The sequence below is a fragment of the Duganella sp. 1411 genome (genome assembly GCF_017833525.1).
Classification (GTDB): Bacteria; Pseudomonadota; Gammaproteobacteria; order Burkholderiales; family Burkholderiaceae_D; genus Rugamonas.
Genome location: NZ_JAFICD010000004.1, coordinates 57,672 through 288,357, shown reverse-complemented (window position 1 = coordinate 288,357; position 230,686 = coordinate 57,672). Strand labels below are relative to the sequence as shown.

Sequence of the window (230,686 nt, the reverse complement as noted above, 5' to 3'; positions counted from 1 at the left end):
CAAGGATGGCGTGGTGCGCATCTTCGAAGGCGCCGTGCGCGCCGACCGGTATCTGCTGACGTACCAGGGCGGGCGCCACAACTCGGCGCCGAATCCGCCGTCACCGGCGATGCTGGCCAACTTCGACGATTTCATGTCCTATTCCGAGCCGGTGTGGGACAGCCGCCGCATCAACAACATCAACCAGCATTTTGTGACGGCGTTCCTCGGCATCCAGCTCAAGGCGCAGCCGCTGCAGGCCTACCTGGAGCTGCCGCCGCTGACGGCCGACGGCACCATCGCGCCCGATCCGGGCCTGTGGAAGGGCTTCCGCAAGCGCACCGCGCTCGGGCTGGCATGGCGCCACCTGCCGGCGCGGTAGCGCCAGGCGAATTAGTCCTTCAGCTTGCTGTTCTGGCAGCCGGAGCTGGCGCACTCGCGCACCCGGTCCTGCAGGAACTGCGAACGCTTGATCGTGGTATTGGTCGCGCAATCGAGATTGACGTAGAAGCCGGTCGACTCGCGCTTGGAGCAGCTGTTGTTGCGGCTTTGAATCCAGGCCAGTTGGCCGGCTTTCAAGGCCTTCTTGCCGTCGGCGTCCAGTTTGCCGTTCAGGGCCTGGTAATTGGTGTTGAGCTCCTTGTCCGCCTCCTGATAGACCTTGTTGAGGCAGTACAGGCCGTCGAAATCGTTCTTCGGCACGTCGCAGGCCGAATTGGCAAAGGCGGCGCCGGACGCGCAAAACAGCAATGTTGCGATGATTTTGTTCATTTTTGAATATCTCGGTTAAAAGGGTTGCCGATTCTGACATGGTTCCGCGGCGCCCTCAATACGGGCAGCTTGTATAATGCAGCCAAACTAACAGGCCCGCTACCATGACAAATACCACCCATTTCGGCTATAAAACCGTCGCGGAAGACGACAAAGTCCGCGAAGTCGCCAAGGTTTTCCATTCCGTCGCCGCCAAGTACGACATCATGAACGACGTCATGTCGGGTGGCCTGCACCGTCTGTGGAAGACCTTCACCATCGCCAACGCGGCCGTGCGCCCCGGTTTCAAGTGCCTCGACATCGCCGGCGGCACCGGCGACCTGGCCAAGGTGTTCGCCAAGCAGGCCGGCCCCACCGGCGAGGTCTGGCTGACCGACATCAACGAGTCGATGTTGCGCGTGGGGCGGGACCGCCTCTTGAATCGCGGCCTGTTGACCCCCACCTTGTTGTGTGACGCGGAAAAACTGCCGTTCCCGGACAACTATTTCGACCGCGTCAGCGTCGCTTTCGGCCTGCGCAACATGACGCACAAGGACCAGGCGCTGGCGGAAATGCGCCGCGTGCTCAAGCCGGGCGGCAAGTTGCTGGTGCTGGAGTTCTCGAAGGTGGCGGCGCCGCTGCAGAAGCCCTACGATATTTATTCGTTCAAGGTGCTGCCTTGGATGGGCCAGAAAATCGCCGGCGACGCCGAAAGCTACCGCTATCTGGCCGAGTCGATCCGCATGCATCCGGACCAGGACACGCTCAAGACCATGATGGAGGAGGCGGGGCTGGAACGGGTAACGTATTACAACTTGACGGCAGGTGTGGCCGCTTTACACACCGGTATCAAACTGTAATTACCGTAGGAAATGACCATGAATTTCAAAAAACTGATGATCGGCGCTGTTGTCGCCGTGTCGGCCTTGACGATGCTGGCCGAGGCGACCGCGCGTCCCGCCGGCGGCAACCGTTCGATCGGCCGCCAGTCGCAAAACGTCAGCCGCATGCCGCCGGCTCCCGCGCCAGCGCCTGCGCCGCGCCAGGCCGCCCCCGCACCGGCCCCGGCCGCGCCAAACGCCATGCCGGCCAAACGCCCCAGCATGTGGAAAGGTATCCTGGGTGGCGCGCTGCTGGGCCTCGGCCTGGGCGCGCTGTTCTCGCACCTGGGCATCGGCGGCGCGATGGCCGGCATCCTCAGCACGATGTTGATGCTGGCGCTGCTGGCCGGCGCCGCGTACTTCATCTTCCGCATGTTCCGCCGCAAGTCGCAGCCGGCGGTGGCGCCATCGGCCTTCGGCGGCGGCTTCAACGGTAATAACAACGCGTCCGCCTACGCCCCGCCGGCTGGCGGTGGCACGCCGGAAATCGGCTCGCGCCTGCAGCCCGAGCAGCCGTATCAGCCGGTGCCAGCGGCGCCTGCGCCGCACACCCCTTGGGGCGTGCCGGGCGATTTCGACGCGGTGTCGTTCCTGCGCGTTGCCAAGAGCAATTTCATCCGCCTGCAAGCGGCCTGGGACAAGGGCGATACGGCCGACATCCGCGAGTTCACCACGCCCGAGGTGTTCGCCGAAATGAAAATGCAGATCAACGAACGCGGCGCGCAGAAGGATTACACCGACGTCGTCAGCATCGAGGCCGAGCTGCTGGGCATCGAGACCAGCGAGACCGAGTACCTGGCCAGCGTCAAGTTCACCGGCATGATCAAGCCCGCGCCGGACGCGCTGGCCGAGCCGTTCAACGAGGTCTGGAACTTGGCCAAGCCGGTGTCCGGCGCGTCGGGCTGGTTGCTTGCTGGTATTCAACAGTTGGCTTGAACCCCGCAGGGCCGGGTAGGGGTCGTACCCCGTGCGGGGTACGACCCCGGCGTCGGCGCTGCGGTTAAGGGGTAAAGCCCGATATGTTGTAAGATCAAAACCGCCCGTATTCCCGGGCGGTTTTGTTTTAACGGCGAGAACATGATTTTCTTAAACCCCAGTAACTTCTCCGCGACGCCGGCCAGCGCCGCCATCAACCATCTGCTGGCGCAGGAGCCTTGGGCCCGCGAGCAGTTGCGACGCCATGCCGGCAAGGTCGCTTGCATCGACACCGGCGCCGTCGCGCTGCGCCTGCGCGTGACCGCCGACGGCATGCTGGAGCCGGCGCCGGCCGACGAGCCGGCCCGCGTCACGATCCGCGTCAAACTGTCGGACCTGCCGCTGATCGCGCAAAACCGCGAGCGCGCGTTTTCCTACGTGCAAATCGAGGGCGACGCCGATTTCGCCAACGCCATCTCGAGCCTGAGCACGTCGCTGCGCTGGGAGGCGGAAGCGGACCTGGAAAAAGTGGTCGGCCCGGTGGCGGCGGTGCGCATGGTGTCCGGCGCGAAGGCGGCGTTCGAGGCGGCCAGGACCGGCCACCAGAAGCTGGCCGAAAACGTCGCCGAATTCCTGCTGGAGGAAAAGCAGGTGCTGGTGAGGCCGCAAGCGGTGGCGGAATTCTCGGCCGACGTGGTGCGCCTGCGCGATGACGTGGAACGGGCCGCCAAGCGTTTGGCCAAACTGGAACAGAAACTGGGAATCCAATGATTTTGAAATTTTTACGCCTGCTGAAAATCCTGCGGGTTGCGATTCGTTACGGCCTCGACGAAATCGCCATTTCCGGCCTCAAAGTGCCGCGCACCGCCAAACTCATCGACACCATCATTTTCTGGCGCGACATCTCGGCTCCGCGCGGCGTGCGCCTGCGCATGGCGCTGGAGGACCTGGGGCCGATCTTCGTCAAGTTCGGCCAGGTGTTGTCGACCCGCAGCGACCTGATTCCGGCCGACCTGGTGATCGAGCTGTCGCGCCTGCAGGACCGGGTGCCGCCGTTCGACTCCGACCTGGCCATCGCGCAGATCCGCAAATCGCTGGGCGCGCACCCGGACCAGCTGTTCGCCTCGTTCGAGCGCACGCCGGTGGCGTCGGCGTCGATCGCGCAGGTGCACTTCGCCACCTTGAAGGACGGCAAGCAGGTCGCGGTCAAGGTGCTGCGTCCGGGCATGAAGAAATCGATCGACGAGGACGTGGCGCTGATGCACATCGCCGCCGAGTGGATCGGCCGCGTCTGGGCCGATAGCAAGCGCCTGAAGCCGAAGGAGGTCGTCGCCGAGTTCGACAAATACCTGCACGACGAGCTCGACCTGATGCGCGAGGCGGCCAACGCCAGCCAGCTGCGCCGCAACTTCGCCGACTCCAAGCTGCTGATGGTGCCGGAAATGTATTGGGACTATTGCTCCAGCAGCGTCATCGTCATGGAGCGCATGCACGGCATTCCGGTGTCGCAGATCGACAAGCTGGAGGCGGCCGGCGTCGACCTGAAAAAACTGTCGAGCGACGGCGTCGAAATTTTCTTCACGCAGGTGTTCCGCGACGGCTTCTTCCACGCGGACATGCACCCGGGGAACATCCTGGTGTCGATCGAGCCGGAAACCTTCGGCCGCTACATCGCGCTCGACTTCGGCATCGTCGGCACCCTCAACGATTACGACAAGGATTACCTGTCGCAAAATTTCCTGGCCTTCTTCCGCCGCGACTACAAGCGCGTGGCCGAGGCCCACATCGAATCGGGCTGGGCGCCGAAGGAAACCCGCGTCGACGAGCTCGAGTCGGCCGTGCGCGCCTGCTGCGAGCCGATCTTCGACCGGCCGCTGAAGGACATCTCCTTCGGCCAGATCCTGCTGCGGCTGTTCCAGACCTCGCGCCGCTTCAACGTCGAAGTGCAGCCGCAACTGGTGCTGCTGCAAAAGACGCTGCTCAATATCGAAGGCCTGGGCCGCCAGCTCGACCCCGACCTCGACCTGTGGAAGACGGCCAAGCCATATCTGGAAAACTGGATGGGCGAGCAGGTCGGCTGGCAGGGCCTGTTGCAGCGGCTCAAGGCCGAAGCGCCGCGCTACACGCAAATCCTGCCGCAGCTGCCGCGCCTGGTGTACAGGGCGCTGGAGCAGCAGGGCGAGAAGCCGGCCGACAATGGCGAGTTGATCAAGGTGCTGATCCACGAACAGCAGCGCACCAATCGCTTGCTGAGTTTTGTGATTTATTTCGCCGGCGCCTTCGGGCTGGGCGTGGCCGGATTCCAGCTGTATCTGCGCTGGCACCACCTGCTCTGATCATGGCGGACTTCCAGCAACGCGATCCGATGTCGCCGGCGTTCTGGGACGAGCGCTTCGGGCGCGGCTTCACGCCCTGGGACCGGGGCGGCGTGCCGCAGGCGCTGCGCGAGTTTGCCGCCGCCAACGGGCCGCTGGTCACCTTGATACCCGGTTGCGGCTCGGCGTACGAGCTGGCGTTCCTGGCCGGGGCGGGGTGGGACGCGACCGCCATCGATTTTTCGCCGCAGGCGGTGCAGGCCGGCAAGCGCGCCGTCGGCGAGCATGCGGAGCGGGTGGTGGAGGCGGATTTCTTCGCCTGGCAGCCGGCGCGGCCGCTGCAGCTGATTTACGAGCGCGCCTTCCTGTGCGCGATGCCGCGGGCGATGTGGCCGAGGGTGGCGGCGCGCTGGGCCGAGTTGCTGCCCGCCGGCGCGCTGCTGGCGGGATACTTCTTTTTTGATGACGCGGCCAAGGGCCCGCCGTTCGGCATAGTCCGCGAGCAACTGGATGCGTTGCTGTGCGACGACTTCGAATGCATCGCCGACGAAGCCGTTGCGGATTCGATACCGGTGTTCGAAGGCAAGGAGCGCTGGATGATCTGGCGCCGGTGGACTGGTGACAAAATACACCGGGGAATCACGTAGGGCGGATTAGGCGGAACGCCGTAATCCGCCATCTTTGAGCCGCCGGCGGCGCATGCATGGCGGATTACGCTGCGCTAATCCGCCCTACGTGTTACGTGTTACGTGTTTTAGATGGACGCATCAACCGTGGCTTGGCCAAGCCGAGCACCACCAGTAGTGCCATACTGGCGACCACGGTGCGGCGAGGAAGCGGTTGTTCCGGCGATTCCCGGATAAATTTACTTTGCGCGAAGGCGGGGGCGGACAGCGTGGCGGCCAGCAGGCCCGCAAACAGATATTTCTTCATCATATATCCCAATCAGTGGTGAATCCGGTGCGTCGAGAGTCTGGACAACATCGTGGCGGCGATTCGGGGATTGGGAAATCAACGCTAGAGCTCGCCATTTAAGCATGCGTGCAAATAATTTACGAGTGAATTTTTTTAATGGAATCGTTAGCTTGGGCACCACCATTCGGACCTTGGCGACAGGAAACAGGCTAGCGCCGAGTAAAAAGCTTTATAATTCAGGGTTTTGATGATTTTTGCGGAGTAATAGATGCCGATCTACGCTTACCGCTGCGAGGCATGTGGTTTTGCCAAGGATGTCTTGCAGAAGATTTCCGACCCGCAGCTGACTGTTTGCCTGTCGTGCGGCAAGGAGTCGTTTAAGAAACAACTGACCGCCGCTGGCTTCCAGCTCAAGGGTACCGGCTGGTACGCGACCGATTTCCGTGGCGGCACGCCGCCGGCGACGGGCGTGTCGACCGGTCCGGTGGAGGGCGCGGCCAAGGCCGACGCCCCCAAGACCGACGGCGCGGCGTCCACTGCGCCGGCGGCCAAGCCGGCGGGCGGCACGGGGTCGGCCTGAACGATGGCGGCGGCCGTGCCGCCGCCATCCGTCATTCCACCCACATGAGCACCCATATAAGAGTCTTCGATGCGTAAATATTTTATTACCGGCCTGCTGATCCTGGTGCCGCTGGCCATCACCGCCTGGGTGCTGAACCTGGTCATCAGCACGATGGACCAGTCGCTGCTGTTCGTGCCGGAGCGCTGGCAGCCGCGCACGATGTTCGGCTTCGACATCCCCGGCCTGGGCACCCTGCTGACGGTGGTGATCGTCTTCCTGACCGGCCTGCTGACCAACAACCTGGTCGGCAACTACGTGGTGCGCATGTGGGAAAAGCTGCTCAAGCGCATCCCGCTGGTGAACTCGCTCTATTCGAGCGTCAAGCAAGTGTCGGACACCTTGTTCTCGTCGTCCGGCAACGCCTTCCGCAAGGCGGTCTTGATCCCGTATCCGCACCAGAACTCGTACACCATCGCCTTCCTGACCGGCACGCCCGGCGGCGACGTCAAGAACCATCTGGTGGGCGACTATGTCAGCGTCTACGTGCCGACCACGCCGAATCCGACGTCGGGCTTTTTCCTGATGCTGGCGCGCAAGGATGTGGTCGAACTCGACATGTCGGTCGACGCGGCCCTGAAGTACATCGTCTCGATGGGCGTGGTGGCGCCGGAAACCGTGCCCCAGGCCATCGAAGTCGTCAGCAAGTAAAGTAGTACACCCCGAATTCACGAGCAATCTAACCTGAACCGAGAAATAAACATGTCCTCAATGCGTACTCACTACTGCGGCCTCACCACTGAAGCGCTGCTTGGCCAAACCGTCAGCCTGTGCGGCTGGGTACATCGTCGCCGCGACCACGGCGGTGTGATCTTCATCGACCTGCGCGACCGCGAAGGCCTGGTGCAGATCGTTTGCAATCCGGAACAGGCCGAAGTCTTCAAGGCCGCCGAGCACGTGCGCAACGAGTTCTGCCTGCGCGTCACCGGCGTGGTCAAGGACCGCCTGGCCGGCACCGTCAATGCCAACCTGAAATCGGGCAAGATCGAAGTCGTGTGCACGCAGCTGGAAGTGCTGAACCCATCCGTGGCCGTGCCGTTCCAGCTGGACGACGACAACCTGTCCGAAACCACCCGCCTGACCCACCGCGTGCTGGACCTGCGCCGTCCGCAGATGCAGAACAACCTGCGCCTGCGCTACAAGGTGACGATGGAAGTGCGCAAGTACCTCGACAACCTGGGCTTCATCGATATCGAAACGCCGATGCTGACCAAGTCGACCCCGGAAGGCGCGCGCGACTACCTGGTGCCGTCGCGCGTGAACGCCGGCAGCTTCTTCGCGCTGCCGCAGTCGCCGCAGCTGTTCAAGCAACTGCTGATGGTGGCCAACTTCGACCGTTACTACCAGATCACCAAGTGCTTCCGCGACGAGGACCTGCGCGCCGACCGCCAGCCGGAATTCACCCAGATCGACTGCGAAACCTCGTTCCTGACCGAGCAGGAGATCCGCGACCTGTTCGAGGACATGATCCGCATCGTCTTCAAGAACACCATGGACGTCGACCTGCCGAACCCGTTCCCGGTGATGGACTTCGCCGAGGCCATGGGCAAATACGGTTCGGACAAGCCGGACATGCGCGTCAAGCTGTCGTTCACCGACCTGACCGAAGTGATGAAGGACGTCGACTTCAAGGTCTTCTCGGGCGCGGCCAACATGCCTAACGGCCGCGTGGTCGGCCTGCGCGTGCCGAAGGGCGGCGAGATGCCCCGTTCGGAAATCGACGCCTACACCCAGTTCGTCGCCATCTACGGCGCGCGCGGCCTGGCCTACATCAAGGTCAACGAGAAGGCCAAGGGCCGCGACGGCTTGCAATCGCCGATCGTCAAGAACCTGCACGACGCCGCGCTGGCCAAGGTGATCGAGATGACCGGCGCCGAGGACGGCGACCTGATCTTCTTCGGCGCCGACAAGGCCAAGGTCGTCAACGACGCCATCGGCGCGCTGCGCGTGAAGATCGGCCACAGCGAGTTCGGCAAGAACGCCGGCCTGTTCGACGACGTCTGGTCGCCGCTGTGGGTGGTGGACTTCCCGATGTTCGAGCACGACGAGGAAAACGACCGCTGGACCGCGACCCACCATCCGTTCACGGCGCCGAAGGACGGCCACGAGGACATGCTGGAAACCAATCCGGGCGCCTGCATCGCCAAGGCTTACGACATGGTCTTGAACGGCTGGGAACTGGGCGGCGGCTCGATCCGTATCCACCGCGAGGAAGTGCAGTCGAAGGTGTTCCGCGCGTTGAAGATCGACGCCGACGAGGCGCGCCTGAAGTTCGGCTTCCTGCTCGACGCGCTGCAATACGGCGCGCCGCCGCACGGTGGCCTGGCGTTCGGCCTGGACCGCATCGTCACCTTGATGACCAAGTCCGATTCGATCCGCGACGTGATCGCCTTCCCGAAAACCCAGCGCGCGCAGGATCTGCTGACCCAGGCGCCGTCGGAAGTGGACGAGAAGCAGTTGAAGGAACTGCACATCCGCCTGCGCGCCGTCGAGCCGAAGGTGGCCAGCTAAGTAGGGCGGATTAGCGCAGCGTAATCGGCCATGCATGCGTCGCGACGGCGCACGCAAGGCCGATTACGGCGTGCCGCCTAATCCGTCCCGGGTTTACATTTTGTTTGATTGTATGCCATACAAGATACCTGAATCCGTGCTGGTGGTGATCCACACCGCCGACCTGCAAGTGCTGCTGATCGAACGCGCCGACAAGCCCGGCTACTGGCAATCGGTGACCGGCTCGCTCGACGCCGTCGACGAGCCGCTGCTGGAGACGGCCGCGCGCGAGCTGTTCGAGGAAACCGGCATCGTCGCCGACGGCGAGCGCATCGTGCTGCGCGACTGGCACCTGTCCAACATCTACACGATCTACCCGGTGTGGCGCCACCGCTACGCGCCGGGCGTGACGGAAAACACCGAGCATGTCTTCAGCGTCGAGGTGCCGCGCGACATCGCGATCACGCTCAGCCCGCGTGAGCACCTGAACTACGCGTGGATGCCGCATCTGGAGGCGGCCGATAAATGTTTTTCTTTCTCCAACGCCGAGGCGATTTTGCAACTTCCACAACAAATCATAGCGAAATGAATTAATTTGCGTGCCTGATCATTGCTTTTTGGCAAGACACTGATTACACTCCTTCGACAGGGCCGCGGCCCGTCAACGGAGTCATTCATGAGCACGCCCAGCACGTCCAGTCCCGTCTCTCACGTCCCCGCCTGGGACTTCAATTTCGTCGATTCCCTGTTGTCCGGCTTGAAGTGGGGCGGCGCGGTCGGCACCGGCGCCACCGTCACCTACAGCTTCCCATGGACCACCGCCACCAACGCCACCTACAGCGGCATCGACGGCGGCGTCTACTCCAAGCTCAATGAGCCGGCAGGCACCCAGCATTACGGCTTGAACGCGGTTCAGCAAGCGGCCGCCATCGCGGCCCTGGGGGCCTGGTCCAGCGTGGCCAACATCACCACCGCCAGGATCCAGGAAAGCAGCACCGCCGTCGGCGACATCCGGGTGGCCTGGACCTCGGCGACCGAAACGGTCAGCGACGGCTCGGAGGCCTGGGGCTGGGCGTACTGGCCGAATTCGACGTACCCGAGCGGCGGCGATATCTGGCTCAGCACCAAGGAGTCGGGCGCGACCGACAGCAACTGGTCGGTGGGCAGCTATAACTACATGTCCCTGATCCACGAGATGGGCCACGCGCTGGGCCTCAAGCATCCATTCGAGAACGGCACGGTGGTCGACCCCGAGTTTGCCAACCGTCTGTACTCGGTCATGGACTACGATAGCGCCATCTTCAGCCAGTTCGTCGACGTCACGGCCACCCCGACCGGGCATGCGTACTCGGTCCACGAAGTCGTGCCCGAGACCCCCATGTTGTTTGACATCGCCGCGATGCAGTATATGTACGGCGCCAACATGACCTACCACACCGGCGACGACGTCTACACTTTCGATCCGTCGACGCCGTTTCTGCGCACGATCTGGGACGCCGGCGGCAACGACACCATCTCCATCGCCAATTTCAGCGCGGGCAGCAAGATCGACTTGCAGGATGGGCATTTTTCGTCGATCCATATCCCCTCGGACAATACCGACGGCTACAACTGGACCAAACCGCCGCCGGCGGTCGTCTACGACGGCACGGCCAACCTGACCATCGCCTGGGACGTGGTGATCGAGAACGCCGTCGGCGGCAGCGGCGACGATACGCTGATCGGCAACAGCGCCGCCAACCGGCTGCAGGGCAATGGCGGCAGCAACAGCCTCGACGGCGGCGACGGCATCGACACGGCCGTCTTCACCGGCAACCTGAGCGCCTACAACATCACCGCCAACGCCGGCGGCGGCTACACCGTGACCACGCGCGCTAACGTTTTCCAGAGCGACACGCTGACCAACATCGAGCGCCTGGCGCTGGCCGACGGCACCATCTCGCTGGGCATCAACAGCCTGGCCGACGATCCGCTGCAGGCGAAATATGTGGCCCTGGCGCAAAAATTCTATGTGGGCTATTTCGGACGTCCGGCCGACGCCGGCGGCCTGGCGGCCATGGTGGCGCAGTTCGCCGCCGCCAAGGTGCCCACCACGACCGCCGAGTTCGTCGACGCCTACCGGACCAACGCCACCGTCAAGGCGCTGATCGACAGCTTCGGCAACAGCGACGAGTCGGTCGCGCTGTACCACGGCGGCTCCGCCGACTTCGTCACGGCGATCTACTCGCATCTGTTCGGCCGCGCGCCGGACGCCGGCGGCCTGGCCTTCTGGACCGCCGCGCTGGACGCGCCCAACGGCGTGGCGCGCGGCGTGGCCGCGCTCAACATCATGGCCGGCGCCGAGGCCAACACCAGCGTCCAGGGGCAGATCGATGCCGGGCTGGTGGCCAACCGCATCACCATCGCCGCCAACTTCACCGCCAGCCTCGACCAGCCGCGCGAGGTGGCCGGCTATGCGGGCGCCGCCGCCGCCGCCACCGCGCGCGCGATGCTCGACGCGGTCGACCAGAACACCAGCGTGATCGCCTACCAAAGCACGGTGCTGAGCACCACCAGCAAGCTGGCCGCCGGCGTGGCCGAAGGCGCGCCGGAGGTGGTGCTGGTCGGCGTGGCCGACGTCGGGCACGGGTTCGCCTTCGCCTGAGATCGGCGCGGCCGGCGCCAAGCCGGCCGCCCGGCCCGAATCCGGATCGCTAAGTGCGGCGCCGAACGCACGCGAAGGCGTACTCGGGGTTAGAATGGTCTCCATGAAAATCCGAGTTGCCACCTACAATATCCACAAGGGAGTGTCCTCCATCCGCGCCGAGCCGCGGGTGCTGGCGCTCAAACAGGCGATCGGCCTGTTCAATGCCGATGTGGTTTTTTTGCAAGAGGTGCAGGGCAAGCACGACCTCAAGGCCGCCAAATACGGCGCCGAACAGCTGGGTCAGAAGCATTGGCCCGCTGCGGCGCAGCATGAGTATTTCGCCGGCGAGTCGCGCCACCTGCACGCCGCCTACGGCATGAACGCGGTCTACGACCACGGCCACCATGGCAACGCGCTGCTGAGCGCTTTCCCGATCGCCAACACGGCCAATCACGACGTCTCCGACCACGCCTACGAGCAGCGCGGCATCCTGCACTGCGTGCTCAACACCGAGCACGGGCCGGTGCATTGCTACGTGGTGCACCTGGGCCTGTTCGAGGCGGGCCGCCGGCGGCAGACGCAGGCGCTGATCTCGGCCGTGCGCGAATCGGCGCCGGACGGCGAGCCGGTCATCATCGCCGGCGACTTCAACGACTGGCGCAACACCCTCAGCGGCGAGCTGCGCAACGCGCTGGGCGTGGTCGAGGCGTTCGACGAGCTGGGCACGAACGCCTCGCTGGACGGCATCATGCGCACCTTGCGCCGCAAGGCCAGCCTGAAGACCACCATCAGCCCGGCGCGCACCTTCCCGTCGGCGCTGCCGTTCTTCCGGCTCGACCGCATCTATGTGCGCGGCTTCAAGGTCGAGTCGGCGGAGGTGATGCACGGCAGCCTGTGGGCCAAGCTGTCCGACCACGCGCCGATCGTGGCGTCGCTGTCGCTGGGGTAGGTGAGGCCATGGGCTCCGTCAAACTGCTGGCCGATAACGAAGTCAAACTGCTGCACACCGGCACCGAGTTTTTTCCGGCGCTGATCGGCGCCATCGACGCCGCCCGGTACGAAGTCTATTTCGAGACCTACATCTTCGCCGACGACGACACCGGCCAGGCGGTGCTGGCCGCGCTGACGAACGCCGCCCGGCGCGGCGTGGAGGTGCGCATGATCACCGACTGGTGGGGCACCGGCCGCCGCCAGGTCAACTGCATGCACGAGAAGCTGGTGGCCGCCGGCGTCGAACACCGCATCTTCAATCCCTGGTTCAAGCGCGGCATCACGCGCACGCACCGCAAGATCTGCGTGGTCGACCGCGAGATCGCGCTGGTGGGCGGCATCAACATCAACGATGACATGTTTTGCGATTACAACCACGCCATCAGCCTGTCGGCGCCGCGCTGGGACTTCGCGGTGCAGGTGCGCGGGCCGCTGGTGGCGTCCATCCACCTGGAGGCGCAGACGCAGTGGCAGCGGCTGGGCAAGATGGGCCTGATGAAGCGCATCAGCCTGTATCGCGACGCGCGCAAGGTCAACAAGATCGCCACCGCCAACATGGTGCACGCCGGCTTCGTGGTGCGCGACAACCTGCGCAACCGGCGCACCATCCAGCGCGCCTACCTGCAGGCGCTGGGGCGCGCGCGCAAGAGCGTGTTGCTGGCCAACCCGTATTTCGCGCCGGGACGCAAATTCCGCCATGCGCTGGCCGCCGCCGCCGAGCGCGGGGTCGAGGTGGTGTTGCTGATCGGCGTGGGCGAGATCTGGCTGCAGGACGCGGTGGCGCACTCGTTCTATCCCAAGCTGCTTGCGGCCGGCGTCAAAGTGGTGGAATATCACAAGACCCAGTTGCACGCCAAGGTGGCCGTCATCGACGACGACTGGGCGACGGTGGGCTCGAGCAATGTCGACGGCTTGAGCCTGTTTTTGAATCAGGAAGCGAACGTGATCATCAAGGATGCGGCCTTCGCGCAAAACCTGCGCAGTCACATCGAGGCCGCCATCGCCGACGGCGTGGTCATCAGTTATGACGACTTCGAGCACGTCGGGCGCTTCCGCCGCATCGGTTACGAGATCGCGTTTGTGTTTTATCGGACCGTGATGCGGCTGTTCTCCGTGGGGAAATACGCTTGAGCGATACTGTCAGACTGGATAAATGGTTGTGGGCGGCGCGCTTTTTCAAGACGCGCTCGCTGGCAACGGACGCCGTGGACGCCGGCAAGGTCAAGGTCAACGGCGACAAGGTCAAGCCGGCGCGCACCGTGCGCATCGGCGACAAGCTCGACATCGATAACGGCTCGGACCGTTGGGAGATCGATGTGATGAATTTGTCGGACGTGCGGCAGGCGGCGCCGATCGCGCGCAACCTGTATGAAGAGACCGACGAAAGCGTCGAGCGGCGCGCCAACGTGGCCGAGAACCGCAGGATGTTCCGCGAGCCGACCGCCGATTTCAAGGGCCGACCGACCAAGCGCGACCGTCGGCAGATGGGCAAGTTGTCGTAACGCCGCCGCGTTGTACGTCGAAAATCACGGAAACACGTAGGGCGGATTAGGCGGAACGCCGTAATCCGCCACGAGCCGCCCGTGGCCACATCGCCAGCCGATGGCGGCTCGTGGCGGATTACGCTCCGCTAATCCGCCCTACGTGCCTCCGCCACGACTCCAAGCATTGCTGCGCCGCAGCAATAGACCCCCACCTCTAAATGTACTGTTTGACTTTTATCCCCCAGTGGATAATAGTACGAGCGTTCGCAATTTTTTCACACGGAGTAAACGAAGTGGAGCAAAATGTTCTTTTCTCCATGTAACTACACCTTGGGATGCCAGTTATTAATACCTCAACTAAATTTATGCGCAAGGGCGAGCTGACTCGCGCGGCGATCCTGGATGTGGCGCTGGACCTGGCCAGCCGGGACGGCCTCGAAGGCCTGACCATTGGATTGCTCGCGGATAAGATGAACATGAGCAAATCCGGTGTGTTCGCGCACTTCGGATCGCGTGAAGATTTGCAGTTGGAAGTGCTGAAGCTGTATCACCATCGTTTTGAGCAGGAAGTGTTTTTCCCCAGCGTCAAAGAACCGCGCGGCTTGCCGCGGCTGCGCTCGATGTTCGCGCGCTGGGTCAAGCGTGTCAGCGTGGAAGTGGCCTCGGGTTGCATCTACATCAGCGGCGCGGTCGAGTACGACGACCGTCCGGGTCCGATCCGCGAGGAATTGATGGCGATGGTCGGTGCCTGGCAGGGCGCTTTGCTGCGTTGCGTGAAGCAAGCCATCGAGTGCGGCGACCTGCAGGCGGATACCGATCCGCAGCAGCTGGTCTACGAGATGTACGGCCTGATCCTGGCCCTGCACCACGATGCGCGCTTCCTGCGCATCCCGGGCAGCCTGGAGCGCGCCGGCGTCGGCTTCGAACGCTTGATCGTATCCTACCGTAATGAAGCAGTGCCTCATTAAAACAACGCATTCAATCAAATCAATTAAGTAGTCATCAGGAGAAAAAACATGGGTCAATACGTCGCGCCAATCCGGGATATGCAATTCGTGCTGCACGAGCTGCTCAATGTGCAAGAGGAATTGAAGGCACTGCCGGACTACGCCGAAATCGATGCCGACATCATCAACCAGGTGCTGGAAGAAGGTGGCAAGTTCACGTCGGAAGTGCTGTTCCCGCTGAACCATTCGGGCGACCGCGAAGGCTGCAAGCTGGACGTGGCGACCAACTCCGTGACGACGCCGAAAGGTTTCAAGGAAGCGTACAAGCAATACGTCGAAGGCGGCTGGGCCGCGCTGGCGTGCGATCCGGAATACGGCGGCCAGGGCCTGCCGGTGCTGCTGAACAATTCGTTCTACGAAATGCTGAACTCGGCCAACCAGGCCTGGACCATGTACCCGGGCCTGTCGCACGGCGCCTACGAGTGCCTGAAGGAACACGGCACCGACGAACAAAAGAAAACCTACCTGCCGAAGCTGGTCTCGGGCGAATGGACCGGCACCATGTGCCTGACCGAGCCGCACTGCGGCACCGACCTCGGCATGCTGCGCTCGAAGGCGCTGCCGCAGGCCGACGGCTCGTGGACCATCACCGGCAACAAGATCTTCATCTCGGCCGGCGAGCACGACATGGCTGAAAACATCCTGCACCTGGTGCTGGCCCGCGTGCCGGACGCGCCGGAAGGCTCGAAAGGCATCTCGCTGTTCCTGGTGCCGAAGTTCCTGCCGAAGGAAGACGGCTCGATCGGCGAACGCAATCCGATCACCTGCGGCGCCATCGAGGAAAAAATGGGCATCCACGGCAACTCGACCTGCCAGATGAACCTGGACGGCGCCAAGGGCTGGATCATCGGCCAGCCGAACAAGGGCTTGAACGCCATGTTCGTATTCATGAACGCGGCCCGCCTGGGCGTGGGCATGCAGTCGCTGGGCCTGACCGAAGTGGCCTACCAGAACGCGCTGATCTACGCCAAGGACCGCATCCAGATGCGCTCGCTGTCGGGCGTGAAGGCGCCGGACAAGCCAGCCGATCCGATCATCGTGCACCCGGACGTGCGCCGCATGCTGCTGACCGCCAAGGCCTACGCCGAGGGCGCGCGCGCCTTCACCTCGTACGTGGCGCTGCAGATCGACCGCGAACTGCACCACCCGGACGAGGATGTGCGCAAGGAGGCGGCCGACGAGGTCGCGCTGCTGACCCCGATCGTCAAGGCCTTCATCACCGACAACGGCTGGATCGCCACCTCGGAAGCGATGCAAGTGTTCGGCGGCCACGGCTACATCTCGGAATGGGGCATGGAGCAGTACGTGCGCGACGCCCGCATCAACCTGATCTACGAAGGCACCAACACCATCCAGTCGCTCGACCTGCTGGGTCGTAAGATTCTGGGCGACAACGGCGCCAAGCTGCGCAAGTTCGGCGAGAAGATCAAGGCCTTCGTGGAAGACAACGGCACCGACGAGGCGATGAGCGAATTCATCACCCCGCTGGGCGACTTGGGCGACAAGGTCACCAAGCTGACCATGGAAATCGGCATGAAAGCCTTCCAGAACCCGGACGAAGTGGGCGCCGCCTGCGTACCGTACCTGCGTGTTGTCGGCCATATGGTATACAGCTATTTCTTCGCGCAGATGGCGAAGATCGCGCTGGCCAAGGAAGACAGCGGCGACAATTTCTACAAGGCCAAGCTGGCGACCGCGCGCTTCTACTTCGCCCGCCTGCAGCCGGAAACCGCAACCCTGATCCGCCAGGCACGTTCGGGCTCCGCCAACCTGATGGCACTCGACGCCGACCTGTTCTAAGAGACTAGAGGAAACGACATGACCAATTTCATCGTTAAAAAAGTAGCCGTGCTGGGCGCCGGCGTGATGGGCGCGCAAATCGCCGCCCACTGCGTCAACGCCAAAGTGCCCGTCGTGCTGTTCGACCTGCCGGCCAAGGAAGGTCCGAAGAACGGTATCGTTCTGAAAGCCATCGAGAACCTGAAGAAACTGTCGCCTGCGCCGCTGGGCAACAAGGACCACGCCGCGCTGATCGAAGTGGCCAACTACGAGGACGACCTGGCCAAGCTGGCCGAGTGCGACCTGATCATCGAAGCGATCGCCGAGCGCATGGACTGGAAGCACGACCTGTACAAGAAGGTCGCGCCGCACATCGGCGCCAACGCCATCTTCGCCTCGAACACCTCGGGCCTGTCGATCACCAAGCTGTCCGAAGGCTTCGATGCCGACCTGAAATCGCGCTACTGCGGCGTGCACTTCTTCAACCCGCCGCGCTACATGCACCTGGTCGAGATCATCCCGACCGAGTTCACCAAGCCGGAAATCGCCGACCAGCTGGAAGGCTTCCTGACCACGACCCTCGGCAAGGGCGTGGTTCGTGCAAAAGATACGCCTAACTTCATCGCCAACCGCGTCGGCGTGTTCGGCATCCTGGCGATCGTGCACGAAGCCGAGAAGTTCGGCCTGAGCGTGGACGTGGTCGACGACCTGACCGGCGCCAAGCTGGGCCGCGCCAAGTCGGGCACCTTCCGCACCGCCGACGTGGTCGGCCTGGACACGATGGGCCATGTGATCAAAACGATGCAGGACAACCTGCCGAACGACCCCTTCGCCGCCGTCTACAAGACGCCGGAAGTACTGGCGAAACTGGTTGAAAAAGGCGCCCTGGGCCAAAAGTCCGGCGCCGGTTTCTATAAAAAGGTCGGCAAGGACATCCAACGGCTGGACTTCGCCACCGGTGAATACGTCGCCGGCGGCGGCAAGGCCGCCGACATCATCGCCCGCATCCTGAAGGAAAAAGATCCGGTCAAGAAAATGAAAGCGCTGCGCGAATCGACCAATCCACAGGGCCAGTTCCTGTGGGCGATCTTCCGCGACGCCTTCCACTACATCGCCGTGCACCTCGACACCGTCGCCGACAACGCGCGCGACATCGACTTCGCCATGCGCTGGGGCTTCGGCTGGACCGCCGGCCCGTTCGAGACGTGGCAGGCGGCCGGCTGGACGCAAGTCGCCCAGTGGGTCAAGGAAGACATCGACGCCGGCCATGCGCTGTGCTCCGCGCCGCTGCCGGCCTGGGTGTTCGAAGGCCCGGTCGCTGAAAAAGGCGGCGTGCACACGCCGGAAGGTTCGTACTCGGCCGTGTCGAAATCGTTCGTGCCGCGCTCGACCTTGTCGGTCTACGACCGCCAGGTGTTCCGCGCGCCGGTGTTCGGCAGCGGCGAAGTCGACGGCAAGAAAGCCGGCACCACCGTGCACGAGGACGACGACGTGCGCCTGTGGCACACCGGCGACGACGTGCTGATCATCTCGCTCAAGACCAAGATGCACGTCATCAGCCCGGGCGTCATCGCCGGCTACCGCAAGGCCTTGGCCGAAGCCGAGAAGAACTTCAAGGGCTTGGTCATCTGGAACAGCGACGCGGCCGAGGGCGGCGCGTTCTCGGCCGGCGCCGACCTGCAATCAGCGTTGCCTGCGTTCATGCAGGGTGGCGCCAAAGCGGTCGACCCGATCGTCAAGGAACTGCAAGACACCTTCATGGCGATGAAATACTCGAACGTGCCGGTGGTCGCTGCGGTGGCCGGGCTGGCGCTGGGCGGCGGTTGCGAAATGGCGCTGCACGCGTCCAAGCGCGTGGCCTCGATCGAGTCGTACATCGGCCTGGTCGAAGTGGGCGTCGGCCTGATCCCGGCCGGCGGCGGCCTGAAGGAAGCGGCATCGCGCGCCTTCAAGGAAGCCAAGGGCAACGACATCCTGCAATTCCTGAAGACGGGCTTCACCAACGCGGCCACCGCCAACGTGTCGAAGTCGGCGCTGGAAGCGCAGGCCATGGGCTACCTGAAGGAAGACGACGTCATCGTCTTCAACCCGTACGAGCTGCTGCACGTCGCCAAAGTCGAAGCGCGCGCCATGTTCGACAAGGGCTACCGTCCGCCGCTGCGCACGCCGATCCAGGTCACCGGCCGCTACGGCTGGGGCACCATCAAGGCGCAACTGGTCAACATGCGCGACGGCGGCTTCATCTCCGCGCACGACTTCAAGCTGGGCGACATGATCGCCGAGATCGTCTCGGGCGGCGACATCGACCAAGGTTCGTTCGTCAGCGAGCAGTGGATCCTCGACATGGAGCGTAAAGCCTTCCTGGAACTGCTGAACCATCCGAAGACGCAAGAGCGGATCATGGGCATGATGCAAACCGGTAAGCCGGTCCGCAACTAACCGCCGACCGACACTGAACAGGAAGAACATAATGAGCAAACAAATTCAAGACGCATACATCGTCTCCGCCACCCGCACCCCGATCGGCAAGGCGCCGCGCGGCATGTTCAACAAGACCCGCCCGGACGACCTGCTGGTGCGCGTGCTGCAATCGGCGCTGGCGCAGGCCCCCGGCCTGGACCCGGCCTTGATCACCGACGCCATCATCGGCTGCTCGTTCCCGGAAGCGGAGCAGGGCTTCAACATCGCCCGTCAATCGGTGCTGCTGGCCGGCCTGCCGAAGACCGTCGGCGGCGTCACCATCAACCGTTACTGCGCTTCGGGCATCACGGCGCTGGCCATGGCCGCCGACCGCATCCGCGTCGGTGAGGCCGACGCCATGATCGCCGGCGGCGTCGAATCGATGTCGATGGTGCCGATGATGGGCCACCACCCATCGATGAACCTGAACATGTTCACCGACGACAACGTCGGCATGGCCTACGGCATGGGTTTGACCGCCGAAAAAGTGGCGACGCAATGGAAAGTGTCGCGCGAGGCGCAGGACGCGTTCGCCGTCGAATCGCACCGCCGCGCCATCGCCGCGCAGCAGGCCGGTTTCTTCAAGGACGAGACCACGCCGGTCGAGATCATCACCCGCACGCCGGACCTGGCCAGCGGCGAGATCAAGGTCAAGACCCGCACCGTCGACACCGACGAAGGCGCGCGCGCCGACTCGACAATGGAATCGCTGGCCAAGCTGAAGCCGGTGTTCGCGGCCAAGGGTTCGGTCACCGCCGCCAACAGCTCGCAGATGTCCGACGGCGCCGGCGCGCTGCTGGTCGTGTCGGAGAAGTTCCTGCGCGAGCACAACCTGACGCCGCTGGCCAAGTTCTCGTCGTTCGCCGTCAAGGGCGTGCCGCCGGAAATCATGGGCATCGGACCGAAGTTCGCCATTCCCGACGCCTGCAAGGCCGCCGGCATCACCCAGGACCAGCTCGACTGGATCGAGCTGAACGAAGCGTTCGCCGCGCAAGCGCTGGCCGTCATCGGCGACCTGGGCCTCGACCCGGCGAAAGTAAACCCGATGGGCGGCGCGATCGCCCTGGGCCACCCGCTGGGCGCGACCGGCGCCATCCGCGCCGCCACCGTCGTGCACGCGCTGCGCCGTAACAACCTCAAGTACGGCATGGTGACGATGTGCGTCGGCGCCGGCATGGGCGCGGCCGGCATCATCGAGCGCGTGTAACCCGCATCCCTTTAGCGATACGCACGCGTAACCACTTAGGGGTCGTACCCCGGCACGGGGTACGACCCCGCATGGGGTCGCGGGTTAAAAAGGGCGCCAAGGCGCCCTAAATTATTTGGAGATCAAATGGATATCCTCAGCAGCAAGGAAAACGGCGTACTGACGCTGGAATTCAACCGTCCGGAACGCAAGAACGCGATCACCGCCGCGATGTACCAGTCCATGGCCGACGCCATCAACGAAGCGGAGCAGGACGCCGCCGTGCGCGCCATCCTGATCGTCGGCAAGCCGGAGATCTTCACCGCCGGCAACGACCTGGAAGATTTCATGAAAACCGCGCCATCGACCGGCGCCGTCGAAGACCGTTCGGTGTACAAGTTCATGCTGGCCTTGAGCGGCGCCAGCAAGCCGGTGGTGGCCGCCGTGGCCGGCGCGGCCGTGGGCATCGGCACCACCTTGCTGATGCACTGCGACCTGGTCTACGCCGCCGATACCGCGAAATTCTCGATGCCGTTCTCGCAGCTGGGCCTGTGCCCGGAATTCGCGTCGAGCGTGTTGCTGACGCAAATCGCCGGCTACCCGCGCGCGGCCGAAAAGCTGATGCTGGGCGAAGCCTTCCTGGCGCAGGAAGCGCTGGAGATGGGGCTGGTGTCGCGCGTGCTGCCGGCCGCCGAGTTGCTGGCGTTCGCGCAAGGCCAGGCGGCCAAGCTGGTGGCCTTGCCGGCCAGCTCGATCCGCGCCACCAAGCAGCTGATGAAGGCCAGCCGCAAGGGCCTGATCAGCGAGACCATCGCCGCCGAGAACAAGCTGTTCAGCGCAATGCTGACGGCGCCGGAAGCGAAGGAAGCGTTCACGGCGTTCTTCCAGAAGCGCAAGCCGGATTTTAGCCAGTTCGCTTAGTCGGCTGGCATTAGTCGAAGGGGATGACCAGCCGTTTTGGGCGGGTCATCCAGCGACGAGACGGTGTGTGTACAGGTTGCCACGCCAGCTGGAACTTTGCTCGGCTGAACACCCGCCATTCGCTGTCCATGTCCAGCGTGCCCGGCTGACTTACCAATTGATCGCGCAGATATGCCATCGCCTTCTCCATATCCTCCAGCGGCACGCGCTCTTTATAGGTGACGGTCCGTCGGACGTTTTCTTCGCGGTACGTCTGACCTATCTGCCGCCGCAATAAATTTCGTAGCGTATTCCACTCGTAGAACTGGATGCCATCGTAGCGGCTAAAATCGAAAGCGTTGAGGTTGTGCACAAACAGCAGCGATGTGCGACGGCGCAGGTAGTCGGCGGTGATGTCGCGGCGACCCGTACGGGTCTTAACGAGGTCAATGACCTTGTCGTCGCCGAACCGCGCTTCGAATCCCTTCAGTTGCGCGATTCCTTTGCTGAAGATATTCCCAAAAAAGAATTCATCCCACTCGCTGCGGAAGAATGGCAGATTCGCGCGATGACGATATTTCACTTGGCAAAAGAATAGCCGGTCCGCTTCGACATCTTCGATGATCAAATCGACGTCAAATTTTTCCTGGGAACTTCCCTTAGCCTTGCCGCCCTCGAAAACGCGGTAACGCGACGTCGGGATCTCGTCGTTGATGAGGGTGTAAAGATATTCTTCTTCAAACCATTTCCCATAGTGACTGTGTACTGTTTGCAGCGCAGTGCTGCAATATTGCAGCATGACTTGCTCCAGGGACAGGTCTCCCAGCCGGTACATGTCACTGCCCAAGGGGTCAAATAATTTGTCATGTTGTGGTTTGTATGCGCTGAGCTCAGTCATTTCTTTCCACACGAAATACGGAATCCGTAGCTGGACCAGCAACGCCGGTGATAAATTGGCGACCGGCCGCGGCAGTTGGCGCGCATGCGGATGTCGCTGTTGGGATTCCACCCAAAGCAACTGCAATATCGTGGCGACCCGCGCCCGTTCATAGACGATCTCGAAGGCTTGCTGGGCAACAGGTTCGAGCCGATGCACAAAGCGCACGTTCAGGGATAGGGCCTTGTCGAGCTGCGAATCGGTCAAGCGATCGATTAGCTCAGGCCGCTGTCCGCAAAACGCTAGAACAGGCAGGCCACGATTGCCAGCTTCCTGCACCACTTTGAGATTCTCAAGCAGGTCGGCCCGCTTGCTCATCTGGTTCATCATGCCGCAGAACCAGCCTGCGTAAAGTGCGCGCTCGTAGGCGGCGGATTTGTTTAGGGTGATCGTATTAATGGTCTTACTCACCGAATACGCCCCGCACTCGACCAGCACCAGTGCTTCCGTCGTCAGGTAGAACGCAACCAGCAAATCCAGGTGGCTCTCGCCAATGCGCTCCATGGGGATTTTTTGATGGTGCAGGTCTTCGTAGATCATTTCAATAAAACCCTGTCGCTTGAGCAGTGCGCTGGTGTCGAGCTTCAAAGGTCGGACTAAGGGAAAATTGCTAATCCGCGACTCTGCCCGTAAGCCAAGGATACGGATCTCTTGATCCGGGCGGTCCAATTCCAAACCTATGCTTCCACGGCATTGTTTTTGTAGATTCTTCGCGAAGGTAATCAGTTCGGCATCAACATTTTTCATCAAGTTGAAATCGGCCTTGAGCGGATGTTTGAGCGTGTAACGTATCTGCGCGGTTTTTTCAGCCGACAGCTGATTCGTCATTTTCAAGCATTCGAAGCGCATACGTTTCCTCTTTTTATCTCTGTATTCGACAGCGTTTCGGTGCGCCCATCGCCTACACCGTCGACCGACCCGATGTAGACGGCGGCGATATTGTTGTGTGGCCAACGGCCCAGGCCTAAGCCGCACCTGACTCCGGTGACTGTGGCGGCCAAATGCCTTCGTCGCTGCGGTTTTTGAACCATTTTTTCATTCCCGCATCATCCAACGCGTATTCGCCTTTCGCGGATTTCCAGATGAGGGAAGGGGTCTGCATGCGCAACGCCTCAATGGCATTTTGGGCTTTCTGCGCGCTGATCTTCTCCCCGGTTTTTTCCCGATAAAAGGTAAGCGCGTCAGCATCGTAGGGACGGAATCGGTCGCCCTGCTCAAGCATGCGCCAGATCACGGCCTGCTCTATCGGACGTAACGCGAGGTACGCGGATTCCATTGCCCGCTCCTCGTCCGCTCTTTGCAGATCCGCCATGTCGAGGACGTGCCGCTCGAAGCCCCGCTCCGGCGGATGGATGGGATTGAGGATCTGTCCCAGCGCGCGCACAAATGGTTGTGGCCTGTGCGCGAACCTTTGAAACGCCTCCCACAACTGCGCGACGTCAACCGGCGCCAACTGAGGATAGGTACGGCTGATCATCTCCGCGATATGGTGAATGAAGTCCTCACCCAACGGCGGCATCATCGAGATCGCCGAGCCGAAAAAAGGCGCGGCATTGGTGTTTAACAGCCGTAGAAGCTTGTCCCGGTCTGAGCCGGACATGATGAGCAGCAGGTTCGCCACATCGGGCGTGTTGAGCTGATCGCGTGCCGATTTCAGCGCGGTCATGGCGCTCTCGCCTTGGGAACTGGTGAGCGCGTGTTGCGCTTCATCGATAATCAGCGCGACCGCTTTGCCCGATGTCTCGCGCAGCGCGCGCACCGCCTCGGCCAAGGTCAAGCCATCGGTCTTGCCAATTTTCGCCGGGTCCACCTTGAGCCAGGTGCCCAAGCCCACATGTTCGACGCCAGCCGCCTTGGCCGTCTTCGCGACAATCCCCAAGTGCTTGCCAAGCTCTTTGCCGATGGCCTCGGCGATGAGCGCGCCGGGGTCGCGATTCCTGTCGCTCCACAGGTCGACATACACCACGACGCGGCCGGTGTGTGCCAGCGCAGGTTCCAGCTCGTTGCGAAGAAACGTGGATTTGCCGGTCCGCCGCGGCGCGGCGAGGAAGAGGCCGTTGGCCGCGTCGCTGAACAAGTTCCCACCCGTCAAGTCACGCACGAGTGCTTCGGTCAGTCCAGGTCTCGCATAGTAGAACGGATTCATGTTTATCCCGCTTTATCCCGGCCCGGATAAATTTATCACAAACGCGATAAAGGTCAATAACGCGTTCGAAGCCCGAGATCCTGAGCGCCTCGCGCCTCGCGTCTTTCGGCGCATCCGGACGGAGTCTTTTTCTATTGCGAAAGAATTTCGTCGCCGGACTAGAATCCCGTACTATCGATGCCGAGGCTGGCGGGACAACCCCGCCGGCCCGCGCCGAACGACTTTTCAGGATGCCATCCATGCCAAGCACCCCGTCGCAATCGCTGTCCGCGGACAACGCGCCCACGCCCGTTCACGACGCCGGCACCATCGCCGCGCGGCTCGACCGCCTGCCCGCCACCCGCAGCGTGTGGCAACTGGTCGCGCTGCTGGCGCTCGGCTATTTCTTCGAGCTGTACGATCTGCTCTACACGGGCTACGTGGCGCCCGGCCTGGTCAAAAGCGGCATCCTCACGCCGACCACCGTCGGGCTGTTCGGCATGACCGGCGTCGCCAGCTTCATCGCCGCGCTGTTCGGCGGCCTGTTCATCGGCACCATGTGCTGCGGCTTTCTGGCCGATCGCTACGGCCGGCGCGCGGTCTTCACGTGGTCGCTGATCTGGTACGCGGCCGCCAACCTGATCATGGCGACCCAGACCACGGCCTTCGGGCTGAACTTTTGGCGCTTCGTCGTCGGCGTCGGCCTGGGCGTCGAGATGGTGACGATGGCCACCTACCTGTCCGAGATCGTGCCCAAGCACATACGCGGGCGCGCGTTCGCGCTGGCCCAGATGGTCGGCTTCTGCGCCGTGCCGACCGTCGCCTTCCTCTCCTATCAACTGGTGCCGCGCACCGTGTTCGGCGTCGACGGCTGGCGTATCGTCGTCGTGATCGGATGCCATGGCGCGCTGCTGGTCTGGTGGATCCGCCGCCGCTTGCCCGAAAGCCCGCGCTGGCTGGCCATGAAAGGCCGCCACGCGGAGGCGGACCGCGTGATGTGCGCGCTGGAGGCCGCCGTGCGCAAGGAATATGGCCGCGACTTGCCGCCGCCCGCCGCGCCCGAGCCGGTCATCGCCCGTGGCCGCTTCCGCGATCTGTGGGCGCGCCCTTACGGCAAGCGGATCGCGATGATGGCCGTGTTCAATATCTGCCAGACCGTCGGCTTTTATGGCTTTGCCAACTGGGTGCCGTCGCTGCTGATCAAGCAAGGCATCACCGTGACGTCCAGCCTGCTGTATTCGAGCTTGATCGCGCTCGCCGCGCCGCTCGGCCCGCTGATCGGCTTGGTCATCGCCGACCGCTTCGAACGCAAGCATGTGATCGTCTGCATGGCCGCCGTCAACATCGTTTGCGGGCTGATCTTCAGCCAGGCCGCCGGCACCGTGCTGCTGATCGGCATGGGCATCTGCCTGACCTTGGCCGGCAATATTATTTCCTACAGCTACCACGCCTACCAAAGCGAGCTGTTTCCGACCGGCATACGCGCGCGCGCCGTCGGCTTCGTCTATTCGTGGAGCCGCTTCTCGGCCATCTTCACCGCCTTCATCATGGCCGGCGTGCTGGAGCATTTCGGCGTCCAGGCCGCGTTCCTGCTGATCAGCGGCGCGATGGGGATGGTGATGCTGTCGATCGGCATATTCGGCCCGCGCACCCGTAACGTCGCGCTGGAATCGATTTCGCACTGACACGCCGGGGGCGGCGGCGGGTTCGCCGCATCGGGACTGGCGTCGGGAGCCGGGATTTAATGCGGTTTCAGCTACTATGACCAAGCTCACGCAAGTTGACGTCTAATCAACGCGTTCCGCCGGCCCCGAGGGCTGCGGGTACGGATCCTGCTTTATCATCGAGACAATAGATCATCTCCGGCGCCTCGGCAGTGTTGCTGCCTTCGTCCCGTGCAATACTTACCGAAAGGCACTACCGAATGGCCATCCGCGTCGCCCTGCACCACAAGACCAGCTACAAATTCGACCGCCTGGTCACCCTGTCGCCGCACGAGGTGCGCCTGCGCCCGGCGCCGCACGCGCGCACGCCCATCCTGTCGTATTCGCTGAGCATCACGCCGGCGCAGCATTTCCTCAACTGGCAGCAAGATCCGTACGGCAACTATATCGGCCGCGCGGTGTTCCCGGAGGCCACCAGGGAACTCGACTTCACGGTCGATCTGGTCGCCGACATGACGGTCATCAACCCGTTCGACTTCTTCCTCGAGGACTACGCCCAGCACTTCCCGTTCGCCTATCCGGACGCCCTCAAGCTCGAACTGGGCAGCTATCTGCACTTCGAGGAAGATCCCGAGGTCGTCGAGTGGATCGCCATGGCGCGCCGCGACATCCTCAAGAAAGACCTGATGACCAATGACTTCCTGGTCGCGGTCAACCAGCGCCTGCAGGGCGACATCGGCTATCTGGTGCGCATGGAGCCGGGCGTGCAAACCCCCGCCGAGACCTTGGAAAAGCGCTCCGGCTCGTGCCGCGACAGCGGTTGGCTGCTGGTGCAGATCCTGCGCGGAATGGGGCTGGCGGCGCGTTTCGTGTCCGGCTACCTGATTCAATTGAAGGCCGACCAGCAGGCGCTCGACGGCCCCAGCGGCACCGAGGTCGACTTCACCGACCTGCACGCGTGGGCCGAGGTCTACATCCCCGGCGCTGGCTGGATCGGGCTCGATCCGACCTCCGGCATGCTGGCCGGCGAGGGCCACATTCCGTTGGCCTGCACGGCGATCCCGTCGTCGGCGGCGCCGGTCAGCGGCTTCACCGACGTCGCCGAGGTCGAATTCCACCACGTGATGACGGTCACCCGCATCCACGAAGACCCGCGCGTGACCAAACCCTACGCCGACGCCGACTGGCACCGCATCGACGCCCTCGGCCAGCAGGTCGACGCCGACCTGCAAGCGATGGACGTGCGCCTGACCCAGGGCGGCGAGCCGACCTTCGTTTCGATCGACGACATGGACGGCGCCGAGTGGAACACCCTGGCGCACGGCGACAAGAAGCGCGAACTGGCCGGGGAGCTGATGCTGCGCCTGAAGGGCCACTTCGCGCCGGGCGGCATGCTGCACTACGGCCAGGGCAAGTGGTATCCGGGCGAGCCGATGCCGCGCTGGGCGCTCAACATCTTCTGGCGCACCGACGGCCAGCCGATCTGGCGCAATCCGGCGCTGTTCTCGGACGAGAAGAAGGCCGACGGCTACGGCGCCGACCACGCCAAACGCTTCACGGCGGCGTTGGTCAGCACGCTGGGCCTGCCGGCCGACAGCCCGATCCCGGCTTACGAGGACGTCCACGCGCAGGCCCGCGTCGAGCAGGGCCTGCCGGTCAACCTCGATCCGCTCAAGGCCGACCTGAAGGCGCCGGAGGAACGCCGCCGGCTGGCGCGCCTGCTGGAAAATGGCCTCGGCGCGGTGGCCGGCTACGTGCTGCCGCTCAAACCGGAGGAGCTGCCCGAGGACGCCAGGGCGCGCCTGTCGATCGCCGTGCCGACCACCTGGAAGACATCGGCCTGGCCGCTCAAGCGCGAGCACCTGTATCTGATCGAGGGCGAATCGCCGCTCGGCTTGCGGCTGCCATTGAACGCGCTGCCGTGGGTCCATCCGGACGAGGAGGAACCGGAATTCGACCGCGATCCGTTCGAACCGCGCGGACCGCTGGCGCCCGCGGCGAAAGGCGATGGCGTGCCTTCGCACGCCGAGATCGACCTGGCCGCCCGCAAATCGGCCGCCAAGAAAGTCGATCCGGCCCCGGCGCCGCGCGAAGTGATCCACACCGCGCTGTGCGTCGAGGTGCGGAGCGGCCGCCTGCATGTGTTCCTGCCGCCGCTCAAGCGCATCGAGGACTACCTGGCGCTGGTGACGGCGGTCGAAACCACGGCCGCCCACCTGAACATGAAGCTGTGGCTCGAGGGCTACGCGCCGCCGCGCGACCCGCGCGTCAAGCTGCTCAGCGTGACCCCGGACCCGGGCGTCATCGAAGTCAACGTGCAGCCGGCGGCCAGCTGGAAAGAGCTGGTGCACAACATGACCACCTTGTACGAGGAGGCCCGCAAGACCCGCCTGGGCACAGAAAAATTCATGAACGACGGCCGCCACACCGGCACCGGCGGCGGCAACCACGCCACCCTGGGCGGGGCGACGGTCGCCGACAGCCCGATGCTGCGCCGTCCGGACCTGCTCAAAAGCCTGATCACCTACTGGCAAAACCACCCGGCGCTGTCGTACTTGTTCTCCGGCACCTTCATCGGCCCGACCAGCCAGGCGCCGCGCGTGGACGAGGCGCGCGACGACAACCTGTACGAGCTGGCGATCGCCTTCCAGCAGATGGACAAGGTGCTGCCGACGCTGCACGAGGGCGACAAGCCGTGGATGGTCGACCGCCTGCTGCGCAACCTGCTGGTCGATTTGACCGGCAACACGCACCGCTCCGAGTTCTCGATCGATAAGCTGTATTCCCCCGACGGGCCGACCGGCCGTCTCGGTCTGGTAGAATTCCGTGCCTTCGAGATGCCGCCGCACGAGCGTATGAGCCTTCTGCAGATGCTGTTGCTGCGGGCGTTGGTGGCGCGTTTCTGGCGCCAGCCCTACCAGGCCAAGCTGGTCCACTGGGGCACGGCGCTGCACGACCGCTGGATGCTGCCGCACTTCGTGGCGCAGGATATCCGCGACGTCGCGCGCGATCTGCGCGCGGCCGGCTACCAGTTCGAGGAGCATTGGTTCGATCCGTTCATCGAATTCCGCTTCCCGCGCTTCGGCACCGTGGTGTACGAGGGCGTGGAGATGGAGCTGCGCCAGGCGATCGAGCCGTGGAACGTCTTGGGCGAGGAAATGACCGGCGGCGGCACCGCGCGCTACGTCGATTCGTCGGTCGAGCGCATGCAACTGCTGGTGCGCGGCCTGACCGACGGCCGCCACGTGGTCGCCTGCAACGGCCGCATGCTGCCGCTGCACCCGACCGGCGTGCCGGGCGAATACGTGGCCGGGGTGCGCTTCCGCGCGTGGAGCCCGTGGTCCGCGCTGCACCCGAGTATCAAGGTGCAGGCGCCGCTGGTGTTCGACCTGGTCGACACCTGGAGCGGGCGCGCCATCGGCGGCTGCACCTACCACGTGGTGCACCCGGGCGGGCGCAGCGAGGACAGTTCGCCGGTCAACGCCAACGCCGCCGAGGCGCGCCGCTTCGCCCGGTTCTGGGCGCACGGGCACACGCCGGGGCAGATGTACGTTTACAAGGAAGCCCTCAATCCGAGCCTGCCGATGACGCTCGATTTGCGCTGGCAGCCCGATTGAGCGCACTATAGAAGAAGAATTAAAACCGATCGACCGCGATGCCTAAGCAACTGCTATCCAAATATCTGGCCGCACCGGATAGTTTCGACGAAATGCTGGACGCCTCGAAAGAGCCGCGTCCGCATTGGCGCGCCATGTTGGACGGCCTGCGCGCCGAAGCGCCCGATTTGATGCGTCAACGCCTCGAAACGGTGCAGCGCGAGGTGCGCCAGAACGGCGTCACCTACACCGTCTACGGCGACACCAAGGGCACGCACCGGCCGTGGGACCTCAATTTGCTGCCGCTGATCCTGCCGCGCCAGGAATGGGAGGGCATCGAGGCGGCCGTGATCCAGCGCGCCACCTTGCTCAATCGCGTGCTGGGCGACGTCTACGGTCCGCAAACCATGCTCAAGGAAGGTTTGCTGCCGCCGGCGCTGATCCACGGCCACGCCGGCTTCCTGCGCGCTGCCCACGGCATGCGCCATCCGGACGACATCGCGCTGCATTTCTACGCGGTCGACCTGGCGCGCGCGCCCAACGGCCGCTGGTGGGCCACCGCCGACCGCACGCAGTCGCCGTCCGGCGCCGGCTACGCGCTGGAGAACCGCTCCATCATCGGGCGCGGCTTCCCGGCGCTGCTGCGCGACATGAAGGTGCGTCCGCTCGAGGGCTTCTTCGGCACCATGCGCGACAGCCTGGCGCACTGGGGCCGGCGCTGCGCGGCCAACGGCGACGCCCATCCGCTGCGCGCCGGCGAGGCGCCGCTGATCGTGCTGCTCACGCCCGGTCCCTACAACGAAACCTATTATGAACAAGCCTACCTGGCGCGCCACCTCGGCCTGCCGCTGGTGGAGGCGGGCGACCTGACGGTGCGCGCCGGCATCGTGTTCATGAAAACCCTGTCCGGGCTGCGGCGGGTGCACGTCATCATGCGCCGCGTCGACGACGACTTCTGCGACCCGCTGGAGCTGCGTTCCGATTCGGCGCTGGGCGTGGCCGGCCTGACCGAGGCCGCGCGCCGCGGCAACGTGCTGGTGGCCAACAGCCTGGGTTCGAACCTGCTCGAATCGGGCGCCTTGCTCGGCTTCCTGCCGGCGCTCAGCGAACGCCTGCTGGGCCAGCCGCTGCGGATGCCGTCTGTGGCCACCTGGTGGTGCGGCGAGCCGGCCGCGCTGGAGGAGGCGATCGAAAAGCTCGACCAGCTGGTGATCATGCCGGCCTTCCCGCAGCTGCGCCAGGCGCCGGTGTTCGGGCGCGACCTCAAGGACGGCGCGCGCGCCGCGCTGATCGCGCAGATGCGCGCCAATCCGAACAACTACGTCGCGCACGAGCTGGTGCGGCTGTCGCAGGGACCGGTGTACCAGCCGGCCACCGGGCGCCTGAGCGCGCACTCGATCGGCCTGCGCGTGTTCGCCTGCGCCACGCCGGGCGGCTACGTCGTCATGCCGGGCGGGCTGACGCGCGTGGCAACGGGGCCGGACGCGCGCGTCATCACGATGCAGCACGGCGGCGCCAGCAAGGACACCTGGGTGCAGGCCAGCTCGCAGGCGCGCCACCACCAGCCGGTCCCGCGCAGCATGACGGCGCAGGACCTGGTGCGCGACGACACCCACCTGTCGAGCCGCATGGCCGAGAACCTGTTCTGGCTGGGCCGCCACACCGAGCGCTGCGACGACATCGCGCGCCTGCTGCGGGTGGCGCTCAACATCCTGTTCAACGTGCGCGCCGGTTATCCGGGCGCCGAATGGCCGACCGTCGAATCGCTGTGCGCGTGGTTCCAGCTGACCACCGTGCCGGAACCTGAGCCGCCGCGCAACCCCGGCCAGCAAAGCCAGAGCCAGGACCAGCAAAGCCAAAGCCAGGACCAGCAAACCCAGACCCAAAGCCAGAGCCAGGGGCAAGGTCAGAGCCAGGACCAGGGCGCGTCGCCCGAGACGGCGCCGGAACCTGCGCCGGTGGCGCACGACGCGCTGATCGAGGCGGCCTTGCTGCTGGCGGTGGTGTCGCCGGACGTGCCGGGGCTGGCGCGCCAGCAGCAGCAGCTCTACAACACGGCCAGCCAGCTGCGCGAGCGGCTGTCGGTCGACAACTGGCGCGCGCTGAACCGGCTGGTCGAACGCGCCGGCTGCGGCGCGCCGCCGTCGCAATCGGAGGCGATGACCATCCTCGACGACGCCGCCGCCTCGCTGATGACGTTGACCGGTTTCGGCCTCGATGGCATGACGCGCGACATGGGCTGGCGCTTCCTGTCGCTGGGACGGCGCCTGGAGCGGCTGCAATTCCAGAGCATGGTGCTGCGGGCGGCGCTGGGCATGGACCCGGAGGGCAACCTGGACTGGGTGCTGGAGCTGTCCGACAGCATCGTCACCTACCGCGCGCGCTACCGCGCCCAGCCCGAGTGGCTGCCGGTGCTCGACCTGCTGATCCTCGACGACAGCAATCCGCGCTCGATCAGCCACCAGCTGCACGGCGTGCTCGAAGGGCTGAGGAAGATCGCCAAGGTGTACGGCCCGTGCGGCGAACATGACCTGGCGCCCTTGCACGCCGAGTTGCTGGCGCTGTCGCCGGAGGCCGACCTGTATGGCGCCAATCCGCGCCTGATCGACTTGCTGACGCGCGTGCAGCGCGCCAGCGAGGTGATGGCCGAGCAGATCGGACTGCAGTTTTTCAGCTACACGGGCAGCCTGCAAAACAAGTTCGAAACGCCGCGCGCCCCGGGATACCCGCGATGACACAAACCCAAACCCAGCAAACCGCCAGCCCGCTGCCCAACACCGCCAGCGACGCGCCGCCGCCGCCGCCGGCCGCGTGCGCGCGCTACCTGGTGGTGCACCAGACCCGCTACGGTTATCAGAGCGCGGTGTCGCTGTCGCAGCAGTACCTGCACATGACGCCACGCTCGTTCGACTACCAGCGCACCGAATCGCACCGCATCGTCACCGAGCCGCCGGCCGAGGACATCACCGACGGCGCCGATTACTTCGGCAACCTGACGCGCCACTTCAGCATCACGGCGCCGCACGGCCACCTGCTGGTGCACGTCGAATCGACGCTGGCGCTGTATCCGCGTCCGACGGTGGAGCGGATCGCCGGCGGCGCGCCGTGGGAGCGGGTGCGCGACCGCATGCTCACCGACCGCGGCGACGCCACGCTGGAGGCGTGCCGCTACCTGTACGCGTCGCCGCACGTGAGTCTGAGTCCGGAGCTGGCCGACTACGCGCGCGCCAGCTTCGGCGCCGGCCGGCCGCTGCTCGACGCCGCGCTCGACCTGACGCGGCGCATCTTCGACGACTTCGAATTCGACAGCAGCGCCACCGACATCTCGACGCCGCTCGAACAGGTGCTGCGCGGACGGCGTGGCGTGTGCCAAGACTTCGCGCAGCTGATGATCGGCGGCCTGCGCAGCCTGGGTCTGCCGGCGCGCTACATGAGCGGCTATCTGCTGACGCACCCGCCGGAAGGGCAGCCGCGCATGATCGGCGCCGACGCCTCGCACGCCTGGGTGTCGGTGTACGAGCCGGCGCTGGGCTGGATCGATTTCGACCCGACCAACCGCTGCCTGGTGCAGCACGAGCACATCGTCACCGGCTGGGGGCGCGACTTCAGCGACGTCACGCCGATGCGCGGCATCGTGCTCGGCGGCGGCGAGCAGGCGTTGCAGGTCAATGTCACGGTCACGCCGCTGGAGCTGACTTGAACTGGCAACCGCAGGGGCGATAGCGCAACAAAAAACCACTCGGAGACAAGGATAGGACGTATGAAGTACTGGCATATTGTTCTGTCCACCGTGGTTTGGACCTTGTCGCCGCTCGCGAGCGGACAGGGAGTTGACGTCCATCTGCGCTTACTGAAGCCGGACGCGATTGAAGTCGGCTACACCTTGCCACCGCAATGCGCCGCTGTGCCCTTTATCAAAAACGGGCCGGATGGCGGGCAAACACGCGCCAATTGGCAAGCGCTGGACGACTGCGGCGCCGCCGGCGCCGACCAACTGACCCGCGGCAAGGGCGTTTGTCCCGTACTGCGCTTCCGCGTGCCGACGGCGACCAATCTGCCGGGGTATCCGGCGGCGTTCCCGTTGGGGCAGGGCGCGTATGTCCACCTGTCCAATTACGCCCTGGCCGATAGCTGCGGCAAGGTCGCTTACCATTTTTCCGCGCCCGGCATCTTGATGGACGGCCGATCCCACCGGGACCAAGCGGTGGCCAACGCCGGCGAAGACACGGCGGCACTGTTGTTGCAGACACCGCAGGCACAACATGACGGCGGGGCGGTGGCGTGGTTCGATCCCCGCCTGTCCGCGGCGACGGTGGCACAGATCAATCTTGTGGCGAACGGCACGGTAAATTACTTGCGCGGCGCGCTGCCGGACGCCAAGTACAAGTCGCCGATCATGGCGGCGGTGTACGCCACCCGGCCGGGCGGCCCGAGCATCGGCGGCGACGCCAGCGACGTGCTGCGTTTGTCGTTGTTCAACTGGCCGGCCGATCCGGGTCCGGCCGAACGGGCCAGCTTGAGAGTGCTTGTGGCGCATGAGTTCAGCCACCGCTTCCAGCTGCGCGACGCGGTCGACGAGTATGCCGACGCACGCCTGATCCACGAAGGCGGCGGCGAATTTTTGCGCTGGATGACCTCTGTGCGGCAAGGCTGGATCACGCCTGCGGAGGCGGCCGCCGATCTCGATCAGGCGTGGAGCAACTGTGGCCTGTATGTCGAGCGGCAAAGCTGGCGTGGCATGTCGCCGCGTTTCATCCTTGGCAACCGGCTGGAGTACAGCTGTGGCCTGGCGGTGTACACATATGTGCTGGCGGCGCGCCAGGGCGCGGGCACGGCGATGTCGCGCATCAACGGTTTCTATAAAACGCTGGGCGACGGCGGTAAACCTGATTTCGGCCGATCGCTCGAGTGCGGCGACACCTCGCCTTGCGAACCACGCTGGCTGCGCGCGTTGCTGGGCGCGGACGGCGCCATGGCGCAACATTGGATCGAACTGTTCGACGCGACCGGACTGGCCACGCCGCAACCGCCCACGCAGGCGCAGCGTGACGCGATGGTGTTGCGTGCGATGGTCAAGTTAATGATGGACAATTGCGGCGGCAGCAGCGGAACGACCGAAACGCCGGAGGGGATCATCCTGGACGGCATCGAAGGCTGCCAAACATTCGCCAAAGACGCCTACGTGACGCGCATCGAGGGCTTGCCGGTGTTTGGCGACGCCGCCACCGGCGACGCTATCGCGGCGGCCTGTACGCAACGCCAGCGGATCGAACTGGGTTTGCGGGATGGCGGAAAACTCGACGCGCCATGCCAGCAGCCTTACCAGCGGCAAACGCGGTTCTACCATGCCGACATCGACAAGGTACTTGCCTCGCTGACGGCGGCAGGTGGCGCGGACTAGTATCGGTCGGCCTGTTTCACCCCGGCACGCTCCCGCCGAATCTGCCGGTCGGTTACCGCTCGTCGATCGCGGCGTGGGCGCGACAAGGCGCCCCTATGCGCGCTGGCTAACTGAACTACACGCGCCGGATGGTTATCATGTCTGCCAGCGTGCCCTCCGGCGATCGCACCAACCCTCTTCCAGGCAAAATGAAAACCTTCCACTGCGACAAGTGTTCGCAACAAGTCTTCTTCGAAAACACGCTGTGCTTCAATTGCGACAGCATGCTCGGCTACCAGCCCGACCAGCGCGTCGTCAGCAGCTTCGAGGCGGCCGGGGAGGGCACATGGCGCAGCCTGAACAAGAATGACGCGGGCCGCCTCTACAAGCAATGCAGCAACTACGCCACCCAGCACGTGTGCAACTGGATGCTCGACGCCGACGATCCCAACGAGTTGTGCGCCTCGTGCCAGTTGACGGTGGTCATCCCCACCCTGAGCAGCGAAAAGAACCACCTGTTCTGGCAGCGGCTGGAATCGGCCAAGCGCCGCCTGCTGTATTCGCTGTATTCGCTGCACCTGACGCCCGTGTCCAAGGAGGTGGACGAGGAAACCGGCCTGGCCTTCCAGTTCCTCGAGGACGGCCCGGGCGACGACGAGCGGGTGATGACCGGCCACGACAACGGCCTGATCACGCTCAACATCGCCGAGGCCGACCCGGCCCAGCGCGAGCGCACGCGCGAGCAGATGCACGAGCACTACCGCACCCTGCTCGGTCATTTTCGCCACGAAAGCGGGCACTATTATTTCGACCGCCTGATCGCCGACAGCGCATGGCTCGACGGCTACCGCGACCTGTTCGGCGACGAGCGCCAGGACTACGGCGAGAGCCTGAAAAAGCACTACGACAACGGCGCGCCGGCCGACTGGGAACAGCACTACATCAGCACCTACGCCAGCTCGCACCCGTGGGAGGACTGGGCCGAGACTTGGGCGCACTACCTGCACATGATCGATACGCTGGAGACGGCGCACGCCTGCGGCCTGTCGCTCAAGCCGCGCAAAAAGGAGGAGCCGGCAATGGTGATCACCGCGCCGCCGCTGAAAATCGATTCCTTCGACGAAATCATCGCCGACTGGTTCGCGCTGACCTATGTGCTCAACAGCTTGAACCGCAGCGTCGGCACGCCGGACTCGTATCCGTTCAAGCTGCCCACGCCGGTGCAGGAGAAGCTGCACTTCATCCACAAGGTGGTGCTGGCGCACGTCGACCAGAACAAGAGCCGGGCCAAACCCCAGGCCAAGGCGGCCCCGCCCGTGGCGGTGGCCGGGGCGAAAGCCACATCGCCGGCGCCGGCGGTGTGACGCGCCGGCCCATCCACCGCCGGCCGCCTCACGGCCTGGCCGGCGGCGGATGGGCCTCCTGCATGTCGCGCCAGTAGTCGCGCTCCAACCCGGCCAGGTCGACCGTGCGCGCGGCTTGGTCGAACGCCCGCTGTTGTTTCAGCCCTTGCGCCGTGTGCTGGAAGCAGACGTGCACCTGGCGCGCGGCGAACAGGTTGTCGGCGATGCCGACCAGTTCGCGCTCGGCCGGCGTGTAGCGGCCCGCCGCCAGCAGGTAGCGCAGGCTGCGTTTTTCGATGACGATGGCGCCGAAGCGGCGCGCCAGCAGCTTGCGCAGATTGAGCTCGTCGCTGGTGGCTTCCTCGACCGCGAGCGCGCCCGAGCGCGCCAGGCCGTCGAACTGCTCGCCGTTGGAGTAGCCGGCCACGGTGCCGATGCGCAGCCCGCGCAGATCGGTCAGCGCGGCGGCGGCCACCGGTTTGTCCTTCAGATAGGCCAGCACCGTTTGCCGGCTGCCGACGGCGCTGGAGAAATAACACAGTTTTTCGCGCTCCGGCGTGCGCGACATCGCCACCGCGCCGGCGTAGCGGCGGTCGTGCAGGCCCAGTTCCAGCGCGCGCTTCCACGGATAGTAGTCGATCCGCACGGCGTAGCCCATGCGCGTGACCACCGCGCCGAGCAGCGCGCCGGTGACGCCGTCGCCGGGCAGCGAACGGCTGAAATACGGCGGCCATTCCTCGGCGGCGAAACGCAACACCGGCGCCTCGGTGGCGAGCGCCGGCGCGGTCAGCAGCAAACCTGTGCAAAATTTCAACAGCCGTAACAGCTTCAAGCGGCCCCCAATCCCTCCGCGGCGCGGGTAATAGCGGAAGACTATGCTCCCACAAATCGCCGGGCTCGGCAAAGATTTGTTGCCGGCGGGAGAAGCGGGCCGTTTAGTGCTCCAGGTCGAGCACGATGCGCCCCTCGATATTGCCCTTGCGCATGCGGGACAACACGTCGTTGATGTTCTCCAGCTTGTCCGTGCTGACGGTCGCGCGCACCTTGCCGAGGGCGGCGAAGTCGAGTGCTTCTTGCAAGTCGAGCCGGGTGCCGACGATCGAGCCGCGCACGGTGATGCCGTTGAGCACCGTGTCAAAGATCGACAGCGGGAAGTCGCCCGGCGGCAGGCCGTTGAGCGAGACCGTGCCGCCGCGCCGCACCATGCCCAGCGCCTGCTGGAACGCCTTGGCCGAGACGGCCGTCACCAGCACGCCGTGGGTGCCGCCGAGCTCCTTCTGGATGAAGGCGGCCGGATCGGTGGTGAGGGCGTTGACCGTCACCGCCGCGCCCAGCCGCCTGGCCAGCGCCAGCTTGGTGTCGTCGATGTCGACCGCCACCACGTTCAAGCCCATGGCCGTGGCGTACTGCACCGCCATGTGGCCCAGTCCGCCGATGCCGGAGATCGTGACCCAATCGCCGGGCTTGGTGTCGGTGACCTTCAAGCCCTTGTAGACGGTGACGCCGGCGCACAGCACCGGGGCGATGTCGACGAAGCCGACGCTGGCGGGCAGGTGGCCGACGAAGTTGGGGTCGGCCAGCACGTATTCGGCGAAGCTGCCGTTGACCGAGTAGCCAGTGTTTTGCTGTTCGTGGCACAAGGTTTCCCAGCCGCCCAGGCAGTGCGCGCAGTGGCCGCAGGCCGTGTACAGCCATGGCACGCCGACGCGGTCGCCCTCCTTGACGTGGCGCACGCCGGCGCCGACGGCGGCCACGTAACCGACGCCCTCGTGGCCGGGGATGAACGGCGGCTTCGGCTTGACCGGCCAGTCGCCCTCGGCGGCGTGCAGGTCGGTGTGGCAGACGCCGGCGGCGGCGACCTTGACCAGGATCTGGCCGGGGCCGACCTGCGGCACGGGCGCCTCCTCGATCACCAGCGGCTGGCCGAATTCGCGGACGACCGCCGCCTTCATGGTTTTTTGCATGATGTGACTCCTTGATAGTGGGGGAATTAGAACGGCGCGTCGATGTCGACCACGTCGATCAGCTTGTGGTTGACGAATTCCTTGATGCCCAGTCCGATCAGTTCGCGGCCGTAGCCGGAGCGGCCGATGCCGCCGAACGGCAGGTCGGCCTTGACCATCGTCGGATGGTTGATGAACACCATGCCGGTGGCGATTTGTTTGGCCACCTCGACGCCGCGCGCGGTGTCGGCGGTGAACACCGAGCCGCCCAGGCCGAACGGCGTGTCGTTGGCGATGCGCACTGCGTCGGCCTCGTCGGCGGCGCGGAACAGCATCGAGACGGGGCCGAAGAATTCCCAATGGCGGGCCGGGTTGTCCGCGCCCAGGTTCGACAGGATGGTCGGCTGCACGAACGCGCCGCCGGCCGGCACCGGCGGCCCGACCTCGGTCGCGGTGGCGCCGAACACGACGGCTTGGCGGATCTTGTCGCGGATCTCGTCGGCGGCGGCGCGCGACGACAACGGCGCCAGGGTGGTGGCGGCGTCGAACGGGTCGCCGGCGCGCAACGCCGCCACGCCGCTGGCGTAGCGCTCGGCGAAGGCGTCGTAGACGGCGTCGACGATGATCATGCGCTTGGACGACACGCACACCTGGCCGCCGTTCCAGTGGCGGCCGAACACGGCCCACTTGACCGTCTTGTCGAGGTCGGCGTCGGCCAGCACCACGAAGGCGTCGGCGCCGCCCAGCTCCATGGTCGACTTCTTGAGCGCCTTGCCGGCCTGCGCGGCGACGACCGCGCCGGCCGCCTCCGACCCGGTCAGCGCCACGCCGTGCACGCGCGGGTCGTTGAGGATGGCCTCGATCTGCGCGCGCGTGGCGTACAGGTTCTGGAAGGCGCCGGCGGGCAGGCCGGCGTCGCGCATCAGGCGCTCGAAGGCGGCCGCGCTCTGCGGCACGTTGGACGCGTGCTTGAGCAGCATCGTGTTGCCGGCCGACAGTTGCGGCGCGATGATGCGGGCGATCTGATAGTAGGGGAAGTTCCACGGCTCGATCGCCAGCAGCACGCCGAGCGGCTCGTGCACCAGCATGGCCTGGCCCTCGTCGGCGCTGGCCACCGGCAGCGGCTGCGGCGCCAGCAAGGCCTCGGCGTGCTGCGCGTAATAGTCGAAGATGTCGGCCGCCAGCGCCACCTCGGCGCGGGCCTCGGCCAGCAGCTTGCCCATTTCCAGGGTCAGCAGGCGGGCGTAGTCGTCGCACTGGCTGCGCAGCAGCCCGGCGGCGGCGCGCATCACCGTGGCGCGCACGGCAAAGCTGGTGTGCTTCCACGTCTGGAACGCCGCGTGGGCCTGGTCGATGGCGATGGCCACCTCGGCGTCGGTGGCGTCGGCAAAGGATCTCACCAGCTCGCTGGTGTATGGGTTGATGCTGGCGTACGGCATTGGGACTCCCTCATGTGTGATAGCGCATGGGGACCAGTCTCCGCCTTACTACCCGCAAAAACTATGATCTAGATCAAGATATGCCGACACCACTGATGTTCCGCGGTTGTCCGTCAAAGCGACTTCAACACCGCCTCGACCAGTTCGCCGCTGTCGTACGGACTGTCCGGCAACAGCAGGTCCGGCCGCACCAGCGCCGGGGTGGCGGCGCCGGAGGGACGCTGGAAAATCAGGCGCGGCACGCCCAGCGTCAGCCCGCTGCCGGGGAGCACGAAGTTCTGCGTGCCGCCGCTTTGCCGCGCGCGCGCCGTGCCCGCCGCGCCGGCCACTTTGGCGAAACCGAAGTCTTGCACCACATTGCTGAACAATATGGCCGAGGAATACGTGTTGCGCCCGACCAACACGTACGTGGCGCCGCCAAAATGCAAGGGATCGTCCGGTTGCGGCGGCACCCACCGGTCGATCGTGCCGTCGATCACGTCGCCAAGCGCTTCGGTGGCGCTCTCACGCCCCTTGACGACCTTTTTCTTGTAGGTCGACGCCCAGCGGTACGGCTTGTCGGCGATGTAGCGCAGAATGCCGTCCATCCACATGTCGTCGTTGCCGCCGCCGTTGGCGCGCACGTCGATCAGCAGCGTCTTGACCTTGGCCTCGCGCAGCCGGGCGAAGGCGCGTTCGGTGAAATCGGTGAATTGCTTTTTGTCGGGCCAATAAAACGTGTTGACCGTCAGCAGCGCGGCGCCGCCCGGCAGCAGCTCGAAACGGAACTGCCGGGCGAACTGCGATGATCCAGCCAGGTAGGCTGGCATGGCGCCGCCCGCCGCCGCGCGCAGCTGGCGTCCATCGGCCGTCAGCAGGTCGAACGCGGGCACGTCGCCGTACATCTTCCAGTAGAGGAAAGGCCAGCGCGTCGACAGCAGGTCGGCGCGGAACGCCGCCGTGTCGCCATGGCAGCGCTCAAGCAACTCGGCGACGATGCGGCGCGCCGGCACGCCGTTGATCCGCTCGATGCGCACGCCGCCGAGTGCCGAGGCGGCGCCGCCCAGCTCGGCGCGGATGGTCAAGCCGCCTTGCGCGTCCGCCACCACCTCATAAGGGAAAAAACCGCCGCCGCCGGCGAGGAACGCCGCGCTCTGGCCGGCGGCGTCGGGTTGCGTCAAGGCCATGTGGGCGTCGGCGTACACCGGGTTGAGCGTCGCCATCAGCCGCCAGGCCTCGTCGCGCGTCATCGGTTTGTTCAGCTGGGCGTCGATGCGCTGGTAGGTTTGCCGCAATTGTTCGGTGTCGGCTGAAAATCCGGGATCGGGATGGGTGCTGGCGACGGCGTCCTGCACGAAGCGCAGGTCCGCGCGCAACTGTTCTGGTGTGAAAACGGGTGCGGCCTGCGGCTGTGCGCGGGCGCCGCCGCACAGCGCGATGGCGATCAGCGCCAGCAGGGCCGGGCGGGAGAAGGGAAGTGTGCGTGTCATTGGTATCCGTGGGTAAAAACCATGGCGGAAATGTAACACTCGTGCGCGGCCCTGGCCAACGGCGGGCGACGAACGGCGGTTTTGACGGCGTGAAACGCGTTATTGCCGCCTTGGCACAGTTGTTCGGTGTGCCACGCAACAGACGCCTGGGGTCGATGCCGGCATCATCGGCAGGTCAGCCAACCAGCCCGCAGGATATTAAAATGGATTTCCCCACCCGCCATCCGAATCAACCGTTGCCCTACGATCCCTCCTACGAGATCGAGGAGGAGGACGAGGCGAAGACCATCGCCGAATTGCAGGAGACGATGCGCGGGATCGCCGAGACCGTCCACAAGGACAGCGGCCACGCGCCGCGCGGCGTGCACGCCAAGAGCCACGGCCTGCTGCGCGGCCAGCTGCGGGTGCTGGACCGCATTCCGCCCGACTACGCGCAGGGCTTGTTCGCGACCGCCGGCGAGTATCCGGTGGTGATGCGGCTGTCGACCACGCCGGGCGACCGGCTCGACGACAAGGTGTCGACGCCGCGCGGCATGGCGCTCAAGATCATCGGCGTGCCCGGCGAGCGCCTGCCTGACGGCGTCGGCGACAGCACGCAGGATATTGTCATGGTCAACGGGCCGGTATTCCTGGCGCCGACCGCCAAGCAGTTCCTCGGCAGCGCCAAGCTGCTGGCCGCCACCACCGACAAGGTGCCGGCGCTGAAGAAGGCGTTCTCGGCGGCCTTGCAGGGCGCGGAGAAGGCGATCGAGGCGGTCGGCGGCGAGAGCGCCACGCTCAAGAGCCTGGGCGGCCATCCGGAAACCCACATCCTCGGCGAGACCTTTTTCACCCAGGTGCCGGTGTTGTTCGGCCGTTACATGGCCAAGCTGTCGCTGGTGCCGGTGTCGCCCGAGCTGGTGGCGCTGAAGGACAAGCCGGTCGATCTGGAGCACAAGCCGAACGGCCTGCGCGGCGCTGTGGTCGACTTCATGAGCGAACACGGCGCCGAGTGGGAGTTGCGCGCGCAGCTGTGCACCGACCTGGCGACGATGCCGATCGAGGACCCGACGGTTGAATGGACCAGCCCGTGGGTGGCTGTGGCGCGCATCAGCGCCGCGCCGCAGGCCGGCTGGACGCACGGTCTGTCGCAACTGGTGGACGAGGGCATGAGTTTCAGCCCGTGGCATTGTGTCGCCGCGCACCGGCCGCTGGGGTCGATCATGCGGGTGCGGCGCGCGGTGTACGCGGCGTCGGCACGTTTCCGCGCCGAGCGCAACGGCATGGCGATCGCCGAGCCGGTCAACCTCGACCATTGGCGCGAGCATTGAGCGGTTGGGACCTCCGGCGGAGCATAGATGGCGGATTACGCTACGCTAATCCGCCCTACGTGTCTCCAACGCGAACCGTAGGTTGAATGACCTCGGAAACACGTAGGGCGGATTAGGCGATAGCCGTAATCCGCCATGCAAAATCCGTCGGCGGCGCCCGCGATCAATACTTGTAATTCAACCCCACCACGAACGTCCGCCCGGAATGCACATACAACAGCGTGTCGTTGCGCTGGCTATCACGGCCATAACGCAGCGGCGTGTCGTTCAGGTTCTGCCCCTCCAGACTGACGCGCAACTGCGGCGTGATGTTATACGACATGCTGAAATCGACATTGGTCGAGCCGTCGACAATGGTGAAGTCATGCCCCTGCACATCACCCAGCACGTTGAGCAGATACGACGAGCGGTGCGCCGCCGACACCCGCGCGCTGAACTTCTTATCCTCATAGAACAAGGTCAGGTTGTGCGCCTTGGGCGACAAGCCGGTGAAGTTGGCGCGCCGCGTCAGTTGCTCGTTGGCGGCCGTGTTCGGATTGTCGACCCGCGTGATGTAGGTGATCTTCGAATCGACGTGCGTGTAATTGGCCAGCAAACCGAAATTGGCCCAGATGCCCGGCAGGAAGCTGAACGGCGCCTGCAGGTTGAACTCGTACCCGGTCAGCGGCCCGCCCGGCGTGTTGACCTGGCGGTTGACCACCACCGTGGTGCCGGGCAGGGTGGCGCAGGCCGGCGTGCCGCCGGTGATGCTGCAGCCGCCGCCGAGCAATATCGATTCCGGCAGCCCCAGTGACGAGAACACGGCGCGCTCCGACACGCCCTGGATGAAGGTGCCGATGTCCTTGTGGAAGGCGCCCACCGACACCATCGCGTTCTTGGCGTAGTACCACTCGGCCTGCACGTCGTAGGTCTTGGCGCGGATCGGCGCCAGGTTCGGATTGCCGATCGTCACCGTCTGCACCTGCGTGCTGAGGGTGGTTGACGGCGCCAGGTCGGTGTACTCCGGCCGCGCCAGGGTCTTGCCGGCCGAGAAGCGCAGCATGACGTCGTGCGGCAGCGTGGCCGAGACGTTGAGCGCCGGCAGGTTGTCGCGGTAGCTGTTCTTGAAGCGCGCCGGCTCCAGCACGCCGTTGGCGTTGAGCATGGCGAAGGTGTCGACGTCGGTGCGGGCGTGGCGCACGCCGACGTTGCCGCGCAGCGGAATCGAGAACACGTCGTACTTGAAGTCGGCCGCCAGGAACAGCGCCTTGATCGATTCGTCGACGCCGCGGTTGGCCTGGTTCAGATAGTTGTAGCTGGAACCGGGCACCTCGGTGCAATGGCATTCGATGTTGTAGACCTTGAGGAACTTGTCGAGGTCGACCGCCGCCCACGAGCCGGGCACGCCGCTGCCGCCCAAGCCCTTGCCGAAGCCGCTGATCTGGCGCGTGATGTCGCCCATGCCGACGCCGGCCGGCAAGGTCAGGCCGTTGCCGCCGGAGCCGATCTCGACGTTGGACCAGGTGTTGTCGCGCTTGGACAAGCCGGTGCGCAAGGTCAGGTTGTCGTTGAGCTCGTAGCTGGCGTTGACCTGGTTGGTCTTCAGCGTGTTGCGCGTGTGCAGATAGCGGCCGACGAACTGGCCGTGGAAGGTGCCGTCGGCCTCCTGCGGCGCGAAGCTGAAGCTGTTCGGATTGGCGACGTCGACGCCGAAGTTCATCGACGGCACGTTGCGGTTGTTGCGGAAGTCGTAAGAGAAGCCGTTGGCGTTGGGCGAATCGAATTGCACGGTGGTGCGCTGCGGCTCGTCCAGGTCCGAGCGCGACTGGCCGCTCAGGAAGTCGATCTTCAGGCGGTCGGTGACGTCGTGGCGGCCCGACACCACGTACTGGCGGAACAAGGTCGAGTAGACGTCGAGCAAGCCCTCGCTGCGGATGTCGACCGCGTTGAACTTGCCGTAGTCCCAGCTGCCGGCGTCGTTGAAGTGGCTCTCCAGGATCGACGTTTGCGGCTTGCCGTTTGATTGCCCCAGGCTGCGGCCGAACGAGATGGCCGAGATGTAGTTGTCGTAGCGCTTGTTGTTGAACTTGCCGCCGAGCAGGTCGAGGTTGAGTTCGGTGGCGCTGTTGGGCCGCCATTGCAGCGAGCCGGTCAGGCCGGAGCGCTCGTACTGCGTCATCGAGCGGCGGTAGCGCGGAATGCGCGGCGCGAACGCGCCCGAGCCGGGCAGCGGGTTGGCCACGGTGCCGCCGTAGTTGTCGGTGCGCGACATGACGTCGTTGTAGGCGGCCGGGTTGGAGGTGCGCGGCACGCCGAAGCCGCAGTTGGCCGCGGTGATGCCCTTGACGGCGTTGTTGGCCGGGTTCTGCGGCGCGTAGCCGGCCGGCGAGCAAAAGCCGCCGTCGTTGCTGGCGCTGAGCAGCTCGACCGCCTCGTAGCCTTCCTCCTGCACCGTGCGCTTGGAGTAGGCGGCCGAGACCAGCGCGCCGAACTGGCCGTACGGCGTCTTCCAGCGGTCCGACAGCAGCGCCGTCACGCGCGGGCTGTATTTTTCCGACAGCGAATTGTGCATCTCCTGCGCGCCCAGGCTGAAGGTGCGGCCCTTGAAGTCGAACGGGCGCGCCGTGCGCAGGTCGACGGTGGCGCCGAGCGAGCCTTCCTCGACGCTGGCCTCGGAGGTCTTGCGCACCTCGAGGCTATTGAATAGTTCGGAGGCGAACACGGAAAAGTCGAAGCCGCGGCCGCGGTTGGTGCTGCCGTTGATGTCGGAGGCGCCGGTGGCCGTCACGCCCTCGATGCCGTTGATGCGCACGCGCGTGAAACCGGCGTTGAGGCCGCGCACGGTGATCTGCTTGCCCTCGCCGCCGTCGCCGCGCGTGAGCGACACGCCCGGCACCCGCTGCAAGGATTCGGCCAGGTTGGCGTCGGGGAACTTGGCGATGTCCTCGGCCTTGATGACGTCGATGATGCCGTCGCTCGAGCGCTTGGTGTTGAGCGCGCTGTTGAGGCTGGCGCGGAAGCCGGTCACGACCACCACGGAATCAGCCGGTGCGGCCGGCGCGGCCGCCGCTTCGGTCGGTTGGGAGGTTTGTGCCCGCGCGGGGGCCATGGCGGCCAGCGCGGCCAGCGCGCCGACGACGGCGAGGACGGACGGTTTGAGCGGACTGCGGGCGTTCCGGTTCTTCATGCGTATCCTTTTGTATTTTTTGTTGCTGTGTGGATGTCTCTCCCTGTGTGGGAAAACCGATCATATGCGAGTTCAACGCGCGAAAAATCGGCGCCGGGGAAACGATCAGGTAGTTGATTTATTAAGCGATGTGGCGGGCCGTGGCGTTGCTTGCTAACTACAATGCGCGTCCGCCGGCCTATTGTGCGCCGCCGAACAATACACTTGTTACACTTTGGCTTTCTGCAAACAAAGTCATCATGGCGGCCCACTCCGTTACCACTCTGTCCTTCCCCGCCGCCGACGCGCACGCGTACCGCTTCATCGGCCAGGGCACGCCCATGCGCGACATGGTGCGCGATTTTCCGTGGCACACCACGGCGCTGGGCGCGATCGACGACTGGCCGGCGGCGCTGCGCACGGCGGTCGGCATCGTCATGCATTCGGTGCATCCGATGTTCCTGTGGTGGGGCGAACAACTGACCCAGGTCTACAACGACGCCTACGTGCCGTGCTTCGGCGAGGGCAAGCATCCGGCCGCGCTGGGGCACCGGGGACGCGAATGCTGGGCCGAGATCTGGCCCATCATCGGCCCGCAGATCGAGGAGGTGCGCAACGGCGGCGAGCCGCGCTGGTACGCCGACAACCTGGTGCCGATCTGGCGCAACGGCCGCATCGAGGACGTCTACTGGAGCTACACCTACACGCCGGTGTTCGGCGCCGACGACCGCGTCGCCGGCGTGCTGGTGGTGTGCACCGAGACCACCGCCCAGGTGCTGGCCGAGCGCCGCCGCCACGCGCTCGACCTGCTGGCGCGCCGGTTGCTGGCCTGCCGCAGCGAGGCCGACGTGCGCGCCGGCATCGCCGCCAGCGCCGCCGACGATCCGGGCGACCTGCTGTCGGTGGTGTTGCTACGCGGTCCGGGCGCGGCGGCCGCCGACGGCGCCGCGATCGGCCATTGCGCCGCCGGCGACCCGTCCGTGGTGGTCGTCAGCGGCGCCGAACTGCAGCTGTGCGACGAGCTGGCGCTGGCGTTCCGCGTCTCGCCGCGGCTGCCGCTCGACGCCGCCTTCCGCCGCTTCCTGGAACAGTACACGGCCACCGTGTGCGCCACCCTGAGCCGGCTCGACAGCGACCGCGCGCTGGCCGAGGCGATGGCCGAGAGCGAGCGCCTCAACGCCGACCTCAACGCGTCCTCGCGCATCAAGGATGAATTCCTGGCCATGCTCGGCCACGAGCTGCGCAATCCGCTGGCGCCTATCGTCACCGCGCTCAAGCTGATGAAGCTGCGCGGCGGCGAACACAGCGAGACGGTCCACGAGCAGGAGGTGATCCAGCGCCAGGTCGACCACCTGGTGCGGCTGGTCGACGACCTGCTCGACGTCTCGCGCATCGCCAGCGGCAAGGTCGAGCTGCGCAAGGAGACGGTGGCGCTGGCGGACGTGCTCAACAAGGCGATCGAGATGGCCAGCCCGCTGCTCGAGCAAAAACAGCACCGGCTGCTGGTCGACGTCGCGCCGGTGCGCTGGCACGGCGATCCGGCGCGGCTGGCGCAGGTGGTGTCCAACCTGTTGAGCAACGCGGCGCGCTACACCCCGGCCGGCGGCCACGTGACCTTGGCCACGCGCGTCAAGGACCGTTCGCTGCAAATCCAGGTCACCGACGACGGCTCGGGCATCTCGGCCGCGCTGCTGCCGCACGTGTTTGATTTGTTCGTGCAGGGCAACCGCCTGGTCGACCGCGCCAAGGGCGGGCTGGGCATCGGCCTGGCGCTGGTGCGCAACCTGGTGCAGATGCACGGCGGCGAGGTGGCCGCCTACAGCGCCGGCGAGGGGCGCGGCAGCACCTTCACGCTGACCCTGCCCGATTCGGTGGTGGAGCAGGCGGCCGCGCCGGACGCCCTCGGCGAGCCGGTGGCGGCGGCCGGCGGCGGCACGCGGGTGCTGGTGGTCGACGACAACCAGGACGCCGCCGATTCGCTGGCCGACCTGCTCGGCGCGCTCGGCTACAGCGCCAGCGTGGCCTACGATCCGGCCCAGGCCCTGGCCGAGGCGGCCAGGGCGATGCCGCAGGTGGCCATCCTCGACATCGGCCTGCCCGGCATGGACGGCTTCGAACTGGCGGCCCATTTGCGCCGGCTGCCGCGCGGCGACGGCGTCAAGCTGATCGCGCTGTCGGGCTACGGCCAGGAGAACGACAAGCACCGCAGCCGCGAGGCCGGCTTCGCCGCCCACCTCGTCAAACCGATCAATATCGCCGAGTTGCAGGCAACGTTATCATAAAGAGTTGTATTTTTCGTAAATAAACCGCTAGAATAGCTCCCGGGAAACTTTTGCCGGCCGGGAGCGATATGGAATTGGTGTACAAGAACGAAAAGGCGTTGTTCGGCCTGATGCTGGCGGTGTCGCTGCTGGTCTGGGCCGCGCTGCTGGCGGCCACCATGGGCATGGCGCTGCTGTACGTGCTGCTGTTCTTCGTCACCTACTGTTTCGCCCAGTCGGCGCTGGTGTCCTGGCTCAAGGGCACGGGGGTGCGCATCACGGCGCAGCAGTTCCCCGACCTGCGCGAGCGCATCGACGCCTGCTGCCGCCGGCTGGGCCTGGAGCGGGCGCCGGAGGCGTATCTGCTGCAGATGGGCGGCACGCTCAACGCCTTCGCCACGCGCTTTCTCGGCAATAACTTCATCGTGCTGTATTCGGACGTCGTCGACGCCCTCGAGGACCATCCGGACGCGATCAATTTCTACATCGGCCACGAGATCGGCCACCTCAAACGCCAGCACCTGCGCTGGTCGGCGCTGCTGGCGCCGGCGTCGTGGCTGCCGCTGCTGGGCGCGGCGTACGCCCGCGCCCGCGAGTACACGTGCGACCGCCACGGCTTCCACGCCTGCGACGACCTCAAAAGCGCGCAGGTGGGGCTGGCGGCGCTGGCGGCCGGCGGCAAGCGCTGGCGCCAGCTGAGCGCGTCCGGCTACGCGGCCCAGGCGCAGCAGTCGTCCGGCTTCTGGATGTCGTTCCACGAACTGGTGGGCGACCAGCCGTGGCTGGTCAAGCGCATGGCGGCGATGCGCGCGCTGGCGCGCGGCGGCGAGGTCGAGCAGCCCGGCCGCCACGGCCTGGCCTATGCGCTGGCGCTGTGCGTGCCGCGGCTGGGCGTGGGCGGCGCCGGCTCGCTGCTGGCGGTGCTGGCGCTGGCCGGCGCGCTGGCGGCGGTGGCCGTGCCGGCCTACCAGGATTACGCCACGCGCGCGCGCATGGCGCAGGTGGTCGGCGTCGGCCAGGAGGCGACGGCGGCGGTGGAACGCTATTTCTACGCCCACGGCAGCGCCCCGGCGACGCTCGAGCAGGCCGGCTACGCGATGGACGATCCGAACCACGTGGTGCAGAACATCACCGTCGACGCCGCCAACGGCATGGTGCACGTGTTCCCGGCCGACCTGAACTATCGCGGCAAGGCTATTGCGTTCACGCCTAGCCTGGACGAGAATAAGCGCGTGGCCTGGCGCTGCGGCAGCGAGGCCATCCCGGCCAAGCTGCTGCCGGCCGCTTGCCACCCGTAGCGGGGGCCCCCGCGCCACCGCCTCGAAGGACGCCTTTTGACCACACCGCTGGAACTCGCCGCCAATGCCGTCATGACGCTGTCCATCGTGCTCGCCGGACGCAACAACGTGCATTCGTGGTGGCTGGGCGTGATCGGCTGCGCCATGTTCGCGGCGCTGTTCTACGGTTCCCGGCTGTACGCCGACGTCGCGCTGCAGCTGTTCTTCATCGTCACCTGCCTGGTCGGCTGGCGCCGCTGGGCCGCCGGCGGCGGCCGGGCGCTGCCCATTTCGCTGGCGCGGCCGGTACTGCTGGGCTCGATGAGCGCGGCCGGACTGGCGGCCACCGCCGCCTACGGCCTGATGCTGCAAGCGTGGACCGACGCCTACGCGCCGTTCATCGATTCGGCGGTGCTGATGTTCAGCATCATCGCGCAACTGCTGCTGATGGGGCGGCGGCTGCAGACCTGGCCGTTCTGGCTGCTGGTCAACACCGTCTCGATCCCGCTGTACGCCAGCCGCGGCCTGTACCTGACGGCCGCGCTGTACGGGGCCTACTGGGTCAACGCGCTGGCCTCGTGGTTCTTCTGGCGCCGCCAGATGGTGGCGGGCGCGACGGCGGGCGGCCGCTAGGCTATCCCGCCAGGACACAATTCGGCCACACATCGGCCACAATTTGACCCCCGATTGTCCCGAAATCATCGACATTGTCCTGGGCAAGCTCTATCATTGATTTCCTTGCGGAAAAAATATGGAGTGAATAATGCAATGGTTCTATGACCTCAAGATAGGTAAAAAGCTCATTCTGGCGTTCGCGGTGGTGATCGCGCTGACCTGCGTGCTGGGCTTGTTCTCGATCAACCAGCTGGTCAAGGTCAACCAGGCCTCGACCGACATCGCCACCAACTGGATGCCGGCGGTGCGTTACCTGGGGCAGATGCAGACGTCGATGTCGCGCTACCGGATCTCGGAATCGACCCACATCCTGGTGACCGAGGAGGCCGATATGGCGGCCACCGAGAAATCGATGGCGAGCCGGCTCGAGACGCTGGCCAAGCAGCAGGCGTCGTACGCGGCGCTGGTGTCCGAGGCCGAGGAAAAACGCATCTACGCCGAGCTGCAGCAAACCATGCAGGCCTACCAGGTCGAGAGCAAGAAGCTGGTGGCGCTGTCGCGCGCCGGGCAGAAGGAGGAGGCGCGCGTGCTGTTCCGCGGCGCCTCCAACAAGGTGTTCCGCCAGGTCAACGAGCAGCTCGACGCGCTGGTCAAGATCAACGACGACGGCAGCATGGCGTCGGACACGTCGGCCGCGCAGACCTTCGTGCTGGCGCGCAGGCTCATCCTCGGCACACTGGCGGCGCTGATCGTCATCAGCCTGGTGCTGGCGACGACCGTCTCGCGCGCGGTCGCCCGGCCGCTGGAGGAGGCGGTGGTGATCGCCCGCCGCGTGGCCGAGGGCGACCTCACCGGCCACATCGTCAGCCACGGCAAGGACGAGACGGGACAATTGATGTTGTCGCTCAAGGCGATGAACGACAGCCTGCTGCGGGTGGTGGGCGAGGTGCGCGGCGGCACCGACACGATCGCCACCGCGTCGGCCGAGATCGCCAGCGGCAACCTCGACCTGTCGAGCCGTACCGAGGAGCAGGCCAGCTCGCTCGAGGAGACCGCCTCGGCGATGGAGGAGTTGACCTCGACCGTCAAGCAGAACGCCGACAACGCGCGCCAGGCCAACCAGCTGGCGCTGTCCGCGTCGGGCACGGCCACCGACGGCGGCCAGGTGGTGGGCGAGGTGATCGCGACGATGGAGGCCATCAGCGCCGCCTCGCGCAAGATCGTCGACATCATCAGCGTGATCGACGGCATCGCCTTCCAGACCAACATCCTGGCGCTCAACGCCGCCGTGGAGGCGGCCCGCGCCGGCGAGCAGGGGCGCGGCTTCGCGGTGGTGGCGTCCGAGGTGCGCAACCTGGCCCAGCGCAGCGCGGCGGCGGCCAAGGAGATCAAGCAACTGATCGACGATTCGGTCACCCAGGTCGACAACGGCACGGCGCTGGTGCAGCGCGCCGGCACCACGATGACCGAGGTGGTGGCCAGCGTGCGCCGCGTCAGCGACGTGGTGGCCGAGATCTCCGCCGCCAGCCACGAGCAGAGCACCGGCATCGAGGAGGTCAACCGCGCCATCACGCAGATGGACGAGGTGACGCAGCAAAACGCGGCACTGGTGGAGGAGGCGGCGGCCGCGGCCGGCTCGCTGCAGGAGCAGGCTGCCAACCTGGCCGCCGTGGTCAGCGTGTTCCGGCTGCGCTAGCGCCGCCGTCTTCACCCCGCACGGCATGGGGACTCGGCGTCCCCGTCGTACCCCGTACGGGGTACGACCCCTATGCGAGGGGGCTCGCCGGGTGGCGGGTTTGGCCAATTAGCAAATAAAAACGCCGCACGCCGTCTGAACTGACCCCAAATAGTTGGACGGTTTAGTTTGCTAGGTAGCCAAGAGCTGAGTTCTGTATTGCACAGGACTCAGCCCTTTTAACTTGAGCTTGATACGGTCGTGATTATAGTAGTGGATGTACTTTTTGATGCCTGTTTGTAATTCGTCGACGCTGCTAAATTTGTTCAGGTAGAAGAACTCGGTCTTGAGCACGGCAAAGAAGCTTTCCATCGCCGCGTTGTCGAGACAGTTTCCCTTACGAGACATGCTTTGTTCCATGCCTTTCTGACGCAGGATGCGTTGGTAGGCAGGCATTCGATACTGCCAGCCCTGGTCGGAGTGCAGCATGGGTTTGTCGTCAGTTCTTAGCTTGGACAAGGCCTTCTGGAGCATGGAACTCACCAGTTTAAACACTGGGCGCTTGGCTGTTTCAAAGGCGACGATTTCACCGTTGTAGAGGTCCATCACCGGCGACAGATAAAGTTTTTCCCCTGCGACGTTAAACTCCGTCACGTCTGTCACCCATTTCTGATTGGCAGCCTTGGCCTCAAATTGGCGTTGTAGTACATTGGCTGCCGCTTGGCCAACCTCTCCCTTGTAGGATCGATATTTCTTGGGGCGCACCAGCGACTTCAGGCCCAGTTTGGCCATTTGCCGTTGCACGGTTTTATGGTTCACCTGCTGGCCTAGATTGCGGAGAGCGAGCGTCACGCGTCGATACCCATAACGTCCTTTGTTGAGGGCGAAAATAGATTGGATTTGCAGCTTCAGCGACTGATGCTTATCGGCGGCCTGTGCGACCTTCTGCTGATAGTAAAAAGTACTGCGCGCCAAGCCGGCCAACTTCAGCAGGTCGGCCAGAGGAAATTGTTGCCTTAGCTCGCTAACTACTTGCGCTTTTTGCGCGCTGTCGTCTGCTGCTCTCGCTGCTGTTGAACTAAGGCTTTCAACTTTTTTAGGTACGCATTCTCCATCCGCAAAAAATTCACCTCGGCGAGCAGTTCTTCGCGGGTACGGGTTTCATCATCCACATGGGGCTGAGGTAGGGGCGGCTGGGGATCTGGCATCTTCTTAGGTTTGCCGCGCTGTCGCGGCTTTAGAGCGTCTACACCACCGCTATGATAACAGCGCTCCCATGCCGGGACGCACGTGGGACTGCGAATGTTGAAGACCGCTGCAGTTTGACGATATGAAAGCTCGTTTGCCCACATGTACTCCAAAATCTGCAGCCTTCGCTCCGAAGGATAGTGGGTGAACTTCTTCACTAAACCAGCTTGCCCGTGGGATGCATATAAACCAGACCACCGCCTAACCGTTGAATGGTCCAGTGCGTGCTTTTGGGCGATCGATCTGACTCCCGCCTCGCCAAGTAGACATTCTTGGACCACTGCAAGTTTGAACTGCATGCTGTACTTCGCCATAAAAAAACCCCGAAAGTTGGTGTCCAACTTTCGGGGTTCAGTTCACGTCAGGCCTGCGGCGTTTTTCTTTGCTGGATCGAGGCGCGGAACGCGCTGGGCGTGATGCCGGTGCGCTCGCGGAAGGCGGTGGCGAAATTGCCGGCGTTGTTAAACCCGATCAGCAGCGCGATGTCCTGCACGTCCATGTCTGTGTCGCGCAGCAAGTCCTCGCCGCGGCGCAGGCGCGCCTCGCGGATGAAGGCGAACACCGTCATGCCGGTTTGCTCGCGGAAGATCTGCGACAGTTTTTCGCGGTAGGTGCCGACGCTGCGGGCGATTTCGGCCAGCCCCGGCAAGGTGGCCAGGTTGTCGGCGATCAGGCGCTTGACGGCGGCCACGATGACCGCGTCCGGATCGCTGTCGCCGGTCTTGGCGCCGGCCGCGCCGGCCTCGGCGTCGTTGGAGGCCTGGCGGCCGCGGTCGCTGACCCGGCGCGCCAGGTCCAGGTGCACCTGGATGCGCGCGGCCAGCTCGCCCGGCGAAAACGGCTTGGACACGTAATCGACGCCGCCGATCGACAGGCCCATGATGCGCTCCTCGTCGGCGTCGGCGCCGCTGAGGAAGATCACCGGGATGTCCTGCGTCACAGGGTTGGCTTTGAGCAACCTACACGCCGTGTAGCCGTCCATGCTCGGCATGCGCACGTCGAGCAGGATCAGGTCCGGGTGGTTGGCCAGGGCCAATTGATAGCCCTGCAGCCCGTTGAACGCCACCGACACCTTGTACGGCAGCTCGCTGAGCAGATCGACCAGCACACGCTGCTCGAACGCGGAGTCGTCCACGATGAGGATTTTGCGTTGGGTGCTGTCGCTGGCCGTCGGCATGGGTCACCTTGGATGGTTGATAAATTCGTCACGCCCTGTTGCGTATTATGCCTATCTTTTAAAAATTTTTAATAGTTTTCTCCGCCTACAGAACCTTGGTCACTTGCAGCAAAAGCAGGCTTTTTTTAGATCATCAATAATGGTTTCGGTGTTGGACGAAGGCAATTGTGAAATTGTTGCCACTGTGCACCTAGCCAGCCAGCACCCGGGTGCGCGCCAGCGAATGCGCGCTTGCGGCCCCACGACGGCCCTATTTCACGAAGAAATTTACTGTCGAACATGGTGAATTTTGGAGAGTTTTCAATGCCACTTTATGGTCTATGTTGAAGGATGAAACGGCCGGAGAGTGTTGTTTTTATAGAGGAAATATCTCAATCGCAAGGCCAAAAAGGAGACAAAAATTGACACCGAAAAAAAATATTCATGTCACAGGGGCTTTCCCGAGTACAAGTCGCACGTTGCCGCCGCACACCCGCCGGCCGGTCTGATCGCGCGCTGCCTTTATTACCGAGTTTTCCAGTTCAACCTGAACTAAGGAGTTACAAATGAAACATACCGATTTCGGCCGCATGCCATGCCCCATCGCCCGCAGCCTCGGCAAAGTTGGCGAATGGTGGAGCATCCTGATCCTGCGCGACGCCTTCTACGGCCTGTCGCGCTTCGACGAGTTCGAGAAGAGCCTGAAGATCGCCCCGAACATGCTGACGCGCCGCCTGGCGGGCCTGGTCGAGGGCGGCCTGATGGAGCGCCGCCAGTACAGCGCCCGGCCGCCGCGTTATGAATACGTGCTGACCAAGGCCGGCCGCGACTTCAAACCGGTGCTGCTGGCCTTCATCGCCTGGGGCAACGACCACCTGGCCCCCGAGGGCGCCAGCCTGCTGGTGGTCAGCCGCGAAACCGGCAAGCCGGCCGACCAGGTGCTGGTCGACGCCAACAGCGGCCTGGCCATCAACGACGAGGACTATATGTTCGCGCCGGGACCGGCCGCCAGCGACACCATGCGCACCCGCCTGATCGAGATCAGCAAGCACGCGTCGTAGGCCTCGCCGCTGTCCGATAAAAAACGCCGGCTTGCCGGCGTTTTGCCGTTGTGGGCGCCGGCTTTCCGTTTAATCCTTGCCTAAACGTAAGGTGCGTCCGCCATTATCCGGGCTTTGTAGAATTGATTCCTCTTCATTTCATTGGGAGGTATCCATCATGAACAACAAGATCAGGATAGCCGTCGCCGCCTGTGCGGCCGTGTTGGCCGCGGGCGCGGCCACTGCGCAAAATTTGAGCAAGGGCGACCAGCGCATCCTCACCAGCCTGGCCCAGGCCAATGTCAACGAGGTCGCCGCCGGCAACATCGCGGTGCAAAAAGCCAGCGCGCCGGAAGTGAAGGCCTTCGCCCAGAAAATGGTGGACGACCACACCAAGGGCTTGCAGGAGGTGCAGCAGGTGGCGCAGGCCAAGAACGTGACCCTGCCCACCGAGCCCGACGCCAAGCACAAGAAGATGGCCGACCGCCTCAACGCGCTCAGCGGGGCCGAGTTCGACAAGAACTATGTCGCCAACGCCGGCGTCAACGACCACAAGGCCGCGCACAAGCTGGTCGCCGACGCCCAGCAAAAGGCCAAGGACCCGGACGTCAAGGCGCTGGCGGCCAAGCTGCAGCCCACCATCGACGAGCACATGAAGTCCGTGCCGCAGATGGCGGCCGGCAAGACGGACGCGCCCCGGACGCAGCAGTAAAGCGGCGCGCCAACGGGCGAACGGTCGGTGGCGGCGTGGCCGCCAGCGCCGACCCAGGTAGCTTCCCCGGCCGGAAAACGCGCTGCGGCCGGGCGGCCTGAAAACTGTGGAATAATGCTGGAAGCGTGTTTAAATGCGCTCCGGCAACTAGCCGGCGGGCGACACACAGTCAAAGGATGTTACTTGGTGGACATGTTTGCTCTCGATGAAGAGCTGGCGCGGTGGGAGGCGGCGTTGCCGGAGACATCCGGCGCGCGGCGCCTGCCGCTGCTGGTGGCGCTCGCCTGGCATCTGCGCCAGCGCGCGCCGGCGCGCGCCCGCGCCTTGTCCGCCGACATCGTCCCGCTGCTGGCGACGCTGCCGCCGTCGGCGGCGCTGCTGGCGCGCGGCCGCCTGCTGCTTATCGCCGCCGAGGCCGACTGGCTCAACGGCCAGCTCGACACCGCCCAATATCAGGCCGAACAGGCACTATTGCTGTTTGAGCAAGCCTCCGGCGCGCCTGTTTCCATCCATTCCACCGATCCCGGCGACGTCGAACCGTGCCGCGCCGCCGCGGCCGGGCCGTCGGCGGCCGCCTGCGCCAGCGCCGACGCCTGCTGGGTGCTGGCCTGGGTGGCCAACGACCGCGGCGACAGCGCGGCCGGCGACGCCTGGCTGGCGCGCGCCGGCGCGGCCGCGCGCGACGGCGGCGACCCGGTGCGGCAGGACGTGATCGACGCCGCCGCAGGCATCTGCGCCGCGTTCGGCGACCTGCGGGCCGCGCAGCTGCGCTGGAGCGCGCGCTTCGGCGCCGACCCCGGCGACGCCGCGCCGGTCGCCGCCGGCTGGATCAGCGACTATTTCGGCACCTGCGCCTTCCAGCGCTGCGAGTACGGCCGCGCCATCGGCCACCTGATGCGCAGTTTCGAGACGGCGCTGGTGAGTGGCCAGATCCGCCGCGCCATCATCATCGCCACCAACATCGGCAACGGCTTCACCAGCCTCAACGCGCACGAGGCGGCGCTGGAATGGATGCAGCGCGGGCTCGACCTGGCGCGCCCGGCCGGCTGGCCGCTGAGCATCGGCATGTGCCTGATGCAGACCGCCGAGACCTTGCGCCAGCTGGGCCAGCGCGAGGCCGCGCAAACCCTGCTGCGCGAGGCGCTGCACGTGCTGACGCCGCTGTCGGGCTCGCGCGCCTACGCGGTGGCGCTGGAATACCAGGGCGACCTGGCGCTCGACCTGGGCAACCACGCGGCCGCGCTCGACAGCTTCACGCGGCTGGCCGCGCGCGGCGACGCGCTGGCGCAGACCGATTTCCAAAGCAGCGCGCGGCGCGGCCAGGCGCACGCGCTGTCGCACCTGGGCCGTCCGGCCGAGGCGCTGGCCGCAGTCAGCGGCGCGCTGGCGCTGGCGCGCGAGCATGACGACGCCTCCGGCCAGATCGCCGCGCTCAACGTGCTGGCCGACATCCACGCGCGCCACCCGCTGCCGGCGCCGCAACCGATGACGGCGCCCAACGCGGTGCTGCATTACCTGCTGCTGGCGCTGGAGATCGCCGCCACCATCGACGGCTACACGGTGCCCGGCGCGCTGCTCGACGCCGCCGCGCGCGAGTACGCGGCCATCGGCGACCACGCGCGTGCCTACGCGATGGCGCTGCGGGCCGGCGCGGCGCGCGACCAGACCCACAGCCAGCAGGCCACCAACCGCGCCGTCGCCATGCAGGTGCAGTACCAGACCGAGCGCGCGCACACCGAGGCCGAGCACCACCGCCAGCTGGCGGCGGCCGAGGCGCAGCGCGCCGAGGTGCTGCAGCAGACCAGCGCCACCCTGGCGCACCTGAGCGCGATCGGCCAGGAGATCACCGCCCACCTGGACGCGGCGGCGGTGTTCCGCGCGCTCGACCGCCACGTGCACGGGCTGCTCGACGCCACCCATTTTTCGATCTTCCTGCTCGAGTCGAACGGCGTGTGGCTGTCCTGCGCGTTCGGCGTCGAGGCCGGCCATCCGCTGCCGGCGGTGCGTTACGCGCTGTCGGACCCGCACGCCAATTCGGCGCGCTGCGTGCGCGAGCGGCGCGAGATCCTGATCGAACTGGGCGGGCAGGAGCCGACCCCCAACCTGATCCCCGGCACCTTGCCGACGTCGACCCTGCTGTTCGCGCCGCTGCGCGTGGGCGAGCGCGTGCTCGGCGCGATGACGGTGCAGTCGCCGCACGCCAACGCTTACGGCGAGCGCGAACGGCTGATCTTCCGCAGCCTGTGCGCGTTCGGCGCCATCGCGCTCGACAACGCCAGCGCCTACCGCCAGGTGGCGGCCACGCTCAAGACGCTGAGCGCGACCCAGGAGCAGCTGCTGGAGAAGAACCTGGAGCTCGAGCGCGCCTACCGGGCGCTCGAGGAGGTCAGCCTGACCGACCAGCTGACCGGCCTGCGCAACCGCCGCTTTTTCCTGCGCCATGTCGACGCCGACGTGGCGATGAGTTTGCGCGGCCACGACGACGGCCTGCAGCGCGGCCACCCGCCCGGCGGCGCCGAGCCGCAGGCGGCCAGCGACCTGGTGTTCTTCATGGTCGACATCGACCACTTCAAGGAGGTCAACGACCGCTACGGCCACGCCGCCGGCGACGCCATCCTGGTGCAGATGAAGGAGCGCCTGCTGCTGGTGTTCCGCGAATCGGACTACGTGATCCGCTGGGGCGGCGAGGAGTTCCTGGTGCTGGCGCGCGCCACCGACCGCGACGAGGCGCGCGCGCTGGCCGAGCGCATGCGGCGCGTGGTGGCCGAGCGCGATTTCACGCTGCCGGACGGCGTGCGGCTGTCGAAGACCTGCTCGATCGGGTTCGCCTGCTTCCCCTTCCTGCCGGCGCAACCGCGCCTGCTGTCGTGGTCGCAGGTGGTGGAGCTGGCCGACCAGGGCCTGTACATCGCCAAGCGCTCCGGCCGCGACGCCTGGGCGGCGCTGTACGGCACCGAGCGGGCGCGCGCCGACGGCCTGTTTCCGCGCCTGATGCACAACCTCGACGAGGCGGTCGCCGGCGGCGAGGTGCGCCTGGTCAGCAACCTGGCCGGGCCGCTGCTGCTGGGCGGCGAGCGGCGCCGGGTGGGCTTGTCGAGCGACCTGGAAACCTGAGCCGGCTACGGCGCCGGCGCCTCCACCACCACCTCGCAATTGAGCGTGTTGGCGATGTAGCAGTGCTCGTGCGCCTGGTGGTGGATCGCCTGCAGCTCCTCCTCGGCCGGCGGCGCGGTGCCGGCGAAGACGATGGCGGGGCGCAGCGCGATGCGGGTCATCGCCATCCGGCCCTGGGCGTTCTTGCCGAGGGTGCCGACGGCGCGGTCGCTGTAGCTGTCGACAGTGTGGCCGCGTTTGGCGGCGATCGACAGGAAGAACAGCATGTGGCAGCTCGACGCGGCGGCCACCAGCGCCTCCTCCGGATCGACGGCGGCGGCGTCCGACATCGGCAGCGGCACCGACAGCGGCGACGACGACGCCGGCACCACGGCGCCGCCGTCGAAGCGCCAGGTGTGGGCGCGGCTATAGCGCTGCCCGAGGAAATCCTGGCCGTCGCGCTTCCATTCCAGTGTCGCTTCGAATTGCATCATCGGCTCCTGTCGGTGGGGGATTCCATTCTAACCCGTTCCCGATGGCGCCCCGCGGTTGCTATACTCACCCTCCCGACAACCTTGTTCTCGACGCGATGACCAAAATCCGCTGCGGCTGGGCCAATCCGGCCAACCCCCTGTACCTGCACTACCACGACACCGAATGGGGCGTGCCTTGCCACGACGAGACGCGCCTGTTCGAGATGCTCAACCTGGAGGGCGCGCAGGCGGGGCTGAGCTGGGAGACCATCCTCAACAAGCGCGAGAACTACCGCGCCGCCTTCGACCAGTGGGACGCGGACAAGATCGCCGCCTACGACGCCGACAAGGTGGCCGCCTTGCTGGCCGATCCCGGCATCGTGCGCAACCGCCTGAAGGTGGCGGCGGCGGTCACCAACGCGCAGGCCTACCTGCGCCTGCGCGCCGGCGGCGGCAGCCTCGATAGCCTGCTGTGGGACTATGTCGGCGGCAAGCCGATCGTCCGTGACGGCGACCAGCGCGCGAGCAAGACGGCGCTGTCGGACCGGATCTCGAAGGACCTGGCCAAGCTGGGGTTCAAGTTCGTCGGCTCGACCATCGTGTACGCCTACATGCAGGGCATCGGCATGGTCGACGACCACGATCCGGCGTGCTTTTGCAGCAAGCGGCGCAAGCGATGACGGCATCCGCGCGGCGACGCGTCGTTCTCGATACGCACTTCGGCGACGGCGCGCGTTTTCTGGCGGCGTGGGCGTCGGCGCGGGCCGGCGCGCCGTTGCACTATCTGGCCGTGGCGCCGGCGCTGCCGGCGGCAGCGGACCTCGCCGACGCCCGGCTGCGCGCCCTGTGGCCGCTCGACGTGCCGGGCTTCCACCGGATCGTGCTCGATGACGGCCGGGTGACGCTCGATCTGCTGGTCGGCGCGCTCGACGCGGTGCTGCCGCAGGTCGAGGCGCGGGTCGACGAGTTTTTGGTTGCCGCCTGTCCGCCGGGCCTGGCGCGCGCGCTGGCGAAGCTGGCGGCGCAAGGCGCGACGCTGCACGCGCGGGCGCCGGACGAGGCGCTGGTGTGGGCGCTGACGGCGGCCGGTTTCGCCTGCCAGGCGATCGCCGCTTCGCCCGATGTCAATGCGGTCTACCGAAGCCGCCAGCCGCCGCCGGCCGCGCCGCCGCCACCGCAGCGGCGCGCGATCGTCGTCGGCGCCGGCCTGGCCGGTTCCGCCGCCTGCCAGCGCCTGTGCGCCAACGGCTGGCAGGTGACGCTGATCGAACGCCACGCCGGGCCGGCGCGCGAGGCCTCGGGCAACCTGGCCGGCATCTTCATGCCGCTGCTGTCGAAGGACGACAACATCCCGACCCGCCTGAGCCGCGCCGCCTATCTGTTCGCGCTGCGCGAGTGGCGGCGGCTGGGCGGCGTCGGCCAAGCCTTCGACGGCGCCGACTGCGGCGTGCTGCAGCTGGCGCGCGACGCCGCCCACGCGAAGGTGCAGCGCGAGGTGCTGGCGGCGTGGGACTATCCGCCGGAATACGCGCGCTGGCTGGCGGCCGACGCCGCCGGCGCGCTGCTGGGCGGCGCGACGCCGCACGGCGGCTGGCTGTTCGAACGTGGCGGCTGGGCGCGGCCGGCGTCGCTGTGCGAGGCCATGCTGGCCGCGTGCGGCGAGCGCCTGCGCCGCGTGTTCGGCGCAAGGGCGCCGGAGCTGCGGCGAGCCGGGGACGAGTGGCAGGTGCTTGGCGCCGACGGCGTGGTGATCGCCCAGGCGCCGACGGTGATCCTGGCCAACGGCACCGGCGCCGTCGACATCGCGCAGGCGGCGCGCTTGCCGCTGTCGGCGTTGCGCGGCCAGGTCACGCACCTGGCGCAGGACCAGGCGGGCGTGCCGCGCCTGCCGCTGGTGGTGTGCCGCGAGGCCTACGTGACGCCGCCCGCCAACGGCATCGTCTGCGCCGGCGCGACCTACGACAACGACGACGATCCGGCGCTGCGCGCCAGCAGCCAGCTGGAAAACCTCACGCGGCTGGCGGAGATCGTCCCCGGCGATGCGGTGGCCGCGCTGGCGGCCGGCGCGCCGCTGGCGGGGCGGGTCGGCTTTCGCTGCGCGGCGCCGGACCGCCTGCCGCTGTGCGGCGCCTTGCCCGATTACGCCGCCGCCGGGCGTCTGGAGCGCCTGCGCGACGTGCCGCGCCATCCCGGCCTGTACGGCCTGCTGGGCTACGCGTCGCGCGGCTTGATCTGGGCGCCGCTGATGGCCGAACTGCTGGTCAGCCAGCTGGAACATGCGCCGCCGCCGCTGGAGTCGGCGCTGGTGGCCGCGCTCGATCCGGGCCGCTTCCTGCTCAAGGAGCGCCGCCGCGCCCAGTGATCCCGCCGCGCAGTGATCCCGCCACAGGGCGTTGCGTTGCGGCGTTGCGTTGGCGCAAATTTGGTGCGCACAGCAGCGCCGCCGGCGTTGGCGCGGCTATATCCCACGGGATATAATCAGCGTTTGAACCGGGCGCGAGCACCGAACAATGGATGAAGACCAAGCGCGGCACTACGATGGATCGCCGGAGCTGTTGATGTTCCTGGCCTCGACGGTGCACGACATGAAGAACTCGATCGGCGTCCTCAGCGGCACGCTGGAGCACCTGATCGCCGGCGCGCCGCCGCCGTCGTCCGAACCGGCCCAGCCCCAATACGAGCAACTGGGGCAGATGCTGTACCAGACCCGCCGCCTGAACGACAACCTGATCCAGTTGCTTGCGTTGTACAAGGAGGTCGGCAAGCCCGGTTATCCGTTCGACCCCGCCGTCCACCGCGTCATCGAGTTGATCGACCAGGTCAAGGGCCAGGCGCGCATGCTGCTGCAATCGCGCGGCATCGCGCTCGACGTCGACTTCCCGGCCGACGCCATCTGGACTTTCGACGAGGACCTGATCATCGGTGTGCTGGTCCACGCCATCAACAACGCCATCCGCTACACGCGCGACCGCATCCGGCTGACCGCCAGCATCGACGGCGACTATCTGGAGCTGCGCGTGGAGGACAACGGCGACGGCTTCCCGCCGGCGATGCTGCAGACCGGCGCCGCCCTGCAAGCCGGCGGCGGCAAGGTCGATTTCATCAGCAACAGCAGCGGCCTCGGACTGTACTTTTCCAGCGAAGTGGCGCGGATGCACCGGCACCGCCTGCGCCACGGCGGCATCGCGCTGGAAAATGGCGGCGCGCTGGGCGGCGGCTGTTTCATCCTGCGGCTGCCATGAGCGCCGAAACCCAGGCCAGCGGCGATATCGACTGGGCGGAGAAGCGCTATCTGCTGGTCGACGATTTCGTCGGCATCCGCCAGCTGCTGCGCGAATCGCTGCGCAACCTCGGCGCCAAGCACATCGACCAGGCGGCCAGCGGCGGCGAGGCGATCGTGCTGCTGTCGAAGACGCGCTACGACGTCGTCATGTGCGACTACAACCTCGGCGACGGCAAGAACGGCCAGCAGGTGCTGGAGGAGGCGCGGATGCGCAACCTGATGCTGCCCAGCAGCGTGTGGCTGATGGTCTCGGCCGAGAAGAGCGTGGAGTCGGTGATGGGCGCGGCCGAGCACCAGCCGGACGCCTACATCATCAAGCCGATCACCGAGGGCGTGCTGTTGACGCGCCTGAACCGCGTGTGGAACAAGAAGCAGATCTTCCGCGAGATCGACCAGGCCTTCGCCGACAAGGACTACCTGCGCGCGGCGCGCCTGTGCGAAGAGCAGATCGCCGTCAATCCGCTGCACGAGATCGACCTGCAGCGGATGAAGGCCACCTTGCTGCTTAAAAGCGGCGTGCCCGAACAGGCGCGCGCCGTCTACGAGAAGGTGCTCGAGGAGCGCGACTACAACTGGGCGCGCTGCGGCCTCGGTAAAATCCGCATGAGCGCCGGCGACCTGGAGGCGGCGCAGCAGATGTTCCAGGCGGTGATCGCCGACAACCGCTTTTACATCGACGCCTTCGACCAGCTGGCGCTGTCGTACCAGCAGCAGGGCAAGTACGAGGAAGCCTTCGGCGTGCTGGAAAAAGCCGCCAAGCTGTCGCCCAACTCGGTGCCGCGCCAGCGCGCGTTCGGCCAGACGGCGCTCAAGCTGGGCAACATCCCGGTGGCGGAAAAAGCCTTCCGCAAATGCATAGAGATGGGCGAGTACTCGGTGGCCAAGACGGTCGACGCCTATTTCGGCCTGGCGCGCGTGTGCGGCCAGAAGAACGATACCAAGGAGGCGATCCGGCTGCTGAACGCGGCGGTCCATCAATTCGGCGGCGACCAGGTGACCTTGCGCGCCAAGATCACCGAGGGCCTGGTCTACCACGAGAGCGGCGACTACCGGCGCGCGCGCAAGTCCGGCGACGAGCTGGAGGCGATGCTGGCCGACGAGACCAAACAGCGCCCGGACAGCACCACCTGCCTCGACATGGCGACGTTGCTGTTCGCGGTGGGCGTCAAGGACGCGCCGGTCACGCTGTTGTGCTATGTCGCGCGCAACAACCATGACAACGCGCCGCTGCTGGAGGACGTGCAAAAGATCTTCGACAAGGCGCGCATGGGCGACGAGGGCATCGAGTTGATCAAGGCCTCGCGCCAGGAGGCGACCGACATGATGAACAAGGGCGTGCTGCTGTGGAAGACCGGCAAGTTGATCGAGGCGGTCGAGTGGATGCGGGTGGCGCGCAAGGCCTTGCCGCACAATATGCGCATCCTGTTTAATTCGGCGCAGATCCTGATCTCGCAGTTGCATCAGACTGGCTATGTGCGCGAGCTGGCGGAGGAGGCGATCGGCGTGTTGATGCATGTCGACGCGATCGCGCCGGGGCAGCTGCGGTTCGCGCAGCTGATGGAGCAGTTGGCGATGCTGGCGCCGGTGTCCGGCGTGGCGGCGGCGGCCGCCGCGAGCGAATACGAGGCGGCCAACGGCGCGGTTCCCGGCTGATTGCGGGGGCGGCACAACAGCCGGCTTGTTTCCGGTTCACCAAATGATTACACTGAATCGCGGCACGGCCCCGTCCGCGCCCGATTCGCTGTCACCACAAGAGCAAATAAAGGGCAAAACAATATGCGCGATATCGCAAAAGAAGTGTACGTGAAGATGAAGGTGGGCAGCGTGGCCTGGATCCGGCCGGTCGCCGCCAAGGGCGATACCCTCGACAGTTTCCAGTCGGCCCACGACGGCGCCAAGCTGCTCGAACAGGAGGGGTTGATCGATATCGAAAAAGTGCAGCGCCAGGCGGACGGCTTGATCGACGCCATCCGCATCCAGCGCCTGGCTTAGGGCCGGCGCCGGGCGGCGGCTCGGACTAGGGTTTTTCTTTGCCGGGTTTGTCGGCTTTCGCGGGCGCCGTCTTGGCCGGGGCTTTTTTCGGCGCCGGCTTGGCCGCCGGATTGCCGCTGGCCGCCGCCGCGCCTTGCGCGCCCTCGGCGCCGGCGTTCGCCGCGGCGGGCTTGGCGCCGGCGGCGGCCGCGAACTTGACCGCCGTGTCGGTGGCGCGCGCGGCGGCATCGGCCATCATCGACTCGGACGCCAACGCCGTCGATACCGCCTGCTTGAACTGATCCTGCAGCAGATTCCACCACACGGCCGGATTGGGCATTTGCGCGGCGGCGTCCGGGACGGGTTTCGCGGCCGGCGCTTCTTCCGCCTTGGGCGCGGCTTGCTGTGAAGGGGCAGGCGGCGCAGGCGGTGCGGAATGCGCCGGCGGCCAGGATGGCGTGCTGGCCGGGCCCTTGTCGGCCTCGCGCGCGTGGTGGAAGAAGGCCGACGCGTACGGGTTGGCGTCGAAGATCGACTTGTCGTTGGCGCCCGTGTTGACGGCCGCCGCCAGGCTGGCGCCGACCGATTTGAGCGTGGCGATGGTGCCGCGCTGCACTTCGAGCGCCTGGATGCTGCCGCGCAGCATGCTCATATTGAGGTTGAGCCAACTCTCGACGGCCTTCAGGTCGTTGATTTTCTTATCCAGCTCGTCCACCGACAGGGTCGGCGCGGTCAGCCCGGGAACGCTCATGCTGCCCCACAGGTTTTTGACAAAATCTAAAGTATCCGTCATCACTCCGGCGCCTGGAATGTTCGGCATCTGCGTATTGGCCATATATATGTCTCCTGTGGGATCAGGTTTCAGCGTAGCAGATATCCGGGCCGCATTCAAAAAGATTTTGACAACATTTCCATCGCCGCGCGGGGGCGGGCCGATGGCAAGCCGCGAACACGTTAAACTAGCGGCATGACGATTGTTTCCTACCTCTTTCAGCGACGCCGCCTGCTTGCCGTGTGCGCGGCCACGCTGGCCCTGCACTTCGCGGCGATCGACTGGGCGGGCAATCACCTCGGGTCCGCCGCCTCGCGCACGACGCCCCATCCGCCGTCGGTGATGACGGCGCAGCTGCGCCTGACCTTGCCCAAGCGCGTCGAGAGCGCGCCGCTGGTGGACGTCAAGCCGTTGGCGCCGCGCGAGGCGCCGCCGCCGCGCCCCCGCCGCGCGCCGCCGCCCGAGCCGCTGCCACCGCCGCCGGAATCGGCGCCGCCCGGCGACGTGCTGGTCGCCGTCAACGCCACGCCGGTACCGGTGGGCGACGCGGCCGCGGACGGGGACGGGACCGCGACGGGCGGCAAGGCTGCCGACCAGGCGCAGGCCGGCGCCGGGCGGGCGCAGACGGGCGCGCCGCCGGTCGCGGCCGAGGCGCCGGCGGCCGCGCCGGCCGATCCGGCGCCGTCGCCGGCGCCGGCGCAGGCCATGCGGCGCTACAAGGTCCATCTGCCGCCGTCGGCCAGGTTCGACATGGCGGTGGCGCGGGTCGACGCCGACGGCACCAAATGGACGGGCTCCGCGTCGATGACGTGGCATACTGACGGCAGCCGTTACGACGCCTCGGTCGAAGCCGGGATCAGCCTGCTGGTGACGCGCATCAACCTGCTGGTGCTGCGCAGCGAGGGCGTCATCGACGACTTCGGCATCGCGCCGCTCAAGGTCACCGAAAAGCGCACGCGCCGGGCCGAGACCGCGACCCACTTCAACCGCGACCGGAACACGATCACGTTCTCGGCGTCCGAGCGCAGCTACCCGTTGCTGACGGGCGCGCAGGACAAGGCGACTGTGCCGTTCCAGCTGGGGGGCATCGGCCGCGCCGACGTCAACCAGTTCGGCGGCGATATCGACCTGCAGGTCGGCGACGAGAAGGAAGCGACGATCTTCCGCTTCCAGCTGGTCGGCGAGGAAGAATTGGACACGAAGATGGGCAAGGTGGTCACCTGGCACCTGACGCGGCCGCCCAAGCCGGGCTCGTACTCGTCGCGGCTGGACATATGGCTGGCGCCGGGGATGAACTGGTACCCGGTGCAGATGCGCAACACCGAAGCGAGCGGCGCGCTGACCACGCAAACCGTCTCCAACATTACGATGACAGAATCCGGAAAATAACATGCAAAAAACTCGAACCGTCCGTCCGCCGCGCGCCGCCGTGCTACTGGCGTTAATCCTCGGCGCCGGCGCCATGGCGGGCGCGCACGCGGCCTCCGACGCCGCCGCCGGCCCCCATCCCAGCGTCAAGCGGGCGCACAGCGAACCGCCGTCGGCGGACCTGAGCTACAACATCGCGGCCCGGCAGCACGGGCTGACCATCAACGGCACGGCCGCCGTGCAATGGCGCGCCGGCGACGGCAAATACTCGCTGGCGGTGGAAAGCCGGGCCGCCATCTTCGGCAAGATCCTCGAAACGCGCAGCGAAGGGCTGATCGACGACTACGGTCTGGCGCCGGTGGCGTTTTACGAAAAGCGCTTCCGCAAGGAGGCCAACACCACCAGCTTCAAGCGCGACGCCAAGACCATCAGCTTCAGCGTCGGCGACGAGACCTACCCGATCAAGGGTGGCGAGCAGGACCGGGCCAGCATCCAGTGGCAGATCGCCGCGCAGGCGCGGGCCACGCCGGACAAGTTCAAGCCGGGCAGCGAATGGTCGTACTTTGTGGCCGGCCGGCGCGACGCCGAGCAATGGAGCTTCAAGGTGGCCAACGTCGAACCGGTGCAGACCGGCGGCGGCGAGGTCAGCGCCGTGCACCTGGTGCGCGGGCCGCTGGCCGACGACAAGGGCTCGCAGGTGGACCTGTGGCTGGCGCCGTCGATGGACTGGTACCCGGTACGGGTGGTGTTCAAGGACGCCGACGGCGACTTCGTCGACCAGACCCTGGACAAGGTTGTCAAAAAATAAACTCCGGGGTCAGGTCCACCATTTCTACACGGCCTGGGCCGTATCGGCGCGGCCGGGCGCCGGAACGTTGAGGCCGTGTAGAAATGGCGGACCTGACCCCGCCCGCCGAAATGGCGGACCTGCCCGCGCCCGCCTGCTATACTGACGCCCCCGCGATGATGATGCTTTGTTGCACGATTTGCAATCGCGTTGCGACCAGAATGGCAGAGAATGATTGAACCTATAACAAGTGAGTCCGCGTCCGAGCAGGCGCTGGACCAGCAAGATACGCAAAACAGCCTCCAGGCCCACTTCAAGCCGAACATTTCGGCCGACGAAATCGAGCAGGTCTACCACCTGAAACGCGCGCAGCCGCTGCTGCAGGTGTTCACGGCGCTGTTCCACGGCGGTTTCGACGGCGTGCTGGTGCGCCTGCTGGTGCTGCGCGAGCTGGCCGCCGACACCGCCTCGGCCAGCTTCACGCGCGCCGACATCAACACCCGCCTGGCCTATCTGCTGCCCGAGAGCCTGGAGACGGTCCTGATGCGCCTGCGCACCAACCAGCTGCTCGCCTGGGACGCGCAGCACGCCGTCTACCGCGTCACGCCGATGGCGCGCAACGTGCTGTCGGCGATCGACGCGCTGCTGGCCATGGGTAAAGAGGAAGATCCGGCCGACATGGGCTATCTGCTGTCGCAGGTGGCCGGCGCCCAGGTGATGGGCGGCGTTACCGTCGACCAGCTGCAGCACTTGCTGGGCCGCCTGGTGGAGCTGACCGAGGAATTCTCCGACGCCATCGCCTCCGGCTCCGAGTTCCGCCTGCGCGCCTCGCAGGCCAAGTGGCACATGGCCTGCGACTGGGTCGAGAAGGGCTCCGAGATCCTGCGCGCCATCCTGTCCGACGAAAACGCCGACAGCGCCACGCACCGCGCGGCGCAGGCGATCGGCCGCGCGCAATCGGCGCTGCTCAACATGCAGGGCATGTTCTCGCGCGCCCTGAACCAGATCGAGCGCCAGCGCGTGCACCTGGGCCAGTCCGGCCTGTCGACCACCGACATCAAGCGCTGGCTGCTGCTGCACGAGGACCTGGCCTCGCTGGCCGAAGGCGCCATCGACCAGCCGGTGGTGCCGCTGTTTATCACCCCGGCCGAGATGATCGACGTCGCCGAGACCGAGCTGCTGGCCGACCGCGCCGTCAGCGCCGTCGCCGGCGGCCTGCCGTCCGGCGAGGACGCGCCGACCACCATCAGCGACGGCCCGGCGATGCAGCAGGAGCTCGACGAGTGGCTCTCGCGCCTGGCCGATTTCGCCACGCTGGCCAACCTGCCGGCCCCCAAGGCCGGGGAGGCGCCGCCGTCGATCCCGGTGCAGGATACGCTGCTGCCGGCGACGTTCGCCGTGGCCTCGTACCGCGCCTCGCTGCTGCCGCTGCTGGGCGACGCCGACGAGGCGCGCCTGCAGGGCGCCACCGGCGACCTGGCGCGCCTGCCGGTCACCTTCAACCCCTGCGACGAAATGGTACAGCTGCCTGATTTGCACGTGGCGGCGATGTCCCTGGCCTCCCTCTCACTTTCTTTGAAACCGGAAGGCGACAAGTCCGATGAATGACGATTCCCAAATCCTGATCGCGCGCCTGCTGACGCATCAACACCTGCGCCGCGACGACAAACTGGTCAAGCGCGTGCTGTCGGACGAATTGTTCCGCGCCGAAGTCGACGCGCGCCTGCTGGCCACCGGCCTCAAACTGCTCGACAACGTCTACGCCGACCACGTGACCCTGGCGCTGCACCGCGCCATCGAGCCGAAGATCTTCGGCGCGCGCGACGTCTGGCAAAACAATAACTTCGGCCTGTCGCGCGACGGCGTGGCCCTGCTGGTGGTGCTGTGGGCGCAGATCATCCTGCCCAAGCGCGAACGCCAGGAGACCCACCAGCACGCGGACGACGAGCAAAACGACATGTTCGGCATCGAAAAGCCGCTGCCGCGCGCCGAGGACACCTCGATCGGCATCGCCTACAAGGCGCTGCTGGCCGACTTCGGCGACAAGTTGGGCAAGAAGACGCGCCTCGACATGAACCTCGGTATCCTGGCCAAGCTGGGCTTCATCGAGCGGCGCGGCGACGTCATCGTCGAAGGCCCGTTGCTGGACCTGATGATGGACACCGACCAGCTCAAGGAGCGCATCATCAACGGCGCGCTGGCCGACGTCTTCAAACGCTCGCCGGCGCAGATCATTCCGGTGCCGCGCCGCACGCCGCCGATCGCCGCCAACGACGACGAACCGGCGGCGGAGCAGGGCGCCGACGAGGCCCAGGACGATGCGCAAGACGGCGCCATGCCGGCGTTCGACATCCCGCCCGACGACACCGACCTGCCCACCAAGGACTAAACCATGTTTCATATCAAATCGTTAGAACTGGTCCACTGGGATTACTGGCAGCGCATCAAGAACATCCCGCTGGACGCCAAGATCATCACCATCGCCGGCCAGAACGGCTCCGGCAAGACCACCTTGCTCGACGCGCTGCGCACCTTGTTCGGCCTCGATTGCTCGATGGGCCGCACCTACAAGCACTACGCGCGCCACAGCGGCCAGCAGACCGCCTGGCTGCGCGCCGTGGTCGACAACAAGAACGTCGGCAAGCAGCTGTCGAACCGTCCGTTCCGCAGCTCCGGCTTCTTCAGCGACGACGAGGTCACGCTGTTCTGCCAGATCCAGAAGAACGGCGGCGACTGGAAGCGCCAGTACCTTATGCGGCCCGGTAACGTGCAGATCGAGGACATCGGCGAAGTTGGCAATGACTGGCTCGGCGTCGAGAACTACCGCAAGCGCCTGGCCAACGCCGGCCTGTCGCCGGCGATGGCCAAAGTGCTGGCGCTCGAGCAGGGCGAGACCGACAAGCTGTGCGAATACGCGCCGCGCCAGTTGCTCGACCTGGTGTTCCAGGTCTTCGGCGACAAGGAGGTGCTGGACGCGTACGACGAGGCCAAGCGCCACCAGCGCGACACCGAAGTCGAACTGAAACGCTTCGAAACCGAACTGGAAGCTTCCAAGACCAACCTGGAAGGCCTGCGCCTGCGCGTGGCCAACTACCACCAGTGGGAAGACCTGAACAAGGAACGCCGCAACTTACAAGAAGAGGTTCTTCCTACGCTGGAGTACCACGAGGCGCGCGAGAAGCACGGCAACGTCAGCCGCCAGTTGCGCGAGGCGCGCAAGCCGCTGATGCAGGCCGACCAGCAGATCACCGACAAGCGCAACCAGCTGGCCGCTCAGGCCAAGGCACTGAGCGACGCGCAGCAGCACGAGACGGTGCTGGAGCAGGAATCGACGTCGCTGCAAACGCGCCTGACGCACATCAACGGCAAACTCAAGCCGCTCGACAGCCTGCTGGAACAGAAGGTGCGCCTGCAAAAGCTGGCCGCCGATTCCGGCGCCGACCTGGCCGAAGTGGCGCAGACGCTGCAGGAAAAGGAAATCGAGCTGGCGCGCCAGCGCAACGCGCGCGACGCCATCGCCGCCAAGATCGCCGGCGAGCTGGCGACCATCTCGGCGCTGCAGGGCAAGACCGCGATGCCGGAACCGGAAGCCCAGCGCACCATGCGCCGCGCGCTGAACGACGCCGGCATCGGCCACGCCATGTTGTCCGACATCGTCGAGGTGACGGACGCGCGCTGGCAGGGCGCCATCGAGGGTGTGCTCGGCGGCTATGCGTCGGTGGTGCTGCTGGATAAATCGAGCGACGCCTCGGCGGCCTACCGCCTGGCGGAGAAGGAGCGCTATCGCCACTTCATCGTGCCGGACCTGGTGCACGCGCCGACCGTCAAGGACGACAGCCTGATGTCGGTGGTGAAGTTCTCGGCCAAGGTTCCGGCCTGGCTGGTGGAACAGCTGTCGCGCATCACGCGCGTGGACACCGTCGACGCCGGCGCCAAGCTTGGCAACCACGAAGAGTGGATCACGCCGGACGCCTACCACCGCGAACGCCGCGGCGGACGCTCGCTGTTCGTCGAGGCGTCGCGCTACCGCTTCGGTTCCGCCGGCCGCACGCAGCGGATGGAAGCGATCCAGAAGTCCCTGCCGGCGCTGGAGGCGCAGGAGGACGCGTTGACGCTGATCGTCTCGAAGCTGGCGTCGGAAATCAGCGCGCTGAAAACCCGCCTGGCCGGCGTCGACGCCGCCAAGGAACTGGCCGCGCGCCAGGAGGAGTTCGACGAGGCGGCGCGCAACGCCGTGCCGCTGAAGGAAGAGCGCACCGAAGTCGGCACCCGCCTGGGCGAGCTGCAAAACCTGATCAAGAACGCCGTGGTGACCCGCACGCGCGCCGACACGACGTGGCAGAACGCGCGCTTCGCCTTGTCGGAAGCGGAAGCGGGCATGCGCCTGAATAACAAGCGCCAGATCGAGCAGCGCGCCGACCACGCGCGCGCCTTGCTGGCGTTGCGCAAGGCGTGGCGCCATCTGCCGAAAAGCTGGCGCCGGCCGGAGCGCCGCCTGCGCCTGGTCAGCGACCATCAGAACGCGCACCAGGTCAACCTGCGCATCCACAGCCTGGAGGCGAGCCTGTCGCGCAGCGACTGGGAACTGGATGCGACGGTCATCGACCAGTATCAGCGCCTGAACGAGCAGCTCAGCGGCCGCCAGTCCGAGACCGAGGAGCGCCGCTACCAGAACAACCGCGCCATCGAGGCCACCGGCAACGCGCGCGGCGCCTACATGGAGCGGCTGCGCTACACCATCAAGACCTACTCCAAGAACATCAAGGAGCTGGGCGAGCTGGCGGGCATCGAGGTGCACTCCGACCCGGTGCGGCTGGAGAACGACGACACGCAGCTGGCGCAGGCCGGCCTGCACGTGCGCTTCAAGTTCGACGGCAAGGGCATCATCGGCATGAACGACGGCGAGGCGTCGGGCGGCCAGCAGGTGATGAAATCGCTGGTGCTGCTGATTGGTTTGCTGAAGTCGGAAGACGGCTCCGGCGGCTTCGTGTTCATCGACGAACCGTTCGCCCACCTGGACATCCGCAACATCCAGCTGGTCGGCGAGTTCCTGAAGAACACCGACGCCCAGTACCTGATGACGACCCCGCTGACGCACAACACGGACGTCTACGATCCTTCCGAACTGACGCTCATCACGAGTAAAAAGAAGAAGGATACCGAGTGGGCGCAGCCGATCTTCGTGCTGCAGCGCCGCACCGACGGCGCCAAGGCGGCCAAGGCGGCCTAGTCGGCCTGATCGGCGGAGGTGGCGCCCAACAGCTGATCGAGCTGGCGGGCGAGGGCGGCGGCGGTTTCGCCGCCGCGCGCCTTTTGCACCGCCTCGACGTAGGGCTGGCGCAGCTCGCGCAGGTCGGCCACGCTGCTGGCCTTCTCCACCTTCAGCTGCAGGGTGAAGCCGCGCAGGCCGATGGTGTTCTTGATGGTCTTGTTGTAGAAATCATAAATCGATTGGAACTGGGCGATCTGCGCCGGTTCCGGCAACGGTGGCTGCGCCGGCGCGGGTTCGGCCGGCGCGGGCTCGGCCAGGGATGCATAGCTGGTCGCCAGCACGATATAGCCATGCTCCACCAACTCCGCCAGCGCGCTCGCGCCCAGGCCCAATCCCGCCACGTTGCGCAACAGTTCCTCCTCGGTGCGGCGGCCGTCGATCTGGACCAGCAGGGTGCGCAGACGCGTCGCAAGCTGGTACTTGCGTGTCGCGATCTCCTCCTTGCCCTTGGCGGTCTTGTCGTAGATGGAAGTGTTCATTTGCCATGTAAATTATTGCTGTGCGGATACATCAGCATATCACCGATTGCTCCCCGCTCCGCAGCATAACGATAGCACTGTCGTTTAAAAGGCGTGGCTTTTTTATATGGTTTTTATCGGCGTTGCTGTTGCTGCGGCGCGGTGGGGCAGGTGGCCGTTTCGTAAGTTCCCGGCGGCGCATGCATGGCGGATTACGCTGCGCTAATCCGCCCTACGTGTTTCAGGGGGGCTGCGCCCGCCCAGGCCGAACACGGTTCCGCGCATGGCGACACGCGGCGCGGCCGAATCACGATTCCACGCATGGCGGCATGCGGCGCGGCCGAACCACGGTTCCACGTAGGGCGGATTAGGCGGAACGCCGTAATCCGCCATCGGCGAGCCGCCGCCAGCGCATGACTTATTTGATATCGAAGATGTCGATCGGGCGTGGCAGCGGCTTTTGGCTTTTGTGCCAGCGCACCAGCAGCAGGCTGTAGGTGGCGTAATACCCGGCCAGCAGCCCGACCAGCACCGCCGTGACGGGATTGCCGAGGAAGTCCGGATCCAGCGCCAGGCCGTCGTGCATGTGCAGATAGGCCTCGAACAAGCGGTAGATCAGCCGGCTAATGAACAGCATCGTCACCAGCAGCGGGATACGGCGGTCGGGCGTGTAGAAAAAGCCATCGGGTTTGTTCTCGAGCCGCGTCAGGCGCAGGTTGCGCTGGCCCAGCGCGGCGCCGGCGGCGGCGCCGGCGAGCAGCGCGCCGAGCGCGATCCATTTGCCGATGAGCAGGCCCAACATTACCAGCAGCACAACGGACATCACGCTCGCCATCGCGTAATGGCGCCACAGTTCGGACTTGGTGCGCACGATCAGCCGTTTGAGCCGCGAGTAAATACGCCACACCGCCAGTGGTACCAGCAGTAACAGCGTAAGCGTTGTCATTTCCATAGTCTATCCAACCGCGTCATTCGAAGAACTGCGATTGTACAGCGCGGCCGCCCGTCGCGCGGTGTTGCGGCGCGGGGTTACAGATTGTCACGACAATTCCTGCATTCATTGACATTCGCGTATAGCATAAGCACACTGAACCGCAGCAGTACCGAGCAGCCTCGCGCTTCTGGACCGAAAGGACATCCATGAACAAACAGATCCCCATGCTGCCTCTGAATTTAGGTTTGATGGCCGCCTCGCCGCAGGCCGGCGCGCAGGAAGGCGGCTACCGCTTGCCGCCGGCCGCGCTGCAGTCCATCGTCGACGCCCCGCGCGCGCCGGCGCTCAGTCTCAGTCCCCAACGCGACCTGGCCGCCGTGGTCCAAACCCCGCCCTTGCCCGGCATCGCCGAAGTGGCGCAGCCCGAGCTCAAACTGGCCGGCCTGCGCATCAACCCGCGCACCTGTTCCTCGTCGCGCTTCTCGTTCGGCACCGACCTGGCGCTGCTCGACATCGCCACGCAAAAGGAGAGCCGCATCCGCGGCCTGCCGCGCGGCCTGCGCCTGTCCGACCTGGCCTGGTCGCCGGACCAGCGCTACCTCGCCTTCACGCACATGGCGTTCAAGGGCGAGCGTGGCGCGGTCGAATTGTGGCTGGTCGATATCGCCGCGCGCAAGGCGAGCCGCTTGTCGGCCCAGCCGCTGTCGGCGGTGCTCACGCGCGGCTTCAACTGGCTGCCCGACAGCGCCGGGCTGCTGGTGCACTGGCGTCCGACCGGCATGGCCAAGGCGCCGCAGCCGACCGGCATTCCGTCCGGCCCGATCCAGCAGGACAGCGAGGCCGATGGCGCCGTGCGCCAGCTGCGCACCTATCAGGATTTGCTCAAGAACGAGGACGACGCCCGCCTGTTCGAGCACTACGTCACGGTGCAAATGGTGCTGCTCGACCTGCACGGCAAGGCGCGCATGATCGGCGCGCCCGGCCAGTATTCGCGCACCTCGATCGCGCCCGGCGGCGAGTATCTGCTCACGCAAAGCATCACGCGGCCGTATTCGTACGTCGTGCCGGCGTCCAGTTTCGGCGAGCGGGTCGACGTGCGCGACCTCGATGGCGAATTGCTGCACACGGTGGCCATCCTGCCGCTGGAGGAGGGGCTGCCGCCGGGGAACGACGCCGTGTCGGTCGGCGTGCGCCATGTGTCGTGGCGCGCCGACGCCCCGGCCTCGCTGGTGTGGGCCGAGGCGCAGGATGGCGGGGACCCGGCCCGTCCGGTGGCCGACGGCATCCGCGACCTGGTGTATCTGCAGGCGGCGCCGTTCTCCGAGCCGCCCAAGGTGCTGGCGCGCTTGACGATGCGCTACGCCGGCATCGCCTGGGGCAGGGACGATGTCGCGCTGATCAACGAGCGCTGGCACAAGACGCGTCACTACAAGCAGTGGATGATCGCCCCCGGCCACCTGTCAACGCCGCCGGAGCTGATCTACGCCGGATCGTACGAGGACCGCTACAGCAACCCCGGCTCGCCGGTGATGCGCGCCGACGTCTCCGGCTTCCCGCGGCTGCTGATCGGGCCGGGCACCACCATCCTGCTCGATGGCGCCGGCGCGACGCCGGAAGGCGACCGTCCGTTCATCGACCGCCTGAGCCTGACAACCAAACAGAAAACGCGGCTGTTCCAGAGCGAGGCGCCGTATTTCGAGAACGTGGCGGCGGTGCTCAACGACGACGGCACCTTGCTGCTGACGACACGCGAGTCGCCCACCGAGCGGCCCAATTACTACCTGCGCGACCTGACCAAGCCGGCCGGCGAGCAGTTGCGGGCGCTGACCGATTATCCCCATCCGACGCCGCAGTTGAAGGAGGTGCACAAGGAGCAGATCCGCTATCCGCGCAACGACGGCGTCGAGTTGACGGCCACGTTGATGCTGCCGCCCGGTTACGAGAAGACGCGCGACGGCCCGTTGCCGCTGCTGATGTGGGCTTATCCGCAGGAGTTCAAATCGGCCGGCGCGGCCAGCCAGACCACCGGTTCGCCTTACCGTTTCAACTCGGTCAGCTACTGGGGGCCGGCGGCCTTCCTGGCGATGGGCTACGCGGTGCTGGATAATCCGTCGTTCCCCATCATCGGCAGCGGCGAGCAGGAACCCAACGACACCTATCTGCCGCAGCTGGTGGCGGACGCGCAGGCGGCGGTGGACGAAGTGGTGCGGCGTGGCGTGGCCGAGCGCCACCGCATCGCCATCGGCGGCCACTCGTACGGCGCCTTCATGACCGGCAATCTGCTGGCGCACACGCGCCTGTTCCGCGCCGGGATCGCGCGCAGCGGCGCCTACAACCGCACGTTGACGCCGTTCGGCTTCCAGTCGGAGGAGCGGCCGTTCTGGCAGGCGCAGGACGTGTACCAGGCGATGTCGCCGTTTAATAACGCCGACAAGATCAAGGACGCGATGCTGCTGATCCACGGCGAGGAGGACAGCAATTCGGGCACGTTCCCGCTGCAGAGCGAGCGCATGTTCCAGGCCATCAAGGGGCTGGGCGGGACGGCGCGGCTGGTGATGCTGCCCAAGGAATCGCACGCCTACCGCGCGCGCGAATCGATCCTGCATATGCTGTATGAGACCAACGCCTGGCTGGATAAATACGTGCGTCAGGCGAAACCGGTGTAATCGGCGGGCGTCGTAGAATGGACGCCCGTCCTTTATCTGGAGTGAAGATCATGGAATTTGTCACCTCGCACCGCGCGCCCGATCCGCAGCCGGATGACGATACGGCGCCACCGTCGCCGCCGCACGTGCCGCATCCGGTGCCGCAGGACGATCCCGTCCCCGACCACAATCCCAGCTGACGCGATGTGATATCGGGGATCACGTAGGGCGGATTAGCGCAGCGTAATCCGCCAATGCGTGCGTGACCGGCGGCTCATCGATGGCGGATTACGGCGTTCCGCCTAATCCGCCCTACGTGGATCCACTCAATCGAACGCCCAGGTGTACAGTACGTCCAGCGCGTTGTTGGTCCCCGTCTGGAACTGCAAGGTGATGCGCGGATTGAGCTTGTAGCGCAGCTTGACCAAACTTGTGGCCGTCCCCGCGCCCTGCTCGAAACTGAGGTAGGCGCGCGACGAGATGCGCTTGCCGATCGTGACCACGGTGTTCTGCAACCCGGTCGCCGCGCCCGCCGTCGACGTGCCCGACGCCTGCCCCACGCCCAGTTCGTCCAATCCCAGCTTGCCGGCCAGCTTGCCCGTGCCGCCACCGCCGCTGCCGCCGAACAGCGCGCCGGCGGCGGTGCTGAGCAGCGCCATGTCGTTGCCGGCCGTGTTCTCGATGCCGTGGCCCAGCACCAGCCATGACAGCTTGTCGCTGTCGGGCACCGTCGGCGTCGACACCAGCTTGGCCGCCGGCGCCAGCGCCGTGCCGCGCACCTCCACGCCCGCTTCGACGTTGGTCTCGCTCAGCGGCTCGCCCTCCGGACGGCGCCGCACAGCCAGGATGTTCAGGCCTGGATTGTCGTAGGCGCCGGTGAAGTTGATCACGCCGCGCTCGATCGCCAGCTTCTGGCCATACGCCGCATACGTGCCGTCGACCACGCGGATGCTGCCGTTGATCCGGGGCGGACGGCGGTCGGCGATGCGGATGCGCACCGCGCCCGCCAGCCGCGCGTCGAGCCCTTTGCCTTGCAACTTGAACGCGTCGCCAAGATCGGCTTCGACATCGACGTTGAGCGGCATGCCCTGCGCGGACTTGGCCGGCGGCGCGCCCTTGCCGACGATGACCACGTCGTTGCTGATGGTCGGCCCGCCTTCGCCGGCCAGCTCGATGTTGGCGCGGTCGGCGCGGAATTTGCCGTCGAGCTGGAAGCGTTTGGCGTCGCGCGTCAGGGAACTTTGTCCGCTGACGACCAGGATGCGGTCGGGGCGCGACAGCAGTTCGAGTTTGTCGGCGGTGAGCTTGAGCGCCATCGTCGCCTCGTTGCCGGCGTAGCGTATCCAGCCATCGGCCAGCGCGCGGCCCTCGGCGCCGTCGAAGCCCAGTTTTTGCAGTTGCAGCTGGTCGCCGGCCAGATGCGCCCGCAGCACGCCGTTGCGCAGCCTGATGCCCTCGTCGGGCAGGTTGACCGTCAGCTTGTCGCCGTTGATGTCGCCGTTCAGTTGCGGCGCGCCCAGCGTGCCCGCGCCGGAAATGGCCAGCTTCAACGTGCCGTCGATTTCCAGCCCCGGTTGTCCCGCCAGCGGCGCCAGCCAGGCCAGCGAGCCCATATTGGCGTTGCCTTCCAGCGTGAACGGGCTGGCGTCGGCCAGCCTGCCGTCGCGCAGCTGGGCGCTGCCATCGATGCGGGCCTGGCCCACGCGGGTGCCGTCGACGTCGAGGCGCGTGCGCAGCGTGCCGTCGTTGACGTCGACGCGCGCATCGAGCTTGGTCAGCCCGAGCGCCTGCGACAGGTCGGCGCCGATGATGGTCAGGTCGCCCTGTTCGCGGAACACGTGCAGCGAGCCGCCCAGCACCGGGGCGGCGGCCTTGGTGCCCGCCTGCAGGTTGAGGCCCCAGTCGGCGCCGATGGTCAGGTTGCCGCGCACGTTCTCGCGCCAGGCGTCGGACAGCTGGCCCAGATAGTTGACCGGCACGCCGGTGGCCTGGCCCTTGCTGCGCCACGCGCCGCCGTTTTTTTCGACGTTGTCGATGCGGATGCTGCCGTCGCGGATCTTGATGGTGGCGTTGGTCAGCGCGATCTTCTCGGGACGGGCCAGGCCGGCGACGCCGCTGCCGTCCGGCGCCACCAGGCGCAGTTGCGCCGGCGCGACGAGGTTGAGGGCGAAGCGGCCCTTGTTTTGCAGCGAGTCGATGGTGCCGGTCCAGGCGTCGTCGGCCCAGCTGCCCTTGACCCGCAGCGAGGCGTCGAAGCGCGGATTGCTGGCGCTGACGTCGATCGTGTGGCCGCTGCGGCTGCCGCTGGTTTGCAGGCGCGCCTTGTCGATCTTGATCGATGGCGATTCGTACAGCGTGATCTGGATGTCGCTCACCAGCGGAACGTCGGCGGTGGCGGCGCGGCGCGCGGCGGCCGACGCGCCATTGACGACGGCGCCCGGCGCGGCGGCCATGGCCACCGTGTTGCCCAAGGTGGCGCTGCCGCGGATGGCGCCGATTTGCTGCTGGCCCGGCAGGCGCAGGGCGCTGCCGTCGAGCGTGAGCGCGATCGCCGGCCGCGCGGTGGTGCCGGACAAGGTGCCGCTGGCGCGCAGCGCGCCGCCGAACGGCGGTCCCAGCGCGGCCAGTTGCGGCGCCTCGAGCTTCCACTCCAGTTTATCGAGCGCGCTGCCGAAGCTGCCCTTGGCCAGCAGCCGGTTGGTGGCCAGGCGCAGATCGATATCGGCGTCGCGGATGACGTCCTTGCCGGCGGTCAGTTTGGCGTAGCCGGACAATGGCGCGCTGGCCAGCGTGGACGGCTGCAAGGTCAGGTTCAGACCCGCGCGCCAATCGTCCGTCAGCTGCGCGTCCGCGGTGAAGGTGGCGTTGATGGCGCCCGATTGCGCGGCGCCGAATGCGGCCGGATTGAGGCGCTGGACGGTGCCGGTCATTTTGACCTCGGGGATTTTCTTGGCGCCGGCCAGCGCCACGTTGCCGCTGGCGTGGATCAGGCTATCGGGCGCCGGACGCTTGGCCGAGGCCAGCGCCAGGCCCTTGGCGTCGGCCTCGAAGCTGCTGCGCGGCGCCTGCACGGTGCCGGTGACGACGCCGCTGGCGCTGATGGCGCCCAGCAGATCGCTGCTGACGGCCGACAGCTGGCGCGCGTCGACCTTCCAGCGCAGCTGCTCGCCCGGCGCGCCGAAGCCGCCGGTGATCTCGGCGTTGTTTTGCGCCATCGTCACCTTGGCGTTGACGCCGCTGATGCGCTTGGCGTCGGCGTTCAGTTTGCCGTTGCCGGTCAGCGGCTGGCCGAACAGCTTGCTCGGCTTGATCTGGAAGTCGGCCGCCACCTGCCACGCCGGCGCGATGGCGCCGCTGGCGTTGACGTCGGCGTTCAGATCGGCGACCGGGTAGCCGGCGCCCAGCGCGGAAGGGTCGAAGTGCTCGGCGCGCAGCTTGGCGCTGAAGGCCTGCTTGTCCTTCAGGCTAAGCTGGCCGGTGGCGCTGATCGTGCCTTTCTTCGCCAGCAGGCGCGCCTGGTGCAGCTGCAGCAGCGCGTCGGCCAGCGTGGCCTGCACGTCCAGCCGCAGGCCGGCCTGCGACAGGTTGGCGTTCAGGCTTTGCTTGGTCGGGGTGCTGGCGAGCGCGATGTCGCCGGCCACGGTCGTCTTGTTGGCGCTGGTGTGCAGGTGGCTCAGGTCCAGACGGTCGGTGTGCAGTTTGAAGTTCGCGGCGTCGATGCCGGCGTCCGGCCCTTTGCGCTGGACGTCGCCGCCGCCGGTGAAGTGGCCCGCCGGGCCCAGGTCGAGCAGCACGTTTTCCAGCAGCGACGCGGTCAGGGTGCCGCCCAGGCGGCCGCTGAAGATTTGCAGCGGCAGCGCCTCGCGGTCGATCGGGCCGGCCTTGTCCTGGTTCACCAGCGCGAACTGGCCGGACAGCTTCTGCTCTGGCGTGATCGCCGCCGTCACCTTGAGGCTGAACTTGGCCGCCGGCAGCCCGGCCTCGAAGCCGGCCGGATTGAGGTCGCGCGCGGTCAGGTCGATCGCGCGCAGGATGATGGGATCGAACGGCGCCAGCGCCACGGTGGCGTTGCCGCTGGCCGGTCCGGCTTCGCCCTGCGCCTTGAGCTCCAGCAGCGCCAGATTGCCGCCGGCGGTCAGGTTCAATTGCGCCGGGATGGCGGCGCTGGCCGCGCCCTCGGCGGGCGGTTTGTCCTTGGCGCCGGCGGCAGGGATGGCGGCCTGCGTCAGCGAGGCCTTGCCCTGCAACGCGAACGGCTTGTTGGCCGCGATGGTCAGGTCGGCCTTGGCCAGGCCGAACGGCGTGCCGGCCGACGCTTCCTTCAGATGCCAGCTGCTCTTGTCGCCAACCAGCTCGAAGCGCAGGTTGGCGATGACGGTGGTGCCGCTTTCGCTGACGAGGGTCAGTTTATCGAGGCGGGCGTCGGACAGGCTAAGGCGGAACGGCGCCGCCAGCGACTCCGGCATCTTGGCCGGCTCGGACGGCCCCAGGCTTTGCACCGTCAGCGCGGCGACATGCAGTTCGCTGATGGCCAGGCCTTCGGAAAAATACTGCAGCGGCGACCAGTTGATGTCGATGTCGCGCGCCGTGACGACGCTGTCCTTGCTTCGATAGACCAGCTGGCCGATATGCATGCGGTGGTACAGCGAGCCGCTGACGCCGGTGACGGCGATCTGGCCGCCGCTGGCCTTGGAGACGCGCGCGACCAGCTGCTGCAAGGTCGATTCGCGGCCCAGCAGCCAGAAGGCGCCGGCCAGCAGCGCGACCAGCACCAGCAGCGAGATGAGCACGCGGCGCGGCCAGCGGCGCGGAGGAGGGCTGGCAGGGGCCACGGCGGTGTCGGGGCCGCCCGGCTGTTCGGTGTTGTTATGGTCGGCCATCAGAAGGTGAATCCCAGCGAGAAGTGCAAACGATATTTTTGAACCGCGTGTCCGTACGCGACATCGACGTTGATCGGACCGACCGGGCTTTTCCAGCGCGCGCCGACGCCGTAGCCGGACTTCGGATGCAGCGCGCTGAAGCTGTCGCCGGCGTTACCGGCGTCGTAGAACACCGCCGCGCCATACTGCGGTTTGAACCAGTACTGGTACTCGGCGCTGGCGGTGGCCAGATAGCGCCCGCCGACGGTGGCCTCGCCCTGTTTGACGCCCAGCTCCTGGTAGGCGTAGCCGCGCACCGACTGGTCGCCGCCGGCGCGGAACAGGTACACGGCCGGCACGCCGACCTTGTCGCGCGACCCCAGCCCGCCGACTTCACCGCGCAGGATGATGTTGGAGGTGGTGTTCAACGGCAGATAGAAGATGCCGCGCGTGTAGGCGCGCACGAAGGCCTCGTCGGTCAGGATCGGCAGCAGCGCGCCGCCCACCTGGGCGTTGAGCGCGTAGCCCTTGGTCGGCATTAGCAGGTTGTCGACCTTGCGCCAGGTGACGGCGTACGTCAGCGGCAAACTCTTGCTGGTGACCGAGGGCTGGCCCTGCACGGTCTTGGTCTCGCTCAGCAGCTCGAGCGACAGGCTGCGTTCGAGCAGCGGCGTGCCCCACGCGCGCTTGGCCGCGATGCTGCTGACGGCGGTGGTCTCGCCCTCGATGTCGCTGCGTTCGTACGAGGCGCCGATGCTGTGGTTATAGCCGTCCGACGTGACGGGGAAGTAGAAGTCGCCGCGCGCCGTCTGGCGCTTGGTCTCGAGCGTCAGCGCGCTTTTCAGGCGCAGGCCGAAGATCGCCAGGTCGTCATAAGTCAGCGAGGCGCGGTTGCCGGTGTTGGTGCTGTAACCGAGACCGGCGCTGACGTTCTTGCGCTTGTTCTCGGTCACGCGCACCAGCAGCGGCAGCGGCGCCATCGTCGCCGCGTTGTCCGAGCGCGGCAGCGGCACCGCCGGCGTTCCGGGCTCCGCGCCCGGCGCCGGGGTGGCGGCGGCCTCCAGCTGCTCGTTGAGGATGGCGCTCATGTCGGCGCTCACCTCGACGCTGCTGAAGTAGCCGGTGTCCTGCAGGCGCGATTGGTACGATTGCAGCGCCGCCTCGCTGTAGTAGTCGCCCGGCTCGATCTGGTTCAGATTGGCGATCACGGATGCCGGGTAGCGCTTCAAGCCCTCGATGCGCAGCTCGCCGAAGCGCAGCTCCGGGCCGCTGTCGAGCACCACGCGCAGATTGGCCTGGCGCGCCTCCGGATCGACCGTGGCCTGGCTCTCGAGCAGCTGGGCGCGCGGATAGCGGGTTTGCACCACCTGGCGCAGGATGGCGCGCTTGGACGCCTCCCAGTCGTCCTGGCGGAACACGGCGCCGCGTTTGAGCGGCCAGCTGGCCTTGAGGGCGTCGGCGTTGAACTGGTTGCTGGCGCGCTGGTCCGGGTTGGGCGAGAAGCCCTGCAGCACGATTTCGACCTCTCCCACGCGCACCGGCTCGCCCGGGACGACCTTGACTTGCACCACCAGCGGCGTCACGTTACGGTCGAGCTTGACGCTGACCTCGGGCGCGTAATAGCCGGCGGTGGCGACCAAGGTGCGGATCTGCTCCGGGCTCGTGCGCACCAGCCGGAACAGCTGGTCGCGGTCCATGCGGATGTTGCCGCGAAAGCGCATCAGGTCGAGGTTTTTCTCCAGCAGCTCTTCCAATTCCTTGGGCGCGTCGATGTTGACCTCGTATTTGATCCCGGTCGAGACCACCGGCGCCGGGGTTTCGGCCTGGGTCTCCGCCTGCATCTCGGCCGGGGCCGGCGTCGGGGCGGACTCCTGAGTCTGGCCGTAGGCCGGGCCGGCGATGGCCACGGCGCCCGCCGCGACGGTCAACAACAAGGTGAATGCTGCACGGCAGCAAGATACTTTTGGCGTGACTTGTGCCAAAATTCGTGATCTTGCCAATTTTTTTGCTGGCGATGCCGGTAACATGAGACTCCATCAGGGTGTGCGCTAGGCGCCATGTTACCGGATCGCCCTTAAAGATGGCGTACATATAACATCGTGTCACCCCTGAAAGAAAATGTCATGCTGCCTACCGATTCCGCCCTGGTGCTCTTTAGCGGTGGACAAGATTCCACCACCTGCCTGGCCTGGGCGTTGAAACATTACGCCCGCGTCGAAACGATCGGTTTCGACTACGGCCAGCGGCACGCCGTGGAACTGACCGTCCGCCCCGACGTCATCGCGCGCCTGCGCGCCCAACACCCCGAGTGGGACGCCAAGCTGGGCGAGGACCACATGATCGACCTGTCGCTGATCTCGGAGATCTCGCAGACGGCGATGACGCACGATATCGCCATCGAAACCCAGGCCAACGGCCTGCCGAACACCTTCGTTCCGGGCCGCAACCTGCTGTTCATGACGGTGGCCGCCACGGTGGCCTACCGGCGCGGCCTGACGGTGCTGGTCGGCGGCATGTGCGAGACGGATTTCTCCGGCTATCCGGACTGCCGCGACGACACCATGAAGGCGCTGCAGGTGGCGCTGAACCTGGGCATGGACACCCGCATCAAGCTGGAGACGCCGCTGATGTGGCGCGACAAGCGCCAGACTTGGGAACTGGCGCAGGAGCTGGGCGGCCAGCCGCTGGTCGACCTGATCCGCGAGGGCACCCACACCTGCTACCTCGGCGAGCGCGGCGCGCTGCACGATTGGGGTTACGGCTGCGGCACCTGCCCGGCGTGCGAGTTGCGCGCGCGCGGGTATCGGCAGTTTGTCGGCGGCGCCGTGTAATTCTGAGGTAGGTAGCCTCCGCAACGGGCAGCGTAGCGCTTTTACAACCCGTTCAGCGGCGCCAGGTCCAAATCGGCGCCGCCGCCGCGCGGTTTTCCCAGGGGCGCTTGCAAGTACTCCTATTCCTATGGACGACAAACCCGCGCCGACCCTATTGTCGTCGCGCTTGTCGCGCACCCATTATTGAGTGAAAACCATGGTTGCATAAATGATTTCGTGGTTATTTGTCCGCCAACCGAGTGTTTCGAATCGGCACAGCGCTTTGGTTGTCAATATGGGCTGGAGCCTGTTAGGATAAGGACCAGTTCGTTAGCGGATGCAACTTAGCCAGGGACAAATCTTTGATTTCGTACTTCCACCAGTTGCAGGTCACGGGTTAATCGGACATGACCGACATTCAGGCTCATTTGCGCCGGCTGGTGCAGAACTTGCTGTCGCCGCGCGTGCTGCCGGCGCTGGTGCTGACCGGCGGCCTGGGACTGACCGCCGTGTTGTGGTGCGGCGCCAGCGCCGACGCCGAGCAGGAGGCGCAGACCGACTTCGACGCCAGCGTGCGCGAGCTGGTCAACCAGCTCGACCAGCGCATGCAAAACTACGTGCGGGTGCTGTACGGCGTGCAGGGCCTGTTTTACAGCTCGCTCGACGTCGACCGCGACGAATTCCATACCTATCTGGCCGGCCAAGACCTGGGCCGCCAGGTCCCCGGCGTGCAGGCGATCGGCTACATCCGCCTGGTCGACGCCGGCCAGCGCGACGCCCACGAGGCGCTGGTGCGGCGCACCGACTATCCGCATTACCACATCGTGCCGCCCGGCCAGCGCGCGTGGTACGCGCCGACCGTGTACATGGAGCCGCTCAACGACAGCAACCGGCGCGCGATCGGCTTCGACTCGGCCGCCGATCCGGTGCGCCGCGCCGCGCTCGAGCTGGCGCGCGATTCCGGCCTGCCGGCCATGAGCGGCAGCGTGGGCCTGATCCAGGACCTGGACCAGCCGCCGCAGCCCGGCTTTCTGATGCTGCTGCCCCTGTACGCCACCGGCAAGCCGGTCGGCAGCTGGAGCGAGCGGCGCGCCGCCATCACCGGCTGGGTGTTCGCGCCGATCCGGGTCGGCGATCTGATGGCGGGCGTGGGCAACGCCCGCACCGCCGCGCTGGACGTGGAAATCTACGACGGCGACCGGGTGGCGCCGGAGGCGCGCATGTACGACAGCGCGCCGGCCGCCGGCGCCGGCGCCGCGCGCGCGCGCGTGCAGCAGCTCGCCATCGGCGGCCGCCGCTGGACGCTGCGCATCGCGGCGCTGCCGGCCGCGCAGCCGGCGCGCGCCGACCGCGCGCTGGCCATCGCCGGCGTCGGCGTGCCGCTCAGCGCGCTGGGCGCGTGGCTGGCCTGGGTGCTGACGCGCGCCCGGCTGCGCGCGCACCGGGCGCTGGCGCGCAGCCGCATCCTGGCCGGGGAGCTCAAGGACGGCCAGGCGGCGCTGATGGTGCTGGCCGACAGCGCCCAGCGCAGCCAGGCGATGTTGCGCAGCATTCTAGATTCGACCATCGACGGCATCCTGGTCGACAACCTGAAAGGCGCGGTGCTCAACTCCAACCGCCGCTTCCGCGAGCTGTGGAACGTGCCCGAGTGCCTCGACTGGCAAAGCGACGGGGCCGTGCTGATGCGGCACATGCGCGGGCAGCTGCACCATCCGGACGGCGGCCCGCGGCTCGACGATTTGCAGCAGATGATGCTGCCCGGCGTCGAGCGCGGTGTGCCGGTCGAGGCGCAGCACGAGGTGCTGCGCCTGCGCGACGGCCGGGTCATCGAGCAGCACACGCGCGGCCTGCAACTGGGCAGCGAGCCGGCGCGCATCTGGTCGTTCCGCGACATCACCGAGCGCACCCACATCGAGCGCAGCGAGCAGACCCGGCGCCACGTGCTCGAGCTGCTGGCCACCGGCGCGCCGCTGCGGACGATCCTCGAGAGCGTGGTGCGCGGCGTCGAGGCCGACAACGAGGACCTGATGTGCTGCGTGTTGCTGCTCGACGAGACGGGCGGGCGCCTGCTGGTGGCCGCCGCGCCCAGCCTGCCGGCCTTCTTCAGCGCCGCCGTGCACGGCACCTCGGTGCACAGCCGCCACGGCGCCTGCGCCGAGGCGGTGCGCACCGCCAGCCGCGTGGTCATCGAGGATCTGCGCGACGCGCCGTCGTGGGCCGAGCACCGCGACCTGGCGTTGCAGGCGGGGCTGGGCTCGTGCTGGTCCGATCCGATCTTCGGCGCCGGCGGCAACGTGCTGGGCACCTTCGCCGTGTTCCACCGCGAGGCGCGCCTGCCCAGCATCGCCAACATCGCGCTGATCGAACAGGCCGCGCGGCTGGCCGGCATCGCCGTCGAGCAGGCGCAGGCGGCCGAGGCGGTGCGCGCCGGCGAGGCGCGCTTTCGCAGCCTGTACGACCACGCGCCGGTGGCGCTGTGGGAGCAGGACTGGTCGGCGCTGCGCGCCGCGCTGGCCGAGCTGGCGCAGTCCGGCGTCGACGACATGGAGCGCTACCTGAGCGCCAACCCCAGCCAGGTGCGGCGCCTGGCCTCGCTGGTGCGCATCCTCGACGTCAACGCCGCCGCGCTGCGCCAGATCGGCGCCGAGCCGGGCCACAAGGACCTGGCGGCGATCGGCCTGGCGCAGAATTTCAACGCCGAGGCCATGCCCAGCTTCGCGCGCGCGGTCACGGCGCTGGTGCGCGGCGAGCGCTTCTTCTCGTGCGAGGGCAGCTTCGAGCGGCTCGACGGCGTCACCCGCCTCAACGAGCTGACCCTGATGGTGATGCCGGGCCACACGGACAGCCTCGACTTCGTCATCGTCTCGACCCTCGACACCACCGAGAAGCGCCGCATGCACGACGAGCTGCGCGTGCTGGCGACCACCGATTTCCTCACCGGGCTGCCGAACCGGCGCGAGTTCATGAACCGCCTGGCCGAGGAGCAGGAGCGGCTGCAGCGCGACATCGGCGCCTGCACCGCGGTGCTGCTGCTGGACCTGGACCACTTCAAGCGCATCAACGATGAATACGGCCACGCCGCCGGCGACGCCGTGCTGCGCCAGTTGAGCGAATTGATGCGGGAGGACCAGCGCAAGATCGACATGCGCGGGCGCATCGGCGGCGAGGAGTTCGCGATCCTGCTGCCGGGCGCGACCCTGGGCAAGGCCGCCGTGTTCGCCGACCGCCTGCGCCAGCGCATCGCCGACACGCCGATGCGGCTCGACGACGGCGCGCAGTTGACGGTGACGGTGAGCATCGGCATCGCGGTCATGGGCGGCGCCCAGCCGGGCGGCGACGCGGCGCTGGTGCGCGCCGATCAGGCCTTGTACACCGCCAAGCGCGGCGGGCGCAACCGGGTGGTGCTGATCGATGTCGAGGCGGATCGGCCGGGAGTTCAGGTCCCGGCCGCTTCCGGTTGAAAGGGGAGTGTATTTAGACCGCGTGTTCCATCGTGGCGCGCAGGCGCTGCTTGCGCGCGCGCGCCGTCAAGTACCAGTACAGGCCGATCGGGATCAGCAGCGGCAGCAGCAGCGGCGAGATGGCCGCCGCCAGCAGCACGCCGGCCAGCACCAGCGCGCTGACCAGGACGATGCCGACGCCGGCGAACACCAGGCCGACGAACACCGCCGCGCACGTCATGGCCAGCGCCGCGATCAGCATGCCGCCGGCCCCCAGCACGATGCCGAGCAGCGCGCCGAACGGGCCGCCGATCTCGTCGCCGTCGACGTTGACGGTCATGCCGTCGCCGAAGACGGCCTGGCACACCGATGCCGCCAGCAGCAGGACGAAGACGCCGAGTACCACTTTTTTGGTGTTGCTGGTTTTGCTGTTCATGATTCGATCCCTTGGTTATCCGTTGTTCGCTTGCCGTTTGCTTTGGCATGGTCGAACTGTACCGGCGCGCCCCGGCGCCGGCCATCGGATTGCGACAGAGCGGCGGATTTGCGGTATGGAATGACTTGCGGCGGCGCCGAGCGGAATCCCGGCGGGCGTCCAAACCCGTGGCCGATCGGGAAACAAACGCCCCTTTGTTCCTTGATTTAAAGATATCCCCGCCTATACTGATAACCTGACTTGCGCACGGAGGGTTTTACCATGGCATGGCTTGCAATAAGCGAGGGTCAATCGCTACCTTCGGTCCTGAATCGCACCCCGCGCCAACGCAGCGCGCGGCAACGCTCGGATGGCGGCCCCAAGGGCCCACCATCGGCGCCGCCGACCATACCGCCGATCATCATCACGCCGTTCAGCTACCAGAAGCCGGAGCCGGCCATCGATCCGCGCATCACGCCGCCGCGGCCGCCGATCATGCCGCCGCCACGGCCGTGCATGTCGTGCCTGGCGGCCTGCTGACCGTCCGCTGAACCGTTTCCGATCTCCCGCCGTACCCGTTTCCGGCACCGCTCCTTCGAGGGCGGCGCCGGCGTTGGCGCGGCCGGATCGCGCAGGCATGTCGAGTTGCTATTGTTGTTCGGGTGCGGGCCGCTTATGATTCCACCCCCGACTCCAATTCAACCCGAGCATAAGCATGAGCAACGACTATTCCGACACCGACCAACAGCCCGACGACGACGCCCCGATCCAGGAGGCGCGCGTGTGGCAGGGCAATGGCTGGACCGCGCGCGTGATCAAGAACGACGACGACGAGGGCTGGGCCGTGGCGATGATCAAGGACGGCGAGCCGGAACCGGCGCTGGTCGGTCCGTGGACCATGGGCCGCGACAAGAAAAATCCCAAGCCGCTCGACGTCAACGCCTTCAACACGCTGGTCAAGACCGCCAACGAGGTGATCCGCCGCCACGAGCAGCAACTGCACGCGCAGTTGCACAAGAACGTGTTCGTCAGCACCGACGACGGCCAGGTCAAGGTGGCGCTCGACATCGTGCCCGACGAGGACGACGCCTACGCCACCTTGACCGCGTTCGACCCCTACGGCGAGCAGATCGCCCAGGTGCGGGTGCCGCCGACGTTCAAGCTGAGCGTGACGAGCGCTGCGGCGTGGATCGAAAAAGGTTACAAAAAGCCGTGACGGGGCGCCAACGGTCGTTGCTTTCTGCGATAAGCGCTGGCCTTGGGGGCCGTCGACCTGATAGTATTTCCTATGTGCATCTATCCCACTTAGGAAACCTGATGGAAAGTCGTCTCACCCGTCTTGAAGCCGTTCAGACAATGTTGCTCGAAATCGGACAGAAATCGAGCACCTGCACCGATATCAGCGAGTTCTTGCAGGCCGTCCATGCGGCGCTGGGCCGCATCATGTACGCGGCCAATTTCTTCGTCGCGCTGAGCGACCACGAGGGGCCGGTCAACCAGGTCCGCTTCGTGTATTACGTCGACGAGGTCGACGCGCCGCCCAGCGGCGACGAATTGTTCGAGCTCAAGCGGGGCGAGTCGCCGACGGCGGCCGTCATCACCAGCGGCAAGCCATTGGTGATGACGGCCGCCGAGCACGTGTCCAAGCGCGCGGACAACGCCGACTTCGGCATCGGCACCATCGCCGAGCACTGGATGGGTTGCCCGCTGCTGGACCAGAACCACCAGGTGCTGGGCGCGATCGTCATTCAGAGCTACGACAAGCAGCACACCTTCAGCCAGGAGGACCAGGCGCTGTTCGCGCTGATCGCCAACCACGTCTCGAGCGCGCTGCGCGGCCTGCAGAGCATGGACCGGCTCGAGCGCGCGGTGCAGGAGCGCACCGCGCTGCTGGCGCACGAGGTGGCCGAGCGGCGCCGCGCCGAGGCCATCCAGCGCGCGCTGTACGAGCTGGCCAACCTGTCGGCCACCACCACCGGCGGCAACGAGCTCAACACGCGGCTGCACGAGATCATCAGCGAGCTGGTGCCGGCGCGTAACTTCCTGATCGCGATCTACCATCCGGACACCGGGGACATCAGCGTGCCGTATTTTGTCGATGAAAAGGATGACCAGGCGCCGGTCAAGCGCTTCGATTTCGGCATCGGCATGTCGTCGTATATTCTGCGGCGCAAGCAGGCCGCGTTGCTCGACAAGGCCGGCCTGGACGCGCTGGTGGCCGGCGGCGACGTCGCCCGGCCGCTGGGCAACGTCGACATCGCCAGCTGGATGGGCGCGCCGATGCTGCTGGGCGACCAGGCCTACGGCGTGATCGTCGTGCAGAGCTACGACGCCGCCGTGCTCTACACCCAGGCCGACCTCGACATCCTCGCCTTCATGGCCAGCCACGTGGCCGTGGCGATCGCGCGCCTGCAGGCCGAGCGCGAGATCCGCCGCGCCAAGGACGCGCTCGAGGAGCAGAACGCGGCGCTGGAGAGCGCGCTGGCGTCGCTGAAGGCGGCGCAGGGCGAGCTGGTGCGGCAGGAGAAGCTGGCCTCGCTGGGGCGGCTGGTGGCCGGCGTGGCGCACGAGATCAACACGCCGCTGGGCATTTGCGTGACGGCCACCAGCCATCTGGTGGAGGAGCTCAAGCTCACGCGCGAGGACCTGGCGGCCGGCGCGCTCGACGAGGACGGCTTGAACCAGTTCCTCGACATCGTCGACCAGTCGCTGCGCATCATGACCACCAACACGCAGCGGGCGGCGGCGCTGGTGCGCAGCTTCAAGCAGGTGGCGGTGGACCAGTCGTCCGACGACATCCGCAGCTTCAACCTGCGCAAGTACCTCGACGAGGTGCTGCTGTCGCTGCAGCCCAAGCTCAAGGGCAAGCCGATCGCCGTCGACATCGATTGCGAGGAGCGCATCGAGATGGCCAGCTTCCCCGGCGCGGTGTCGCAGATCGTCACCAACATGGTGATGAACTCGCTGGTGCACGGCTTCGAGGACGGGCAGTCGGGCAAGATCAAGATCAGCGGCAAGCTCGACGGCGATTTCGTCGTGTTCGAATACAGCGACGACGGCGCCGGCATGGACACCAGCACCTTGGCGCAGCTGTTCGACCCGTTCTTCACCACCAAGCGCGGTTCGGGCGGCAGCGGGCTGGGCGCGCACATCCTGTTCAACCTGGTGACGGGCGCGCTGGGCGGCACCATCAAGGTCGCCAGCGCGCCGGGCATGGGCCTGCACTACAAGCTGCGCTTCCCCAAGGTCAAGCGCCGCTGACCGCGCCGCCGCCGGCCGGCGCCCCGGCCAGCAGCGCGCGCAGTTCGCGCACCGGCATGCCGCCGACCTCGTGGATGCGCAGGATCAGGTCGGCGCTGACGGCGACCCGGCCGCGGCGCACCTTGCTGAGCGACGGCGCCGACACCGACAGCGCGCGCGCCAGGCTGGCGTCGTTGCGCAATCCCATGCGCTCGAGCAGCGCGTCCAGCAAACGGTGCGGGTGGCGGCCGGCGGCGCCGGTCAGGGGGATGGTCGGGGATTTCATGCGGCCTCCGCAAAATTGAGCAGCACTTCGGGTTGGGCGTAATGCTGGTGGATCGCCGCCAGCGCGGCGCCGTCGCGGAACAGCGCGTCGACACAGGCCGGGTCGAAATGTCGCCCCGACTCTTCCCGCATCGCCGCGCGCGCCGCGTCCGCGTCCCACGCCTGCTTGTAGGCGCGGCGCGAGGTCAGCGCGTCGAACACGTCGGCCACGGCGACGATGCGCCCGAGCAGCGGGATGGCGGCGCCGGCCAGGCCGAGCGGGTAGCCGCCGCCGTCCCAGCGCTCGTGGTGGCTGGCGGCGATGACGGCGCCGGCCTGCAGCAGCGGCGAGTCGCTGCCGGCCAGGATGTCGGCGCCGATGCCGGCGTGCTCGCGCATGGCGGCGCGCTCGCGCTCGTCGAGCGGGCCGGGCTTTTGCAGGATGGCCTCGGGCACGCCGAGCTTGCCGATGTCGTGCAGCGGCGCGGCCGTGCGGATCAGCTCGCACTGGGCCGGGTCCAGCCCGAGGTTGCGCGCCACCAGCTCGGCGTAGGCGGCCATGCGCAGCAGGTGGGTGCCGGTTTCCGGGCTGTGGAATTCGGCCGCGCGCGCCAGCCGGAAGATCGCCTCGCGTTCGCGCGCGGCGATGACGGCGGTGGCCAGGCGCACCTCGTCGGCCAGGCGGGCGGCGTGGCCGGCCAGCTCCAGCTGGGCGCGGCGCAGCGCCAGCAGGTTGCCGACGCGGGCGTTGAGCTCGACGAAGTTGACCGGCTTGGTGAGGAAATCGTTGGCGCTCAGGCGCAGCGCCTCGTGCCGCACGCGCGACTGGGTGTCGGCCGTGACCATCACCAGCGGCGTTTGCAATTTTCCCGGCAGCATGCGGAACTGGCGCAGGAACTCCAGGCCGTCCATTCCCGGCATCATATAATCGACCACCACCACGTCGGGGGCGTGGGCGGCGCACCAGGACAGCGCCTCGCGCGCGTCGCGCAGGCCGGTGACCGCGCAGTCGTCCAGCATTTCGAGCATGTGGCCGAACAGGTCCAGGTTGGCCGCGTCGTCGTCGATGATCAGGATGTGCATGTTGCCCTCCAAGGGCGGCCGTGCCGGCCGCGATAAATTTGTCAAAATCACTGTCGCCGCCGCGGCTCGGGCATAATGGAGTCGACCGGGCGCGGCATGGTTGAATTATAGAATTATTTGTTGAATTTAGTAAATATGTTTTATTCGATTTATTTGATATTATTGGGAGCGGCATGACGAAGCGCAGCGACGCCATCGAGGACGAGGTGTGCACCACCCAGCGCGCGGCAGAATTGCTGGGTATTTCTGTATCCTCCGTGCAACAGCTGGTCGAGGCCGGCGTGATCGAGGCGTGGAAGACCCGCGGCGGCCACCGCCGCATCCCGATGCGCGCCGTGCTGCGCTACAAGGAGGCGCCGCCGGGGCCGGCGTCCGGGGCGGCGGCGCCGGCGCGCGGCGGCCCCGCCGGGCGCGTGGCCACGGTGCTGGTGGTGGAGGACAATCCGATGCAGCGGGAGCTGTACCAACGCCAGTTCGCCGCCTGGCAATTGCCGCTGCACCTGATTTTTTGCGAAAACGGCTACCAGGCGCTGATGGCGATCGCCCGCAGCCAGCCGCACATCCTGTTGGCCGACATCGTCATGGACGGCATCGACGGCTACGAGGTGGTCAAGACCATCCTGGCCGATCCGCAGCTGGCGCGCATGCAGATCGCCATGCTGTCGGGCCTGCCGGAGGCGGACCTGGCGCGCCGCGGCGGCGTGCCGGACGGCGTGGTGTTTTTCGCCAAGCCGGTCAACTACGACGAGCTGCGCGGCTACATGAAGGCGTGCTGCGCCCAGCTGGTGCGTAGCCAGGACGCAACGAATTAATTAAATTTGACAATTATGGCGGGCTGAGGCAGCATGGGATGGCCGGTTTTTTTTGCTGACCGGCAACATCACGGGAGGTGCGATGCGCGGCGGGAATGGCTCGAGGTGGGACGTGCGCTGGCTGCTGGCCAGCTTCGCGCTGCTGCTCATCGGCGCGGTCTGGACGCTGACCGTGATCCAGCTCAGCGAAGGCCGGAGGCTGCAACTCGACGACGCCGAGCGCGACGCCCGCGCGCTGGTGCTGCTGTTCGGCGAGCACGCCACGCGCACGCTGGAGGCGGCCGACCAGGCCGTCATCTTCCTGCGCCACCGCTACAACGGCGAGGGCGCGCGGCTCGACATCGTGCGCGAACTGCGCGAGGGCCTGGGGCCGTCGGACATCTACCACCAGTTCAGCATTGCCGACGAGCGCGGCGACCTGCGCCTGTCGTCGCTGCCGTTCAAGCCGGTCAACCTGGGCGACCGCGAGCATTTCCGCGTGCACCAGCACGACGACAGCGGGGCGCTGTACATCAGCCGCCCGGTGCTGGGGCGGGTCTCGGGCAAGTGGTCGCTGCAGCTGACGCGCCGCATCAGCCGCGCCGACGGCGGCTTCGGCGGCGTGGTGGTGGTGTCGATGGACCCGCAATACTTCACCCGCCTGTACCGCGACATCGACGTCGGCCGCCACGGCTCGGTGGCGCTGGTGGGCGCCGACGGCGTGATGCGGGTGCGCCGCGTCGGCGCCGACCAGAGCCTGGGCCAGGACATCGGCGGCAGCGCGCTGTTCGCGGCCATGCGCGCGCGCGCCGACGGCGTGCTCACCGAGGCCGGGCCGGTCGACGGCCGGCAGCGCGTGTACGCGTTCAAAAAGCTCGAGCGCTTTGCGTTGTACGCGCTGGTCGGCATCGACATCGAGGATCGGCTGGCGCGCCAGGCCGGCCACCGCGCGCGCGCGCTGGCGCTGGCCGCAGCGGCCACCGCCGCGGTGCTGCTGTTTAGCGCCGGCCTGTGGGCGCTGGCCGGGCGCCTGATCGACAGCCGCGCGCGCGCGGTGGCGGCCAACCTGGCCAAGTCGCGCTTCCTGGCCAACATGTCGCACGAGCTGCGCACCCCGCTCAACGGCATCCTCGGCTACGCCGAGCTGCTGCGGCTGGAGCTGGGCGAGGGCCGCGCCGGCGGCTTCGCGCGCACCATCCACGGCTGCGGCGAGCGCCTGCTGGCGCTGGTCGAGGCGGTGCTGGAACTGAGCGCGCTCGAAGCGGGGCGCGAGACGCTGGCGCTGCGCGACGCATCGACCGCCGAGCTGTGCGCGCAGGCGCTGGCCGGGCAGCGCGCGGCGGCCGCCGCCAAGGGGCTGGCGCTGGACGCGGTGTGCGAGCCGGGCACGCCGGCGCGCTGGCGCTGCGACCGCGCCAAGCTGGCGCGCGTGCTCGACATCCTGCTGCGCAACGCGGTCGAGGCCACGCCGGCCGGCGCGGTGCGGCTCACGCTGGGCCCGGGCCGGGCCGGCGCGCTGCGCTGCGCCGTCAGCGACAGCGGCCCGGGGGTGCCGCCGGCGCAGCGCCGGCGCATCTTTGAAAAGTTCGCCCAGGCCGACGAGTCGGCCTCGCGCGCCAAGCAGGGCGGCGGCCTGGGCCTGGCCATCGCCGCCGAGCTGGCCGCGCTGATGGGCGCCACGCTGGGCGTCGACGCGCGCCCCGGCGGCGGCGCCGTGTTCACGCTGGACGTGCCGGTGGCGCCATGAGCGCGCGCTACCGGCACATCGATCCGGGCGTGCTGTGGCGCGCCTGCGGCGCCGACCGCGACGCCTACGCGGCGCTGGCGCAGACCTTCGTCGAGCACGCGCCGCCGTTGCTGGCGCGGCTCGAGGCGGCGCTGGCGCAGGGGGCGGCGCCGGCCGCCGGCGCGGCCGCCCACGCGCTCAAGGGCATGGCGCAGCTGGTCGGCGCCGACGCGCTCAGCGCGCTGTTGCTGGCGTGCGAACGGGCCGCCGGCGCCGGCGCGCCGCTGCCGCCGGCCGCGCCGCTGGCGGCGGCGTGCGCGCCGGCGCTGGCCGAGGTGGCGCACAGCCGGCGCCACTACCACGGGGACGGCGCGTGAACCCCTGGCGCGCCCGCGCCGCGCGCCTGTGGCGCGAACGCGCGCTGGTGGCGATCGGCGCCGCGCTGGCGCTGTTGCTGGCGCTGACGACGGCCGGCGCCGGCTGGGTGCTGCGCGGGCACGAGATCGACGACTGGCGGCGCAACCTCGACACCTTGTCGCTGGTGCTGGCCGAGAGCACCGCGCAAAGCTTCGCCTCCGGCTACCAGGTGCTCGACGGCGCGGCCGAGGCGGCGCAGACGGCCGCCGCCGGCGGCCCGGCGGCGCTGCGCGGGGCGGCGCTGTTCCAGTCGCTCAAGGACCAGATCAGCGCGCTGCCGCACATCGACGTGGTCAGCGTGGTCGGCGCCGACGGCGCCGTGCTCAACTTCACGCGCCGCTTCCCGGCGCCGCCGATCAACCTGGCCGAGCGCGACTATTTCATCCACCACCGCGACACGCCGGGCGACGCGCCGTTCCTGAGCAAGCCGGTGCGCAACAAGGGCAACGGCAACTGGACCTTTTATCTGAGCCGGCGCCTGCAGCACGCCGACGGCAGCTTCGCCGGCGTGGCGCTGGTGGGCATGTCGGCCGATTTCCTGACCCGCTACTTCAAGGACATGCGGCTGGGCGAGGACGCCGCCATCGCGCTGTACCGCGCCGACTTCACGCTGCTGGCGCGCTGGCCGCACGTGGACGCGCTGATGGGCCGCCAGGTCCTCAGCGGCAACACCTACGCCGTCATCTCGGCCGGCCTCGACCACGGTGTGCGGCTCACGCGCGGCCCGCGCGCGGCCGACGACATGCGCCCGGTGTCGCGCATGGGGGCGGTGCGGCGGGTGCGCGACTATCCGCTCATCATCAACGCCACCATCACCGAGGACGTCTGGCTGGCGGGCTGGTGGCGCAGCCTGCGCCTGCTGGGCGCGGTGGCGCTGGTCGGCCTGCTGGGCTTGTTGTGCGCGTTCTGGATGGTGGCGCGGCTGATGGCCCGGCGCCAGCGCGACGCCGCGCTGGCGCAGCGGCTGCAGCGCGAGGCGAACGCCGCCAGCGAGGCCAAGTCGCGCTTCCTGGCCATGATGAGCCATGAGATCCGCACGCCGATGGGCGGCATCGCCGGCATGTCCGAGCTGCTGCTCGACAGCGGGCTCGATCCGGTGCAGCGCGGCTACGCGCGCAGCGTCCACGGCGCCGTGCTCGAGCTGACCCACCTGATCAACGACGTGCTCGATTTCTCCAAGATCGAGTCCGGCCACATGACGCTCGAGCACCAGCCGTTCGACCCGGCGGCGCAGCCGGCCCAGGTGGCCGCGCTGTTCCAGACCGCGGCCGCGCGCAAGGGCCTGCAACTGGCGCTGCGCAGCGCCGACGGGCCGCGCTGGGTGGGCGGCGACGCCGCGCGGCTGCGCCAGGTGCTGGGTAATCTGCTGAGCAACGCGATCAAGTTCGCCGATGCCGGGGTCATCGCGCTCGACTACGAGGTCGACGTCGATCCGCAAGCGACCGGCCTGTGGCGCCTGCGCTACTCCGTCACCGACCAGGGCATCGGCATGGACGCGGCGCAGCAGCGGCGCTTGTTCGAGCCGTTTTCCCAGGCCGACGAGACCATCAGCGGGCGCTACGGCGGCACCGGCCTGGGCCTGGCCATCTGCAAGCGTTTGATCGGGCTGATGGGCGGCACCATCACGTGCGTGAGCGCGCCCGGCGCCGGCAGCCGTTTCACGGTCGAGCTGACCGCGCCGCTGGCCGCGCCGCCGGCCGCGCCGGCTGCGCTGGCCGCGCCGCCGGCCGTGCCGGCCGTGCCGGCCGTGCCGGTGGTGGCGGAAGACGGCGGTGCCGCGCGCACCGCGCTGGTGGCCGACGACAATGAAATGAACCGGCAGCTGGTGTGCGTGCTGCTGGCCAAGATGGGTTGGCGCGCCGAGCTGGCGGTGGACGGGCAGCAGGCGCTCGACGCGCTGGCGCGGCGCCGCTACGACCTGGTGCTGATGGACTGCATGATGCCGGTCATGAACGGCTACGAGGCATGCGTGCGGCTGCGCGCGGCCGAGGCGCGGCACGGCTGGCCGCGGGTGCCGGTGATCGCGCTGACGGCCAGCGCGGTCGACGGCGACCGCCAGCGCTGCCTGGACGCGGGCATGGACGATTATCTGAGCAAGCCCTTTACGGCGCTGGATTTCCGCGAGATGATAGGCCGCTGGACATGAACGCGGCCAGCTCGTCCGGTGTTCCCTCGGGAAAGGCTTCCCTTAAATAGCCGAGGAAGGCGGCCACGCGGGCGCTCAGTAAGCGCCGCGACGGATACAGCGCCCACAGCGCGATGTCGGGGCCGTCGATCCCGCCCCACGCCACCAGCGCGCCGCTGGCCAGGTCATGCGTCACGAGGGACAATGGCAGGCGCGCGGCACCGACGCCCAGCCGGACCGCGTCGCGCACCATGAAGTGCGACGACAAGCGCAGCACGGTGTCGACGGCGATCCCGGATTTCCCTGTCGGGGTGGTGACGTTCCACGTGCCCATCCGGTCGCCCGCGCCGCGCGCGATGGCCGGCACAGGTGACTGGCCGTCCGGCCGTGGCAAAGCCGAATGCGCCACGACGACCAGCCGATCGCGCAGAAAGATGCGTCCGACCAAACTTTCATCCGGGTCTGGATTGACCCGGATCACCACGTCATAACCTTCGTCGACCATGTCGACCGGGCGGTCCTCGGTCGTCACCTCCAGCCGGACGTCGGGATATTTGACCGCGAAGCCGGCTGCCAGCTTGCCCATCGCCGCCTGCGAAAACAGCAGCGGCGCGCTGACGCGCAACCTGCCTTGCGGTTTGTCGCCGCCCGAGGCGATCGCCGCCGCCGTCTCGTCCACCTCGGCCAGCAGCGCCCACGTGCGCTCATACAGCGCCCGGCCTTCCTCGGTCAGCTTGAGCGAACCGGCCCCGCGTTCGAGCAAACGCAGGCCGAGGCTGCTCTCCAGTTCGGCCACCCGGCGCGATAAGGTGGCCTTGGGGCGTCCGGCGGCGCGCGCGGCCTTTCCGAACCCGCCGTGGCGGGCGACCAGATTGAAATCGGTGAGTGCGAGTAGGTCCATGTGTTCCACCAGTGAGACGGGACGTCTCGATTTGACGTCTATCGGATCATACACGGGACCGCTAACATGAACCTGTCTTTTAACTCACCAAGGAAAAATATCATGACTATTCTCGTTACAGGCGCCACCGGCCGTGTCGGCAGCCAGGTTGTCCGGCAACTCGTCCAACGTGGCGCCAGCGTCCGGGTCCTCTTGCGCGACCCCGCGAAGGCTGACTTTCCGGCGGGCGTGGAGGTCGTCAAAGGCGACCTGCTCGACATCGACTCGCTGCGCGCCGCCTTCCAGGGCATCGACACGCTGTTTCTGCTCAACGCGGTGGCGGGCGATGAATTCAGCCAGGCGCTCGTCACGCTGAACATCGCCCGCGAATCGGGCGTCGAGCGGCTGGTCTACCTGTCGGTGTTGCACAGCGACCGCTTCGTGAATGTGCCGCACTTCGCGGTCAAGCTGGGCGCCGAGCGGATGATCGAGCAGATGGGCTTTAGCGCGACGATCTTGCGTCCGTCCTACTTCATCGACAACGAGCACATGATCAAGGACGTCATCTTCAACCACGGTGTCTATCCGATGCCGATCGGCGGCAAGGGTGTCGCCATGGTCGACGCCCGCGACATCGCCGAGGTCGCGGCGATTGAGCTGATCCGCCGCGACCAGGCGCCGGGCAAGCTGCCGCTCCAGACCATCAACCTGGTCGGCCCCGATACGCTGACCGGCGCCGACGTGGCCGCGATCTGGTCGGACGTGCTGGGCAAACCGGTGGTCTACGGCGGCGACGACCCGGGCGCGTTCGAGCAGAACCTGGCCACCTTCATGCCGAAGTGGATGGCCTACGAAATGCGCCTGATGGCCGAGCGCTATGTCAGCGACGGCATGATCCCGGAGGTTGGCGACGTCGAGCGCCTGACCAAGCTGCTGGGCCGCCCGCTGCGCTCGTATCGCGATTTCGCGGTCGGCATCGCCCCGGCGGCTTGACGCTCCGGGGAAGGCTAGTGGGCCGACAGCCGCGTCAGCGTGGCGTCGACCCACGCCATCAGCTGGTCGTCGTCGGCCATGTTGCCGTCGTAGCGCATGGTCGGCGCGAACGGTTCGCGGGTGGCCTGGAACGCGGTGTAGATCGCCGACGGCACCGTGATCGCGCCCCTGCCGCTGGGCAGCTTGTACTGGCTGCCCTCGCCGTAGGGCGAGTAGCCGATGGTCGGCTCGCCCAGAATCACCGTGTCGGACATCGACGAGATCTGCTGCACGAAATTCATGCAGGAGCTGAAGCAGCCGCGGTCGATGACGGCCGCCACGCGCGGACCGCCGGGCCGCCGGCTCACCTTGGCGGCGAGCGCGCTGGCGTCCTCCCTGCTGGCGTAGTCGACCGGCGCCAGCGCCTCGCCCTTGGCCAACGCCGCCTCCAGCTTGCCGGCGACGCCTTCGAATTCCGCCTTGGACGCGGCGAACTGCGGCAGGCCGGCATACCGCCGGAACAGGTCGATGGTGGGCTGGTTGGCGATCACCGACTTGACGTAGGTCGCCGTGTTGCCCAACTCTTCGCCGTAAGCCGCGCCGTACAACGCCTGCAGCGCGCGGTTGCCCCAGCTGGAATCGCCGCCGCCGTTGCCGCGCAGGTCGAAGATGATCCAGCCGCTGTGCTTCAGCGCGGCCAGCTGCGGATAGAGCGCGGTGTAGGCGTCGCCGGAAATGCCGCCGTTAAAGTCGGGCATGCCGACCCATTGCTTGTCGGCCGCCAGCCGGTACAGACCGACCGGCTTGGCCTTGGCCTGGTAGCGGTTGCGCACCGCGTCGATGCGCGCCTCGCCGATGCCGTCGGCCACCGCGCGCAGCGGCAGCTGGTACTGGCGGGCGCCGCCGTCGACCTGGAACACGCATTGCTTCGGCGTCCAGCCGAGGCCGATGTCGAACATCGCTTTGCGCGCCAGGTCGCTGGGCGTGGTGTCGTACTCCAGGCTGTGATTGCTGAACGGGGCGACATTGCTTTTGAGGTAGGTGCCGATCCAGACGTTGTCGCAGCTCTGCACGATGGCGCCGCGCGGCGGCAGCGGTTGCGGCCAGTTCGGTTCCGACCAGATCACGCGGAACTTGCCGTCGATGTGGTCGAGCACGACGCCGGTCCAGGCCCTGGTCGGCAGCTTGAGCTGGATGCCGGTGTGCGGGTCGCCGAAGCCGTTGATGAAGCGCACCAGCGCGCGGTTGTAGTCCTGCTCGGTCTTGGCGTCGGCCGCTTCCAGCATGCCGGCGCGGGCCCCGGCCTCCAGCGGCGCGGTGACATCGATCTGCCCGCTGACGCTGCCGGCGTGGCCGCTCCGCACTTTCTCGATGGCGAACTTCATGTCGGCCTGGGCGATGGCGCTCCAGTCGGTGGCGGCGAAGCAAGGCGCCGCAACGGCGGCGAACGCCAGGGGAAGGATGTGGAGGCGAGGCTTTTTGTTGGCGGTCATGAACGGCGACGTCGGCAAAGTTGAGTTGGTAAGATAGTAACTCATTTCCTCGAGTCAGTTTCCAAAGCCGTGAAAGCCCTTTGGGTTTTTGCGAGCTGTGATTCGCACTTGATGCACATCACTCGCGGTGCGTCTGGCGATGACAGACTATCAGTCCTATCCAAGGACCAAACGAGGAAAGCAGCATGCCACTCATCGTGGACTTTGTCTTGCCGCGCCGTCCGGTGTCGCACCAGACAAAGGATGCTTCGCAGCGAAGAGCATGGAGCGACTATATTTATGGTCGTGCAAGGCTCGAATGGCCGGCACGACCATTGATGAATTATCCGCTAAGATTCACCATGGTTTATCTATATGATGTTGAACGGCCCGGTGACATCAATAATTTCGTCAAACCCGTGCAGGATGCGTTATGCACATTAATCTATGCTGACGATTCCATGATACGGGACGTGTCGGCCCATATGCGGTTTGCGGATGTAAAATGCGACAAGGATGGTTTGCCAGCGAAGTTGGCACATGCTATCGACATGGGGCAAGCCTGCGTTTATGTCGCAATTTCCGACTCGCGCGAACTTGCCGAGGAGGTGAAATGAAAACCGGTCAAGAAGTTCGTGCTTTGCAAGAACTTGCTGAAGAATATAGGCGGCTTGGCTACACGGTCATACTCGAGCCGTCGGCGGCGTTGATTCCCTCGTTCTTGGGGAACTACAGACCGGAGATGCTGGCCATCAAAGATGATGAACACTTGCTCTTCGACGTAAAGTTGGAAGGTGCCAGGGACGTTGATGCATTCTGGCGGATGGTAGCCGAGATCCAGCACCACGCCGGCTGGAAATTAACCGGTATAACCGTGCCGCACGTGGACACGGAAGTGAATACATCCGGTGTGTTAAGCGATCTCGATGTCGATGGGCTGCGCCGGCATTTACGCGAAATCGATCTGCTATCTGGTGATCCCCAACTCCGGCCGGTTGTTCTGTCCAGGTTGTGGGTTGTCTACATCGCTGCGTTAAGGCTGCTAGCCATTCAGGAAGGCTTTGAACGGGATGGCGATGCCGACTACGAGCGCCTGGTCCGGGCGGAATCCAACGGTTTGATTTCCAACGCGGAATGCGAAGAAGGGCGCGCGTTGATGGTGCTTCGCAGTAGAGTTGCGAACGGTAGTGACGCCGTGGTGGCGCTTGAAGATTGTCAGCAGCTCCGGCAAATGGTTCAGCGGACGATCGATCGGATCGCGCCGGTGGCGGCGCCCGAGGCCGCGCTACGCGTCGAGGCTTGACGCCGCCTCGTCATCCAACGATTATTCGCCGGCCGGACTCGACCACACCTTCATCGTTTGCACCGACAGCAGCTTGCACTGGCCGCCGACGTTGACGTAGGTGCGCATGAACTGGTAGCGGTTGGCGCGCCAGGTCTTGCCGTCGGCGTTCCATTGTTCGACCGTGCTCAGGCCGCGCAGCACCACCGTGTCGCCGCTGACGTGGGCGTGAACGTCGCCCGTGGTGCGCGATTTGTGCACGACGGCGGGCTGCTTCGAGCGCGCCAACACCGCCGCCTTGTCTTCGGTTTGCGAGGCCAGGTTGTGGACCCAGACGTAGTCGTCCGCCAGCCAGCGGTCGAGGAAGGCGACGTCGCCGACCCGCAGCGCTTCCTCGTACTGCCGGTCGCGCTCGATCAGGTCGGCCGCCGGCAGGCAGGGGGCGGCCAGCGCGCCGGCCGACAGCGCCCAGCCGAGGCCCAGCACGCCCGCTTTCATTTCGCCGGCACCTTGGTGATTTCCACTTCCCAGTCCACGCCCGATTCGATCTTGTGCTTGGCGGCGTAGTTGCCCTGGCTGATCGCCACGGCCACGTCCAGCAGGCTGTTGAGGTAGACCAGCGGCTTGCCCTTGGCGACGCCGCCGAAGGTGTGCTCGAACGGGGCGATCACCTTGTCGACCTGTTTGCCGTTGTGCAGGATGCGCACTTGCACCTGTTCATGCAGGCCCACTTTCAGTTCGTCGAACAGCGATTTCGGGATGTTGGTCCAGACGTTGCCGTATTTGACGTCCAGCACCGGGATGATGCCGCGGATGGTGGCGCCGTTGCGCACCGCCTTCTGGTACGCGATCTTGACCACCGATTCGCTCGGCAGCACGGGGCCGACCTGCTCGAAGGTGATGGCGCCCGAGGCCAGGCGCGCGCCGACGTAGGCGTAGACGTCGCGGCCGTGGAAGGTGTACGACTCGCCCGAGCCGGCCAGGCGGTTGACCTTCTCATCGATTTCGCGCAGCTCGGCGACGCCGTCGCGCTCGGCGATCAGGGTGAACTGGCCGTTGTCGGGGCCGACGAAGTAGCGGCCTTCCCGGGTCTTGAGCACCACCGATTTGCGGGCCGTGCCGACGCCGGGGTCGATCACCGAGACGAACACGCTGCCCTTGGGCCAGTAGTTGGCGGTCTGGTACAGGCGGTAGCCGCCGAGCCAGATGTCGTAGTCGGGGATGTTGTGGGTCAGGTCCGAGACGTGCAAGGTCGGGTCGACCCCGTAGGCGACGCCGTGCATCGCCGAGACGGCGCCGTCGGAGGTGCCGAAGTCGGACATCAACACCAGCGCGTTTTTGGCGTCGGCGGAGGTCGGGCTAACGGCATAGGCCTGGGCCGTCAGCAAGGTGCCGAGGCAGACGGTGGCAAGCAGTTTGGAGAGCTTCATGTTTTTCCTGAAAGATTTTGAGCTTAGAAAGTGTAGCGTAGGCGGCCGTAGAAATAGGCGCCGTTGAGGCCGATCGGATTAATAAAGTTGTACGGCAGCGCGCCGCCATAGGTGGCGTTGTCGGTCTGGCGCACGCGCTGCGGGTAGCGGTCGAGGATGTTGTCGCCGCCGACGGCCAGGGTCAGTTGTTTGGTCAGCTTGTATTGCGCCTCCAGGTCCACCGTCCAGACGGCGCCGAAGCGCTGGGCGTGGACGCCGTCGATGAGCTCGGCATCCCGGTCGTACGAGAAATCCTTCAACGGACCGAAGCGCGTGGCCTTGGCCTGCAGGCTCCATTGCGCGGCCTGCCAGTCGGCGCTCAGCACCAGCTTGCTCTTGGGCGAGGCGTTGCGGACGCGGAACAGGCTCATGTCGGTCAACAAGGTCAGCTCCGGGTCGATGCGCGCCAGCGCGGCCGAACTCTGGCGCGCCTGGTCGATGCGGGTCTTGTTCAGGTTGAGCGCGGCGTTCAGATCGAGCTTGCCGCCGGCGAACGGCAGCTCGTGGTTGACCACCGCGTCGAGGCCGGTGGTGCGGGTGTCGAGCAGGTTGGCCAGGTAGGCCACCGATTGAATGTCGCCGCGGCCGATGCCGGCCAGGTAGGCGCTGGCGGCGTCGCTTTGCAGGTCGCTGGTGCGGGTGATGCGGTCGCGGATCTTGATGCGGTAGGCGTCGACGGTGACGCTGGTGTCGCGCCGTGGACGCCATGCCGCGCCGAGCGACAGGTTGGTCGACTTCTCGGGCTTGAGCGCCTCGGCGCCGAAGGCACGCGCCAGCGGGTCGCTGGCCGGCAGCAGCGACGCCGTTTGCAGCGCGCTGCCGTCGGCGTTGAAGTTCAAGGTCGAGAAGCGGAAGCCGGTTTGCACCAGTGCCGGCGCGCGGAAGCTGTTCGACAGCGATCCGCGCAGCAGGAAACCGTCGCTCAGCTTATAGCGCGCCGACAGCTTGCCGGTGCTGGCGTTGCCGAAGTCGCTGTAGTCCGAATAGCGGGCGGCGGCGCCCAGCAGCAGGCGGCTGGTGATGTCGCTTTCGATGTCGGCGTACACCGAGCGGATCGCGCGGCTGCCGTCGAACACATCTTGCGGGCGCAGGCCGGGGCCGGCCTGGGCGCCCGGCGGCGCGCCGGTGACCGGGCCGGCGGCGTACGAGGCCGGGTCGCCCGGCGAGCTGCGATAGGTTTCGCGCATGTATTCGGCGCCCAGCGCCAGGTTGACCGGCGCGCCGATGCCGAGGTCCAGTTCGCGCGTGACGTCGGCGTTGACGGCGTTCTGTTTGAAGTCGAAGGTGGCCAGGTGGAAGCTGGTCGGGCTGGCGTCGCCCAGCGAGGCGTTGACCGAGTTGGACAGGTCGTACTCGAACTTGTTGCCGCCGTGGCGCGCGCTCAGGTCCCAGTTCCAGGCGCCGCCGGCCAGGCGGAGGCCGGCGACGACGCTGGTGTCGGTCATGTCGCCCCGGGTGCTGGGGCGGTAGCCGTTGGGGTAGATCGATGCCACGTTGGACGGGTCGCCCGGGTAGCGGAAGTAGGCGCTGCCGTCGGACTTGCGCCGGTTGACGGTGGCGAACGAGTAGGCGTCCACGCCGGCCGCCAGCGGCACCAGCGCGTTGTAGAACAGGTAGTGGTTCTTTTGTTGCGAGTCGCCGGATTTGAACACCACCTGGCCGTCGAGCGCCAGGTCTTGCGGGGTCGCGTTCCACGAGGTCCAGCCGGCGTCGCTGCGGCCGGCGCGGTTGGTCGGGTTGCGGTCGCGCGTTTCGGCGCCGAAGCGCACGAAGCCGGCGTCGCCGACCGGCACGCCGTAATCGGCGCTGACGATTTTCGTCTGGCCGTCGGTCTTGGTGTCGTTGGTCGGTTTGAAGTCGGTGTGGTTGGCGCCGTAGCTGACCGCGGCCGAGCCGCCGCTGCGCGCCTTCTTCAGCACGATGTTGATGACGCCGGCCACGGCGTCGCTGCCGTATTGGGCGCCGGCGCCGTCGCGCAGGATTTCGATGTGGTCGATGGCGCCGGGCGGAATGGCGTTGACGTCGACCGGCACGGTGCCGGCGAAGCTGCTTTCGGTGTCGAGCACGGCGCTGGCGTGGCGGCGTTTGCCGTTGATCAGCACCAGCACCTGGTCGGGCGCCAGGCCGCGCAGCTGGATGCCGCGCACCGAGTCCGAGGCGCCGCTCGATTCGATGCGCGGGAAATTGATCGACGGCGACAGGTTTTGCAGCGCGGCGCCGAGGTCGCCGCTGGCGAGGGCGTTTTCCACCTCGCGCTGGCCGAAGCGGTCGATCGGCACGGCGCTGTCGAACACGGTGCGGTTGCGGGCGCGCGAGCCGACCACGGTGACCTGGTCGATGGCGGCGCTCTCGCCGGCGGCGGCCTGCTGCGCGCGGGCGGCGGGCAGCGCGGCGAGCAGCAATGCGGCGGCGATGACGCCGCGGCGCAGCGGCAATGGGGGGAGGGTGTGGCGCGGCATGTGGAATTCCTTGCTTGGTTCTGGACCAGTATCTTACGAGCAAGTAATTCGTTCTAACAACAATCGATTGCGAATATGCTTATTTTATCTTCACGCATGGGCAAACCCGCACGGCCAAGCGGGGTCGTACCCCATGGGGTACGACCCCAAAGCGATGACGCATGCGTATCGCCAAAGGCTGGCGGTGCTGGGTTTAATCGGGGAAGCGCTCGTTGATGGCGATGGCCTGGTCGATATTTTGCACCAGCAGGTCCACATACACCGGGTCGAGGTGCTGGCCGGCCACTTCGCGCAGGTGTTCGACCACCTTGTCGATCGGCCAGGCGTCCTTGTAGCAGCGCTTGTGCATCAGGGCGTCGAACACGTCGGCGACGGCGACGATGCGCGCGTACAGGTGGATGTCGTGGCCCTTGAGCCCCTGCGGGTAGCCGCTGCCGTCGAACTTTTCGTGGTGCTGGTGGGCGATGACGGCCGCCGCCTTGAGGATCGGCCGCTGCGAGCCGTCCAGGATCGACAGGCCGACCTCCGGGTGCTGCTTCATGATCTCCCATTCGGCCGCGTCGAGCTTGCCCGGCTTGAGCAGCACCGCGTCCGGCGTGGCGATCTTGCCGATGTCGTGCATCGGCGCGGCGTGGCGCAGCACGGCCGTCTCGTCCTCCGGCAGGCCGGCGGCGGTGGCCAGCAGGTGGCACACCTCGGCCATGCGGCGCACGTGGTTGCCCGCCTCGTTCGAGCGCGATTCGACGACGTCGCCCAGGCGCAGGATCAGCTCGGCCTGGGTGTCGGTGATCTCCTGCGTCAGCAGGATGTTGTCGAAGGCGATGGCGACGCCGGAGCAGAACACTTCCAGCAGCTTGGTGTCGATCTCCGAGATCTCCTCGACGCCCTTGAGGATCAGCAGCGAGGCCTTGCCGCTGTTGTTGGGGAAGTAGCCGATGTAGGTGTCGCCCTCGACGCGCGAGATCTTGTTGCTCTTGGCGACGTCGAGCTGGGCCAGCACGGCCTCGCTGAGCAAGGTGCCGTCGTCGTCGCCGATCTGCGCCAGCACCTCGTAATCTTGCTCGCCGCCGAACGCGGTGGCGCCGCGCAGGCGCAGCAGCATGCTGTGCTCGAGGCGCAGCAGCGCCACCACCTGCTGCAGCAGGCCGTTGGCGAAGTCTTTCAGGTTGCGTTGCTGGAAGATGTGGGCCGAGGCGGCGATGACGCGCTCGAGGCCTTCGCGGTAGTTGGCCTGGGCGCGGCGCGCGTCCTCGACCTTCATGATGTCGCGGTAGGCGCGCAGCGCGGCAAACGTCGTCGTGAACAGCTTGGTGCGATCGAGCTCGGTCTTCTCTTTGTAGTCGTTGATGTCGTAGTTGACGATCACGCGCTCCTCGGGCGCCTGGCCGGGCTGGCCGGTGCGCAGCACGATGCGGGTGAACTGGTTGTCGAGGTCCTGGCGCATCCAGCGCGCCACTTCGAGGCCGCTGTCCTCCTTTTCCATCACCACGTCGAGGAACACCAGCGCGATGTCGGTTTCGCGCGCCAGCACCTCCTTGGCCTCGGCGCCGCTATAGGCGTGCACGAAGGTCAGGGCGCGGCCGTCGAGCCGGAAGCGGCTCAAGGTCAGCTTGGTGATGTCATGGATGTCCGGTTCGTCGTCGACCAACAGAACTTTCCACGGTGCTAACTTGGGCGCAGCAGATGACAAAAAGGACATAAGAGGACGTTCCGCTAAATGACGCGATGGATTAATTTTTGATTGTAGTCGTCTCCCACGCCATTAACAACAGGCAATAAAAATTCCTGTTGCTTTGCACAACACTACGGGGCGGGACGGCGTTGTGTTAATTTTACGTAACACTACGTATGAGCTGAACAATACTTTGATTTGGATAATATTGCTACGGCGGCGTGAAAGATTTTAATGCGGGGAGGGGGAGGGGGCAGGGGTATATCGTGGAATCACGTAGGGCGGATTAGGCGGAACGCCGTAATCCGCCATCTTCGAGCCGCTGGCGCGCATGCATGGCGGATTACGCTGCGCTAATCCGCCCTACGTGTTTCCGAGGTGACCTTCGTTAGCCCAACGTCGGCAAGCCGGTCAGGTAACCCACCGCGGCGCCGTAGCGGTCGCGGTAGTTGGCGCGGATCAGCGGGTCCAGCGTCGCTTGCACCTTGCCATGCAGCGCCGCCTCCCAGTCGCCCGGGTGCTGGAAGTTGCTCATGATGTAGGCGAAGCCGTTGATGTCGTCCACCGCGTGCAAACCGGTCGACTCCGCCCCCGACGGCGCCGACAGCACCCGCGTCAAGGTCTTGCTGTCGACGTTGTACGCCCACAGGAAGTTATTCACGTGCAGGGCGCTGTCCTCGCCGATGAACAGGGTGCGCAGCTTTTCCGAGAACTTGATGTTGTCCGGATTGGCGATCTTGTCCGGATTGGCCAGGTTGCCCAGCGCGTCGGCCGCCGGCAGGTCCTCGCCCACCAGCATGGCGGCCATGTCGACCGGCACCCATTCGCTGTTGATGGCCGCGCCGGTGTCGTCGACCTGGCCGGCCTTCAGGTTCAGCGCGTAGACGGCGCCGGCGTTCGGGCCCTTGACCGCGATGCCGCCCGAGCCGTTGGTCATGGCCGGCTGGATGTAGCTCATCGCGCTGTAGGCGATCTTGTCCTTGGCGTTGACGGTGGTGCCTTCCATCTTGGTGAAGCCCAGGCTGCCGCCCTTGAACGCGGCGTAGCGGTGGGTCTCCAGGAAGGCGGCCGCTTTTTCCATGCCGGGGGCGATCTTGATCCAGTTGGTCTTGCCGCTGAACGGGATCTTGGTGTAGCTGGCGTCGGCCGGGTCGGTGGTCTTGACCGACAGGATGTCGGCCGCCTTGAGGGTGTCGGCCAAGGCCTTGATCTCGGCGCTGGTGGCCTTGCCCAGCTTGATCCATTTGAGGTCGGCCGAGCCGCCGTTGTCGGCGGTTTTCTGCAGCCATTTGGCGACGTACAGGGTGCCGCTCGACAGGTCGCGCGCCTGGTCGGCGACGAACATGAACAGGCCGCCGTTGGTGGCGTCGTCGCCCATCAGCGCGGTGCGCTCGTCGGGCATGACCTGCACCAGCTCGTGCGAGATGCGGCCCATGCAGTAGTGCTTCTTGACGCTGCCGGTGCCGTCCGGGTTGACGGTGATCTCCGGCATATGGCCGTAGTGGTAGGGGTTGGCCTTGGTGGCGTCGCCGTACAGGTTGGTGCTGAAGTTGGCGAACTGGGTGTTGGTGGCGATGGCGCTGGCGTCCGGCTCGTACTCCTCGCTCGACAGGTGGGTGTTCCACGGCGAGCGGCTGGCGCCGCAGGTGATCCACAGGCCGTTGACGCCGCTGGTGTTGACGTTGTGGTATTTCACCAAGGTCAGCGCGCCGGTGGTCTTGTCCTGGTCCAGCGTCAGCACGGCGATCGGCGACGGCAGCATGCCGTACATCGAGTCGCCCTTGACGTTGCGGGTCGTGTATTCGAACTGGACGACGGCGAACACGGTGTTGCCCTTGACGCCGGCGACGGTCGGCGCGTCGAGCTTGAGCAGCGAGGTGCCGTCCGGGCAGTCGGAGAAGAACTGGCGCTGGGCGGCGTCGGTCTTGTCGAGGATGGGCTTGTTGTTGATGTCGTAGTAGCCGCCGGCCAGCACCGTGCCGCCGCTGCCGTTGGCGACCATGGCGCCGGTGATGAAGAACGGCTGGTAGGCCAGCGTGTACGATTGCGTCTTGCCGTCGGAGTAGGTGGCGCTGAGCGACGAGGCGACCGTGGTGGTGGCCATCTTGGCCGGCTCGGCCAGGGTCGGCGCGGCCATGCCGGTGAAGGTGACGGACATCAGCTTGGGCGCCGGCGCGGCGGCGTCGCTGCCGCCGCAGGCGGTCAGCAGGGTGGCGGCCAGGCTGCCGCCGGCCAGCGGCAGCAGCGGCGCGCCGGTCAGCAGTTGAACCAGGCGGCGGCGGGACAGATCGAGGGACTCGGTCATGATAAATCCTGTTATTAATATGGGCCATTCCATGTGCCGGCGGCGGCGCGGCATCATACGAGGCGGCGGCGTTGCCTCGACGGGCGCAATCTTAGCGATCTGTTATGACAGGAGCGTGACATGGCAGCGCCCCGGCACGCCGGGCCCGGGCTTGGTAACAAGGCTTGGTAACAAATCGATTCAGGCCGGGCGGCGGCCGGCGAAAAGGGCTATATTATTTGTCATCAACCCGTGAAGGAGTAGCACCATGCGCCTGATGACCAAACCCTTGCTGGCCGCCGCCCTGGCGTTGCTGGCCAGCGGCGCCGCGTGGGCGGACGTGAGCGTGACGTTCGTCAAGCCGGAGGAGTTCACCGACATGCCGCGCAGCCCCATAGAGCGCGAGCGCCTGGAAAAGGATTTCGCGCAGTATTTCGCCTCGCTCAACAAGCAGTTGCCGGCCGGCCAGAACCTGAAGATCGAGGTGCTCGACATCGACCTGGCCGGGCAGTTGTGGCCGCGCCGCAGCGGCGGCGAGGACATCCGCATCATGCGCGGCGGCGCCGACTGGCCGCAGATGGATCTGCGTTACACGCTGGAGCAAAACGGCCAGGTGCTGCGCAGCGGCGACGAGCACCTGTCGAACATGAACTACCAGCAGCGCCTGGGGCGCCACTCCGACAGCGATCCGCTGCGCTACGAGAAGCAGATGATCGACGAGTGGTTCGGCAAGACCATCGTGCCGAAGCTGGCCGGGCGCTAGAGGCCCGCGCGCCAATTAGTCGATCCGGTTGGCCTTGGGGAAGTGGGCCAGGAAGGCCGGCGGCATCGGCGCCACGCGGCCCTGCCGGAAGTTGAAGAATACGAAGCCGTACTTGGCCATGGCGATCAGCTTGCCGTCGGCCGGGCGCGTGACGCGGAAGGTGAGGTCGCCGCCGTAGCGGTTGAAGTCCATCACCCCCACCTCGAAGCGCAGCACGTCGCGCGCGTGCGCCTCGGCGCGGTAGCTGGTCGCCAGGTCGGTGACGATCGTGCCGAGGCCGTCTTCGTCGATCTCCGGCGCGCCGTAGTGCGCCAGGAACAGCGCGCGCGCCTCCGACAGCATCGACACCATCGAGTCGTTGCCCAGGTGGTTGGCGGCGTTGATGTCGGTGCTGCGCACCGTCATCCGGGTCTCGAAATAGTACTGGTCCTCGGGGAACTCCAGCGTCAGGCGTGCCATCGCGGTCCCTTACAGCTGTTCGCCCAGGAACACCAGCGTGTGGCCGTGCGCCTGCGCGGCCGCGCGCTGCTGGTAGCTGTCGCGGTGGTTGCAGTTGAAGCCGTGCTCGGCGCCCTCGTAGACGTGGATCTCGACCTGGTCGTTGCTGTCGAAGCGCTCGGCGATGCTTTTGACGGCGTCGGCCGGGATGTGGCTGTCGGCGCCGCCGAAGTGCATCAGCATTGGCGCGGTGATCTGGTCGGCGCGCTCGAGCGCGTTCTGGATGCCGCCGCCGTAGTAGCACACGGCGGCGTCGACCAGGCCGTTGGCCAGCGTGTGGTACGACAGCTTGCCGCCGAAGCAAAAGCCGAGCGAGGCGACCTTGTGGGCGCCGACGGCGTCGAGCGCGCGCAGCGCCTTGACGGTGGCGCCGATGTCGGCCTGGGCCCGGTCGACGTCGGTGGCGTTCATCAGCTCGACGGCGCGCTTCCAGCCGTCGCCGTCGTAGCCCAGCTCGATGTGGGCGCCCGCGCGCCAGAACAGGTCCGGCGCCAGCACCACGTAGCCGTCGGCGGCGTACTGGTCGGCGACGTTGCGGATGTGCTGGTTGACGCCGAAGATTTCCTGCAGCAACACGATGCCGGGGCCCTTGCCCGAGCGCGGCAGGGACAGATAGGCTTCAAACTTGCCGTCGGCGGCGTCGATGTCGATCCACTTCGAATTGGTTTCCATGGCTTTCCTTGTTGGGGGCAGAAAAGCGGCCATCGTACCTTGTTTCGCGCGCCTTTGCAGGCGCGCGCGAGCGCGCTCGATCAGTAGGCCTCGCGGCGGTAGATCACCGGGCCGGAGCGGTAGATGCCGAAGGTGGCGCGGCCGATCGTGCTGGGCAGGTAGTAAATCAGCGCGCCCAGCGACACGTCCACCGAGCCGATCGTCGTCGTCACCGGGTTGGGCGGCGCCAACCGGAACTTGCCCTTGCCGTTGGCGAGCGTCAACGTGGCCGGCGAGGCGGCCGCCGCCATCGACGGGCAGCGCCCGGCGAGCCCCTTGAGGCAGTTGTCGAAGATGATGGCGCCGGCGATCGGCCCGCTGGTCAGCTGCACCAGCGGATTGAACACGTAGCCCACCGGCATGTAGTACTGCGCGCTGGCGTCGACCGGCATGCTGCTGTTGGGCGAACCGTAGGTGTTGGCGATCAGCAGGCGGCCGCTGACCGCGGTCAGTTGCGCCTCGACCGAGGCGGCCGCGCTGGCGCGCAGCGAGCTGGCGCCGTCGGCGTCGGTCGCGCGCACATAGAACGTCGCCGGCAGCACGTCCTGGGCCGGATAGGCGGCGCTGAACCGGAAGCGCGGCAGGTTGCCGGCCGGGTCGGCCAGTGTGCCGACGCCCTTGTCGAACTTGAAGTTGGTGGCGCTGGTGGGGCCGCCGCCGGCGGGGTTGATCCAGCCGAGCGCGCCGCCGGGCGTGGCGGTGGCGCCGCCGGCGGCGGTGAACGCCGACAGCGCGACCGCCGCCGCGTACGTGCCGGTGTGGTTGAGCGTGGGCGCCGGCGTGGCGGCGCCGTTGTAGGCCAGCACCTTGACGAAGAACGGTTGGCCCGAGTGGATAAAGCTGCCCGTACTGCCGGGGCAGGGCCGGGTCGACGCGCCCACGGCGGCGCAGTCCATGCTGCGGCCTTCGAGCATGGTGCTCGGCACGCTGGCCTTGATCTCGTCGTTGGTCATCAGCACCGTGTCGAAATGGTCGGGGATGAAGCGGCCCACGGTCAGCGTGCCGGCGGTTTTGAAGGCCGGGTTGACACGCCCCATGTAATAGCCGGTGGAGTTGAACAGCGTGACGTCCAGTTTGATCGCGCCGGTGTCGCTGAAGCTCCACAGGCCGGTGCCGGCGGCATCGATCACGCTGGCGTAGGCGCCGTCGCTGGGCGGCGCGAACTTGCCGGCGCTGATGGCGCCGTTCTGGCGGGCGGGGTCGGGATTGCCGTTGGCGTCGAGGTTGGCGCGGGCGGGGGTGATGGTGATGCTCTCGGGCGTGTTTTCCTTGCCGAAGTTGGTGGTCACCTTCGGCGACGCTTCGGCGTTGACGGCGCTGACCTTGACGGTGAAGCCCTCGCTGGCCCTGGCGAACACGGCGCCGGCCGCCAGGCGGGAGGTGTTGGCCTTGGTGACCGTGCTGACCGCCTCGATCAGAAAGGACTTGGGCGCGGCGATGAAGCTGCCGCCGCCGGCGGCGCTCAAGCTGGCGCCGGCGTAGCTGGCGTTGAGCGCGACCTCTCCAACCTCGGCGTACTGCAGCGCGGCGGTGGCGATGCCGTTGGCGTCGAACGTGAGCGGCACCGCGACCGGGCCGCCGCGGCAGTCGAGGGCGGCGCTGTCGATCTTGACGTTGACGTTGGCGGCCGCGGCGGGGCCCGGATTGCTGAATTTGCAGGACAGGTTGACGTTGACTTTCTGGTTGGCCACCAACGGCACGCAGCTGGGGTTTTTCGGCGTTGCCTTCAGCGCCTGGATGGTGACGCTGGCCGGCATCATCGACACGTGGTCGCTGGCGCTGACCAGCAGGCCGGTGGTGTCGAACTGCATGTCGCAAGGGCGCGTCGAGGTCGGGTCGGCGGTGTTGAAGCAGGTGCTGGCGTTGAGCGCGCCGGCGGCCGACAGCGTGGCGGTGCCGGCGCTGGGCTGCTCGACGGTGGCGCTGGTGGTCTGGCCGCCGGTGAAGGTGAACGACTTGCCGCCCGGCTGCAGCGTGGCGGTGACGCTGCCGCTGTAGTTGGGCGTGGTGCAGGCGCTGTTGGCGCAGGCGGTGACGGTGACCGTCTGCGGCTGGCAGGTCAGCGCGCTGCCGTTGTGGGTGATGTGGTAGTGGTGCACGCCCGACGGCGGCGCCGCGCCGCAGCTGGGCTGGTAATTGGGGTCGGCCTTGGTGACGCAGCTGCACAGCACGGCGCCGGGGCCGGTGCAGGTGATGGTCTTGCTCACCGCCGAGCCCCAGTCGAGGAAGATGGCGTTGACCGCGGCGTTGCCGTTGATGAGATCGCCCGAGGCGTGGGTGGTGACGTTGCGGGCCGACAGGTCGCCGTTGATGGTGCCGCCCGAGCCGATGTCGACGTCGCCCTTCATCGTGACGTTGCCGTTGACGATGACGTTGGACGAGGCGATGGTCAGGCTGGTGCCGCTGATGTTGCCGTTGACGGTGTTGCCGCTGCCGATGGTGAGCGAGGTGTCGGCCTTGATGTCGCCCTTGATGGTCACGCCCGAGGGGTTCAGGTCGACCTTGGGCGAGTCGATCTTGCCGGTGACGCTGCCGCCGCTGCCGACCACCAGCGAGGTGCTGGCGGTGATGTTGCCGGTGACGCTGGCGTTGGCCGCGCTCAGTTCGACCTGCGGCGCCTTGATGTCGCCGGTCAGGCTGCTGCCCGAGGCCAGCGTGAAGGCGCTGGCGGCGATGTCGCCGCTGATGGTCGAGCCCGAGCCGGTGGTGACCGCGCCGGCGCTGCCGCCGTTGGGGCCGGCGATGCCGCCCTTGACCGTGGTGCCCGAGCTCAGGCTGACGGTGCCGCTGGCGACGATGCCGCCGTTGACCTGCAGGCTGGAGTTGGCCGTCACCGTCGCCGCCGACAGCGTGCCGGCGATGGTGGTGCTCGAGCCCAGGTTGACGCCGCCGGTGACCGTCACCGCGCCGCCCAGCGTGATGTTGGAGCTGGTGTTGAGCGCGCCGGCGCTGACGGCGCCCGTGATGGTCGAGTTCGAGCCCAGGTCGACCAGGCCGCTGGCGGTGACGTTGCCGTTGATGCGGGTCGACGGCCCGCCGGTGGCGACTGCGGCGGCGACGACGTCGGCCGTGACGGTCTGGTCGTTGGAGCCCAGGCGGAACGCGGCGCCGGCCGCTAGGGTGCCGCCGGCCACCTGCGTGTTACCCGTTTGCAGGCCGCGCAGATCGAGGTCGGCGCCGGCGCGCAGCGTGGCGCTGCCGCTCATCCTGAGCACCTGGGCCCAGGCGAAGGAGACGCTGCCGGCCACCTCCACCGTGTAGCCGCTGGCGATGGTGATGTCGTTGGCCTGCGACAGCGTGGCGCAGGTGTAGGTGGTGTTGTTGCGCGTGCAGCCGGCGACGGCGCCGCCGTTGAAGGTGTCGACGGCGGCCTGGGCGGCGTCGGCCGGCAGCAGCAGCGCCATGGCCAACAACAACGTCGGCGCCATGGCGGCGGCGGCGCCGGCGCGCCGGAGCGCGGGCGTCGTGAATAAAACGACAAGCCTGAAGAAATTGAAAGTCATACGCCACCCGAACATGCCTGTGGGGCATTATAGGCCGTTTCGGGTGTTGCCCTGTGGCATATATCAGACGCCGGCCACATCGTCCGGCGTCTTCGGACGCTGCGGATTTAGCGATTGACCTTGCCGAACGCGTCGCCCGCCTTCCAGGTCTGCATGGCCGGCGCGTTGGCCACCGCGTAGCCCAGGTTGAGCGTGAACTGCGCCTGCTGCACCATGCCCGACAGATCCCACTCGGGGTGGTACTCGTCGCTGACCTGGTGGTAATCCTTTTTGAAGGCGACCAGGCGCGCGCGCGACTGGTCGAGGTCCTTGACGAAGGTGAAGTGGCCGTCGCCGGAGAACACGGCCGAGCCGACATTGAACGCCGGCACGCCGGCCTTGGCAAAATTGAAATGGTCGGCGCGGAAGAACGCGCCGGACAGGTCGGGGATGGCCGGCGCCAGCGTCAAGCCCATTTTTTTGGCGACGGCGCCGGCGGCGGCGTACAGGCTGCTGCGCTCGGCCCCGGCGACGCCGATGTCGCTGGTCTTGCCGACGAAGTTCATGCTGTCGAGGTTGAGGTCGGCCGTGGTCTTGTCCAGCGGCCAGGCCGGGTTTTGCACGTAGGCGGCGCTGCCCAGCAAGCCCTGTTCCTCGGCCGCCGGCCACAGGAAGATCTGGGTGCGTTTGGCCGGGTGCTTGACCGCCTCGGCGGCCATCACCAGCAGCGCGGCGGTGCCGGAGGCGTTGTCGATGGCGCCGTTGTAGGTATGGTCGGTCTTGTCGTCGCGGCGCACGCCCTCGTCGATGCCCAGGTGGTCCCAGTGGGCCGAATAGATCACCGCCTGCTCCTTCAGTCTGGCGTCGGTGCCGGGCACGATGCCGGCCACGTTGAACTGCTCGATCTGGCGGATCGCGCTGCGCACCTCGGCGTGCACCTTGATCTTCAGGTCGACCGGCGTGAAGTCGCGCCGTTCGGCCTTGGCGCGCAGCTCGTCCAGATCGAAGCCGGCGGCGGCAAACAGCGCGCGCGCGGTGTCCTCCTGCAGCCAGCCCTCGACCGGGTTGCCCTTGCCGGCCAGGTGGAAGCGCTCGTGGCCAAAGCCGTTGGCCGGCACGCTCCACGGGTAGGAGGCCGACGGCGTGGTGTGGATCAACAGCGCGCCGGCGGCGCCGCGCCGCACCGCCTCCTCGAACTTGTACAGCCAGCGGCCGTAGTAGGTGTAGGCCTTGCCGGCGAAGCGGTTGGGCTCCTCGGCGGTCGGTTGCGGGTCGTTGACCATCATGACCAGCACCTTACCCTTCATGTCGACGCCCTTGTAGTCGTCCCAGTTCTCCTCCGGCGCGCTGGCGCCGTAGCCGACGAACACCAGCGGGGCGTCGACGGTCACTTCCGGCTTGCCGCTCATGGTGCCGAAGACGATCTCGGTGCCGGTCTTGGGCGCGATGGTCTTGCCGCCGGCGTCGAAGCGCACGGCGCTGTCGGGCAGCAGCTTGGTGCCCTCGATCTTGACGGACTGGCGGTAGCCGCCGCCGGCCAGCGGTTTGAGGCCGATGACGGCGGCCTGCGTCTCCAGGTAGCGCACCGCCAGGTCGCCGCCGCGCTGGCCGGTGCCGCGCCCCTCGAACAGGTCGTCGGCCAGGAGGGACAGGTGGGCGCGCAGCGGCGCCTCGGCGATGACGGGTTGCGGGGTTTGGGCCGTGGCCTGGAGGGCGATGCCGGCGGCGAGGGCGAACAGGGGAAGACGCATGGTGACTCCTAAGTTTGTGGTTCTGGTGCGGACGCGGGACATCTTACTGGATTTTCGACCGATTGTAAGCGAGTGTAAGAGTCGGTAAGAGGTTGTAATGGCGGTCAACTCAACCGTGGCGGGCGCCGTTTTCTGCTCATGCGACACGGGATGGTCCCGCTGCCGAAACTAGAAAAAGGAAACACATCATGACCAAAGTTATCGCTTCCCTGATCGCCGGCCTGTTCGCCACCGCAGCATTCGCCCAGGCGCCAGCCGCCGCTCCCGCCAAGCCGGAAACCAAACCGGCCGCGGCCCACGTCGAAGCGAAAACGGACACCAAGTCCACCGAGACCAAGACCGAAGTGAAGACCGAAGTCAAAACCGACAAACACGGCGCGCACAAGGTCAAGACCGTCAAGGAAACCACGGAATCCAAAGTCGCAGCCCCCGCCACGGTGGCCGCTGCGAAGGTTGAAACGAAAGAAGTGGCAGTGAAGAAGTAAAAAGAAGGGTCAGTTTTACTAAAATAATTTAAATAGTTTATACAGTTAAAAGGATTTATATCATGAAAAAGATTACCGCTACCCTGATCGCCACCTTGTTCGCCAGCGCCGCTTTTGCCCAGGCTCCGGCCACCCCGGCTGCTCCAGCCACGCCGGCGGCTCCGGCAGCCGCCGCCGCCCCTGCGGCACCGGCCGCACCGCACGAGCACACCGCGGCGAAGAAAACGCATCACAAGAAGGTCAAGGCTGAAAAGGCGGCCAAGCCGGCAGCTGCGGAACCAGCCACTCCGGCGACGCCAGCGGCACCGGCCACGCCAGCAACGCCAGCCAAGTAATCAAGCCGCGCGCATCGCCAGTTAGCGCATGACGTGCCGCCCCGGACCTCCGGGCCTGGGCGGCGCAGGAAAAGAGAGAGACGGGATAGCCCCGTCTCTCTTTTTTTTGTGGGTCGCCCGTGAATCGGGCCGATTCGCGTCGGGCGGATTCGGCGCGATGCTGTAATCGGCCATGTATGAGCCGTCGGTAACGCGTGCATGGCGGATTACGCTGCGCTAATCCGCCCTACGTGATTCCGATGGCCAGCCGCATGACGATCCGTTGAGGAGACACGTAGGGCGGATTAGGCGGAACGCCGTAATCCGCCACCGCCGAGCCGCCACCAACACCTCCAAAAGCCCAGCCCGTGTAGAAATGGTGGACCTGAGCCCCCTAAGGGATACTCGATCAGCGGGAGCCGGGTGGGGGGAGAGCCGCGCGGTCACTGTGGTAAACATTCGTTTTCCTCCTCTCTTTTCTTCTCTTTTCCTCTTTTTAGATCGCTTTTTTTGAGAACAGTCCAAAAGCGAGGAAAAGAGAGGAAAAGAGACGCCGAAAGAGGAGGTTTACCACAAGGAGCCGTGGACGGGCACACTCCCCGCACCCTCTAGCGGTCCAGTTCTTCGAGCAGCGCGCGGTGGAACGCGGCCGGATCCTCCATCTGCGGCGCGTGGCCCATGCCCTTGAATTCGACCAGGTGGCCGTCCGGGATCTGCTTGATCACCTGCTTGCCCAGGACTTCGTACCTGCCGATTTTGGCCCTGACGGCCGGCGGCGCGATGTCGCTGCCGATGGCGGTGGTGTCGGCGTCGCCGATGATCAGCGAAGCCGGCACCTTCAGCAGCGGGAACTCGTAGACCACCGGCTGTGTGTAGATCATGTCGTAGATCAGCGCCGAGTTCCACGCCACGGCCTTTTTGCCCGGCCCCGCGTTCATCCCGGCCAGCATATCGACCCAGCGCTCGTATTCCGGCTTCCAGCGGCCGACGTAATAGGTCGATTTCTCGTACGCGCGCACGCTGTCGGCGGTCATCTTCAATTCGCGCTCGTACCATTGGTCGACGCTGCGCGCCGGCACGCCCAGCGCCTTCCAGTCTTCCAGTCCGATCGGATTGACCATCACCAGCCGCGACACCGCCTCCGGATACATCAGCGCGTAGCGCGTGGCCAGCATGCCGCCGGTCGAGTGGCCGATGATGACTGCCTGCTTGACGCCGATGCTCTTTAACAGCGCGTCGGTGTTGGCCGCCAGCTGCTGGAAGGTGTACTGATAGCGATCCGGCTTGGTCGAGGCGCAGAACCCGATCTGGTCGGGCGCCACCACGCGGTAGCCCGCCGCGCCCAGGACGGCGATACTCTGCTCCCAGGTCGCGCCGCAGAAGTTTTTGCCATGCAGGAGGACCGCCGTCTTGCCGTTGGCCTTGGCCGTGGGCGGCACGTCCATGTACGCCATTTGCAGGTTCTGGCCCTGCGAGGTGAAGGCGTAGTAGCGCAGCTTGTGCGGGTAGGCGAAGCCTTCGAGCTGGGGGCCGTAGGTGGCGGCGAAGGCGGGGACGCCGATCGCGGCCAAGGCGGCCAGGGTGGCGGAGCGGGTGGACGGCATGGGATTCTCCAGGGGCGGGGGAGCGGCCAATATAGGGCGGGCACGATTGGACGGCAACCGCCAACCCCGCGATTGCCCTTAATTTGGCCTTAAACCCCTGATTTCACGCAAAAAAAGGCCGAAACCGGCGAGACAGAGTAAACTACGCACAAATTTCTTTCGCAATTAGGCGATTCGAACATACTTGTGAGTGACGCCATGTCTGCAACCCCAACTTCCCCCATTTCCCTTTTCACCGATCTGAATCTGAGCGCGCCGCTGATCAAGGCCCTCAAGGACGTCGGCTACGAGTCGCCGTCGCCGATCCAGGCGGCCACCATCCCGCTGCTGCTCGATAACCTCGACGTGCTGGGCCAGGCGCAGACCGGCACCGGCAAAACCGCCGCCTTCGCGCTGCCGATCTTGTCGCGCATCGACATCAAGCAGACCACGCCGCAGGCGCTGGTGCTGGCGCCGACCCGCGAGCTGGCGATCCAGGTGGCCGAGGCCTTCCAGACCTACGCCGCGCACATCCCCGGCTTCCACGTGCTGCCGATCTACGGCGGCCAAAGCTACGGCCCGCAGTTGTCGGCGTTGCGCCGCGGCGTGCACGTCGTCGTCGGCACGCCGGGCCGCGTCATCGACCACCTGGACAAGGGTTCGCTCGACCTGTCCAAACTGAAAACGCTGGTGCTCGACGAGGCCGACGAGATGCTGCGCATGGGCTTTATCGACGACGTCGAGCGCATCCTGCAGGAGACGCCCGACAGCCGCCAGACCGCGCTGTTCTCGGCGACGATGCCGTCGGCGATCCGCCGCATCGCCAACACCTATCTGCGCAGCCCCAAGGAAATCACCGTCGCCGCCAAGACCGGCACCGCCGAGAACATCCGCCAGCGTTACTGGCTGGTGTCGGGCATGCACAAGCTCGACGCGCTGACCCGCATCCTCGAGGCGGAAAACTTCGACGGCATGATCATCTTCTCGCGCACCAAGCTCGGGACCGAGGAACTGGCCAGCAAGCTGCAGGCGCGCGGCTTCTCGGCCGCCGCCATCAACGGCGACATCCAGCAGGCGCAGCGCGAGCGCACCATCCAGCAGCTCAAGGACGGCAAGATCGACATCCTGGTGGCCACCGACGTCGCCGCGCGCGGCCTGGACGTCGAGCGCATCAGCCACGTGGTCAACTACGACGTGCCGCACGATCCGGAAAGCTACACCCACCGCATCGGCCGCACCGGCCGCGCCGGCCGCAGCGGCGAGGCGATCCTGTTCATCACGCCGCGCGAGAAGAACCTGCTCAAATCGATCGAACGGGCCACCCGCCAGCCGATCGGCATGCTCGAGCTGCCGACCATCCAGGCCGTCAACGACGTGCGCATCGCCAAATTCAAGTCGCAGATCAGCGAAACGCTGGCCCAGGGCGAGCTGGAACAGTTCCAGTCGCTGATCGAGGACTTCGAGCGCGAACAGAACATCCCGGCCATCGAGATCGCCGCCGCGCTGGCGAAGATGGCGCGCGGCGACGTGCCGCTGCTGCTCGATAAAAAACAGCAGAGCGCCGCCGCCACCTGGGACGAGCGGCCGGGCCGTCAGGTCGGCTTCGAGCGCCATGACCGCGGCGAGCGGGGTGACCGCGGTGACCGTTTCGAGCGCGGCGACCGCGCCGAGCGTCCGGAGCGCGGCGACCGTTTCCCCAAAAAGGAGCGCGTGGTGCGCGCCGCCGATCCGGGCATGCAGACCTTCCGCATCGAGGTCGGCTACCAGCACGGCGTCAAGCCGGGTAATATCGTCGGCGCCATCGCCAACGAGGGCGGCATCGACTCCAAGCATATCGGCCGCATCGAGATCTACGACGACTACAGCGTGCTCGATATGCCCGACAACCTGACCGGCGACGTGCTCGATCACCTGGCCGGCATCAAGGTCGCCGGCCAGCAGCTGCGCATCAGCCGCGACAGCGGCGACGAGGCCCCGGTATCGGCGCCGCCGGCCCGTCCGGCGCCGGCCAAGGCGCCAGCCGCGGCGCCGGCCAAGGCGCCAGCCGCCGACAAGCCGGCCGCCTCGCCGCTGGCGCGCGCGGCCCGCGTCGACGCCGCCGAACTCGATGACGCCAAGCCGAAGAAGAAAAAGGAAAAGCCGGGCAAGGTCACCCTGCCGATGAGCGCCTTCCGCATCGAGGTGGGCAGCAACCACGCCGCCACCCCGTCCAACATCGTCGGCGCCATCGCCAACGAGGCGGGACTGGAGGCCAAGCATATCGGCCGCATCGAGATCTTCGACACCTACAGCATGGTGGAGCTGCCCGACGGCATGCCCGACGACCTGTTCAAGCACCTGGGCAAGGTGTGGGTCGGCGGCGCGCAGCTGAAAATCAGTCATGCCGACCGTATGCCGCCGGAATCGGGCAAGTCGACGCCACCGAAGAAAAAGCCTGCCGGCAAGAAATATTAAGGCGGCGCGGGCGCCATGCCCGCCATTTCCGCAGTATCAACGGGGCCGCGAGGCCCCGTTTTCATTGGCGCCCACCCGGCCTGTTATTGCACGGACAAGGTGCGCGACGTCTGTTGCGTTGCACCAAAACAAAGCTTGAGCGGGCGCAAACAGCGGCCCGGAAAAACCCCGCATGAACGACTCTCGTAGGAGAAGCTGCCCGCTGGCAAGGCTGGCCCGCTTATTGCATATGTGATAGCACATCGTTATAAAAGGCGCGCACGCGCAGGCGCCTCCACCTGGAGACAAGTCGTTTAGATCGGAGCATTGAGATGACATCATTCAGGAAGCTGTGGAACACCTTTGTCGATTCGCTCAAGCCGCAGATGCTGCGCGAGCATAATCAGGCCGGCCCGTATGCGATCATCGTCGACAGCCGGCCGTTCACCGTCTCGAAGGGGCGCTAATGCTACTGCGGAACGATCTGCTGCACTATACGCATCCGTCTCCGCGCACCGTCCGCATTTTGTGGATCGCTCCCGAGCAAAGCCACGCCTATGTCTTCGACGTGGCGGCCCGCTCGGCCGATGTAGAACTCGTCCAACTGTCGCTGCTGCACGCGGACATCCGGGCCGGCCGCGCCAGCGTGCTGCCGGCCGACCCGTATTTGATGGTCGTCAGCCAGGACCTGCTGCCGGCCAAGCACCTGCAACTGCGCGCGCGCGCCTGGGAGATCATCGAACCGCTGGTGGCGCTGGAGCCGGGCATCTACGAGGCCCGCCAGCGCGGCCAGCTGGTGGCCCGCGCCACCGGCACCCACGGCGTCTCGCATCCGACCATCTACCGCTACCTGCGCCGCTACTGGCAGCGCGGCCAGACCCCCAACGCGCTGCTGCCGGACTACTGCAATTCGGGCGGCAAGGGCAAGGTGCGCCAGGCCTCGGCCGGCATCAAGCGCGGACGCCCGCGCAAGAACGGCGACGACGCCGGGCCGGGCCTGAACGCCGACGAGGAAATCCGCCGCACCTTCCGCGTCGCCACCGCGCGCTACGCCGCCGGCCACGCCAAGTTCTCGCGCCTGGGCGCCTACCAGCAGATGCTCGACGAGTTTTTCGTCGAGCGCCGCATCGACGCCGAATCGGGCCGCGTGCTGACCACGCCGGCCGGCCGCAACGCCGTGCTGCCGACCTTCGGCCAGTTCAACTACTGGCTCGACCACGACGACGACCGCCCGCCGGAGGTGGCCCGCCGCGGCGGCGAGAGCGTGGAGCCGCCGGCGCCCGCGCTGTCGCCGCAGTCGTTGCCGCCGGGCCGTCCCGGCGCCGGCTTCTACCTGGACGCCGTCTGCGCCGAAGTGCAGCTGGTCTCGCGCGCCGACCGCCAGCAGGCCATCGGCCGTCCGCGCGTCTATCTGGCGCTCGATTCGTTCAGCCGCCTGGTGACCGGCGTCTACATCGGCATGGGCCCGGCCAGCTGGCCGCAGGCGATGCTGGCGCTGGCCAACTGCGGCGCCGACAAGCAGCGCTTCAGCCAGCAGTTCGGCCGCCGCATCGAGGCGGCCCAGTGGCCGTGCCGCCACCTGCCCGAAACCCTGTTCGCCAACGCCGCGCTGACGGCCGGCGGGGACGGCGGCGCCGCGGTCATGGGCCAAACCCTGCTCAACAACTTCAACCTGCGCTGCGTCGCCGTCGACGACGGCCCGTCCGACTGGAAGGCGGTGCTGGAAAAACGATTCCGCCTGCTGGCGCCCAACGACGACGGCGCGCCGTGCCGCCTCGACGGCGTGCTCGATCTGGAGCAGTTCAGCCGCATCGTCATCGACTGCATCCTGTACTACAACAACCGCCACCCCTTGCGCCACGCCGGCAACGCCACCCCGCGCCAGCTGTGGGACTGGGGCGTGCAGCATCGCGGCGGCAGCCTTAAAACCTATCCCGAGCACCTGATCCGCTGCAGCCTGATGCCGGTGGCGCCGGCGCAGGTCACCGTCGACGGCATCCGCCTGTTCGAAAGTACTTACACCTGCGCGCGCGCCATCAACGAGCGCTGGTTCGACCGCGCCCGCCTGCGCGGGCAGTGGGGCGTCAAGGTCGCCTACGACCCGTCCAATCTGGACATGGTCTACCTGCTCGATCCGGCCGCGCCGATGCAGTTCCACGCCTGCCACCTGGACGACGCCTGCGCCGCCCAGCGCCACCTGTCGGCCGAGGAAATCGCGCGCCTGCCGCGCGAGGCGCCAACGTCCACCCCCGCGCCATCGGCGGCGCGCGCGGGCGCGCCGGCCTTCGCCAGCTTCGCCGGCTGATCCCGCCGCGCCGCCGCCGGCGGCGCGGTCCAGCGTCGTGCATTCCCCCAACCCCGTCTTCCGACACGTGCCACTTGCTGGTGCGCCCCCTCGCCGCGCGCTCGCCGCCACGCCGCCCGGCCGGCGCCCGCGCTCGGCGCCGCGCCGCAAATAAAGTCTGTTTCGCGTAAATAAAGTTTGTCGCCGGCGACGCTTTCCGGCGTGCTTCGATACCGCTCAAGGCGCGCATGTAAGAACATTGTTCAATGTCAGGAGGCCTTGTGGCATAAGGCTTACTTTCTCGTTGAAGCATGTTTGTTTTGGTTTCATCTCGTGGCACGAGCCTTGCTAGATTGGAACTATGGGGAAGCAAGTGACCCGGGGTTATTTCAGGCAGACTGGTGAGGAAAGCAGATGGATAGCAAAACAGTAAAACAGTTTAAATCGTTTAGTTCGTTTACCAGAAGGGACTTCCTGTACCGGGCGGCCGCTGTCGGCGGCACCGGATTGCTGTTAAATACCATGAACGCCTGGGGCATGGGCATCGGCTCGACGGCGTCGGCGCCGCCGGAGCTCAGCGGCAGCGGCAAGGGCAAGAAGGTGGTGATCCTCGGCGCCGGCCTGGCCGGGCTGACCGCCGCCTATGAGCTGGGCAAGCTGGGCTACCAGTGCCAGATCCTCGAGGCGCGCGCCTTCGCCGGCGGCCGTTGCCAGACCGCGCGCAAGGGCTTCAGCCTGACCGAATTGGGCGGCGAAAAACAGACCTGCGCCTTCGACGACGGCCACTACATCAACCACGGCCCGTGGCGCATCCCGCTGCACCACCAGTCCACCTTGCACTACACGCGCCTGTTCGAGGTGCCGCTGGAGGTGATGGTCAACGAAAACGACCACTCCTATGTGTACTCCGAAAACGCCGGACCCTTTTCCGGCAAGCGCCTGCGCATCAAGGAGATCAAGGCCGACATGCGCGGCCACGTCAGCGAGCTGCTGGCCAAGTCGGCCAAGAACAGCCAGCTCGACGCCGAACTGACGGCCGACGACAAGCGCCTGCTGCTCGACTACCTGGCGCACGAGGGCCAACTGGCCGGCGCCGACCTGCAATACAAGGGCCGCACCGGCCGCGGCTTCGCCGTCAACCCGGGCGCCGGCATGGAGCCGGGGCCGGGCAAGCAGTCCGACCCGCTGGGCTTCAAGGACCTGCTGGCGTCCAAGCTGGGCAACGTCTACAGCGCGGTGCAGGACTTCCCGATGCAGGCGACGATGTTCCAGCCGGTGGGCGGCATGGACGCGATCCCGAAGGCGTTCGAAAAGCGCGTGGGCAAGGTGATCCGCTACCGCTCCGAGGTGCAGACCATCCGCCAGAACGACAAGGGCGTCACCATCGCCTTCAAGGATACCGCCACCGGCAAGGCCGGCAGCGTGACGGCCGACTACTGCCTGTGCACCATCCCGCTGTCGGTGCTGCGCCAGATCGACACCGATTTCTCCGACGGTTTCAAGAAGGCCGTCGCCACCGTGGCCTACGCGCCGGTCGGCAAGATCGGCCTGCAGATGAAGCGCCGCTTCTGGGAGGAGGACGACCATATCTACGGCGGCCACGTGCTCACCGACCTCAAAGGCATCAACACCATCTCGATGCCGTCGTACGGCTGGCAAAAGAAGAAGGGCGTTTTGCTCGGCTACTACCAGTACCAGACGGCCGCCATCGAGGTCAGCGCGCTGACGCCGTCCGAGCGCGCCGAATTCGCCGTCGCCGCCGGCCAGAAGATCTTCCCGCAGTACCGCGACGAGTACGAGACCGCGTTCTCGGTGGCGTGGCACCGCGTGCAGTACAACCTGGGCGGCTGGGCCGAATGGACCGACAAGACCCGCGCGGCCGCCTATCCGACGCTGCTCGAGGGCGAGGGCCGCGTCATGCTGGCCGGCGAGCACCTGAGCTACCTGACCGGCTGGCAGGCCGGCGCGATCGAATCGGCGTGGCAGCAGATCGCCAAAATCCACGCTAGGGCCAGCGCATGAGGGGAATGAGAGGTATGAGAGGTATGAGAGATACGCTGCTCAAGGCCGCGATGGTGATCGTGGCGGGCCTCGCGGCGGCGGCCACGGCGCCGTCGCGGGCGCAAAGCCCGGCGCCGGCGCCGGACGGCAAGGCGCTGTTCCTGAAAAACTGCGCGGCCTGCCACCAGGCCACCGGCAAGGGCATCCCGGGCGCGTTTCCCGCGCTCGCCGGCAGCAAGTTCGTCACCGGCGAGCACGCCGACGTGGCCACCGTGCTGCTCAAGGGGCGCGGCGGCATGCCCGACTTCAGCGAGAACATCAGCGACGCCGACATGGCCGCGATCCTGACCTATGTGCGCTCGAGCTGGGGCAACAAGGCCGACGCGCTGACCGAGGCCGAGGTGCTCAAGCTGCGCGACACGCTGGGCGTGGCCCATTTCGGCAGCGCCGAGATGTCGAACAAACACTGATCACAACCAAAGAGAGACGAGACCATGAACAAAGCTTTGACCCACGCATTGAAGAACGCAGTAAGCGCGCTGTTGATCCCCGCCGCCGTCGGCCTGCTGGCGGCGCCGTCGGCGATGGCCGCCGCCAAGGCGCCCAAGGCGGCCGACATCGTCCGCCACAAGATTCCCAACTCCGACTTCCCGATCGCGCTGGCGGTGACGGTGCCGCCCACCGCCACCATCCACTTCATCAGCGGCCAGGTGCCGGCGGTGATCGACACGACCGCCGCGCCGGACTCGCTGGCCGCCTTCGGCGACACCAAGACCCAGTCCGAGACGGTGCTCAAGAAGATCAAGGAGATCCTCGAGGGCATGAAGCTGGAGATGTCGGACGTCGTCAAGATGACCGTGTTCCTGGTCGGCGATCCGGCCAAGGGCGGCAAGGGCGACACCAAGGGCTTCATGGAGGCCTACACCCAGTACTTCGGCGGCGCCCAGCCCAACCTGCCGGCGCGCGCCGTGGTGCAGGTGGCCGGCTTGAGCAACCCGGGCTGGCTGGTCGAGATCGAGGTGGTCGCCGCCAAAAAATAAACGCTGCAGGTTCGGGTTCAGGTCTTACTTTTCTTATTATTCAACTGGGGATTTAAATATGCATAAGGCCACACTCAAGATCGGCGTCGCCGCCGTGTTGTCCACCCTGGCCATGGGCGCCGCGCATGCCGCCAGCCCTGCGTCGCCGGCCGATGCCGGCGCCGAGGACGTCGCCGCCGCGCCGGCGGACGCCAACCCGGCCGCCTCGGCCGGCTCGGTGATCGTCACCGGTACCCGCTCGAGCGGCATGAAGGCCGAGAACAGCGCCTCGCCGATCCAGGTGCTCGACTCGGCCTCGCTGATGCGCACCGGCCAGCCGGACCTGATCCAGGCGCTGGCCCAGAACCTGCCGTCGTTCACCGCCCAGGCCTTCGGCGGCGACACCGCCAACCTGACGCTGTCGGCCCGCCTGCGCGGCCTGAGCCCGAACAACACGCTGGTGCTGATCAACGGCAAACGGCGCCACGGCACCGCCAACCTGGCCGTGCTGGGCGGCCCGTACCAGGGCGGCGCGGCGGCGGACCTGAACTTCATCCCGGTGTCGGCGATCGACCATATCGAGGTGCTGCAGGACGGCGCGGCGGCCCAATACGGCTCCGACGCCATCGCCGGCGTGATCAACATCATCCTCAAATCGAACGACCATGGCGGCACCGCCTCGGCCACCGGCGGCGGCTACTGGGACGGCGGCGGCAAGACCGCCGGCGCCTCGGCCAACGTCGGCTTCGAGCCGTTCAAGGACGCCTTCCTGAGCGTGACGGCCGAATCGAAGTACCACGGCTACAGCGACCGTGGCGGCATCGACCCGCGCGTCATCGATCCGGGCAACATGGCCGCCGCGCCGAACATGACCTCGATCCCCGGCTATCCGTACCTGAACAAGATCCAGGGCGACGCCCAGTACCACCTGCAGGTGTTGGCGGCCAACTTCGGCTGGGACGTCACCAAGGATGCGCAGATCTACAGCATCGCCACCTACGGCGAGAAGGTGGCGCGCGCCTACGAGAACTACCGCCTGCCGACCCGCATCCCGGTCATGTACCCGCAAGGCTTCTCGCCGAAGGAGAAGATCAACCAGAAGGACTTCGCCTGGACCGGCGGCGTCAAGGGCAAGCTGGCCGACTGGAACCTGGACCTGAGCACCACCTATGGCCGCGACAAGTCCGAGATCGGCGTCGAGGATTCGACCAACGTCTCGCTGTTCAAGGACACCGGCTACTCGCCGGCGGTGTTCAAGGCCGGCGCCTTCATCGCCAGCCAGCTGACCACGTCGCTGGAGGCGAGCCGCGAGGTCGATGTCGGCTGGAGCAAGCCGCTCACCATCGCCGGCGGCATCGAGCACCGCATCGACAAGTACGAGATCCAGGCCGGCGACCCGGCCTCGCGCTACAAGGAAGGCTCGCAGTCCTATCCGGGCTTCTCGCTGACCGACGCGGGCAGCCACCGCCGCACCAACAAGGCCGCCTACATCGACATCGCCGGCAATCCGATCAAGGACCTGACGGTCGATCTGGCGGGGCGCTACGAGCACTTCTCCGACTTCGGCAGCGCCAGGGTCGGCAAGCTCACTTCGCGCTACGACCTGACGCCGGCGGCGGCGGTGCGCGGCACCTTCAGCAACGGCTTCCGCGCGCCGACCCTGGCCGAATCGTACTACTCGGCCACCAACGTCGGCCCGACCAGCGCCTTCGTGCAGCTGGCGCCCAATTCGCCGGGCGCGCGCCTGGTCGGCGTCGACGGCCTCAAACCGGAAGCGTCCACCAACCTGAGTCTGGGCATGGTGCTCAACCCGGCCAGCAATCTGAATATCACGTTCGACGTCTACCAGATCAAGATCCGCGACCGCATCGTCGGTTCCGGCTCCTTGTACGGCTCCGGCGGCGCGGTCAACTCGCCGGCCGTGACGGCGGCGATCCTGGCCAACGGCAATGTGCTCGACAGTACCGTCAGCCAGACCGGCATCAACATCTTCTCGAACGCGGTCAACACCCGCAGCCGGGGACTGGAGTTCGTCACCACGCTGAACGAGAACTACGGCGCCTACGGCCGCGTGGACTGGTCGATCGCGGCCAACTACAACAAGGTTGAAGTCACCAAGATCAACCAGGCGCCGGCGCAGCTGCTGCCGCAAACGCTGCTCGACAAGACCGCCATCTCGAACCTGGAGACGGCCTCGCCGAAACTGCGCGTCAACCTGGGCGCGCTGTGGAAGATCGGCGACTGGACCATCAACCTGCGCGAGGCGATCTACGGCAAGTCGAACGACTACGGCAGCGAAGACGGCTCGGTCTATCACAAGACCGAGATCAAGGCCAAGGCGATCACCGATCTGGAAGTCGGTTACAAGGTCAATCCGGCGTGGTCGCTGGCGGTGGGCGCCAACAACCTGTTCAACACCTACCCGAACGGCGTCAATCCGGCGCTGCTGGCCGACCAGCGCGCCGCGCTGGACAACGCGGCGGTGACGGTGCTGCCGTCGTTCTCGCCGTTCGGCATCAACGGTGGCTACTACTACGTGCGGGCCAACTACAAATGGTAAGAGGTTAGCTGTATATCGTCCTGCCACGACCGCCCTCCGGGGCGGTTTTCTTTTGGTGTAGCATGGCGGCTTCCACCAAGGAGCGACGCATGTTGAAGACGATGGGCAGAACCGTGCTGGCCGCCGCCACCGCGGGCAATGCGGGCGCCTCCGGCGCGGCCGCGCCGATGACGCTACAGGACTACCTGGCCCTCGACGGCCCTGCCCCCGGCCTGCGCGAAGCCTACGGCGCCGCCCCGTCCCAGTTCGCCGAGCTGTTCGCGCCGGCCGGCGACGGCCCGTTCCCGGTCGCCGCCGTCATCCACGGCGGCTGCTGGACCAGCCAGTTCGGCGGCATCACGCAGATGCGCAACATGGCCGGCGACCTGCTGCGCCAGGGCGTGGCGGTGTGGAACATCGAATACCGCCGCGTCGACGAGGACGGCGGCGGCTACCCCGGCATGTACCACGACGTCGCCACCGCGATCGACCGCCTGCGCGCGCTCGCCCCGCCGCACCGGCTCGACCTGTCGCGCATCGTGCTGGTCGGGCACTCGGCCGGCGGCCACCTGGCGCAATGGGCCGGCTCGCGCGCGCGCCTGCCGCGCACCAGCCCCCTGTACGTGGCCGATCCGCTGCCGGTGCCCACCGTGATCAGCCTCGGAGGCCTGGCCGACCTGCGCAACGAGGCGCGGCTGATCCAGACCAGTTGCGAGCGCGCCACCGCGCAACTGGCCGGCGCGCCGAGCGCCGCGCGGCCGGACGTCTTCGCCGACACCTCGCCGGCCGAGATGCTGCCGGCCGGCGTGCGCACGGTGCTGATCCACGGCGAGTTCGACACGGTCTCGCCGCCGCGCGCCGGGCACGATTACGCGCGCCGCGCCATCGCCGCCGGCGACGCGGCCGAGGTGATCACGCTGCCGGGGGCGAGCCATTACGACGAGGTGGCGGCGACGTCGCCGTCGTGGCCCATCGTCGCGGCGCAGATCCGCAAGGCGCTCGGCGTCGGCCAGCCCGCTATTAATTAGTAGTCGGTGGATTTGCGGGCGTCGCCGCGCACCCGGTCGGCCGGGTATTTGGCCGCGTTGAGCGTTATTTTCTCCAGCGCGGCGGCGCGCAGGTCGACGCCGCTCTTGTCGGCCAGTTGCACCAGGTATAGCAGCACGTCGGCCAGTTCGTGACGGATGCCGGCGCGCTTGGCGTCATCGAGTTCGGCGTCGGCGCCGGTGTGCAGCCACTGGAAATGCTCGGCCAGTTCCGCCACCTCCACCGACAGCGCCATGGCCAGGTTTTTCGGGGTGTGGAACTGCTCCCAGTCGCGCTCGCGGGCGAACGCGCGGGTCAGGTCGCGCAGCAGCAGCAGGCTGTCGGCGGAAGGGGAGGGGGGCGTCGTATCCATGGCCGCCATGTTAGCACCGTTGTCGTCCGCGGATTCCGGCGCCGCCGGCCTTATCGACGCTTCATTCCACGGTTTCGGCGTTTTGTCGCATGGCGCGGGCACGGCCGCGGGCGACTGGCTATAGTGATAACACTATAACTTCACGGATATCCGATCATGCGCCGCTCCGCCATCGCCATCGCCATCGCCACCATCGCCGCTTGCGCCACCCTCGCCACCCTGGCCGGTTGCGCCGTCATCGTCGTCCCGGAGGACGGCAGCATGCAGTATAAATCGGCCTTCGGCGGCGGCACGGTCGAGGGCAACGGCCAGGGCGCCGTCGAACGGCGCGACGCCGTCGTCGCCGCCAACGTCGACGGCCTCGATATCAACGGCGCGCTGGAGGTCGAGGTGCGGGTCGGCGAGGCGGCCTCGCTGCGGGTCGAAGGCGACGGCAACCTGCTGCCGCTGGTGCGCACCGACGCCGGCGGCGGCACCTTGCGCGTCTGGGTCGACGGCAACGTGCGCTCGTCCGCGCCGCTGCGGGTGCTCTATACCACGCCCCAGCTGCGCCAGATCCATTCGAACGGCTCCGGGCGGTTGTCGGTCTCCGGCCTCAATGGCGGCCCGCTGAACCTGAGCCAGAACGGCTCGCGCTCGGTGCGGCTGGCAGGCGACGTCGGCCGGCTGGAGGTGCGCTTGAACGGTTCCGGCGGCATCGACGCCGCCGGCCTGCAAAGCGGCTCCGCGTTGGCCAGCTTGAACGGCTCCGGGCGGCTCAACCTGGGGCGTCTGCAGGGCGAGTCGCTCAACCTGGATTTGCACGGGTCGGGCGGCGTCAACGCCAGCGGCAGCGTGCGCAATATGGTGGTGCGCGTGTACGGCTCGGGCAGCGCCGATTTGGCCGGCTTGACGGGGCAGAGCGCGGAGTTGAGCGCGAATGGCTCGGGTAGCATCTCGGCCGGCGTCAGCCAGTCGCTGGTGGCCGACGCCAATGGGTCCGGGCGCGTCACCGTGTATGGTAATCCGGCGCAGCGCAGCGTCAGCGGCAAAAGGGTCAGCGTGCTGCAATAAAAATGTCCACGACATGAACTGTCCGTCTGAACCCCGGAACCACGTAGGGCGGATTAGCGTAGCGTAATCCGCCATGCATGCGCCGTCGGCGGCTCAAAGATGGCGGATTACGGCGTTCCGCCTAATCCGCCCTACGTGATCCCAAATTCATCCGGCCGCTGTGGCCGGGCTTTTCGTCAGCTGGTCGATCAGCGCCGCCAGCGGCATCGGCCGCGCGTACAGATAGCCCTGCAGGCACGGGCAACCGTGGCCGATCAGGAAATCGGCCTGCGCCCGCGTTTCCACCCCCTCCGCCACCACGTGCAAACCCAGATGCCCGGCCATCGCCAGGATCGATTGCACCAGCGCCGCGCTGCTGCCGTCGTCCGGCGCGTCGACGATGAAGCCGCGGTCTATCTTCAGCTCATACAGCGGCATCTTCTTCAGGTACGCCAGGCTCGAATAACCGGTGCCGAAATCGTCGATCGAAAAGCGCAGCCCGAGTTCCGCCAACTGCCGCATGCGCTCCACGGTGTCGTCCAGTTTATCGATCAGCAGCCCTTCGGTCACCTCCAGTATCAGCCGCCCGGCGGGCGCGCCGGTGTCGGCCAGCGTGCGCCGCACCAGCGCGACGAAATCGGGCTGGCGGAACTGGCTGGGGCTGACGTTGACCGACAGCGGCATCGGCAGGCCGGCGCGCTCCAGCAGCAGCACCGCCTCGCAGGCCTGGCGCAGCGCCCACGCGCCCAGCGCCACGATCAGTCCCGATTCCTCCGCCACCGGGATGAAGACCGACGGCGCCACCATCGTGCCGTCGGCCAGCGGCCAGCGCATCAACAGCTCGCCGCCGATCGCGCGGCCGTCGCGGTCGACCTGCGGCTGCACGTGCATCCGCAGGTCGCCGGCGGCCAGCGCGGCGGCCAGGTCGCGTTCCATCGACAGCCGCTGTTCCACCGCCGTCTGCATCGCCGCCTCGAAGAAGGCGATGCCGTTGCGCCCCTCGGCCTTGACGCGGTACATCGCCGTGTCGGCCTCGCGCAGCAGGTCGTGCGCGTTCTGCTGCTGCGTCGCCGGTCTCGATTTGGGTAGCATCGTCACGCCGGTGCTGGCGGTCAACGCATAAAGCTGGCCTTCGATCTCGAACTCCCTGCCGATGTCGAGGCGAACCTTGTCGGCCACCGTCCGCGCGGCGCGCGTGGCGCTTTCCAGATCGTCGCCCAGGTGCGCCAGCACCACGACGAAATCGTCGCCGCCGATGCGCGCCACGGTGTCGGCCTTGCGCACCAGTTGGCTCAGGCGCTCGGCCGCCATGCGCAGCAGCGCGTCGCCGATCGCGTGGCCGCGCGCGTCGTTGATGGTTTTGAATCGATCGAGATCGATGAACATTACCGCGCTGAAGGTGGCGCTGCGCGCGGAGCTGGCCAGCAGCGTCTCGATGCGGTCCATCAGCAGGCGGCGGTTGGGCAGGCCGGTGAGCACGTCGAAGAACGCCAGGCGCTCGAGCGAATCGGCGCTGGCGCGCAGCTCGTCGAACGAGCGCGCCAGCTGCTGCAGCAGCACCGCGCACGACAACGTCAGCACCGCCGTCATGAACATGAAGTTGAGCGAGATGATGGCCGACTTGAGGAAGGCGTGGTCCGGCATGCCCTCGATGTGCACCTTGGCGTTTTCGTCGAAGCCGAGCACCATCACCGCCAGTCCGGCCAGCAGCAGCGTCCATATCGCCGGGCGCAATCCGAGCAGCAGCGCGGCGAGCACCGGGACGGCCATCAGGTAGATCTGGCTGACCGGTCCGACCTTGAGCAGCAGGCCGACGCCGACCACGAAGGCGACCGCCAGGAAGTTGATCACGCGGACGGTGTAGGCGACGCGGCGCAGCAGCAGGATGGCGCCGAGCCAGCACAGCGCGACGAAGTCGATGACGACGATGGACCACATGCCCTCGCCGGCGGCCAGCAGCATGCTGGGGATGGCCGTGACCACCCCGAGCAGGAACACGATCAGCAGCAGCCTGGCGAAGATCTGCGCGCGCCAGTGCGCGATGTCGTTCGGCGCAGCCACGTTTGCCGTCTCCCCGGTGCGATGGATTGATTGTGATTCGTTGGTGCTTTCGATGGTACCCGTAATCGCCAACCGTGTCACCGGCCTGCCGGCGCGGTCTAGTCGCGGGCGCTGACGCTGCCGATGCCCGATACCGACTTGTTGACCGTTTTCGGCTTGCCATAGTAGTTCAACGACCCCATGCCCTTGGCCACGGCGTTGAGCAAATCGCTGGCATAGACGCTGACGTTGCCCACGCCTTCGAAATTGACATCGACCCGGTCCGCGTGCAGCGCCTTGGTATCGACCTCGCCGACGCCCTTGGCGTTCAGGCGCAGGTACTTGACCTTGCCGCTGGCGACCAGGTGGCCGGCGCCCAGGTAGCCGATGTCGAGGCGATCGGTGTTGACCTTGCTGATGATGGTCTCGCCGGCGCCTTCGACCTTCACGCGGCTCAGCGAAGGCACGGTGATGGTGATGCGCGGATCGCCCTTGCCGCCGTTGTAGCTCTTATCGGGCATGGTGATCTGCAGCTCGTTGTCGAGCACCTCGGTCTTCACGGAGGCGACGAATTTGTCGTCGCCGCTGACCACCACCGACTGCGCCTTGCCCACTTCGACCGTCATCGCGAACGCGCCCTTGGCGTTGACGGCGATGAACGACGGCAGCGCGCGGGTCGATTCCGCCGCCAGCACGGGCACGCTCGCCACGGTCAAGGCGGCGCCCAGGGCGATGGCGAGGGCGGTGGTCGGGATGGCGGAAGCGGTGCGGCGCATGGTGTATCCTCAATGGTTGGTTCGATGGTTACTCATTCTGATAACGTTGATTTTACTGAACTTCGCCACCCGGACCGACAACTTTGCGACGAACTGCGAAAAAGTGAAAATGTGTTGCGTTGTGGCTACGTTTTTGGGTGGCCGCCGCCGCCCGGGCGCCGCGCGCCGAGCCCGGCGGCACCGGGCAAGTCGGGCACAAAGCGCGTATGATCGCGAAGACCGCATCGTATCGAGGACCACATGACATCCACCACCACACCGCAATCCCGCCCCGGCACCGTTTTCCGCGTCGTCAGCGGCAACTTCATGGAGATGTTCGACTTCTTCCTGTTCGGCTTTTACGCCACCGCCATCGCCAACGCCTTCTTCCCGGCCGGCGACGAACTGGCGTCGCTGATGATGACCTTCATGACTTTCGGCGCCGGCTTCCTGATGCGGCCATTGGGCGCCATCTTCCTCGGCGCCTACGTCGACCGCGTCGGCCGCCGCAAGGGCTTGATCGTCACGCTGGCGCTGATGGCGATGGGAACGCTGCTGATCGCCTGCGTGCCCGGCTACGCCACCATCGGCTACATGGCGCCGCTGCTGGTGCTCACCGGGCGCCTGCTGCAGGGCTTCTCGGCCGGCGTGGAGCTGGGCGGCGTGTCGGTCTACCTGGCCGAGATGGCCACGCCGGGCCGCAAGGGCTTCTACGTCAGCTGGCAGTCGGCCAGCCAGCAGGTGGCCGTGGTGGCCGCCGCCGCGCTGGGCTACGGCTTGAACCGGTGGCTGACGCCCGCGCAGGTGGGCGACTGGGGCTGGCGCATTCCGTTCTTCGTCGGCTGCATGATCGTGCCGGTGCTGTTCGTGATCCGCCGCTCGCTGCAGGAGACCGAGGAATTCAAAGCCCGCAAACACCGCCCCGAGGTCGGGGAGATCTTCCGCTCGATGGTCAGCAACTGGGCGCTGGTCATCTCCGGCATGATGCTCGTCGCGATGACCACGGTGTCGTTCTACCTGATCACCGTCTACACCCCCACCTTCGGCAAGAGCGTGCTGCACCTGACCACCAGCGCCGCGCTGATCGTCACCTTGTGCGTCGGCGTCTCCAACTTCATCTGGCTGCCGGTGATGGGCGCGTTGTCCGACCGCGTGGGCCGCCGCCCGCTGCTGCTGTGCTTTTCGCTGCTGGCGATCCTGACGGCGTATCCGGCGCTGCATTGGCTGGTGCACGCGCCAAGTTTCTCCCACATGCTGGAGGTGGAACTGTGGCTGTCGTTCCTGTACGCCAGCTACAACGGCGCCATGGTGGTGGCGCTGACCGAGGTGATGCCGGTCGAAGTGCGCACGGTCGGCTTCTCGCTGGCTTACAGCCTGGCGACGGCGGTCTTCGGCGGCTTCACGCCGGCGATCGCCACGGGCCTGATCGAATACACCGGCGACAAGAGCGCGCCTGGCTGGTGGATGACGTTCGCCGCCGCCTGCGGCCTGTGCGCCACCCTGGTCCTGTATCGCCGCCAGCGCCTGCAGGGGCAGGAAAAATCGAGCGCGCGCCTCGCCGCGTAAGCCGCTGGGTCAGGCGCGCAGGCGCGCGAACAGGCGTTCGATATCGATTTCCTGTATCAGCAGGTTGCCGTGATTGGCCTTGATCAGGCGCGGCGCCAGCGCCGAATCGCCTGATCCCAACGGCGATTCGGTCATGTCGGCGGCGTCGAACCGCTGCACCGAATGCAGATCGTCGACCAGCAGGCCGATGGTGCTGTCGCCCAGGCGCACCAGCATCACCTGGCTGTTGTCGGTGACCACGCCGGGTTTGCCGGTCGCCAGCAGCGCCAGATCGAACACCCACACAAAATGCTTTTTACCGCCCGCCAGCGGCACGTCCAGCATGCCGAGGCGCGCCGGGTTGTTGCCGGCCGCCTTTTGCACCTTGGCGAACGGCACCGCCTCCTGGATGCACGCCGCCCTCAGCGCCATCAAGGCGCGGCCGGCGTGGAAGATGGCGAAATCCGGACCGGTGTCGCTGTGGCGCTCGATCCGCGCCGGCGGCGCGGCCAGCGCCGAGTTGTCGCGCACGTGGCCGAACGACTCGATCAGCACCGACAGCACCGGCTGTTCGATATCGACATTCGTCCCCGCGCGGAACTCGCGATACCCGGATGCGCGCGTGCACGCCGCGATCACATACTGGCCGCCGTGCGCCATGATGCGCGAGACGCTGGCGCCTTGCGCGCTGTCGGCCGCCGCCAGCAGGCCGGCGTCCAGTTCCAGCGTATCGCCGGGCGCGTAGGCCGGATCGGTGGACGACAGGATGCGGCGCTCCGGCGTGATGAAAAACGCCTGCATGTTGCGCCGTCCCGCCACGCCGCTGTGCAGCATGTTGAGCAGTTCCGGCCGCGAATCGAACACGATGCCGATGCCGCCGACCACGGTGGACGCCTGTTCCGGATGGCGGATCGCCGCGTGATAGATGAAGGTCGGCTCGCCGCCGTACAAGGCCGATGGCGCGAACGGTTCGGGATAGTGATCCAGTTCGCCGCGCAGCGCGCAAACGCGGCCCAGCGTGGCGCCGTCGATCTGGGCGCCGACGCCGACGTCATCGCCGGTGCTGGCGACGACGCGTCCACCGCGATCGTAGACGAACAGGCGGGCGTACACCGTGTAAAGACTGTTGATGTAGGCGAGGACTTCGGCCATCGCGGCGGTCTGCGCGGGCGAGGGATGGGCCAGGCCATGCCGCAGTTGCGCCGTCAGCGCCCACCAGCGGCAATCGTTGGCGCGTTCGTACAGGTTACGGTCCAGCATATCGACCAGCAGCTGCGAGGTCAGTTCGGCCTCGCTGATGCTGGCGGCGAGCACCGTCTGGTACAGGTCCTGGATCGAGCGGGAGAAGATGTCGTCGCTGCGCGCGCCGGTCTCGGTGATCTGGTCGAGCACCGTATTGAGCTTGTTGACGTTGCCGCCGTGGTGCGCATGGCCGTCCGCCTGGTCGTTGGCGGCGCTGGTGACCTTGCCGTTCCAGACGATGCGTTCGATGGTGCGGGTGGTGCGCGTGACCGCGTCCATCAGCTCATGCAGGGTGGGGCTGAACGCCTGGGCGTGCGACAGCAGGCCCTCGATCAAGCGCGGATCGGCGCCGCCCAGCGCGTCGGCGCCGCTGCTGCGGAAAGCCAGGTCGATCGGCATCATCAACTGCCCCTTCCAGCCGGGCGGGCCGGGATAGCCCTGGTAGCCGTCGGAGCGGAAGGTGCGCACCAGGTATTCGCGGCCGCCGAACATCAGCAGCTGCGGCAGGCCGTCGACGTTGGTCGGCACCTTGACGCCGGCCGGTATCCACAGCGGATCGGCGCTGCTGATGACGCGGTCCTGGGCATCGAGCAGCAGCATGTTGGCGCGGTGCGACGGATCGCGGTAGGAGGCGAAGATGGCATCCATCTCCTGCTCGAAATTGAAGCACAGGCATAGCACGCCGGCCGGCTCGCCGCTGTCGGGGTGCCGCATGCGGTGCGAGTAGACCAGCGCGCGCGGTTTGCCGGGCCGCAGGTCGGTGGCGCGGAAGGTCTCGACATACCCGGAGGCGGCCAGCGTCTCGGCCAGCAGCGGATCGCGGCTGTGGGCCACCGGCGTGGCGGGATCGGCCTGCACCAGCACGCGCCCGTCCAGGTCCAGCAGCAGGATCTCGTCGTAGACGGTGTATTTGTCGCGGTAGTCGGACAGGCGCCGGCGCGCCGCCTGCAGCGCGCCATCGCCGGCATCGAGGCCGGCGACGAAGCGGCACAGATCGACGTCGGTGGCCAGGAAGCCGACATCGGCGGTGCGCTCGAACAGGTTGCGGACCAGGATATCGATGGCGTAGCGCGCCTGGGTGCCCAGGTCGGCCAGCACGTGGCGCACCTTTTCCTGCACCAGATTGGCGATCAGCGCGCGTTCAAGCTGGGCGAAACCGGTGCGGGTGGCCACCATCGCCGGCAGCAGCAGGCGCGCCTCGGCAGGGCAGTTCATCTTGGCAGACGACTCGATCAGCTGCCACATTTGATTGAGTTCGCGCAGCGACAGCTCGCAGCGCGCGACGTCCGGCATGTAGGGCAAAAAGGTGTCGGCGTTGGCGGCCTGTGGCGTTTTCATATCCTGGGATTCGGCACAAAAATGTATTTCCAAAGCAATTTTTATGCCGGATTGGCAAGAGTCGGGCGAAAAAAAACGCCATCCGGCGGGGATGGCGTCGATCGGGCTGCTGTTACTTATTGCTCAGGCATGTTTTCATGAATGCCTTGCGCTCGTCGCCTTTTTTGCCGGTGGCGTCGGCGTTACATTTTTTCATCTTGTCTTGCTGGGTCAGCTTTGGCTCCGCCGCGGCAGGGGCGGCGGGCTTCGCGCTCAGGCATTCTTTCATGAAAGCTTTGCGCTCATCGCCTTTTTTGCCGGTCGCATCGGCGTTACAGGTTTTCATCTTGCTTTGCTGTGCGGTCGGTTCGGCGGCGAACACGGCGCCGCTCAGCGACAGGATCAGGCTGGCAACGAACAGTTTTTTCATCATAATTTCCTCTGCGGTCGAAATTCGGTTGGGCCAATGGCCACACGACGACTATAACTGAAGTTGCTGCCGCCAGGATAGTTTCTCAATCCGGGGTCAGGTCCACCATTTCTACACGGTCTAAGCTGTAAAGCGCCGTAGGGCCGAGCTCGTGTAGAAATGGTGGACCTGACCCCGGAGTTTGTTACGCGGCTTTGACCGATTCCGGCCGGCCGCAGTAGCGCCGCACGTACGCTTCGTGCGTCGGCAACTGCACCACCGTGCGGTCGACGCTGGCCTTGATGTTGCCGAGGAAGTGCTTGAGCTCTTCGTCGCCCATCAGGTCCGCCGCCTGGTGGTGCGACGCCGGCATGATGCCCTGGCCTAGCATCACCTGGATCCACGAGTTTTCCGCGAATAGTTCGTTGGGGACGCGGAATACGCGGCCCGTTTCGCGGAACAGGTCGATGCGGTGTTGCAGCGAGGCGGGGATGCTCATCTCGCGGCAGTCGATCCAGAACTGCGAGTCGGTGCGGTTGTTGACGTGGTAGTGCAGGATGATGAAGTCGCGTATGTGATTGATCTCGCTGTTGCATTGCGCGTTGTATTCGTCGATGTCGGACTGGCTGATGCCGCCCGTCGTCGGGAACATCTGCATCAGCCGCACCACGCTGCGCTGGATCAGGTGGATGCTGGTCGATTCGATCGGCTCCAGGAAGCCGCTCGACAGGCCGATGGCGACCACGTTGCCCTTCCAGGTTTGCCGGCGCTGGCACGGTTTGAATTTGATCACGCGCGGTGTGATCAAGGTGCGGCCTTCGACGTTGCGCAGCAGCTGCTTTTGCGCGGTGTCGTCGTCCAGATAGCGGCTCGAATAGACGATGCCGTTGCCGACCCGGTGCTGCAGCGGGATGCGCCATTGCCAGCCCGCCTGGTGCGCCATGGAGCGCGTCAGCGGGACGGCGTCGGCCACCGCTTCGGTCTGCACGGCGATGGCGCGGTCGCAGAACAGCCATTGCGACCAGTCCTCCATCGTTTCCTCCATCGCGTCGCCGATCAGCAGCCCGCGGAAGCCGGTGCAGTCGATGAACAGGTCTCCCTCGATTTCCTGCCCCGATTCGAGCACGATCGAGCGCACGTCGCCGCGCATGTTGCCTTCCTCATGTTTGGTGTAGCGGACGATCTTGCCCTCGATGCGCTGCACGCCGCGCGGTTCACTCAGGCGGCGCAGGTATTTGGCGTAGCGGCTCGCGTCCAGGTGGTAGGCGTAGTTCATGCCGTTGTTGGGCAGGTGCGCGAAGCGGTGCTCGAGCGAGGCTTTCAACTCCAGGCAGTAGTCGCCGTAGTCGCCGGCCAGTCCGCGCTCGACGCCCTTGTGCCAGAAGTGCTGGAAGCCGGCCGTCCAGTGATCGGTGCCGGTGAAGCCGAAGGAGTGGATGTAGTTCTCTTTGACGTTGCGCCATTCCTCGAACGAGATCCCCAGCTTGAAGGTGGCCTGCGTCTCGGCCATGAATTCCTGCTCGTTGATCTCGAGCAGATTGTGGAAGTTCATCAGGGTCGGGATGGTCGCTTCGCCGACGCCCACCGTGCCGATTTCGTCGGACTCGATCAGTTTGATGTCGAGCCGCTTGCCCAGCACCTTGGCGATGCCGGCGGCGACCATCCAGCCGGCGGTGCCGCCGCCGCAGATGACGACGCGCCGCACCGGTGGTCGTTTGTTTGGATTTTTGTTCTGGTCTTGCATTTGCCGGTCTCCTTAGCGGTTCAGCTTTTTTAGTATCTGGGCGCGCAGTGCGCGCGCGCCGTCGGCCGTCAGCGGCGCCAGTACGTGGCGCGCCGCTTCCGGTATGTGTTGCGCCGTTTCGTCGTCGGCTTCGAATATGTAGTGGCGGAAGACTTCCTGCCACGCCTTGCGCTGCTCCGCCGGCAGCCCGCGCATCGTCAGGAAGGCCGTCATCAACGCGTTGGTCGGCGTGTCCATGAATTCCGGCGTGCGCTGCCACCAGTAGTTGACCAGCACATTGAAGGCGTCCAGCGCTTCGATATGGTGCCACCACATGCTGGGGATGAAGAGGGCGTCGCCCGGGCCGAGCACCGCGCTTTGCGCGTGCTCCAGCGCTTCGGCGTAGCGCGGGAATTTGTCGAAGTCCGGTTTCAGCATGTCCACCAGGCTGATGGCCTGGCCGGCCGGCGTGAAGTCGAGCGGGCCGATATACAGGTTTTTCAGCTGCTCCGGCGGGAACAGCATGAAGCGCCGGTGTCCCGCCGCCACCACCGCCAGGTTGTCCGGCACGTCGTAGTGGGCGGCGATGCGCGTGCGGTTGCCGATCCAGATGCTGGCCAGGGCGTCGCGCCCGCCCAGATCGAGGTCGTTGTGCTCGCGGAAGCCGGGCAGGCAGGTGTCGACGCTGGTCGATCCCACGTACACCGTCGGCGGCCGGGCCATGTCGCGCTTGGCCCGGATCTCATCGAGCACCCCGGTCAGCTTGGCGTGCACCGGGTAGAAGTTAAAGCCGCTCATGTCCTCGTTGTAGAAGAAGCGGCCCTCGGCTTCGGGTGGGCCCAGCATCGCGCCCACCGTCGCGCCGATCGTGGCGTCGCCATAAAACCGGCGCAGGTAGGCGTCGCCCTCGTCGTCGGAGGAGCGCGCGGCCCGTACCATCGGCCAGCCGGCGGCCAGGCCGCGCAGCACGATCGGCCCGGTGGCGCACAGGATCTCGTCGGTCAGCCCGTGCGGGCCGATGCCGGCGATCTCGCGGATGGCCTTAGGCATGGCGCGCGTTCTTGCGGTCGATCAGCGCGCGGAAGTTCGACAGCGACGCGATCACCATGTAGATCGCGTGCAGGTGGCCGGCCGCGTGCAGTTTGGCGATGGCGTCGCCGCCCAGCGCGGCCAGGCGGTCTTCGTTGATGGTGTAAAAACCGGCCAGGCGGTTTTGCGAGCCGTCGTCCAGGCCGACGTCGAGCACGAAGCTTTCCAGCAGTTCGTGCTCGCGCAGCGCGGCCACGAAGGCCGGCATGTCCTGCATGCCGTGGTGGATCGCCGCCAGCAGCGAGTTGCGCTGCTCGAGGAAGTCGGTGATGCCGCCGTGCGGCTTGAATACTTCCTCGCCCTCGCTGTCGCTGACGCGCGGGTTCTCGATATCGATGTGCACCGTCAGCTCCTGGCCGTCCGGGCCGCCCAGGCCGATCAGGAAGGGCTGGCGCTCGAGCATCATCGGGATGTACATCGCGTCCCAGCGCTCGCCGTCCAGGAAAAGGTTTTCATCCTGTTGAAAACCAAGCAGCGCGAGCGGCTCGAAGTCCTGGCCGTTGGCGCTCAGGCCGAAGACGATCGGGTAGCAGGCCTGGATATTGCGGAATTCGTCCGGAAAGGTCGGCACCGCCATCTGCGCGTCGCCGAAGCGCGCGCCGCGCCGGGTGATCACGCGCAGGTTCTTGTGGTCTACGTTGTTGAGTAATACTGGTTTAGGCATGGTTTGTCTCTTGTTTATCGTTATGGCCGCAAGCCGTGGCGCTTGATGTGCTCGATCAGCTCGCGGTTGGCCGGCAGCGCGCCCAGCATCTTCTGGGTCAGCGCGGCCGCTTCACGGAAATAGCCGTCGGCCATCGCCGCTTCGTGCGGGTGCTGCTTGGTGAATTCGGTGGTGTGGCCCATGCCGTACAGCACGTACTGGTAGCTGGCCGACGGGAACACTTCCTCGATGCGGTTGAAGTCGCTGCGCGACGGCGCCCGGTGGCGCCACAACGTCAGCAGCTCGCCCAGCCGCTCGGGAACGGCGGCAGTGTTGTCGCGCCAGTAGGCGCTGTCGCGGCGCCGGCTCAGCACGTAGTGGAGTTTCAGGAAATCGATCACCCGCTCCCAACGGTAGGTGAAGTGCTCGTTAAACCGCCTGGCGACGATGTCCATCGCCGCGCGCGTGGCCGGCATGTCGTCGCTGAGCATGCCGGCTGACATTTCCACCAGCGCCAGCGCGGACGCCTCCAGCGGTTCGATGAAGCCGGCCGACAGCCCGATGGCGACGCAGTTGCGATGCCAGAACTTGGCGCGGTAGCCGGGATCAAAGCTCAGCTTGCGCGGCGCCGGGATGTCCGCCGGGCCGCCGGTGGCGGCGATGTAGGCGCGCAGTTCCGCCTCGGCCTGGTCGTCGCCGATGTGCGCGCTGGAATACACGTGGCCGACGCCGCGCCGGCCCGGCAGGCCGATGTCCCAGATCCAGCCGGCGCTTTGCGCGGTCGAGGTGGTCTGCGAGGCGATCGGATGGTTGGCGTCGGGGTAGGGGATCTGCACCGCCAGCGCCGAGTCGTTGTACAGCACGTGCTTTTGCGACAGGAAATCGATGTCGTAGTGCTTGCCCAGCAGCAGCGATTGCATGCCGGTGCAGTCGATGAACAGGTCGCCTTCGAGCGCGCCGTGGCGTTGCGTGCGCAGCGCGGCGATGTCGCCGTTGGCGGCCGAGTCGATGCCGGTCACGTGGTCCGGCACGTACTGCACGCCCAGGTTCTCGAGGCAATGCTTGCGCAGGAACTGGCCGAACTTGCCGGCGTCGAGGTGGTAGCCGTAGTTGGCCACCGCCGCGAATTCCGGCGTGGCGGCCTGCTTGGGCGCCTTGCCCCGCGCGCACAGATGAGGCTGGTAGCTGACCATGTCGGCGAACGGCACGTCGGCGTGGCGCGCCAGCCAGTGTTCCGGCATGTTCGCTTCGCCGTAGCCTTGCGGCAACACGAACGGATGGAAGTAATAGTCGTCGGCGGCGCCGGTGCGCCAGCCGTTGAAGCGCGAGCCCTGCTTGAACGAGGCGTCGCATTCGCGGAAGAAATCGGATTCGGACACGCCGATTCGGCGCAGGGTATCGCGCATGCTCGGCCAGGTGCCTTCGCCGACGCCGATCGGGGCGACGTCGGGCGACTCGACCAAGGTGACCCGCAGCCCTTCCGGCGAGGCCGCGCGGTGCTCGGCCGCGATCAGGCCGGCGGTCAGCCAGCCGGCCGAGCCGCCGCCCACTATCACTATCCGTCGGATCAGCTCATTGGCCATTCGATGTCCCAGATTATTGCGGAAAGTATAACCGACAAGGCCGCTGACTGGCAGCGGCCTTTTTCTTCCACGGTTGTAATTACACTACATTAGATGCAAACCCGCACTGCCAGGCGGGGTCGTTCCCAACCGGGTACGACCCCTGAGCGGCGGCGCTGGCGTATCGCTTAGGCTTGCTGGGGTTCAATACGCGTGGTCCTTAGAACTTGTAGCGCGCCCCCAGCATGTAGCGCGGACCGGCCTGGGTGACCGACTCCACCGCCTGTTGCGTGCGCCCGTGCACGCGCTGGATCGAGTTGCCGGCGTTGATCACCTCGAACTGCAGGCTCAGGTTCTGGTTGACGTTGTAGCCGACGCTCAAGTCGATCTGGCCGTACGCCTCGGTGTACTGCGGGTTCGGACCGTAGGAATCGAACGTCGACGACAGGAACTCGCCGCGCCAGTTGTAGGCCAGGCGCGCGGTCCACTTGTCGTTTTCAAAGATGCCGACGACGTTGGACGAGTTGCTCAGCCCGACCAGCGCGAACTGCTCGCCCATTTTGGCGTTGTCGTATTTCAGGCCGGAGTTCACATACGTGTAGTTGGTCGAAATCCCGAAGCCGCTGCTGCCGAACATGTGCTGCAGGTTCACCTCGATGCCGTCCAGGCTGGCCTTTTTCTGGTTGGCGAACGAGTTGATCTTGAAGTTGGCGATCGGGTCGTTCGGCTGGCCGACGATGGTGCCAGTGGCGTTGCCGGTGCCGTTGTCGTCCGGGCCGCGCGTCACGCCCGGCGCGGTCGGGTGGTTGCGGAAGATGTAGTTGCGGATGCAGGTGGTGTCGGCGCCGGCGCAACCGTTGGCCAGCGCCTCGTTCCACAGCGCGCCGCCGACCGGCGTGTGCAGGTTGAACGGCGTGGCGTTGAAGGTCGACTGTCCGGCGTAGTTGGTCAGATCCTTGCGGAAGTAACCCAGCGAGAAGAAGTTCTGCTGGCCGTAGTACCACTCGTAGGACAAGTCCAGGTTCTTCGACTTGACCGGCTTGAGCGCCGGATTGCCCTGCGAACCGCTGCCGCCGTCGACCCGCGCCAAGGCGCTCAACGTGGTGCCGCCCTGGATCTGGTCGTAGCGCGGCCGGCCGATGCTTTGACCGTAGCTCAAGCGCAGCTTCTGGTTCGGCGTCAGCTCGATGTCGGAGTCCAGGCTGGGCAGCAGGTTGTGGTATTTGCCGGTCAAGGTGGTGAAGGTCGGGGCGCCGAAGGAGACCGGCAGCTCGTTCTGCGACACCCAGCTGATGCCGGTGGCGGCCGGCACCAGCGCGGTCGAGACGACGTCGGTCTTTTCGTAGCGCACGCCGAGCGCGGTGCGGATCGGCATCGGCGTGTCCCAGTCGGTGTTGAATTGCAGATAAGCCGACTTCGATTTTTCTTGCACGCGCGAGTCGTTGTCGAAGGTGGTCTTCGGCAGGTACAGCGCCGGCAGGCCGGAGGCGGTGGCCGCCAACTGGCGCACCTGGGCGAAGTTGAAGGTGTTGAACTGGTTGAACAGCGCCGGGTTGCCGCTGCCGTCGATCTGGTCGAAGTACTGGCGGATCGTGTCCGGATGCCAGACGTTGCTCGGGTAGTCGGCCGCCTTGGTGGCGCCGCCCCAGGTGTCGCGCTGGTTGTTGGAGAACGCCGAGCGGTTGTCGACCTTGGTGGCGCCGGCGCCGAATTTCAGTTCGGACGATTCCAGCACCTTCCAGGCGCCCTTGACCTGGGTCTGGTCGACCTCGCCACGCATGTAGGAGTTGGTGAACACCGAGCCGGTCACCTGCTGGCCGGCCTTGCTGAAGTCCACGCCCTGCATGCTCAGCACCGGGAAGTCCTTGCTGAAGTCGGCCGTGGTGTTGCCGCGGCTGAAGCTGGCGGTGCCGAGCGTGTTGCTCGAGCCGAAGGGGCTGTCCGCGCCCGACGTGGCCGACGAGCGGTGCGTGTCGAGCTCGAGGCGCAGGTCGTTGGTCGGTTTCCACACGGCGTTGAAGCCGAGCGATTTGTTTTGCGTCTTGGTGGCGAAGTCGGCGCCGCCCATGGCCACGTCCGAGGTGCCGATCGACGGATCGTTGGCGTTGCGCGGAATGATCTCGGTGTAGCTCAGCGGGCTCGACACCGGACCCTTGGTCCACGAGCTGGCCGACTGGCCGAAGTTGAACCAGGCGCTGATGTCGTTGCGCTTGGTTTGGATCTTGTTTTCCGAGTAGGTGTAGTCGAGTGTGGTGACCAGTTCCTTGACCGGCTTGAACTGCAAGGTCAACTGGCCGTTGGTGCGCTGGCGCTTGACGCCGTTGAAGTTGTAGTTCAGGTTCTGCGGCACCATGTAGACGTCGTTGGGGCCGGGGCGGTTGATGATGTCTTCGGAATACTTGGCGCCCGGCAGCGGGATGGCGCCCCAGCTGTTGTCGTCGCCGCGCACCGGGCCGTGCCAGCCGCTGGAGACGGCGGCGGTGTTGTAGCCGAGGTTGCGTTCCTGGTAGCTGCCGGTCAGCGCGATGCCGAACTTGCCGTCGGCGAAGGTGTTGCTGTACAGGCCGGACAGTTCCGGCGTGGCCGAGTTGCTGGCCTTGACGTCGCCCGGCAGGTTGTTGTTCGAGGTGTCGTAGACGCCCTTGGCGCCAAAGCTGGCGTGCAGGCCCGGCCGGTCGAACGGGCGCGCCGTCATCACATTGACGGTGGCGCCGATGCCGCCGGTGGGCGTGTCGGCGCGGCTGGTCTTATACACCTGCAGCTGCGAGATCGCCTCCGACGCCAGGTTGGCGAAGTCGAACGCGCGCCCGTTGAGGTCGCCCAGGTTGGAGGTCGGCATCTGGCGGCCGTTGAGCAGCACCATGTTGAAGTCGGGGCCGACGCCGCGCACGGTGATCTTCGAGCCCTCGCCGATCGAGCGGTCGATCGACACGCCGGAGATGCGCTGCAGCGATTCGGCCAGGTTGGTGTCGGGGAACTTGCCGATGTCCTCGGCGACGATGCCGTCGACCACGCCGTCGGAATTGCGCTTCAGGTTCATCGATGAGACCAGGCTCTGGCGCAGACCCGTCACCACCACGCTTTGAACCACCGGCGCCTCGCCGGCCATCTGGACCGGCGCCTGCTGCTGCGCCGCCGCCGGCAGGGCCACCGCCGCGCAGGCGCTGGCCACGGCCAGGCTGATTAATTTCTGTCGTGCCTTTGGATAGTGCATGTTGTCTCCTGTGTTTTTATAAACCGCTGTGGTGCCGCCGCCTCGCTTGGCAACCCTTCCGGCCAATGCTTGGAAAGGTTTCCATTTGGTGTTGGCAAATATAGCACCGTTCTTTTTTTAAAGTCAATTTGCAATCGCCCGGAAACGCGCCGAGGTTTTCGTTGACAGGGGAAATCAAGGCGTGCACCATATGGGAACGTTTCCAAAATGAGACACTCGGGATGAGAATCCGCATCATGACCTTCGTAAAAAAGCAAAAGTGACGCGCCCGTGGCCACCATCAAAGACGTAGCCCGGCTCGCCGGCGTGGGATTGGGAACCGCGTCCAGGGTGGTCAGCGGCAAGGGATCGGTGTCGCCGGCGACCGTGGCCAAGGTGCGCGCGGCGATCGACGAGCTGGGCTTCAGGCCGTCGCACGCGGCGCGTTCGCTGCTGTCGGGCAGCAGCCGCATGATCGGCGTCTACATTCCCGTGCTCAGCGGTACGTTCTACACGCCCATCCTGCAAATCATCGACACCGAGCTGCGCACGGCCGGCCTGCACATGGTGGTGGCGTTCGGCGTCGGGCTGGGCGGCGCGCGCCAGCAGGCGATCGAGGGCATCGAGTTCCTCATCGAGCGCGGCTGCGACGGACTGATCCTGATGACCAATGTGCTGCTGGAGGAGGACATCGCCGCGCTGGGCGCCAAGCAGGAGCGGGTGGTGCTGCTGAACCACCATGTCGACAGCATGGCGGGCCAGTGTTTCACCATCGATCATCAGCTGGGCGGCAGGCTGGCGGCGCGGGCGCTGCTCGATCACGGCCATCGGCGGATCGCCGTGGTCTCCGGGCCGGCCAGCCTGCCGGACAACGTGGTGCGGATCGACAGTTTCATGCACGAGCTGGCGGCCAGCGGCATCGACACCAGCCAGGTCTGGCTGGTCGAGCGCGATTTTTCGCCGGCCGGCGGGTGGTCGGCGGCCAGGGAACTGGTGGAGTCGGGTTACGGCTGCAGCGCGCTGTTCTGCGCCAATGACGAGATGGCGGTCGGCGCGCTGTCGTACTTCCAGGAGGCCGGGATACATGTGCCGAGCGAACTGTCGGTGATCGGTTATGACGACACGCCGAGCGCCGAATTCTCGGCGCCGCGTCTGACGACGGTGCACATGCCGTGGCGCGAGATGACGCAGAACGGACTGAACGCGTTGTTGAACGGTTGCTACGACTTGCGGCGTCCGGTGACGCGCCGCTATCCGGTCACGATGACCGTGCGCGCCTCGCTGGCGAAGGCGGGCAAGCCATGACCGAAAAATCCCGCCATAATCTGGAGACACGTAGGGCGGATTAGGCGGAACGCCGTAATCCGCCATCTTTGAGCCGCCGACGGCGCATGCATGGCGGATTACGCTACGCTAATCCGCCCTACGTGGATCCGTGGCGGAGCCTAGTTCGTCGACGATGCGTCGCCGCTCGCGGAGCCGCTGACATTCAGCGACGGCTTGACCGTCATCGCCCCGGCGCCGTCCGCCGCCTGCCGGCTGGCGTTGGCGGCGCCCGCAGCGTTCGCCGCGCTCGATTGCGCGTAGCCGCGGGTATTGTCGGCCTGCGTGGCGACGGCGTCGCGCAGCGGGCTTGCCGCGCCGCGTGCGCCTTGTACCGCGCTGCTGGCGATCATGCCGCCGCCGCTGTCGGCACCGATCGCGCCTTGCGCGCCGCCGCTGGCTTTGCCGCCGCCCTGGCTTGCCACGTTGCTGGCGTTGGCGCTGTTGACAGGCTTGGCGCTATTGCCGCTGCTGCTGCCGCTACCGGCGGCATCGCGCGTCTGCCGCATCTGATCGGCATTGATCGTGCCGGCGGCCGAGCGCGTGAAGGAACCCATGCCGCTCATTTGCCCGCCGATGCTGCCGGCGCCGCCGACCATGCCGCCGACGCCGCCGCGACCGAGCAGTTGCGCGTGCGCCGAGCAGGCGACCCCGATGGACAGGGCGATGATCAGTTGTTTTGCGATGGTGACGTTTTTCATGACGATTCTCCTTGTTGGCGCCACGGACTATCCGCAGCTTTCATAAGGAAAACGTCCGGGCTCGGCCGTTTAATCCATCGCGATGAAAATATTTTTAAAAATTATCGGAACGCCGACGGATCGACGCGGAACGCCGCGCCGAGCACGCCGTATCCGGTCTCGTTGCTGACGGTGCCGGCGGCAACGCCGGACGCGCCCTTGGCCACCGTGGCGATCGCCCGCCTGGCCGCTTCCGGGTCCGGCCGGTCCAGCGCGCCGGCCAGCAGCGCCGCGACGATCGGCGACGCGAACGACGTGCCGCGCACGGTACGGTAGGGCGGCGCGCCGACGGCGGCGCTGGCCATTTGGCTGCCCGGCGCGGCGAACATCACCTGCGGCCCGCGCGCCGCTTCGGGCAGCGGCCGGCCCTTGGCGTCGACGCCGCTGACGCCGACCACGCCCGGGTAGCTGGCCGGGTACAGCGGCGGCGCGGCCGGGCCGTCGTTGCCGACCGCCGCCACCAGCAGATGGCCGCGCTGCACCATGCGCTTGACCACTTGTTCGAGGATTTGGTTGGGCGGGCCGACCAGGCTGATATTGACCACCGCGACGCGCTCCCCGGCCAGCCAGCCCAGCGCGCCGGCGATGCGCGACGCCGAGCCGCCGGTGGGGCTGTCGCAGTAAATGTCGGCCGCGTACAGCGTGGCGTCCGGCGCCACGCCCTGGAAGCGCGGCGAGCGGCCCACCATCAGCGCGGCCACGGCCGTGCCGTGCGGGTTCGGGTGGCTGGCGCCGTCGCAGCCCCAGGCGACGATGGCGGCGTCGCGGAACACCTCGTGATCGCGCGCGGGGCCGCCGTCGACCAGGCCGATCCGGGTCGCGCCCGGCCGCCCGGCCGGCGCCGCGCCGCGTCCGCCGGATTGCCCGGCCGGTGTTGGATATTCGGGCGCGCTGGCGCTGCCTGTATAAATGTGGTTGAAGTCATAGACGCCGTCGGGATCGGCCGCGCGCAGGCGCTCGAGCATGGCGGCCGTGTCGGCGCCGTCGGGCACGCGCAGCACGGTCACGCCGTCGTCGCCGCCGTCGCCAACGACCGTCAGGCCGGCCGACCGCGCCGCCGCGAGGCCGGCCGCGCCGGGCGACCAGGCCAGGAGCTCGTGGCGCACCACGGGCTCGCCGCGCGGATCGGCCTCCAGCGCGTCGCGGTGCCGCTTGAGCAGGTCGCCGATCTGGTTCAGGCGCAGCGCCCGCAGGTCGACGCTGTCGGCGCGCTCGAGCAGGCGCCGTCCCGGCTCGCGCAGCGTATTGCCGTTCAGGGCGTCCTGCAGCGGGATTTGCTGCAATTGGGGCAGTTGCACCTGCGGCAGGCGCAGTTGCGCGTCGGCGGCGCCGGCGGCAAGCGCGCATCCCACGGCGACAAGCAATCGTATCGGTCTGTTTAGCATGATGGACGGATGATAGTATAAGGATTGGGCTTCTGATGAATAAACGAACGGGGCAGGGATTAAAATCCAGCGCTCCGGCGTTTACCTGGTATCCATGACCACTAACGCCACGATCAACAACGATATCGCCGCCTTGCTGCCGCGCTTGCGGCGGTTCGCCCGCACCATCGTCTACAACCGCGAGGACGCGGACGACCTGGTGCAGATCGCCGTCGAGCGGGCGTTGGGCCGCAGCGCCCAGTGGGAACCGGACACGCGCCTGGACAGCTGGATTTTCAGGATCATGAAAAACGCGTGGATCGACGAGGTGCGCTCGCGCATCCGGCGCGACAACCTGTTCGCGCCGGAGGAGGCGGGCGAGCACGTCGGCGACCAGGCGGCCGAGGCGCAGCAGCAGCGCATGGCCATCGAGAAGGCGATCGGCATGCTGTCCGAGGAGCACCGCATGGTGGTGGCGCTGGTGCTGGTCGACGGCATGCCGTACAAGGAGGCGTCGGAGGTGCTGGAGATTCCGATCGGCACCCTGACCAGCCGCCTGGTGCGCGCCCGCGCCGCGTTGCAGGAAATATTATCCGATCAAAAGAGGACCGCGACATGAGCTTTTCCGACGAAACCTTGATGGCCTACGCCGACGGCGAACTGGCCGAGCCGGCGTTCAGCGAGGTCGAACGCGCGGTGCGCAGCGATCCGGCCGTCGCCGCCAGGGTGGCGCAACACCAGGCGCTGCGGGCCGACGTGTTCGCGGCGTTCGCGGACGTGGTCGACGAGCCGGTGCCGCCGCGGCTGATGGCGGCGGCGTTGCCGGGCAAGGTGGCCGACCTGGGCGCGGTGCGCGCGGCGCGCGCCGGCGGCGCGCATCACGCGGTGGCGCCGGCGTCGGCTGTCGAGCATACGGTGCGCAGGCGCTGGTCGTGGCTGGAGTGGGGCGGTGTGGCCGCGTCGCTGGCGGTGGGCGTGCTGGTGGGGAGCGTGGTGCTGGGCGGCGCTGGACGGGCGGGGGATGCCGTCGTCGAAGCGGGCGCCAATGGCGCGCTGGTGGCGCAAGGGCCGCTGGCCGATGCGTTGTCGCGGCAGTTGGCCGGCGATCGTGGTGGCGCGGTCGATATCGGCGTCAGCTTCGCGGCCAAGGATGGCGCGTTGTGCCGTAGCTTTACGATGGGGCGGACGGCTGGTCTGGCCTGTCGCGGTGGCGATCAGTGGCGCGTGGTGGTGATGACGGAGGCGGACAAGGGGGCTGCGGGCGATTACCGGCAGGCCGGCAGCGCGATGCCGACGGCGGTGCTGGAGGCGATCGATGCCCGGATTGCGGGCGCGACGCTCGATGCGCAGGGGGAGCAGGCCGCCAGGCAGCGCGGGTGGCGGCGGTGATGTGGTTTTGATTGAGCGGCGTTGATTGCGCTTGGAGGGCAACGCAGGTGGCGGGAGCCGTTGGCGGCGCCTGGCGGATTACGCTACGCTAATCCGCCCTACGTGTTTCCAAGGTGTTTTTATTGCGTGTCCAAAGAAACGCAGCGCAAACGGACCACCGGGGATACGTAGGGCGGATTAGGCGGAACGCCGTAATCCGCCATCGGCGAGCCGCCACCGCCCCACGTAATTACTTCAACAGCTTGAGCAACTGCTCCGCCGCCACCTCCGACGATGCCGGATTCTGCCCGGTGACCAGCAGCCCGTCGGTGATCGCGTACGGCTGCCAATCGCCCAGCTTGGAGTACATGCCGCCTTTTTCCTTGAGCATATCCTCCACCAGGAACGGCACGACCTTGGTCAACCCGACCGCTTCCTCCTCGGTGTTGGTAAAGCCCGTCACCTTCTTGCTGTTGACCAGCGGCTTGCCGTCCGGGCCGTTCACGTGGCGCAGCACGCCCGGCGCGTGGCAGACGGCGGCGACCGGCTTGCCGGCGGCGATCATCGCTTCGATCAGCGCGATCGAGGCGCGGTCCTCGGCCAGATCCCACAGCGGGCCGTGCCCGCCCGGATAGAACACGGCGTCGAAATCGGCGGCCGACACATCGGCCAGCTTACCGGTGTGGGCCAGCGCCGCTTGCGCCTCCGGGTCGGCCTTGAAGCGCTTGGTGGCCGCCGTCTGCGCGTCCGGCTCGTCGCTCTTGGGGTCGAGCGGCGGCTGGCCGCCCTTGGGCGACACCACCGTCAGCCTGGCGCCTGCTTCCTTCAGCGTGTAGTAGGGCGCGGCGAATTCCTCCAGCCAGAAGCCGGTTTTTTTGCCGGTGTCGCTCAGTTGGTCGTGCGAGGTCAATACCATCAGTATGTTCATGTGGGTCCTTGTGTGGGTGAAGTCCGACTTGTCGCCACAGCATACGCCACATGCAAAGAGTGCGTCACACGGTCGGACCGCGCCCACCGCCGCCATGGCGGCGGGGTGGGCGCGCCCCGGTCAGCGGGCGGCCAGCTGCCGCGCTTCCTCCTTGACGAAGTGCGACTCCGCCGACCACACCACGCAGGCGCGCGCCAGCAGCTTGGCCTCGGCGTCGGCCAGCACGCCGTCGGCGTCGGCGATATTCCACATCGCCCGCAGCAGCTGGCGGCGCAGCGCCGGGTCGCGGATCTCGCCGAGCAGCGCGTCGATGGTGGCCTCGTCCAGCACCACGTGCTCGTGCTTGACGGCGGTGCTCAGCATGTCCTGGCACAGCTCGTCGAGCAGGTCGTGGAAGGTGTCGATATCGATGTCGATGTATTCGAGCAGCCGCGAACGTTGCAGTGTCTGCAGTTCGGACGGCGCCATATTGCCATCGACCACCATGCACAGGGCCACGAGACGGCCGGCGGCGCTGGCGCTATCGGGTTCATAATTTCTCATTGCGTTACTCCTTCAAAAATTGGATTGATTTACTTTTTACGCGTCACGTACAAGCTGGCGACGACACTACCCGCGATCAACAACGCCACCACCGACAGCGAGATGTGGACCGGGATGTGTATCCACGGCAGCAATAGCATCTTCAGGCCGATGAAGCACAGCACCAACGCCAGGCCATACTTGAGCAGGTGGAAACGGTCGGCGATGTCGGCCAGCAGGAAGTACAGCGCGCGCAGGCCAAGGATCGCGAACATGTTCGACGTGAACACGATGAACGGGTCCGACGTGATGGCGAAGATGGCCGGGATCGAATCGACCGCGAACACCAGGTCGGTCGCCTCGATCAGGATCAGCACCAGCAGCAGCGGCGTCACGTAGCGCTTGCCGTCTTTCCACACGACGAACTTCTCGCCGTGATCGCCCTCGGACACCGGCAGGTGGCGCCGTGCGAAGCGCAGCACCGGGTTGTTCTTGACGTCCGGCTCGTCGTCGACCGCCTTGAGCATCTTGACGCCGGTGTAGAGCAGGAACGCGCCGAACAGGTACAGCACCCAGCTGAATTCGCTCACCACCCAGGCGCCCGCCAAAATCATGATCGCCCGCATGACGATCGCGCCCAGCACACCGTAGATCAGCACGCGGCGCTGGTACTCCGGCTTTACCTGGAACGCGGTGAAGATCAGCAGGAAGATGAAGATGTTATCGACCGACAGCGCTTTTTCGATCAGATAGCCGGACAGGAACTCCAGCGATTTCTGTTCGGCGATCTCGGCGCCGACCGTGCCGTTCAAATACCACCACAGGCCGCCGTTAAACGCCAGCGCCAGGCTGAACCAGCCGACCGACCACGCGGCCGCCTCGCGCGCCGTGACCTTGTGCGCCTTGTTGCCGCCGAAGACCCACAGGTCGACCGCCAGCATCACCAGCACAAAGGCGACGAAGCCGGCCCACATGGGGGCGGTGGCGATGTTCTCGATTCCATTCATATGCTGCTCTCCCGCATCAGGTGGTTAGCGCGTGTCAACGCTCGTCGTTGCCGTCGGACCCTTGGTCCGCCGGCGCCAGGGTGGTCGCCTTGTCGTGGCTGAAGGCGCGGCCGCGGGCCAGGCGCCGTGCCAGCGCGCGGTCGGCGCGTTCGGCGGCGCGGTCGATGGCCGCGTACATGTCCTCCTCGGTGTCCTCGATCACGACGGTCTTGCCGTGGTCCAGGCTGATCTGGATCTTGCAGCGCTTGTCGCGGCCGCCGCGTGGGCCGTTGATGTCCGACAGCCATACCGCCAGCCGGCGCGTCATCGCCCAGCCGAGCGAGGTGTGCAGGCGGCGATAGGCGTAGGCGCGCAGGCTTTCGGTGAGGACCAGGCCGTTCGATTGGATTGCGATGTTCATGATCATTTCCTTTCGTGGTGGATGACAAGAACCATGATAGGGACGCTCGATCATTCGTACAATTCGAATATACTTGGTTAAAGCATCGAGAAAATCGACGTATTGAAGGATTGATAATGGCCACTCTCAACTACAAACACCTGCGTTACTTCTGGATGGTGGCGCGCAGCGGCAGCATCGCCAAGGCGGCCGAACAGCTGCACCTGACGCCGCAGTCGATCTCCGGCCAGCTGACCGAATTCGCCGACACGCTGGGCGTCGAGCTGTTCCGGCGCGTGGGGCGGCGCCTGGAGTTGACCGAAACCGGCAACCGCGTGCTGCGCCACGCCGAGGATATTTTCAGCGCCGGCGACGCCCTGCTCGATGTCGTCAGGGACCAGTCCGCCACTCAGGCCACCACGTTCCGGCTCGGGGTTTCCGACTCGGTGTCGAAGGCGGTGGCCTGCCGCCTGGTGGCGCCGGCGCTGAAGCTGGCCGAGCCGACCCGGCTGATCTGTCGTGAGGGACGGCTGGCCGCGCTGCTGGCCGACATGGCCGTGCACCGGCTCGACTTGATCATCACTGACCGCGCCATGCCCAGCCATCTGAGCGTGCGCGGCTATAACCATTTGCTGGGCGAAAGCGAGCTGGGGGTGTTTGCGGCGCCGGCTTTGGCCGAGACCCTGAGCGGGCCGTTTCCGGCATGTCTGAATCACGCGCCGCTGCTGTTGCCGGGGGAGGATTTCGCCGTGCACGCCAGGCTGATGCAGTGGCTGCATACGCATGTGCCGCGCCTGCATGTGATCGGCGAGTTCGACGACAGCGCCATGATCAAGGCCTTCGGGCAGTCGGGCGCCGGACTGTTCTTCGCGCCGGCGGCGATCGCGCCGACCATCTGCGAGCAGTACGGCGTGTTGATGGTTGGGACGATTCCGTCGCTGCGCGAACAGGTCTACGCGATCACCACCGAGCGGCGCATCAGCCACCCGGCCACGCAGGCGATTCGCCAGGCGGCGCTGGAGACGCTGTCGGCTTAAGAGGCAAACATACTGCGGCCCTAGGTATGAATTCCAATGTAGAAATGTTATTGTATTTACATCTCCATTTCAGCCGTGCGCTTCGTATCCATGAAAACATCCCAGATGCTGCATATTGTTCATCTTGCACGCAGGCTGAACGCGGCCGCTGATGCTGCCGAGAAGGAAAAAAAATGGTCGCTCATTAATTTGCTAAACGACCTGAAAGCGTTGGGGGATGGCGGCTATAAATTTATATTGCTGGCGGGGATATTGCCGACCGTAGCCTACCTCATCGCTTCAATCGAGTTCTTTCCTGCAGGGGTGACGCTCGGTGATGGTTTCTTCTTCTTGATGGTCGGTTTTGCGTTTGGCTTGACCTACATGCTGCTCTTGATTATGGGGGTAGGAGTAGCGCTGATGTTGGAACCGGTTTTCACGGGCCCGGCTGGACTTCGAAAATGGCTGGGGCGGGTCGCGGTTGGCGCCATCCTGACCGCCATCCTGGTAATTTTATTTCTGCGCGATACGTCGGCGGGCGACGTCTTCGGTATTGGAGTGCTGGGATTCGGCGCATCAGGCTTTCTTATCGTGATGCTGAAACGAGGACTTCTGGCGCCGCCCGCCGTATCGCAGCCGGTCTCGCCTCCGGCGGCGCGCCAAGCCGGTAAAGCGTCGGCCGAAGCTAAAAAATGGTTACTGGTTATTTTGTGGCTGAACGCCTTATTCGCCCCTGTGATTGTCGCCTCGCCTTTTTTGAAGAAGATAAACGAGGATGTTGTCATGCGAAACGTCGGATTGCGGTCAAAGAATGTCACGCTCAAGCTAAGCGAAGAGAACTACAACATCTTGTCCAGTGCCACCAACGGACAATATCTTGCCGCGCTTGGGTGCAATACCTCGGCGGGAAACCCTGAGCGGGTCGTCCACGGCGTGAATTTGCTTTGGCACGGTATCGGCGAGCGCACCCTTGTTGAAATACCGTCGGCTAAGGCAAAGAACCTGGTGGTGGAGCTCAAGCGTGATGGCGTGTTTTTCTTCCGGGATTATCAAGGCGTGATCACGCGCTGTTTGGAGATGAACGGCGATATTCTGTTCAACGCCGGCTCTGCGGAACTAGCGAAGGATGGCGGTGGCGATTTGGCCGAGATGATTCAGATCATCCATAAAAACAAGCTCAAGCTTGACGAAATTCAGGTTGTGGGACATGCGGATGCGTTTGGTTACAAGGGTGGCGCCAAGCTCAATAACGAATTGGCGCTTGCTCGAGCCGCGACGATTCGAGATCAGATCATCGAAACGGCCTGCGTCAGGAACGTTACCGCCGAGGGTCACGGTGCGCGTGAACCCAAAACGCTGTGCAAGGATTGGCCGGTCAAAGATACGTTATCCGAGTGTTTGGCGATCAACCGCAGAGTCGAGGTTCGCATGAAGTTCAAGCCACTACCGGAACACGCGGATTAAGGCGGCCGGGCCTCGCGAGAGCAAGGGCCGGCCTGGCATGCCGCGCCAAAAATAGGGACTTCTTACTTCGGCATCACCACGGTGTCGATGACGTGGATCACGCCATTGTCGGCGGCGATGTCGGTCTTGGTGACGTGGGCCTTGTCGACCATCACCTTGCCGTCTTTGGCGGTGACGGTCAGCGACTCGCCTTCAACGGTCTTGACCTTGCCCGGCTTGACGTCGGCGGCCATCACCTTGCCCGGCACCACGTGGTAGGTCAGGATCTTGGTCAACGCCGCCTTGTCCTTGAGCAGCGCGTCGAGTTTGGCCTTTGGAATTTTCGCGAACGCTTCGTCGGTCGGCGCGAACACGGTGAACGGGCCCGGACCTTTGAGCGTGTCGACGAGGCCGGCAGCCTGCACCGCCGTCACCAGCGTGTTGAACGAACCGGCCGATTTGGCGGTGTCGACGATATCGGCCGCGTTGGCCGCGCCGAAGGCCACGCCGAAAGCTGCTGCGAGCAAAATCTTTTTCATGTGTATCTCCTTTGGGGTGAACCGTTTTATGAACCGGGATGTGTTCAATTTATAGGTCATTTCAAAGGAAGTCTACCGTGAATCGTGCGGTATCTGGTCAATTACGGTTCATTAACGGTTCAATCGAGTTTTCGGCGTATGCCATTGCCGCGCGGCCGGCATCGGACGACGATGCCGGCCGCGGTGGGCCTTACACCTTGGCGAAGTTGCTCATCGCCAGCGCGCCGAACGGCAGCTGCATCAACGGGCCGCCCACATCGAGGGCGCCCAGATCGACCGCGAAGTAGCCAGCGGCCTCGAGCAGTTTGCGCACGTCCGCCTTGGCGGCCGCGTCATCGCCGGCGTAGAACATGGTGCGCTGGCCGCCGGCCACTTGCGGCTGCGGCAGCACGTTGGCGTCGACGTGGTTGAACGCCTTGACCACGCGCGCGCCCGGCACCAGCTTGCTGAAGATCGCGCTGGCGTACTGGTCGCCCAGATCGATCGCCTTGATGCCGTAGGCGGCCAGCGGATTGCCCGGGTCGTTGCGGTCCGGCGAGTCGGGGGCCAGGAACAGCACCGGATTGGTGGCGTCGATGACGATGCGGTTGTTCCAGGCCGGCAGGCCCTTGACCAGGGTCTCCAGCGCTTCCCAAGGCACGGCGACGACCACGATATCGGCGCCGGCGGCCTGTTCGATCGTGCCGGCGGCGATGGTCGGTCCCAGTTCGGCCGTCAGCGTGGCCAGCGATGCCGGACCCGATTTGTTGGCGATGGTTGCCGAGATGCCTTTGGCGGCGAAAGCGCGGGCGATGTTGGAGCCCAGAGCGCCAGAACCAATGATACCGATATTCATATTAACTCCTGAAAAGACGGGGCGGTTGATGTAAGAGTCTCGGCGCCCCTTGGGCCGAGGTCCTTGCCTTGCCGTTGCCGGCTTGGCGATTAAGGTTTGTGCGTAACTGACACAGTGACATTTAAGGTCAAAAAAAGCTACCAGGCCAGCGGGATCGTAAATTTGCCCAGTCGCGCGGTTTCCGCCGCGATATCGGCGATAGTCACTTTCGACAATTCGTTCTCCAGGGCGGACTGCGCCTTGTCCAGGGTGGGGCGGATGGCCTCCTGAATATTGCTGCCCACGATGCAATCCTTGAAGGGTGACACCCGGTGCAGGGTGAAAATATCCGTATCCTCCACCGCCCGGTACACGTCCAGCAACCGGATCTGGTCGCTGGGCTTGGCCAGGATGGCGCCGCCGCCTGCGCCCAGTTGTGATGTCGTCAGGCCCGCCTCGCTCAGCAGCGACAGCAGGCGGCGGATCACCACCGGGCCGGTCGCCGCCGAGTGGGCGATATCCTCCGAACGCACCGGCTTGCCATCCATGACGACGATGGAGACCAGTGCGTGAACGGCGACGACAAAACGTGAGCTGGTGGGCATGATTCGTTGATTCGGTAAGAAACTGTGTTACAGCCACTATTACACACTGGGCCGTGGATGTCAACATGGTTAGCGCGACATCGCCATATTTCGAGCGCGAGGGGTGGAGGGGCTCAATTCGGGCTAGAATCGGCTGGTGGTGTATTGGACGGAGACGAGACCGTGAAATTTCTTCGCAAGTAAAGCCGATCAGCTATCTTAAGACTCATGCCGCCGAGATTGTGAAGAATCTTACTGAAAATCGAGAGCCGATGTTGATAACGCAAAATGGTGAAGCCAAATTGGTTGTCATGGATGTCAAGAGCTATGAGGAGCGGGAACAAACCCTCGCGATGTTGAAGATTCTAGCGTTAGGTAATCGCGAAATCGAAGATGGCAAGTTCCGCGACGTGGAAGACGTTTTTGCCGAACTGGACAAAGCTGACGACTGATGGTGACGGGTCTCGGCTTAGGGTATGTTGCCGGCGGAAATTGCCGGTCACTTGCACGTTCTGCCAGATCAACTCCCAGCTCCCCCATTCAACGGGACTTCCAACAATTTCCTTAAGATTCGTTTCATCTTGCAGCGTCAAACTCGGTGGCGTTTTTCCGCCATACTGGCGGCAACTTCCCGTCCGAGTCCCCATGCGCATCTTATTAGTCGAAGACGATACCTCTCTTGGCGAAACCATCCTCGCGTGGCTGCGGCTTGACCAGCACGCCGTCGACTGGGTGCGGCGCGGCGACTCGGCCCAGACCGCGCTGATGACCCACCGCTACGACTGCGTGCTGCTCGATCGCGGCTTGCCGGGCCTGTCCGGCGACGCCTTGCTGGCCGATCTGCGCGCGACGGGCAACCATGTGCCGGTGATCCTGATCACCGCCTTCAACGCCCTGGCCGACCGGGTCGAGGGACTGGACCTGGGCGCCGACGACTACCTCGTCAAACCGTTCGAGCTGGAGGAGATGTCGGCGCGCATCCGTGCTGCCGTGCGGCGCGGGGCCGACCAGGTGAGCAACGATCTGGTGCACGCCGACATCGCGCTCAACCTCGAGACCAAACAGGCCAGCCTGGGCGGGCAGCCGGTGGCGCTGACGGCGCGCGAGTACCACGTGCTGTATGCGCTGCTGCTGCGCAAGAACAGCATCGTCACCCGCGCCCAGATCGAGGAAACCTTGTACGGCTGGGGCGACGAGGTGGAAAGCAACGCCATCGAAGTCTACATCCACAACCTGCGCAAAAAACTGGGCGGCGACAGCATCGTCACCGTGCGCGGGCTCGGCTACCGGCTGAAAAACGATGGCGGCTAGGACGGGCGCGCCGTGGTCGCTGCGGCGGCGCCTGCTCGCCGTGATCGTGGCGGCCAGCACCGTGCTGTGGCTGGCCAGCCTGGGCATCGTCACCGTCATCGCCTGGCACGAGACCAACGAGGTGTTCGATGACGCGCTGGAGGAATCCGGCTACATGATCATGGCCGCCACCACCGAGTGGAGCGAGCGCGGCCTGCTGGCGCCGGCGCGGCCCGACAGCGGACATGGCCGCAAGGTCGACATGCAGTACCAGATCGTCGTCAACGGCCGCGTGATTCAGCGCACCAGCGGCGCGCCGCAGCGGCCGTTCGTGACCGGCTTCGACGACGATCACGGCTTTGCCGATCCCCAACTTGACGAGCGCCGCTGGCGGGTGTTCGTGGTGCGCGACGACGCGCGCCGCTTCGAGGTGCAGGTCGGCCAACGGTACAAGAAGCGCCTCGATATCCTGGAGGAACTGGCCGAGTCGTTGTGGCTGCCGGTACTGGGCTTTCTGGTGCTGCTGGCGCTGGTGTGCTGGCTGTTGACCGGTCGCGTGCTCAAGCCCTTGCGCCGGACCGCGTCGGCCATCGCCGCCAAGACGCCGGACGATCTGGCGCTGGTGCCGACCGCCGGCCAGCCGCGCGAGCTGTTGCCGATCGTGCTGGCCTTGAACGGCGTGCTGGGCCGGCTCGACGCCGCGCTGCAGGCCGAGCGCCGCTTCACCGCCGACGCCGCGCACGAACTGCGCACGCCGCTGGCGGGGCTGCACATGCACGTGCAGTTGCTGCAGCGCCAGCATCCGCAGCTGGCCGCGTCGTTCCAGAAGCTGCGGCAGGACATCGCGCGCATGACGGCGCTGGTCGACAGCCTGCTGGCGCTGGCGCGGCTGGACCCGCTGGCGCGCGAGCAACTGGTGCGCGAGCCGGTGGCGCTGGCGCCGCTGGTCGAGCGCTTGCTGGCCGACCATGCGGCCGAGGCGGCGCGGCGCGGCATCACGCTGTCGGCGCGATGCGACCTGGAGCGCGTCGACGCCAATCCGCGGATGCTGGAAATCATGCTGCGCAATCTGGTCGACAACGCGCTGCGCTATTGCCCGGCCGGCTGCCGGGTCGAGATCGAGGCCAACCGCCTGGCGGGTTGTGGCCGCATCGCCGTGCGCGACGATGGTCCCGGCGTTGATGACGCCAGCCGGCGCCGGCTAACGGAGCGCTTTTTCCGCGTGCTGGGGCAGGGGCAGGGCGGCAGCGGACTCGGGCTGTCGATCGTCAAGCGCATCGCCGACCTGCACGGCATCGAGATCGCGTTCGGCGCCGGGCTGGACGGTCGGGGCTTGGGAGTGACGCTGACCCTGCCGCCCGATCACGATCACGAGCGATCCAGGGATAGGCGGTAGTTGTATCGTGGGCGTTATTAACGCGGAGCTTTGCCGGAGTCGCGGACCAGGTAGCACGACAATGCGTCCGGCGCGTCGGCCGGATAGCCGGCACTTCTATCGGCCAGGTAACTTTGCTCGCTGCCATAGCCGGTGACATTCCAACCGATGTCTTGATCGGAGCCGCCGTCATGCGTGAGCGAGATCAACTGGTAGCGACAAGCCGGAATGCTTCGTGTGAAGCGCCAGGTGATGCGCAAGCGTCCGCTGCTGTCCGTTCGTTCGACCAGCTCATAAGGCAGCGCCTGGCACTGACTGAACGAGGTCAGCCACGATATGGTCTTGGTGCGTACGGCGAGCATGCCATAGCAAGCACGGCCGGTACCTAGGAAACGACCGGTAAATGGCGCTTCGCCGGCCTGTGCCGCCAGTCCGACGGCCAGGCACAGAGTAAGTAAACGGCGGATCATGGCGCCCCCTTGTCGCCCGCCGCGGATTTGCACATCACGGCCAGGCAATAGTTCAATTTTTTCGCGTAAGCAGGGTCGCCGACGTTGTAGCGCTTTGCAATGGCCGATGTCGTTACCATGTCCCATCCTACAATGACTTTCTGGATTGATGCCTTTCGATACTTCAGCGTATGACCTAGCTTTAAGATAGATGTGCCGGGATTAAGCTTTTTCAGCGTGTCAACGGTCGAGCCGTTAGTACGTGCTATCTTTTCGAGGCTGTCACCGGTCGTAACGACGACCTCGTAGACCTTTTGGTCTTTGTCGTCCGGCACCGTCGCAATATCGAAGCGTGCCATTCGCATGAGCAGGTAGGCAATTCCGGCCGAGATATTCATCTGGGCCGAACTACGTACTGACGTCGTCGTCAACGTACGCTTGAGGTCGGTGGGCATGATCAAATCGCCGCCCTCCTTCCCAGATAGCAAGGCAGCTAATCCCGGATCTCCAACGTTGCCGATCTGCATAGGATTGTTACGCCACGCCGGTTGCTGGGGGCCGCCTGATTCGGTCCAGATGATCGCTTTGATAAGGTGCCAATCCAGCGGGAAATAGCCGCCCTTGCCGGATAAATGACGATTGAACGTGGAGACAATGCGCTGGAGATCACTATCGTATGAGTGCCATTGGGGATTTTTCAGTGACGCGGCTATTGTTTCTTGCCACTTCTCGTAGCTGGACCGTACCTTGGCTGGGGATAGGGCTGTCGTTGTCATATGGGTCTTTCGTATCGAAGCCTGATTGGCGCAACCCGATCGGCGTCCTCTGATCGCGTGAGCTCTTCGACAGTAAGCCTTCCCCACGAGAGCGGTTTGTAATCGCGCAATGGATGCGAACGTCGCGTACAGCTTGGTTCGAAAATTTGATCGAAGCCATGCTGGCTGATCACGCGTGCCGGATGGCCTGGCCTCGCATGCTTTAAGATTCTTTAAGATGTGGTTAATGTCCGCTCGGTGTAATGCGTCCGTGCCTGCGGTAAGCAGCAGGTCCCACAACGACCCACCACCACAAAGGACGACACCATGAAACGCATCATTCAACTCTCCTGCATCACCGCCTTGCTCGCCGGTTCGGCGATCGCCGTCGCCCAGACCGGCGGCTACACCGGCCCGTCCAGCAAGGCCGCGCCGGCCGGCTACGCCGGTCCCTCGACCGTGCCGATGATGACCGCCAAGGAGTTGCTGGCCAGCGGCAAGGATGACCAGTACGTCAAGCTGAAAGGCAAGCTGCTCAACCACAAGGGCGGCGAGGAATACGAGTTCGCCGATCAAAGCGGCAAGATGACGGTGGAGATCGACGCCAAGCGTTTCCCCGAAGGCGCCAAGATCGATCAGAACACGCTGGTGGAATTGACCGGGGAGTTCGACAAGGAGACCTTCGGCGAGTCGACGCTCGACGTCAAACAAATCAAGGTTGTAACCAACTAACACCTGCGGGCGCTAGCGCGCACGGTTGCGGGAATACTCTTGCCGGTACGTAACAACATCCTGTATCTTGTGGAGTTCACCATCTATCACTTTTTCCACTGGAGCGCGCAATGTCACGTCAAGAGGTCACGTCCGATCAGGTCGCCGAGGCGGCCGATAGTTTGCAGAACGACGGTAAGCGCGTGACCATTGAGGCGGTCTGCGAGTTGCTGGATGGCGCCTCCGTCAACGCCGTGCACAAGCATCTGTCGGCTTGGCGCGCCGCGCATGCAAAGCCGGCCCCGGCGCCCAAGCTGGACATCCCGGAGCCGATCGCCACCGCGCTCGGCAAATGGGCCCAGCAATTGGCCGAGGAGGCCGGCGCCGGCGTGCGCGACGCGTTGGCGCAGTCGGAGGAGGATCTGGAGGTCCTGCTCAAATCGGGCGAGCAGTTCGAGGCCGAGCGCGAGGAACTGCTGGCGCAGGTGGCCAGTCTGACCGAGGAGGTCGACCAATTGTCGACTGAGCTGCGCGACGCGCGCCGCATCGCCACCGACGCACTGGTGGGCAAGGCCAAGGACCAACTGGCCATCGAAGGCAAGGACAGCCAACTGGCCGACCTGCGCCTGCAGATCGAGCGCAATGTGGCGGCCGCAGCCGCTTTGTCCGACGCCCGCCTCAACGCCGAGATGGAGCTCGTCGGCGCGGTGACCGCGCGCGACAACTTCGCCGCCGAGATCAAGGAATTGCGCGCTCGCCTCGCCTCCCGGCAGACCGACCGCGCTAGTTGAGCTTGTCGGGTCGGATCGCCGCGAACGCCAGAATGCGGCTTTCACGCAACGTTTTGTTGTTTTCCCGATGATTTTTTATGGCCGGCCGTCGCTTGCCGAGCTCATCATTAGCCGGCCGTGCCGACGTCGCGCCACTTCCATAAAATAATCCTCTTTCCCCGCCTGCGCGCTCGTGCGCGCGGGCGATCCACGTCGTTCGCGCCGCGCCAAAATGATGACATGCGGCATGTTGTCATAACCTTTTCGATATCAGAACACGGAAAAATTTGATTGGTTCGCTTTTTGTCCGCTCCTTAAGATAGTTTCGCAGCACAAGAAAACGTGCCTGCAAACCAAATTATTTACAAAAATTATAATTACGGAGAGAACATGAGCGTACCTGTCACAGGAAGCCACGCAGCATCCCACCACATGAAAATGAAGTTGTCGGTCGCCGTCCTCGCAGGCGCCGGCATCCTGAGCAGCGCCTCGGTGTGGGCGCAAGCGGCCGCCGAAAAGGCGGAGCCGGCCGAGACCGCAACCGTGGTCGTCACCGGCGTCAAGGCGTCGCTGATCAAGAGCCTGGCCATCAAGCGCACCAACGATCAGGTGGTGGAGTCGGTCGTTGCCGAAGACATCGGCAAGCTGCCCGACAACAATGTCGTCGAAGCGCTGCAGCGCGTGACGGGGATCCAGGTCACCAACCGCGCCGGCGGCGAAGTCGGCACCTTGTCCATCCGTGGCCTGCCCGACGTTCAAACCACCTGGAACGGCCGTAATATTTTCACCGCGTCCGGCACGCAGGTCGCGCTTCAGGACATTCCTTCGACCCTGGTTCGCCAGATCGACGTCTACAAGACGCGCGACGCCAGCCAGTTGGAAACCGGCATTGCCGGCCAGGTCGACGTCAAGTCGCTGCGGCCATTCGATTTCAAGGGGCAGAAAGTATCGGTTTTGGCGCGCGAGACCTATCTCGATCCCGCGGAAAAGTGGAATCCGCAGCTCAGTGCCATGTTTAGCAACCGCTGGGAAACCGGCATCGGCGAAGTCGGTGCCTTGATCAATCTGTCGGCGAGCCAGACCAAGTACCGCAATGAAAGCGTGACGCCCGGTGCCATGGTGCCGTTTGTCAGCCCCAATGCCGCCGAAGTTCCGGCAGGTTACACGCCATTGCAGCGCATCACCGACACCAGTATCTGGACGCCCGGCACCCATACCGGCTTGCCGACGGCAGCCGGTTCCACGCTGAATTTCAACGGCAAGGCTTATCCTTATTACCTGGCGCGTGACGCCGTTTTCCAGAGCGACCTTCAGGGCAAGCGCGAGCGTCCCGCCGCCAATATCGCCTTGCAGTGGAAACCGAACAGCGATGCGGTCTACACCTTCGAATCGATGTACAACGGTTATCGTGACAAGGCGTTCAACCAGTTGCTGTTCAGCTTTGTCGACTGGTGGGGCGATCTCGGCAGCAACCCTGCCGGCTCGATTACGACGTACCCGGGCACCAACATCATCAAGAGCCGTAACGTCGGTAGCGTCTACGGCTTCAACAGCGGCGACTACACCACGTCGGCAACCGATTCCTACATTAACGCCCTGAACGGCAAGTGGAACGTTGGCGACCGCCTGACGCTGGAAGGTGATCTGTCGTACCAAACCAGCACTTTCCATTCGGAATTCACGGCCACCCGTATCGATCGTGTTGCGCCGTCCATCAACGTCGACTTCAATGCCGGCGGCGGCAACACGGCGTTCGGTTTCAACAACAATGCCGATCTGGCCGACCCGACCAAGTGGAATGTCGCGCAGTTCTACGATACCGCCAACCGCAACAAGGGCAGCGCCGCGACGGCCAATCTGACCGGCGTTTACGATGCCGACTGGGGCGCGCTGAAGACGGTGCACTTTGGCGTGCGCTTCGACGACCGCAAGGCGTCGGAAGCCAACCGGACGCAGTCGGCCTTTTTGGGCCGCAACCTCGCCTCGCTGGGGTCGCAGTATTCCTCCACCAACTCGAACTTCGGCACGGACATCTCGAACGTTCCACGCTCATGGGTGGAGCCGAACGCCTACTACATCCGCGACCATATCGACGACTGGCGCAAGCTCTATAACGCGGCCGATCCGAACTTCCTGACCAGCGACAAGCTGAGCCTGCAGAAGACGTTCGAAGTCGATGAAAAGACGAGCAACCTGTTCCTGATGGGGAATACCCAAAACGAGCTGTTCGGCAATCGCTTGCGCGGCAACTTCGGCGTGCGCTACGTCAAGGTCAATACCGACATGACCTTCTACAAGGTTGATGCCACCACCAAGGCGGTCACGCCGTCCGGTGCCAGCAAGTCGACCAGCAAGTTGCTGCCGAGCGCGACCCTGATTTACGACCCGGCCAAGGACGTCGTGGTGCGCGTTAACTATGGACAAACCCTGCGCCGCCCGAACTTCGGTGACCTGAACCCTGTCTTGCAACTCGGTGACGACGTGTCGAAGGTGGGCTATGGCTCGGGCAGCGGCGGCAATCCGGACCTGAAGCCGACGCGCTCCACCAACCTCGATCTGACGGGCGAGTGGTATTTCCAGAAGGACAGCGCACTCTACGGCACTTTGTTCAAGCGTAAGATCGACGGCCTGGTCGTGGGCTTGCGCCACAGGGTCCACGTCGATCCGGCGAACGATCCGTTCCGCAACTCGACCTCGGGCGGCGACCATACGAACGGCTACGATTACGTCGTCAACTCGCCGGTCAACGCCTCCAACGGCACGATCAAAGGCGCCGAGCTCGGCTTGATCTACTTCCCGAAATGGCTGCCGAGCATGCTGGACGGTTTGGGCGTGCAGGGTAGCTATACGCGACTCACCTCGTCGCAGAACGTGCCCGATGCCAATGATGCCGGCGTTGTCGTCGCCCAGCTCGAGACACCGTTCTTCGGCGTGTCCCACAGCTCCTACAACGCCACGCTGGCTTACGAAAAGGGCCCGGTCAGCGCGCGCCTGTCGTATGTCTGGCGCTCCGGCTTCCTGGCCAGCAACGAAGCCGCCTTGTTTGCCAATCCGATCGGTATCTGGCGTCATCCGGAAAAGAGCGTGGACATGCAAGTGTCGTACAAAATCAACGGCAACATGTCGGTCGATATCAGTGGCGTCAACTTGACGAACGAAATGCAGCAGCAGTACTACCATTTCGGCACTGCGGGTAACGCCCAGACGACCAATTTCGGTACGCTGCAGATCGGACGTTCGGTCTCGGTTGCTCTGCGCTGGAACATGTAAGCGTCAAGATGTAGTAGTCGCCGCAAGGGGGCGATTTCATTTGCGCGTCGCGGGCCTCGGCCCGGGACGCGTTTTTTTTTGCGGCATGCCGTTGGTGAATTTCGAAAAGGCGGCTGCGCAAATTCACACTATTGCCAAGGAATAAAGGGAGTAGGATTCCGACCATTATCGGAGAACCTCATAATGAGACATTTACGTGCGGCCACGCTGGTCGCGTTGCATCTGGCGGCATTGGCGGCGGGCGCGGTCCATGCGGCCGAGCGGACCGCTCCGGTCAAGGTCACCGGTGGCGAGATCGCCGGCACGCGCGCCGGCGCGCTGCGAACCTATCTGGGCGTTCCCTTTGCGGCGCCGCCGGTCGGCGAGCTGCGCTGGCGCGCGCCGCAACCGGTGGTGCCGTGGCAAGGCGTGCGGCAGGCGACTACCTATGCGGCGGCCTGCGCCCAGACCGCCGTGTGGGTCACCAACCCGAAAAGCGAGGACTGCCTTTACCTCAACATCTGGGCGCCGGCAAAAGCCGCCAGGCTGCCCGTCATCGTCTGGATCCACGGCGGCGGCTTTTATGGCGGCACGGCCGCGCAACCGGGCTTCGACGGCGGCAACCTGGCCAAGCACGGCGCCATCGTCGTCACGCTCAATTATCGGCTGGGCATCTTCGGCTTCTTTGCCCATCCGGAACTGTCGGCGGAGTCGCCGGACGGCGCCTCCGGCAACCAGGGGCTGCGCGACCAGATTGCCGCCTTGCGCTGGGTGAAAGACAACATCGCGGCCTTCGGCGGCGATCCGGGCCGCGTGACGATCGTCGGCGAGTCGGCCGGCGGCACGTCGGTCGGGGCGATGGTGGCGTCGCCGCTGGCCAAGGATCTGTTCCAGCGCGCCATCGCCGAGAGCGGTTACGCCGCCGTGCCCCTGTATGCCGGCGACACCACCCAGGTGGACCGCGGCAGCGCCGAAGCGCAAGGGCTCGCCTTCGCCCGGGGCTTGGGCGCGCCACATCTGGCGCAGCTGCGCGCCATGAGCGTCGACGCCTTGCAGAAACCGGCATGGTCGCCGCGCGCGATCGTCGAGGGGCAGGTGCTGCGCGAGGACCTGACCACCACCTACCGCCATCACCGCCAGAACGACGTGCCGCTGCTGGTCGGATGGAACGCCGAGGAGGGAAAGGACCTGGCGCCCGAGATCCTGGGCACCGGCGATTTCACGGCAGCCCGGCACCGCGAACTGGTGGCGAAGTTGCTGGGATACGCGCCTTCCGACGCCTTGATGGCGCGTTACCCCGGCGCCACCGATGCCCAGGCGAAAGCCTCGATCCATCAACTGACCAATGACTGGTGGGGCTGGGGCATAGCGTATTGGGCAAACCTGCAGGCGAAGTATGGCCGCTCCAAGTCGTACGCCTACTTCTTCGCGCACCAGCCGGCCGAACCGTCGACGCCATGCGGCTACGGCTGCGGCGCCGGCCACGGCGCCGAGATCCGCTACGTGTTCGACAATCTGGGGCAGGACGGCCGCGCATGGACCAGGGCGGACCGCCAACTGGCCACCAGGCTGGCCCGGACCTGGGTCACTTTCGCCAGTACCGGCAGCCCGGAGGGGAAAGGTTTGCCGGCATGGCCCGCTTACGATGGGACCAACGCGTCGGTGCTGCGCATCGGCGGCGATGCCGAGCTCAAGGCCCATCCGTTGCCGGATTTCCAGGTGTTCCCACAGCTGGCGGAATAAGCGGGGGCGTGCCCGATCCTGCTTGACTATTGCCCGATCCTGTCGGCGGCCGATAATATACTGGCGCGGCCGGCACGGAAAAAGCTAGACTAGGCGTGTAATGCCGCTAAGTTAAGCGATTTTCGTAGGGCGGATTAGGCGGAACGCCGTAATCCGCCATGAGCCGCCGACGGCGCTTGGCGGATTACGCTGTGCTAATCCGCCCTACGTGATTCCGATCCCCGCTTAACTTAGCGGCATTAGACCAGGCGGGTGAAATTCCGGGAGCGCCAGTGAAAGCATACGAACTGAAGGACCTTCAAACCGGCGAGCAAAGCGCGCCGGTGCGGCAGCGCATCGTCGACGCTTGCGACCTGCTGGACTGGCCCGCGACCGCGTTCGAGACCGGCATTCCGGGCCTCACTTTGTTTCGCGTCACCGAACCGACGCCACCGTTTTCCAGTATTTACGAGCCCAGTCTTTCCCTGATCATTCGCGGCAGCAAGCGCGTGTACGTCGGCGACGCGGTGCTGGACTACGACGAGTCCAGCTTTTTTCTCACCGCGATCGACTTGCCGACCACGGCGCAGATTCTGCAGGCGAGCGACGCCGAACCGTACTACGGCGCCCTGCTGCGGCTGGACCTGGAGCGCTTGCGGCACATTATCGTGCAACACGACCTGCAGGCGGCCTCGCGTCCGCCGGGAGAGATGGCCATGGCGGTCGGACCGGCGACCGCGGAGATGTTCGACGCGCTGGCGCGCCTGATCGCGCTGCTGCAGGCGCCACGGGACATCGCGTTCCTTGCCCCGCACATCCATGAGGAAATCCTCTACCGGCTGCTCAGCGGAGAGCAGGGGGAATACCTGCGGCGCATCGCCCTGGCCGGCACGCAGGCCAACCGGGTGGCGAAGGCGATTTCCTGGCTCAAGCAAAACTACATGGCGCCGCTGCGGATGGAACAGTTGGCCGACATCGCCCGGATGGGGGTGTCGACCTTGCACCATCACTTCCGCGCCATGACAGCGATGAGCCCTTTGCAATATCAAAAACACTTGCGCCTGCACCATGCCCGGGAATTGATGCTCGGCGAGTCGGTCGACGCCGCGACGGCCGCCTTCCGCGTCGGCTATGAAAGCGCCACCCAGTTCAGCCGCGAATACCGGCGCATGTTCGGCGCGCCGCCGATGCGGCACATCAAGGCGATCCAACAACTGGGCGACGGCAATGCCCGCCACGCGCGCTTGGCGCTCCCGCCATCCGGGTAGGGATTTCCCTACGGAAATTAAAGGGCCGCCTGATTTTTTTACGTTCCATCTTCCCGTAGCATCGTTCGCGCATAACATCCGCGCCGCGCGGTCAAACCACTGGAAGAGAAAATGAAATTCGCGAACCTTAAAATCGGAACCCGGCTTGGCGCTGCTTTCGCCGCGTTGCTGTTGCTGTTGCTGCTGGTGGCCGCCCTCGGATGGTCTTCGCTGACGCGCACCAAGATGAACATCGACGTCATCACCGACGAGAACAATCTGAAGCTGGACGCCGCGAACGACCTGCAACGCGAGCTCAACATGTGCGCGCGCTCGGTGCGCAATTACATCCTGTATTCCGACAGCGACAACCGGCGGGAAATGCTGGGGCGCTTGAACCAGGCGAACGACAACATGGAGGAACCGTTCGCGCGCCTGCGCCGGCTGGTGTGGAGCGAGCGGGGCAAGGCGCTGACGGGCGAAATCGCCAGCCGCCGCGCCGAGCTCATGGCGCGGTTTCGCAAGGTGGTCGCGCTGATCGACGCCGGCAAAAGCGACGAGGCCGTCTTTTATTTGAAAACCGCGGTGCAAGGGCCGCAGGACCAGCTGTTCGCGGCCACCGCCGAGATCATCGCGCTGCAGGAGCGCCAGAACAGCGCGGCGAAGGAAGATATGAACCGGGAATACCAGTTCGCCACGCAGGCGCTGTTGGCCGCCGTCATCGGCGCGGTGGTCGTCGGCGCCACCTTGTCGTGGCTGATCACCCGCTCGATCACGGGGCCCATCTCGCGCGCGGTGGTGGTCGCGCAGACGGTCGCCGCCGGCGATCTGACCAGCGTCATCGACGTCCCTTCCACGGACGAGACCGGGCAACTGTTGCAGGCGCTGAAAATGATGAACACCAATCTGGTCGACATCGTGGCCCGGGTGCGCGGCGGCACCGAGACGATCGCCACCGCGTCGGCCCAGATCGCCAGCGGCAACCTCGACCTGTCCTCGCGCACCGAACAACAGGCCGGCACGCTGGAGGAAACGGCCTCCTCGATGGAGGAGCTGACGTCCACGGTGAACCAGAATGTCGACCATGCGCGGCAGGCGAACCAGTTGGCGATCGCGGCCTCGGCGGTGGCGGTGGAGGGCGGCGCGGTGATGGCGCAGGTGGTCGAGACCATGGGCGCCATCAACGACTCCGCCAGCAAGATCGTCGACATCATCGGCGTGATCGACGGCATCGCGTTCCAGACCAATATCCTGGCCTTGAACGCGGCGGTGGAGGCGGCCCGCGCGGGCGAGCAGGGCCGGGGCTTCGCCGTGGTGGCGACCGAGGTGCGCAACCTGGCCCAGCGTTCGACCGTGGCGGCGCGCGAGATCAAGGGTTTGATCGCGGCGTCGGCGGAAAAGGTCGAGCTTGGCAGCAAGCAGGTCGATAAGGCCGGCTCGACCATGCAAGCGATCGTCGGCAGCATCCGCAGCGTGACCGACATCATGGGCGAGATCACGGCGGCCAGCCAGGAGCAGGCCGCCGGCATCGAGCAGATCAACCAGGCCATCACGCAGATGGACGATGTCACCCAGCAAAACGCGTCGCTGGTGGAGCAAGCGGCGGCGGCGTCGTCGTCGCTGCAGGACCAGGCCGCCAGCCTGTCGCGGGCGGTCAGCGTGTTCAAGACCGACGCGGCGGCGGCGCGCCTGCCCGCGCGGATGGCGCCGGCGGCGGACGGCACGTCGGCGCTGGCATTGGGCTATTCCTGATGTCAAAAAAAAACGCCAACCGTGAAGGTTGGCGTTGGCTTGTCCCCGCCGCCGCGGGGAGTGGAACCGGATCAGAACTGGTTCATGGTGTTGTCTTTGCCGGCCGCCTTCAGCGCCGCCTCGCCGCTGAAGTAATCCTTGTGGTCGTCGCCGATGTCCGAGCCGGACATGTTCTGGTGCTTGACGCAGGCGATGCCCTGGCGGATTTCCTTGCGCTGCACGCCGGCCACATAGCCGAGCATGCCTTGCTCGCCGAAGTATTCCTTGGCCAGGTTGTCGGTCGACAGCGCGGCGGTGTGGTAGGTCGGCAACGTGATCAGGTGGTGGAAGATGCCGGCCTCGCGGGCGGCGTCGGCCTGGAAGGTGCGGATCTTCTCGTCGGCCGTGATCGCCAGTTCGGTCTGGTCGTATTCCACGCTCATCAGTTTGGCGCGCTCGTAGGCCGACACGTCCTTGCCGGCCGCCTTCATCGCGTCGTAGACCTGCTGGCGGAAGTTCAGCGTCCAGTTGAACGACGGGCTGTTGTTGTAGACCAGCTTGGCGTTCGGGATCACCTTGCGGATCTCGCTGACCATGCCGCCGATCTGGGCGATGTGCGGTTTCTCGGTTTCGATCCACAGCAGGTCGGCGCCGTTCTGCAGCGAGGTGATGCAGTCGAGCACGCAGCGCGCCTCGCCGGTGCCGGCGCGGAACTGGAACAGGTTGCTCGGCAGGCGCTTCGGACGCAGCAGCTTGCCGTCGCGCTTGATGATGACGTCGCCGTTGCCCAGCGCGTCGGCCGACACTTCCTCGCAGTCGAGGAAGGCGTTGTACTGGTCGCCCAGGTCGCCCGGCTGGGCGGTGACGGCGATCTGCTTGGTCAGGCCGGCGCCGAGCGAGTCGGTGCGGGCGACGATGATGCCGTCGTCCACGCCCAGTTCCAGGAAGGCGTAGCGGATGGCGCGGATCTTGGCCAGGAAGTCCTCGTGCGGCACGGTGACCTTGCCGTCCTGGTGGCCGCATTGCTTCTCGTCGGAGACCTGGTTTTCGATCTGGATGCAGCAGGCGCCCGCCTCGATGAATTGCTTGGCCAGCAGGTAGGTCGCCTCGGCGTTGCCGAAGCCGGCGTCGATGTCGGCGATGATCGGCACCACGTGGGTGACGTGGTTGTCGATCTTGGCCTGGATGGCGGCCTTGGCCGGGCCGTCGGCGGCGTCCAGCTCGCGGAACAGGCCGCCCAGCTCGCGGGCGTCGGCCTGGCGCAGGAAGGTGTAGAGCTCCTTGATCAGCGCGGTGACGGCGGTTTTCTCATGCATCGACTGGTCCGGCAGCGGGCCGAACTCGGAGCGCAGCGCGGCCACCATCCAGCCCGACAGGTACAGGTAGCGGCGGTCGGTGCTGTTGAAGTGCTTCTTGATCGAGATCATCTTCTGCTGGCCGATGAAGCCGTGCCAGCAACCCAGCGACTGGGTGTACTTGGACGGGTCGGCGTCGTAGGCGGCCATGTCGGCGCGCATGATCTTGGCGGTGTACTTGGCGATGTCCAGGCCGGTCTTGAACTTGTTCTGGGCGCGCATGCGGGCGGCCGACTCGGGGTTGATCGCGTTCCAGGCGCTGCCTTGTTGTTCTTTTAAATTGGCAACTGCCTTGATGTCGTCTTGGTATTGGGACATGTGTATCTCCTGAAAGAAAAAGCGCGTTTGAGAAAATCGGTCGAGTTCCGCTGTGTTTTCCGTCGCGAACTCCATGACTAAATAGTAGGCTAGTTTGGTGCGTTGCATCAAGGTCTTATATAAGACATAGGACATAAATTTATCCTTTTGATTTCAATGGCTTAGTTTCTAAATTTTGGCATGTGAAAGCTATTTTCAAAAAATGATATGGCTGAGTCGGCAAAAATTGCGGCGGGTTCCCGCGATGTGAAACGGGGTTTCAGCTGCTGAGTGAAACGGCGGACGGCCGCGCCGGCGGCGGCCGGGGCCATATCCAAACCCGTATCGGCGCTGAAAAAAATGTGATTGGAGGGAACTTCTTGCTCGCCGTAGCATGGAATGACAAAAACAAAGACGACACGCGTGGTTCGGCGATGTGGCCTTTCAGGCAAGCACGGTTTCAGACATCGTTCCGGACTTCCTAATCACTATCCTTGGAGACAATAAATGAAGCGCATACTGCTATGTATGGCCATGCTCGCCGGTTTGGCGGGCTCGGCCTTTTCGGCGCACGCCGCCATCACGATGAACACCAGCGTGCAATACAAGATCAAGAACGCCGCCAGCGGTTTGGTGCTGGGCATCGACGGCGCCGCCCAGACCGCCGGCGCTAAAGTGGTCCAGTGGGCCGACAACGGCACCAGCGACCACCTGTGGCACTTCATGCCGATGGGGAATGGCCAGTACAACATCGAGAACATGCTCACGCACCAGGTGCTGGGCGTGGCCAACGCCTCCACCGCCGACGGCGGGCAGATCGTCCAGTGGGCCGACAACGGCACCTCGGACCACCTGTGGACCGTCACCCAGGCCGCTAGCGGCAACTTCCTGATCCAGAACGTCAACAGCGGCAAGTATCTGGAGGTGTTCCAGAACAGCAGCCAGAACACGGCCACCATCGACCAGTGGGGCTTGACCGGCTGCGCCTGCCAGGAATGGCAATTCGTGAATACGCAAACCAGTCCGTATCCGGCGCCGCGCGCCGTCAGCGGCGACGGCCGCTTCGTCCACGACCCGTTCATGCTGAGGGATTCGGCCGGCAAATACTGGCTGTATGGCAGCCACCAGACCTTGGCCACTTCGACCGACCTCAACACCTTCACGCTGTACACCAACTGCACCAGCGCGCAAAAGGGCGGCTATGCGAGCTGCCCGGCGATCGGCCCGGATTTCCCTTCGTGGAGCGGCCTGCAGACGCCGAAGGGATGGAACAACGGCGCCAACACCGACATTTGGGCGCCCAGCCTGATGGTGGTGAACGGCACCTATTATCAGTACTACTCGATTCCTTACCTGCCGAGCACGGAGGCCAAGGCGGTGATCGGCGTCGCCACCAGTTCCGCGCCGCAGGGACCGTGGACCGACAAGGGCTTCGTCACCAAATCCTGGACCAGCAACGACACGCCGCCGGCCGGCTTCAAGAAGACGACCGACAACGCGATCGATCCGGCGCCGTTCCGCGACGCCAGCGGCAACTGGTGGATGACGTGGGGTTCGTGGACCGACGGCCTGCATCTGATGCAACTCAATCCGGCCACCGGCCTGCAGTCGACCACCAACACCAACGTCTACACGATCGCGCGGCGCGGCTCGCCGGTATCGGCCGAGGAGGGACCGTTCATCTATTACTACAACGGCTACTATTACTTCTTCGCGCCGATTAACCCGTGCTGCAGTGCTTCGTCGACTTACCGGACCATCGTGGGCCGTTCGACCAGCGTCACCGGGCCGTATGTGGACCGGGGCGGCGTGGCGCTGACCGCTGGTGGTGGTACGATTTTGCTCAGCACACATGGCAACGTCATCGGTCCGGGCGGCGGTAGCGTGTTCACCGATGCCGGTAACAATAATCGGCCGACCTTTGTTTATCACTATTACGACGCCAATAACAATGGGGCTGCGACGCTGGGTATTAATCCGCTCGGATTTACCGCTGATGGTTGGCCGTATGTGATGGGGAACTAGACGCCAGCGTCTTCTGAATCACGTAGGGCGGATTAGCGCAGCGTAATCCGCCATGCGTGCGTTTCGACGGCGCATCCATGGCGGATTACGGCGTTCCGCCTAATCCGCCCTACGTGGTACCGTTGTTACTCGTAGGTTAATAGGAGCAGCGATACCGCCTGGCGCGGCAGTTGCATCTTCACTAGCGCGCGGCCATCCGCTGTCTTTACCGTCGTTGTCGCGCCTACTTGCGCCAGTTCGCTGGCCTTCTTAAGCGCGGCGATTTGCGCGGGCGTCGGGTTGGCCGGCGCGCCCATGCGTTTCCACGCGCTGTAGGAATTGCTGGTGTCGTTGTCGACGCGGAAGTGACGCAGCGCCACCCGCTTGGCCGGTATGCCGGCGATGCGCAGTTCCACCGGCGCGCCGGCGTCGATGATGTCGTCGTCGTGGTAGTTCCATACCATCACCGCGATGCTGTGCTTGCCGCGCGTGGCCAGCGCGTTGATGTCGGTGCGGGCGCCGCGCACGCCCTCGGCCAGGATGCGCGCGGCGTCGTAGGCCTGGTCGCCGCCCACCGCCACCCGCTCGCCCGTCATCATGCCGAACATGCGGAACACGTTCAGCACCGGCTTGTTGACGCCGTTGGTCGCCAAGTCGCGGAAGCCGGCGTACCACGGCTGGTCCTCGAACTCGAACGACCAGTTGACCGCACCGATCAGGTTGACGCCGCGCCGGGCCGCCAGATCGAATTCCCGCGCGATCGAGGCCGCCGTATAGCTCGAGTACAAGGTGCCGTTGCGGTAGGCGTTTTCCGGATTGGTCTGCATGCCGCAGGCGGCGCAGCCCTCGGGATCGGATTCGCCGATGATCACCGGCACGCCTTTGAGTTCGGGATATTTTTCAACGATGGCGAAGCCTTCGTCGAGGTGCTTGAAATGGGTGTTCATGCCCATCCGCACCACGCCGTCGATCAGCTTGGGCGCGCCCTTGGCGTGGAAGGCCACGAAGTCCAGCGGCGCGCCGGTCTTGCCGGTGGCGGCGTTCTGGCCGCGCAGGCAGTGCTCCAGGAACTCGTCCATGAAGCGGCCCGCGCCGGCCGTGTGCGGGCCGCCCATGCGCGCCGTCGGCAGCGCGCGCTTGACGGCGTCGGCAGCGTAGTCGTACATCTTGAAGTATTCGCGCTTGGTGTCCGGCGCGATCAGGTACAGGCCGTCCGGTTCGTTCCACACCTCCCAGTACCAGCTTTCCACTTCCTTCTGGCCGTAGCGCGCCACGCTGTGCTTGACCCATTGGTAGATCAGCTCGGCCCATTTGTCGTAATCGTTCGGCGGCGTGGCCCAGCCCGTCATGATGTCCTGGTAGGGCGTGCCCGGCTTCCATTGATGTTGGTAGGGATCGGGACGCTGCGACAGCGCCCGCGGCATGAAGCCGATCTGCGCCAGCGGCTTCATCTTGCGTTCGATGTAGGTGTCGAAGATCTGGTCGATGATGGTCCAGTTGTAGACCGGCTTGCCGTCCTTGTCCTCGCTGTACATGTCGGTCGAACCCCATTTGAGCGCGTAGCTGCCGTCGCCGGAGGTCATCAGGTTGTGCGCGCGCACGTACACCGGGACCGGGCTCAGCGCGGCGATATCGCTCAGCAGCTTCTTGCCGTTGGGCGCGGTGGTGTAGTTGGGTTCGTCGTAGCCGAACCACGCCCAGATCGGCGTCATCGGCCCCGTGACGCGGGCCGCGTCGACGGTCAGCTTGACCGGAATGGGGGAGGCGGCAAAGCATAGCTGCACACTGGCCGCGAGGGTCAGGGCGGTGAGGAGTCTCTTCATTTTTATTCTCTCGTCGGAACGGGGTTGTCGGGCGACGGTAGGCCGATACGCGGCGGCGGTCTAATGAAATTTGCAGCGCCATGGATATCGAATTGGATATCGGGAAGTGGTGTTTCCCTTGTAGATGCTGGGTGATCGCCATTCGGAGGCGTGTCGTTTTCTTCACCTAGTTTCATGTGTAACAGGGGCGTAACAAAATTTCGGTAGCCTGCGCTGGGTTGTTTATGAAGACTCGTGTCGCTTTCAAATACCAGTTTAGGGGAACCACTATGAAATCCATAAAAATAGCGTTGTTGTTTGTTTTGATGGCCGCCTACAGCGGCATGGCCGGTGCGCAAACACTGAATACCCAGTTCTGGGGCTGGGTCGGCAAGAACCAGCATGGCTACTACCTGGACGGTTCAAGCTGGCACTACTGTTTCAGCGATAAAGGTGGTTCCTGCGGTAGCGTGGCTTTGTCGACCGGCCATTCCGATTGCCGGACAACCGGCTTCAACATTGGTGGCAAATGGGCGATCCCGACCCGCATCGGTGGCATGGAGATCAACGCCGGTGTCAATCACTCCTGGACGGCCTGCAACATCCGCAGCGAGACCGTCACCTGCAGCCCCAACAAGGGCTACAAAGGCCGCGCGGTCATCAATTTCAGCGAACGCTGGGGCAAAATGCGCGTGCTTGGCGGCGACAACTACCTGACGTTGAGGTCGAGCTGCCCGGCCGGCTGGCGCTCCGACTGGATGGGCGGCCCTAGCTGGCGATGCACCTACGTGGGCGGCGCCTACACCACCGAGGGTTATCTGCCGGAGTGGCGCGGTAGCAGCTGCCAGTACGACAAGATCTGACAGGATTTAAGGCATGCCTTTCAATATCCATTTTTCCTCGCCCCGCGTGGCTGCGATAGCGGTCGTCGGCGCCTGCCTGTTGATCGCGGCGGGAGGCTACTTAGTCTCCCGCGGCGGGCAGCGGGCCGACCAGGCCGGCGCGCCGCCGGTCGCAGGTTCCGGCGCGCGGCCATCCCGGGCGCCGGCGGCCTTCGAGGCGCTGGCGGCGTTGTCCGCCGAGGCGGCCGGCGCCCACGGCGCGCCCGCCGACGCCCCGGCCGAGGCCGGCGCCGTCAAGCTGCTGACTCCGGCGGAGACCGCCGAAAGCCTGCGTGCCTTCGTCGACAAGATCCGCAAGCGGGAGAACCTCACTTCGAGCGAGGTCGAGGAACTCCAGGCCCGGCTGCTGGCGTCGATCGAGGGCAACCTTGACATCGTCAAAGTCGTGCAGCAGTTCTATCACAACATGCCGGCCGAACAGGGCATGGAGCGCGACATGCTGCGCTCGCTGCTGGTCGCGTCGCCGGCTGGCCGCAGCATCGTGCTGCAAGAGGCCGACACGATCTGGGAGGACAAGAGCGTCGGCAAGTTCGCCGAGATGTACGAGACCTACTTCAACATGCCAGGGCAGGTGCCGCAGGATGTGATCGTCCGGGCGCTGGCCGATTTGAAGGCGGGCGCGCCAGCCGATGATCGCACCGCCGTCGCGCGGCTCAATTTCATCGGCACGCTCGCGGAGCAGAAGAATGGCGATACCGCCAATCTGCGCAGCGATGCGGTCCAGCTCTTGAACCAGCTGGCGGAAAGCGCGGGCAGCGAAATCGTGCGGGCGCTGGCGGTCCAAAAGCTCTACCGCCTGAACTCGCCCGGCGAGGCTTCCAACATCGCTATCGCGCAGCTGTCGAAGGGCGCCTATAGCGATTTGGTCCGTGAAACGCTGAGCTCGGTGAACAGCGGCGATGTCGAACTCACGCCCAACCTGCGTGGCGCGTTGACCACGGCCGTCAAACGCCCGGCCGCCTCGGCCGAGGAGAAGCAGCTGTTCACCCAGGTCCTGGGCCCGCGTACCAAGGGTTCGTGAGTGTGGGCGGCCGTCGCTAGTACAGGTCGTGCCGCACCGAGTGGTCGTAGTGCTGGTTGATCTGCTCGATCTGCGCGTCGTCCATGGGCGTCTGGGCGCTGTCGCGTTTGCCGAGCGCGGCGATTATTTTGCCGACGCTCGGCAACGCGGCGGGATCGATGTGCGACTCCGCGCGCCATAGCTTGGCGCGGTTGACGGCCTTGCCGCAGTGGAGCAGCACCTGGTCGATCTGAACCACCGTCGCGGTCTTGGGCAAGCGGTCGCCTTCGGCCAGGCGCGCCAGCAAGGCCGGATCGGTCGAGACCTTGCCACGGCCGTTGATGCGCATGAAGATTTCTAATCCCGGAAAGATGAACAGCATGCCGAGGCGGGCGTCCCGTTCGATGTTGCGCAGCGATTCGATGCGGTTATTGCCCGGCCAATCGGCGAAGGCCACGGTGTGGGCGTCCAGCGCGTGGACAAATCCCGGCGGCCCGCCGCGTGGCGAGGCGTCCAATCCATCGTCGCTGCCCGTCGCCAGGCAGAAGAACGTGGCCGCGTTCAGATAGTCCAGGTGAAAGTCGACCAGGTGGTCCAGCACCGCCTTTTGTATCATCTCGGCGGGCGGGGCATACAGGGCGTCGAGATCGACCGTCCCCTCGCTTGCGTTGGTTTTGTCCGTGGTCTCGGGTAAATCGCCGGGTGCGCGCATGTTGATGCTCCGTGGTTGCTCAAGTCACCAGATTAATGCTATTTTCGATGGCGGCTGTAGCTCATCCGCGCCATTCAATATCAAATTGCCGCCATGCCCCACCTATCCATCGACCGCCGCGACACCAATTCCTCGGAGGGGCCGGTGGTGTTCGTCGTCGAGGGCAGCCAGGAAGAGGATCTGGTCTCCGCGCCGCACCGGCACGCGCGGGGCCAGTTGTTCATTTCGATGCGGGGACTGTTGTCGGTGGAGGTGGAGGACGGCGTCTGGATCGTGCCGGCGATCCACGCGGTGTGGCTGCCGCCGCACCATCTGCATTCGGGCCGCTCGTACGGGCCGTTTCATGGCTGGAACGCGTATGTCGCCGAGGAGGCGTGCCAGGACCTGCCGCGCCGGCCCTGCACGATCCGCACCTCCGGCCTGTTGCGGGAAGCGGTGCTGCGCGCCAGCAGCTGGCCGTCCGCGGAATGGAGCGAGCAAAAGCGGCGCGTCGTCGAAGTGATACTCGACGAGATCAGGACGCTGCCGGTAGAGCCGTTCGGCTTGCCCCTGCCGACGGACGCGCGCCTGCAAAAGATCGCCCAGGCGATCATCAAGGATCCGGCCGACGACCGCGCGCTGGAGAGCTGGGCCGACTGGGCCGCGATCGGATCGCGCACCTTGAGCCGGCGCTTTGTCGCCGAGACCGGATTTAATTTCACCGCCTGGCGCCAGCGCGCCAGATTGATGCGCTCGCTGGAGATGCTGGCCGAGGACATGCCGGTGCAGGCGGTGGCGTTCGATCTGGGCTATTCGAGCGCCAGCGCGTTCATCAGCGTGTTCAAGCGGACCTTTGGCGCGACGCCGGCCGCCTACCGGCGCGGCTAGCCCCCTGCGGGCCGCCCGCAAAAATGTTTTATTTGATTTTATTAATTTCCTGTGGGAAAATGAATTCATCAAATAAAACGAAATACACAAATATTATTATTTCGTGAAACGCGGCACCCCGTCCCCGTGCCGTCGCCCCATCGCTCGCGCCTCTATCCGGCCGCCAGCGGCAGACATACCAACTTCTTAAAGCCGGATGTAGCCGAAACGCCATCGAATAATGATGGATACTCTCCAGGGGAATATTGTGAAAAAATTATCTGTGCGAGCTCAGCTTGCAATCGCTTTTGGTGGTATGGCGGTGCTGCTGGTCGGGATCGCCGTGATCTCGTTGACCAGCTTCCTGCATCAGGCCGATAAATTTGAGAATTATGTGAACGGTGTGCGCGCCCGCGCCGAGGCGGCCCACGCGGTGCGCGAAGCGGTGGACCTGCGGGCGATCGCGGCACGAAATCTGGTGCTCGTCGCCACCGCCCGCGACCGCGATGCGGAGGCCAGGATCGTCAACCAGGCGCACGCGGAGGTCGGCTCGAATCTGCAGAAGTTGAACGAACTCGGGAAGGACCCGTCCGCCTCCGAGGAGGCCCGCCGGCTGATCGGCAAAATCGACGGCATAGAAAAGGCCTATGCGCCGGTCGCCCTGGCGATTGTCGACCTTGCTCTTCATGACAAGAAGGACGAGGCGATCGCGCGCATGAACGAACAGTGTCGGCCGTTGCTCGCGGCATTGATCGCCGCATCGGCGGACTACGCCCAGCTGACCGCCAAGCGCTCCGCCGAACTCATCGTTGAAGCCCAGACCGACTTCATCGCCTCCCGAAACACGCTGCTGACGGTCAGCGTCCTGGCGACGGCGTTGGCCATCGTGGCCGGAACGCTGATTTCAAAAAAACTGTTGAACGCGCTGGGCGCCGAACCGACCGATTTGTGCGACGCCGTCAGCCGCGTCGCCGGCGGCGACCTGACCGGCGACCTGCGCGTCAAGGCCAACGACACCGGCAGCGTGCTGGCGGCGGTGCAACGCATGCAGCTGTCGCTGTCCGACGTCGTCTCTTCCGTTCGCCGCGACGCCGAAACGGTGTCGACGGCGGCCGCCGAAATCTCCTCCGGCAACAGCGATTTGTCGGGCCGCACCGAACGGCAGGCCAGCTCGCTGGAGGAGACGGCGTCGTCGATGGAAGAGTTGACCTCGACGGTCCGGCAAAACGCGGACAACGCGCGCCAGGCCAACTCGCTGGCGCTCACCGCCTCCGATATCGCCGCCAAGGGCGGCCTCGTCGTGGACGAAGTGGTGGGCACGATGGACGCCATCAGCGAAGCCTCGCGCAAGATCGTGGACATCATCAGCGTGATCGACGGGATCGCGTTTCAGACCAACATCCTGGCGTTGAACGCGGCCGTCGAAGCGGCGCGTGCCGGCGAGCAGGGGCGTGGGTTCGCCGTGGTCGCGTCGGAAGTGCGCAATCTGGCCCAGCGCAGCGCCAGCGCGGCCAAGGAGATCAAGGCCTTGATCGATAACTCGGTCGAGCGCGTGGACGCGGGCTCGCGACTGGCGAGCGACGCCGGCGCCACGATGTCCGAGGTAGTGGCCAGCGTCAGGCGGGTGACCGATATGATCGGCGAAATCATGAGCGCCAGCCAGGAGCAATCCGACGGCATCGAGCAGGTCAACCAGGCGATCATCGAAATGGATAACGTCACGCAGCAAAACGCGTCGCTGGTGGAGCAGGCCTCCGCCGCCGCCGAGTCGTTGCGGGATCAAGCCGGCAACCTGGTCCACACGGTGAGCGCGTTCAAGGTGCGCGGACCAGGCGGCGCCGACGCCGCGCCCGCGCACGCCCCGGTGCGCCGGGCCGCTGCCACCAGGGCGCTCACGGTGGCTTCCCCCGCGCGGAAAGCGCGTCCCGCCGGGGCGCCGTCGACCCAGTCGAACGGCCTTTTGTCGCCGAGACCGGATTTAATTTCACCGCGTGGCGCCAGCGCGGCAGGTTGATGCAAGGCGCTTTCGTACACCTGGTCCGCGTACGGGGTGGAGACGATCGTCACCTGGACGCTGGAGCCGACCGGCGTGGGCACCAACCTGAGGATGGAGCAGGCCGGCTTCCGCCTCGACCAGGAACAAGCCTATCAGGGCGCGCAACACGGGTGGAAGAACTTCTTCAACAATCTGGAAGGGGTCATGGCCGGGGAGCCATGATCGGCGGGCGCAACGGCGAATGCCCCCGCCCGCGTCAGAACCAGTGCTGGCTGCGATACCAGCCGACGGTATCGGCCACGGTCTGTTCGAACGGCCGGAAGTTCAGGGCCAGTTCGCGCTCGCTCTTGGCGTGGTTGAAGTGGGTGCGCCCGGCCTCCTTGACCATCAGCCGCACCGTGGCCAGGCTGAGCAGGATGGGCCGGCCGGTGACGCGGGCGTAGAGCTCCTGCACCGCCGCCAGCGCGTACAGCAGCGCCAAAGGCAGCTCGCGCGTCGGCGTCTTGACGTTGGCGATCTTGCCCAGCAGCGGCACCAGCTGGCGCATCGTCATGTGGCGGCCCGCCGCCAGGTAGCGCTCGCCGCGTTTGCCCCGCGCGGCCGCCGCGATGTGGGCCTGCGCCACGTCGCGCGCGTCGACCACCGAGAAACTGCCGGGCACCAGTCCCGGTAATTTGCCCAGCGCCACATCGTTGACGAATTGTCCCGACGACGTCGGACCGATGTCGGCCGGGCCCCACATCCATCCCGGCAGCACCAGGCTCGCGTGCATGTCCGGATGGCTCCCCAGGAAGCGCAGCACGGCCTGGTCCGCCAGGATCTTGCTGCGGTAGTAGTCGTCGGCGTCGTCCAGTTCGCGCAGGCAGGTTTCGTCGATGGGGGCGCCGGGTTCGCCGTTGAGCACGCCGATCGACGAGGTTTGCACGAAGCGCCGCACGCCGGCGCGGTAGGCGTGTTCGATGAGCAGCGCGGTGCCGTCCACATTGATGCGCTGCAGTTCCTCCCAGTGGCTGCCGCCCTTGTAGTTATCGCGGAAAAAGGCCGCCGTATGGAACACGACGTCGCAGCCCCGCAGTTGCCCGGCGAAGGCGGGCACATCGGCCATATCGCCCGGCACCAGCTCGACGCCCGCCAATCCCGCGAATTGTTGTTGGCCCTTGGCCGGCGAGCGCACCAGCGCCTTGACGGCGACGCCGCGCGCGACCAGTTCGCGCACCAGGTTGTTGCCGAGCAGACCGGTCGCGCCGGTGACGAAAGCGGATGTCAATGCGATGGCAGTATTCATGTCAGATGAATTTTAAAGTTCGATTGAAATCTAGTTTGCCGTCGCCGAATTGAAATGTCAAGTGATATCCGAGTTTCGCTATCTGGAGTGCATGTGATATCTTCACGTCCATGAATGCATCCACACGAAGAAAGCGGCTCAGCCGCGAGGAAAGCCAGGCGCAGACGCGCGCGCGCATGCTCGACACGGCGCGGCAGCTGTTCGTCACGCACGGTTATGGCGGCACGTCGATCCGCGATATCGCCGACCGGGCCGGGTATTCGCAGGGGGCGTTCTATTCGAACTTCGCCAGCAAGGAGGAACTGCTGTTGGAGTTGCTGCGGGAGCACATGGAGGCCGAAGGCGCGCAGCTGTCCAGGCTTGTGGACGGGGCGGGGCAGACAGCTGAACAAATCTTCGCGGAGCTGGAGGCTTGGGCCGCCACCCTCAACCACGATGCGGACTGGAGCATGATGTCGATCGAACTGCAGCTGCACGCCAACCGCAGCCCGGCGTTCGCGGCCAAGTACCAGACGGTGTGGGATGCGCACCGGGCCAGGCTGGGGCAGGTGGTCGGCAAGCTGTTCGCGACACTGGGCCGCACGCCGCCGGCCGAACCGGAGGAACTGGCGGCGGCCTTCATGGCGCTGGCGCACGGCCTGGCGTTGCAAGGCATGGGCGCGCGGCCCGATCCGTCGGGACGGTTGATCCTGGTGTTTTTGCGGGGGCTGATCGCCGGCGCGGTGGCGCCGACCGGCATGTGAATGGAAATCGCGGCTGACCCTCAGGTGGCCCGCAGCTCGCCATACAGCCCCAGGTATTCCTGGCTTAGCTTGTGGTTGCGGTCGAGGTGGATCATCGGCAGATTGCGTTCGTGCGATTCGCGGATGCGGATCGAACTCGATAACTTGTTGTCGAACACGGGCAGGCCTTCCTGCTTGAGTTGTTCGACCATGCGCTGCGGCAGTAGCGCGCGCGGTTGAAACTGGTTGACCACGATGCCCTCGATGTCCAGGCCGGCGTTATGGTCGGCCTTGATCTCCTTGATGTTATTGATCAGGGTGTACAGGGCCTGGCGCGAGAAGTCGTCGCAGTCGAACGGGATCAGGCAGCTGTCGGCGGCGATCAGGGCGGATTGGCTGAAGAAGTTATAGGCTGGCGGGGTATCGACAAAGATTTCGTCATACTCCTTGTCCAGTTCGCGCAGCAAATCGCGCAGCTTGTAGATCTTGTTGCGTGATTCCAGCTTGGATTGCAGGTCGCCCAGCTCGGGGTGGGCCACGATGACGGACAGGTTGTCAAACGGGGTCGGATGGACGTAATGGCCGGCCGGCTGGGCGAACATGCTGAAGCTCAGCACTTGTTCGAAGTAGGCGCCCAGTGTCGGCGCCACTTCCTGCGCCGCGACGCCGAGCACGTATCGGCTGGAATTGCACTGCGGGTCGATGTCGATAAGTAGAGTTCGCTTGCCCTGGCTCGCGGCGATGGCTGCCAGGTTCACCGCGATCGTCGATTTGCCCACGCCACCTTTTTGATTGAAAATCACCCGTTTCATAGCTCGCCCGTGTAGTGATGAAAATACAAACATTCTAGAGCAAAGACCGGGTCCCGCTTGCCACGTGCTCGTGATTTGGGTGTCGCAAGGCGGGGACGCGGTGTTCTCTTGTCCGAAATTCAAAGTTGGCAATGGTTTCTGTCGCTCCCCGGCCACAAAGCTGTCGCGTTTTTGGTCTCGATAACATCTTGCTTATCGATTTCATTCCGGCATCGCGCGCCTCTTCGACAAAAAAACCACCAATCGTCACAAAGACGATTTTTGTCACGCCTTTTTGATGCATCATAGGAACTAATTATTGCTCCGTGCCCATGTTCGGCGGAGATCCAATCAGGGCCTGGGAATCGCTCCCGGATAAAGAAAGGTAGCTCCCGGTGACTTCTCGAGATGGCGTCGTGTTCGGCGTTCAAGCACACGTTGAGGATTTCGCCGCGGGTGAGGTTTTGTACCGCAGCGCGAATACCCTGGTGACGCGCCAGTCCGTTTCCGCCCGGGGCGAAGGCTTGATCGTCAAGCAGGCGTTCGGCACCGAGGCCGTCCAGCGTCTCGCGCACGAAAAAAGCATACTCGAACGCCTGGCCGGCGTTGACGGCGTCGTCAGGGTCGCGCATGCCGCCAGCCGCGCCGACAGCTTGGCCCTGCACGACGATGAAGGCGTGCCGTTGTCCGAACTGCTGGGTAGGCGCCGGTTCTCGATTGCCGACGTGGTGCAACTGGGCCGCGCGCTGGCGCGGACGCTGGCCGGCGTGCATCGCGCCGGCGTGATCCACAAAGATGTCACGCCATCGAACGTGCTGATCCGCGCAGCCGGACTCCAGCCGATACTCATCGACTTCAATATGTCGAGCAGCGCGGCCGAGGAATGGCCGGGCTTCACGCACCATTGCCATCTCGCCGGCGCGCTGCGCTACATGGCGCCCGAGCAGACCGGGCGCACCGGACGGCCGGTCGACCAGCGCGCCGACTTGTATTCGCTGGGCGCGCTGCTGTACGAGATGGCGGTGGGGCGTCCGCCATTCGAGGCCGACGACCTGCTCGATTTGATGCACGATCATCTGGTGCGTGTGCCGGCATCGCCCGCCGCGCTGCGTCCGGAGCTGCCGCCGATGCTGTCGGACATCGTCATGCTGCTGCTGGACAAGGAGCCCGATCGCCGCTATCACACCGCCGAAGGACTGGCCCAGGATTTGGAGCGCGTGCTTGCCGCGCTGCGACGCGCCGACACGGCGCCTTTCCCGCTGCGCCAACAGGACTTCGCCCGGCGCTTGTTGCCCGCGTCGCGCCTGATCGGCCGCGACCGGGAACTGGCGATCATGCGGCAGTCGCTTGACCACACGATCGAAGGCGAGAGCGGCTGTCTGCTGGTGGCGGGGGCGCCGGGCGTCGGCAAATCCGTGCTGATCAACGAATTGCGCTCGATGGTTTCGGCCCGGCGCGGCTGGTTTGTCGCCACCCGGTTCGACCAGTACGGGCAGGGCGGCCTGGAGGCGTCGGTGGAGGTATTGCGGGCCATGGGCCGCCTGTTGCTGGCCGAGCCAGAAGACCAACTGGCGCTGCACCGCGCGCGCATCCTTCAGAACCTGGGCGCCAACGTCGGTTTCGGGCCCGCGCTGCTTCCCGAATTCGCGCTGCTGCTGGGCGAGCAGGTTCACGTGAAGGTGGCCGATCCGCGCGAGGCCGAGGCGCGCATGCTCCAGGCCAGCCTTGATTTGATACGCAGCGTCGCCACGCCGGAGCGACCGGTGGTCATGGTGTTCGATGACTTGCAGTGGGCGCCGTCCATTTCGGTACGCCTGCTCGACGCGCTGGTCACCGGGGCGGATCGCATACCCGGTCTGCTGGTGGTCGGTGTCTACCGCGACGCGGAAGTCGATGCCGTCCATCCGCTTGGCCGCCTGATGACGCATTGGGGCGAACTTGGCGTCGCCCCGCCCACGATGCTGTTGCACGCATTACCGTGCGTCGACGTCGGCACGCTGATCGGCCAGATGTTGCGCCTGCCGGCGGCCGAGGCGCACAAGCTGGCCGCCGCCCTACACGAACGCACCGGGGGCAACCCCTACGACACGGTCGAATTGGTCAACGCGTTACGCCAGGACGGCCTGCTGGTGGCGCGCGATGGCCGCTGGGACTGGGATACCGCGGCGATTCGCAGGTACGTCGGCGGCGCGGGCGTGGCCGACATCCGGCGGCGCCGCATCGCCAGGCTGCCCGATGGCGCGCGCGACGTGCTGGAAATCCTGTCCTGCCTGGGCGGCGAAGCCGGTCGCGAGGTGCTGGCGCTGGTGGCCGATCTGGACGCCAACGGACTGGATGAACGCCTCGCGCCGTCGCTGGAGGATGGTCTGCTGGTTATCGAATCGGGCGCGGCGACGGTACTGCGCTTTTCGCATGACCGCGTGCAGCAAGCCGTGTTCGAGGGCATGGACCAGGCCTCGCAGTGCCGGCAACATCTGCGCCTGGCGCGCAGGCTGGCGCCGTGTATCGATATGGGCCATGCGGCGGCCGAGCAATACCTGGCGGTGGCGGATGCGCTGGTGGACCAGGCGGAACGCCGCCGCGCGCTGGGCCTGTTCGTGCGCGCCGCCGATCGCTCGCGGGTGCTGAACACTGCCGTCGCCGAGCGGTTTTTGGCGGCCGCCGTCAAGCTGCTCAAGTTATTTGAGTCGCCTGCCGATGCGGCGCTGCTGGCGACGCTGGAAGTCGAATGGCATGCCGCGCTGTACGGCCTGGGCCGGCAGCAAGAAGGCGACGCTGTCTATGCCGCCATCGCCGCGCGGTGCACTGATCCGATCGCGCTGGTGCGACCGGCGGGCGTCCAGATCATCAGCTTGATCAGCCGGGGCCGGCAACAGGACGCCATGGAGCTGGGTTTGACGGTGCTCTCGGCGCTGGGATTGCACAGGCCCGAAGATCCGCGTCCGGTCATCGCGGCGGGCCTGCGGGAACTCGACAAGTGGCGGCGGGGGGAAGAAAAACTCCTCGATTTCACGCGCCCCGAAGCGGCCGATCCGCGCGTGCTGGCCTGCGCCGCCTTGATCGCGCCGACCGCCAATGCCGGCTATTTCGCCGACACGTCCGTCTTCGCCTGGCTGATCCTGGAGGCCCATCGCCTGTGGATGGCGCATGGGCCCTGCCGGCAACTGCTGTCCGGCGTCTGTTGCGTTCCTTTCCTGCTGGTCGGAAAGGCGCAGGACTATCGGGGCGCCTATGTCGCCGGCCGCCACCTGCTGGCGGTCTCCGAAGCGCGCGGCTATCCGCACGGCGCGTCGCTGACCCGTTATGTCCACGCCGTCACGGCCGGCCATTGGGTGGAGCCGATCGAAGACATCGTGCCGGAATTCCGGCGCGCCCGCGAGGGCTTGCTACAAGCCGGCAATATGGCGTTCGGCGCCTATACCTACCAGGCGGCCGATCTGCTGTTCGACTGCGCCCCCACGCTCGACGCGGCGGCCGCCGAGACCGAGGCCGGCCTGGCGTTCGCCAAGCGCGTGCAGCATTCCGACTTCACCAAGCGTTACCGGCCGCGCCGCCAACTGATCCGCGCCTTGCGCGGGGAAACCCAATCGGCGGGCAGCCTGTCCGACGCCGACTTCGACGAGGACGACTACCTGCAAGCCCTGGGCGGCCCCGGTACCAACGCCGTGGTGTTCCACCTGGTGCGCGCCTTGGCCGCCGCCATCTTCGGCGACGCCGCGACCCTGGCCAGGCACGCGGCCCGGGCCATGCCGATGCTGGCACGCGCGCCCGGCTACTATCTCACCGCCATCGCGCGGGTATTGCAAGCGCTGGCGCTGGCGCAAAAGGCGCGCGGCTTGCCGCCGGACGAACGCGCCGCGGTGCTGGAAGAATTGGACGCCAGCTGCCTGCGCTGGCTGGCGCCGCGTGCCGCCGACGCCCCGCAAAATTTTATGCATCTGCTGCGCTGGATCGAGGCGGAACGGGCGTGGGCCGCCGGCGACACCTGGATCGCCGGCGCCGCCTTCGACCGGGCGATGGACGAAGCGGCGCGGCGCCAGCGACCCTGGCACCGCGCGCTGATCATGGAGCGCGCCGGCCTGTTTCATCTGGCGCAGGGGATGGAGCACAGCGGCGGCCCGCTGTTGACGCAGGCCTGCGCCTTGTACGACGCCTGGGGCGCGGCCGCCAAGGTGGGGGAGATGCGGCGCGAGCATCCGCTGCTGCGCGCGGGCGGCGGTTTGCGGCACCTGCGGGACGGCGGCAACAGCGCTAACGTCACCATCGACGTTCTCGACATGCTGGCCGTGCTGCGCGCCTCGCAGGCGCTCAGTTCGGAAACCGGCCTGGCGCGGCTGACCGAGCGCCTCGGCAAGGTGCTGGGCGCGCTCACGGGCGCCACCGCCGTGCGGCTGCTGGTGCGCGCCGACGACCGGCAAGGCTGGTTCCTCGCCGGCTCGCTTGGCGAGGGCGAACCGGTATCGGCCGACCAGGCCGGCGCGCGCGGCGAGCTGGCGCTGTCGGTCTTCCGCTACACCGAACGCACGCGCGAAACGCTGATGCTCGACGACGCCACCCGCGACGACCGCTTTTCCGGCGACCCGTATATCGCCGGCATGGAGTTGTGTTCGCTGTTGTGCGCGCCGATCCTGAACCATGGCGAGTTGCGCGCCATCCTGATGCTGGAAAGCCGCCTGCGCCGCGCCGCCTTCAGCGCCGAAACGATGGATGCCATCATGCTGATCGCGGGGCAGATGTCGGTCTCGCTGGACAATGCGTTGCTGTATGCCTCGCTCGAGCGCAAGGTCGCCGAACGCACGGCCGCCCTGGAGCAGGCCAACTCGCAGCTGGAACAGATCAGCCGCACCGATTTCCTCACCCGGCTGCCCAACCGGCGCAGCTTGAACGAGACGCTGGATGTGGAGTGGTTGCGCGCCAAACGCGGCGGCGCTTCGCTCGGTCTGGTCATGATCGACATCGACTTTTTCAAGCTGTACAACGACCGCTACGGCCACCAGGGCGGCGACGCCTGCCTGCGGCGCGTGGCCGACGTGCTGGCCACCGGGCTGCGCGGCGGCTGCGATTTCGTGGCGCGTTACGGCGGGGAGGAGTTCGTCGTCGTGCTGCCCGACACCGGCTTCGAGGGGGCGTGCGAGGTTGCCGAACGGGTGCGCGCGGCGGTCGAAGCGCTGCGTGAGCCGCATGCGCAATCGCCGTTCGATATCGTGACGATCAGCGCCGGCGTCACGGCCGTTGTGCCGGGGGCGGATTCCCGGCCCGGCCACTGGATCGAACAAGCCGACGCGGCGCTGTATGAGGCCAAGCGAGGCGGTCGCAACCGGGTCGTCAGTGGCAAGCCGCTGCCGCCCGGGGCCTCACAATGAATCCAAGGCTTGCGCCGCTGGAAACGGTTATTTCGCGCCGCTGCAAGTGCCGGGTTTAGCCATTTCAAGTTCGGCGATATCGGTCTTGCCCTGCTGCTCCGGAATCAGTTCAACACCTGCGCCACCGACAAAAGCACCGATTTTGATGTATTGACGGACGAAATAGTTTTTCCCGGAGTCGACGTTCAGAACCAGGTCGTTGGGCGAGAATTCGGACTCGGTGGAGACCTTGATGCTTTTTCCGCCCGCAACCTCAGTATAGAAAAACACATTCGGAGCGCTTTCACCGAGGCACTTGCCGTCGATCCAAATATCCTTCTTCAGTGCTTTTCCCATAAAGCTATTCCGGTAGACGTAAAGACCGGCATTGTTCGCGCTGGGAGGGTTGAATTGTTTTGCTTTGGCGGATTCTTCTTTTGGTGCCATGCCCACGGAAGCACATCCGGTGACGAGGACAGACGTGGCGAGGACGATGAGAGGAACGATTTTCATGTTTGGATTACCCGAGTGATGGAGGAGTTATGCGCGGCGACCCGAGACGTAGGGCATGGGAGCCGCTTTATTGTAGAGTTGCCCTTATGCTATCTTACAGAAAATTTATCCTTGGGGCAATTAAGATTTCTTTTTTGGTAATTGGTCCATGGGTGGACCGCAGCTGCCTTGAGGGGACGGGTATGGCGAAGTGATCGTGACGGCTGCGCGCAGTGGGCATTGGACAAGTGCGGCGCAATGGTGCAGACGCGCGCCAGGCAGGCGAGCCGTTTTTCAGTTTTCCAACAATCCCGCTAGCAGATCCGATTTCCTGCAAGATCCCAGCCACCGGCGGTGTTGCCGCAGGCGCCGCCACCTATTTTCTGGTGGGTGTACTGCCACCTGGCCTTTGAATACCTTAGGCCCACATGTTCTGAGAGTAATTCGCCTTCATGGATCGCGGGGAAGACGCCACCGATGAGCATATTTTCCAGCGCGATCTCGAAATACTTAATACGCTCACCGTTTCCGTCCGCGCGCAGGAACTCCAGGTGGGCCCTTGCGATTGTTCTCCCTGTTGAGCAGGCCTGAAGAAGGACGGGTGACGAGAGATCGGCGAGCTTGGTGATGACGACTTCGCCATGCTCGCATCGTTCAGCGGTGTGCCCGCCTGCTGTCGTTGCCGTCGCGGAACGCGGCTGAGAAATCGACCAGGTCACGCTCTGGCATTCGATCCAGTCTTTGTGACGACCATCCGCTGATTCGCCCTTGATTCCTTCGATCCGAAGATAAACGTCGATTGCCATTTGTGCCTCCGAAGATAGTGTCCATGTCACGGGTTCAGCCGATAGTGTCAATGCGAAACCGGCAAGGCGCATTGCCTTCAATCAACTCCGGGTGGCGACGAGATGTGGCTCGGTACCCAGCACGTCTCCTTTGGGCGTAACAGGTTGAAATTTTGCGCAAGGTCATTACCACGAGCCCATGCCGCTGCTAGCGTGAAGCCTTTGTTGACCGCAACCGCAATATTTCATCGGGAGAAAGCCATGGCTAGGTCCACGGTTAATACGAATCCGAATGCGAATCTGTCGCTGAGTGGCGATGCCCGGCGCCGGATGCGCAATCAGCGCGAGGGAGTGGTTAGGGGCTATTACAACGACGGTCACGGCAACCATGGGCATTGCAGTTATGGAATCGGTATTTTGGTGCACCGTGGTCCTTGTACGCCTGAGGAACTGGCGCGGCCGTTGACGAGTGCGCAGATCGAGGCCTCGTTCGCAAACGCGATCCGTGAGGCCGAATGCGCAGTGCTGCGTCGCGTCACCAACCAGGCGCTGACTCAGGCGCAGTTCGATGCTTTGGTGAGCTATTCTTTCAATACCGGCGCGCGTGGCGCGAACGAGACGTTCCAGCGCGTTGACAGCGGCGATTTGCGCGGGGCAGCTAATTCAATCATGAGTAACACCTACTCCACGCAAAATGGCCGTCGCGTGTTCATGCCGGGCTTAGTGTCCCGCCGGCGCGAAGAAAGCGCGCCTTTTCTAGAAGGGCAATGAATATGGCGCGCATATTGACCTTGGCTGCGTTGCTGGTGGCACTGGCGACCCCAGCCACCGGGGGGGCTGGAATGGATGCAGGATCAGTCGTGCTCGGACGGTGGGCGGTGACCGGAACCGCTGACGCCCAGGAAACCACGTCGCTATCGAGCGACGATGTCGATAAGCTGGTCGGTGCCAATTTCGTTGTCACACCTGAGTCTGTGCAGTTTGCAGACGAGAAATGTGACAAGCCGGTATTCAAGCTAACCCGCCACAGCACGGCCGGTTTCTTTCGTCGCGAATATAGGCTTGATCCGCGTAACATGAGATTGCCCGACCCCGTCACTGAAGTTGCGATAGTTTGTCTCGCGCCATCTCCGATCAGCTTTGTTTACGTCAGGGACAAGCGACACATCGTTTTCTTCTGGAGAGGGTTTTTCCTGAACGCAGAGAAATTAGGCGAAAAAGGTTTGCCAAGAAAAGTACACTAAGTATCTTCCGCCAAGCCATTTAAGCGAAGCAAACAAGGTTTGCCAGCACTACAGCGACTTGCTGCACAAGCGGAAGTCCGGGTCGTCGGCATACGGGCGGATGTCGAAACCCAGGCTCGCCATCAGCTTGAGCATGCCGCTGTTTTTACATAGCACCAGGCCGACGATCTCGCTCAGGCCTTTGTCACGCGCCACGTCCATGATCCCCAACATCAAGCGCGTGCCCAGACCCTGGCCGCTGAAACGGTCGTCGACCAGCAGCGAGAATTCGCAGCTGCTGCGGTCCGGATTGGCGACGTAGCGCGAGACGCCGATGATGCTCGACGTCGCGACGAATTCGCCATCCGGCCCGGGCGCGCGCAGCGTGCGCACCGCCACCAGCGCCATTTCGCGGTCGTAGTCGATCAGCGTGTAACGCGCCAGCATCGGCACCGACAGCTCCCGCAGCGAGGAGGCGAAGCGGTAGTAGCGCGACTTCTCCGACAGCCCGCGCACCAGGTCCTGCAGCATCGAAGCGTCGTCCGGCTGCACCGGCCGCAAGGTGTACTGGCCGCCGCCGCGCATCGGCCACTCCTGCGTGTAGTCGGACGGGTAGGGCAGGATCGCCAGGTGGTGGTAGTTGCGCGTGGCCGGCGGCGCCGCATCGACGACGATGCGCGCGTCCACCACCAGCGCGCCGTGCTCGTCGACGATCAACGGATTGATGTCCATTTCCCGGAGCTGCGGCAGCGCGCACACCATCTCCGATACCCGCAGCAGGATTTGCTCGATCGCTTCGCGGTGGGCCGGCGGCGCGCCGCGCCATTCGTCCAGCATTTTGGACGCGCGCGCACGCCCGATCAGGCGCTGCGCCAGGAACAGGTTGAGCGGCGGCAGTTCGACCGCGCGGTCGTTGATCAACTCCACCATGACGCCGCCGGCGCCGAAGCTGATCGCCGGACCGAACAACTGATCCGTGATGACGCCGATGTACAGTTCCCGGCCGTTGCGCTTGCCGGCCATCTTCTGGATCGTCACGCCGTTGATGCGCGCGTCCGGCGCCAGCCTGGCGACCGTGGCCATCATGTCGCCATAGCCGTCGCGCACGGCCGCCGCGTTGGCCAGGTTGAGCGCCACGCCCTGCACGTCGGACTTGTGGGCGATGTCGGGCGAATCGATCTTGAGCGCCACCGGGTAGCCCAGCTGGCTGGCGATGAGCATCGCCTCGGCGGCGCTGCGTGCCAGGATGGTCTGCGTGATCGGGATGTGGAACGCCGCCAGCAAGGACTTCGATTCCATCTCGGTGAGCGTTTTGCGGCGTTCGGCCAGCACGCCTTCGATCAGCAGGCGGGCGCCGTCCAGATCGGGCTGGTTCAGTTGCGACAGCGGCGGCGGGGTTTGCCGCAGCAGCAGCTGGTTCTGGTAGAACGACGCGATATTGGAAAAGCCGTCGACCGCCGCTTCCGGCGTGCGGAACGTGGCGATGCCGGCGGCGGTGATGATCTGGCGCGCGGCCGCGACTTTCTGGTCGCCCATCCAGCACGTCAGCAGCGGCTTGCCCAGTCCGGCGGCGTCGGCGCTGACGGCGCGCGCCACCGCGTCCGGGTCGCTGCCGAGCTTGGGCGAGTAGATCACCAGGATGCCGTCGACCTGGGAATCGCGCGCGCACGCCAGCACGGCCGCGCGGAAAGCGTCGGCGTCGGCCTCCTCGGACAGGTCGAGCAGACTGCTCAGGGTGGCGTGGGCCGGCAGTTGCGGCGCCAGCGCCTGCGCGCTCTCGTCGGACAGGCATGCCAGCCGCAGGCCCAGTTCCTCGATCCAGTCGGCCGCCAGCACGCCCGGTCCGCCGCCGTTGGTGACCACGGCCAGCCGCGGCCCGACCGGGCGGTAGCGCGAGGCCAGGCATTTCGCCGCCGAGAACAGCTGGACGAACGATTTCACCCGTACCGCGCCGGTGCGGCGCAGCGCGGCGTCGAACACGTCGTCGCTGGCGACCATGGCGCCGGAGTGGGTCAGCGCGGCCTGCGAGGCGGCGGCCGCGTTGCCGGCCTTGAGCACCACCACCGGCTTGGTGTTGGCCGCGCCGCGCAGCGCCGAGATGAAGCGGCGGGCGTCGGTCAATCCCTCCATGTGGACGACGATGCTCTGGGTGGCCGGATCGGTGGCCAGGAAGTCGAGCGTCTGCGCCAGATCGACGGCGGTGTTGGGCCCCAGCGAGACTACGGTCGAGAACCCGACCGCGTTCTGGCTGCCCCAGTCGAGGATGGCCGAGGTCAGCGCGCCCGATTGCGACACCAGCGCCAGGCTGCCCGGGCTGGCCAGCGGGCCGGCGACGCTGGCGTTGATATGGAGGCGCGGGCGCTGGTAGCCGAGGCAGTTGGGGCCGAGCAGGTGGATGCCGTGCCTGCGGGCGATGGCATGCAGCTCGCCGGCCAGCGGGGCCTGCACGCCGCTCGACAGGATCAGCGCGGCGCGGCACTGGATGCGGCCGGCCACCTCCAGCGCGAACGCCAGGTCCTGGTCGGGCAGGGCGATCACGGCCAGGTCGGCGCGCGACTGGGCCAGGTCGCCCAGGGTGCCGGTCATGCCGGTCTTGAGGAAGGTCACCGGTCCGGCGAAGCCGCCTTGCTCGAGCTGGGCGCCGATGCTGCGGCCGTAACTGGTCTGGGTATCGGGCTGGTCGACGTCGCCGGCGAAGACGACGATCGACTTGGGGGAAAACAGCGGGGTGAGGTAGTGGGTTTCCATGGGCGTCGGTGGCTTTTTTTGTGGGCGGGGTGGCGGCGTGGCGTTACAGGTCGGGCGTGTCGTCGAGTCCCAGCAGTACCTTGACGTGGGCGGCGGCGCTGCGCGCCAGCGATGATAGCTCGTAACCGCCTTCCAGGCAGGAGACGATACGGCCCTGGCAATGGCGCCGCGCCACCTCGACGATCTGCCGGGTGATCCAGGCATAGTCGGCCTCGACCAGACCGAGGTTGCCCATGTCGTCGTCCCGGTGTCCGTCGAAGCCGGCGGAGATGAAAATCAGTTCCGGCTTGAAGCGTTCCAGCGCCGGCAGCCAGTGTTCGGTCACCGCCTGGCGCAGCGGCGCCGGACCGGAACGCGCCGGCAACGCGATGTTGACCATGTTCGGCCCGCGCGGATGGTTGCCGCAGAACGGATAGAGCTTGTCTTCGAAAATGGAGCACATCAACACCCGCTCGTCGTCGTGCAGGATGTCCTCGCTGCCGTTGCCGTGGTGGACGTCGAAATCGATCAAGGCCACGCGCCGCAGGCCGTGCACATGGAGGGCGTGACGGATGCCGACGGCGACGTTGTTGAAGAAGCAAAAGCCGCCGGCGGCCGCATGTTCGGCGTGGTGGCCGGGCGGACGCACATTGCAGAAGGCGATGCCGGCGCCCTCGGTCAGCACCAGGTCGGTGGCGAGCACGGCGGCGCCGGCCGAGCGCAGCGCGGCCTGGTGGCTGTACGGATTCATGCTGGTGTCGGGATCGACCCGCACCGACCCCGCCCGCGGCGACAGCGCGGCGATGCTCCGGATATACGCGACGGAGTGGGCCTGGGCCAGCTGTTGTTCGGTGGCCGGCGGCGCCTCGCAAGGCTGCATGAAGTCGAGCAGTCCCTTGATCAACAACATATCCTGGATGGCGCCGATGCGTTCGGGACATTCGGGGTGCTGCTCGCCCATCGTATGCTTCAGGCAGTCGGGATGGAAAATATAGGCTGGCAGCATTGTTGCCTCGGGATTGGTTGCGGGCATGGGGGCGCCATGCCACATCGGGATAGGCTGGTCGCGACGTCAGTATATTGACCGAGATTAATATACATCGTTGATATAGATCAAAAATATCTTAGTCCCCAGCATTCGGGCGAATGGCGAGGGGATTTTCGCTCGGATCGAGCGTCGTGCGGTCCCGCGCGGCGGCTATTTCCCGGCGTTGAGCATCTGTGCGAACTCGCGCATGGTCTTTGTGAACGTCGTTGGCTGGACCACCTCCAGACGCCGGGCAAACAAGTCGGACACATGTTGAAATTGCAATGGATTCCCGGCGATGCCTCCCATCGACCACTTCTCGAAGATCCGGGAGTTGGCCGGCGAAATATGAAGAATGCGGGCATCGTCGTGTCTCCGGTCGTCCAATATCTTCACATACTGCCGCAACACCTTCTGCTCCGGGCCTTCCAACACTTGCATGAAGAGTCCGCCACCGTGGATCAAAATGCCGGTGATACCGTGGGCTGGATTATTTCGCCGCGCCGACGTCAGAATGTCTTGCACCTGTTCTTCCGACACCGCAGGGGAGGCGTTGCTGATATAGAGAAGTCGAATCATCGAATTGCCTTCGTTGTCTGCGGCGTGCCTGGCTGCCTGGTGGGACTACAGCCGAGATGTCGGCGAACGATCGAACGGACCCAGTCGCCATTTTGACGACCGCAAGCGCGTCTGTCGCTTCTTAATACACCCAATCGAGCGGATACTTGGTGTAATTCGCACATAATCGGCGGAATCGAACCACACTGAACTCGTCAGGGTAGGTGCTCTTCGCGGATTTTCTCGCAGGCGCCGCTGGCGTCCTCAAACCGTTTCCCGTTCCACATGAAAACAGCGGGGTGACGCGCGCGAGGCGGTTGGTATATTCCAATATTTATTTTCAACTGCAGTGCTGTGTGGGCATGCACGAGGAAACGGGCCGGCTTAATCTGCCATATGCAGATCGTGAGTTTGTTTTATGTCCAAACGGCGCCCATCGATAAGCTCTACTTTGAATCACATATTCGAATATTCGTAAAAAATGGCGATTGGAAAAGACGAATATTGAATGGTTTCAATTGGCATATTAAAAGGAGGTCCCACTCCGCGCGAAGTCCATATTGTTTTATCGATAGACCACGAAAGTATTTTCTGCAAATAAGAATTTTGCCTTTTTTTAAAGGAAGCATCATGAACAAGCTTTCCATCTTCTCGCTCACATTGGCGGCGGCTCTGGCCGCGCCTATCGCGTCGGCCGGCGTCGTGTTCAACTCCAGCACTGCGCCGAGTGGCGCCCATTTAAGCCAGGGCTCTCCTCAACCGAGTTGCACTGTAGACCCAGCCACCCTGATCGTCTCCTGCAACGCCTACCAGATTGGCGGCGTTGGCAATACCGATGCGAATTTGGTTCTGTCGGCAACGTATTCGGCAACCGTCACGTGCACAAACAACGGCGGCAAGCTCGTCAATGTGAAGACACAAACGACGGTAGCCAATTCGGGCGACGCCCTCACCGATCTGAGGAATGGGACGCTTTATGTTTCCGCGATCAGTGTGAAGCCGCCAACGACGCAGGCGTTCCTCGACGCGGCCACCTGTCCCAACGGGAACTGGACCAAGAACCTGGCGAATGGATCACCGGCCCTCTCGAGTTTCTCTTACTCGCTTACCTTCGTGGGCTACCCAGCGCCTGCCGTCAGCTTCCCCTAAGCTGAACGACGCGCTGCCGCGTTAGACCCGACTGAAGGAATATCGCTGCACAGTGCCGCGACATGCGCTCCCGCCTCCGCGCGGGAGCATTCCATGCAGGCCCGGAATAGTCCGAGGGCGTGCGGATACTTGCTGTAATCCGCCCATCTTCGGCGGCATCGAACCACACTGAACTCGTCAGGGCAGGTACTCTTCGCGGATTTTTTCGTAGGCGCCGCTGGCGTCCTCAACTCGTTTTCCGTTCCACACAAACAAAATAGTCCGCTCCGGGGCGGCGTCCGCCGTGACGCGATAGATGAAGGCGGGCTTTCCATCCACGGTGGTCTGCTCAAGGTGGGCGTCTAGCTTTTGTGCGGGGGGACCGTTGCCTTCCTCGCGATCGCGCTGTGTGATCACACTCATCAATTCCTGCAAACGGTCGCCTTCGATGCGGAACAGAGGTATCCAAGCCTCCTTGGCCTTGGGGGAGGTAGGCGCTGCCCTCGCGCACGAGCTGCTCGCGGTCGTCGCCGGGAATCAGCTTGACGAGCTTGAGTTTATCGTTGGGAGCGAACGTGGTGTTCAGTAACTCCCCGGTCTTGCCGTCAAGGTCGCCCACCAAACCGACCGTCTTGCCGTCGTCCATGCTGACTTCCACGTTGCGATAGCTGTCGTTACCATTGACGCTGACACGAAGGAGGAAATCGCTGCCCTTGAGCGTTTGTGTAGTGCTTCCTTCTTTGTAGTAGCCAGCAAAAGTACACAAACTATCTTCCGCCAGGCCATTTAAGCGAAGCAAACAAGGCTTGCCAGCACTACAGCGGCTTGCTGCACAAGCGGAAGTCCGGGTCGTCGGCATAGGGACGGATATCGAAACCCAGGCTCGCCATCAGCTTGAGCATGACGCTGTTTTTACATAGCACCAGGCCGACGATCTCGCTCAGGCCTTTGTCACGCGCCACGTCCATGATCCCCAACATCAAGCGCGTGCCCAGACCCTGGCCGCTGAAACGGTCGTCGACCAGCAGCGAGAATTCGCAGCTGCTGCGGTCGGGATTGGCGACGTAGCGCGAGACGCCGATGATGCTCGACGTCGAGACGAATTCGCCGTCCGGCCCGGGCGCGCGCAGCGTCCGTACCGCCACCAGCGCCATTTCGCGGTCGTAGTCGATCAGCGTGTAACGCGCCAGCATCGGCACCGACAGCTCCCGCAGCGAGGAGGCGAAGCGGTAGTAGCGTGACTTCTCCGACAGCCCGCGCACCAGGTTCTGCAGCACGATGCTCTGGGTGGCCGGATCGGTGGCCAGGAAGTCGAGCGTCTGCGCCAGATCGACGGCGGTGTTGGGCCCCAGCGAGACCACGGTCGAGAACCCGACCGCGTTCTGGCTGCCCCAGTCGAGGATGGCCGAGGTCAGCGCGCCCGATTGCGACACCAGCGCCAGGCTGCCCGGGCTGGCCAGCGGGCCGGCGACGCTGGCGTTGATATGGAGGCGCGGGCGCTGGTACCCGAGGCAGTTGGGGCCGAGCAGGTGGATGCCGTGCCTGCGGGCGATGGCATGCAGCTCCCCGGCCAGCGGGGCCTGGACGCCGCTCGACAGGATTAGCGCGGCGCGGCACTGGATGCGGCCGGCCACCTCCAGCGCGAACGCCAGGTCCTGGTCGGGCAGGGCGATCACGGCCAGGTCGGCGCGCGACTGGGCCAGGTCGCCCAGGGTGCCGGTCATGCCGGTCTTGAGGAAGGTGACCGGTCCGGTGAAGCCGCCTTGTTCGAGCTGGGCGGCGATGTGGCGGCCGTAACTGGTCTGGGTATCGGGCTGGTCGACGTCTCCGGCGAAGACGACGATCGACTTGGGGGAAAACAGCGGGGTCAGGTAGTGGGTTTCAATGGGCGTCGGTGGCGTTTTTCGTCAGTATATTGACCGAGATTAATACACTTCGTTGATACACACCAAAAATACCTCCACCGTATCGGTGCGGCGCCTACAACCTCGGATCGTAGACGTACTGGCGCACGACGGTCGCGCTTAGTTTGCCGGCCTGCGGATGCATAGGATTGATCAGGACGTTGTATTCCTCGGGGACGATGACCGAGGGCACCAGCAGCAGCGCGGAGGCGCGTTGGGCCAGCCACGCGTTGCCGGCGTCGATGGACGTCGAGCCGGGCGGCTCGGCCAGCCAGGTGGGATCCAGGTCGCCGGCGGTGATGGTCTGGCGCGCTTTCCATACCGACGCCGGCACATCGACGCGCACCAGGAAGGCGTTGCGTATGGCGATGTTGCCGCCCAGATGGGCCAGCGTCTCGAGCGTGGCGATCGCGATGGTCGTGGAGGCGTAGACCACCGGCATGCCCTTGCCGTTCCAGCGCCCGCCGGTGACCCTGGCACCGCCACCGCCCAGATCGGTGGCGGCGTAGTCGGCGGTATGCTTGGCTATTCGCCACAGGGACACCTCCGCGCGCGACATTACGACACGATCCCATACTCGATCCGGCCCAGGGTATCGAGCACCAGCTCGTACCCGGCTTCCGTGTCCAGCAGCGACAACGGCGCCTCGCCGCCCAGCGACCGGTTTTCCTGGGTGATCCAGCGTTGCGCCGATGGCTCGTCCTCCAGCACGCCCACGCGCGCATCCAGACTTTTTCGGCGCGGTAGATGCGGTCCTGCTCGGCGGGGGACAGCAGCGCGTCCTCGCTGATGCGCGCCTTCATCGTGCTTTTGGGAAGCTTCAGGGTGTCGAACAGCCGGTCCTGGCTCAGACCGAGGCGGGCCGCCATGTCCGGGATGACCCGGGCGGGCGTGCCGGCGCGCATTTTCTTGATGAGCTCGGAGGCGCTGCCTTGGAAAGCGTCGGCCTGGAAGACGGATTCCTCGGTCGAAACGTATGCGGGTAAGGGGTCGGCTCGCCGTGCCAGTTTGGGGAGCTTGGCTGCCGGCTTTTTCGCGGATGATGGCATCGCTGATCCAATTTAAGACATTTGATTGTCCAAGTATAGATCACTAAACCCGCACTGTCATTCATCGTCCGCCGTGCCGGCCCCAGGTCATGGTCCGGAACGTGCCCCCGGTGTCCGACGCATCCTGGAACAGCGCATACAGCCAGCTCGCCAGGCCGACCGGCGAATCCGAGAGGGCGAACGCGAGGGACTGCGGCCGAGTGCACTGGATTTTCATGGAGCCGGCATACTCGCTGTCGCACCGCGCGGCGTCGTGCAGCATGCGCTGCTCTTCCGGCGTCGCTTCCTGGATTTCTTTTTCGGTCGGATGGAACATCACCAGGTTCAGATGGATACCCGCTAGCCCCGGTGAAGCGGGGCGGCACGGGCAGGCGGAGACGCCGGCCGTATGACGACGCGGTGCGAATGAGCTTCGGTTACGCAAATGCCTGGACGTCAAAATTGGTGAAGCGAGTCTCCGCGCTCGGTCATTGCCGGGGCATTTCGGAAGGGGGCACGCGGAAATGGACCGAACACCAGGACTTCTCGTCAGGGATCTGAAAAAAGGGGCGGGACTATCTCTTTGGGGGACTGACCGGTGCGGGGCACTCGTCAGTCCAGCGCACAACTTTCATTTCACGAACATGCTCACCGATTGTATCGAGGCGCAGACAAGCGTCTTTCTTCCGATAATAAAGGACACATCTGGCGCTATCATTTGAGCACGAGTCGACCTCCATGAATTTTCGCCGGACGAGTTCCTTCTCGACGCCGTCATACTCATAGTGGTCGTTGATGTGTATTGGAATTGGCGTCCATCCGTCTTTGAGCAGTAGCATTCTTGCTTTCGTAAAACGCAGGTCCGGCTTGAGGTATGGCGGATATGATGCAGCAAACAGGGGGGCCATCATTAAGGAGAGAGTCAGAAATGCCGCAGTCTTCATTTTACGGTTCCCCCAAAGTTCTTGTATGTTTGGATGAAGTCTTCGTAGTTAACATAAGGCTGAGGAGGATAGTGGTTTCCCCTGCCGGGCCCCTCCGGGAGGGCTGCCCATTTTCGGGCGGCGGGAGCCATGCTGTCAGCGATCTCGCCAGCTTTGATTTTTTCAATGACGCCTATGCTGCGTAGCATTTCGACTGCGATCAAGTCTTGAGTCTCCGGCTTGAAGTCAGTGAGGCCCATCGCTTTCACACCATGGTCGCGCCAGGTTTCTTTAGTAACCTGATACATGCCTGATGCTGTCGAGCCATGGCAGCCGGGGCCTGGATGCGTGCTGAAGTCGGTAAAGCGCCAAGGATCCTTTTTCTTCCCTTTGATCGCTCCATACATGAAGTCGTAGTCGCCCCCTTCTGCTTCAGCAATGGCCTTTAGAAACGCTTGGACATTTGCATCTTTCAGATACTCTCGGTTCTCTGTCAGTCGTTGCTCTTTCTCACGCTTTACCCTGACCACCTTGGCCTCTGCGTCATCATGAGGCGTAGTATTTTTGGTTGCGCGGTGCTGCAGGATACGACCTGATGGCGACGTCACTGTTGAAGACATATTCTGATCCTATAGGAAAATATCGATCGACTCAGGTGTCGCCGATGTAGCGATAAGATGTGTGTGGCCGTTGGCGTCCGTGGTGCCAAATTCCAATTTTCCACCCGGGCCCTTTAATGCATACTCAGTGTTGGTTAGCGGCTCACCCGTATCCTCGTCGATCAGGACGTACCTATCGTCGAACGTCGCGTCTGTGCCGGTCGTTATCCCCGAGGCTTGCGCGTTACCGGCGGCGCCATTGCTAATGGTTTGATATTTGATGGATTGGCTTAGCAATAGCCGAGGAGGATTGGGGCAACCGCAAAGGCATAGATCGTTTTCCAAGCCGACATTCTTGCCGTTCTAGGTCTCTGGAATTCGAGGCCCGACGCACATGATCTTTCCTTGAGATTTACATGCGGGGCAGAAAATCACATCCCCTTCGAGCGCTATTGTGACGCCGTTAATGCTGCCGTTGCTGCTGGCGGTTATGACCTTGCCGCCTGCCGAGGTCGATGCACCTAACGTGATCGTATGGCGTTTCATTTGGAAATCCTTGACGAGGTGGAGACGGGCCTGATGTAGCCTTCCGGCAATTATTGATCGAGGGAATAAAATCGGATTGCGGAAGCGCAAGAGAAAGGTAATCTGGGAGGGAGCTTCTAGGAGGGGCTGTAGCCCATGTTTGCGCGGTTTAAGGCGACCGTCTTGCCGTAGATAAGGCGGCCCCAAGGCCTACACTTGCTTCCGGGTCCGCGCAGGCCGTCGCCAGTCTATGCCTTCGAGCAGCACCGACAACTGCGCCAGCGTCAACGCTACGAGCTGCTGCTGGCCTGCCGCCAGACGCTCATGTAGGTTTAAATGATTCAGACAAGAAGGCATGGCTTTGACGGTAAATCCGCATAAACATTCTTTTGTGGCTTAGGTAACGATAACAGCAGGAACTTCAATTTGCTGAGCCACGGCGTTATAGAGATCAGTCTCGGTCTCTGGTGTACGTATCGAAATGAGCAGGCAGTAGCGAGCAGGTAAGTCAAATCGCTCAAGTTTGGGACGTGTTCGCCACCATCCTGCTGCGGGATAGACTGCAAGTTGCCCCCGATTAGCTAGATCGGCAGCCGTACCGCTCCATATGTCCTGATGCAATGACCCCTTGTTTCTTTGTCTGTCTCCTAGCACCCAAGATGGATCTTTGGGATCCGAATTTTCTCCGTTTTCTTCTTGTGCGGCAGCAGCATTAATACGTGCAACAAAATCCTCAAGAGACTCCAATGGGCGACGTACATCAAATCGAAGGCGATGCGACGCATAGTGAAATTTTGATGCGGAGCCACGGGACGATGGGTTCGGCTCAATGAAGTACGAAAGCGTCACGCGCATTTCTACGGTCATTTCTCCGAGTGCCTCAAGTTCTTCTTTAGGCCATGGCAAATCATGCAGGTTCATGTCGCGCGACTTAATACTGCTGCCTTCTTTGCGGTATGGATGAACGAGATCCTCCACAACCAGCGTCACAGAATTTGCCGCGCTCCAAAGAGCTCGATTTGCGTCTGGGGCCCCCCAGCCGCAATGTCGGATGAGTTGCGCAAATGCAGCCTTTGTAGGCATTCCGTGTTCGGGTAAGTATAAATGTCTCATCGCCGTCGTCCATTCGGCAGAATGAACGATTAACGCGCGAATCGTCTCAGCCCTAAACGCTGGATAAGCTGCCATCAATTGTGCAGCCATGCGGGCGCACGACGCCGCTGCGGCACTTGTGGCATTCGTGGTGGTGAAGAGTCGTTCCTGCGAATTGTTGTTAGTGGTCAACAGGCTAAGGCTCGGCAAAACGACGGAGCCGAATCCATCTAAGGCGGCATTCCCGCCTTCGAAGACGACGTCAGGTTTTAGAGGCCATGCTTTGTCCCAGGTTGCCGAAGAACTTGTCATCGGGCTTAGGCCACCATTTGCCGCGATCACGGTGCAATGATGATAGTCGATCTCAGAAATGCCTGTTTTTTCGGTGAACGCTCCAACGGTCAAAGAATTCCACGCCTGCCCAGGGTCATGAATCAGGTTTGTAGAAAGACTCGCAGGATATTCGAGCCAAGCGCTTTGGTCGAACATGTTACCGGCCGATTGTACAAATAGCCGAGGGAACGCTCCGTTATTGTCGGCGTCGGACGCAAGCCTATCAACCATTGCGGACCAACTTGATGGACGGCCTCGATCACGAAAATCAGTGGAGGTAACGGTCGAATTAAAGACTCTGGGACGATTAGGGGCATTCACTTCAGGTTGGCTAACTGCATCGGCGAACAAGCTCGCGTGAAGCTCATTCTCGCCTGCATTTGCACCGTGCCCTCCTACCAATTTTACAGATTCCAGTAAATGGTCAATTTGGATTGGCAGATTCGATGCAAGTGCATGGGTAAGATCCCCATATATTGCTATGCCCACCATTCCGGTTCCATGGTTTGCATGATCATCGACACCCCACGCGGGATTAACCGTATACAAATCTTCGGTCTGAACGACAGGGGCTATTAGCGGATGTGCTCGATTGACGCCGCTATCCAATAGGCAAATTCGTGGTGCGTTTGCGGCCCCGGAGAAAGTGCATCTGCCAAGCAGATCGTCTTGCCAGTTCTGCTGCTCCTCTGCCGGCATGCTATCGAAGAATTCGGCTGTTTCCTTTGCACGTCGAAGTTCTGCAACGCAATTGAGCGCTAAGACAGACTGAGAGAGCTGATGCTGCGACCCGTACATGAGAAGCACGACGCGTTCCGGGAAATCAGCTCGGGATTGACTTACGTTGCAACCAGTCGCGCTGGCAAGTTTCCGGAAGTCGCTGATTACTTCCTCTCGGAGTTCTCCGTGCTTGCCGCGAACGGGCAGCCAAACCTCCCACCAAAACTCTTCGAGTCTATCTATTGGGAGGAGGCCAGGATCATCCGTCCACAAAGCACGCAACTCGGCAGCACGAATCTCGGAGATCGTATTTAAAAGGGCCTTGTGATCGCGAGGATTGCCATTTTTATCTTTTTTTTCTTGCAAATACTCTGTTACGCACTTCTCGAAATGCGTCAGCTTTCCGTCAGGCACGAACACATTGGCCACGGTATGGTTGCCGTCTTGGCGCACACTCAGTAGTTCGATTTTTTGGGCATCGTTGCTAAGGCTCGCAAACGCCAGTTCTACGTCGGGTTGTCCGATGAACTGAATTTGTATCCCAAGACCAGCTTCGAGGTTTTGCTCTTGTTGTCGCGCAATTGCCGTTTCGGCGATGGGCCTTAACGCAGTTAGTTGAGCTTGTAGAGAAGCTCCGTGTTCGGCGCGCGGCAAATTAGGAACTAAGGGCTTGGCGCCGCCATTGGATGAGTGAGCTGTAAATGCTCTTGATTGTGACGTCTCGCTGAGGACGAGATGTGAACGCTTATCGTTTTGCGGTGCCGTCATTAGTAGGCAGCTCTTTATGTTGATTGCCGGTCAGTTTTGCACTGATGAGCTTTCGCTCATGCAGCATACTTATCAAACTTCCTTCGGATACGGCGCTGCCATCGTGCAGAATAACTTCCTTAATTGATTCGTCTACCGCGCGGCATAGTTCTGCGTAGCTCAACATTTCTGCCTCACCGACGGCTCTCTTCAGGTTGAATTTTTTAGGTTTGAACTTGCCTAGTCTGCGGTTGAGCAAAGTAATTACCTGCTCCTGACCAGGTAGCTTATATTCAATTACGTCATCGAATCGACGGAACAGGGCGTAGTCGAGAATTTCCGGATGGTTCGTAGCTGCGATGATGAGGCTGCTGGAATGATCGTGCTCGATCATCTGCAAAAAACTATTTAGCACACGACGGATCTCGCCGACGTCATTGGCAAGGCCTCGCTGAGAGCCGATTGCGTCGAATTCGTCGAAAAAATATACTCCTCGCACATCAGCGATTGCGTCAAACACCTGACGTAACTTCGCCGCTGTTTCTCCCATGAACTTTGTGATGAGGGCGTCCAATCGAACAAGAAAGAGCGGAACGCCTAATTCGCCTGCGAGCGCAGATGCAGTCATGGTTTTCCCTGAGCCTGGCGGACCGACCAACAGTAGTTTGCGGCGGGGAGAGAGCCCGTGCTCGCGTATCTTCGCAAATTGTCGTTGCTCGCGAAGAATGCGGTGCAGTTGGTTTTCGACGCTATGATCGAGAACCATGTCTACGACTCTCGTTGCTGGGTAGCTGGCGCTTAAGAGAGTTGCGAGCTCCCCACGTGGTTGGCCGAGCTGAACTAATTTTCCGGGTTGGGCGATTGGCCTACGTGCTTTCGCAGCATCAACCATGTCTCGGAGCTCTTCAGCCAATTTGCCATGTCCGAGCTTGGCTTCATGAGCAGCTACCTGCATAGCAACAGACAGGAACTGACTATCATCGCCATTCATATGCGACTTAAGCAGCGCTTTTAGTTGTTCTGCACTAGCCATGAAGTGTCCTGAAAGAGTAGGGTGTATTTTACCCCGCACATGAAGGCGTAGGGTAAATTGATTTTAAGTTAACGTGGTCACACAGCTGAGCTAGCAGTAGGCAAGGCGGGGTTCGGCCCGAAGTATAGCGGAGTGCCGCGTACCGGAAATGGACCGGACACGAGGAATTTTGATTCTGCAAACAAAAACGCCAACCGGCATGGTTGGCGTTTCGTGAGGTATGTTCTTGGTGGCCCGGGGCGGAATCGAACCACCGACACAAGGATTTTCAATCCTCTGCTCTACCAACTGAGCTACCAGGCCAAGGCGCGCTATTGTAGCAGTCTTGTTTAAATTCGCCAAGCCCCCCGTCCAGCGCCGCCAGATAACGCCCCAGCGCGTCGTCCAGCGGCGGCATCAGCTGGCCCCGCTCGCTGCCCAGCGCGCTGAACACCGGTTGCGCCGCCTCCATGTCGAGCGCCATGGCGGGGCGGGCCAGCAGCCGCCCGGTCGACACCCCGGCCAGCTGCGCCGCCCGGCGCGCCAGGTCGGCCCAGCTGAGCGCGGCGCCGCTGCTCAGGTGCCAGATGCCCGCCTCGCCGTCGATCAGCAGGTCGAGGCAGGTGTCGACCAGGTCCGGCACGTACGTCGGCGAGACGATCAGGTCGCTCGCGGCGGTGAACGGCTGGCCGGCCGCCAGGGTCCGCAGCGCGTGCGTGACGAAGTTGTGCTTGTCCCATGGGCCGAAGAAGGCGCTGGTGCGCACCATCAGCGCGCGCGGGTGGACCGCCAGCACCCGCTGCTCGGCCTCGGCCTTGCTCTGGCCGTAGACGTTGAGCGGGGCCACCGGGTCGCTTTCGACGTACGGGCTGCCCTTGCTGCCGTCGAACACCAGGTCGCTGGAAAAACTCAGCAGTTCGATCGCGTGGCGGGCGCAGGCCGTCGCCAGGATCACCGGTCCCTGGGCGTTTTCGCGCAGGCAGCGCTCGGCGTCCTGCTCGGCCCGCTGCACGCGCACGTAGCCGCCGGCGTTGACCACCGCCCACGGCCGGTAGCGGCGGATCGCCGCGTCCACCGAGGCCGGGTCGGCGATGTCCATTTCCTGCCGCGTCAGCACGTGGCAGGCCAGGTGGCGCTCGGCGCACAGGCGGGCGAAGGCGCCGCCCAGCGTGCCGCTGGCGCCGCTGATCAGGATCGGCCGCCCCGGCTCGGGCGGCGTGACGTACTCGGCCGTCAGGGCCGGCCCGAACGGCATCGGCGGACACAGCAATCGCTGCGGCCGTCGCCACCAGCCCAGCCCCTGCAACACCGGACTCGACGGCGTGCGCCCGGTCGCCAGCTCGCGCATCAGGGCGGCCAGCGCGGTCGGGCGCGGTTCGGGGCCGCGCAGGTCGTAGGGGCCGTTTTCGTAGTAGCCCTTGCGCTCGGTGACCAGGCAGTTCCAGTCGTACGAGCCCAGCAGCGACCAGACGGTGACGGCGCGCATGTCGACGCCGTCGCGCCGCACTTGCTGCGCGGCCTGCCAGATCTCCAGCAGCCAGCGCAACTGGTCTTCGCGGTTGGCGTCGATGTGGGCCTCGGTGACGGCCAGCGGCAGGCCGTAGCGTTCCCACGCCTCGTGCAGCAGCGGGGCGACGCCGGGGCGCGGCGTTTCCAGCGCGCGGGCGGCGACCACGTCGGCGTAGCCTTCCGGGCCGACGTCGTGCCGCGCGTAGTGCTCGCCGCGATGGTCGAGCCAGCGCTCGCTGGTGATGTAGTAGTTGACGCCGACGATGTCCGGCGGGCATGGATGGTCGCGGAACCATTCCAGCTCGTCGGCGGTGGCGCCGCTGTCGCGCAGGTAGCGCCACAGCGCGTGCCCGGGGCCGACCATGCCGCACAGCAGGTCCCACGGCAGCCAGCGGCGGTCGTTGTAGAACTGCGCCTTCACGGCCATCTCGGGCGTGCTGTAGGTTTTGCCGAGGTCGTCCGTTTGCACGAGCTTGGCGCGCGGATTGACGGCGCGGATCGCTTGCATCGACAGCGCCACGCCCTTGCATTGGTTGAGCAGCGCGCGCACGAAGCTGCGGTCGCTGCGCTCGTGCGGATACCACAGGCCGTACAGGCCGCAAAAGCGCGCGGTGGTGCACGGTTCGTTGACGGGCGTGTACTGCTCGACCCACGGGTAGCGCCGGGCGACGGCGCCGGCGTAGGCGGCCAGCTTGTCGGGGAAGGCGGGATCGACCAGGCTGGTGTCGCGCGGGCCGCTGCCGTGGTGCACCAGGCCGACGATGGGGTCGATGCCCAGGCTGCGCAAGGCCGGCAGGCGCTCGTCCGGCCACGACCAGTCGGCCTTGTCGAGGCCGTCCGGCGCGATCAGCTCCCACAGCACCGGATAGCGCAGCGCGGTGATGCCGAGCGACGCGAAGCGGTCCAGGTCGCTAATTCTACCGGCGTGGCCGTTCTGGTCCATCTGGCTGAAGTAATTGTCGCGCACGCGGTTGACGGTGGCTTCCAGGCCGCCCCACAGCGCCAGTGGGGCGGGCTCGTGCACGTCGTTCTTCTTAGTCATGGGATCGCTGGAGAGTCGAACTTGCAAATAGTATGGACAAGAAAATCACAGTCCGGCGCAGCATTGAACAATGGCTACTTTGCTTGACACCAATATTGTCGAGGTATAAATTCGATTGCTGTGCAATCCACTTGGACGGGAGCGGTATGAAACGAGCGGCATGGTTGTTGACGGCGGGTTTGATGGTGGCGGGCGCGGCGCACGGGGCGGCGTTGACGCCCGTGCAAAAACAGCTGCGCGAGATTTATCAGGAGCTGGTCGAGACCAACACCACCGATTCGGCCGGATCGTGCACGGTGGCCGCGACCAAGATGGCCAAGCGCCTCAAGGCGGCCGGCTACAGCGACGCCGACCTGCGCATCGTCGTGCCGCCCGGCGGGCCGGCCAAGGGCAACCTGGTCGCGCGGCTCAAGGGCGACGGCAGCGCCAAGCCCTTACTGTTATTGGCCCACATCGACGTGGTCGAGGCCAAGCGCGAGGACTGGACCCGCGATCCGTTCAAGTTGATCGAGGAGGACGGCGTGTTCTACGCGCGCGGCGCCTCCGACGACAAGGCGATGGCGGCGGCCTTCGTCGCCAACATGATCCGCTACAAGAAGGAAAAGCCGGCGCTCAAGCGCGACCTGGTCATGGCGCTGACCTGCGACGAGGAACTGGTGCCGAGCAAATTCGACGGCGCCGAGTACCTGCTCAAGCACCACCGGCCGTTGATCGACGCCGAGCTGGCGCTCAACGAGGGCGGCGGCGGCATGCTCGACAAGAACGACAAGCCGGTGCGCCACGGCATCCAGGCCGGCGAGAAGGTGTACCAGAGCTTCCAGCTGGAGGTGACCAACCCGGGCGGCCACAGCTCGGCGCCGTATCGCGACAACGCCATCTACCATCTGGCCGACGGGCTGTCGCGCCTGGGGCAGTTCGCGTTCCCGTTCAAGCTGTCGGACGTCACGCGCGCGTTCTACCAGCGCATGTCGACCATCGAGCAGGGCCAGGTGGCCGCCGACATGAAAGCGATCCTCAGCGATCCGCCGGACCAGGCGGCGCTGGAGCGGCTGTACGCGCTCCATCCGATGCACAACTCCACCGTGCGCACCACCTGCGTGGCGACCAAGGTCGATGCCGGCCACGCCGACAACGCCTTGCCGCAGCGCGCCCGCGCCACCGTCAATTGCCGCATCCTGCCGGGCGAGCCGATCGACGAGGTGCAGGCCACCTTGCAGCGCGTGCTGGCCGACGACAAGATCAAGATCACCCGCATCGGCGAGGGCGTGATTAGTCCGATGCCGCCGTTGACGCCGGCGTTGATGAAGGCGGTCGAAGAGATCAGCAACGACATGTGGCCGGGCGTGCCGGTGGTGCCGACGATGTCGACCGGCGGCACCGACGGCCGTTTCCTCAACAACGCCGGCATCTGGACCTATGGCATCAGCGGCATGTTCCACGGGCCGGAAGGTTCGGGCGCGCACGGCTTGAACGAGCACCTGCGCGTGAAGTCGCTGTACGACGGCCAGGAGTACCTGTACCGGCTGGCCAAGCGGCTGGCCACCGAGTAGGGCGCGCGGCGTTTAAAGGTTGACGGTGATGCTGCGGAATTTGCGCAGCGCCGGCGGTGCCTCCTTGCAGGGCGTGCCGCCGGTTTTTTCGTCGCCGTCGTCGCTCAATAGCTGGAACGATTTGCCGTCCGCCAGCGCGAACAGGGCCTCGGGGCGCAGGCTTTTGCCGATGCTGGCCGCCAGCGCAATTGGCGCCGTGGCAGGTGACCACTTGAACAGTTTGAAGACGCCCTCGGAATCCCTCGGCCCGGCCACGATCAGATACGCGCGCAGCTTGTCGGCGTAGTCGATGCTGCGGATGCCCAGGCCATCGAGCGGCAACTCGATGGCCGGTCCGAACACCGGCGCCTTCGCCGCCGCGCCGCCGATCGCCAGCAGCTGGTCGGGATTTTTCAGCGTCAGTATCAGCGCCTTGCCGTCGACCACGGGGCTGCGCAGGCCGATCAGCAGATGGCCATCTGGCGTCGCCGCCAGGCCTTCGATATTCAGGCCGCCCTCGTCCTCGGGCGAGATGCGCGCCGCCTGGTCCAGCCGGTATTGTTGAAACGGCGGATGGGCGGCGATGGCGTCGAGCAGGCCGGTGTAGGGGGTGCCGGCGATGGTCAGCACGATCGCATCGCCCTTGCCGACGATATCGGTGGCGAAGAGCTGGCGCCGCTCCGGCCGCGCGCGCGCCTTCTTGTTGGCGCCGTGCGAAGCGATCCAGTAGATCCGCCGCCCGATCAGCGCCGCGCCTTCGATATCGGACTCGCGCTGTTTTTCGCCGGGGACGCGCAGCACGGCGGACAGGTCGAACAGCTGCACCGGCGCGCCGGAACGGTCGCTGCGATACAGGCGCAGGATGTTGTCCTCGTCGTTGGCGACGACGAAATGATGGTCGTCGACGGCGATGCCGGCGGAGGCGTCGCACATGCCGTAGTGCTCCAACGGTGCCGCGGCCGACGCGCCGGGCAGGGCCAGCAAGCCTGCGAGGACGCAGGCGGCTTTTTTAATGTTGGCCATCTTGATCTCCTGGGGAACGGCATCGGGGCACGGCGAAAAGGTCGGCGGCCCCGCCATATTTGCTATGCTAGCGTCTTTCCGCGTTCCGGTGCCGCAGCGCTGGCGCGGAGCCTATTTACGGAGTAGCCGCTATGGTCTCGTTACAAGAGCAGTTTTTGAAGGCAGGCCTGGTCGACAAGACCAAGGTCAAACTGGCCAACCAGGAAAAGAGCAAGCAAAAAAAGGTGGAGCGCCGCACCGGCGAGCAGACCGTCGACGAGGCGCGGCTGGCGGCGCTGGAGGTGCAGCGCAAGAACGCCGAGCGCGCGAGAGAGTTGAACGCGCAGCGCGACGCGGCGGCCAACCAGAAGGCGATCGTCGCGCAGATCGCGCAGATGGTGCGGCAGAACCGCCAGGACAAGGGCAGGGGCGACATCCCCTACAACTTCACGCACGGCACCAAGATCGAGCGGATCTTCGTGTCGCCGGCGGTGCGCGAGCATCTGGTCGCGGGGCGGCTGGTGATCGTGGTGTTGAACGGGACGGTGGAACTGGTACCGCGCGTCATCGCCGACAAGATCGCCGAGCGCGACGCCTCGATGGTAGTGCGGGTCAACAAGGCCAGCACCCAAGTCGACGAGGACGATCCGTACGCCGCGTTCCAGATCCCCGACGACTTGATGTGGTAAAAAATCCGGGGTCAGGTCCACCAATTCTACACGGCCTGGACGGTATCGAGCGTTAAGGTACAGCTCGTGTAGAAATGGTGGACCTGACCCTGGAGTTATTCTTTCTTGAGCGTGCGCTCGAACAGCTGGTAGATGCGGCGGTACTGGTCGTACCAGCTTTCGGCGTGCACGTAGGCGTGGCGCTCCAGCGGATACGAGGCCAGCTCCCAGTTGTCCTTCTTTAGTTCGATGAAGCGCTGTGCCATGCGCACCGAGTCCTGGTAGAAGACGTTGTCGTCGACCATGCCGTGCGCGATCAGCAAATGGCCTTTGAGCTGGTCGGCGTATTCGATCGGCGACGATACCTTGTACGCTTCCGGATCCAGCTCCGGCGTGTTGAGGATGTTGGCGGTGTATTCGTGGTTATAAGTGGTCCAGTCGGTGACGGGACGCAGCGCCGCGCCGGCCTTGAACTGGTCCGGCGCCCGCAGCATCGCCATGAAGGTCATGAAGCCGCCGTAGCTGCCGCCGTAGATGCCGACGTTGCCGGCGTCGCCCTGGTGGTTGGCGACCATCCAGTTCACGCCGTCGATGTAGTCCTCCAGCTCCGGATGGCCCATCTGGCGGTAGATCGCCGTGCGCCAGTCGCGCCCATAGCCGAGCGATGCGCGGTAATCCATGTCCAGCACGATGTAGCCTTTTTCCACCAGCAGGTTGTGGAACATCTGCTCGCGGAAGTAGACCGGGAAGCGCCGCGTGACGTTCTGCAGATAGCCGGCGCCGTGCACGAACATCACCACCGGATATTTTTTGCCCGGCTCCAGCGTGGCCGGGCGATACAGCTTGGCCCAGATCGGATCGGCGCCGTGCGTCGACGGGACCGCGACGATTTGCGGCGTGATCCACTCCCGCGCCTTGTAGTCGGCGTTGCGGGTGTCGGTCAGTTGTTTGGCGGCGCCGCCGCCGCTATCGACGGTGGCGATTTGCGCCGGCATGTAGGCGCTCGAGTAGCGCACCAGCAGCTTGCGCCCGTCCGGCGATAGCGTGAAGCTTTCCACGCCGCCCAGCGAGGTCAATTCCTTCAACGCGCCGTTGCCGGTGGCGCTGGAGCATACCTCGTAGGTGCCCGGCAGCTTGGGATTGCACAGGAAGTAGGCGGTCTTGCCGTCGGCCGACCATTCGACGTCGCTGGCTTCCCACTTGCCCGAGGTGAGCGCGCGCGCGGCCGCCGTGCCCGCGCCCACCGCGGGCCGCAGGTAGATGTGGGCGTAGCCGCTTTCCTCCGACTGGTACCACAGCGTGCTGTTGTCCGGTTGCCAGCCGAAGCCGTTGCCGCGGTTGTTGACCCACGCGTTGTCGGTCAGGCGGTGCAGCGGCCGCAGGGTGGCGGCGGCCAGGTCGACGGTGGCGATCCAGCGGTCCTTGTTGTCGATCGCCTGCGCCATGACGGCCACCTGCTTGCCGTTGTCGCTCCAGCGGATCGATTCGTCGCGGCTTTCGAAGCGCACGCCGCGATTGCCTTTCAACGGATCGAGCTTGCGCGCGGCGCGCATGTCGGCCAGCGGGTCGACGTCGATGCCGGGCAGGGTGTCGAACGACAGCTCGGTCACCTTGCGCGTGGCCAGTTCGACCAGTTTGAGTTGCTGTGGTTGCGGGCCTTCGTCGCTGACCCGTTTGCGTTCGTCGTCGGTTTCCTCGTAGCCCGATTCGGTGACGTACTTCGGCAGCTTGCCGACGCGGCGCTTGTCGCCGTCCTTGGCGTTGGTTACCACCAGCAGGTAACGGCCGTCAGGCGACAGCGCGCTGGTTTCGATGACCACCTTCTCGCCCAGGTAGACCGGCAGCGGCGCGCGCGTGGGGTCGGCCTCGCGCTCCTGGTTGCGGCGGTCGCGGGTGGCGTCGTGCTCCTCCTTCAGGCGCGCCAGCGTGGAAAGCAGGCGCAGTTGCAGGTCGCGCCGCGCGCTGGCGTCCGGCGCGGCGTCCGGGTCCTTGGCGGTGCGCAGCACGGCCACCGGCGACACCAGGCGCGCGGCGCGGCTCCAGCTGAACCAGTCGCTGCCCACGCGGAACTGCACGCTGGCGCCGTCGGCCGCGTATTGCGGGTCGGCGGCCGGCGTGGTGCCGCGCAGGATCTGCGTCAACGCGCCGCTTTTCAGATCGCGTTCGAACAGGTCGCCGTTGCGCAGCAGGATCGCGCGCGTGCGATCGCGGTTGTAGACCGGGTCGGCGCTGTCCAGATTGGCCAGCTGCTTGTCGTCCACCGGTTTCGGCGCGCCGCCGGCGATCTGGAAGGTGTCGCGCAGCGGCGAGCCGGCGCGTTTTTGCTTGAAGTAGACCTGGCGGCTGTCCCAGCCCCACCATGCCGATTCGACCGGGTTGCCGATCCAGTCGGGATTGGCCATGGCCTGGTCGAGGGTGATCGGGGTGGGGGTGGCCGCATGGGCCGTCAACGTGGTGAACGCGACGGCCAGCGTGGTGGAGAAGGGCAGGACAAAACGCATTGATGGTTCGCTTTGAAGTTGGGTGAACGGGAGCGCCGGATCGCGGCGCGTCCACGATTCTAGCCGAACACTCAGTTGCGGGCCATCTTGTCGCGCAGGCCGTCCCTGGCGTCCGGCCCGCCGCGGCGTGGCGCCATGCGCAGCGCCAGCATCAGGATCAGTCCCGCCGCCAGGTATAGGCCGATCAGCGCGGCCAGCATGGCGGCGCTGTCGCCCCAGGCCAGCAGGCGCGCGCCCAGCGCGGGGCCGAAGGCGCCGCCCAGCATCCCCACGCCGCCCACCAGCGCGATGCCGGCGGCGGCGCGCCGGCGGTCCAGCAGCGCGGTGAGGATGGCCACCAGCAGCGGCAGCGCCGAGGCGATGCCCAGAGTCGCCAGCGCCAGGCCGGCCAGCGACCAGGCCAGGCCGTCGTCGGCGGCGATGGCCAGACCGAGGCCGCCGGCGGCCAGCACCATGCAGGCGATGAAGTGGCCGCGCCGCTCGCGCCGGCGGTCCGAGTCGTGGCCGATGGCGATCATGCCGGCGATGCCGGCGACACCGGGAATGGCGGCCAGCAGGCCGCCGGCGCCCCAGTGCCGCAGCAGCGCCGGCGCCCAATGCGCCAGCGCGCAACTGGCGCCGGTCAGCAGCAGCATGGCCAGCGCCAGCAGGCCGATGGCGGGATCGCGCAGCAGCGACCAGATGACGGCCAGCGCCGATGGCGGTTCGTCCTCGTCTTCGTCTTCGTCGGCGCCGGCGAGCGCCGCCTCGTCGCGGTGCAGGTCCTGCGCCACCATCTGCTGTTCGAATCCCGACAGCCATTTGGCGTCGTCGGGATGGTCATCGAGATAGAAGTAGGCGGCGATGCCGAGCAGCGCGGCCGGCAGGCCTTGCGCCAGCAGCAGCCATTGCCAGCCTTGCATGCCGCTGTGCAGATGCAGCGCTTGCCGCAGCGCGTCCGACAGCGGCCCGGCGACGATGCCGCCGACCAGCGTGGCCGACGCGAACATGGCGAACACGCGGGCGCGCCGCGCGGCCGGATACCAGTAAGTCAGGTAGAGGATCACGCCGGGGAAGAAGCCCGCTTCGCTCATGCCGAGCAGGAAGCGGATCGTGTAGAACTCGAGCGGCGTGCGCACCAGGGCGCCGGCGGCGGTGGCCGCGCCCCAGCCGAGCATCATCCGCAGCAGCATTTTGCGTGCGCCGATTTTTTCGAACAGCAGGTTGCAAGGCACGGCGAACAGCGCGTAGGCGATGAAGAACACGCCGGCGCCCCAGGCGAAGACGTGGTCGCCGAACCCCAGGCTGTCCTGGATGTGGCGCCGCGCGTGGTCGACGTTGACGCGGTCGATGTGGGCCACCACGCAGCACAGCATCAGCAACGGCAGCAGGCGCCAGCTGATCTTGCGATAGATCGCGGCCATGCCGGCGGCGCCGCGCAGGTGCAGGAGCGTGGCGCCGTGGTTCACGATGCGGGGGCAAGAGTGGTCTGCATGTAGCCGATATTAGCCGTGCCTAATTTGTTAGGCAAGCGTTAGGCGCAATGGGGAACTCAAAACAACAAAGGATGAGCTGGTGCACCATAATGGCACGTGGCGGCGCGGCGTCATCGGCCATGGCTGCGTCGCCGACGGCACGTACATGGCGGATTACGCTGCGCTAATCCGCCCTACGTGGCTCCTAGGTGATTTAACGTTTCGGGCCGTGCGACAGGGTTAGACGCGGATCGAACCGGCGCCCATCGCGCGGACGTTGTGGCCCATGCCGGCCAGGTTGCGGCGCGGACGCAGCTCCGGCTTGGTGGCGGCGTCGCCGTCCTCCTGCGCCAGGAACTGCGTGCCGATCTCGAACCATTCGTCGCTGGAGATGACCTTTTGTGCCAGCGGCAGCAATTCCTGTTCTTCCTTGTCCAGCCGCTTGAGTAAATTCTGACAATACAGGTCGATCGTGCGGCACAGGAACTTGCCCTGAGAGGCGCTGCGCCGCATCGCCCGCCGCAGGCACTTGTGCACGGCGTTGAGCATGGCGCCGCCCAACCGGCTGAGCGTTTCGAGGTCGTTGATCAGCGCGGCGCAGTTGGAGTCGGCCGCGCGCACCGCCGGCATCAGGCAGGCCTCGACCTTGCGCTGGTGGCGCGCTTCGGCAAAGGTGGTCAGCTCCTTGAGCTGCGACTCGATGAACACAGGATCGATCTCCTGCGGGCGGCGCGCGATCGACTGCACATGCTGCAGCAAGCGCGCGATGAAGTGGCGTTCTTTCTTTTGTTCGATGGAGAGTGTCAGTAGCACATAAGTGGCAGTTAGCATAACGTTTCCCGTATTCGTCTGACTTCGGCTGCGCGGCGAGCGTGGAATGCTGTGCGGTTCAGCGCGACTATCGGTTTACCTTAGCGCCGAGACGGACTCATTCAACGTCGATTTACAATTGTTCACAACTAGTTAAAAGGCAATAATTGTGCTGCAATAATAAGCGTCCAACTTCGAAGATTACCGGCGGGGAAAACGAGTTATACACATGCCATGCCGGTCATACTCATGCGTGCTCTACCTGGCTGAGTGGGAAATTATGCACCCATTTTGTTCGACCTGGAATGCGTTTACGATTGACTATCAAAAAATATTTTGTATCAGCCGCGCCCGCAGGGGCGCGGCTTTCTTGCCGCGTCGCGGCGCAATGGTGGCGGAGATTACGCCGCCTGCGGCGCGCCCAGGTAGAGGCCGCGCGGCGCGCTTAAACCCTGCTTGACCTGCTTGCTGATGTCGTCGACCAGCACCTCGTCCTCGCCGTTTTGCAGCGCGGTGACGATCGCCAGCGCGACGTCGGCCGGCGCGGTTTTCGGCGCGTCGATGGCGGCGACCATGTCGGTGTCCATGTAGCCCATGTGGGCCGCCAGCACCTGCGTGTTTTGCGCCGCCAGATCGATGCGCAGGCCGTTCGTCAGCGCCCAGGCCGCCGCTTTGGAGACGCTGTAGGTGCCCGTGGCAGGCATGCTGATCCAGGCCAGCGCCGACAGCACGTTGACGATGGCGCCGCCGCCGTTGTTCTTCAGCGCGGGCGCGAAGGCCTGGCTCAGCGCCATCGGGCCGAAGAAGTTGGTGTCCAGTTCTTTTTGCATCACCCGCAGCGCGTCGGGCGCGGTCACATCGGTGCCGCTGAAGATGCCGGCGTTGTTGACCAGGATGGTCAGGTCGGGAATCGCTTGCACGGCGGCGGCGATGTCGGCGGCGCTGGTCACGTCCAGCTTGATCGGCGTGACGCCGGGCAGGGTGACCGATGCCGGATCGCGGGCGCCGGCGTAGACCTTGCGCGCGCCCGCTTTGAGGGCGGCTTCGGCGATGGCTTTGCCCAGGCCGCGATTGGCGCCGGTGACGAGGACGACGGAGTCTTTGAAGTTCATGATGGTTCCTTGCATAGGTTAGACAACGGGTTAAAAAGTGGGATGGCACACTACAATATGACCGGTCATCTTAAAACCGGCGATAAAAAAACGCGGCGTCGCCGCCGCGCTGGAAAGCTTGGTCAAACTCCGGTCAACAGACGCTCCATCATGACCATGAAGCGGTCCAGCGGTGCACGGTTCTTTTCCACCTTCGCGCGCAGCACCGCGCCCTGCCAGGCGTCGGCGGCGAAGTTGGCCAGTTGCGCCGCCGGCTGGGCGCCGGCGATGCTGCCGTCGCGCTGGCCTTCTGCGATGATGCGCTCCAACAGGCCGGTCAAGGCCGCGAACGACAGGCTGGTCTGCTCGCGGATCAGCGGACTCTGGCTCGACAATTCGGTGCTGAAATTGCCCAACATGCAACCAGCGCAGAACTCTCCAGCGACATTCTGCTCGATCAGGTCGCCGAAGTAGCCGCGCAGGCGCTCCAGCGGCGCCAGCGACGCATCGAGCAAGAAGCCACGGGTTTGCACCGCCGCGGCGGAATAAAGTTGCAATACTTCCACGCCCAGCGCTTCCTTGCTGGCGAAATGGTTGTAGAAGGAACCTTTCGGCACGCCGGCCGCTTGCGTGATGTCCTGCACGCTGGTGGCGTTGAAGCCCTTGCTGTGAAGCAGGTGCAGACCGGCGGTGACGATTTGTTGTTTGACGTTAGGTTTCGGCATGTGCTTAATATGACCGGTCGTCTTAAATCCGTCAAGGATTATTTTGCTGCCAGCGAATTGGCCCCCGAGGGGCGGCAGTCCGGGCAGCCCGTAAAGTTGCGTAAAGTAACAAATTACTTGCCCCGGCGCGAACTTGGTATGATGCTCGGCGACCGGCCGCTCGTGGACTGTAACGCTCGAAACCGGAGTGCCTGCCACCCCGGCGGCGCGCATGGCGGCGTTGCAAATGCTCGCGATAGCCCGCTATCGCTGCGCTTTGCGCCTTGCCCTGCGCGCCGCCGGGGCGTCCTTCACTCCGGTTTCTTCCGTTACAGTCCACTAGCCGGTATTTTTCTATAACGTCGGAGATCCCCGAATGAAATTACCCCTGCTGTTGCTTGGGACCGCTGTCGCGGCCTCCAGCGCCATGGCCGCGCCGCGCGGCTTCACCGTGGAAGACCTGGTCAAGATGGAGCGGGTCGGCAGCCCGGTGCTGTCGCCGGACGCCACCCGCGTCGTCTACACGGTGCGTTCGACCAATCTGGACAAGAACCGTGGCAACACCCAATTGTGGATGCTGGACTTGCGCGCGCCCAAGGCGGCGCCGGTGCGTCTGACCCAGGCCGACGCCAGCAGCAGCGATCCCGAGTGGTCGCCGGCCGGCGACGCCGTCTACTTCCTGTCGGCCCGCTCCGGCTCGTCGCAGGTGTGGCGGCTGCCGCTGGCCGGCGGCGAGGCGGCCAAGGTCACCGACCTGCCGCTCGACGTCGACAACTTCCGGCTGTCGCCGCGCGGCGACCGGCTGGCGCTGAGCCTGGCCGTGTTCCGCGATTGCGCCGACCTGGCCTGCACCAAGGCGCGCCTGGACGCCAAGGCCAAGGACAAGGCCAGCGGCAAGGTCTACGACAAGCTGTTCGTGCGCCACTGGGACACCTGGGCCGACGGCCGCAACAACGTGCTGTACTCGGCGCCGATCGACGCCAGCGGCAAGGTCAGCGCGCAGCCCGTCAGCCTCAGCGGCGCGCTCGACGGCGACGTGCCGTCCAAGCCGTTCGGCGACCATGACGAGTACCACTTCAGTCCGGACGGCAAGACGGTGGTGTTCTCGGCCCGCATCGCCGGCAAGACCGAGGCGTGGTCGACCAACTTCGACGTCTACACGGTGCCGGCCGCCGGCGGCGCGCCGACCAACCTGACCGCCGACAACCCGGCCTGGGACACCAAGGCCATCTATTCGCCCGACGGCAAGACGCTGGCCTATCTGGCGATGGCGCGGCCGACGTTCGAGGCCGACCGCTTCCACCTGGTGCTGCTCGACGTCGCGACCGGCAAGAAGCGCACCGTCGCCGACGGCTGGGATCGTTCGATCGCCGACTACCGCTGGACCCCGGACGGCAAGGCGCTGCTGGCCGTGGCCGACGATGTCGGCCAGCACCCGCTGTTCCGCATCGACGCCGCCAGCGGCAAGGTCGACAAGCTCACCGGCGCCGGCTATGTCAGCGGCTTCGACGTGGCGCGCGACACCGTCGTCATGGCGCAGACCAGCCTGGCGTCGGGCGCGCAGCTGTACAAATTCAAACTCGGCGGCGACGCCGCGCAGGCCGCGCGCCTGACCGACGTCAACGCCGCCGCGCTGGCCGACGTCAAGTTCGGCGAGTACGAGCAGTTCTCGTTCGCCGGCGCCAACGGCGAGACCGTCTACGGCCACGTCATGAAGCCGTGGGACGCCAAGCCCGGCGTCAAGTATCCGATCGCCTTCCTGGTGCACGGCGGCCCGCAGGGCAGCTTCGGCAACTCGTGGAGCTACCGCTGGAATCCGCAAGTGTACGCCGGCGCCGGCTACGCCACCGTGTTCATCGACTTCCACGGCTCGACCGGCTACGGCCAGAAGTTCACCGATTCGATCAGCGGCGACTGGGGCGGCAAGCCGCTGGAGGACTTGAAGAAGGGGCTGGCGGCGGCGGTGCAGAAATTCCCGTGGCTGGACCGCGAGCGCAGCTGCGCGCTGGGCGCGTCGTACGGCGGCTTCATGATGAACTGGATCGAGGGCAACTGGTCCGACGGCTTCAAGTGCATCGTCAACCATGACGGCGTGTTCGACACGCGCGGCATGGCCTACGCCACCGAGGAGCTGTGGTTCACCGAGTGGGAAAACGGCGGCGCCTATTACGACGTGCCGGCCCAGCACGAGAAATTCAACCCGGCGCTGCAGGTCAAGCAGTGGAAGACGCCGATGCTGGTGGTGCAGGGCGACCTGGACTTCCGGATTCCGACCACGCAGGGCCTGGGCACGTTCACGGCGCTGCAGCGGCAGGGCGTGCCGAGCAAGTTGCTGGTGTTCCCGGATGAGAACCATTGGGTGTTGAAGCCGGCCAATTCGCTGTTGTGGCACCACACGGTGATCGATTGGCTCGATAGCTACCTGAAAAGGTAAGCCGTTACCCCGAAGCGCAGCCAACGCAATCCGTGCCGCCGTGGTTTTGGGGTCGGACCCAACGGGGTCCGACCCCGCCCGGCGCGGGTTGCGCCCGGCCGTGCGGGCTGCGCCTGCCGCCACCACACAAGGAACCCCATGAAAACAACGATGACCACGATCGCGCTGGCGTTGACCCTGGCGCTGGCGCATGGCGCTGCCTGCGCCGCGCCCGCCACTCCCGCGCCCCGCGCCGAGAACGCCTACCTGTCGCAGCAAGACGCCGCCGCCCGCTCGGCGCGCGTCGGCAATGTCGATTACACGCTCGAGTTCGCGCTGACCGGCGGCGAGTCGTTTTCCGGCACCACCACGCTGGCGTTCGACCTGAGCGACGCCGGCCAGCCGCTGACCATCGATCTCGACAAGGCCACCATCGCCAGCATGACCGTCAACGGCAAGGCCGTCGCGCCGCGCTACAACCAGTGGTTCATCACGCTGGCGCCGGCCGACCTGAAGGAAGGCCGCAACACCGTCACCATCGCCTACACGCGCCCGCACAGCACCAACGGCGAGGGCCTGCACCGCATGGTCGATCCGGTCGACGGCCGCGTCTACACGTATTCGCACTTCGAGCCGGCCGCCGCGCACCAGATGTTCGCGCTGTTCGACCAGCCGGACCTGAAGGCGACCTTTCAGGTCAGCGTGACCACGCCGGCCGACTGGGTGGTGTCGTCGACGATGCGCGAAAGCGGCGTGACCGAGGTCGCCGGCGGCAAGCGCTGGACCTTCCCGCGCAGCAAAAAACTCAGCCCGTACAACTTTTCGATGCACGCCGGCCCGTACAAGGTGTGGGAGGACACCAGCGGCCCGTATCCGATGCGGCTGTTCGCGCGGCAGTCGGTCGCCGCGCAGGTGTCGCCCAAGGACTGGTTCAACTACACCCGCCGCGGCCTGAAATTCTTCGACCAGTACTTCGGCGTGCCCTACCAGTTCGAGAAGTACGACCAGCTGCTGGTGCCGGACTTCCTGTACGGGGCGATGGAAAACGCCGCCGCGATCACCTTCGGCGAGCGCAGCTTCCTGCACCGGGACGAGATGACGGCGGCGCAGCGCGAAAGCCTGGCCGGCGTCATCCTGCACGAGATGGCGCACCAGTGGTTCGGCGACCTGGTGACGATGAAATGGTGGAACGGCCTGTGGCTCAACGAGAGCTTCGCCTCCTTCATGGGCACCTTGGCCACCGCCGAGGCCACCGAGTTCGGCAACGCCTGGCAGGGGTTTTATTTGGACGGCAAGCAGAGCGCCTACGAGCAGGACCAGCGCGTGACCACGCATCCGATCGAAACGCCGGTGCCGTCGACCGCCAACGCCTTCGACAACATCGACGCGATCACCTATTCCAAGGGTGCCTCGACGTTGAAGCAGCTGCGCCACCTGATCGGCGAGGAGGCGTTCCGCCAGGGCGTGCACAATTACCTGGTCAAGTATTCCTACCAGAACGCCAGGCTCGACGACTTCATCGGCAGCCTGAGCGCGGCGGCCGGCCGCGACCTGGGCGCGTGGACCAAGGAATGGTTGTACGAGCCGGGCGTGAACACCATCGCCGCCGAGTTCAGCTGCGCCGGCGGCAAGATCGCGTCGTTCAGCGTGCGCCAGAGCGCGCCGGGCGCCGCCATGCCGACCTTGCGCGAGCAGCGCGTCCAGATCGGCCTGTTCAAGCTGGGCAAGGACGGCCTGGCGCTCGACCGGAACCTGGCGGTCACCTACAACGGCGCCACCACGGCCGTGCCGGAACTGGCGGGCGCGGCCTGTCCGGACCTGGTGTATCCGAACTACCAGGACTGGGGCTACGCCAAGGTGCAACTGGATAAGAAGTCGTTCGCCACCGCGCAAACCAGCTTGAACAAGGTCGACGATCCGCTGCTGCGCTCGATGTTGTGGCAAAGCCTGTGGGATAGCGTGCGCGACGGCAAGCTGCCGCTGAACGCGTTTTTGACCACCGTGCTGGCCAACGCCCCGGGCGAGAAGGATTACACGTTGCTGGGCAATATCGTCGACAAGACCCTGCAGTCCGACGCTTATCTGAAGAAGATGGGGCCGGCGGTCGCCGCCTACCGGGCCAAAGTGGGCGGGCAACTGGAGCGGATGGCGTTGACGGCGGCGCGCGCGGCCGGCGCCGACAAGAATTTCCAGCGCCTGTGGTTGTCGACCTACGTGGGCGTCGCCAGCAGTCCGGCGGCGCTGGCGCGGCTGGCCGACATCCTCGATGGCAAGCCGGTGGTGCCGGGCCTGAACGTCAACCAGGATCTGCGCTGGGATATCGTGACCCGCCTGAACCGGTTCGCCTATCCGGGCAGCGAGGCCTTGCTGGCGGCCGAGCGGGAGCGCGACAAGTCCGACAGCGGCCAGGCCGCCGCGCTGGCCGCGCGCGTGATCCGGCCGGACGCCGGGATCAAGGCCGAGTGGCTGGCCAACATCGGCGATTTGCAGACCAAGCTGCCGTTTTCCAAGGTCCGCGCGGCGATGGGGGTCATGTATCCGGCCGATCAGCAGGCCTTGAGCGAACTGAGCGCGCAGCAACGCCTGGACACGCTGGCGCGGCTCGACCAGGCCGCCGGTCCGGTGTTCATGCGCGCCTACGCGGGCAAGATGCTGCCGGCGACATGCACGCCGGCCAGCGTGGCGCGCCTGCAGGCGGCGATTGTTAAATTCCCGGACTTGTCGGCGGGCACCAAGCGTTCTCTTTTGGTAACTCATCAGGAGGATGTCCGCTGTGTTGCCATCAAGAAATCTATGACAATATTTTAATTGCCGTCTGATTTTTTGGAAAAGCCAGCCGGGCGGCTGGCTTTTTTTTCGTCCACGCGCTTTGCCGGAGGATGTCCGCAACTACGGTGACCGTAGGGGGAAGATGCGCGGAGTTGCATTGTGTGCCGAGTTTTTACGCAGGCCGGCGCCGGCGTTCCTTCTGGACTAGTTTTGTAAAAGAACAACACCAGAATGATCAAATTCGCACAATTGCATGACAACTTGATGACATCGCTTTCATAGTAAAACCGATATTTTATTTGGTGACTTTTTATAATTAGAAAACAATAATTGTTCATCTTCGGTTACCCGAATTGTGTTGTTTGTTTATATTCATTGTTACCTACAAAAAGTAGACAAAGGTTCCGGCAGGCATCATCCATGCGGACCACGGCGCCATTACTTCACCAAAAGGGCAGTGCAATGAACCACTTCAAGCAAGCGCAGTTGAAAAAAATCACCGGCGCCGCTCTCGGCGCCCTTGCGCTGATGAGCGCCACGCCGGCCATGGCCGCCGTGATCGATTTCGAATCCATCGCGCCGTCGATCTACGGCGGCACCGACACCCTGAGCGAGGCCGGCTACACGATGACAGTGATCGACACGCCAACCAGCGGTCCGGCCGGCACCGGCCTGGCCGGCGCCGTCGGCACCGGCGACGATCCGTATCAGTGCGCGGTCGCGGCCTGCCCGACCGGCAACGCCAGCAACTTCTACATGGGCGTCAACGACGGCAGCCTGAAGGTGGCGCGCGGCGACAACGCGGCGTTCCAGGTGTCGAGCATCGACTACGCCTTCCTGGCGCCGGTGGGCGGCCTGCCCAGCTTTTCCTACGGCCAGCTAACCCTGGTGGGCACGCGCGCCGACGGCGGCACCATCTCGGCCGCCTACGATTTCCCCTTGCTCGACGCCTCGGGCAGCTCGCCGTTCCGCACCACCGCGCTGACGGCTTTCGGCAACATCGGCCTGAGCAGCCTGGTCATCAGCTCCTGCCTGTTCGATGGCGCCGGCGGCTGTTACAGCCCGCTGGCCGGAGCGGAAAACCAGGCGCAGTTCGCCTTCGACAACCTGAACCTGAACGCCGTGGCGCCGGTGCCGGAGCCGGAAACCTACGCCATGCTGGGCCTCGGGCTGGGCCTGGTCGGCCTGCTGTCGCGCCGCCGCGCCAAGGCGGCAACCCACGCCGCCGCCACGATCCACGCCTGAGCAAGGAAACACACCACATGAAACTCCGTCCTATTTCCGCCGCCGTCCTGACCCTGGCCGCCCTGCTGAGCGCGGCCGCGCCGGCGCACGCCGAGGCCGAGCGCCGCTCCTACATCGTCCAGCTGACCGACAAGCCGGTCGCCACCTACACCGGCCAGGTGGCCGGCCTGGCCGCGACGATGCCGGCCCAGGGCCAGCGCCTCAATGTCGACGCCGCCGCCGTGCAGGCCTACATGAGCTATCTGGACACCAAGCAGAGCGCCGTCATCAGCACCATCAACGCCGCCGACATCACCCATAAATACGACGTCGTCTTCAACGGCTTCGCCGCCATGCTGACCGACGACGAGGTGCGCGCGCTCAAGAAGAACAGCGGCGTGGCCGCCATCACGGCCGACTCCATCATGGAACTCGACACCAGCTACACGCCGACCTTCCTCGGGCTGGACCAGGCCGGCGGCCTGTGGGATCAGCTGGGCGGCAAGGGCGCCGCCGGCGAGAACGTCATCATCGGCATCGTCGACGGCGGCATCTGGCCGGAGAACCCGAGCTACGCCGACCGCGTCGACGGCAACGGCAACCCCAGCCACAGCGGCTCGACCGTCGTGTACGACGCGCCGCCCGCCAGCTGGAAGGGCGCGTGCGACATCGGCGAGGGCTTCAGCGTCGCCAACTGCAACAACAAGCTGATCGGCGCGCGCTACTACAAGCCGGCCGACCAGCAACTGCACTGGACCGAGTTCCTGTCGGCGCGCGATTCGGTGGCCGGCGCCGAGGGCCACGGTGGCCACGGCAGCCACACGTCGAGCACGGCGGCGGGCAACGCCGGCGTGACCGCGCTGACCGGCGGCCTGAACCTGGGCAAGGTGACCGGCATGGCGCCGCGCGCGCGCATCGCCGCCTACAAGGTGTGCTGGACCGACGCCGTCACCGGCAAGAACGGTTGCCCCACCGCCAGCAGCGTGGCGGCGATCAACCAGGCGGTCAAGGACGGCGTCAACGTCATCAACTTCTCGATCGGTTCGAGCGCCGGCGGCGGCACCTTCACCGACGCCACCGAGCAAGCCTTCCTGGGCGCGACCGCGGCCGGCGTGTTCGTCTCCACCTCGGCCGGCAACCAGGGGCCGGGTGCGACGGCGCCGGCGCCGGTCGGCCACATCAGCCCGTGGCTGGCCTCGGTCGGCAACTCGACCCACAACCGCCTGTACCTGGCCGACGCCGTGACCGGCGCCGGCGACACGCTGACCGGCGCCTCGAGCAACGCCAACACGCCGTCCTCGCCGCTGGTGCTGGCCAAGGACGCCGGCCTGCCGGGCGCCGATCCGCTGCAGTTGAGCCGTTGCTACGGCCCGGCCGACGACGCCGCGCTGTCGCTGCTGGACCCGGCCAAGGTGGCCGGCAAGATCCTGGTGTGCGACCGCGGCGGCAACGTGCTGGTCAACAAGAGCGCCAACGCCAAGGTGACCGGCGCGGTCGGCGTGGTCATCGCCAACATCGAGGGCAGCGCGGCGACCATCATCAACCAGGCGCACTCGCTGTCGACGGTGCATATCGTCAAGGAAAAAACGGCCGTGCTGAAGGCCTACATCGCCGCCAATCCGAACACAGCGGTCGCCGCGCTGGGCAACCTGCGCGCCACCTTCGATCCGACGGTCAAGGCGCCGATCATGTCGGGCACCTCTTCGCGCGGACCGAACGTGGCCAACGCCAACATCCTCAAGCCGGACATGACCGCGCCGGGCACCGACATCCTGGCCGCCGTCACCGCCGACCTGACGCGCGCCCAGCGCGACGCCGTCGCCGGCGGCGCGCCGGCCCCGGTGACCGACTGGGCCTTCTACAGCGGCACCTCGATGGCCTCGCCGCACGTGGCCGGCGTGGCCGCGCTGCTGCGGCAGCTGCATCCGAGCTGGACGCCGTCGGCCATCAAGTCGGCGCTGATGACCAGCGCGACCGACACCTACAGCGACGGCCTGACCACCAAGGTCGGCTGGGACGCGACCGCCACCAACGCCGGCATGCTGCCATGGGGCCAGGGCGCCGGCCACATCGCGCCGAACGGGGCCGCCGATCCGGGCCTGGTGTACGACATCGCGCCGGTCGACTACGCGCGCTTCCTGTGCGGCCAGGGCCTGATCTACACCAGCGCCCAGTGCACCTCGATGGGCGGCGCGCTGGCCGCCTACAACCTCAACCTGGCCTCGCTGACCGCCGCCAACGTGCTCGGCACGCTGAGCATGACGCGCACCGTCACCAACGTCGGCGCCACCACCGCCACCTACAACGCGACGGCGTCGCTGCCGGGCTTCACGGTGTCGGTGCAGCCGTCCACCCTGGTGCTGGCGGCCGGCGCCTCGGCCAGCTTCACCGTCAAGCTGACCCGCACCAGCGCGCCGCTCGACACCTGGGCCTACGGCGTGCTGAACTGGAAAGACGGCAGCCACGTCGTGCGCAGCCCGCTGACCGCGCGCGCCACCGGCCTGTCGGCTCCGGCCGCTGTCTACAGCGAGGCGGCCGCCGGCAGCAAGGTCGTCACGGTCGGCACCGGCTTTGCCGGCGCCATGAGCGCGGTCAAGGGCGGCCTGCT

At 65.6% G+C, this 230,686-nt stretch carries 179 protein-coding genes, 1 tRNA gene and 2 pseudogenes (2 of these 182 only partly in view); 101 read left to right on the top strand and 81 right to left on the bottom strand.

Annotated features, from left to right (window positions below):
• On the top strand, window positions 1-361 hold the 3' end of the coding sequence (locus JOD97_RS22035) for an alpha/beta fold hydrolase (protein WP_209723372.1). Its footprint begins 923 nt before the window's first position; 361 of the gene's 1,284 nt are visible here — the last part of the coding sequence; its start codon lies off the left edge, out of view; it ends in the stop codon at window positions 359-361.
• An 11-nt stretch (window positions 362-372) separates the two neighbouring features.
• Here the strand turns inward: JOD97_RS22035 and JOD97_RS22030 are convergent, their stop codons facing one another.
• Window positions 373-750, bottom strand: a complete 378-nt coding sequence (locus JOD97_RS22030; protein ID WP_209723369.1) for a lysozyme inhibitor LprI family protein — start codon at window positions 748-750, stop codon at window positions 373-375.
• 104 nt (window positions 751-854) lie between these two features.
• Here JOD97_RS22030 and ubiE point away from each other — a divergent pair, with 104 nt between their 5' ends.
• The 5 genes from ubiE to JOD97_RS22005 all read left to right on the top strand — a co-directional run bounded on the left by ubiE (window position 855) and on the right by JOD97_RS22005 (window position 5,487).
• A complete protein-coding gene (gene ubiE, locus JOD97_RS22025) occupies window positions 855-1,589 on the top strand; it encodes a bifunctional demethylmenaquinone methyltransferase/2-methoxy-6-polyprenyl-1,4-benzoquinol methylase UbiE (protein WP_209723366.1) in 735 nt (244 codons plus the stop codon).
• Window positions 1,590-1,607: 18 nt separating this feature from the next.
• The gene (locus JOD97_RS22020) at window positions 1,608-2,546 is read left to right on the top strand and encodes a Tim44 domain-containing protein (protein WP_209723364.1); all 939 of its coding nucleotides are present in this window, start codon (window positions 1,608-1,610) and stop codon (window positions 2,544-2,546) included.
• A 141-nt stretch (window positions 2,547-2,687) separates the two neighbouring features.
• Complete coding sequence (locus JOD97_RS22015) at window positions 2,688-3,296, top strand: SCP2 domain-containing protein (RefSeq protein WP_209723361.1); 609 nt, start codon at window positions 2,688-2,690, stop codon at window positions 3,294-3,296.
• Complete coding sequence (gene ubiB, locus JOD97_RS22010; protein ID WP_209723357.1) at window positions 3,293-4,861, top strand: ubiquinone biosynthesis regulatory protein kinase UbiB; 1,569 nt, start codon at window positions 3,293-3,295, stop codon at window positions 4,859-4,861. The genes JOD97_RS22015 and ubiB overlap by 4 nt, the downstream gene beginning before the upstream one ends.
• 2 nt (window positions 4,862-4,863) lie before the next feature.
• Window positions 4,864-5,487 (top strand): SAM-dependent methyltransferase, encoded by a 624-nt coding sequence (locus JOD97_RS22005; protein WP_209723354.1) that lies wholly within the window; start codon window positions 4,864-4,866, stop codon window positions 5,485-5,487.
• Between the two features lie 91 nt (window positions 5,488-5,578).
• On the opposite strand, the gene JOD97_RS22000 is transcribed toward JOD97_RS22005, so the two are convergent.
• Window positions 5,579-5,773, bottom strand: coding sequence for a hypothetical protein (locus JOD97_RS22000; protein ID WP_209723350.1), 195 nt, complete (start codon window positions 5,771-5,773; stop codon window positions 5,579-5,581).
• A gap of 250 nt (window positions 5,774-6,023) precedes the next feature.
• Here JOD97_RS22000 and JOD97_RS21995 point away from each other — a divergent pair, with 250 nt between their 5' ends.
• The 13 genes from JOD97_RS21995 (at window position 6,024) to JOD97_RS21935 (ending at window position 21,317) form a co-directional block, all read left to right on the top strand.
• Window positions 6,024-6,335: an FmdB family zinc ribbon protein gene (locus JOD97_RS21995; protein ID WP_209723345.1), complete on the top strand. Its 312-nt coding sequence runs from the start codon at window positions 6,024-6,026 to the stop codon at window positions 6,333-6,335.
• 69 nt (window positions 6,336-6,404) lie between these two features.
• Entirely contained in the window at window positions 6,405-7,025 is a 621-nt protein-coding gene (locus JOD97_RS21990; protein WP_209723341.1) for a DUF502 domain-containing protein, read from the top strand.
• A 60-nt stretch (window positions 7,026-7,085) separates the two neighbouring features.
• Window positions 7,086-8,885 carry an aspartate--tRNA ligase gene (aspS, locus tag JOD97_RS21985; RefSeq protein WP_209723800.1) on the top strand — a complete coding sequence of 600 codons (1,800 nt, stop codon included), beginning with the start codon at window positions 7,086-7,088 and terminating at the stop codon, window positions 8,883-8,885.
• A gap of 112 nt (window positions 8,886-8,997) precedes the next feature.
• Complete coding sequence (gene nudB, locus JOD97_RS21980) at window positions 8,998-9,453, top strand: dihydroneopterin triphosphate diphosphatase (protein ID WP_209723337.1); 456 nt, start codon at window positions 8,998-9,000, stop codon at window positions 9,451-9,453.
• 87 nt (window positions 9,454-9,540) lie between these two features.
• Complete coding sequence (locus JOD97_RS21975; RefSeq protein ID WP_209723334.1) at window positions 9,541-11,508, top strand: M10 family metallopeptidase C-terminal domain-containing protein; 1,968 nt, start codon at window positions 9,541-9,543, stop codon at window positions 11,506-11,508.
• Window positions 11,509-11,611: 103 nt separating this feature from the next.
• A complete protein-coding gene (locus tag JOD97_RS21970; RefSeq protein ID WP_209723331.1) occupies window positions 11,612-12,439 on the top strand; it encodes an endonuclease/exonuclease/phosphatase family protein in 828 nt (275 codons plus the stop codon).
• 8 nt (window positions 12,440-12,447) lie between these two features.
• The gene (clsB, locus tag JOD97_RS21965; RefSeq protein ID WP_209723328.1) at window positions 12,448-13,611 is read left to right on the top strand and encodes a cardiolipin synthase ClsB; all 1,164 of its coding nucleotides are present in this window, start codon (window positions 12,448-12,450) and stop codon (window positions 13,609-13,611) included.
• The gene (locus JOD97_RS21960) at window positions 13,608-13,982 is read left to right on the top strand and encodes an RNA-binding S4 domain-containing protein (RefSeq protein WP_209723326.1); all 375 of its coding nucleotides are present in this window, start codon (window positions 13,608-13,610) and stop codon (window positions 13,980-13,982) included. Before clsB ends, JOD97_RS21960 begins: the two co-directional genes overlap by 4 nt.
• A 347-nt stretch (window positions 13,983-14,329) precedes the next feature.
• Window positions 14,330-14,932 (top strand): TetR/AcrR family transcriptional regulator, encoded by a 603-nt coding sequence (locus tag JOD97_RS21955; RefSeq protein WP_209723323.1) that lies wholly within the window; start codon window positions 14,330-14,332, stop codon window positions 14,930-14,932.
• 48 nt (window positions 14,933-14,980) lie between these two features.
• A complete protein-coding gene (locus JOD97_RS21950) occupies window positions 14,981-16,771 on the top strand; it encodes an acyl-CoA dehydrogenase C-terminal domain-containing protein (RefSeq protein WP_209723319.1) in 1,791 nt (596 codons plus the stop codon).
• A gap of 18 nt (window positions 16,772-16,789) precedes the next feature.
• Window positions 16,790-19,189 (top strand): 3-hydroxyacyl-CoA dehydrogenase/enoyl-CoA hydratase family protein, encoded by a 2,400-nt coding sequence (locus JOD97_RS21945; RefSeq protein ID WP_209723316.1) that lies wholly within the window; start codon window positions 16,790-16,792, stop codon window positions 19,187-19,189.
• Window positions 19,190-19,220: 31 nt separating this feature from the next.
• The gene (locus JOD97_RS21940) at window positions 19,221-20,417 is read left to right on the top strand and encodes an acetyl-CoA C-acyltransferase (RefSeq protein WP_209723313.1); all 1,197 of its coding nucleotides are present in this window, start codon (window positions 19,221-19,223) and stop codon (window positions 20,415-20,417) included.
• A 126-nt stretch (window positions 20,418-20,543) separates the two neighbouring features.
• Window positions 20,544-21,317, top strand: coding sequence for an enoyl-CoA hydratase (locus JOD97_RS21935; protein ID WP_209723310.1), 774 nt, complete (start codon window positions 20,544-20,546; stop codon window positions 21,315-21,317).
• Window positions 21,318-21,327: 10 nt separating this feature from the next.
• On the opposite strand, the gene JOD97_RS21930 is transcribed toward JOD97_RS21935, so the two are convergent.
• Window positions 21,328-23,082: a hypothetical protein gene (locus JOD97_RS21930; RefSeq protein WP_209723307.1), complete on the bottom strand. Its 1,755-nt coding sequence runs from the start codon at window positions 23,080-23,082 to the stop codon at window positions 21,328-21,330.
• Between the two features lie 115 nt (window positions 23,083-23,197).
• A complete protein-coding gene (locus JOD97_RS21925) occupies window positions 23,198-24,379 on the bottom strand; it encodes an AAA family ATPase (protein ID WP_209723304.1) in 1,182 nt (393 codons plus the stop codon).
• 239 nt (window positions 24,380-24,618) lie between these two features.
• Between JOD97_RS21925 and JOD97_RS21920 the strand changes: the two genes are divergently transcribed.
• The 6 genes from JOD97_RS21920 to JOD97_RS21895 all read left to right on the top strand — a co-directional run bounded on the left by JOD97_RS21920 (window position 24,619) and on the right by JOD97_RS21895 (window position 36,362).
• Window positions 24,619-26,043 carry an MFS transporter gene (locus tag JOD97_RS21920; RefSeq protein WP_209723302.1) on the top strand — a complete coding sequence of 475 codons (1,425 nt, stop codon included), beginning with the start codon at window positions 24,619-24,621 and terminating at the stop codon, window positions 26,041-26,043.
• A 239-nt stretch (window positions 26,044-26,282) separates the two neighbouring features.
• Entirely contained in the window at window positions 26,283-29,639 is a 3,357-nt protein-coding gene (locus JOD97_RS21915) for a DUF2126 domain-containing protein (RefSeq protein ID WP_209723299.1), read from the top strand.
• Window positions 29,640-29,677: 38 nt separating this feature from the next.
• A complete protein-coding gene (locus JOD97_RS21910; protein WP_209723296.1) occupies window positions 29,678-32,353 on the top strand; it encodes a circularly permuted type 2 ATP-grasp protein in 2,676 nt (891 codons plus the stop codon).
• Window positions 32,350-33,318: a transglutaminase family protein gene (locus JOD97_RS21905; RefSeq protein ID WP_209723293.1), complete on the top strand. Its 969-nt coding sequence runs from the start codon at window positions 32,350-32,352 to the stop codon at window positions 33,316-33,318. Before JOD97_RS21910 ends, JOD97_RS21905 begins: the two co-directional genes overlap by 4 nt.
• Before the next feature lie 60 nt (window positions 33,319-33,378).
• Entirely contained in the window at window positions 33,379-35,019 is a 1,641-nt protein-coding gene (locus JOD97_RS21900; RefSeq protein WP_209723290.1) for a hypothetical protein, read from the top strand.
• A 188-nt stretch (window positions 35,020-35,207) separates the two neighbouring features.
• Complete coding sequence (locus JOD97_RS21895; RefSeq protein ID WP_209723287.1) at window positions 35,208-36,362, top strand: putative zinc-binding metallopeptidase; 1,155 nt, start codon at window positions 35,208-35,210, stop codon at window positions 36,360-36,362.
• A gap of 28 nt (window positions 36,363-36,390) precedes the next feature.
• On the opposite strand, the gene JOD97_RS21890 is transcribed toward JOD97_RS21895, so the two are convergent.
• The 4 genes from JOD97_RS21890 to JOD97_RS21875 form a co-directional block, all read right to left on the bottom strand.
• Entirely contained in the window at window positions 36,391-37,173 is a 783-nt protein-coding gene (locus JOD97_RS21890; protein WP_229264635.1) for an ABC transporter substrate-binding protein, read from the bottom strand.
• A 103-nt stretch (window positions 37,174-37,276) separates the two neighbouring features.
• Window positions 37,277-38,305, bottom strand: coding sequence for an alcohol dehydrogenase AdhP (gene adhP, locus JOD97_RS21885; RefSeq protein WP_209723284.1), 1,029 nt, complete (start codon window positions 38,303-38,305; stop codon window positions 37,277-37,279).
• 26 nt (window positions 38,306-38,331) lie between these two features.
• Window positions 38,332-39,723, bottom strand: coding sequence for an NAD-dependent succinate-semialdehyde dehydrogenase (locus JOD97_RS21880; protein WP_209723269.1), 1,392 nt, complete (start codon window positions 39,721-39,723; stop codon window positions 38,332-38,334).
• Window positions 39,724-39,836: 113 nt separating this feature from the next.
• The gene (locus JOD97_RS21875; RefSeq protein WP_209723266.1) at window positions 39,837-41,192 is read right to left on the bottom strand and encodes a S41 family peptidase; all 1,356 of its coding nucleotides are present in this window, start codon (window positions 41,190-41,192) and stop codon (window positions 39,837-39,839) included.
• 203 nt (window positions 41,193-41,395) lie between these two features.
• Here JOD97_RS21875 and JOD97_RS21870 point away from each other — a divergent pair, with 203 nt between their 5' ends.
• The gene (locus JOD97_RS21870) at window positions 41,396-42,502 is read left to right on the top strand and encodes a catalase family protein (protein ID WP_209723263.1); all 1,107 of its coding nucleotides are present in this window, start codon (window positions 41,396-41,398) and stop codon (window positions 42,500-42,502) included.
• A 163-nt stretch (window positions 42,503-42,665) separates the two neighbouring features.
• On the opposite strand, the gene JOD97_RS21865 is transcribed toward JOD97_RS21870, so the two are convergent.
• The gene (locus tag JOD97_RS21865; RefSeq protein ID WP_209723259.1) at window positions 42,666-45,668 is read right to left on the bottom strand and encodes a TonB-dependent receptor; all 3,003 of its coding nucleotides are present in this window, start codon (window positions 45,666-45,668) and stop codon (window positions 42,666-42,668) included.
• A gap of 239 nt (window positions 45,669-45,907) precedes the next feature.
• On the opposite strand from JOD97_RS21865, the gene JOD97_RS21860 reads away from it, so the two are divergent.
• The 4 genes from JOD97_RS21860 (at window position 45,908) to JOD97_RS21845 (ending at window position 51,496) form a co-directional block, all read left to right on the top strand.
• Window positions 45,908-47,929, top strand: coding sequence for an ATP-binding protein (locus tag JOD97_RS21860; RefSeq protein WP_209723256.1), 2,022 nt, complete (start codon window positions 45,908-45,910; stop codon window positions 47,927-47,929).
• 68 nt (window positions 47,930-47,997) lie between these two features.
• Window positions 47,998-49,206, top strand: a complete 1,209-nt coding sequence (locus tag JOD97_RS21855) for a M48 family metallopeptidase (RefSeq protein WP_209723253.1) — start codon at window positions 47,998-48,000, stop codon at window positions 49,204-49,206.
• A 36-nt stretch (window positions 49,207-49,242) separates the two neighbouring features.
• Window positions 49,243-49,818: a nicotinamide riboside transporter PnuC gene (pnuC, locus tag JOD97_RS21850; RefSeq protein ID WP_209723251.1), complete on the top strand. Its 576-nt coding sequence runs from the start codon at window positions 49,243-49,245 to the stop codon at window positions 49,816-49,818.
• A gap of 130 nt (window positions 49,819-49,948) precedes the next feature.
• The gene (locus JOD97_RS21845; protein WP_209723248.1) at window positions 49,949-51,496 is read left to right on the top strand and encodes a methyl-accepting chemotaxis protein; all 1,548 of its coding nucleotides are present in this window, start codon (window positions 49,949-49,951) and stop codon (window positions 51,494-51,496) included.
• 171 nt (window positions 51,497-51,667) lie between these two features.
• Here the strand turns inward: JOD97_RS21845 and JOD97_RS21840 are convergent.
• Both JOD97_RS21840 and JOD97_RS21835 read right to left on the bottom strand, forming a co-directional pair.
• Window positions 51,668-53,037, bottom strand: a protein-coding gene (locus JOD97_RS21840; RefSeq protein ID WP_229264634.1) for an IS3 family transposase whose coding sequence is annotated in 2 segments (ribosomal slippage) — window positions 51,668-52,563 and window positions 52,563-53,037 — 1,371 coding nt in all. Because the reading frame shifts where the segments join, the coding sequence is not laid out codon by codon here.
• Window positions 53,038-53,084: 47 nt separating this feature from the next.
• Entirely contained in the window at window positions 53,085-53,900 is an 816-nt protein-coding gene (locus JOD97_RS21835) for a response regulator (protein WP_209723245.1), read from the bottom strand.
• Window positions 53,901-54,445: 545 nt separating this feature from the next.
• On the opposite strand from JOD97_RS21835, the gene JOD97_RS21830 reads away from it, so the two are divergent.
• The 3 genes from JOD97_RS21830 to JOD97_RS21820 all read left to right on the top strand — a co-directional run bounded on the left by JOD97_RS21830 (window position 54,446) and on the right by JOD97_RS21820 (window position 58,745).
• Window positions 54,446-54,940, top strand: coding sequence for a helix-turn-helix domain-containing protein (locus tag JOD97_RS21830; RefSeq protein ID WP_209723242.1), 495 nt, complete (start codon window positions 54,446-54,448; stop codon window positions 54,938-54,940).
• A gap of 157 nt (window positions 54,941-55,097) precedes the next feature.
• Complete coding sequence (locus JOD97_RS21825) at window positions 55,098-55,631, top strand: DUF4142 domain-containing protein (protein ID WP_209723240.1); 534 nt, start codon at window positions 55,098-55,100, stop codon at window positions 55,629-55,631.
• Window positions 55,632-55,823: 192 nt separating this feature from the next.
• Complete coding sequence (locus JOD97_RS21820) at window positions 55,824-58,745, top strand: diguanylate cyclase (RefSeq protein ID WP_209723237.1); 2,922 nt, start codon at window positions 55,824-55,826, stop codon at window positions 58,743-58,745.
• A 5-nt stretch (window positions 58,746-58,750) separates the two neighbouring features.
• On the opposite strand, the gene JOD97_RS21815 is transcribed toward JOD97_RS21820, so the two are convergent.
• The gene (locus JOD97_RS21815; RefSeq protein WP_209723234.1) at window positions 58,751-59,218 is read right to left on the bottom strand and encodes an OsmC family protein; all 468 of its coding nucleotides are present in this window, start codon (window positions 59,216-59,218) and stop codon (window positions 58,751-58,753) included.
• Window positions 59,219-59,313: 95 nt separating this feature from the next.
• Between JOD97_RS21815 and JOD97_RS21810 the strand changes: the two genes are divergently transcribed.
• The 5 genes from JOD97_RS21810 (at window position 59,314) to JOD97_RS21790 (ending at window position 64,472) form a co-directional block, all read left to right on the top strand.
• Window positions 59,314-59,877 carry a DNA-3-methyladenine glycosylase I gene (locus JOD97_RS21810; protein WP_209723231.1) on the top strand — a complete coding sequence of 188 codons (564 nt, stop codon included), beginning with the start codon at window positions 59,314-59,316 and terminating at the stop codon, window positions 59,875-59,877.
• Window positions 59,874-61,559: an FAD-dependent 5-carboxymethylaminomethyl-2-thiouridine(34) oxidoreductase MnmC gene (gene mnmC, locus JOD97_RS21805; RefSeq protein ID WP_209723228.1), complete on the top strand. Its 1,686-nt coding sequence runs from the start codon at window positions 59,874-59,876 to the stop codon at window positions 61,557-61,559. Before JOD97_RS21810 ends, mnmC begins: the two co-directional genes overlap by 4 nt.
• Window positions 61,560-61,707: 148 nt before the next feature.
• A complete protein-coding gene (locus tag JOD97_RS21800; protein WP_209723225.1) occupies window positions 61,708-62,439 on the top strand; it encodes a sensor histidine kinase KdpD in 732 nt (243 codons plus the stop codon).
• Window positions 62,436-64,133 carry a tetratricopeptide repeat-containing response regulator gene (locus JOD97_RS21795; RefSeq protein WP_209723222.1) on the top strand — a complete coding sequence of 566 codons (1,698 nt, stop codon included), beginning with the start codon at window positions 62,436-62,438 and terminating at the stop codon, window positions 64,131-64,133. Before JOD97_RS21800 ends, JOD97_RS21795 begins: the two co-directional genes overlap by 4 nt.
• Before the next feature lie 123 nt (window positions 64,134-64,256).
• Window positions 64,257-64,472: a hypothetical protein gene (locus JOD97_RS21790; RefSeq protein WP_209723220.1), complete on the top strand. Its 216-nt coding sequence runs from the start codon at window positions 64,257-64,259 to the stop codon at window positions 64,470-64,472.
• Window positions 64,473-64,497: 25 nt separating this feature from the next.
• Here JOD97_RS21790 and JOD97_RS21785 read toward each other — a convergent pair whose 3' ends face one another.
• Window positions 64,498-65,244, bottom strand: coding sequence for a PhaM family polyhydroxyalkanoate granule multifunctional regulatory protein (locus tag JOD97_RS21785; RefSeq protein WP_229264633.1), 747 nt, complete (start codon window positions 65,242-65,244; stop codon window positions 64,498-64,500).
• Window positions 65,245-65,418: 174 nt separating this feature from the next.
• Between JOD97_RS21785 and JOD97_RS21780 the strand changes: the two genes are divergently transcribed.
• The 5 genes from JOD97_RS21780 to JOD97_RS21760 all read left to right on the top strand — a co-directional run bounded on the left by JOD97_RS21780 (window position 65,419) and on the right by JOD97_RS21760 (window position 72,608).
• Entirely contained in the window at window positions 65,419-66,612 is a 1,194-nt protein-coding gene (locus tag JOD97_RS21780; RefSeq protein WP_209723216.1) for a DUF3108 domain-containing protein, read from the top strand.
• A 1-nt stretch (window position 66,613) separates the two neighbouring features.
• Window positions 66,614-67,399, top strand: coding sequence for a DUF3108 domain-containing protein (locus JOD97_RS21775; RefSeq protein WP_373999909.1), 786 nt, complete (start codon window positions 66,614-66,616; stop codon window positions 67,397-67,399).
• A gap of 210 nt (window positions 67,400-67,609) precedes the next feature.
• Window positions 67,610-68,986, top strand: a complete 1,377-nt coding sequence (locus JOD97_RS21770; protein ID WP_209723214.1) for a hypothetical protein — start codon at window positions 67,610-67,612, stop codon at window positions 68,984-68,986.
• The gene (locus JOD97_RS21765) at window positions 68,979-69,767 is read left to right on the top strand and encodes a hypothetical protein (RefSeq protein WP_209723212.1); all 789 of its coding nucleotides are present in this window, start codon (window positions 68,979-68,981) and stop codon (window positions 69,765-69,767) included. Before JOD97_RS21770 ends, JOD97_RS21765 begins: the two co-directional genes overlap by 8 nt.
• 3 nt (window positions 69,768-69,770) lie before the next feature.
• Entirely contained in the window at window positions 69,771-72,608 is a 2,838-nt protein-coding gene (locus tag JOD97_RS21760) for an ATP-binding protein (RefSeq protein ID WP_209723211.1), read from the top strand.
• Here JOD97_RS21760 and JOD97_RS21755 read toward each other — a convergent pair.
• Window positions 72,605-73,129 (bottom strand): hypothetical protein, encoded by a 525-nt coding sequence (locus JOD97_RS21755; protein WP_209723209.1) that lies wholly within the window; start codon window positions 73,127-73,129, stop codon window positions 72,605-72,607. The two genes, JOD97_RS21760 and JOD97_RS21755, sit on opposite strands and share 4 nt — an antisense overlap.
• 397 nt (window positions 73,130-73,526) lie before the next feature.
• Window positions 73,527-74,054 (bottom strand): hypothetical protein, encoded by a 528-nt coding sequence (locus tag JOD97_RS21750; RefSeq protein ID WP_229264632.1) that lies wholly within the window; start codon window positions 74,052-74,054, stop codon window positions 73,527-73,529.
• A 194-nt stretch (window positions 74,055-74,248) separates the two neighbouring features.
• Here JOD97_RS21750 and JOD97_RS21745 point away from each other — a divergent pair, with 194 nt between their 5' ends.
• Entirely contained in the window at window positions 74,249-76,708 is a 2,460-nt protein-coding gene (locus tag JOD97_RS21745; RefSeq protein ID WP_229264631.1) for a S9 family peptidase, read from the top strand.
• A gap of 50 nt (window positions 76,709-76,758) precedes the next feature.
• The gene (locus tag JOD97_RS33035) at window positions 76,759-76,887 is read left to right on the top strand and encodes a hypothetical protein (protein WP_255585903.1); all 129 of its coding nucleotides are present in this window, start codon (window positions 76,759-76,761) and stop codon (window positions 76,885-76,887) included.
• Between the two features lie 126 nt (window positions 76,888-77,013).
• Here the strand turns inward: JOD97_RS33035 and JOD97_RS21740 are convergent, their stop codons facing one another.
• Both JOD97_RS21740 and JOD97_RS21735 read right to left on the bottom strand, forming a co-directional pair.
• Window positions 77,014-81,567 carry a translocation/assembly module TamB domain-containing protein gene (locus tag JOD97_RS21740; RefSeq protein WP_209723205.1) on the bottom strand — a complete coding sequence of 1,518 codons (4,554 nt, stop codon included), beginning with the start codon at window positions 81,565-81,567 and terminating at the stop codon, window positions 77,014-77,016.
• The gene (locus tag JOD97_RS21735; RefSeq protein ID WP_209723796.1) at window positions 81,567-83,387 is read right to left on the bottom strand and encodes an autotransporter assembly complex family protein; all 1,821 of its coding nucleotides are present in this window, start codon (window positions 83,385-83,387) and stop codon (window positions 81,567-81,569) included. The genes JOD97_RS21740 and JOD97_RS21735 overlap by 1 nt, the downstream gene beginning before the upstream one ends.
• Window positions 83,388-83,669: 282 nt before the next feature.
• On the opposite strand from JOD97_RS21735, the gene queC reads away from it, so the two are divergent.
• Window positions 83,670-84,377, top strand: coding sequence for a 7-cyano-7-deazaguanine synthase QueC (gene queC / locus JOD97_RS21730; protein ID WP_209723203.1), 708 nt, complete (start codon window positions 83,670-83,672; stop codon window positions 84,375-84,377).
• A gap of 386 nt (window positions 84,378-84,763) precedes the next feature.
• A complete protein-coding gene (locus JOD97_RS21725) occupies window positions 84,764-87,817 on the top strand; it encodes a CHASE domain-containing protein (protein ID WP_209723201.1) in 3,054 nt (1,017 codons plus the stop codon).
• Window positions 87,818-87,830: 13 nt separating this feature from the next.
• Here JOD97_RS21725 and JOD97_RS21720 read toward each other — a convergent pair whose 3' ends face one another.
• Window positions 87,831-88,232, bottom strand: coding sequence for a hypothetical protein (locus JOD97_RS21720; RefSeq protein ID WP_209723198.1), 402 nt, complete (start codon window positions 88,230-88,232; stop codon window positions 87,831-87,833).
• 261 nt (window positions 88,233-88,493) lie between these two features.
• Here JOD97_RS21720 and JOD97_RS21715 point away from each other — a divergent pair, with 261 nt between their 5' ends.
• The 3 genes from JOD97_RS21715 to JOD97_RS21705 all read left to right on the top strand — a co-directional run bounded on the left by JOD97_RS21715 (window position 88,494) and on the right by JOD97_RS21705 (window position 91,472).
• The gene (locus JOD97_RS21715; RefSeq protein WP_209723195.1) at window positions 88,494-88,751 is read left to right on the top strand and encodes a hypothetical protein; all 258 of its coding nucleotides are present in this window, start codon (window positions 88,494-88,496) and stop codon (window positions 88,749-88,751) included.
• Between the two features lie 175 nt (window positions 88,752-88,926).
• On the top strand, window positions 88,927-89,427 hold the full coding sequence (locus tag JOD97_RS21710) for a hypothetical protein (protein WP_209723192.1): 501 nt from the start codon (window positions 88,927-88,929) through the stop codon (window positions 89,425-89,427).
• A gap of 101 nt (window positions 89,428-89,528) precedes the next feature.
• Entirely contained in the window at window positions 89,529-91,472 is a 1,944-nt protein-coding gene (locus JOD97_RS21705; protein WP_209723189.1) for a GAF domain-containing sensor histidine kinase, read from the top strand.
• Here JOD97_RS21705 and JOD97_RS21700 read toward each other — a convergent pair.
• Both JOD97_RS21700 and JOD97_RS21695 read right to left on the bottom strand, forming a co-directional pair.
• Window positions 91,459-91,737, bottom strand: coding sequence for a transcriptional regulator (locus tag JOD97_RS21700; protein WP_209723185.1), 279 nt, complete (start codon window positions 91,735-91,737; stop codon window positions 91,459-91,461). The genes JOD97_RS21705 and JOD97_RS21700 overlap by 14 nt on opposite strands.
• Window positions 91,734-92,798, bottom strand: a complete 1,065-nt coding sequence (locus JOD97_RS21695) for an HD domain-containing phosphohydrolase (RefSeq protein WP_209723181.1) — start codon at window positions 92,796-92,798, stop codon at window positions 91,734-91,736. The genes JOD97_RS21700 and JOD97_RS21695 overlap by 4 nt, the downstream gene beginning before the upstream one ends.
• A 173-nt stretch (window positions 92,799-92,971) precedes the next feature.
• Between JOD97_RS21695 and JOD97_RS21690 the strand changes: the two genes are divergently transcribed.
• The 4 genes from JOD97_RS21690 to JOD97_RS21675 all read left to right on the top strand — a co-directional run bounded on the left by JOD97_RS21690 (window position 92,972) and on the right by JOD97_RS21675 (window position 97,878).
• Complete coding sequence (locus tag JOD97_RS21690) at window positions 92,972-93,610, top strand: response regulator (protein WP_209723177.1); 639 nt, start codon at window positions 92,972-92,974, stop codon at window positions 93,608-93,610.
• Window positions 93,611-93,692: 82 nt separating this feature from the next.
• A complete protein-coding gene (locus JOD97_RS21685; RefSeq protein ID WP_209723174.1) occupies window positions 93,693-95,336 on the top strand; it encodes an ATP-binding protein in 1,644 nt (547 codons plus the stop codon).
• Complete coding sequence (locus JOD97_RS21680; RefSeq protein WP_209723171.1) at window positions 95,333-95,692, top strand: Hpt domain-containing protein; 360 nt, start codon at window positions 95,333-95,335, stop codon at window positions 95,690-95,692. Before JOD97_RS21685 ends, JOD97_RS21680 begins: the two co-directional genes overlap by 4 nt.
• Complete coding sequence (locus JOD97_RS21675; RefSeq protein WP_209723168.1) at window positions 95,689-97,878, top strand: hybrid sensor histidine kinase/response regulator; 2,190 nt, start codon at window positions 95,689-95,691, stop codon at window positions 97,876-97,878. Before JOD97_RS21680 ends, JOD97_RS21675 begins: the two co-directional genes overlap by 4 nt.
• Here JOD97_RS21675 and JOD97_RS21670 read toward each other — a convergent pair.
• Window positions 97,835-98,758 carry a LysR family transcriptional regulator gene (locus tag JOD97_RS21670; protein ID WP_209723165.1) on the bottom strand — a complete coding sequence of 308 codons (924 nt, stop codon included), beginning with the start codon at window positions 98,756-98,758 and terminating at the stop codon, window positions 97,835-97,837. The two genes, JOD97_RS21675 and JOD97_RS21670, sit on opposite strands and share 44 nt — an antisense overlap.
• Window positions 98,759-98,860: 102 nt before the next feature.
• Here JOD97_RS21670 and JOD97_RS21665 point away from each other — a divergent pair, with 102 nt between their 5' ends.
• Window positions 98,861-99,730 (top strand): SDR family oxidoreductase, encoded by an 870-nt coding sequence (locus JOD97_RS21665; protein WP_209723162.1) that lies wholly within the window; start codon window positions 98,861-98,863, stop codon window positions 99,728-99,730.
• Window positions 99,731-99,744: 14 nt separating this feature from the next.
• Here JOD97_RS21665 and JOD97_RS21660 read toward each other — a convergent pair whose 3' ends face one another.
• Window positions 99,745-101,247 carry a S41 family peptidase gene (locus JOD97_RS21660; RefSeq protein WP_209723160.1) on the bottom strand — a complete coding sequence of 501 codons (1,503 nt, stop codon included), beginning with the start codon at window positions 101,245-101,247 and terminating at the stop codon, window positions 99,745-99,747.
• A gap of 140 nt (window positions 101,248-101,387) precedes the next feature.
• Here JOD97_RS21660 and JOD97_RS21655 point away from each other — a divergent pair, with 140 nt between their 5' ends.
• Entirely contained in the window at window positions 101,388-101,798 is a 411-nt protein-coding gene (locus tag JOD97_RS21655; protein ID WP_209723156.1) for a RusA family crossover junction endodeoxyribonuclease, read from the top strand.
• A complete protein-coding gene (locus tag JOD97_RS21650; RefSeq protein WP_209723153.1) occupies window positions 101,795-102,484 on the top strand; it encodes a hypothetical protein in 690 nt (229 codons plus the stop codon). The genes JOD97_RS21655 and JOD97_RS21650 overlap by 4 nt, the downstream gene beginning before the upstream one ends.
• A gap of 21 nt (window positions 102,485-102,505) precedes the next feature.
• On the opposite strand, the gene JOD97_RS21645 is transcribed toward JOD97_RS21650, so the two are convergent.
• From JOD97_RS21645 to JOD97_RS21625, 5 genes are all read right to left on the bottom strand, one after another.
• Window positions 102,506-102,961, bottom strand: a complete 456-nt coding sequence (locus JOD97_RS21645; protein ID WP_209723151.1) for a nuclear transport factor 2 family protein — start codon at window positions 102,959-102,961, stop codon at window positions 102,506-102,508.
• Complete coding sequence (locus JOD97_RS21640; RefSeq protein WP_209723148.1) at window positions 102,958-103,893, bottom strand: S-adenosyl-l-methionine hydroxide adenosyltransferase family protein; 936 nt, start codon at window positions 103,891-103,893, stop codon at window positions 102,958-102,960. Before JOD97_RS21640 ends, JOD97_RS21645 begins: the two co-directional genes overlap by 4 nt.
• 23 nt (window positions 103,894-103,916) lie before the next feature.
• Entirely contained in the window at window positions 103,917-106,391 is a 2,475-nt protein-coding gene (locus JOD97_RS21635) for a TonB-dependent siderophore receptor (RefSeq protein WP_209723145.1), read from the bottom strand.
• A gap of 193 nt (window positions 106,392-106,584) precedes the next feature.
• Window positions 106,585-108,090 (bottom strand): HD domain-containing phosphohydrolase, encoded by a 1,506-nt coding sequence (locus JOD97_RS21630; protein ID WP_209723142.1) that lies wholly within the window; start codon window positions 108,088-108,090, stop codon window positions 106,585-106,587.
• Window positions 108,091-108,451: 361 nt separating this feature from the next.
• Complete coding sequence (locus tag JOD97_RS21625; protein WP_209723138.1) at window positions 108,452-110,368, bottom strand: PhoX family phosphatase; 1,917 nt, start codon at window positions 110,366-110,368, stop codon at window positions 108,452-108,454.
• 247 nt (window positions 110,369-110,615) lie between these two features.
• Here JOD97_RS21625 and JOD97_RS21620 point away from each other — a divergent pair, with 247 nt between their 5' ends.
• Window positions 110,616-111,110 carry a DUF3016 domain-containing protein gene (locus JOD97_RS21620; protein ID WP_209723135.1) on the top strand — a complete coding sequence of 165 codons (495 nt, stop codon included), beginning with the start codon at window positions 110,616-110,618 and terminating at the stop codon, window positions 111,108-111,110.
• Window positions 111,111-111,125: 15 nt separating this feature from the next.
• Here JOD97_RS21620 and JOD97_RS21615 read toward each other — a convergent pair whose 3' ends face one another.
• The 4 genes from JOD97_RS21615 to JOD97_RS21600 all read right to left on the bottom strand — a co-directional run bounded on the left by JOD97_RS21615 (window position 111,126) and on the right by JOD97_RS21600 (window position 117,552).
• Window positions 111,126-111,569 (bottom strand): thioesterase family protein, encoded by a 444-nt coding sequence (locus tag JOD97_RS21615; RefSeq protein ID WP_209723132.1) that lies wholly within the window; start codon window positions 111,567-111,569, stop codon window positions 111,126-111,128.
• A 9-nt stretch (window positions 111,570-111,578) separates the two neighbouring features.
• A complete protein-coding gene (locus JOD97_RS21610) occupies window positions 111,579-112,280 on the bottom strand; it encodes a dienelactone hydrolase family protein (RefSeq protein ID WP_209723129.1) in 702 nt (233 codons plus the stop codon).
• 80 nt (window positions 112,281-112,360) lie between these two features.
• The gene (locus JOD97_RS21605) at window positions 112,361-115,822 is read right to left on the bottom strand and encodes a polymer-forming cytoskeletal protein (protein WP_209723126.1); all 3,462 of its coding nucleotides are present in this window, start codon (window positions 115,820-115,822) and stop codon (window positions 112,361-112,363) included.
• A 107-nt stretch (window positions 115,823-115,929) separates the two neighbouring features.
• Window positions 115,930-117,552 (bottom strand): M28 family peptidase, encoded by a 1,623-nt coding sequence (locus JOD97_RS21600; RefSeq protein WP_209723123.1) that lies wholly within the window; start codon window positions 117,550-117,552, stop codon window positions 115,930-115,932.
• Window positions 117,553-117,740: 188 nt separating this feature from the next.
• Between JOD97_RS21600 and JOD97_RS21595 the strand changes: the two genes are divergently transcribed.
• Entirely contained in the window at window positions 117,741-118,037 is a 297-nt protein-coding gene (locus JOD97_RS21595; protein ID WP_209723120.1) for a hypothetical protein, read from the top strand.
• Between the two features lie 62 nt (window positions 118,038-118,099).
• Window positions 118,100-118,372, top strand: a complete 273-nt coding sequence (locus JOD97_RS21590) for a hypothetical protein (RefSeq protein ID WP_209723821.1) — start codon at window positions 118,100-118,102, stop codon at window positions 118,370-118,372.
• 587 nt (window positions 118,373-118,959) lie between these two features.
• On the opposite strand, the gene JOD97_RS21585 is transcribed toward JOD97_RS21590, so the two are convergent.
• Window positions 118,960-119,955, bottom strand: coding sequence for an alpha/beta fold hydrolase (locus JOD97_RS21585; RefSeq protein ID WP_209723117.1), 996 nt, complete (start codon window positions 119,953-119,955; stop codon window positions 118,960-118,962).
• 198 nt (window positions 119,956-120,153) lie between these two features.
• Between JOD97_RS21585 and JOD97_RS21580 the strand changes: the two genes are divergently transcribed.
• The 8 genes from JOD97_RS21580 to JOD97_RS21550 all read left to right on the top strand — a co-directional run bounded on the left by JOD97_RS21580 (window position 120,154) and on the right by JOD97_RS21550 (window position 131,238).
• A complete protein-coding gene (locus JOD97_RS21580) occupies window positions 120,154-122,388 on the top strand; it encodes a DEAD/DEAH box helicase (protein WP_209723114.1) in 2,235 nt (744 codons plus the stop codon).
• Between the two features lie 311 nt (window positions 122,389-122,699).
• On the top strand, window positions 122,700-122,834 hold the full coding sequence (locus JOD97_RS33030; protein WP_255585896.1) for a hypothetical protein: 135 nt from the start codon (window positions 122,700-122,702) through the stop codon (window positions 122,832-122,834).
• Complete coding sequence (locus tag JOD97_RS21575) at window positions 122,834-124,672, top strand: Mu transposase C-terminal domain-containing protein (RefSeq protein WP_209723111.1); 1,839 nt, start codon at window positions 122,834-122,836, stop codon at window positions 124,670-124,672. Before JOD97_RS33030 ends, JOD97_RS21575 begins: the two co-directional genes overlap by 1 nt.
• A 393-nt stretch (window positions 124,673-125,065) precedes the next feature.
• Entirely contained in the window at window positions 125,066-126,673 is a 1,608-nt protein-coding gene (locus JOD97_RS21570) for a flavin monoamine oxidase family protein (RefSeq protein WP_209723108.1), read from the top strand.
• A gap of 23 nt (window positions 126,674-126,696) precedes the next feature.
• Complete coding sequence (locus JOD97_RS21565) at window positions 126,697-127,122, top strand: cytochrome c (RefSeq protein WP_229264630.1); 426 nt, start codon at window positions 126,697-126,699, stop codon at window positions 127,120-127,122.
• A 24-nt stretch (window positions 127,123-127,146) separates the two neighbouring features.
• Window positions 127,147-127,692 carry a RidA family protein gene (locus JOD97_RS21560; protein WP_229264629.1) on the top strand — a complete coding sequence of 182 codons (546 nt, stop codon included), beginning with the start codon at window positions 127,147-127,149 and terminating at the stop codon, window positions 127,690-127,692.
• Window positions 127,693-127,750: 58 nt separating this feature from the next.
• Window positions 127,751-130,231 (top strand): TonB-dependent siderophore receptor, encoded by a 2,481-nt coding sequence (locus tag JOD97_RS21555; protein WP_209723103.1) that lies wholly within the window; start codon window positions 127,751-127,753, stop codon window positions 130,229-130,231.
• Window positions 130,232-130,320: 89 nt separating this feature from the next.
• Window positions 130,321-131,238, top strand: coding sequence for an alpha/beta hydrolase (locus JOD97_RS21550; RefSeq protein ID WP_209723100.1), 918 nt, complete (start codon window positions 130,321-130,323; stop codon window positions 131,236-131,238).
• Here JOD97_RS21550 and JOD97_RS21545 read toward each other — a convergent pair.
• Window positions 131,235-131,609: a nucleotide pyrophosphohydrolase gene (locus JOD97_RS21545; protein ID WP_209723098.1), complete on the bottom strand. Its 375-nt coding sequence runs from the start codon at window positions 131,607-131,609 to the stop codon at window positions 131,235-131,237. The genes JOD97_RS21550 and JOD97_RS21545 overlap by 4 nt on opposite strands.
• A 156-nt stretch (window positions 131,610-131,765) precedes the next feature.
• On the opposite strand from JOD97_RS21545, the gene JOD97_RS21540 reads away from it, so the two are divergent.
• Window positions 131,766-132,662 (top strand): head GIN domain-containing protein, encoded by an 897-nt coding sequence (locus JOD97_RS21540; RefSeq protein WP_209723096.1) that lies wholly within the window; start codon window positions 131,766-131,768, stop codon window positions 132,660-132,662.
• Window positions 132,663-132,809: 147 nt separating this feature from the next.
• Here JOD97_RS21540 and JOD97_RS21535 read toward each other — a convergent pair whose 3' ends face one another.
• Complete coding sequence (locus tag JOD97_RS21535; RefSeq protein ID WP_209723094.1) at window positions 132,810-134,702, bottom strand: GGDEF domain-containing phosphodiesterase; 1,893 nt, start codon at window positions 134,700-134,702, stop codon at window positions 132,810-132,812.
• A 98-nt stretch (window positions 134,703-134,800) separates the two neighbouring features.
• Window positions 134,801-135,457, bottom strand: a complete 657-nt coding sequence (locus JOD97_RS21530; protein ID WP_209723092.1) for a GIN domain-containing protein — start codon at window positions 135,455-135,457, stop codon at window positions 134,801-134,803.
• 240 nt (window positions 135,458-135,697) lie between these two features.
• Between JOD97_RS21530 and JOD97_RS21525 the strand changes: the two genes are divergently transcribed.
• On the top strand, window positions 135,698-137,002 hold the full coding sequence (locus JOD97_RS21525; protein WP_209723090.1) for an MFS transporter: 1,305 nt from the start codon (window positions 135,698-135,700) through the stop codon (window positions 137,000-137,002).
• A 9-nt stretch (window positions 137,003-137,011) separates the two neighbouring features.
• On the opposite strand, the gene JOD97_RS21520 is transcribed toward JOD97_RS21525, so the two are convergent.
• The 7 genes from JOD97_RS21520 to JOD97_RS21490 form a co-directional block, all read right to left on the bottom strand.
• A complete protein-coding gene (locus JOD97_RS21520; protein WP_209723087.1) occupies window positions 137,012-139,561 on the bottom strand; it encodes a chemotaxis protein CheW in 2,550 nt (849 codons plus the stop codon).
• 112 nt (window positions 139,562-139,673) lie between these two features.
• Window positions 139,674-139,970 (bottom strand): PsiF family protein, encoded by a 297-nt coding sequence (locus JOD97_RS21515; protein ID WP_209723084.1) that lies wholly within the window; start codon window positions 139,968-139,970, stop codon window positions 139,674-139,676.
• Window positions 139,971-140,154: 184 nt separating this feature from the next.
• On the bottom strand, window positions 140,155-141,693 hold the full coding sequence (locus tag JOD97_RS21510) for a tryptophan halogenase family protein (RefSeq protein ID WP_209723080.1): 1,539 nt from the start codon (window positions 141,691-141,693) through the stop codon (window positions 140,155-140,157).
• A gap of 12 nt (window positions 141,694-141,705) precedes the next feature.
• On the bottom strand, window positions 141,706-142,722 hold the full coding sequence (locus JOD97_RS21505) for a cupin-like domain-containing protein (RefSeq protein WP_209723077.1): 1,017 nt from the start codon (window positions 142,720-142,722) through the stop codon (window positions 141,706-141,708).
• Complete coding sequence (locus JOD97_RS21500; RefSeq protein WP_209723074.1) at window positions 142,715-143,425, bottom strand: SapC family protein; 711 nt, start codon at window positions 143,423-143,425, stop codon at window positions 142,715-142,717. Before JOD97_RS21500 ends, JOD97_RS21505 begins: the two co-directional genes overlap by 8 nt.
• A gap of 20 nt (window positions 143,426-143,445) precedes the next feature.
• Window positions 143,446-144,987: a tryptophan halogenase family protein gene (locus tag JOD97_RS21495; RefSeq protein ID WP_229264628.1), complete on the bottom strand. Its 1,542-nt coding sequence runs from the start codon at window positions 144,985-144,987 to the stop codon at window positions 143,446-143,448.
• A gap of 199 nt (window positions 144,988-145,186) precedes the next feature.
• Window positions 145,187-148,180, bottom strand: coding sequence for a TonB-dependent receptor (locus JOD97_RS21490; protein ID WP_209723072.1), 2,994 nt, complete (start codon window positions 148,178-148,180; stop codon window positions 145,187-145,189).
• A gap of 270 nt (window positions 148,181-148,450) precedes the next feature.
• On the opposite strand from JOD97_RS21490, the gene JOD97_RS21485 reads away from it, so the two are divergent.
• Window positions 148,451-149,464 carry a LacI family DNA-binding transcriptional regulator gene (locus tag JOD97_RS21485; protein ID WP_209723069.1) on the top strand — a complete coding sequence of 338 codons (1,014 nt, stop codon included), beginning with the start codon at window positions 148,451-148,453 and terminating at the stop codon, window positions 149,462-149,464.
• 140 nt (window positions 149,465-149,604) lie between these two features.
• Here JOD97_RS21485 and JOD97_RS21480 read toward each other — a convergent pair whose 3' ends face one another.
• The gene (locus JOD97_RS21480) at window positions 149,605-150,183 is read right to left on the bottom strand and encodes a hypothetical protein (protein WP_209723066.1); all 579 of its coding nucleotides are present in this window, start codon (window positions 150,181-150,183) and stop codon (window positions 149,605-149,607) included.
• Window positions 150,184-150,284: 101 nt separating this feature from the next.
• Window positions 150,285-151,586, bottom strand: a complete 1,302-nt coding sequence (locus JOD97_RS21475) for a S8 family serine peptidase (protein WP_229264627.1) — start codon at window positions 151,584-151,586, stop codon at window positions 150,285-150,287.
• A gap of 115 nt (window positions 151,587-151,701) precedes the next feature.
• Here JOD97_RS21475 and JOD97_RS21470 point away from each other — a divergent pair, with 115 nt between their 5' ends.
• Window positions 151,702-152,205, top strand: coding sequence for an RNA polymerase sigma factor (locus tag JOD97_RS21470; protein WP_209723059.1), 504 nt, complete (start codon window positions 151,702-151,704; stop codon window positions 152,203-152,205).
• Window positions 152,202-152,975 (top strand): anti-sigma factor, encoded by a 774-nt coding sequence (locus tag JOD97_RS33135; protein ID WP_209723056.1) that lies wholly within the window; start codon window positions 152,202-152,204, stop codon window positions 152,973-152,975. Before JOD97_RS21470 ends, JOD97_RS33135 begins: the two co-directional genes overlap by 4 nt.
• Window positions 152,976-153,204: 229 nt before the next feature.
• Here the strand turns inward: JOD97_RS33135 and JOD97_RS21460 are convergent, their stop codons facing one another.
• The 4 genes from JOD97_RS21460 to JOD97_RS21445 form a co-directional block, all read right to left on the bottom strand.
• Window positions 153,205-153,882 (bottom strand): type 1 glutamine amidotransferase domain-containing protein, encoded by a 678-nt coding sequence (locus JOD97_RS21460; protein ID WP_209723054.1) that lies wholly within the window; start codon window positions 153,880-153,882, stop codon window positions 153,205-153,207.
• A 120-nt stretch (window positions 153,883-154,002) separates the two neighbouring features.
• Window positions 154,003-154,425, bottom strand: coding sequence for a TerB family tellurite resistance protein (locus JOD97_RS21455; RefSeq protein ID WP_209723051.1), 423 nt, complete (start codon window positions 154,423-154,425; stop codon window positions 154,003-154,005).
• A 29-nt stretch (window positions 154,426-154,454) separates the two neighbouring features.
• Complete coding sequence (locus JOD97_RS21450; RefSeq protein WP_209723048.1) at window positions 154,455-155,411, bottom strand: TerC family protein; 957 nt, start codon at window positions 155,409-155,411, stop codon at window positions 154,455-154,457.
• A 34-nt stretch (window positions 155,412-155,445) separates the two neighbouring features.
• On the bottom strand, window positions 155,446-155,811 hold the full coding sequence (locus JOD97_RS21445; RefSeq protein WP_209723045.1) for an HPF/RaiA family ribosome-associated protein: 366 nt from the start codon (window positions 155,809-155,811) through the stop codon (window positions 155,446-155,448).
• Between the two features lie 116 nt (window positions 155,812-155,927).
• Here JOD97_RS21445 and nhaR point away from each other — a divergent pair, with 116 nt between their 5' ends.
• Together nhaR and JOD97_RS21435 are read left to right on the top strand one after the other, a co-directional pair.
• Window positions 155,928-156,827: a transcriptional activator NhaR gene (nhaR, locus tag JOD97_RS21440; RefSeq protein WP_209723042.1), complete on the top strand. Its 900-nt coding sequence runs from the start codon at window positions 155,928-155,930 to the stop codon at window positions 156,825-156,827.
• Between the two features lie 90 nt (window positions 156,828-156,917).
• Window positions 156,918-158,270 (top strand): OmpA family protein, encoded by a 1,353-nt coding sequence (locus tag JOD97_RS21435; protein ID WP_209723039.1) that lies wholly within the window; start codon window positions 156,918-156,920, stop codon window positions 158,268-158,270.
• Window positions 158,271-158,332: 62 nt separating this feature from the next.
• On the opposite strand, the gene JOD97_RS21430 is transcribed toward JOD97_RS21435, so the two are convergent.
• The 3 genes from JOD97_RS21430 to JOD97_RS21420 form a co-directional block, all read right to left on the bottom strand.
• Window positions 158,333-158,788, bottom strand: coding sequence for a fasciclin domain-containing protein (locus tag JOD97_RS21430; protein ID WP_209723035.1), 456 nt, complete (start codon window positions 158,786-158,788; stop codon window positions 158,333-158,335).
• A gap of 190 nt (window positions 158,789-158,978) precedes the next feature.
• A complete protein-coding gene (locus JOD97_RS21425) occupies window positions 158,979-159,623 on the bottom strand; it encodes an NADPH-dependent F420 reductase (RefSeq protein WP_209723032.1) in 645 nt (214 codons plus the stop codon).
• A 137-nt stretch (window positions 159,624-159,760) separates the two neighbouring features.
• Window positions 159,761-160,207, bottom strand: a complete 447-nt coding sequence (locus tag JOD97_RS21420; protein WP_209723029.1) for an Rrf2 family transcriptional regulator — start codon at window positions 160,205-160,207, stop codon at window positions 159,761-159,763.
• A gap of 143 nt (window positions 160,208-160,350) precedes the next feature.
• Here JOD97_RS21420 and JOD97_RS21415 point away from each other — a divergent pair, with 143 nt between their 5' ends.
• From JOD97_RS21415 to JOD97_RS21405, 3 genes are all read left to right on the top strand, one after another.
• Window positions 160,351-160,638 (top strand): type II toxin-antitoxin system Phd/YefM family antitoxin, encoded by a 288-nt coding sequence (locus tag JOD97_RS21415; RefSeq protein WP_373999917.1) that lies wholly within the window; start codon window positions 160,351-160,353, stop codon window positions 160,636-160,638.
• Between the two features lie 193 nt (window positions 160,639-160,831).
• Window positions 160,832-161,497 (top strand): response regulator transcription factor, encoded by a 666-nt coding sequence (locus JOD97_RS21410; protein WP_209723024.1) that lies wholly within the window; start codon window positions 160,832-160,834, stop codon window positions 161,495-161,497.
• Window positions 161,487-162,872, top strand: coding sequence for an ATP-binding protein (locus JOD97_RS21405; RefSeq protein ID WP_209723022.1), 1,386 nt, complete (start codon window positions 161,487-161,489; stop codon window positions 162,870-162,872). The genes JOD97_RS21410 and JOD97_RS21405 overlap by 11 nt, the downstream gene beginning before the upstream one ends.
• Before the next feature lie 17 nt (window positions 162,873-162,889).
• On the opposite strand, the gene JOD97_RS21400 is transcribed toward JOD97_RS21405, so the two are convergent.
• Together JOD97_RS21400 and JOD97_RS21395 are read right to left on the bottom strand one after the other, a co-directional pair.
• Window positions 162,890-163,321 carry a hypothetical protein gene (locus JOD97_RS21400; RefSeq protein WP_209723019.1) on the bottom strand — a complete coding sequence of 144 codons (432 nt, stop codon included), beginning with the start codon at window positions 163,319-163,321 and terminating at the stop codon, window positions 162,890-162,892.
• Entirely contained in the window at window positions 163,318-164,076 is a 759-nt protein-coding gene (locus tag JOD97_RS21395) for a LysM peptidoglycan-binding domain-containing protein (RefSeq protein WP_209723016.1), read from the bottom strand. The genes JOD97_RS21400 and JOD97_RS21395 overlap by 4 nt, the downstream gene beginning before the upstream one ends.
• A gap of 306 nt (window positions 164,077-164,382) precedes the next feature.
• Here JOD97_RS21395 and JOD97_RS21390 point away from each other — a divergent pair, with 306 nt between their 5' ends.
• The 6 genes from JOD97_RS21390 to JOD97_RS33130 all read left to right on the top strand — a co-directional run bounded on the left by JOD97_RS21390 (window position 164,383) and on the right by JOD97_RS33130 (window position 173,506).
• Window positions 164,383-164,787, top strand: a complete 405-nt coding sequence (locus JOD97_RS21390; protein WP_209723013.1) for a YgiW/YdeI family stress tolerance OB fold protein — start codon at window positions 164,383-164,385, stop codon at window positions 164,785-164,787.
• Between the two features lie 110 nt (window positions 164,788-164,897).
• On the top strand, window positions 164,898-165,557 hold the full coding sequence (locus JOD97_RS21385) for a DNA-binding protein (RefSeq protein WP_209723009.1): 660 nt from the start codon (window positions 164,898-164,900) through the stop codon (window positions 165,555-165,557).
• A 417-nt stretch (window positions 165,558-165,974) separates the two neighbouring features.
• Window positions 165,975-168,806 carry a TonB-dependent receptor gene (locus JOD97_RS21380; RefSeq protein ID WP_229264648.1) on the top strand — a complete coding sequence of 944 codons (2,832 nt, stop codon included), beginning with the start codon at window positions 165,975-165,977 and terminating at the stop codon, window positions 168,804-168,806.
• Between the two features lie 183 nt (window positions 168,807-168,989).
• The gene (locus JOD97_RS21375) at window positions 168,990-170,528 is read left to right on the top strand and encodes a carboxylesterase/lipase family protein (RefSeq protein ID WP_209723006.1); all 1,539 of its coding nucleotides are present in this window, start codon (window positions 168,990-168,992) and stop codon (window positions 170,526-170,528) included.
• Between the two features lie 272 nt (window positions 170,529-170,800).
• Complete coding sequence (locus JOD97_RS21370) at window positions 170,801-171,775, top strand: AraC family transcriptional regulator (protein WP_209723003.1); 975 nt, start codon at window positions 170,801-170,803, stop codon at window positions 171,773-171,775.
• 111 nt (window positions 171,776-171,886) lie between these two features.
• A complete protein-coding gene (locus JOD97_RS33130; RefSeq protein ID WP_209723000.1) occupies window positions 171,887-173,506 on the top strand; it encodes a methyl-accepting chemotaxis protein in 1,620 nt (539 codons plus the stop codon).
• 71 nt (window positions 173,507-173,577) lie between these two features.
• On the opposite strand, the gene JOD97_RS21360 is transcribed toward JOD97_RS33130, so the two are convergent.
• Window positions 173,578-175,158: an isocitrate lyase gene (locus tag JOD97_RS21360; protein ID WP_209722997.1), complete on the bottom strand. Its 1,581-nt coding sequence runs from the start codon at window positions 175,156-175,158 to the stop codon at window positions 173,578-173,580.
• 486 nt (window positions 175,159-175,644) lie between these two features.
• On the opposite strand from JOD97_RS21360, the gene JOD97_RS21355 reads away from it, so the two are divergent.
• Window positions 175,645-177,162, top strand: coding sequence for a family 43 glycosylhydrolase (locus JOD97_RS21355; protein WP_209722993.1), 1,518 nt, complete (start codon window positions 175,645-175,647; stop codon window positions 177,160-177,162).
• A gap of 125 nt (window positions 177,163-177,287) precedes the next feature.
• Here JOD97_RS21355 and JOD97_RS21350 read toward each other — a convergent pair whose 3' ends face one another.
• Window positions 177,288-178,964, bottom strand: a complete 1,677-nt coding sequence (locus JOD97_RS21350; protein WP_209722990.1) for a hypothetical protein — start codon at window positions 178,962-178,964, stop codon at window positions 177,288-177,290.
• 269 nt (window positions 178,965-179,233) lie between these two features.
• On the opposite strand from JOD97_RS21350, the gene JOD97_RS21345 reads away from it, so the two are divergent.
• The gene (locus JOD97_RS21345; RefSeq protein ID WP_209722987.1) at window positions 179,234-179,806 is read left to right on the top strand and encodes a hypothetical protein; all 573 of its coding nucleotides are present in this window, start codon (window positions 179,234-179,236) and stop codon (window positions 179,804-179,806) included.
• A 46-nt stretch (window positions 179,807-179,852) separates the two neighbouring features.
• Window positions 179,853-180,866, top strand: coding sequence for a hypothetical protein (locus JOD97_RS21340; RefSeq protein WP_209722984.1), 1,014 nt, complete (start codon window positions 179,853-179,855; stop codon window positions 180,864-180,866).
• 16 nt (window positions 180,867-180,882) lie between these two features.
• Here JOD97_RS21340 and JOD97_RS21335 read toward each other — a convergent pair whose 3' ends face one another.
• On the bottom strand, window positions 180,883-181,557 hold the full coding sequence (locus JOD97_RS21335; protein WP_209722981.1) for an MSMEG_1061 family FMN-dependent PPOX-type flavoprotein: 675 nt from the start codon (window positions 181,555-181,557) through the stop codon (window positions 180,883-180,885).
• Window positions 181,558-181,650: 93 nt separating this feature from the next.
• Between JOD97_RS21335 and JOD97_RS21330 the strand changes: the two genes are divergently transcribed.
• From JOD97_RS21330 to JOD97_RS21320, 3 genes and pseudogenes are all read left to right on the top strand, one after another.
• The gene (locus JOD97_RS21330; protein ID WP_209722978.1) at window positions 181,651-182,424 is read left to right on the top strand and encodes a helix-turn-helix transcriptional regulator; all 774 of its coding nucleotides are present in this window, start codon (window positions 181,651-181,653) and stop codon (window positions 182,422-182,424) included.
• 223 nt (window positions 182,425-182,647) lie between these two features.
• Complete coding sequence (locus JOD97_RS21325; protein WP_209723790.1) at window positions 182,648-184,417, top strand: methyl-accepting chemotaxis protein; 1,770 nt, start codon at window positions 182,648-182,650, stop codon at window positions 184,415-184,417.
• Between the two features lie 3 nt (window positions 184,418-184,420).
• Window positions 184,421-184,621, top strand: a pseudogene (locus JOD97_RS21320) (SRPBCC domain-containing protein); the annotation flags it as partial.
• Window positions 184,622-184,655: 34 nt separating this feature from the next.
• Here the strand turns inward: JOD97_RS21320 and JOD97_RS21315 are convergent.
• On the bottom strand, window positions 184,656-185,684 hold the full coding sequence (locus JOD97_RS21315) for an SDR family oxidoreductase (protein WP_209722972.1): 1,029 nt from the start codon (window positions 185,682-185,684) through the stop codon (window positions 184,656-184,658).
• 110 nt (window positions 185,685-185,794) lie between these two features.
• Here JOD97_RS21315 and JOD97_RS21310 point away from each other — a divergent pair, with 110 nt between their 5' ends.
• Window positions 185,795-186,427, top strand: a complete 633-nt coding sequence (locus JOD97_RS21310) for a TetR/AcrR family transcriptional regulator (protein WP_209722970.1) — start codon at window positions 185,795-185,797, stop codon at window positions 186,425-186,427.
• A gap of 20 nt (window positions 186,428-186,447) precedes the next feature.
• On the opposite strand, the gene JOD97_RS21305 is transcribed toward JOD97_RS21310, so the two are convergent.
• Window positions 186,448-187,218: a ParA family protein gene (locus tag JOD97_RS21305; protein ID WP_209722967.1), complete on the bottom strand. Its 771-nt coding sequence runs from the start codon at window positions 187,216-187,218 to the stop codon at window positions 186,448-186,450.
• Window positions 187,219-187,685: 467 nt separating this feature from the next.
• On the opposite strand from JOD97_RS21305, the gene JOD97_RS21300 reads away from it, so the two are divergent.
• Entirely contained in the window at window positions 187,686-192,560 is a 4,875-nt protein-coding gene (locus JOD97_RS21300; RefSeq protein WP_209722965.1) for a diguanylate cyclase, read from the top strand.
• Window positions 192,561-192,587: 27 nt separating this feature from the next.
• On the opposite strand, the gene JOD97_RS21295 is transcribed toward JOD97_RS21300, so the two are convergent.
• Both JOD97_RS21295 and JOD97_RS21290 read right to left on the bottom strand, forming a co-directional pair.
• On the bottom strand, window positions 192,588-193,052 hold the full coding sequence (locus JOD97_RS21295; protein WP_209722962.1) for a DUF2846 domain-containing protein: 465 nt from the start codon (window positions 193,050-193,052) through the stop codon (window positions 192,588-192,590).
• A gap of 293 nt (window positions 193,053-193,345) precedes the next feature.
• Entirely contained in the window at window positions 193,346-193,837 is a 492-nt protein-coding gene (locus JOD97_RS21290; protein WP_209722960.1) for a type VI secretion system tube protein Hcp, read from the bottom strand.
• A 240-nt stretch (window positions 193,838-194,077) separates the two neighbouring features.
• Between JOD97_RS21290 and JOD97_RS21285 the strand changes: the two genes are divergently transcribed.
• Window positions 194,078-194,587 carry a lysozyme gene (locus tag JOD97_RS21285; protein ID WP_209722957.1) on the top strand — a complete coding sequence of 170 codons (510 nt, stop codon included), beginning with the start codon at window positions 194,078-194,080 and terminating at the stop codon, window positions 194,585-194,587.
• Window positions 194,584-195,060: a hypothetical protein gene (locus JOD97_RS21280; RefSeq protein WP_209722955.1), complete on the top strand. Its 477-nt coding sequence runs from the start codon at window positions 194,584-194,586 to the stop codon at window positions 195,058-195,060. Before JOD97_RS21285 ends, JOD97_RS21280 begins: the two co-directional genes overlap by 4 nt.
• 48 nt (window positions 195,061-195,108) lie before the next feature.
• On the opposite strand, the gene JOD97_RS21275 is transcribed toward JOD97_RS21280, so the two are convergent.
• From JOD97_RS21275 to JOD97_RS21265, 3 genes are all read right to left on the bottom strand, one after another.
• On the bottom strand, window positions 195,109-197,787 hold the full coding sequence (locus JOD97_RS21275; RefSeq protein ID WP_209722952.1) for a bifunctional acetate--CoA ligase family protein/GNAT family N-acetyltransferase: 2,679 nt from the start codon (window positions 197,785-197,787) through the stop codon (window positions 195,109-195,111).
• A 43-nt stretch (window positions 197,788-197,830) separates the two neighbouring features.
• Complete coding sequence (locus tag JOD97_RS21270) at window positions 197,831-198,772, bottom strand: histone deacetylase family protein (protein WP_209723788.1); 942 nt, start codon at window positions 198,770-198,772, stop codon at window positions 197,831-197,833.
• Window positions 198,773-198,964: 192 nt separating this feature from the next.
• Window positions 198,965-199,372, bottom strand: coding sequence for a BLUF domain-containing protein (locus JOD97_RS21265; RefSeq protein ID WP_209722949.1), 408 nt, complete (start codon window positions 199,370-199,372; stop codon window positions 198,965-198,967).
• 609 nt (window positions 199,373-199,981) lie between these two features.
• Here JOD97_RS21265 and JOD97_RS21260 point away from each other — a divergent pair.
• The gene (locus JOD97_RS21260) at window positions 199,982-200,500 is read left to right on the top strand and encodes a hypothetical protein (protein WP_209722946.1); all 519 of its coding nucleotides are present in this window, start codon (window positions 199,982-199,984) and stop codon (window positions 200,498-200,500) included.
• Window positions 200,501-200,677: 177 nt separating this feature from the next.
• Here the strand turns inward: JOD97_RS21260 and JOD97_RS21255 are convergent, their stop codons facing one another.
• The 12 genes and pseudogenes from JOD97_RS21255 to JOD97_RS21205 form a co-directional block, all read right to left on the bottom strand.
• On the bottom strand, window positions 200,678-200,914 hold the full coding sequence (locus JOD97_RS21255) for a hypothetical protein (protein WP_209722943.1): 237 nt from the start codon (window positions 200,912-200,914) through the stop codon (window positions 200,678-200,680).
• 380 nt (window positions 200,915-201,294) lie between these two features.
• On the bottom strand, window positions 201,295-202,323 hold the full coding sequence (locus JOD97_RS21250) for a GNAT family N-acetyltransferase (RefSeq protein WP_373999916.1): 1,029 nt from the start codon (window positions 202,321-202,323) through the stop codon (window positions 201,295-201,297).
• Between the two features lie 136 nt (window positions 202,324-202,459).
• Window positions 202,460-202,942 (bottom strand): RES family NAD+ phosphorylase, encoded by a 483-nt coding sequence (locus tag JOD97_RS21245; RefSeq protein ID WP_209722940.1) that lies wholly within the window; start codon window positions 202,940-202,942, stop codon window positions 202,460-202,462.
• Window positions 202,942-203,100, bottom strand: coding sequence for an MbcA/ParS/Xre antitoxin family protein (locus JOD97_RS21240; RefSeq protein ID WP_209722937.1), 159 nt, complete (start codon window positions 203,098-203,100; stop codon window positions 202,942-202,944). The genes JOD97_RS21245 and JOD97_RS21240 overlap by 1 nt, the downstream gene beginning before the upstream one ends.
• Before the next feature lie 35 nt (window positions 203,101-203,135).
• Window positions 203,136-203,288: pseudogene (locus JOD97_RS33305) on the bottom strand (antitoxin Xre-like helix-turn-helix domain-containing protein); the annotation flags it as partial.
• A 205-nt stretch (window positions 203,289-203,493) separates the two neighbouring features.
• Window positions 203,494-203,748, bottom strand: coding sequence for a hypothetical protein (locus JOD97_RS21235; protein ID WP_209722934.1), 255 nt, complete (start codon window positions 203,746-203,748; stop codon window positions 203,494-203,496).
• A gap of 603 nt (window positions 203,749-204,351) precedes the next feature.
• The gene (locus JOD97_RS21230; RefSeq protein WP_229264625.1) at window positions 204,352-204,954 is read right to left on the bottom strand and encodes a paar repeat-containing protein; all 603 of its coding nucleotides are present in this window, start codon (window positions 204,952-204,954) and stop codon (window positions 204,352-204,354) included.
• A 342-nt stretch (window positions 204,955-205,296) separates the two neighbouring features.
• Entirely contained in the window at window positions 205,297-205,479 is a 183-nt protein-coding gene (locus tag JOD97_RS21225) for a PAAR domain-containing protein (RefSeq protein ID WP_209722931.1), read from the bottom strand.
• 375 nt (window positions 205,480-205,854) lie between these two features.
• Complete coding sequence (locus JOD97_RS21220) at window positions 205,855-208,371, bottom strand: S8 family peptidase (protein ID WP_209722928.1); 2,517 nt, start codon at window positions 208,369-208,371, stop codon at window positions 205,855-205,857.
• Window positions 208,349-209,383 carry an AAA family ATPase gene (locus JOD97_RS21215; protein WP_209722925.1) on the bottom strand — a complete coding sequence of 345 codons (1,035 nt, stop codon included), beginning with the start codon at window positions 209,381-209,383 and terminating at the stop codon, window positions 208,349-208,351. The genes JOD97_RS21220 and JOD97_RS21215 overlap by 23 nt, the downstream gene beginning before the upstream one ends.
• Before the next feature lie 227 nt (window positions 209,384-209,610).
• Window positions 209,611-209,686, bottom strand: a tRNA-Phe gene (locus JOD97_RS21210).
• Window positions 209,652-211,913, bottom strand: coding sequence for a family 1 glycosylhydrolase (locus JOD97_RS21205; RefSeq protein WP_229264624.1), 2,262 nt, complete (start codon window positions 211,911-211,913; stop codon window positions 209,652-209,654). Before JOD97_RS21205 ends, JOD97_RS21210 begins: the two co-directional genes overlap by 35 nt.
• 146 nt (window positions 211,914-212,059) lie before the next feature.
• Here JOD97_RS21205 and JOD97_RS21200 point away from each other — a divergent pair, with 146 nt between their 5' ends.
• Window positions 212,060-213,463, top strand: coding sequence for a M20/M25/M40 family metallo-hydrolase (locus tag JOD97_RS21200; RefSeq protein ID WP_209722921.1), 1,404 nt, complete (start codon window positions 212,060-212,062; stop codon window positions 213,461-213,463).
• Between the two features lie 12 nt (window positions 213,464-213,475).
• Here JOD97_RS21200 and JOD97_RS21195 read toward each other — a convergent pair whose 3' ends face one another.
• Entirely contained in the window at window positions 213,476-214,465 is a 990-nt protein-coding gene (locus tag JOD97_RS21195; protein WP_209722920.1) for a DUF3616 domain-containing protein, read from the bottom strand.
• Between the two features lie 131 nt (window positions 214,466-214,596).
• On the opposite strand from JOD97_RS21195, the gene JOD97_RS21190 reads away from it, so the two are divergent.
• Entirely contained in the window at window positions 214,597-215,133 is a 537-nt protein-coding gene (locus JOD97_RS21190; RefSeq protein WP_209722918.1) for a DUF2058 domain-containing protein, read from the top strand.
• 95 nt (window positions 215,134-215,228) lie between these two features.
• On the opposite strand, the gene JOD97_RS21185 is transcribed toward JOD97_RS21190, so the two are convergent.
• The 5 genes from JOD97_RS21185 to JOD97_RS21165 form a co-directional block, all read right to left on the bottom strand.
• Window positions 215,229-217,613 (bottom strand): S9 family peptidase, encoded by a 2,385-nt coding sequence (locus JOD97_RS21185; protein ID WP_209722916.1) that lies wholly within the window; start codon window positions 217,611-217,613, stop codon window positions 215,229-215,231.
• Window positions 217,614-217,684: 71 nt separating this feature from the next.
• Window positions 217,685-219,061, bottom strand: a complete 1,377-nt coding sequence (locus JOD97_RS21180; RefSeq protein WP_373999908.1) for an MFS transporter — start codon at window positions 219,059-219,061, stop codon at window positions 217,685-217,687.
• Window positions 219,062-219,307: 246 nt separating this feature from the next.
• Window positions 219,308-219,898, bottom strand: coding sequence for a hypothetical protein (locus JOD97_RS21175; RefSeq protein WP_209722914.1), 591 nt, complete (start codon window positions 219,896-219,898; stop codon window positions 219,308-219,310).
• A gap of 380 nt (window positions 219,899-220,278) precedes the next feature.
• On the bottom strand, window positions 220,279-220,989 hold the full coding sequence (locus JOD97_RS21170; RefSeq protein WP_209722912.1) for an SDR family oxidoreductase: 711 nt from the start codon (window positions 220,987-220,989) through the stop codon (window positions 220,279-220,281).
• Between the two features lie 122 nt (window positions 220,990-221,111).
• A complete protein-coding gene (locus JOD97_RS21165; protein ID WP_209722909.1) occupies window positions 221,112-221,693 on the bottom strand; it encodes a TetR/AcrR family transcriptional regulator in 582 nt (193 codons plus the stop codon).
• A gap of 355 nt (window positions 221,694-222,048) precedes the next feature.
• Between JOD97_RS21165 and JOD97_RS21160 the strand changes: the two genes are divergently transcribed.
• The 4 genes from JOD97_RS21160 to JOD97_RS21145 all read left to right on the top strand — a co-directional run.
• Window positions 222,049-224,106 (top strand): S9 family peptidase, encoded by a 2,058-nt coding sequence (locus JOD97_RS21160; protein WP_209722907.1) that lies wholly within the window; start codon window positions 222,049-222,051, stop codon window positions 224,104-224,106.
• A gap of 138 nt (window positions 224,107-224,244) precedes the next feature.
• Window positions 224,245-226,893 (top strand): aminopeptidase N, encoded by a 2,649-nt coding sequence (gene pepN, locus JOD97_RS21155; RefSeq protein WP_209722904.1) that lies wholly within the window; start codon window positions 224,245-224,247, stop codon window positions 226,891-226,893.
• Window positions 226,894-227,316: 423 nt separating this feature from the next.
• Entirely contained in the window at window positions 227,317-228,099 is a 783-nt protein-coding gene (locus JOD97_RS21150) for an NF038120 family PEP-CTERM protein (RefSeq protein WP_209722901.1), read from the top strand.
• A 17-nt stretch (window positions 228,100-228,116) separates the two neighbouring features.
• Window positions 228,117-230,686: the 5' portion of a S8 family peptidase gene (locus JOD97_RS21145; protein WP_209722898.1), read on the top strand. 592 nt of this gene lie beyond the right edge of the window; only the first 2,570 of its 3,162 coding nucleotides appear in the window; its start codon is at window positions 228,117-228,119; the stop codon falls past the right edge of the window.

What these genes read in the sequence shown, in the direction of transcription:
- JOD97_RS21860 (WP_209723256.1), top strand. Translation starts at nt 45,908, where the DNA reads ATGGCGGCCCACTCCGTTACCACTCTGTCCTTCCCCGCCGCCGACGCG.
- JOD97_RS21945 (WP_209723316.1), top strand. Translation starts at nt 16,790, where the DNA reads ATGACCAATTTCATCGTTAAAAAAGTAGCCGTGCTGGGCGCCGGCGTG.
- JOD97_RS21450 (WP_209723048.1), bottom strand. Translation starts at nt 155,411, where the DNA reads ATGAATGGAATCGAGAACATCGCCACCGCCCCCATGTGGGCCGGCTTC.
- JOD97_RS21220 (WP_209722928.1), bottom strand. Translation starts at nt 208,371, where the DNA reads ATGACGGCACCGCAAAACGATAAGCGTTCACATCTCGTCCTCAGCGAG.
- JOD97_RS21185 (WP_209722916.1), bottom strand. Translation starts at nt 217,613, where the DNA reads ATGCGTTTTGTCCTGCCCTTCTCCACCACGCTGGCCGTCGCGTTCACC.
- JOD97_RS33135 (WP_209723056.1), top strand. Translation starts at nt 152,202, where the DNA reads ATGAGCTTTTCCGACGAAACCTTGATGGCCTACGCCGACGGCGAACTG.
- JOD97_RS21635 (WP_209723145.1), bottom strand. Translation starts at nt 106,391, where the DNA reads ATGCCGCGCCACACCCTCCCCCCATTGCCGCTGCGCCGCGGCGTCATC.
- JOD97_RS21230 (WP_229264625.1), bottom strand. Translation starts at nt 204,954, where the DNA reads ATGTCTTCAACAGTGACGTCGCCATCAGGTCGTATCCTGCAGCACCGC.
- JOD97_RS21630 (WP_209723142.1), bottom strand. Translation starts at nt 108,090, where the DNA reads ATGTCCTTTTTGTCATCTGCTGCGCCCAAGTTAGCACCGTGGAAAGTT.
- JOD97_RS21695 (WP_209723181.1), bottom strand. Translation starts at nt 92,798, where the DNA reads ATGCACATCCTGATCATCGACGACGACGCGGCCAACCTGGACCTGTTC.
- JOD97_RS21615 (WP_209723132.1), bottom strand. Translation starts at nt 111,569, where the DNA reads ATGGCACGCCTGACGCTGGAGTTCCCCGAGGACCAGTACTATTTCGAG.
- JOD97_RS21520 (WP_209723087.1), bottom strand. Translation starts at nt 139,561, where the DNA reads ATGAAAACGCCACAGGCCGCCAACGCCGACACCTTTTTGCCCTACATG.
- JOD97_RS21720 (WP_209723198.1), bottom strand. Translation starts at nt 88,232, where the DNA reads ATGAACAGCAAAACCAGCAACACCAAAAAAGTGGTACTCGGCGTCTTC.
- JOD97_RS21330 (WP_209722978.1), top strand. Translation starts at nt 181,651, where the DNA reads ATGCCCCACCTATCCATCGACCGCCGCGACACCAATTCCTCGGAGGGG.
- JOD97_RS21580 (WP_209723114.1), top strand. Translation starts at nt 120,154, where the DNA reads ATGTCTGCAACCCCAACTTCCCCCATTTCCCTTTTCACCGATCTGAAT.
- nhaR (WP_209723042.1), top strand. Translation starts at nt 155,928, where the DNA reads ATGGCCACTCTCAACTACAAACACCTGCGTTACTTCTGGATGGTGGCG.
- JOD97_RS21725 (WP_209723201.1), top strand. Translation starts at nt 84,764, where the DNA reads ATGACCGACATTCAGGCTCATTTGCGCCGGCTGGTGCAGAACTTGCTG.
- JOD97_RS21345 (WP_209722987.1), top strand. Translation starts at nt 179,234, where the DNA reads ATGAAATCCATAAAAATAGCGTTGTTGTTTGTTTTGATGGCCGCCTAC.
- ubiB (WP_209723357.1), top strand. Translation starts at nt 3,293, where the DNA reads ATGATTTTGAAATTTTTACGCCTGCTGAAAATCCTGCGGGTTGCGATT.
- JOD97_RS21855 (WP_209723253.1), top strand. Translation starts at nt 47,998, where the DNA reads ATGGAATTGGTGTACAAGAACGAAAAGGCGTTGTTCGGCCTGATGCTG.
- JOD97_RS21305 (WP_209722967.1), bottom strand. Translation starts at nt 187,218, where the DNA reads ATGAAACGGGTGATTTTCAATCAAAAAGGTGGCGTGGGCAAATCGACG.
- JOD97_RS21280 (WP_209722955.1), top strand. Translation starts at nt 194,584, where the DNA reads ATGAATATGGCGCGCATATTGACCTTGGCTGCGTTGCTGGTGGCACTG.
- JOD97_RS21495 (WP_229264628.1), bottom strand. Translation starts at nt 144,987, where the DNA reads ATGGCCAATGAGCTGATCCGACGGATAGTGATAGTGGGCGGCGGCTCG.
- JOD97_RS21910 (WP_209723296.1), top strand. Translation starts at nt 29,678, where the DNA reads ATGCCTAAGCAACTGCTATCCAAATATCTGGCCGCACCGGATAGTTTC.
- JOD97_RS22000 (WP_209723350.1), bottom strand. Translation starts at nt 5,773, where the DNA reads ATGAAGAAATATCTGTTTGCGGGCCTGCTGGCCGCCACGCTGTCCGCC.
- JOD97_RS21525 (WP_209723090.1), top strand. Translation starts at nt 135,698, where the DNA reads ATGACATCCACCACCACACCGCAATCCCGCCCCGGCACCGTTTTCCGC.
- JOD97_RS21170 (WP_209722912.1), bottom strand. Translation starts at nt 220,989, where the DNA reads ATGAACTTCAAAGACTCCGTCGTCCTCGTCACCGGCGCCAATCGCGGC.
- JOD97_RS21560 (WP_229264629.1), top strand. Translation starts at nt 127,147, where the DNA reads ATGAACAAAGCTTTGACCCACGCATTGAAGAACGCAGTAAGCGCGCTG.
- JOD97_RS21620 (WP_209723135.1), top strand. Translation starts at nt 110,616, where the DNA reads ATGCGCCTGATGACCAAACCCTTGCTGGCCGCCGCCCTGGCGTTGCTG.
- JOD97_RS21740 (WP_209723205.1), bottom strand. Translation starts at nt 81,567, where the DNA reads ATGGCCGACCATAACAACACCGAACAGCCGGGCGGCCCCGACACCGCC.
- JOD97_RS21955 (WP_209723323.1), top strand. Translation starts at nt 14,330, where the DNA reads ATGCGCAAGGGCGAGCTGACTCGCGCGGCGATCCTGGATGTGGCGCTG.
- JOD97_RS21645 (WP_209723151.1), bottom strand. Translation starts at nt 102,961, where the DNA reads ATGAAAGCGGGCGTGCTGGGCCTCGGCTGGGCGCTGTCGGCCGGCGCG.
- nudB (WP_209723337.1), top strand. Translation starts at nt 8,998, where the DNA reads ATGCCATACAAGATACCTGAATCCGTGCTGGTGGTGATCCACACCGCC.
- JOD97_RS33035 (WP_255585903.1), top strand. Translation starts at nt 76,759, where the DNA reads ATGGAATTTGTCACCTCGCACCGCGCGCCCGATCCGCAGCCGGATGAC.
- JOD97_RS21510 (WP_209723080.1), bottom strand. Translation starts at nt 141,693, where the DNA reads ATGCAAGACCAGAACAAAAATCCAAACAAACGACCACCGGTGCGGCGC.
- JOD97_RS21285 (WP_209722957.1), top strand. Translation starts at nt 194,078, where the DNA reads ATGGCTAGGTCCACGGTTAATACGAATCCGAATGCGAATCTGTCGCTG.
- JOD97_RS21490 (WP_209723072.1), bottom strand. Translation starts at nt 148,180, where the DNA reads ATGCACTATCCAAAGGCACGACAGAAATTAATCAGCCTGGCCGTGGCC.
- JOD97_RS21745 (WP_229264631.1), top strand. Translation starts at nt 74,249, where the DNA reads ATGAACAAACAGATCCCCATGCTGCCTCTGAATTTAGGTTTGATGGCC.
- JOD97_RS21975 (WP_209723334.1), top strand. Translation starts at nt 9,541, where the DNA reads ATGAGCACGCCCAGCACGTCCAGTCCCGTCTCTCACGTCCCCGCCTGG.
- JOD97_RS21360 (WP_209722997.1), bottom strand. Translation starts at nt 175,158, where the DNA reads ATGTCCCAATACCAAGACGACATCAAGGCAGTTGCCAATTTAAAAGAA.
- JOD97_RS21585 (WP_209723117.1), bottom strand. Translation starts at nt 119,955, where the DNA reads ATGCCGTCCACCCGCTCCGCCACCCTGGCCGCCTTGGCCGCGATCGGC.
- JOD97_RS21670 (WP_209723165.1), bottom strand. Translation starts at nt 98,758, where the DNA reads ATGGACCTACTCGCACTCACCGATTTCAATCTGGTCGCCCGCCACGGC.
- JOD97_RS21780 (WP_209723216.1), top strand. Translation starts at nt 65,419, where the DNA reads ATGACGATTGTTTCCTACCTCTTTCAGCGACGCCGCCTGCTTGCCGTG.
- JOD97_RS21190 (WP_209722918.1), top strand. Translation starts at nt 214,597, where the DNA reads ATGGTCTCGTTACAAGAGCAGTTTTTGAAGGCAGGCCTGGTCGACAAG.
- JOD97_RS21390 (WP_209723013.1), top strand. Translation starts at nt 164,383, where the DNA reads ATGAAACGCATCATTCAACTCTCCTGCATCACCGCCTTGCTCGCCGGT.
- JOD97_RS21505 (WP_209723077.1), bottom strand. Translation starts at nt 142,722, where the DNA reads ATGCCTAAGGCCATCCGCGAGATCGCCGGCATCGGCCCGCACGGGCTG.
- JOD97_RS21270 (WP_209723788.1), bottom strand. Translation starts at nt 198,772, where the DNA reads ATGCTGCCAGCCTATATTTTCCATCCCGACTGCCTGAAGCATACGATG.
- JOD97_RS21845 (WP_209723248.1), top strand. Translation starts at nt 49,949, where the DNA reads ATGCAATGGTTCTATGACCTCAAGATAGGTAAAAAGCTCATTCTGGCG.
- JOD97_RS21335 (WP_209722981.1), bottom strand. Translation starts at nt 181,557, where the DNA reads ATGCGCGCACCCGGCGATTTACCCGAGACCACGGACAAAACCAACGCA.
- JOD97_RS21655 (WP_209723156.1), top strand. Translation starts at nt 101,388, where the DNA reads ATGCCACTCATCGTGGACTTTGTCTTGCCGCGCCGTCCGGTGTCGCAC.
- JOD97_RS33030 (WP_255585896.1), top strand. Translation starts at nt 122,700, where the DNA reads ATGACATCATTCAGGAAGCTGTGGAACACCTTTGTCGATTCGCTCAAG.
- JOD97_RS21925 (WP_209723304.1), bottom strand. Translation starts at nt 24,379, where the DNA reads ATGAATCCGTTCTACTATGCGAGACCTGGACTGACCGAAGCACTCGTG.
- JOD97_RS21770 (WP_209723214.1), top strand. Translation starts at nt 67,610, where the DNA reads ATGATTGAACCTATAACAAGTGAGTCCGCGTCCGAGCAGGCGCTGGAC.
- JOD97_RS21610 (WP_209723129.1), bottom strand. Translation starts at nt 112,280, where the DNA reads ATGGAAACCAATTCGAAGTGGATCGACATCGACGCCGCCGACGGCAAG.
- JOD97_RS21940 (WP_209723313.1), top strand. Translation starts at nt 19,221, where the DNA reads ATGAGCAAACAAATTCAAGACGCATACATCGTCTCCGCCACCCGCACC.
- JOD97_RS21915 (WP_209723299.1), top strand. Translation starts at nt 26,283, where the DNA reads ATGGCCATCCGCGTCGCCCTGCACCACAAGACCAGCTACAAATTCGAC.
- JOD97_RS22005 (WP_209723354.1), top strand. Translation starts at nt 4,864, where the DNA reads ATGGCGGACTTCCAGCAACGCGATCCGATGTCGCCGGCGTTCTGGGAC.
- JOD97_RS21205 (WP_229264624.1), bottom strand. Translation starts at nt 211,913, where the DNA reads ATGACTAAGAAGAACGACGTGCACGAGCCCGCCCCACTGGCGCTGTGG.
- JOD97_RS21810 (WP_209723231.1), top strand. Translation starts at nt 59,314, where the DNA reads ATGACCAAAATCCGCTGCGGCTGGGCCAATCCGGCCAACCCCCTGTAC.
- JOD97_RS21895 (WP_209723287.1), top strand. Translation starts at nt 35,208, where the DNA reads ATGAAAACCTTCCACTGCGACAAGTGTTCGCAACAAGTCTTCTTCGAA.
- JOD97_RS21835 (WP_209723245.1), bottom strand. Translation starts at nt 53,900, where the DNA reads ATGCCGACGGCCAGCGACAGCACCCAACGCAAAATCCTCATCGTGGAC.
- JOD97_RS21470 (WP_209723059.1), top strand. Translation starts at nt 151,702, where the DNA reads ATGACCACTAACGCCACGATCAACAACGATATCGCCGCCTTGCTGCCG.
- JOD97_RS22015 (WP_209723361.1), top strand. Translation starts at nt 2,688, where the DNA reads ATGATTTTCTTAAACCCCAGTAACTTCTCCGCGACGCCGGCCAGCGCC.
- JOD97_RS21405 (WP_209723022.1), top strand. Translation starts at nt 161,487, where the DNA reads ATGGCGGCTAGGACGGGCGCGCCGTGGTCGCTGCGGCGGCGCCTGCTC.
- JOD97_RS21905 (WP_209723293.1), top strand. Translation starts at nt 32,350, where the DNA reads ATGACACAAACCCAAACCCAGCAAACCGCCAGCCCGCTGCCCAACACC.
- JOD97_RS21545 (WP_209723098.1), bottom strand. Translation starts at nt 131,609, where the DNA reads ATGGATACGACGCCCCCCTCCCCTTCCGCCGACAGCCTGCTGCTGCTG.
- JOD97_RS21350 (WP_209722990.1), bottom strand. Translation starts at nt 178,964, where the DNA reads ATGAAGAGACTCCTCACCGCCCTGACCCTCGCGGCCAGTGTGCAGCTA.
- pepN (WP_209722904.1), top strand. Translation starts at nt 224,245, where the DNA reads ATGAAAACAACGATGACCACGATCGCGCTGGCGTTGACCCTGGCGCTG.
- JOD97_RS21455 (WP_209723051.1), bottom strand. Translation starts at nt 154,425, where the DNA reads ATGAGAAATTATGAACCCGATAGCGCCAGCGCCGCCGGCCGTCTCGTG.
- JOD97_RS21355 (WP_209722993.1), top strand. Translation starts at nt 175,645, where the DNA reads ATGAAGCGCATACTGCTATGTATGGCCATGCTCGCCGGTTTGGCGGGC.
- JOD97_RS21375 (WP_209723006.1), top strand. Translation starts at nt 168,990, where the DNA reads ATGAGACATTTACGTGCGGCCACGCTGGTCGCGTTGCATCTGGCGGCA.
- JOD97_RS22030 (WP_209723369.1), bottom strand. Translation starts at nt 750, where the DNA reads ATGAACAAAATCATCGCAACATTGCTGTTTTGCGCGTCCGGCGCCGCC.
- JOD97_RS21410 (WP_209723024.1), top strand. Translation starts at nt 160,832, where the DNA reads ATGCGCATCTTATTAGTCGAAGACGATACCTCTCTTGGCGAAACCATC.
- JOD97_RS22020 (WP_209723364.1), top strand. Translation starts at nt 1,608, where the DNA reads ATGAATTTCAAAAAACTGATGATCGGCGCTGTTGTCGCCGTGTCGGCC.
- JOD97_RS21760 (WP_209723211.1), top strand. Translation starts at nt 69,771, where the DNA reads ATGTTTCATATCAAATCGTTAGAACTGGTCCACTGGGATTACTGGCAG.
- JOD97_RS21920 (WP_209723302.1), top strand. Translation starts at nt 24,619, where the DNA reads ATGCCAAGCACCCCGTCGCAATCGCTGTCCGCGGACAACGCGCCCACG.
- JOD97_RS21600 (WP_209723123.1), bottom strand. Translation starts at nt 117,552, where the DNA reads ATGCGTCTTCCCCTGTTCGCCCTCGCCGCCGGCATCGCCCTCCAGGCC.
- JOD97_RS21785 (WP_229264633.1), bottom strand. Translation starts at nt 65,244, where the DNA reads ATGACGGATACTTTAGATTTTGTCAAAAACCTGTGGGGCAGCATGAGC.
- JOD97_RS21555 (WP_209723103.1), top strand. Translation starts at nt 127,751, where the DNA reads ATGCATAAGGCCACACTCAAGATCGGCGTCGCCGCCGTGTTGTCCACC.
- JOD97_RS21750 (WP_229264632.1), bottom strand. Translation starts at nt 74,054, where the DNA reads ATGACAACGCTTACGCTGTTACTGCTGGTACCACTGGCGGTGTGGCGT.
- JOD97_RS21800 (WP_209723225.1), top strand. Translation starts at nt 61,708, where the DNA reads ATGGATGAAGACCAAGCGCGGCACTACGATGGATCGCCGGAGCTGTTG.
- JOD97_RS21735 (WP_209723796.1), bottom strand. Translation starts at nt 83,387, where the DNA reads ATGCAGGCGGAGACCCAGGCCGAAACCCCGGCGCCGGTGGTCTCGACC.
- JOD97_RS21705 (WP_209723189.1), top strand. Translation starts at nt 89,529, where the DNA reads ATGGAAAGTCGTCTCACCCGTCTTGAAGCCGTTCAGACAATGTTGCTC.
- JOD97_RS21315 (WP_209722972.1), bottom strand. Translation starts at nt 185,684, where the DNA reads ATGAATACTGCCATCGCATTGACATCCGCTTTCGTCACCGGCGCGACC.
- JOD97_RS21700 (WP_209723185.1), bottom strand. Translation starts at nt 91,737, where the DNA reads ATGAAATCCCCGACCATCCCCCTGACCGGCGCCGCCGGCCGCCACCCG.
- JOD97_RS21820 (WP_209723237.1), top strand. Translation starts at nt 55,824, where the DNA reads ATGTTTGCTCTCGATGAAGAGCTGGCGCGGTGGGAGGCGGCGTTGCCG.
- JOD97_RS21420 (WP_209723029.1), bottom strand. Translation starts at nt 160,207, where the DNA reads ATGCCCACCAGCTCACGTTTTGTCGTCGCCGTTCACGCACTGGTCTCC.
- JOD97_RS21235 (WP_209722934.1), bottom strand. Translation starts at nt 203,748, where the DNA reads ATGTTCCATCCGACCGAAAAAGAAATCCAGGAAGCGACGCCGGAAGAG.
- JOD97_RS21290 (WP_209722960.1), bottom strand. Translation starts at nt 193,837, where the DNA reads ATGGCAATCGACGTTTATCTTCGGATCGAAGGAATCAAGGGCGAATCA.
- JOD97_RS21665 (WP_209723162.1), top strand. Translation starts at nt 98,861, where the DNA reads ATGACTATTCTCGTTACAGGCGCCACCGGCCGTGTCGGCAGCCAGGTT.
- JOD97_RS21325 (WP_209723790.1), top strand. Translation starts at nt 182,648, where the DNA reads ATGGATACTCTCCAGGGGAATATTGTGAAAAAATTATCTGTGCGAGCT.
- JOD97_RS21310 (WP_209722970.1), top strand. Translation starts at nt 185,795, where the DNA reads ATGAATGCATCCACACGAAGAAAGCGGCTCAGCCGCGAGGAAAGCCAG.
- JOD97_RS21565 (WP_229264630.1), top strand. Translation starts at nt 126,697, where the DNA reads ATGAGAGATACGCTGCTCAAGGCCGCGATGGTGATCGTGGCGGGCCTC.
- JOD97_RS21400 (WP_209723019.1), bottom strand. Translation starts at nt 163,321, where the DNA reads ATGATCCGCCGTTTACTTACTCTGTGCCTGGCCGTCGGACTGGCGGCA.
- JOD97_RS21550 (WP_209723100.1), top strand. Translation starts at nt 130,321, where the DNA reads ATGTTGAAGACGATGGGCAGAACCGTGCTGGCCGCCGCCACCGCGGGC.
- JOD97_RS21500 (WP_209723074.1), bottom strand. Translation starts at nt 143,425, where the DNA reads ATGCCTAAACCAGTATTACTCAACAACGTAGACCACAAGAACCTGCGC.
- JOD97_RS21425 (WP_209723032.1), bottom strand. Translation starts at nt 159,623, where the DNA reads ATGAATATCGGTATCATTGGTTCTGGCGCTCTGGGCTCCAACATCGCC.
- JOD97_RS21880 (WP_209723269.1), bottom strand. Translation starts at nt 39,723, where the DNA reads ATGCCGTACGCCAGCATCAACCCATACACCAGCGAGCTGGTGAGATCC.
- JOD97_RS21295 (WP_209722962.1), bottom strand. Translation starts at nt 193,052, where the DNA reads ATGAAAATCGTTCCTCTCATCGTCCTCGCCACGTCTGTCCTCGTCACC.
- JOD97_RS21755 (WP_209723209.1), bottom strand. Translation starts at nt 73,129, where the DNA reads ATGAACACTTCCATCTACGACAAGACCGCCAAGGGCAAGGAGGAGATC.
- JOD97_RS21530 (WP_209723092.1), bottom strand. Translation starts at nt 135,457, where the DNA reads ATGCGCCGCACCGCTTCCGCCATCCCGACCACCGCCCTCGCCATCGCC.
- aspS (WP_209723800.1), top strand. Translation starts at nt 7,086, where the DNA reads ATGCGTACTCACTACTGCGGCCTCACCACTGAAGCGCTGCTTGGCCAA.
- JOD97_RS21990 (WP_209723341.1), top strand. Translation starts at nt 6,405, where the DNA reads ATGCGTAAATATTTTATTACCGGCCTGCTGATCCTGGTGCCGCTGGCC.
- JOD97_RS21540 (WP_209723096.1), top strand. Translation starts at nt 131,766, where the DNA reads ATGCGCCGCTCCGCCATCGCCATCGCCATCGCCACCATCGCCGCTTGC.
- JOD97_RS21650 (WP_209723153.1), top strand. Translation starts at nt 101,795, where the DNA reads ATGAAAACCGGTCAAGAAGTTCGTGCTTTGCAAGAACTTGCTGAAGAA.
- JOD97_RS21395 (WP_209723016.1), bottom strand. Translation starts at nt 164,076, where the DNA reads ATGACAACGACAGCCCTATCCCCAGCCAAGGTACGGTCCAGCTACGAG.
- JOD97_RS21225 (WP_209722931.1), bottom strand. Translation starts at nt 205,479, where the DNA reads ATGAAACGCCATACGATCACGTTAGGTGCATCGACCTCGGCAGGCGGC.
- JOD97_RS21215 (WP_209722925.1), bottom strand. Translation starts at nt 209,383, where the DNA reads ATGGCTAGTGCAGAACAACTAAAAGCGCTGCTTAAGTCGCATATGAAT.
- JOD97_RS21430 (WP_209723035.1), bottom strand. Translation starts at nt 158,788, where the DNA reads ATGAAAAAGATTTTGCTCGCAGCAGCTTTCGGCGTGGCCTTCGGCGCG.
- JOD97_RS21575 (WP_209723111.1), top strand. Translation starts at nt 122,834, where the DNA reads ATGCTACTGCGGAACGATCTGCTGCACTATACGCATCCGTCTCCGCGC.
- JOD97_RS21830 (WP_209723242.1), top strand. Translation starts at nt 54,446, where the DNA reads ATGAAACATACCGATTTCGGCCGCATGCCATGCCCCATCGCCCGCAGC.
- JOD97_RS21265 (WP_209722949.1), bottom strand. Translation starts at nt 199,372, where the DNA reads ATGATTCGACTTCTCTATATCAGCAACGCCTCCCCTGCGGTGTCGGAA.
- clsB (WP_209723328.1), top strand. Translation starts at nt 12,448, where the DNA reads ATGGGCTCCGTCAAACTGCTGGCCGATAACGAAGTCAAACTGCTGCAC.
- JOD97_RS21150 (WP_209722901.1), top strand. Translation starts at nt 227,317, where the DNA reads ATGAACCACTTCAAGCAAGCGCAGTTGAAAAAAATCACCGGCGCCGCT.
- JOD97_RS21460 (WP_209723054.1), bottom strand. Translation starts at nt 153,882, where the DNA reads ATGAACATACTGATGGTATTGACCTCGCACGACCAACTGAGCGACACC.
- JOD97_RS21875 (WP_209723266.1), bottom strand. Translation starts at nt 41,192, where the DNA reads ATGACACGCACACTTCCCTTCTCCCGCCCGGCCCTGCTGGCGCTGATC.
- JOD97_RS21590 (WP_209723821.1), top strand. Translation starts at nt 118,100, where the DNA reads ATGAAAAAGATTACCGCTACCCTGATCGCCACCTTGTTCGCCAGCGCC.
- JOD97_RS21795 (WP_209723222.1), top strand. Translation starts at nt 62,436, where the DNA reads ATGAGCGCCGAAACCCAGGCCAGCGGCGATATCGACTGGGCGGAGAAG.
- JOD97_RS21775 (WP_373999909.1), top strand. Translation starts at nt 66,614, where the DNA reads ATGCAAAAAACTCGAACCGTCCGTCCGCCGCGCGCCGCCGTGCTACTG.
- queC (WP_209723203.1), top strand. Translation starts at nt 83,670, where the DNA reads ATGCTGCCTACCGATTCCGCCCTGGTGCTCTTTAGCGGTGGACAAGAT.
- JOD97_RS21815 (WP_209723234.1), bottom strand. Translation starts at nt 59,218, where the DNA reads ATGATGCAATTCGAAGCGACACTGGAATGGAAGCGCGACGGCCAGGAT.
- JOD97_RS21790 (WP_209723220.1), top strand. Translation starts at nt 64,257, where the DNA reads ATGCGCGATATCGCAAAAGAAGTGTACGTGAAGATGAAGGTGGGCAGC.
- JOD97_RS21765 (WP_209723212.1), top strand. Translation starts at nt 68,979, where the DNA reads ATGAATGACGATTCCCAAATCCTGATCGCGCGCCTGCTGACGCATCAA.
- JOD97_RS21710 (WP_209723192.1), top strand. Translation starts at nt 88,927, where the DNA reads ATGAGCAACGACTATTCCGACACCGACCAACAGCCCGACGACGACGCC.
- JOD97_RS21380 (WP_229264648.1), top strand. Translation starts at nt 165,975, where the DNA reads ATGAAGTTGTCGGTCGCCGTCCTCGCAGGCGCCGGCATCCTGAGCAGC.
- JOD97_RS21870 (WP_209723263.1), top strand. Translation starts at nt 41,396, where the DNA reads ATGGATTTCCCCACCCGCCATCCGAATCAACCGTTGCCCTACGATCCC.
- ubiE (WP_209723366.1), top strand. Translation starts at nt 855, where the DNA reads ATGACAAATACCACCCATTTCGGCTATAAAACCGTCGCGGAAGACGAC.
- JOD97_RS21690 (WP_209723177.1), top strand. Translation starts at nt 92,972, where the DNA reads ATGACGAAGCGCAGCGACGCCATCGAGGACGAGGTGTGCACCACCCAG.
- JOD97_RS21200 (WP_209722921.1), top strand. Translation starts at nt 212,060, where the DNA reads ATGAAACGAGCGGCATGGTTGTTGACGGCGGGTTTGATGGTGGCGGGC.
- JOD97_RS21385 (WP_209723009.1), top strand. Translation starts at nt 164,898, where the DNA reads ATGTCACGTCAAGAGGTCACGTCCGATCAGGTCGCCGAGGCGGCCGAT.
- JOD97_RS21480 (WP_209723066.1), bottom strand. Translation starts at nt 150,183, where the DNA reads ATGAAAAACGTCACCATCGCAAAACAACTGATCATCGCCCTGTCCATC.
- JOD97_RS21435 (WP_209723039.1), top strand. Translation starts at nt 156,918, where the DNA reads ATGAAAACATCCCAGATGCTGCATATTGTTCATCTTGCACGCAGGCTG.
- JOD97_RS21935 (WP_209723310.1), top strand. Translation starts at nt 20,544, where the DNA reads ATGGATATCCTCAGCAGCAAGGAAAACGGCGTACTGACGCTGGAATTC.
- JOD97_RS21640 (WP_209723148.1), bottom strand. Translation starts at nt 103,893, where the DNA reads ATGAAGCTCTCCAAACTGCTTGCCACCGTCTGCCTCGGCACCTTGCTG.
- JOD97_RS21950 (WP_209723319.1), top strand. Translation starts at nt 14,981, where the DNA reads ATGGGTCAATACGTCGCGCCAATCCGGGATATGCAATTCGTGCTGCAC.
- JOD97_RS21445 (WP_209723045.1), bottom strand. Translation starts at nt 155,811, where the DNA reads ATGAACATCGCAATCCAATCGAACGGCCTGGTCCTCACCGAAAGCCTG.
- JOD97_RS21195 (WP_209722920.1), bottom strand. Translation starts at nt 214,465, where the DNA reads ATGGCCAACATTAAAAAAGCCGCCTGCGTCCTCGCAGGCTTGCTGGCC.
- JOD97_RS21930 (WP_209723307.1), bottom strand. Translation starts at nt 23,082, where the DNA reads ATGCGCTTCGAATGCTTGAAAATGACGAATCAGCTGTCGGCTGAAAAA.
- adhP (WP_209723284.1), bottom strand. Translation starts at nt 38,305, where the DNA reads ATGCAAAAAACCATGAAGGCGGCGGTCGTCCGCGAATTCGGCCAGCCG.
- JOD97_RS21570 (WP_209723108.1), top strand. Translation starts at nt 125,066, where the DNA reads ATGGATAGCAAAACAGTAAAACAGTTTAAATCGTTTAGTTCGTTTACC.
- JOD97_RS21715 (WP_209723195.1), top strand. Translation starts at nt 88,494, where the DNA reads ATGGCATGGCTTGCAATAAGCGAGGGTCAATCGCTACCTTCGGTCCTG.
- JOD97_RS21995 (WP_209723345.1), top strand. Translation starts at nt 6,024, where the DNA reads ATGCCGATCTACGCTTACCGCTGCGAGGCATGTGGTTTTGCCAAGGAT.
- JOD97_RS21970 (WP_209723331.1), top strand. Translation starts at nt 11,612, where the DNA reads ATGAAAATCCGAGTTGCCACCTACAATATCCACAAGGGAGTGTCCTCC.
- mnmC (WP_209723228.1), top strand. Translation starts at nt 59,874, where the DNA reads ATGACGGCATCCGCGCGGCGACGCGTCGTTCTCGATACGCACTTCGGC.
- JOD97_RS21160 (WP_209722907.1), top strand. Translation starts at nt 222,049, where the DNA reads ATGAAATTACCCCTGCTGTTGCTTGGGACCGCTGTCGCGGCCTCCAGC.
- JOD97_RS33130 (WP_209723000.1), top strand. Translation starts at nt 171,887, where the DNA reads ATGAAATTCGCGAACCTTAAAATCGGAACCCGGCTTGGCGCTGCTTTC.
- JOD97_RS21660 (WP_209723160.1), bottom strand. Translation starts at nt 101,247, where the DNA reads ATGAGTTACTATCTTACCAACTCAACTTTGCCGACGTCGCCGTTCATG.
- JOD97_RS21900 (WP_209723290.1), top strand. Translation starts at nt 33,379, where the DNA reads ATGAAGTACTGGCATATTGTTCTGTCCACCGTGGTTTGGACCTTGTCG.
- JOD97_RS21680 (WP_209723171.1), top strand. Translation starts at nt 95,333, where the DNA reads ATGAGCGCGCGCTACCGGCACATCGATCCGGGCGTGCTGTGGCGCGCC.
- JOD97_RS21260 (WP_209722946.1), top strand. Translation starts at nt 199,982, where the DNA reads ATGAACAAGCTTTCCATCTTCTCGCTCACATTGGCGGCGGCTCTGGCC.
- JOD97_RS21175 (WP_209722914.1), bottom strand. Translation starts at nt 219,898, where the DNA reads ATGCTAACTGCCACTTATGTGCTACTGACACTCTCCATCGAACAAAAG.
- JOD97_RS21825 (WP_209723240.1), top strand. Translation starts at nt 55,098, where the DNA reads ATGAACAACAAGATCAGGATAGCCGTCGCCGCCTGTGCGGCCGTGTTG.
- JOD97_RS21595 (WP_209723120.1), top strand. Translation starts at nt 117,741, where the DNA reads ATGACCAAAGTTATCGCTTCCCTGATCGCCGGCCTGTTCGCCACCGCA.
- JOD97_RS21685 (WP_209723174.1), top strand. Translation starts at nt 93,693, where the DNA reads ATGCGCGGCGGGAATGGCTCGAGGTGGGACGTGCGCTGGCTGCTGGCC.
- JOD97_RS21865 (WP_209723259.1), bottom strand. Translation starts at nt 45,668, where the DNA reads ATGAAGAACCGGAACGCCCGCAGTCCGCTCAAACCGTCCGTCCTCGCC.
- JOD97_RS21245 (WP_209722940.1), bottom strand. Translation starts at nt 202,942, where the DNA reads ATGTCGCGCGCGGAGGTGTCCCTGTGGCGAATAGCCAAGCATACCGCC.
- JOD97_RS21625 (WP_209723138.1), bottom strand. Translation starts at nt 110,368, where the DNA reads ATGACCGAGTCCCTCGATCTGTCCCGCCGCCGCCTGGTTCAACTGCTG.
- JOD97_RS21515 (WP_209723084.1), bottom strand. Translation starts at nt 139,970, where the DNA reads ATGAAAAAACTGTTCGTTGCCAGCCTGATCCTGTCGCTGAGCGGCGCC.
- JOD97_RS21275 (WP_209722952.1), bottom strand. Translation starts at nt 197,787, where the DNA reads ATGGAAACCCACTACCTCACCCCGCTGTTTTCCCCCAAGTCGATCGTC.
- JOD97_RS21165 (WP_209722909.1), bottom strand. Translation starts at nt 221,693, where the DNA reads ATGCCGAAACCTAACGTCAAACAACAAATCGTCACCGCCGGTCTGCAC.
- JOD97_RS21605 (WP_209723126.1), bottom strand. Translation starts at nt 115,822, where the DNA reads ATGACTTTCAATTTCTTCAGGCTTGTCGTTTTATTCACGACGCCCGCG.